Below are 229,758 nucleotides of genomic sequence, written 5' to 3' on the forward strand. Positions count from 1 at the left end.
TTGGGAGCAGGGTCGCCGGCAGCCGACGGGTGCGGCTCAAACTCTCCTTAGGGTCGCCAGCCAGCATCCGGAAGCTTTGCGGGATCTGCATCCTGCTTGATACCACTTAAAACCTTTGGGCAGACTTCTGCTACAGAAAACAACGAAGCCCCTGCATTTCTGCAGGGGCTTCGTCTTGTATGGTGCGGCACCAGGAGTCGAATCAAAAAATAACAGCATGATATTAAAAGAATTAACTAGATTGAGTTTCGTGTGCTATCCCTATTTTTACCCTCAAGATAAAGTTTTGTTAAGAGGGTGTCAGTTAGGGCTCACTTCTTCGCTTGGAATTTTAATGTAAATTGTTATTTGGACTGAGAGAGTCACTCAATGTAAACGCCAATGATGTCGCGAAATAGCACTTGGCCGTTAGCATCTTTAACTTGGGCTTCCATAGTGTGTAGTCCACGATAGGAAGTCGATTCGTTCTCAATAACTGTTTGGCCACGAAAGAAACCGCTGGTAATATCTTGGTGAGTGATAGTAACCGGTATCTCCGTTTTTTGAAAAACTCCTGCCTGTGTTTTTAATTGCGCCTCTCGGCCATAGTTTCTTTTTGTGAATTTTACCGATAATGGAAAGTTATATTTTTTATATGAAACTCTTGAAATAAGTACTTTGAATTGTAAGTCGACATTTTTCTTTAGCGATTGCGAGACGGAATAGTACTCTTTAAAGTTTTCTCCGTCTTTAGCGTAACATTTGTAATCTATACCCTCGGCAGAAACTATTTTGGTTCCTGGGAACTCTTGCTTTAAATCTGGGGTGTACGGCAGAAGATCTCTGTATGCATCATGTTTTAATTCTCTTACTTTGTAGCGATGTTGTAGGCCATCCCGGTCGCTATATACTTTATTTAGATGATCAACTTCGGTGCGCTCGCCCTTTACCGTAATGACTTTCTTTTGAACATAATCATTAGGGAAGTCGATGGTGTCTAAGATGTTTTCTCCAAGCATTGCGGTATTTTTGCGCGCCATGCTCTGGAGTTTAGCAGCTACGTCTACATAAAAGGATGTAGCAGTTATTTCATTTACTTCCTTGAATCCATACGATGCCCATAATACCTTTTCATCAGGTCCGAAGTCTAAACCGATTCTGAACCCAAGATAAGCCGCATCAAAGTTCCTGCTCTCTAAAAATGGTATGATAGTCCCAACCATCAAAGATTCAAGTACTGCTGCGCAGTTTATAGCGTCAATTATACTGTCATCTCTATTTTTGTTTTTACTTCCGAAAAAGGCTAAGAGAGCGTCTCCCATGAAACGATGTACGTATCCATCCATTCCTCTAACTGTTTCTGATGCGGCTTTCAATATACTGTCTTTAATCCATACCACATCCTCGAGATCATATAGAAACGACAGTCGAGTTGAGTTTTTTATGTCAAGAAAAAGTGAAGATATATGATGGTATTCTTGATCCTTAGTTCCGACGAGGTGGGCGAAGTCAGGATGTGTTCCAATGGATGCTGAGTTTTCTCCTGACCTCCCGAATGCTCGACGGATGTCTTTTTGTAACGTGTCTTCTGTTTGTATTTCTATAGCATTATCTGTTGCGAAAGCACGCTCATAAATTTGTTGTTCAAATGATTCAGTACCCATCCCGAAAGACTTGGTAATGCTTTTGCGTTTTAAGGCGTTCTCGACAATGGCCTCAAAACCCCTCGAGGAAAATCCTTTTTTCATACTAAACCCCTACAAATAACTGAGTGGATTACACATGAGATTAGTAGAATCACTAACGGAAGAAAATTTAGCCATATAAGAAGGCTTGAGATGGTTTGGATTTTTGAGAATTTATCCGACGCGATTTTAGACACCGTAAAGATTTGTTGACTGAGATCTTTTATAAAGTCGTCCTCTGTAATTTCTTGCAATTTTAGATGGTATCCTCCAGCTCCACCGTTAAAGGTAGCAACGTCACCATAGAAAATTACTGAATCGCCTTTAGATCTTTCAACGGAGCTGAAAGTAATCGGGAATATAACTTTTATTGCCAAGAACATGCATGCCACCCCTGTAGCGAAAACAAAACAACATATCGCGCCAAAAAAATACAGGAATAGATTGTTTTCTATAGTTGGTATCACTCTGTATGTGCTTAAAGCTACAATGCCGATTGCAGCTGCGCAATAAGACATGATTAGCGTGCATTTGGTATTTGTCGTACCTATATAGGAGTCTACCCTCTTTAGAACTTCAAATAGATGTTTTATATATTGGTCGTTCGTCAGTTTGTCTGTCCCGCGCATTGAGCTGATTCCGTGTGCTGATTTCTAGGCTAATGAAATAGATTGACTGCGTGGTATAACATTTTGGAGTGAGTGATAAATATAGTATATCTAAACATTTATCACTACATGTCAATGCTTTGCTTTAACCAAGGTACATAGGCTGATTAAATTGCGGGAAGCTCGGCAGCCACTCTTCGTCGCCATCAGTCAAACTGTATCGATAGCTGGTGGTGGAGAAAATTATCTGCGCGTTACAGTCTCTGGCAATTTGCTTTAGTAGTTGCATATAGTCATCGAGATCCTCTATCTGCAGTTCATGCTGGCGCGGAGTGTCCAATATTAAGAACCTGAAGCCGCTATCAGTACGTGATAATAATTGAGAAAATAGCGCGGCATGGTATGCCAGTACGGTGCGCGCCTTGGAGCTGCCTTTGAATACTTTTAGTTTTTCTTCGCCAAGTATTGGTTTGAACTCTGAGTCTATTTTAACCTCTCGAGAGATTGTCATTGAACGTAATGTGTCTAACCAGTCGGCCATTTGGATTGCAAGATTCCGACGAAACGTTATCATTTCGGCAGATGGTTCTCTTGATCCTTGCATCGACTCCTCTAGCGAGATGTTCCTGTCACGTTCTAACTGTAGGTTTAAGTAGTTAGACTCTTGCTGTTTAATTTGCAATAGCTTGGTTTTCTGTAACTCAAGATCGAAAATGCTAGATGATATTTGACTTATTGCCTTAACAAACAAGTCGATACCTTCTTTGGATACCGCTTGACCTCGCTCTTCAGACAGCTCCTGTATCGACTTCTCAATGACAGTTCTTTCTGCTGTCATCATATCGAGGCGCTGTTGGTTTGTTGCGGTGGAGGTGGCTAAGTCTTTAATCTGATCTTTTAGATAAAGTAGGCTTTTTCCATAGGATTCAGAACTGGCAAAAAACATGCCGCAGTTCGGAGTGGAGCAAATTTCAGAGAGAGTTCTGAAGGCGCTCAACGACTCTTCATTTAAGGCGAGCGTTTCTATCTCTGACTCAATTTCTTTTTGTATTGATTTTGAGCTGCTTATTTTTGATTGGAGATCACGCTCCTCTGAAATAACTTCTCGGAGTTGAGATCTTAATTTATGAATAAGTACGTCAAAACTATTTAATGCTTCTGATTTTATATCTTTCGTATTTTTTAAGTTTTCTAAATTTTTCTTTAGTGTGTCAACTTCTGAATTTATATTGTCAATATTTCGACCTTGTACATTTACTTCTCCTCGTAGGCGCTGGAGAAGCTTTCTACTGTCGATGATAGTATGGTCTAAATATTTTAAGGTGTTTCTTACCTCAATTACTTTTTCTTTGCGGTCGTATGAGTTTATTGGAGGGAAGCCCGCGGCGAGTCGGACCATCTCTGGGAATTGGTTTTTTATAAAAAAGCTATTTGCTGGGAAATAATATTCAGAATAACCACGATCTTGATCTAGGTAAAATATCGGGATTACTGCCGACACGTATGGCGGTGACGGCTGATTGCTCGTTGTAACTAATCTGTCTTGGGCATACCCTAAAGCAGGCAGGATAAACTTTGAAAAATCAGCCTCATTGTAAAATCTATGAATTTCGAGATTGTCTTTTTTTACAGTCAAATCAAACTTTGAGTCATATCGGCGGATGAAAACATATTCGACGCCTTCTATTTCCACGACTAGATTTGCAGAGGCACAATGCTTGATTATGTCGGCTCTGAAATCTACTGGATATCCCAGGCAGAAAATAATCGATTGGATTATGGGTGTCTTACCACTTTCGTTTTTTGCGTAAAGCTGCGTGATATCATTTCCGAAGTTTAGTATCGGAGACGCCCAGCCTGAAATAGGATTTGGCTTAATTTCTAGCGACAAAAGTTTCATTCAAGCTCCAGCTCTATAGTCCGCTCTTTGCAGATGTTGCGATAAGCTCTTTTGATTTTAAGTAAACTTATTGAAAGTTGGGTACCTTCTTCGATTACCTTGTCAACGATTTTTCGTCCCTCTTCAGTTGACTGTAATTTTCCAGTCGTCTGATCTTTTATGATAAGACGTGAAACCTCAAGAAATGTAACTGCCTTTACTGTCCGTATTCTTAAATTGGCAGACCAGCCGAGACCTTGAGATGAGCCCTTAAAGCCAGCAAGTGTCTGCTCGAAGCATTCTCCGATAATCTGCCCGATCTCTTCTGCTTTAGGCTTTGATCGACCCTTGGTCAGGGTAAGTACAGCCATGGCAATAAGTGGGATGTGAAAGAGAGATTCATTTTGAAATGGATCTTTTCTTAACTCCGGAATGTTTTCGGCTTGGATGAACCTAGCCTCCGTGGAGGCTTTCTCCAATACAGATCGTAGGTTCATGCACCTTCTCCCCTGACCAGCTCGGCGAGAATACTACCCATTACTTGGTTTTCATTAATGGTTAGCATTCCAGGAGTGGTTTTTCCTAGAGAAAATAATGTCTCAACTTCATCGTATAATTTTTGGATGTCTAGGCTGCCGCAGGCAAGTTTTCTAGCGATTTCCGTTGCCTGCTCTAAGTAGACAATAAACTTAAAACTAGGAATGATATGTCGGTTGGTTCTGAACCAAGTGTCCCAATCGCTTTTATATTGCGCAAAAATATTTATCGTTTCTTGAGAGAAATTTGATTTTTTTAACGTTCTTTGCAAAATAGAAGCGCTTTTTATGGCGTGCTCATCGCCCCCGTCTTTAAGTATCTCGAATGCCGTTTTTGAAATGCTAAGTAGACTAAGTATATCGTCGAGGCAGATCGACGTGATCTGGTCTAGTTCTAATTGTGACATCCCCTCCAAGATTGAAGTCGAAGATTTTTTCCGCACTAGGTCGACCAAGCTATCTACAATTTTCAAAACTTCGGGAGGGGATAAGTGTACCTCGCTATATTTATATATTTTGGTTGACGCTTGCATGACGAAAAGGTCTTTTTCGTCGTCTAGAATGTGCTCTCTGGGGCTAAGCTTAAGCGCGGAAAATTTCTTTAATATAGTACTGTCGTCGATTGCTTCTAAGGTGGGGAAATTAGCGCGTAGCTCACTTATCAATGCGGCGGAGTATTTCGCGAACTGAGATCCATCATTTAGGTCTTTTTCAAGCGCAAGTACGTCGTCGTCAAAACTTATATTGGTCGAAAGCTGAACACAGCTACACGCAGGCCCGAAATTTTCAATGTGTAAAAATAATCTGCCAGCGAAGCTAGATTTTAAATCGTGAATCGCCCCTTTCTTCGGTTTTTTCTTTATGCCGAAAATTTCTAGAGGAGACCATAAACTATTCAGTTTGCCGTTGGTCTTTACTTGGACGAATCTGTAGGATGGGCCAGAAGCAGATATGTAACGAACGACATAATCATCATGAAAGTCACAGAATACTCTGTCGATATTATAATGGTCGAGAAGTTGTAGGCTTTCAAGCGCGGCAGCCTTGAATTGCGCTTCAAACCTACGGGTGGTTTCACGGCCAACAATTTCTCTAGGTTTGATTTCGGTGATGTTCAATTACAAACTTCCGTGTGTGTTGTTCCAGCATAATAACGACACTGAGGTTATTAAATTGTATTGACCTGCATGCAGATGGTCAGTACTTAGTCTCTCCTCAGGTTCATCCTTTACCGAGTAGGTCCGAGCCGGCAAAGAAAAGCATAGCGCCAATCTTGGGTTGCTGGCCAGTATTTTGCCATGTGGTTGGTTCAATAAAGGGAGAGCGTAAGCCGCTTAATGCCAAATCCACTTTTTACCTAGCCGTAGCGTGATCAGGCGTACGGTCAGCAGGTAGTAATAGCGCGTGTCCATGGCGCTGCCGCCAATTCCGCGCGAGAGAAACCACGCTAGATGTTTTCGTTGCCACGTCCAAGGGTTCTCGCGCTTCCAGCGCCGTACGATTTCAACCTGGATTGCTTTTGCCTGCCTCAAATGTCTACTGCGAGTTGCTTCAGAGCCAGTGAGCACGCCACTGAGGAAAAGGACTAGTCATATTTGTCCACCGATGTAAGCCGATACCACGTCGATACGACCGTGCCCCAGCTCATAGCTGATTTGTACTCGGGCCTCCTGGTCGAGGTTCCGGCCAAGCTGGTTACAATCGCCCCGTTTGACGGGCGCAAGATAATGGGTGATTTGCTCATAGCGTTCGCACGCGTAGGCTGCCCGCAATTCGTGAAAACCTTTGAGGTTAAGCGTATGGAGGATGTCCCGTGCGGGGCGGACGATTCGTTGTTGAAAATCGAGGTAGCTTTCATTCGGAGCGAGCAAATTTCGGCTCCCAGTGGGGGAAGTCAGCTCGGCATACCGGAGCGCTTTGCGAATATTGTCATTCACCCAGAGCCAGCGAGGTGCTAATGCACCTGAGCGGCCACCTTTAGTGCCATCCTGAATGTTGATCCTGCCGTATTGCACTGCCTCACGTTTTAGGCGGGGAAGATTGGCCAGGATGGCTTCGCGTAGACGCATACCGGTGGCTCGAGCCAAGTACACAATAGCCGCAGCACGCGGCAGTTGTTGTTCGCGGAGCGCATTGGCAATCAGCATCACTTGGTCACGATCCTGACCCAGCGGGGCCGTAGTGCGAACAGTGGTGCGCTGCATTCCAAGCGCCTTGCTCGGACTCGCCACCCTTACATACTCATCACCACGAAGCGCTGCCATGGTTCGGTTGACGCTGGACAATCGGTTTTGCGCAGTCGCGATGGCAAGCTCACCATGTTCAACTTGCTGGCGCAGATACCCGGCGTAGTCCAGCAAGGTCTGCCGGTCGATCTTCCTCGCATCGTTGAATCCCGGCCCATCTTCGGACCGACACCAGCGCACAAACGCTTGCCAGCGATCAGTGTGTGCTTTGACAGTCCCGTAATGCCCACCGCCGAACATGTCTTTCAACGCTTGCGGCCCGGCGTAGCTCAGCTGTCGTCCATACCCAAAATTGCGCCCATCCCGTTTACCGACCAACGCCATGATCAAACTCCTCTCGAAGTCAAAACGTTGAAGATTTTCCCCACGTCATCCCGCCAAGAATGTTGAGTGTTATCAGGGATCAAGGCCCCTGCAACCTGTGAGGGTTGTCCACTAACGCGGGACTTGCGGCTCCTTACGACCGGGAGCTTGGGCATCTCATGATCTGACCTCCTGAGCACTTCTGAAGAAGTGGGCGGGTGGAGGCTGCACTGGCTGACGAGATCAGCGCCGCGAGATCCTGAGTCGGGTGAAGGCAGTGATGAGATGACCGGGGCATGCCTGACTGTCAGTCAGGTGCAACCCATTCCTTGGGCTGCGGCACCATCATCTGCATTGCTGTTGCTGGTGACCTCGGTGTTTGTCACGCCGATTGTCACAAGGGGGAATGCCGCAAAGCCTTGTACGAGTTGGGCTGCAGCAGCGGTAGGAGCGCCCGTCTCTTTCCGGGAGAAAGAGACGGGCGCAGGTTGGCGCAAGAAATGGCCAAGCGGATAGGTTGCTGCAGGACAGCTATGAAAGGGGATGAGTTGCCGCAGTGGGCACACTGGTAAAAGTAGGCATCCATCACATTGCTGTGACCGTGCGAGCCGTCGGACGCTAATCGCACTTTGGGAGAACCACCACGGTGTGGCGTAGCCTTAAAGGTTCTGGCTACCTGGGTTGCTGTCAACGACAGCGCTTTGCCCGATCTTTTCTACGTCTGTGGATAGTTCGTCATCTTGATCTTGGAGGAGTGACGTTCGCCCCGAACTGGCTCACTGAGATGATTGCGTTAACTGCACAGCAGAAATGCCGTCACTGAATAAAAATCAGCCCGCAGCCTAACTCCCCTCAATCAAAGCCCGCTCCTCCAGCCAGATCTCTTGAACAAACTGATCTGTAATCGCGTAAATCCCATGCCCGCGTCGCATGATGATGTTCTCGGCAACCAGCGCAATCACTACCGGTTGAATCTCTTCGACCCGCACCTCTCGCCCGACTGACTTTGAATATTCAGCCGCTGCGTCTGTGGAAAAAATTCCGCGAGCATCGCCTTCTGTAGATGCGATCTTGTTGAAAACGGCTTGAGCCAGGCTACCCAATTGCTCGACTTTTTCCAGCTCGATGCTCGCCGCCGCCGAGCGTAGTGTGCTTGCGATTACTGGTAGGAACACATCGGGCTCGCCCTCTTGCTGTAAGAGTTGGCGTAGGGCCTTCAGCATTTCTTCAGGTCGATTGCCCAAAGTGTCGAACGCTTCGACAGCGGCTTCGAGGGACGGCAACTTGTCCTTCTTCACTGTCATTGCGAGTCGGTTGAGCAGGAATTCAACGTAATCGCCTTTCAGCAATGGATAGGCTGCTGACGTGGCTCCGGAAAAGGCATGGTTGCGTTTGGCGGTCAGTTCGCTGACTTGCGCTCTGTGCGAACCTGTTCCGATAAATAGAAAGTATCCCGGCGTTTTCGGACGAGGGTTGATTGCATCGCGGGCGGCTTTGAGTGCCAGGAGCAGTTGATTGCCGTCGTCTGAGGAAATGGCGTGCTGCACCTCGTCAATGATCAACACCAGATCAGTCTTGGCTTGATCTACGACTTCGGTGAGTGCTTGCGCCAGTGTTGGGCCGTCGACGTTGCCAATGCTGTCGAGTTTGAAGCCGAACTTGAATCCAGCGGCGCCGATTTCAACATTGCTGACTCGCTTGAATGTTTCCAGGGCAGAGGAGCCCGGCGTTTGCAGGTCTTTCAGGGTTTTCTGGATGGCGTTGTGCACGAGCGTTGCCGGGTTGGCCAGGGTGTCGCTCCATAAGTCGACGTAAATGACTAAAGCACCTGCTGCTTCCAAGGCAGGGATGAGGTCATTTCTCAAAAAAGTCGTTTTACCTGTGCGACGCAGGCCAGATAGAAATAGACCTGATCGCAGACCTTCATCGAGTACGCCTGGATTGAGAAGCTGGTTTGCCATTGACTCAGCCAGTTCAGGGCGCTGAAAAATGCTGCTCATACGATTACACCTTTTTATGTGTACACCATAATTATTGCTATTTCATAATTTAGCATAAAGATGGAAATGTGAACCGTCGGTTCAAAGTCCGCGCTTTCGATGTGTGTAAGAGGAAGTGTGGCTAATCGCGCGAAGTGCGAGGGGAGAAGCTATTTTCACCGAGGGTAAAACTGCCAGGAATATAAACACCCCAGAAACAACAAAGCCCCTGCATTTCTGCAGGGGCTTCGTTTTGTATGGTGCCGGCACCAGGAGTCGAACCCGGGACCTACTGATTACAAGTCAGTTGCTCTACCAACTGAGCTATACCGGCGTTGTGGGCGACGATTATAGCGATTGGGAAGATCCTGTAAACCCCTGAATTCAGACTATTTTTGCATCGCGGTAAATTAAGTCCTGTGCAATGCGAAACGCAGCATTTGCTCCTGACGCACGAGAGGGCTGTTTTGTAGGGAATGCAATTTGTGTTTCGGCGTTCGCGAGGCCGCGATTCTTCGCTCGGTAAGCCCATTATTCGGCAGTTATGTCGTTTTGATTGGCAGCTTATGCACAACTGAGAGGCGCGAAAGCGGGCTTGGATAAGGGTTTGTGAACCCGTTCTCATTTTGTTCGCAAATCCCTGTTTTACAGGTTTTTTATTTATATGAACAAAAAATGATCAGCTCTGTTAAAGCCGCGAAACAGGCACGGATATTGGATCCATGGGAAAACCATCAACAGAGTTATCCACAGGCTGTAACGTTTTAAGCGCGTTCGGCGAGCAGCAGTAAATTACGCGGTGTGAGCGAGGTGTCGCAAAAGATGCCGAGGCGTACGACGTAGCCCTGCTCGACGAGGAAAAGCGCTCGATCCAGATTCAGCCAAAGTTCCAGCGGCCGTCGGAACAATCCGCGAAGCAATTCCAGGTTGCGAACTTCGGCCAACCGCTGCCAACCGGCGGCTTCGAGTGCAGACCAATCTGGCGCACCGATTGTGGATAACTCTTTGAGCGCAGCCAGATCTCGACAGTAATCAGCAAACGGTTTTTCCAGCCAGGCGCTGGGCAGGGAGGGCGTTGGCAAGTATTCGTCGACGCCACGCACTTGCCGTTGCAGCAGGTCGAAAGCCAGACGGCGGGCCATTGAGGTGTCGCGCTGACGTCGGACACGGGCACCGGCGGTGACGGTTTCGCTCATCGGCAGCGCCAGATCTTCCAGCGAGAGACGTAGGAGGGTTTCCGATCCGTCCGAGGACAATGGCTGATATTCGTGGCTGGTGGTGCGGTTGTAGCAGCAAGGAGCGATCGCCATGTGTTGGCAACCGGCAGCACTGGCCAGTTGCATCAAGCGTACATGCAGGTCACCGCAAGCGTGGAGGGCGACGGGCGTGTGAGCAGCGCTCAATACGGTTGAGGCGTCAGCCGCCAACACGTCCTGTTCGACATGCAGGGCGTGTAAATGATGACGCTGACTCAATGCCTGGCCGCTGGCGACCAATGCCGGATCGTACTCAACGCAAGTCAGCTGTTGCCCGGCGGCCAGTAACCGCCGTCCCAGGTGTCCTTTGCCGGAGCACCAGTCCAGCCAATGCGTTGGCTGCGCAGCAAAGGACAAACGACTGGCGAATGCTTCGATCTGCTGCCATTTACGCCCCGGTACATCGACATTCAATCGATGGCCCGCAGCTTCCAGTGCATGCCCCGGCAACTCACCAACTGCACTCAACTCAGCCGACAGCGCCGCCAATGAAGCGAACGGCTCCGGCGCATCGACAAGTTCGGCAGGTTGATTGTGAGCGTTTTCCGCGTCTTCCAGCGACCGTCCGCGTAGCCACAAGGCCAGCTCCGGGTAGGACGCTTCCCAGGCAAGCGAAAGATGAGTGAAAGGGCGCGGTTTCCACAGCGCCTGATGCTCAATCAAGAAAGCATCCAGCGCCGTGAAGCGGGCGAGTAGGTCCTCGCCCGTCAGCACGTGGGAAGGATCAACGCCCTTGGCAGGCATCGACGCGCAGCCAGCGCTCCAGCAGCTTGAAGCCGCGCACCAGCACGTAAGCCATCAGCAGATAGAACACACCCGCAGCAAAGAAGATCTCTACCGGCAGATAGGTGCGGGCAATGATCGTGCGCGCCATGCCAGTCAGTTCCAGTAAGGTCACGGTACTGGCCAGCGCACTGGCCTTGAGCATCAGGATCACTTCGTTGCTGTAGGCCGGCAGGCCGATGCGCGCGGCACGCGGGAGGATGATGTAGAACATCGCTTTCGGCTTGGACATGCCCAACGCTCGCGCCGCTTCGATCTCGCCCGGCGGAATCGCCTGAATCGCCCCGCGCAGAATCTCGGCGATGTACGCCGCCGTGTGCAGGGTCATGGTCACGGTCGCACACCAGAACGGGTCGCGCAGGTACGGCCACAACGCACTTTCACGAACCGCGTCGAACTGCGCCAGGCCGTAATAGACCAGGAACAGTTGAACCAGCAACGGTGTGCCACGGAAAAAGAAGATGTAGGCGTAAGGCAGCGAGCGCACGTACCACAGCTTCGAAGAGCGGGCGATGCCCAGCGGAATCGCCAGCAGCAGACCGGCGATTACAGCGATGGCTACCAGTTCCAGGGTCAGGGTCGCGCCCTGCGCCAGTTTCGGCAGCCACTTGATGATGACTTCCCAGTTCATTCAGGCGCTCCTCGCAAAGCCGCGAGCGGCGCGTTTTTCCAGGAAGTGCATGCCGGTCATCGCCAGCACGGTCAGGCCCAGGTACATGATCGCGGCGACCATATAGAAGGTGAACGGTTGTTTCGACACGGTCACGCCGATTTGCGCGTGACGCATGATTTCTTCCAGGCCAATCACCGAAACCAGCGCGGTGTCTTTCATCAGGATCATGAACAGATTGCCCAGGCCGGGCAGGGCGATGCGCCACATCTGCGGCATGATCAGCCGGGTGAAGATCCGCCATTTCGACAGGCCCAGGGCCTGGCCGGCCTCACGGTGGCCTTTGGGAATGGCGAGGATCGCACCACGGAACACTTCCGTGGCGTAAGCGCCGAAGCACAGACCGAGGGCGATGACGCCGGCGGCGAAGGCGTTGAGTTGCAGGTCGGGGTTGCCGAAGTACTCACCAAGGGCGCGCATCAGGTTGACCGTACCGAAGTAGATCAACAGCACCCAGAGCAATTCCGGAACGCCACGCACCAGGGTCGAATACGTGCCGCCAAGCCATTGCAACGGCTTGTACGGGGAAGTCTTGGCCAAGGCGCCGAGCAGGCCGAGCACCAGTCCCAGGCACAGGGCCGTGAGGGCCAGTTGGACGGTCATCAGCGCGCCGGCAGCGAGGGCCGGGCCGAATCCGTAGAGGTCGATAATCATGGGTTTCTGTTCAAATTGCGGCAGGCAAAGTCGGGAGCCGGCGCCGTTGCATCACAGCGCCAGTCCCACAGGTCAGGATCAGTAGATGCTGAACGGGAAGTACTTGTCGTTGATCTTCTTGTAGGTACCGTCGGCGACGATTTCCTTCAGAGCAGCGTTCAGCTTCTCACGCAGTGGGTCGCCTTTGCGCACAGCGATGCCGATCTTGTCGCTTTCTACGACCGGGTCACCTTTGAACTCGTAGTTCTTGCCGGCGTCGCTTTTCAGCCAGTCATAGTTGGCGTACTTGTCGGCGAGGATCGCGTCGACACGACCGGAGGTCAGGTCGAGGTAGGCGTTTTCCTGGGTGTCGTAGAGGCTGACTTTGATGTCATCGGCGTAGGTATCTTCCAGCCAGGTACCGGCCAGAGTGGCACGCTGGGTACCGATGGTCTTGCCTTTCAGCGAGTCCTTGTCGGTTTTGAAGTCGACGTTTTTCGGGGCGATGAACTGCAGCTTGTTCGAGTAGTACGGGTCGGTGAAGTCCACCGCGCCTTTGCGCTCTTCGGTGATCGACAGCGAGGAGATCAGGAAGTCGAACTTCTTCGCGTTCAGGGCCGGGATGATGCCGTCCCAATCGGAAGTGACCACGGTGCACTCGACTTTCATCTTCGCGCACAGGGCGTCGCCGATGTCTTTGTCGAAGCCGACCACGTTGCCGCTGGCGTCTTTGTTGTTGAACGGCGGGTAGGCCGCTTCGATGCCCATCTTCAGGGTTTCAGCCATGGCACCGGCGCTGAACGCGAGGGTGACGGCCGCGGCCAGGAAGACCTTCTTGAAATTCTGCATGCATGTTGCTCCGTTAGCGGTTGCTGGACATGAATTGTTTGCAGCGCGCCGAAAGCGGGTTTTCGAACACCTGCTGAGGCGATCCTTGCTCTTCTATAAGGCCTTGGTGAAGGAACACCACTTCGCTGGAGACCTGACGGGCAAAACCCATTTCGTGAGTCACGAGCAGCATGGTGCGGCCTTCTTCGGCCAATGCGCGGATGACACTAAGTACTTCCTGAACCATTTCCGGGTCAAGCGCCGAGGTGGGCTCGTCGAACAGGATCACCTTCGGCTGCATCGCCAGCGTGCGGGCAATCGCTGCGCGTTGTTGCTGGCCACCGGACAATTGCGCCGGGTACGCGTGGCGCTTGTCGGCGATGCCGACCTTGGCCAGTAGCGCTTCGGCGACTTCTATGGCTTCGGCCTTGCTCTGGCCGAGCACGCGACGCGGTGCCTCGATGATGTTGTCGAGGATGCTCATGTGCGGCCACAGATTAAAGTTTTGAAACACAAAACCAATCTCGGAGCGCAGGCGGTTGATCTGTTTACCATCGGCGGCAACCAGTTCGCCATTTTTGGCGGCCTTGAGCTTGAGTTCTTCACCGGCCACCAGAATCTGGCCCTGGTGCGGGTTTTCCAGCAGGTTGATGCAACGCAGGAACGTGGACTTGCCGGAACCGGAGGAACCGAGGATCGAGATCACATCGCCGTCGCGGGCGGTCAGCGAGATGCCTTTAAGCACCTCAAGCTGTCCGTAGCGTTTGTGCAGGTTGCGGATTTCAAGCGCGGGCGTGGCCTCAGCCATGTGCGTTCCTCATATATGTTGCGCTCCAGCTGTTGGATGGCCGTCCTGGCGAGGCGGCCAAGCTAGCATAGCGTTTCAATGGCAGCCAACAGCGCTACGAGCGGTTAACGGGTGGCATGTGGCAGGTTGTCGCATCGGCACAGCAGACTGTCGCCCCATCAACAACCGAACGGGTGTTTGATCGTGCAAACCCGTGGGTGTCGCGTAAAAAAAGGCGCGATGTTGCCAGCTTTGGCGGGGTGTTGGAAGCGCTATCCGGCCGAACGTTCCTGATTCGCCCTTTTATTGTGCATCCCACACTTTTTCAGTGTGTTTCTGGTGCGCTGATTCGTCATGAAAGTGAGTCGCAGGGTAACGTTCTGGCGAATAGCCATTAATCTCAAGGACTTGCGCTGACTGTCCGGTCGCGCGCAAAGCCCCGAGTCTGAAGACTTTGAAACATTTTGGCGCATTTATTGCGTGCAGAATCCGGAACGCCCTGTTGGTTTCTTTTTACGAGAAAGAACACACCAGACAGGACGGACTGAATCGCTTTCCTTGCAAAGGTAGTTTCGATGAGCAGTACCCCAAGCTCCAATGGCCTCGAACAGGGGCTCAAACCGCGTCATGTGACCATGTTGTCGATCGCCGGTGTAATCGGCGCCGGTCTGTTCGTTGGCTCCGGCCACGCCATCGCTGCCGCCGGCCCTGCCGTGCTGCTGGCTTATGCCGCCGCCGGTACCCTGGTGGTGTTGGTGATGCGCATGCTCGGCGAAATGGCTGTTGCCTCGCCGGACACCGGTTCGTTCTCGACTTACGCCGACCGCGCCATCGGGCACTGGGCCGGTTTCACCATTGGCTGGTTGTACTGGTGGTTCTGGGTCTTGGTGATTCCGCTGGAAGCCAACGCCGCTGCGACCATCCTCCACGCATGGTTCCCGGGTGTGGGCATCTGGGCTTTCGCGTTGATCATCACCATGCTGCTCACCGTGACGAACCTGTTCAGTGTGAAGAATTACGGTGAATTCGAATTCTGGTTTGCCCTGATCAAAGTGCTGGCGATCATCGGCTTCATCGCCCTCGGTCTTGCAGCGATCTTCGGCTACCTGCCGAACAGCCAGGTCAGCGGTGTGTCGCACCTGTTTGACAGCGGCGGCTTCCTGCCAAACGGCATGGGCGCAGTGTTGGGCGCGATCCTGACCACCATGTTCTCCTTCATGGGTACCGAAATCGTGACCATCGCGGCCGCGGAATCGAAGAACCCGGGCAAGCAGATCTCCAAAGCCACCAACTCGGTAATCTGGCGGATCGGCTTGTTCTATCTCGTGTCGATCTTCATCGTTGTGGCCTTGGTGCCATGGAACGATCCTACGCTGGCCAACCTCGGTTCCTACCAGACTGTGCTTGAGCGCATGGGCATTCCTAACGCCAAGATGATCGTCGACATCGTGGTTCTGGTCGCGGTGACCAGCTGCCTGAACTCGGCGCTGTACACCTCGTCGCGCATGCTCTTCTCCCTCGGCAAGCGTGGCGATGCCCCGGCCATGTCGACCCGTACCAACAAAAGCGGCACGCCTTACTGGGCGGTCATGCTGTCCACTGGTGCGGCGTTCCTCTGCACCTTCGCCAACTACGTAGCCCCGGCTGCGGTGTTCGAATTCCTGCTGGCCAGCTCCGGCGCGATCGCACTGTTGGTGTACCTGGTAATCGCGTTCTCGCAACTGCGTATGCGCAAACAGCGCATGGCACGCGGCGAGAAAATCGTCTTCAGCATGTGGCTGTTCCCGGGCCTGACCTACGCGGTGATCATCTTCATCGTCGCGGCCCTGACCATCATGTTGTTCCAGGAAGCGCATCGCGTGGAGATCCTCGCGACTGGCCTGCTGAGCCTGATGGTGGTGGCTGCCGGTCTGCTGGTGGCCCGCCGTCGCAAGCTGGAAAAACGTGGTGCGGTGGTGTTGAACTGATCCGTAACGCGTAATGCAAAACGGCCGCTGTCAGTGATGACTAGCGGCCGTTTTTGTTTGTGAGAGGGGTTATTCGCTCTTTTCTTCCTGGGTGTCCACTGACTTGCCATACGCATCCAGCGCCACCCCGAAATCGGTGATGAACTGCGGCTCGCTCAGCCAGGCCTGGGCCTCTTCAATCGTTACGCCTTCGGCCCACATGCGGTAGTCGATCAGCATGTCGGCGGCCAGGTGGGTGGCGGCCATGCCTTCGTTGTCGGCGTTTTCCATGTCGAGCAGTTCTGGATGATCAACGATGACGAACGCCAGTTCGCGCAGCAGGGTCAGCAGCATCTCGTTGCGGCTGATGGCTTCGGCGTCGCGCATTTTGCTGAACATCGCCAGGGTGTATTCCGGGATCGGCTCGGCGAGGTGGTCGAGGTCTTCGTCCTGTTCCAGCGGCTTGCGGCCGACCATACGGATTTGTTTGGCTTTGGCCTTGGCGCGTTTGGCGCGTTTCTGTTGCTTGTTCAGGGATGCCATGGGAACTCAGTTCTTCTGTTGGGTTTGCGCGGCGATCGCGTCGGACGCCGCCACATAGTCGGCCTGGAAGGCCGGGGATTCGATCCAGGCCAGCGCGCCGGCCTCATCGGTTTCCTGCGACCACTGGCGATACTCGATCAGCGCGGCAAGGATGAAATCCATCGCGCCTTCTTCGCCTTCCTGTTCGTAAACCAGTTCCAGCAGGGGATCCTCGAGGAACGCGGCGCACAGGGCTTGCTGGCTGATCTTCTCGGCGTCGATCATCTTTTTGAACAGTTCGGTCAGATCCACCGACTCGAAGTCGATGCGGTCGTCGTTCGGGTCCAGCTCGACCGGCGCTTCCGCGCGCTTGGTGCGGTTCTGCTTGGCCTTGGCTTTGGCCCGAGTGGCGCGTTTTTGCTGCTTGTTGGCGGAGGCCATGATGTGTTCCGTCGTGCGTTGAGAGGGCTCAGCTGCGTGGGACTTGCCGCCCGGGTGTGTCGGGGGCCAGTGCGCCGGTTTGCAGCCAGGTCAGAGCGATGGGCCATAGTGTGGCTTGGTATGCGCTGCGAAAAAAGGCGAAATGTCCGACTTGTTGTTCGCCGATGTCCTGCGGCTCGATGCGCAGGTGGGTTTTTGCAGCGTGATCGAAGTAGCCGAGCAGGCGTTCGATCGCCGCAATTGTGCCGTAAGGGTCGTCGCTGATGCTGATCGCCAAGGTCTGCGCTCGAACATCGGCGAAGGGCAGGGTCCCCTTCTTTTTCATCAGTGCGCGACCACTGGGGCGCTGTTCGTAACGCGCGGTGGGCGTGCTCCAGTCGCGCACAACGCCGGTTGGCGTATCCTCCAGCCAACCGAGTCGCTTGCCGGGGAAAAAACCGCAAAGCAGCGTCAGCAACGGCATCACCACATGCCATTTGCCGAACATGCGCCAGCGATGTTCAGGCGCGTAATCGCGCCAGTAGGCGAACTGCGCGCCAACGGTGACCAGCCGTCGGATAACCCGCCCGGACTCGCCGAGCCCCGCCGCGCAACCGCCAAAACTGTGGCCGACCACGTCGATCGGCTGACCGGGAAACTCCCGTTGTGCGCGTTTGAGCATCGCTTCGAAATCCAGGGCGCCCCAATCTGTCCAAGTAGCGTTCAAGCCTTTGATCGAAGCGGATCGCGATTCGCCGATGCCGCGGTAGTCGTAGGTCATCACGTCGCAGCCATTGGTGAACAGGTATGCCGCGAAGCGCGAGTAGTGGCGGCAACGCACTGAGGTGGCGGCGTTGATGATGACCACCGGGCGCTGAGTATCGGGTGATGCGTGGCGCCAGGTAAAACCGGCAAGGACATACCCGTCGGCAGCCGATTCCTTGAAAGGCTCCCCTGGCGTTGCAGCCAAAGTCGGTGACCTTGACTGCACATTCTGCGTTGCGGGCATGTCCTGACAGCTCATGACTCTCGACCTTGACGGGTAAGCTGCCAACGATAGTCGCCGTGCCGCCCGGGAACAATCCGCAGGTTTTATTCAGTGGATTGAGTGAGCATTCGTTCTTCGATCAAGGCCTGTTCGCGATTGAGTTCTGCACGCAGCTCTTCTTCACTCGGCAGGATCGTCTTGTAACTGCTGGCGAACAGTTGCTCATTACCTTTGAGCATTGAGTAGCGCGCCACCGATTCGTTGCTCTCGGCAGACAGAATGATGCCAACAGTCGGCTTGTCGCCCTCGCTGCGTATGAGCTCGTCGTACATGCGCACATACATGTCCATCTGCCCGACATCGCGGGCGCTGAGCTTGCCGCGTTTGAGGTCAATGATCACAAAGCATTTGAGCAGGTAGTTGTAGAACACCAGATCGATGTACAGATCGACGCCGTCGGTACTGATGCGTTGCTGGCGGGCAACGAAGGAAAAGCCTTTGCCCAGCTCGAGCAGAAAGCCCTGCAGATGGTCGATGAGGGCTTGTTCGAGACCGCTTTCCCTGACCTTGCCTGCTGAGGGCAGACCGAGAAACTCGAGCATCACGGGGTCGCGAATGAATTCACGCGGGTTGCATTTCATTGCTTCGATGTTGGTGGTGGCTTCTTCGATGACATCGGCTTTGTCGCGACTCATGAGAAGCCGCTCGTAGTAGAGCGTGAGGATCTGGCGGTCGAGGGCGCGGCTTGACCAGTTCAGGTTGGCGCATTCGTCCATGTACCAATGGCGGGCTTTTTCATTGGTTACGCCCAGAAGCCGACGATAGTGGGTCCAGCTCAATTCGGAACGCACTGCGTTCCAAATTGGAAACAACTGATAAAAGCTGCGCATGTATCGCAGATTACGATCATCAAACCCTTTACCAAACTGCGCCGTCAGATCCTTCGCCAACAACGCCAACAACTGTTTTCCATAGCCCGCGCGATGGGCTCCCTTCTGTTCAAACTCGACAATATGCTTGCCGATCTGCCAGCAGGTCTGCACTTGAATCGTATCCACCGCACGCAGCACTTTTTGCCGCGCCTGGCGAATCAGTTCGCCAAGCTCCCCCAGCAATGAATCGATTTTCGGGTCTTGCGTGTCAGCAGGTTTTAGCGGGCTCATCGGCTCTTCCACTTCGTTGGAAACAGGCGTCAAAGCATGCCAAGAGCCGTCGCGCGGGTATGTCGGGCGAGACGGTGATGTGGGAAGGAAGAAGGGATTGATGTTGCAGGACGTTGCCGATGAAAGAGGCGTCAGAGATCAATGGTCTGTAGTCCATTTCGTACATGCGCCAAGTTCCAAACAATCTGAAACGCACCCCGATACGCAAAATCTAAAAGGAGTAACGGTTGGGTTCTACAAGAACCCGGGAGTCGTGATCATGAAACGCGTTCTTTCATTCATGCTGCCCATCGCCGCTGTCGCTGCACTGTTGTTTCCGGTGATGTTGCAGGCAGCCAGTCTTGAGCCCATCGACAGCGCGGGGGTGCAAGTTCAGCAGCAACAACAGAACGGCGTCACTTATCTGGCCGGCGGGATCGGTGAGGATGAGGCGAAGGCCATTCAACAAACCAGTGGTTACAACCTGCACATGACGTTCGCAGTCGGCGCGCAAGACGAGTACACCGCTGATGTCGATGTGATGATTCAAACGTCGCCGGGGCAAACCGTACTGACGCTCAACCAGACGGGCCCGTTGGTATATGTGCAACTACCACCCGGCAAGTACACGGTGGTGGCCACGCGTAAAGGCGAAACGCGCCACGACGTGACCGAGGTTGGCAGCGGCACGGCGCGCAACCTGGTGTTCCACTGGAATGATGCCGGATAGCGATAGGTGTGATTGCAGTGTTGAGGCGCGGGTACAATCCCGCGCCTCATATTGTGTGATGTAAGGAAACGCTGGTTTGAAAGGGATTTTGCGTACTGTTGGTGTCATCGGCCTGTTATTGCAGTTGGCCGGCTGCGGAACGTTTATCGGGCGTTTGAATGACGGTTTGTCCGATGCCCAGTATTACCGAGGCGTTGATGGCAACCTGCACCTGCTGGGTGTGCGTGGCGGCGGCAGCGATGGCATGCCGGCGGCGATCGTCTGTTACATGATGATTGTCTGTCCGCTCATTACCGTCGTATCCCTGCCAGTGGATGCCGCGCTGGATACGGTTCTGTTGCCGATCGATTACATCAATACGCTTTAGGTTTTCTTTGCGCGGCGTTTGCTTTTCGGTGTGTGCGCGGGCTCTTGAACCTTGCGATAGATCCACACGCCGAACACTCCAACTGCCAGCAGAAACACTGTGCCAACGCTCTGCCAGAAAAACTCGAACCAGAACTGCCGCGGTTGCAGCGCCAGGGTGTAGGTGCTTCGCGGGCCGCGATTATTGGTGGTGATGGAACCCGTGATCCAGCTGTCGACCAGCATCCAGATCGACAACCCGATGGCTAAAGTAATCAGCAGAGCAACGAGAACAGTCAGCCAGTAAGTCACACGACTTGGGCGATAGGGCGGCGGATGGGGCAGTGGGACGCGGGTTTTCCTTTGATTCATGACGCTTGGGACCTGTTTCCGGCATTGATGAACTGCGCTATCTCGCTTGCCAACTCCACTGCGCGCGGCGGGTTTTCCCTGAGCCATGTTGATACCGCGTGGTCGCAGCCTGGCAGGACGATTTTTCTCAACTGATGAGGGGCCAGGCTCTTTTCAATGGCCTCGATGACCTCATAGGGAATGGCGCTATTGATCGCGCGCGCGCTCATTTGCTGCGTCCCGGCAGATGTACCGGGAATCCCGCCAAAAGCGGTTGATCGAATGCCATCGTATTCGCCGATCACCAGCAAGACCTTCCCGTCGAACGTACGCAGGAAATCCAGCGATGGCGAATCGAGAAAACCGTAAGGCACCGAAATGGCGCTTTTGAAGGGTGACCCAAACGGTTGCTGCCAGGCCGCCTCCGCGTACAGGGCCGGACAGAACAGCACGATGCGTCTGACTGAAGCTCGATGCGCTTGCGCCACTTTGAGTGCCAGTGCGCCGCCCAGACTGTGACCGATCACCGTGTCGAGTTCAGCGCCCAACTGACCGGCAAACTGCAAAGCCTCCTGAAGGTTGTGCGTCAGTGAAGTGTCCTCCAGGGCGACGTCAGCGCTGGGACCGTGGCCGGAAAGATTGAAGCTCAGGCTGGCAATGCCCAGCGCCTGCAAGGGATACAGGATTGCGTTGAGTCGCGAATAGTCAGAGCGGGCGCCGTGAATGGCCAGCACCTTCGGCGTTGACGTTTCTGCGGCGGAGCCGGCCAATACGCGACCTTCCAGTTGGTAGCCGGCGAAGGTTTGCGCAAAGAAAAACTCAGGGCCGGTTGGCGCCTCGTCGAAATGCAACCGAGACCGAAGTCGAGATGCGCCGGTCAACGCCAACCGATTGATCACAGGGCCGCCAGGGTGTGCAGGACTGCAACACGCAATGGATTGGTCTCCACGCTCAGCAGCTTGATCGCCAGGGCGCAGCAGACCACGATCAACATGGGCTTGATCAAGCGCGGGCCGACCCGGACAGCGGCTCTTGCGCCCAGTTGTGCGCCGACGAAGGCCGCCAGCGCCATGGCAATCGCGATCGGCCAGATGATTACGCCTTTGGTGATGAAGACTGACAGCGACCCCAGGTTGCACGAAGCGTTGGCCAGTTTGGTGAAGCTCATGGCCCGCATCATGCCAAGCCCGCAGAGCAGCACGAAACCGACTATAAAGAACGAACCTACACCAGGACCGAAGATGCCGTCGTAGAAGCCCAGGATCGGCGCCACGGTGAACGAGAACAGCAGAATGCCGATTCTCTTGCGTCGATCCTCATTGGCCAGTTTCGGCGAGAGCGCAAAGTAAATCGCCACCAGAATAAGCATGACGGGCACGCACACCTCCAGATAGCGCTTATCAATAGAGCTGACCAAGAGAGCCCCGCTGGCGCCCCCCAGGAACGCGCAGATAACCAGGAAGCGCCCCTCGCGCCACTCAATCATGCCTTTGCGAGCGAACGTGACCGTAGCTGAAATAGTGGCCGACGCGGCCTGAAACTTGTTTGTGGCAATCGCACTGATCGGGTCGACACCGGCCAGGAACAAGGCAGGCAAAGTAATCAATCCCCCACCCCCGGCAATCGCATCAAAAAAACCGGCGCAAAAAGCCACGAGCGCCAACATGCCAATTACATCCCAAGCCATTACATTTTCCCTTTTATAGTTATTGGCCAGACATCCACATGACTGGCCATGCTGCAGCTTTGACGTGCGCTAAGTATCAGCCCTGAATCAGCAGCGGATCGTCTGAGATGACAATGGGGGATGAGAACTTCGACAGGCCGAAGATGCGCACCAGTACACGTCGATTGTCTTTGATGACATCACGACAGTGCAGGGCCCGGACGTTATTGATCACCATGGCCGATTCTTGCGTCAGTGTGTATTGAACCGGTGTTGCTTTACCCACGCTTTGGCAAAGTGCGGAATAAGCCTCTTTTACAAAGTCCGAGGCATTTTCGTTGACCGAAAAACGGTACGAGTTGAATCGCGCGGCGAATCCGACGTTGTCATCGAACTCCAGAATCGAAACATTACGGCCATCCTCGCCCTTGCCACTGACGAAAGAATCACTGCGGGTGAACTGGAAGCTGCCCGTTGTGAGTGCGAGGCATCCAGTAACGCCGATTTCGTCCAGCAGAGGTGGCAACGGAATCACCGAGGTCGGTTCCAGGCCTGGATTCCACAGCGCCGATAGAATCAACGACGAAGGCGAGGGCGAGTGCCCGTCTTTCGCGTTGACGGCGCACCAGTACGGCGCCTCGGTGTGCGGGCCGAGCGCGAGACCGGAGTGGGAACTCAGCTCTTTGATTTCCGGTTCATCATGGATTTTGGTCAGTCCGCCGCCCTTGAAGTTAGCGACGAGCCGGACCAGTTTGCCTTCGTTGTCCATGTCGTAGGCAAAGGAGCTGTTATCCACCAGTTTCAACAGAATCTGATTGCGTGACGCCAGACACAGTACGTCGTGACGATTCTCCAGAGCGGCCAGCTCGGGAAGTTCTTCCGGTGGGCTGGATTCGGTGAATGCTTGCATGCCCTCAAAAATCAGCAGGGAAACGAGGCCGTCGGAGTACGCGCCAAGCAGTTCGCATTGATCCTTGGAAAACGAAAACTTCAACTCGGTCGCTGCCAGCGAGGCCTTGGACTTGGCACCGGCGACTTGTGGCCCGCCCATGGCTGCCAGTTCTTCAGAGAAGGTGTGCAGCAGCTTGGCTTGTTGCGTGTCAAAACTGAAAGTTCTGACTTCCTGTTCAACTAAAGACTCAACGGTTTTATTGGTCTGTTGTAGGACTTCGGTCATTGGTTACATCCCTGTCGTATCCGCTCCCCTTATATTTTTTGTGGGAGCTGTTGGCTGTTTCGATGATGCAATGCGTGCCAGAGCGCACGCACAGATCCGGACGTGGGCGAGTTGATACAGGTCTGGTTTTTTCGGGAGGGCACAGGGCGCTGTGACGGGACAGTTCAAACAAGTGTTGAATGCCGGGTCCGTGTTTGCTGTCGCTTGCCTGACAGTTGAAACAACAGCAGGTGACCTGCGCTGAGGTCTTGTCCTCCATGACAACTTTATGAGGGGGCTTGGTTCTGCGAGCGATCCTGCTCGCAGACGCAACTTCCTGCGGCCTGCAATAACCTCGATAGGTTCCGAGGGTTCGAGGGCGCGGAGTGCGTTATTCGGGTAATGCGTTAAATGCCGGTCATCAGGACTGAAGTACTCGGCGATTATTTCGGGCAGTCAATAATGACCTGCCGGAAAAAGCTGACGGAGCCTAACATCAAAATAATGGCCAGCAAAAGCACTGGAAGAGGGGGTGAGGTGTGGCTTATCAAATCGCAAGCATAAAAAAACCCTGAATCTTGCGATTCAGGGTTTTCGGTATTTGGTGCCCAGAGACGGAATCGAACCGCCGACACGGGGATTTTCAATCCCCTGCTCTACCGACTGAGCTATCTGGGCAACGGGGCGCATTAAAAGGGTTTTTCGGATTTACGTCAACGACTTTTTTAAAATTTCTTAAATTAATTCCGTCGCTTACGATCCGACCCCCGATTTAGCGGGGTTTACTCTGCAGGCGGAACGTAGCCTTCGGCCTTGGCGTATTCCTCGCCGGAGAAGTACTTGTCCATTTCGCCCTGAAGATATTTTCGGTCTTCGGCGTTCATCATGTTCAGACGCTTTTCGTTGATCAGCAGGGTCTGGTGTTTCTGCCAGTCAGCCCAGGCCTTGGCGGAGACGTGGTCGAAAATGTCCTGACCTTTGGCGCCCGGGAAAGGGGTGCGCTCCAGCGCGGGTAATTCTTCTTTGTACTTGCGGCACATTACGGTGCGGGTCATGGCGACTCTCCTGCATTCAAGACGGCGGCCGCGCGTTCGAGCAAGGTTTTGACCGGGGCGGCGAGGCCCAGGCGCGGCGGGGTGGCGAGGTTATACCAGAGCCAGTCGGCCTCGGCCACGTGATGGGCGGCCTCCTGTACCTGAACCAGCCAGGGTTCGATGGACAGCTGGAAATGGCTGAACGTGTGGACAAGACTCGGCAGCGCCTGCTGCTCGCCCATGGTCAGCGAGTGCTGATCGACAAGATGTTGCAGGTCATCGAGGTCATCGAGTTCCGGCAGGCTCCACAAACCGCCCCACAAGCCGCTGGAAGGGCGGCGGTAAAGCAGAATCGCGCCGTCGCCGTTGGCCAGCATCGGCATCAGCGTGCGCTTCTGCGGGATGGCTTTGCGCGGTTTGGGAATCGGGTAGCGGGTTTCGAGGCCGAGCATGTGCGCCTCGCAACCACGCTCCAGCGGACACAACAGGCAACTCGGCTTGCTGCGCGTGCAGAGTGTGGCGCCGAGATCCATCATCGCCTGGGTGTAGGCGTTGACCCGATCGTGCGGCGTAAAGCGCTCAGCGTTGGCCCAGAGCTGTTTGGCGACTTTCGGCTCGCCGGGATAACCCTCTTGCGCAGTAAAGCGCGCCAGCACGCGTTTGACGTTGCCGTCGAGAATCGGCGCGCGCAGGCCCATGCTGATGCTGGCGATGGCGCCAGCGGTGGACAGGCCAATGCCCGGCAAGTCTGTAAGCTTTTCGACGTCCCGTGGAAACTCGCCGCCGTACTGGCTGACGACGATCTTGGCGGTCTTCTGCAGATTGCGTGCACGGGTGTAGTAACCGAGCCCGGTCCACAGGTGCAGTACTTCGTCTTCGGGGGCTTCGGCCAGCGCTTCGACCGTCGGCAGCGCGGCCATGAAACGGTCGAAGTAATTGAGCACGGTGCTGACCTGGGTTTGCTGCAACATGATCTCCGACACCCACACCCGATACGGGTTGATGTCCTGCTGCCAAGGCAAATCGTGGCGGCCGTGGCGGTCGAACCAATCCAGCACCGCCGTGGAAAATTGCTCCGCTCTCATCGCTTGAACAGCCCCTTCAATGCGTTTTTCAATTCCGGGCTGACCTTGTCACCGAGTTTCTCGTCAATCTTCTCGCTGAGCTTGTCGCCGGCCAGTTTGGTTGCGACCTGACCGAGGCGATCGTTGTCGATGCGGCAGGCCTTGGCGCCGAGTTCCAGCGGGCCACGGCAGCGCAGCGGCCACTCGATGCCGACGAACTTGTCGCCGACCTGACAGGCTGGATCCGGCATGGCGCTGGTGTCGCCTTCAACGATGATGCCAACGCGATAATCCATGCCGAGCACGCGCAGGTCGATGTCGCCGTCACCGTTGACGGTCATGCCGGGGATGCGCACTTTCAGGTCCGGATTGTTGGCAATGCCGTTGCGGAAAGTCAGGTTGCCCTTGAGTTCCTGGAATGGCGTGTCTTTGCCGCGTGGCTCGCCGCTGAGGGTTTTGCGGTTGAGCGTGGCGATGCCTTTGCACAGTTGCTGCTCAAGGTTAGCGTTGAGCAGTACGCCGTTGTTGATCACGAAACTGGCGTTGCCGTTCAGCGTTTCGATCAGCGCCTGCTGGCTGTTGCCGCTGCCAGTGACATTGCTGGTGAGGGTCACCAGGCCTTTGACGGGCGGGTTCTTGCCTTGGCTTTCGAGGATTTTTTCTACAGGCACGCGATTGAGCTTGGTCTGCAGGTTCAGCACAGGCGTGTTCGGACGCACATCGAGGGTGCCGTTGGCTGCAAAACCACCGTTGTACAACTCGCCGCTCAGGTTGGTCAGGGTCAGCAAGCCGCCCTGGCCGGTGGCTTTCAGTGCGGCGTTCTGGATTGGCAGTTTGTCGAGGGTCAGTTGGCCGAAGGTCAGGTCGGCATCGACGTCGAGTTTGGTCAGGCGTTCAACCGGCAACAGGCGCTCGGTGCTCCAGGCGGTTTTGCTCGGTTTGTCCGGCAGAGGCGTTGAGCCCGCGCCGGCCATGGCATCGGCTTCAGTACTGGCAACTTCGGCCTGGCGCGTTTGTGTGGCGTTGGCGGCTTTTTCCGATTTTGGTGGCAGGTAACGGTCAGCGTTGAACGTGTCAGCCTTGAGAATCGCCCGCAACGATTGCTTGGCGAAGTCCTCGACAGCGATGCGGCCGCTGAAGCTGCTGTCGTCGAGTTTCAGATTGATATTGTCGAAGGCAATGCTGGTTGGCGTGGCCGCCACGCGGCTGACCAGTTCGACCTTGCTCAGGCTGCCTTCGGCCATGGCCGGAAGTTTCTGGCCAACGCTGTCGACGAATTTCGCCAGATCGAACTGGGCGATGGAGATGCCGCCGGTGATCTGCGGGGTCTTGTCGAGGTCGTTGGCTTTCAGCTCGCCCAGTGCGCGCAACTGGTTGGCGGAAATCTTGATGCCGGTCCATTCGGCGACGTTCGCGGCTTTATCCAGCAACAATTGACCTTGGGCAGCGAAGGTCATGGTCTTGCCTTGCAACGGATCGCCAGCCAGTTCGCCGGAGAGCTTCATATCCTCGAACTTGTAGCGTTGCAGTGCGCGCTCGATGCGCAGTTCGCCGGTGAGTTCTGTGCGCACGCGCAGAACCGGCTGATTGGTGCCGAGGAATGCCGTGGCTTTCACCGGAATATTCGTCGAATCGTGTACCGGGCCGGTGCTCAACTGGATACTTTCGGCACTGAACTGTTTGCCGGTCTTCTCGTCGTTGTACTCAACGCGGGCGTTGTTGACGGTCAGGCTGTCGATGTCGAGGCGGATCGGCTGTGGTGGTTTTTCCACCGCAACTGGGGCTTCGCTGGCCGGTTGGCCTGGAGTAGCAGCTGGCGGCGTCGCTCCGGCGGGGGCGGGCACCTTGCCGATGTCTTCCCAGTTGCCGTGGCCGTCCTTGTCGCGGTTCAGGCGCAGGTTCAGGCCTTCGACGCGCACATCGCTCATTTGCACTTCGCGACGCAGCAGCGGCAGCACGCGCACGGACAGACCAAGCATCTGCAAATCGGCAAACGGTTCGGCAGGTTTGACCAGGGTGGCGACGCTGGCCTCGTGCAATTCCAGGCCAAGCCACGGGAACAGGCTCCAGCCGATATCGCCATTGAGCGTCAGCTCGATGTGGGCCTTGTCGCGGGCTATCTGGCGAATCTCGTCTTTGTAGTCGTTGGGATCGAAGAGGTGGGTCAGGGCAAAACCTGCCGCCACAATGATCAGCAACAGCCCGAGAAGTACCAGACCCAGGATTTTGCCGAACGCTTTCATGGGCGAGTCCTTGTAATTAGTCGAATTCGTAATTTAGCCGGGGAGTATAGCGCTGCAAATGCCCGGTTCGGTGTGGCGTCATGTTGCCAGTGCCTCCAGCGGGACGTGCAACTTCGCGGCGATGGCCTGAGCTTCAAGATGCCCGGCAGGCGCCAGGAGGCGCAGTTCGGCCCCCGCTTGCGACGCCATTTCCTGCGCTTGGTTCACCAGCCGTTCAGCGACCCCACGGCGACGGGTAACTTTTCGTACGCATAAATGGGACAAGTACCAAACGTCATGGTGCCTTTGCAGGCGCGCGGCGCCGAGCAGGCGATCATTGAAACGTCCGGCAATAAAACAACCGTCAGCCAGGCTGCGCTCGATCAGATCGATCTCCCCGGAAAACGGCGCGAACAGCCACGGCGGCGCGTCGCGGTAGATTTTCTGCAAATCCTGCTGATCCTGATAACTGCTGACTTCAAGCGCCTGAACGATGATTGGCATGCGTTTCCCCGGGATAGAGATCAGATGACATGAAAAAAGGTGATATCAGTTTGGTTTTTCTGTCACCTGCAAATGGTAACCTTCGCCCGTTCGTCCGTCCTTCTGCGACTTAACGTCGCGCCTTCAAGGAGCTTCACCCAAAAAAACGGTCATGCCTGCGTGCATAAAGGCCGGGGGTGAACAGTGGCTGGCGAACCATACTAATAATTGGGGGATACACAATGAGCACGAGCATCACGGCGGACGGCCTCAAAGCCGATCAGCCCGCGTTCCTGTCCAAGGAACGCATCATCGCCAAGCCCGGTTTCAACCGTTGGCTGGTTCCACCGGCCGCTCTGGCCATCCACCTGTGCATCGGCATGGCCTACGGCTTCTCGGTGTTCTGGTTGCCGCTGTCCAAGGCGCTGGGCGTGACTGCTCCGGTGGCTTGCGCACCGGACATGAGCTTCCTCGCACAAGTGTTCTCGTCGCAATGCGACTGGCCGATCTCGATGCTCGGCTGGATCTACACGCTGTTCTTCATCTTCCTCGGCTGCTCGGCAGCGATCTGGGGTGGCTGGCTGGAGCACGCAGGTCCGCGCAAGGCCGGTGTGGTATCGGCACTGTGCTGGTGCGGCGGTCTGCTGATTTCGGCGCTGGGTATTTATACCCACCAGATCTGGCTGATGTGGATCGGCTCCGGCGTGATCGGTGGTATTGGTCTCGGCTTGGGCTATATCTCGCCGGTCTCGACCCTGATCAAGTGGTTCCCGGACAAGCGTGGCATGGCGACGGGCATGGCAATCATGGGCTTCGGTGGCGGCGCGATGGTCGGTGCACCGCTGGCAACTGCACTGATGAGCCACTTCGGCTCGGCTGAAGGTGTCGGCGTCTGGCAGAGCTTCGTGGCCATGGCTGCTATCTACTTTGTGTTCATGATCGGCGGCGCTCTGGCTTACCGCGTGCCGCCAACCGGCTGGAAACCTGAAGGCTGGACCGCGCCGGCGAAGAAAGCCGCAAACGCGATGATCACCAATCGCCACGTGCACGTGAATGTGGCGTGGAAAACTCCGCAATTCCGTCTGGTCTGGCTGGTGCTGTGCCTGAACGTATCTGCCGGTATCGGCATCCTCGGCATGGCTTCGCCACTGCTGCAGGAAGTGTTCGGCGGCAAACTGCTGGGTGTTGATGTGCCGTTTGGCCAGCTCGATGCCGGCCAACTGGCTTCGATCGCCGCGATTGCTGCCGGTTTCACCGGTCTGCTGAGCCTGTTCAACATCGGTGGTCGCTTCTTCTGGGCCTCGTTCTCGGACTACCTGGGCCGCAAAAACACCTACTTCGTGTTCTTCGCCCTGGGTTTTGCCCTGTACGCGCTGATTCCGAACATGGGTCACCTCGGCAACGTTGCGCTGTTCGTGGCGGCGTTCTGCATCATTCTGTCGATGTACGGCGGCGGTTTCGCCACTGTGCCGGCGTATCTGGCCGACCTGTTCGGTACGCAGATGGTTGGTGCGATCCACGGTCGTCTGCTGACCGCCTGGGCTGCCGCTGGCGTGCTCGGCCCGGTGCTGGTGAACTACTTGCGTGAATATCAGTTGAGCATCGGCGTTGAACGCGCCGCCGCTTACGACATCACCTTGTACATCCTCGCCGGCCTGCTGGTGCTGGGTTTCCTGTGCAATCTGATGGTGCGTCCGGTGGCCGACAAGTACTTCATGTCCGACGCTGAACTGGCTGCCGAACAGGCACTGGGTCACGACAAAGGTGCTGACGCCAGCACCGTTCTGGAGTGGAAAGCCGCGCCGGGCAGCAAGCCGCTGGCGATCGCTGCGTGGCTGGTGGTGGGTATTCCGTTGGCGTGGGGTGTGTGGGTGACCCTGCAGAAAACGGCGGTACTGTTTCACTAAGGTGTTAGCTGGATAAACACCGAACCTGTGGGAGCGAGCTTGCTCGCGAAGGCGGAATGTCAGTCGACATCAGTGTTGGCTGAACTACCGCTTTCGCGAGCAAGCTCGCTCCCACATTTGTTTTTGGTGCACCTGTAATGGCTTGTATGGACATGTCTACCCGCGACAGCCGGGGGTTCTATCCGTCAGCCATCTCACCTCTCGTGTTTCTGTTTCGGCCCCGCGTGCCTATAATGGCTGCCTTTTTCGCCCAATGATTTTGCGGAGCTGGTGATGGCCGAACGTAAGGCTTCTGTCGAGCGCGACACTCTGGAAACCCAGATCAAAGCCTCGATCAACCTTGATGGCACCGGAAAGGCCCGATTCGATATCGGTGTTCCTTTTCTTGAGCACATGCTGGATCAGATCGCCCGTCACGGGTTGATCGACCTGGATATCGAATGCAAGGGCGATCTGCATATCGACGACCACCATACGGTGGAAGACGTCGGTATCACCCTCGGCCAGGCATTTGCCAAAGCCATCGGCGATAAAAAAGGCATCCGTCGCTACGGTCATGCCTACGTGCCGCTCGATGAAGCGCTGTCGCGTGTGGTCATCGACTTCTCCGGTCGTCCAGGCCTGCAGATGCACGTGCCGTACACCCGCGCCACCGTCGGCGGTTTCGACGTTGACCTGTTCCAGGAATTTTTCCAGGGCTTCGTCAACCATGCGTTGGTCAGCCTGCACATCGACAACCTGCGTGGCACCAACACTCACCACCAGATCGAAACCGTGTTCAAGGCTTTCGGCCGCGCGCTGCGCATGGCCGTCGAGCTGGATGAGCGTATGGCCGGGCAAATGCCATCGACCAAAGGCGTTCTGTAATGCAGACGGTTGCAGTTATCGATTACGGCATGGGTAACCTGCACTCGGTGGCCAAGGCCCTCGAGCACGTCGGTGCCGGCAAGGTGCTGATCACCAGCGATGCCAACGTGATTCGTGAAGCTGACCGCGTGGTGTTCCCCGGTGTTGGTGCGATTCGCGATTGCATGGCGGAGATCCGTCGCCTCGGTTTCGATTCGCTGGTGCGCGAAGTCAGTCAGGATCGTCCGTTTCTCGGCATCTGTGTCGGCATGCAAGCCTTGCTCGACACCAGCGAAGAGAACGATGGCGTTGACTGCATCGGTCTGTTTCCGGGCGCGGTGAAGTTCTTCGGTAAAGACCTGCACGAAGACGGCGAGCACCTGAAAGTCCCGCACATGGGCTGGAACGAAGTGAAGCAGAAGGTCAGCCACCCGCTGTGGCATGACATTCCGGACATGGCGCGTTTCTACTTCGTGCACAGCTATTACATCGCTGCCGCTAACGCGCGGCAAGTGGTGGGTGGCGGTCATTACGGCGTCGATTTCGCTGCAGCGCTGGCCGACGGTTCACGTTTCGCCGTGCAGTTCCACCCGGAGAAAAGCCATACCCATGGCCTGCAATTGCTGCAGAACTTCGCTGCGTGGGACGGTCGCTGGTAAATGGCTGCCAAGAAATCCAGACCGCCGATTCTGACCCTCACTCCCGAACAGGAGAACGAGGCCAATCGCAAGATTCAGCGGTTCATGGAAGACCGTTTCGAGCTCGATCTGGGATCGTTCGAAGCGGGGGAAATTCTTGAGCTGTTTACCCGCGAAATTGCTCCGCACTATTACAACAGGGCGATTTTCGATGTGCAGACCCACCTCAAAGAGCGGTTTGAAAGCATCGAAAGCGACCTGTGGGCGCTCGAGAAAAACTGATTTCCGAGCCAAGCTGAACATTCAAATTTGAAGGTTTGCCAGATGCTGATTATTCCCGCTATCGATCTTAAAGACGGTGCCTGCGTACGTCTGCGCCAGGGCCGCATGGAAGATTCCACAGTGTTCTCCGATGACCCGGTGAGCATGGCTGCCAAGTGGGTGGAGGGCGGCTGCCGCCGTCTGCATCTGGTCGATCTGAACGGTGCTTTCGAAGGTCAGCCAGTCAATGGCGAAGTGGTCACCGCAATCGCCAAACGCTACCCGACCCTGCCGATCCAGATCGGCGGCGGCATCCGTTCGCTGGAAACTATCGAACACTATGTCAAGGCGGGCGTGAGCTACGTGATCATCGGCACCAAAGCCGTTAAAGATCCTGCATTCGTCGCTGAAGCCTGCCGCGCGTTTCCGGGCAAGATCATCGTCGGTCTGGATGCTAAAGACGGTTTTGTTGCGACCGATGGCTGGGCTGAAATCAGCACCGTGCAAGTCATTGATCTGGCCAAGCAGTTTGAAGCCGACGGCGTCTCCTCGATCGTTTATACCGACATCGCCAAAGACGGCATGATGCAGGGCTGCAACGTGCCGTTCACCGCTGCCCTGGCCGCGGCCACCAAGATCCCGGTGATCGCTTCCGGCGGCATCCACAATCTGGGTGACATCAAGTCGCTGCTCGACGCCAAGGCGCCGGGCATCATCGGCGCCATCACCGGCCGCGCGATCTACGAAGGCACCCTCGACGTCGCCGAAGCGCAAGCTTTCTGCGATTCGTACAAAGGCTGAGGACTGACCATGGCGCTGGCCAAACGCATCATCCCTTGCCTGGACGTGGACAACGGCCGGGTCGTCAAAGGTGTGAAGTTCGAGAACATCCGCGATGCCGGTGACCCGGTGGAAATCGCCCGGCGTTACGACGAGCAGGGCGCCGACGAGATTACCTTTCTCGACATCACCGCCAGCGTCGATGGCCGCGACACCACGCTGCATACCGTCGAGCGCATGGCCAGTCAGGTGTTCATTCCGCTGACCGTCGGCGGTGGCGTGCGTACCGTGCAGGACATTCGCAATCTGCTGAATGCCGGTGCGGACAAGGTGTCGATCAACACTGCGGCCGTGTTCAACCCGGAATTCGTTGGCGAAGCCGCGCAGCATTTTGGCTCGCAATGCATCGTCGTCGCCATCGACGCCAAGAAGGTTTCCGGCCCGGGCGAAACCCCGCGCTGGGAAATCTTCACCCACGGCGGGCGCAAGCCGACCGGCCTCGACGCGGTCGAGTGGGCGAAGAAAATGGAAGGCCTCGGTGCCGGCGAGATCCTGCTGACCAGCATGGATCAGGACGGCATGAAAAACGGTTTCGACCTCGGCGTAACCCGCGCGATCAGCGATGCGCTGGGCATTCCGGTGATTGCTTCCGGCGGTGTCGGCAACCTGCAGCATCTGGCTGACGGTATTCTCGAAGGCCACGCCAGTGCTGTATTGGCGGCGAGTATTTTCCACTTCGGCGAATACACCGTGCAGGAAGCCAAGGCCTACATGGCCAAACGCGGCATCGTGATGCGCTGATCAGGCTGAGTTTGCGTACTACCGGGCGGAACTCCATGAGGGTTATTCACCGCCCGGCTTGTTGACGCACGACGGCTCAAGGTTTTTGTAGTGTATCTGTACGCACAGTTGACGTATTGAAATCGCGATCCATGGTGTAGCTGCACAGCGTCAGTGGCAGGGCATCATTGGGTACCAGAAAACTGTCGTCTATCTTGCTGTAACTTCTGGAATCGATGGCGGCACAGTCCGTTGAGTTCACAGCCCCAACGTATATCTGAGTCCAGATATTGCGATCTGTGGTTTCACGGTATTCGATCAACAGATCTTCACTACCAGATTTGATGTGCGGGGTTGGCTCAGGCAGTCGAATTCCGCCGGGATTGACCAGTCGTGCCGGCAGAATTTGTGCATTGCGCAGTTTTCCCTCGATAATTTCTTGATCGACTGAGTCGACACCCATCAGGCACAGATAATATAAACCCGCTTCGCTGCCGATCGTTTTATTAATAAGGCCGGCACTGATCTTAATCGGGTCGCTGTAGTGTTCTGGTAAGTAACAGGCCTGTGCGTCGCGCACAGTTTTAAAACGAAAGAAGTCGGTGTTCATTGAAAACCTGACGTCCCAGGTTGGCCCGTTTTCATGGCCTTTGTTCGGTGCTTTATAAAGAGTAACGTCTGCGTTGTTTCTGGCTCTGAAGTTAAAGTCGGGCTTTAGCGTACAGGCAGCTGCGTCCTTGTTGAAGCGACCCGCCGAGAAGCAGGACATCAGGTAATCGATGGGAAAACTTTGACTGGCCTCGTCAGGCAATATGGATTGACGGGGAGGGTTTGCACAGAGTCCATGCCAGAAGCACAAATCGTCTGCTGTGATGCCGTAGGTGGTTCCCGACATCACACCGGTGACTTCCCTTGTTGCGATGTCCATGACCGGGGAGCCGGACGAGCCCGGTTCGATGCCTTTGCAATCCTGCTTCTGATAATCGGTATGGACGGTCAGGTACTTGATCAGCGTGGTGTTTGCCGGCTCTTGAGTGCAGGACGAAAGCCTGAGGCCCGGGGCGCTCAAGGGTGCGCCAATGACATTGACCGGACCGGGTTTTTCAGGCGCGTTGCGTCCCAGCTTGAGTGGACTGATGCCGTCGTCGATCACCGCTTGCAGCGAAGTGTTCAATTCCATAACCGCGACATCGGTGCCGGCGAGGCTTGCCCACTTGACCTGTTGAATATCGTAAAGCCTGGCATCGAGAAGAGTGTCTTGAAAATAGTTGAATTGCATTTGGCCCTGATAGGCCATATCAGCGGCTGTTCCAATCCAGATTGAGGCGCAGTGTCCGCTGGTCAGGATATACGCCGGGCCGTTCGAGTTATTGTCAGAGTCGCGGGTGTCGATAAGAAAAGCGGTGCAATAGCGACGGTCTCCTTTGATGATCTGCCCGATGCCATTTAAATGATTGTTCTGGCCGTCAGCATTATTCAAAAGAACAGGCTCCGCGGCTTCCGGAAAACTGTATGCGCAAGACGTCAGCGTGAATGTAATTGTTAGCAGTGCGAGAGTTGTTGTCAGTTTTGATCTGTAATTCATGACCGATCCCTGGTCTAGCGTGGAAGTTATGTTGGTTGTTGTTGGAACTTTAATTTAATTCGTTTTTTTGGTGTTGTTGGCGCTGTAGCAAAATGTGAGTTGCAGGCTCTTCAAAACTGGTTTTATTGGTTGATAAACAACTGAAAAAAACGTCCTGCTGACGCTTGTCACTCGAGCGCAGTGCATTGACTCCGTACAGGCCAGTGGACAGCATGGCGCACCCAAGGCACTCTTGGGCACGCCATGGATTTCGGTAGCCCGACATGATCAAACGCCTGCTTCTTGTTCTCGCCAGCACATCAATGTTGCTCATCAACACTGTCCGGGCCGAAAACAGTCCCGACACCGATCTGGTGCTTCTCACCGAAAACTTCCCGCCGTACAACATGGCGAAAGATGGCAAGAACTTCGCCAAAGGCGAGAACATCAATGGCATCGCCACTGACATCGTCCGTGAAGTGTTCCAGCGTGCCGGCATCACCTATAGCCTGACCCTGCGTTTTCCATGGGAGCGTGTCTATAAACTTGCGCTGGAAAATCCCGGTTATGGCGCCTTTGTGATGGCGCGTCTGCCGGACCGTGAAAAACTCTTCAAATGGGTTGGTCCCATCGGACCTGATGACTGGATCATGTTGGCCAAGGCTGACAGCAAGATCACCCTCGAGACTCTCGACGACGCGCGCAAGTACAAGGTTGGCGCCTACAAGGGCGATGCGATTGCCGAGACGTTGGCCAAACAAGGCCTGAAGCCGATTGTGGTGCTGCGCGATCAGGACAACGCGAAGAAACTGGTCAATGGTCAGATTGATCTGTGGGCCACCGGTGATCCTGCCGGGCGCTATCTGGCGCGGCAGGATGGGGTCACCGGCCTGAAAACCGTGCTGCGCTTCAACAGTGCCGAGTTGTACCTGGCGCTGAACAAGGACGTCTCCGATGAAGTCGTCGCCAGGCTTCAGGCTGCGCTGGATCAGCTGCGCAAGGAAGGGGTGGTCGACGAAATCATGGCGCGCTATCTATAGCAACCTCCAGGTCCGGTTGTGGTTGCGCGCTAACGTTGGTGCCATCGATGTCCGGATCTGCCGGGGTGTCTGTCGTCAGTGGCGGACATGCACTGACGACCTCGACGGACTCCGGCGGATATTGCGTCAACAGCACGCTTGAATCGTCGGTATAACCAAAGTCGACCGCTACTTGAGTGCCGTCTTCCCGTACCAACTCGTAATGGCTTTGCATGTGATAAACCGCGACGGCTGTTTGCTTCGGCGCCATGCCAATCACCACTTGAGGTCGTAGCTCGTTCCAGCCGCTGGAAGACGTCTCGGTGTGGGTCAAACTCTTCGTCAGGCAGGCTGAGAACTTTGTCAGGCGGATATCGCTGAGAGGCATGGTCGGCCAGGCTTTGACGATTTCCATGGCGGTAAAACCCTGGAACATGCGCATCGTCACCGCGTCTTGCGCACGCGGCGCCGTCCATTTAACGACCCGATACTTGTCCGATTCATTGTGCTCGTGACCAATGAGCACGTATTCGTCAGTTCTTTTCAGTTCGTAGTAGGGCGAATTGCGAAATTGTTCGCCGGGATGAGCATGGTCTCGCACTACAAACCAAGGCAGGCGGGCAATCTGGGTGACGGTGGCAGGTTCGTTTACTGCGGGCTTCGCGTACCCGGTCAGAGTCGGAATTGGCGGCGGTGCGCTGACTTGTAGCGGGATTTGCATGCGCAGGCTGTACGCCGTCGAGGGTGCTACAGGCTTGCTATAACCCTGGATGCCCACGAAGGTGCAGGGCGCAAAATGGATGTCGCCTGCGGCGGCAGTCGGCGGTTCGATGCCAAAGGCGCTGAAACTGAGTTTGGCGCCGCTGCCCTTGTCATTCCAGATCAACTCGCCGACGTTCGCTGCGATCACCAGGTCGAGCCTGACGCAGCGCACCGAGTTCAACGAAGGTTTGCAGTGATCGTTGGAGCACACGAGCCCCAGAGCAACGTAGCCGACAGGGGCCAAAGGTCGCCAGATCGACATGGGCGTGACACTGGGCGCCCCGGTTTCTTTCCAGACCAGGTCAAAATCGACAGGGCGGGCAAGGGCCTTTCCTTTAGTGCTTACGGCCCCCTCCATATCTTTCTCGCAGACCACGGCTGCGACCATTTCGCCATTGATATTGGTGTTGCCGGGAATGAGCACGTCGCCCAGCGGAAAGTAACCCGGCAATGCATCCGGAGCAGGGGTGGGGTGCCAGAACGTGGCGGTTTTTGCTTTTGAACCGTTGGTGCTCCAGACCCGGTGGAACTCCGTGGTGAAGTTGATCAGCAGATTGTCCTGCGTGATCGGTTCCATCTGTTTGGGATGGGCTGTGGTGCTGTTTTCGATAGTCATGATGATTCCTGATAGTTGAAAGCGACGCGAGGGCGTCACGACCTGTTGCAGGTCGCACTATCGGGAACGGAGATGGTTATCGGGTAGTAACTATGTATGTGTCAGCGTCACAAAGTGCTACCGATACACGCCGTCCTTGCCATGGCCAGCCATGGCGCGATTGCTGCGCAGGCTGATCATCTGTTTGATATCGATCCACTCGATGCCCTGAGCCTTCAACTTCGGCAGTTCGCGCTCCAGTACTGCCAGCGTTTGCGGATACGGATGGCCAATCATCACCGCCGAACCCTGTTTGCGCGCCAGGCTGATCGCAGTCTGCAGTTGCGTGTAGATCGCCGCTTCAGTGCGTTCGTCATCGAGAAATACATCCCGTGACACACTCGCCAGATCGATCTTCTGTGCCTGCTGGGCGGCGACGGTCTGGGCGCTGGTGCGGCTGTCGACGAAGAACTTGTGCCGGCGCTGCAATTGGCCCATCAACCACGCCATCGCCACCGGTTGCGCGGTCATGCGACTGCCCATGTGGTTATTGATGCCAGCAGTGTAGGGGACCATTTTGAACGCGGCGTTCAGGCGTTTTTCCAGCTCTTCGATGGGCAGCTCCGGGTGCCAGGCATAAGGCCCGGTAGCCGGATCCATGGGCATGTGCAGGATGACAATCTTGCCGGCGCGATGGGCCTCGCGGGCGAACTCGGTGGCGTGAGGGGTATCAGGCATGATCGCCGTGGTCACCGGGCCGGGCAGGGCCAGCACGCGGCGATCCCGGGGCAGGTTCTGCCCCAGGTCATCGATGATCAGTGTCAGGTAGGCTTTGTGCGATGTTGAACTGGCGGGCTCCGCATGAGCAGCACCCGCCAGACAGCACAACAGAACGAAGACGAAACGCAAAGGCATCCTCAGCGGCCGGATGTGATGCTCAGCCCTTTGAGCAGGCTCAGGGCCTGGGCCAATTGGTAATCGTCATCCTGTGGCATGGCTTTGGGCTTGGCACCGGAACCGGTCGGTTTGTCCGCGCCGCCGTTGCCGTTGCCCAAGTGACCTTGCAGGTCGGCTTCCTTGAAGTAATCGCCATCGGCCTCGTTGGTGATCTTGGCCTTGCGTACTTCGATGTCAGGGACGATGCCCTGGGCCTGAATCGAGCGGCCGTTCGGCGTGAAGTACAGCGCCGTGGTGATTTTCAGGGCGCGGTCGTTGTTCAGCGGCAGCACGGTTTGTACCGAGCCCTTGCCGAAACTGGTGGTGCCCATGACCACGGCGCGTTTCTGGTCCTGCAGGGCGCCGGCGACGATTTCCGACGCCGAGGCGCTGCCACCGTTGATCAGCACAACCATTGGCACCGCTTCGCTTTCGTCTTTGCCGGTGGCAGAGAAGCGCAGTTCGGAGTTGGCGATGCGGCCTTTGGTGTAGACGATCAGGCCTTTGGTGATGAAGTGGTCGACCACTTCCACCGCCGCCTGCAACACGCCGCCCGGGTTGTTGCGCAGGTCGAGAATGATACCGTTGAGCTTCTTGCCGTTGTCCTTGCGCAGCTTGGCCAGGGCCTTGGAGACCTCCTCGCCGGTCTTGACCTGGAACTGGGTGATGCGGATGTACGCGTAGCCGGTTTCCAGCAGCTGCGCCTTGACGCTCTTCACCTGAATCACCGCGCGTGCCAGCGTTACGTCGAACGGCGTGCCACCATCGCGCACCAGGGTCAGGGTGATTTTCTGGCCGATCTTGCCGCGCATCTTGTCGACGGCTTCGGTCATGGTCTGGCCACGTGTCGGCTGACCGTTGATCTTGACGATGAAGTCACCAGCCTGAATGCCGGCCTTCGACGCCGGGGTGTCATCGATTGGCGAGACGACTTTGATGAAACCGTCTTCGGCGCCGACTTCAATACCCAGGCCACCGAACTCACCGCTGGTGCTTTCCTGCAGCTCGGTGAAGTCTTCAGGGCCGAGGTAGGCCGAGTGCGGATCAAGGTTGCTGAGCATGCCCTTGATCGCGTTTTCCAGCAGGGTCTTGTCGTCCACCGGCTCGACGTAAGCGGCTTTGATCCGGTCCATGACCTCGGCAAAGGTGCGCAACTCTTCCAGCGGCAACGGCGCCTTGGAGGTCGCGGCAGTGCCTGCCGGAGCGACGGCCGGGGCCGGTTGCGCGGCGAACGCCAAAGGCGCGCCGATCACCAGGGCGATCGTCAGGGCCAGCGAGGTAAGGCGGGACAAATGCAGCATGTCGAACGAACTCCTGAATTAGATGGTGCGCTTATCCTTGCGCACGACACCATTGCGCCGGATCACTCGGGTGACCCTGCTGACGAATTGCGAAATACAGCGCTGATGTATCCTGGCCGCCACTGTTACCGACAGTGGAGATGGACTCACCGGCTTTTACCACGTCACCGGCCGACTTGAGCAGCGTCTGGTTGTGACCGTAAAGACTCAGAAAACCGTTGCCGTGATCAAGGATCACCAGCAGCCCGGCACCGCGCAGCCAGTCGGCGAACACCACGCGACCACCGTGTACGGCATGCACCTGGCTGCCGGCGGAGGCGCTGATCATCACGCCGTCCCACTTGGTGCGAGCGTCGTCGCCACGGCTTTCGCCGAAGCGTGCCAGCAGTCGACCATCAACCGGCCATGGAAGTTTTCCCCGGGTTGCAGCAAAAGGACCACCGAAGGTCTCGCCGCTGCTGGAGACCAGCGCGCCGGGAGTGGATTTGACCGGTTTCCGTGGGGCGTCGCTGTTTTCAGCCTGCGCCTCACGCAAACGCTTTTTTTCCGCTTCCTGCTGGGCGATCAGCGCTTTCTGCCGCGCCTCTTCTGCCTCACGGGCCTGGCGGGCCAGGGTTTCTTCAATGGTTTTAAGGACTTTAGACAGGTCTGCCTGATCCTGCTCGCGCGCAGCCAATTTCTGATCGCGGGCTTTCACGTCATCGTTGAGCTTGGCGAGGACCTGCTGACGTTCCTTGCGAACATTTTCCAGTTCGTCGCGCTGGGTATCGAGGCTGCTTTTCTGCACCAGCAACTGCGCCTGCTGGGCGGCAATGTCTTTTTCGACATTGGCCAGTTGGCGCAGGGTCTCGTTGAAGTTCTTCAACTGCTCCAGGCGGGCCTGGCTCAGGTAATCGTAATAGGTGAGGGTGCGGGCGAATTTCTCGGGATTCTGCTGGTTGAGCAGCAGCTTGAGGTATTCCTGCCGACCGTTCTGATAGGCCGCTCGGGCCTGAATGGCGATCAGTCGCTGCTGTTCAGTGCGCGCGCTCTGGAGTTTTTTTTTCTCTGCATCGAGTCGCTGCAGCTCGGATTCGCTTTTCTGCAGTTCTTTCTGCAGTGCGTCGACCTGCTTCTGCAACTTGCCCAGCTCGGTTTCGGTGCCCTTGAGCTCTTTCTGCACGCCGGATTTTTCTTCCTGGACTTTGCCCAGCAGCTTTTTCAGCTCGGCAATGTCCTGACGCGTGGCGTCCAACTGCTGTTGGGTTTGCGCGCGCTCGTCAGCGAAGGCCGGTTGGAGCAGGCAGGTCAGAGCGAGGGCGATCAGGACGCGGAGCATAGAGGCGGGCGGCACCAGGGTAAGGGACGGCCTAGTATGCCCGCCCGAGGCTGCAAAAAAAACGCCCAATTGGGGCTGTGTGATAACTGGAGCTAGCAATAGACCCGATTCCATTTCGAAAACTCCATAAACCACTGTGGGAGCTGGCTTGCCGGCGATGGCTTCTGCACCTTCAACATAGATGTTGGCTGTCAGATTGCTATCGCTGGCAAGCCAGCTCCCACAGGGTTTTGCGGTGTTTTGGCGATTCGGGTCAGACCAGAATCGAACTGCCGGTCATTTCCGCCGGTTTTTCCAGTCCCAACAGCTTGAGCATGGTCGGCGCCACATCCGCCAGCACGCCGCCTTCACGCACTTTCAAATCGCGCTTGCCGACATAAATGAACGGCACCGGCTCGGTGGTGTGCGCGGTGTGCGCTTGGTGGGTTTCTTCATCGGCCATTTTTTCGACGTTGCCGTGGTCAGCGGTGATCAGCGCTTCGCCGCCGACCTTTTCCAGTGCTTCAACGATGCGACCGACGCAGGTGTCGAGGCATTCAACCGCTTTCACTGCTGCGTCGAATACACCGCTGTGGCCGACCATGTCGCCGTTGGCGTAGTTGACCACGATCACGTCGTAACGCTGGTTTTCGATGGCCTCGACAATGCGGTCGGTCACCTCAGGCGCGCTCATTTCAGGCTGCAAGTCGTAAGTGGCGACTTTCGGCGAAGGGATCAGGATGCGCTCTTCGCCCGGGAACGGTTCTTCACGACCGCCGGAGAAGAAGAACGTCACGTGCGCATATTTCTCGGTTTCAGCAATGCGCAGCTGGGTTTTGCCGTTTTTCGCCAGATAGTCACCGAGGACGTTCTCCAGGCTGCCCGCCGCGAACGCCGACGGTGCCGGAATGCTGGCGGCGTATTGGGTCAGCATGACAAAACCGGCCAGTTTTGGCTGGCGGACGCGCTCGAAATCCTTGAAATCGTCCTCAACGAACACGCGGGTCAGTTCACGGGCGCGGTCGGCGCGGAAGTTCATGAACACCACGGCGTCGCCGTCTTCGACTTTCACCGGCTCACCGATGGTCGTGGCTTTGACGAATTCGTCGCTCTCACCGCGAGCGTAAGCCGCGTCCAGACCTTCCTGCGCGGTGGCGGCATTGAATTCGCTGTTGCCGTCGACAATCAGGTTGTAGGCCTGAGCGACACGATCCCAACGGTTGTCACGGTCCATGGCGAAGTAACGGCCGATAATGCTGGCGATGCGGCCCTTGCCCAGTGCCTGGAAGGTCGCATCGAGCAGTTCGATCGACGAGGCTGCGCTTTTCGGCGGCGTGTCGCGGCCATCGAGGAAGGCGTGCAGGTAAATTTTCTCGGCGCCGCGCTTGAAGGCCAGTTCGGCCATGGCGATCAGGTGATCCTGGTGGCTGTGCACGCCACCATCGGAGAGCAGACCCATGAAATGCACGGCCTTGCCGGCGGCCACGGCTTTATCCACAGCGGCGCAAATGGTCGGGTTCTCGAAGAATTCGCCGTCGCGGATCGATTTGGTCACGCGGGTGAAGTCCTGATACACCACGCGGCCGGCGCCGAGGTTCATATGGCCGACTTCAGAGTTGCCCATCTGGCCGTCCGGCAGACCGACGTCCATGCCGCTGCCCGAGATCAAGCCATTCGGCACGCTGGCCCAGAGGCGATCGAGAACAGGCTTCTTCGCCGCGAAAACGGCGTTGGATTCGGGGCTGTCGCTGTGACCGAAGCCGTCGAGAATCATCAGGACCAAAGGTTTAGGCGTGGTAGTCATGGAATCCACTCGTGGCTAATAAAGAAGAGGGCGATGGAAAAGGGAGTTGGAGTTTAAAGCTAAGTTCCGACCGCGTCACCGCCGGACGGGGTTTGGCCGACCATAGTGGCTGTGTATACTGGCCGACATTTTAACGCCCTGGAACCTCCTTCGATGGTTGCTCACCTGATTGAATTTGCCACTAACCACTACATTCTTGTCGGTATCTTCGTCGTACTGCTGGCTCTGCTGCTGGCGCACACGATGCAGGGCGGCGGTAAAAGCCTGAGCACCGGCGAGCTGACCGCACTGGTCAATAAAGATGCAGGCGTGGTGGTGGACATCCGTCCGGCCAAGGATTTCGCTGCCGGCCACATCGTTGGTGCGATCAACATTCCCCAGGACAAACTGGCTGCGCGCACCGCCGAGCTGGAAAAGCACAAGGCCAAGACCATCATTCTGGTCGACGCTCTGGGCCAGACCGCCGGCACCCACGCCCGCGAACTGATGAAATCCGGCTTCACCGCCGCCAAGCTGTCCGGCGGGATCTCCAGCTGGAAAGGCGATAACCTGCCGCTGGTGAAGTGATATGAGCGAAGTCATCGTCTACTCCAGCGATTACTGCCCTTACTGCTCGCGCGCCAAGTACCTGCTCGAGAACAAAGGCGTGGCCTTCAAAGAGATCAAGGTCGATGGCAAGCCGCAGGTGCGCGCCGAAATGGCCCAGAAAGCCGGGCGCACGTCCGTGCCGCAGATCTGGATCGGCAGCAAGCACATCGGCGGTTGTGATGATTTGTATGCCTTGGAGCGCGCCGGCAAGCTCGACGCGCTGCTCAAGGCCTGAACGGCTGCACCCACGTACAGCAATCCCTAAAAGACCCAAGATCGATAAGGATCTGAGATGACTGACCAACAGAACACTGCAGCCAGCGAAGAAGAAACCGCACCGCAATTCTCCTTGCAGCGCATCTACGTACGCGACCTGTCCTTCGAAGCCCCGAAAAGCCCGGCGATCTTTCGCCAGCAGTGGGATCCGGCAGTCGCGCTGGATCTGAACACTCGCCAGAAAGCACTGGAAGGTGATTTCTACGAAGTCGTGCTGACTCTGTCCGTCACCGTGAAAAACGGTGAAGAAGTCGCCTTCATCGCTGAAGTGCAACAGGCCGGTATTTTCCTGATCAAGAACCTCGATGCGGCTTCGATGAGCCACACCCTGGGTGCGTTCTGCCCGAACATCCTGTTCCCGTACGCGCGCGAAACCCTGGACAGCCTGGTGACCCGTGGTTCGTTCCCGGCGCTGATGCTGGCCCCGGTGAACTTCGACGCTCTGTACGCGCAAGAATTGCAGCGCATGCAGGAAAGCGGCGAGACGCCAACCGTTCAGTAAGACGGTTTAGCAACACCCCATGTGGGAGCGAGCTTGCTCGCGATAGCGGTCTGTCAGACACATCAATGTTGACTGACACTCCGTAATCGCGAGCAGGCTCGCTCCCACATTTGTTTTGCGGTGTTACTTGAAGTCGTTCTGGCGCCAGGCTTCGTATACAGCGACGGCGACGGTGTTGGACAGGTTCAGGCTGCGGCAGCCTTCGCGCATCGGCAGACGCAGGCGCTGTTCCGGCGGCAGCGCGTCGAGTACTTCCGGCGGCAGGCCACGGCTTTCCGGGCCGAAGATGAACGCATCGCCAGGAACAAACGCGGCATCATGAAACGGCCGCGAGCCTTTGGTGGTGAACGCGAACAGCCGTGGATTACCCAGGCTTTCCAGGCAACTTGCCAGGTCCGCGTGACGCTGCAGCGTGGCATATTCGTGGTAATCGAGACCGGCACGGCGCAAGCGCTTGTCGTCCATCTCGAAACCCAACGGTTCGATCAAATGCAGGTGGCAGCCGCTGTTGGCGCACAGCCTGATAACGTTGCCGGTATTCGGCGGAATTTCTGGTTGAAAAAGGATGACGTGAAACATGCACGGCTCCGAAGGTAAAGATGAGCGGCATTCTACGCCGCCTGTGGACAACCGTTCGAAACTATTCCCGCGTGTCATCGGTTCGCTGGCGATTGTTGGCGTGATGATCGGTTTGATGATTGGTCGCCTGACCACGCCGGATCCGACGGTGTTGCAGCAGGTCGAGGTCACGGATCAAGGGTTGGTGGTGTGGTTCAACAATGAGCCCAAGCTGCACGGTGAAATCATTGATGGCACGGTGGCGCTGTTGTTCCAGGCTGAAGGCAAAGCGCAGAAAGGCCAACTCAGGCTCAACGGCAAAGACGTGAATTGGCGTACGCGCAGGAGTGACGGTGGCTTGCTGCTGACGGTGCTGGCGGCGCGGCCACTACAGGGCGACTGGGCCGGCAGCAAGGTCGACGACCGCTGGCGGCTGGAGATCCGTTTGCGAATGAACTGATCGCAAACCTGTCGTTCCTCTCTTGTACTCCTACGTTTCCTGGCGTTGTTTCCCACTTCGCCAGTCTGCCTTTCCTATCTCCTTCAACACCTGCGCACGCTATCGTGCGCTCCTCTTTCAAATCGGCAGGATGCCGATCCCTTCGTTCCTTAGGCAAATGCGGAGGGCGACTTTTTCAAGGATGAAAAAACATGCCAGTAAAACCACCGCGCGGTAGCGGTACCCACGTGGATGTTCCCGGCAGCTCGAATCGATCGGTGGAGGTGGACACTTCGCTCCCCGGTCCCTCAGGCCGCAGAGGCGTCGACTCAGGTATTACTCTCGACAATCCGCAGTCGCGAGCCAGCGCTACAGACATTGATGTCATTCATCCGGCTCCGACCGTCGAAGTTCAGACGATTCCCGCTGAAACTCGTCTGCCAGCATCTCAGCCTTCGCTGGACCATTACGTAGTCAATGCCCGAGCAATACTTCCAGAAGTCAACAGTGAAGGTTTAAGGGTTTTTAACAAGCGTACTTACGCTGACGTGGCTGGTGGCGACCTTGTTCTTGTCGCCGTGGATCCGGAAACGGGATTGCATCGAGCCCGACGGACAAGCGAGTTGCTTTTGGGTCCGGTGATGCTGCGCGATGCCGACAGCGGCCTCTGGTACCAGCGTGAGGTCGTTGAGCCAGCCACACGAGCGCAGGTTAAACAGTATTTTCCGGATTCGACCGATCAACACGCAGATGACTTTATCGCCCGGTTCAGTGACAGGGATGTGGCAGATGTGGAGCTTAAGCATATTCAACTTGGGCTTGCTCAAATGGGCAGCGAACACGTCAGCATCCCCCGCCACCAAAATCACGTTCCAGGGGACCATGAGATACATGAGGCGTTTGCCATGTGGAGCACGCTACGCCAATTGTACAAGTGGCAAAGTCAGCCTGATCAGCGGGTCTATAGCGATGGGCGGCTATCGGGTTTCAAGCTGGATATCAATCTCACGCTATGGCCAGTCGATAAGTTGCTTTCATTGAGGTTCAACTCAGTCGTTGCTCTTACGTTAAGAGGTAATGCACCGCTGAACCCTGAGGTTTTTTTTGCGCAGTTTCCAAACATTGAAAGTCTGACGGTAACAAGCCAGCTAATCACCAGAAGATCCTTCGGCGCCTCTCTATATGAGCGGGCTTACTCAAGATTCAATATGGATTCGCGCTTTACCGAGCAATTAGTGAAGCTCCCCCATTTACGAGAATTGAACCTGCAGGATTGTGATTTACAGGCAAGTTTTTCGCTGAGGGGCATGACCAGACTGCAGGTATTGAGGCTTGGTAGCACACAGGGACCAGCGGTGAATGATTTGCCCGGTGCGTTGCGGTTTGGGGTACCTGTTCAACGCCAGAACGATTCTTTGCAAACGGATCCTGATATTTCCGGGATGACCGAGTTGCGTGTGCTGGATCTGACGGGAGCTGGAATACGCCGAATACCTATCGGGCTTGATGCCGACAACGGCCGGTCAAGCCTGGAAGTATTAAGGCTTGGCAGCAATGCGCTTTCTGTCGCACCTTCACTCAAAGCAATGACTGCGTTGCAGGAGCTGGATCTTTCCAACATGGGGTTAGACAGATTTCCGGAGGGCATCACCAACGAGATTCCCGGGAAACTGTTGAACCTGGCGAACAATCGGATTACCTCGATCCCGGAATCCGTTGAACTCAGAGCAGGCTTCAATCTCATCGGCAATCCAATAACGGATCCGGCCTCACTCCGGCGGTTGATAGGTGCACGGATAAAAATCGACTCCGATATTTGGTTGGGAGCAGAAAGTAATGATGTGTCGGCAAAACTTTGGTTGCAGCATGTGCCGACAGAGGACGTACCAAGAAAACAGGAACTCTGGGCCAGTGTTGGTGATCTTTCCAGCAGGCTTCGGAAACTGAGTCGTACGCCTGAGTTTCACGTTGAGTATCCGCTTCTGCAGCGGCGGGTCTGGTGGTTTCTCGAGGTTTACGTCAAAGCTGACGCTAGCGATAAGGCACGGCTGACAGACATTCTGATCAGTGAACCCAGCCCTGGAAAAATGCTCGACAGGCTTGAAACACAAATACGGGAATATGACTCGGGGCGGCAAAACCAGCCCCTGCACCATTTACCCAAACGTCCGAAGCTTGATTAACGCCGGGCTGAACGCCCGGCGAGGGGTGTAAAAGCGGGAATCCCTGACCTGCCTGTATCAGGGTTCCCAAAAGGGTGGACTTCGCTGTTGGCGTCGGTCCGGTGTAAAGAGGGAACCCCCGGCCTGCCTGTACCAAGGATCCCAAAAGGGTGGGCTCGTCGCGTAGCGGTGTGAGCCCGGAGTAAAGAGGGGAATCCCCGGCCTGCCTGTACCAAGGTCCCCGAAACGGGTGGTGAATCGAATCACCTGTCAGAGGTATTGCAGGGGACGTGCCAGGTTTTAATTTGTTGAAACAAAAATGCTGATCGGAAACGCGAAAGCCCCGGGGTTCGGGGCTTTCGTGTTTTTGGAAAGTGGTTTTTTTGGTGTTGTCGGAAGCGAGTGGGGGATCCGGCTGTGCTCAATCGCGGGTCATCGTGCATTGATGCGGTGCACAGTGGCCCTCACCCTAACCCTCTCCCAGAGGGGGAGGGGACTGACCGCGGGGTTTGTGAGAAATACGCCGACGTGAAATACCGAGTCGAACTCAGATTTTGAGAATTGCACGAATCGGCTCCCTTTCCCCCTCTCCCACTGGGGGGAGAGGGGGATGGATCCTGAGTACACAACCATCTTCAAGCGAACAAACCGTTAACCCTCATCCCCCTCATCATCATCGCCACCATCAACCTTCATCCCCAATTCCTTGATCTTGCGCGTCAGGGTATTACGCCCCCAACCCAGCAAAACCGCCGCATCACGCCGACGCCCGGCGGTGTGTTTCAGGGCAGTCTCGATCATGATCCGCTCAAACGCCGGCACCGCACTGTCGAGCAGGCTCGACTGGCCGCGCGCCAAGGCCTGATCCGCCCACTGGCGCAGCGCCTGCTCCCAGTTGGTCACTGGCGCCGAGTCTTGCGGCAGGTTCAGCAGTTCTGGCGGCAGGTCGCTGATGTGCACTTCGCGCCCGGACGCCATCACGGTGATCCAGCGGCACGTGTTCTCCAGCTGACGCACGTTACCGCCCCACGGCAGGTTCTTCAGGTATTCCTCGGTCTCGCTCTTCAGCAGCTTCGGCTCCACCGCCAGTTCTTGCGCGGCGCGGCTGAGGAAGTGCTTGGCCAGGGTCGGGATGTCTTCACGACGATCCGAGAGGCGCGGGATGTGGATGCGGATCACGTTGAGGCGATGGAACAAGTCCTCACGGAATTTGCCAGCGTGCACCAGGGTTTCCAGATTCTGGTGCGTCGCGGCGATGATCCGTACGTCGACCTTGACCGGCACATGCCCGCCCACGCGATAGAACTCGCCATCCGCCAAAACTCGCAGCAAACGGGTTTGCGTATCTGCCGGCATGTCGCCGATTTCGTCGAGGAACAGCGTGCCGCCGTCAGCCTGCTCAAAACGGCCGCGACGCAGATTCGCCGCGCCGGTGAACGCGCCTTTCTCATGGCCGAACAGCTCGGATTCCATCAGATCCTTGGGGATCGCCGCCATGTTCAGCGCGATGAATGGCGAGGCCGCGCGCGGGCTGTGGCGGTGCAGGGCGTGGGCGACCAGTTCTTTACCGGTGCCGGATTCGCCGTTGATCAGCACGGTGATGTTGGAATGGCTCAAGCGGCCGATGGCGCGAAACACTTCCTGCATCGCCGGCGCTTCGCCGATGATTTCCGGGGTGCGGGTCAGTGCCGGCACGACTTCCAGGCCTTGCTGCTCTTGTGCGTGCTGATTGGCGCGCTTGACCAGCGATACCGCTTCATCAACGTCGAACGGTTTTGGCAGGTACTCGAAGGCGCCGCCCTGATAGGAGGCGACAGCGCTGTCCAGATCGGAATGAGCGGTCATGATGATGACCGGCAACCGTGGATGCTGTTCGCGAATCCGCGCCAGGAGGTCCAGACCGCTGGCACCGGGCATGCGGATGTCGGAGATGATCACATCAGGCTGCTGACGGGCCAGGCGACTCATCACGCCGTCGGCGCTGTCGAAGCTCTGGGTGGTCATGCCTTCCTGCTGCAAGGCCTTTTCCAGAACCCAACGGATAGAACGGTCGTCATCGACGATCCATACGGTTTCACTACGGCTCATGTCGATGTGGCTCCTTGTTCCAGTGGCAGAAAGATCGAGAACGTGGTGTGGCCTGGATGGCTGTCACACTCGATCAGACCCTGGTGCTGGCTGATGATGTTCTGGGTAATGGCCAGACCGAGCCCGGTACCGTCCGGGCGTCCGCTGACCATGGGAAAGAAAATGGTTTCCTGAAGTTCCGCCGGGATCCCGGGACCGTTGTCGATGATCTCGATCTTGGTCACCAGGCGATGGCGGATGTGGCCGATGGTGAACTGGCGCATCGCGCGGGTGCGCAGGCTGATGCGGCCCAGGCGCAGCTCGTTCTGGCTGCTGATCGCCTGCATCGCGTTGCGCACGATGTTCAACACGGCTTGAATCATTTGCTCGCGATCGATCAACACGTCGGGAATGCTTGGGTCGTAATCGCGCACCAAGGTGATGCAGCCCTGACTTTCCGCTTCAACCAGTTGGCAGACGCGCTCCAGTACTTCGTGGACGTTGCACATCGCCAGCGAAGGCAGCTTGTTCGAGCCGAGCATGCGGTCGACCAGATTGCGCAGGCGGTCGGCTTCTTCAATGATCACGTTGGTGTAGTCGCGCAGGCTGTCTTCCGGCAGCTCGCGAGCGAGCAATTGCGCAGCGCCACGGATGCCGCCGAGCGGGTTCTTGATCTCGTGGGCGAGGCCGCGCACCAGCATCTTGCTGGTTTCCTGCTTGGACAGCTGCGCCTCTTCCTTGGTGATCCGCAGCAGGCGGTCACGCGGGTGGACTTCCAGCAGAAGCATGGTCGCGCCGTTGCTGAGGATTGGCGTCACCGCGTAATCAACGGTCAACGTCTGGCCGGTGAGGGCAGTGAGCATCGCTTCGCGCTTGGTGAACGGGTGCGCCTGCTCTACCGCTTGGCGCAACGAATTCAGCGCTTCTGTGGATTCAGTGAACAGCTCGCTGATGAACTGCCCATGGCTGCGCTGCCCGCTGATGGCGAGCAGCATCTCCGCCGCCGGGTTCATGTACTCGAGGCGCAATTCGGCGTCGAGCAGGATGGTGGCGGTGGTCAGGTTGTCGAGCAGCAAACGGTGGATTGCGTCGCTAATGGTCATCGGAGCCTCTTTTGGGGGCGGAGCGTGCGCAACAAGCAAGCGTCGGTATCGGGAAAATGCAAAAACCAAACCAAGGCTCTGAAAAGAAGCGTTCAACGCCTGAAACAGGCGTTTGACGCTCGTTTGCGTGGCACATGGCCTGCTCTGGCGGGTAGTTTCGAACCAAAATGGGTTGGAATGTGAGTACAGTGCAGGCCATTGCACCAATATAGTGCGCAAAGCTGAACGACGTTAGAAGAAACGCAGAAAGGGATTTTTCGGCTCGGGCGGTTTGTCTTTCAAGGGGCATTCCGGGCGTACGCCGTAGTCGTCGGCGACGCAGGGTTTGACCTGGCGTTTCTGCGCGAGGGAAATGCGCAGCATGTGGAATGGCTGGTTGGCAGTGCGCTCGACGGTGCGACCCTCCATGTCGAGGATTTCAACCGAGAGATTGTGGCTGCCGCGATCAACGTTGTTCAGCGGGAAAACCGGGCTCAGGCCGGGTTCGCCGGTGGCTTGGCCGTCCAGTAACAGGCGATAGCGGTGGCCGCGTTGCAGGCCCGGTTCGCTGGTGACACTGACGATAATTTCCCCGGCGCTGCTGCGAATGGTTGCGTCGGGTTCGGGCACCAGAATCCGCAGCATGTCGTAATGGAAGGGCGGTTGTTCGACGGTTTTTTTCGCGGTGGTGATCGGCGCGGCGGCGGTCGGGTTGGCCGACATGCGGTTACTGGTGGCGATCGGCACTCGCTTGGCATTGCCGCGCGGTTGGTCGGTGTAGACGCGATTGCCTTGCGCGTTGGTATAAGTGAAGACCTCGGCTGAGGTTTGCAGCGACATCAGCGCCGACAGGACGACCAACCACGCGCGGATCATGGCTTGTGCACCCGCTGCACGCTAAGGGCGACGGGTGGGCTCTGCTGGATGATCGTCTGTCCGTCGATCACCTGCACCGCGAGTCGGTGTTCGCCGCGATCGACGTTCACCAGTTGCAGGATCGGCACATTGCTGGGCTGGCCATAAGGCATATCATCCAGGACTAGTCTCAATTGATGTGGTGGTTGCAGGCGCGGCTTGATCAGCACCTGGACGGTGAACGTGCCGTTATTGGCGCGCAGGGCTTCTTCGCTGGGGAGGCCGGCGAGTTCGAGAATGTCGTAGGCGTTGCGCGCAGGTTCACGGTTGGCGGTTTCGGGCGCGGGTGGTGCGCTGGGCGCCTGAGGCTCGACCCGATTGAGCGGCGGCAATTCCACCGGTTGTGCCTGCACGCCGTCCGGCGAGTGATCGCTGTACACCGTGTTGCCGTTGGCATCGGTGTACTTGTAGATCTGCGCCGCGGCGGGCAGGGCGATCAGCAGTAGAATGTAGAGAAAGGTGCGACCCATGAAATCGACCGGGATTGAAAGCGATGGGGTGCAGCATAGGCCAGGTGCGGCGGTTGGCCCAACTTGGTAAACATCTGGTAACGCCCTCACCCTAACCCTCTCCCTCTGGGAGAGGGTTAGGGTTAGGGTGAGGGTTTTTTGATCTGCAATAAAAAAGGCCTCCCGAAGGAGGCCTCTTTTTGTCACGCCGAGAAACGCGGCGCTACCGGATCAGCAGCTGTAGTACAGCTCATATTCCAGTGGGTGTACGAAGGTGCGAACCTTGATTTCTTCTTCCGATTTCAGCGCGATGTAAGCGTCGATGAAGTCGTCGGAGAACACGCCGCCCTTGGTCAGGAACGCGCGGCCCTTGTCCAGCTCTTCCAGGGCTTCTTTCAGGCTGCCGCAAACTTGCGGGATCTCTTTCGCCTCTTCAGGCGGCAGGTCGTACAGGTTTTTGTCAGCAGCGTCGCCTGGGTGGATCTTGTTCTGGATACCGTCCAGACCGGCCATCAGCAGTGCTGCGAAGGCCAGGTACGGGTTGGCAGCCGGATCCGGGAAACGTGCTTCGATACGGCGGGCTTTCGGGCTCGACACGTAAGGAATACGGATCGAAGCGGAACGGTTGCGAGCCGAGTAGGCCAGCATTACCGGAGCTTCGAAGCCTGGTACCAGACGCTTGTAGGAGTTGGTCGCCGGGTTGGTGAAGCCGTTCAGGGCCTTACCGTGCTTGATGATGCCGCCGATGAAGTACAGAGCGGTATCGGACAGGCCGGCATAGCCTTCGCCTGCGAAGGTGTTCTTGCCGTCTTTCCAGATCGACATGTGTACGTGCATGCCCGAACCGTTGTCGCCGTACAGTGGCTTCGGCATGAAGGTCGCGGTGCGGCCGTAAGCGTCAGCAACGTTGTGCACAACGTACTTCAGGGTTTGGGTTTCGTCGGCTTTCTTCACCAGGGTGTTGAACTTGACGCCGATTTCGTTCTGGCCGGCAGTCGCCACTTCGTGGTGGTGAACTTCAACGGTCAGGCCCATTTCTTCCAGTGCGTTGCACATGGAGGTACGGATTTCGTGGTCGTGGTCGAACGGTGGAACCGGGAAGTAGCCGCCTTTGACGCCTGGACGGTGACCCTTGTTGCCGCCTTCGATGTCCTGGTCGGACATCCACGAACCTTGCTCGGAGTAGATCTTGAACATCGAGCCGGAAATGTCCGACTTGAATTTCACCGAGTCAAAGATGAAGAACTCAGGCTCAGGACCAGCGAACACGGTGTCACCGATACCGGTGGCTTTCAGGTGTTCTTCGGCGCGCTTGGCGATCGCACGTGGGTCGCGGTCGTAGCCTTGCATGCTCGAAGGTTCGATGATGTCGCACACCAGGATCAGGGTGGCGTCTTCGGTGAACGGGTCGAGAACGGCCGTTTCGTCAACCGGCATCAGGATCATGTCGGAGGCTTCGATGCCTTTCCAGCCAGCAATGGAGGAACCGTCGAACATCTTGCCGACTTCGAAGAAGTCTTCATCCAGCGCATCGCGAGCCGGCATGGTCACGTGGTGCTGAGTGCCTTTGGTGTCCGTGAAGCGCAGATCAATCCACTTGACGTCATGATCTTTGATGAGTTGAACCGTCTTCGACATATGTCCTCCGGGTGGCTTCGGGCTTGGTAGTGGATGCCCTTGAATTTGGGTGATGCCGGCGCGAATACTCTGCCAAGGCAACCTGCCTCACAAGGGAGCAAATTGCATGCCAGTGCCCCAGCATGGGTTTTTTGCCCCAAATTCACGCTTATAAAGGTGCAAAGCGCCTGAATGCGGAAAATCTCGCCCTTTAATGTAGCGCTATAAATCGAAAATGACCCGTTTTGGTGCATGCAAAACCTTCTGCACATTAACTGGTTAAACCTTGAGCAATTTCCGCTATAATCCGCGCCCCCCTTTTTCGGCTGGCCGTTCGCGCGCTGTTTTCATGAAACTAATCGTAAAAGTCTTCCCCGAGATCACCATCAAAAGCCGACCTGTCCGGACGAAGTTCATCCGCCAGTTGGCCAAGAACATCCGCACCGTGCTCCGCGACCTGGACCCGGCCGTGGTGGTGAACGGTGTGTGGGACAATCTCGAGCTGGAAACCCGCGTTACCGACGCCAAAGCCTTGAAAGAGATGGGTGAGCGCTTGACCTGCATGCCGGGCATCGCGCACTTTCTGCAGATCGACGAGTACCCTCTGGGCGACTTCGACGACATCACCGATAAGTGCAAACAGCACTACGGCGCTGCACTGGCCGGGAAGATTTTCTCGGTGCGCTGCAAGCGTGCCGGCAAGCACGCGTTCAGCTCGATGGACGTCGAAAAATACGTCGGCAGCAAGCTGCGCCGTGAGTGCGGTGCCGCCGGTATCGACCTGAAAGCGCCGGAGATCGAAGTCCGTATCGAAGTTCGCGACAAACGGTTGTTCGTCATTCACAGCCAGCACAATGGTATCGGCGGCTACCCGCTCGGCGCTCTGGAGCAGACGCTGGTATTGATGTCCGGCGGCTTTGACTCGACCGTTGCGGCTTACCAGATCATTCGTCGCGGCCTGATGACGCACTTCTGCTTCTTCAATCTGGGCGGTCGTGCCCACGAATTGGGTGTAATGGAAGTCGCGCATTTCATCTGGAAGAAGTACGGCAGCTCGCAACGCGTGCTATTTGTCAGTGTTCCGTTCGAAGAAGTGTTGGGCGAAATTCTCGGCAAAGTCGATAACAGTCATATGGGCGTCGTATTGAAGCGTATGATGTTGCGCGCGGCGTCCAACATCGCCGAACGTCTGCAGATCGAGGCGCTGGTCACCGGCGAGGCGATCTCCCAGGTGTCGAGCCAGACACTGCCGAACCTGTCGGTGATCGACTGCGTGACCGACAAACTGGTCCTGCGTCCGCTGATCGTGGCGCACAAGCAGGACATCATCGACACCGCCAACGAGATCGGCACCGCCGATTTCGCCCGGCACATGCCGGAATACTGCGGGGTCATTTCGGTCAACCCGAAGACCGCCGCCAAGCGCGGGCGTGTTGAACACGAAGAGAAAGAATTCGACATGGCAGTGCTCGAGCGTGCGCTCGAAAACGCCAAGCTGGTGCCGATCGATCGGGTGATCGACGAATTGGGCCAGGACGTACAGATTGAAGAAGTCAGCGAAGCACTGGCCGGCCAGATCGTGATCGACATCCGTCACCCGGATGCCGCCGAGGATGAGCCGCTGGAACTCGCTGGCGTAGAAGTACAGACGATGCCGTTCTACGCAGTGAACGCTCGTTTCAAGGAGCTGGATCCGACTCGCCAGTACCTGCTGTATTGCGACAAAGGCGTGATGAGTCGCCTGCATGCTCACCATTTGCTCAGTGAGGGGCATGCCAATGTGCGCGTTTATCGACCGAGCTAAGTGCCCGGGGCTGTTTGCCTGTGGCCTGCGTCACCGGCCCCCCGACACCGCCGTCAAGCTGTAACGGCCATGCCGGACACTACTGCTAATCGCTGCCAAGACTTGTCAGCAAACCGAATCCTCTGATCGAGATACACAAGTGATCGAAAATCTACGCAACATCGCCATCATTGCCCACGTTGACCATGGTAAAACCACCCTGGTAGACAAACTCCTGCGTCAATCCGGCACTCTGGAGCGCAACGAGCTCAACGACGAGCGCGTGATGGACTCCAACGACCAGGAAAAAGAGCGCGGTATTACCATTCTGGCGAAAAACACCGCCATCAACTGGAACGGCTACCACATCAACATCGTGGACACCCCGGGCCACGCCGACTTCGGCGGCGAAGTTGAACGCGTAATGTCGATGGTTGACTCCGTTCTGCTGCTGGTTGACGCTCAAGACGGCCCTATGCCGCAAACCCGTTTCGTGACCAAGAAGGCTTTCGAAGCCGGCCTGCGTCCAATCGTGGTGATCAACAAGGTTGACCGTCCAGGCGCGCGTCCGGACTGGGTTCTGGACCAGATCTTCGACCTGTTCGACAACCTCGGTGCTACCGAAGAACAACTGGACTTCCAGGTTGTTTACGCCTCGGCCCTGAACGGCATTGCCGGTCTGGATCACACCGCCATGGCTGAAGACATGACCCCGCTGTACCAAGCGGTAGTCGACCACGTTCCGCCTCCGGCCGTTGACCGTGACGGTGCGTTCCAGATGCAGATCTCCGCTCTGGACTACAACAGCTTCCTGGGTGTTATCGGCGTTGGCCGTATCGCCCGTGGCCGCGTCAAGCCGAACACCCCGGTTGTAGCGATCGGTGCTGACGGCAAGCGCCGTAACGGCCGTATCCTGAAACTGATGGGTCACCACGGTCTGCACCGCATCGACGTTGAAGAAGCTGCAGCAGGCGATATCGTTTGCATCAGCGGTATGGACTCGCTGTTCATCTCCGACACCCTGTGCCACCCGGACACTGTCGAGGCGATGAAGCCTCTGACCGTTGACGAGCCAACCGTTTCGATGACCTTCCAGGTAAACGACTCGCCATTCTGCGGTAAAGAAGGCAAGTTCGTGACGTCCCGTAACATCAAGGACCGTCTGGACAAAGAGCTGCTGTACAACGTTGCACTGCGCGTTGAAGAAGGCGACACCGCTGACAAGTTCAAGGTTTCCGGCCGTGGTGAGCTGCACCTCTCGGTACTGATCGAAACCATGCGTCGCGAAGGCTTCGAGCTGGCCCTGGGCCGTCCTGAAGTGATCATTCGTGAAGTTGACGGCGTCAAGCAAGAGCCGTTCGAAAACGTCACCATCGACATCCCTGAAGAAGCTCAGGGCAAGGTCATGGAAGAGATGGGTCTGCGTAAAGGCGACCTGAGCAACATGGTGCCGGATGGCAAGGGCCGTGTTCGTCTGGAATACAACATCCCTGCTCGCGGTCTGATCGGTTTCCGTAACCAGTTCCTGACCCTGACCAACGGTGCTGGCATCCTGACCTCGATCTTCGATCGTTACGACACCGTCAAGTCGGGCCACATGTCCGGCCGTCAGAACGGCGTTCTGGTTTCGGTTGAAACCGGCAAGGCACTGACCTACTCGCTGGAAACCCTGCAGGCTCGTGGCAAGCTGTTCGTAGAACACGGCCAGGAGATCTACAACGGTCAAATCGTTGGTCAGAACAGCCGCGACAACGACCTGGGTGTAAACCCGACCAAAGGCAAGAAGCTCGACAACATGCGTGCTTCGGGTAAAGACGAAACCATCGCTCTGGTTCCACCAGTGAAGTTCACTCTGGAACAGGCTCTGGAATACATCCAGGAAGACGAGCTGTGCGAAGTTACTCCTAAGTCCATCCGTCTTCGCAAGAAGATCCTGGACGAAAGCGAGCGTACCCGCGCTGCCAAGAAAGCCAAGAACTGAGTCATTAGTTCCGGCTGAATGAAAACGCCCCCGGTCGAGAGACCGGGGGCGTTTTTGTTTGTCTGGAGGAAATGCAGGTTGGGTCTTGATGATCAAGAGCCCCTCACCCTAGCCCTCCCGAAACGTCGGACCGCCCGTAGGGAGAGGGGACTGAATGGGGGATATTCGTGAGATGCACCGACTTGCAAGAATTCTGCTGAATCCATAATCGATTTGGTGGGGCTTTATCGAATCCATAATCGACTGGGTGTTTCGGGTCGATGTATGGCGCCAGACACCTCGGTCGGCTCCCTCTCCCTCCGGGAGAGGGCTGGGCGGGCGGCGTTCCGATGAGGGTAAGCTTTTAAAACTTCTCGATTGCGCGGAAATTCTGCTCGCGCACCACTTCCTTCGGCTTATACGCGCAATACCCCGGTCGCGGCCCGATCTTCGGGTGATTGCGGCAGGTATCCGGGCGCTTGTCATAAATGGTGCACAGCCGGCTCTTACGATCCAGGTAGTAGCAATCGTTGTTGCTCATGCGCTGCAGGGTAAAGATGCCGGACTTCTGATTGAAGCGCTCGACCAGGCCTTCCTTTTGCAGACGCTTGGCGATGTTCTTCGGCGGGTCGCCGAGTTCGAACTCGTCGACCACACCGATGCGCACCAGATCCTTGATCTTCACCTCAACCGGCAGCGTGCAGCAGCTGGACACGCAGGAACCGCACATCGGGGCTGAGTATTTTGCCCACGTATCGAGACGATCGATCTCGGCGGCGGCAATCAGGTTGGGCTTCATCATCGGGAGTTACCAGGCGTGTGTGCATCAGGGCGCGCGATCATACCGGGACTGGTGGATTTTTGAACAACCTTTCGCCAGATTTTTTCTGCATACAGGCACATTGCCGGACAATTCGGCACGGCCCCTGCATTCATTAGCTCACTCGCCAAGGTAATGCCGGGCTATCTCACAGTCTCGGGAAAAACTGCCGAACCAGAGCCGCTACCGTCGGTCAGACCGTCTAGGCTCAGACAATTCCCCGCTCGCTCGAGGTCCTATCGATGACTCAAGAACCACTAGTTCGCGAAGCAGAGGTGGCCGCATTCCGCGACGCCGTCCTGACCAAACTCACCTACGCGGTGGGCAAAGACCCCGATCACGCCTTCGATCATGACTGGTTCGAAGCCATCGCGTTAGCTGCGCGCGATCACATGGTAGAGCACTGGATGGACCACACCCGGCAGATCTACCGCAAAGGCCAGAAACGGGTGTATTACCTCTCGCTGGAATTTCTCATCGGCCGTTTGCTCTACGACAGCCTGAGCAATCTTGGTCTGCTCGACGTCGCCCGTGAAGCGTTGACCGAACTCGGCGTTGATCTGGAACGCATCCGTTTGCTGGAGCCCGACGCCGCGCTTGGCAACGGCGGCCTCGGTCGTCTGGCGGCGTGCTTCATGGAGAGCATGTCGACCCTCGGCATCGCCGGCCACGGTTACGGCATTCGTTATGAACATGGCTTGTTCCGCCAGGCCATCGTCGATGGCTGGCAGCAGGAGCAGACCGAGCACTGGCTGGATTTCGGCAACCCGTGGGAGTTTGAACGGCCGGAAGTCGTCTACTCCATCGGCTTCGGCGGCAGCGTTGAAACCGTCACCGATGTTTCCGGCAAATCCAAACAAGTCTGGTCGCCGGCGGAAACTGTCCGCGCGATTGCCTACGACACGCCGGTGGTCGGCTGGCGCGGGGCGAGCGTCAACACCTTGCGACTGTGGCGTGCCCGCGCCATGGAAGACTTGCACCTGGAGCGCTTCAACGCCGGTGACCACTTGGGCGCCGTCGCCGAAGTGGCCCGCGCCGAAAGTATCTCCCGCGTCCTCTACCCGGCGGACAGCACCGAAGCGGGGCAGGAACTGCGCTTGCGCCAGGAATACTTCTTTGTCGCCGCGTCGCTGCAGGATCTGCTGCGCCGTCACCGCAACATGCACACCTCGGTGTTGACCCTGGGCGATCACGCGGCAATCCAGCTCAACGACACCCACCCCTCGATTGCCGTCGCCGAATTGATGCGCCAACTGGTCGACGTCTACGACGTAGCGTGGGATGCGGCATGGCAAGTTACCGTCGACACGCTGTCGTACACCAACCACACACTGCTGCCGGAGGCGCTGGAGACCTGGCCGGTGGGCCTGATGGAACGCATGCTGCCACGGCACATGCAGATCATTTACCTGATCAATGCCCAGCACATTGATTCGCTGCGGGCCAAGGGCATTCACGATTTCGACGTGCTGCGCGCGGTGTCGCTGATCGAGGAAGACAACGGTCGACGCGTGCGCATGGGTAACCTCGCGTTCCTTGGTTCGCATAGCGTCAATGGCGTGTCCGGGTTGCACACGCAGTTGATGCGTAAAACCGTGTTCGCCGAACTGCACAAGCTCTACCCGGAGCGGATCAACAACAAAACCAACGGCATCACGTTCCGCCGCTGGCTGTATCAGGCCAACTCGGAACTGACCTCGATGCTGGTCGATGCGCTCGGCCCGGATTTGTTGGATAACCCTGAAGAGCGCTTGCTCGATCTCGAACCGTTCGCCGAGAAACCCGCATTCCGCAAAGCCTTCGCCGAGCAACGGCTGCACAGCAAAAAGGCGCTGGCCTATCTGATTCATGAACGCTTGGGCATCGCGGTCAACCCGGCGGCGATGTTCGACGTGCAGGTCAAACGGATACACGAATACAAACGCCAGTTGCTCAACCTGCTGCACACCGTGGCGTTGTATCAGGCGATTCGCGCCGAGCCGGAAGTCGACTGGGTGCCACGGGTGAAAATCTTCGCCGGCAAAGCGGCGGCGAGTTATCACCAGGCCAAGCTGATCATCAAGCTGACTAACGACATCGCCCGGGTGGTAAATAACGACCCGACCGTGCGCGGCCTGCTGAAAGTGGTGTTCCTGCCCAACTACAACGTCAGTCTGGCGGAGAGCATCATTCCGGCGGCGGACTTGTCCGAGCAGATTTCCACTGCCGGGTTCGAGGCGTCGGGCACCAGTAACATGAAGTTCGGCCTTAACGGCGCACTGACCATCGGCACGCTGGACGGCGCCAACGTCGAGATGTGCGAGCGTATCGGTGCCGAGCACATGTTTATCTTCGGTCTCAGCGCGCAGCAGGTTGAAGCGCGTAAACAGAACCACGAGTTCAGCGCCTTGCCGGACATCGCCGCGTCCCATCGTTTGAACGATGTGTTGCAAGCGATCCGCAGTGGGGTGTTCTCGCCGGACGACACTTCGCGCTATACCGGGTTGATCGACTCGCTGGTGGATTACGACCGCTTCCTGGTCTGCGCCGATTTCGACTCGTATTGGGAAGCGCAGAAACGCGTTGAGGCGCATTGGCACGACTCGAACAACTGGTGGCGCTCGGCGGTGCTCAACACGGCGCGGATGGGCTGGTTCTCTTCGGACCGGACGATTCGCGAGTACGCCACGGATATCTGGAAAGCGCTGGAGTAACTTTCCACTACAAATGTGCGCAAGGCCCAACGTTTGTTGGGCCGGATCGATATACTGAGCGCCGGTTACCGGATGCTCCAGTCACCACCGATCCAATGTGGGAGCGAGCCTGCTCGCGAAGCGGTTGTCATGTTAAACAGAAATGTTGGCTGACAAACCGCTTTCGCGAGCGGGCTCGCTCCCACTGGGTTTGTGCCTAGACTGAAGCAATCGCCGGACTTGCCCTGTCTTGGGGCTGCTTAGGGATATCGACCATGCAATGGATGTTCATGTTGATCGGGCTGGTGCTCGGCTGGCTGCTCGACGAGTCGTTCAGCGATGCGCTGTTGGGCGCATTGCTGGGGCTGGTGATCGGACAGACGATCCGCATCGCGCGGCTGGGCTCGCAGGCGATGGAGCAGCAACGTCAACTTGAGCAGGCGAAGGTCGCTTTGCAGGGCGTCGAACAGCGCCTGTTTCTGCTCGAAGGTGCACCGGTTCGTTCCGCGTCGCCACCGACCGCGTCGCCAGTGACCGAGCCCGTCGTTGAGCCGGTCAAAGTCGCCGAAGAAGCCCCGGCCCCCGAACTGGTCTGGGAACTGCCGCCCGAACTCGAACCGATTTCCGCCGTCGCCAGTGAAACCAGTCAACCACTGCCTGCTGATGTGTGGCGCCTCGACGCCGTCACGCCCGAGCCGTCAAAACCCGCCGAACCTCGTGGCCCGAACCTGATCGAACGCGGCATCAGTGCTGCGCGTAACTGGCTGTTCGGCGGCAACACCGTACTGCGCGTTGGCGTGGTGTTGTTGTTCTTCGGTCTGGCGTTCCTGCTGCGCTACGCCACCGAAGGCATGGTCGTGCCGATCGAATTGCGTTACGCCGGTGTCGCGGCCGCGGCGTTGGGCCTGCTCGCGCTGGGCTGGTGGCTACGCCGGCGCAACAGCAATTACGCGTTAATGCTGCAAGGCACAGGGATCGCGGTGTTGTACCTGACGGTGTTTGCGGCGATGCGTCTGCATCCGTTGCTTGATCCATCGGCCGCGCTCGGCCTGCTGGTGGCGGTCACTGTTTTCTCGGCGATCCTCGCCATCACTCAAGATGCTTTAGGGCTTGCCGCAGCGGCGGCGCTGGGCGGTTTTGCCGCGCCGATCCTGACCTCGACCGGCGCGGGCAACCACGTCGCGCTGTTCGGATATTTCGCGCTGCTCAACGCCGGCATTCTCGCCATCGCCTGGTTCAAGGCCTGGCGTCTGCTCAACCTGATCGGCTTCGTCGGCACCTTCGGTATCGGCTTCGCCTGGGGCCTGCGTTCGTATGCGCCGGAGCTGTTGTGGAGCACTGAACCGTTCCTGATTCTGTTCTTGCTGATGTACCTCGCCATCGGCTTGTTGTTCGCTCGGCGCAAACTGCTCGATATGCCCGATGCCCCGGCGGAGGGCGATCGCGAGGCGCTGCTGCACTGGTCGGCGCGCAAAGGCGATTATGTCGACGGGACGATGCTGTTCGGTCCGCCGATCATTGGCTTCGGTTTGCAGTTTGCGCTGGTGCAGCATCTGGAATTTGCCGCCGCGCTCAGTGCGCTGGCGCTGGGCATGATCTACATGACGCTGGCCAAGGTGTTGATGGGCGGGCGCGCGGTGCTGCTGGGTGAAACCTGTCTGGCGCTCGGGGTTATTTTTACCAGTCTGGCCATTCCGCTGGGGCTGGATGCACGGTGGACCTCGGCAGCGTGGGCGGTGGAAGGCGCGGGGATTTTCTGGCTCGGTTTGCGTCAGCATCGGCCGTTTGCCCGGGCCTTTGCCTTGCTGCTGCAACTGGGTTCCGCGTTAGCTTTCCTCGGTCAGTTGCGGGTGGGCGAAAGCAGTCTGCTCGACGGTGCGCCGCTGGGCGCGTTGATGCTCGGGATTGCGTTGCTGTTCAGCTTCTATCAATTGCGCAAGGCCGCGCCGGAACAGGCATCACCTTGGGAGCGTCAAGGCTTGCCGGTGTTGGCCTGTCTGGGCCTGACCTTCCTCTATCTGCTGGCGCCGCTGTTCTTCTTCGTCCAGGCCACGGCAATCAGTTGGGCGCTGGCCGGGTTGGCGACTCTGTTTGTCGGTCTGCGGATTCAATCGCGCACGTTTCTGTTCAGCGCGTTTGCCGTGCAGTTGCTGGGTGGCGCGTTGTTTCTGTTGCGTCTGCAAGGTGCGGGCGAGGACTCGACGGCGGTGTTCAATGCCGGTTGGAGCGGTTTGTTCAGTGCGTCGTTAATCGGTCTGGCATTGATCGCCGGCATGCTGTTGGCGGCTCGCGATGAAATGGTGCATGGCGATTTGCGTCTGCGGCGCGGTCTGTCGGTGGTACTGCTCGCCGGGTTGATGCTGATCAATCTGGCAGTGCTGTTTGTGCTGCCGTGGCAAACGGCGAGTGCAGTGTGGGCCGCGAGTGGTTTGCTGATCATCTGGTTGAGCCTGTACCTCAAGCAGCGCGTGAGTTTTGTCTTCGGTTTGTTGTTGCAGGTGATCGGCGGCGCGGCGTTTTTGCTGGCCGGTCCCGAGTTGCTCGGACCGTTGTCCAGCGAAGGTTTGAAACCGTTGGCCCATGGCGGATTCTGGACGCCGCTGGTGCTCGGACTGGCCGCAATGATCGGTGCGTGGCGCCTGCAACTGGGCAATCACGCCTCGGCATTCGATGCGTTGAGCTTGCAGCGTTTGTCAGAAGTGTTGCTGGTGTGGGGCGCCGGTTGGTGGGCGTTGGCGTGGGTCAGCGAGGTGCTGCGTTTTGCGTCGCCGAATCTGCAAGGTACGTTGTTGCTGTTGGTCGCAGCGTTCAGTGTTGCGCTGTGGACGCTGTTATCGCTGCGCTTGAAATGGCCGGCGCTGGGTTTGCTCTGTACGTTGTTGATTCCGGTGGCTGTTCTTGTGCTGCTCGGCGCCTGGCATTCGCGTTATCACCCGGCGGCCGATTTCGGCTGGCTGGCGTGGGCAACGGTATTCGCCGTGCATTTCTTCAGTCTGCGACGCTTGGCGCCGATGCTGCCCGTGCGGGCCTTGAGCACGGCGCATGTGCTCGGCTGCTGGCTGCTGATCGGCGTGCTGGCACTGGAAATGCGCTACGGCCTGCTGCTGTTGTCCGAGCAATACAACGCCTGGCGTTGGCTGGGCTGGGCGATTCTGCCGAGCGTCTATCTGTTGCTGGCGGCGGCACCGCGCACCTGGCCGTGGCCGGTTGCAGCGTTTGCCCGCGAGTACCGCTTGTACGCCGCCGCGCCGCTGGCGGTGCTGATGCTCGCGTGGTTCTGGCTGGCAAATGGAATCAGCGATGGTAATGCCGAGCCACTTCCTTACGTGCCGCTGCTCAATCCATTAGAGTTGGGTTTGCTGTTCGCATTGTTCGGCGTCTATGTCTGGTCGCGCAGTGTGATTTCGCAGTTGTCCATCCGTCAGGACTACGCCGATTACGCCACGCAACTGATCGCCGGAGTTTCGCTGTTCGCCTTCTGCACAGCGTTGGTTACTCGCGCCGCGCACCATTGGGCCGGGATCCCGTTCGAGCTGGATACGCTGCTCGCCTCGATGCTGGTGCAGGCTGGATTGTCGATCGTCTGGACGCTCATGGCGCTCGGGCTGATGATCGGCGGCCACCTGCGCCATCGCCGCGAGGTCTGGCTGATCGGCGCGGCGCTGATTGCACTGGTGGTGGCCAAACTGATTTTTGTCGAATTGAGCAACCGTGGCGGCCTCGCCCGGATCGTCTCGTTTATCGGCGTTGGTGTATTGCTGCTGGTGGTTGGCTATTTCGCACCGCTGCCGCCCAAACGCGCTGAAGCTGAACCGGCGGCGGACAAACCGGCCCCGAACACCGAAGGAGTTTCATCTTGAGTCGCATGCGAAATCTGGGTTGGTTGGCGTTGGGCGTGATGCTGGCGGCCAGCGCCCAGGAAAAACCGGCAGACTTTGCCACGCAGGTGCCGCTGGCGGTCAGCGGCAACGGCCCGTGGTATCGCCTCGAATTGCCGCTGAACGTGCAATTGCAGGCGCGCCAGACCGATCTCAGTGATCTGCGTGTGTTCAACGCCGCCGGTGAACCGCAGGCTTACGCCTTGGCACGCGAATCGGCACAGACCCGCGATGACGGTCAGTTGCACGAGGTGAAGTGGTTCCCGCTGTACAACGCCGCCGACGCCAGCGAACGCGCGCCGAACGTGCGCGTGCAATCGACCACCAACGGCACGCTGGTCGAAGTGCAGCCGTCCAGCCAGTTGGAGGCGGGTGAAGAAGTGCTGCGTGGCTGGCTGCTGGATGCGAGCGCGATCAAGGCGCCGTTGCAGCAATTGATCCTCGACTGGACCAGCGAACGCGATGGCTTCCAGCGCTTCAGCATCGAGGCCAGCGATGACTTGCAGCACTGGCAGCCGTGGGGCGAAGGTCAGGTGGCGCGCCTGACCTTTTCCGATGAGCGCATCGAGCAGCATGAAGTGACGTTGCCGGGGCAATCGGCGCGCTATGTGCGGTTGCTGTGGGAGTCGCCGAATTCGGCGCCGATTCTGACGGCGGCACAATTGAAAAGCACTGACCCGCGCAACGTTCCGCTGCCGTTGGTCTGGTCACAGGCACTGGCCGGCAATAGCAGCAAGGCCGGGGAATACACCTGGCAATTGCCGATGGGGCTGAATGTCGAGCGGGTGCAGGTCGAAATCAAACAACCGAACAGTCTGGCGCCGGTGACATTGGCGGGTCGGCGCGAAAGCAGTTTGCCGTGGCAGACGCTGAGCAGTGGTTTGCTCTATCGCCTGACCCAGAATAATCAGGACGTGCAGCAGAACGAATTGCAGCTCTACGGGCAGACGGTGCAGCAATTGAAGCTGACGGTGGATGAGCGCGGCGGTGGTCTGGGCGAGCAGGCGCCAAGCGTGAAATACGCGGTGCGCGCGACGCAGGTGATCTTCCTGGCGCGGGGGGAGGGGCCTTACAGTTTGGCGTTGGGCAATTCGAGCGTTAAAACGGCGAATCTGCCGTTGGCGACGCTGATTCCGGGTTTCAAACCGGAGAAACTGGCGGCGTTGGGCAAGGCCGCTGTTCAGGGTGAGGCGGTTGTTACGCAGACTTCTACGGCTACCACGGCGGCGGTGGCCGAGACCAACTGGAAGAAGATTGGTTTGTGGGCCGTGTTGTTGCTGAGCGTGGTTTTTCTCGGGGCGATGGCGTTCAGCTTGTTGCGCAAGCCTCCGACCAATACCTGAGAATGGCTGGCGCTGCGTGCCATTCGCGAGCAGGCTCGCTCCCACACTGGATCTTCAGTGGGCGCCAACTTTGTGTTCACTCAAATTCCCTGTAGGAGCGAGCCTGCTCGCGAAAGCGGTCTCTTAATCAATACATATCCCAAACCGCTCACCTCATTCTGGTTACCTTCGTCCGATTTCCAACTACGCTAAACCCGCTACCTGAACTCTCCACCCACATTCACGTCTCATGCAGGCAAATACTCCCCAACGCATGTTACCGGGCGTCTTCGCTCGCTACGTTTTCAGACTCCCTGTAAACTGCGCGGGTTTTTAGCCCCCCATTCCACCGGAGCCGTCCATGTCCCGCGTTACCCTGAGTCGCTATTTGATTGAGCAGACCCGCAGCAATAACACTCCTGCCGATCTGCGTTTCCTGATCGAAGTGGTGGCGCGTGCCTGCAAGGAGATCAACCACGCCGTTTCCAAAGGCGCCCTGGGTGGTGTTCTGGGCAGCATGGGCACCGAAAACGTTCAGGGCGAAGTGCAGAAGAAGCTCGACGTGATCTCCAACGAGATCCTGCTCGAAGCCAACGAATGGGGCGGTCACCTGGCCGGCATGGCGTCCGAAGAAATGGACAATGCCTACCAGATCCCGGGCAAATACCCGAAAGGCGCGTACCTGCTGGTATTCGACCCACTGGACGGTTCGTCGAACATCGACATCAACGCCCCGGTCGGTACCATTTTCTCGGTACTGCGTTGCCCGAACGAATACCTGAGCCAGAACGAGCCGCTGAACGAGAAAGCGTTCCTGCAGCCAGGCACCCAGCAGGTTGCCGCCGGTTACGCGATCTACGGCCCGCAAACCATGCTGATCCTGACCTTGGGCGACGGCGTCAAAGGCTTCACCCTGGACCGTGAAATGGGCAGCTTCGTGCTGACTCACGAAAACATCACCATTCCTGAATCGACCCAGGAATTCGCCATCAACATGTCCAACCAGCGTCACTGGGAAGCTCCGGTACAACGCTACGTCGGCGAGTTGCTGGCCGGTGAAGAAGGTCCGCTGAAAAAGAACTACAACATGCGTTGGGTCGCGGCGATGGTTGCCGACGTGCACCGTATCCTGACCCGTGGCGGTCTGTTCATGTACCCGCGCGACAGCCGTGAGCCATCCAAGCCAGGCAAACTGCGTCTGATGTACGAAGCCAACCCGATGTCGTTCCTGGTGGAACAAGCGGGCGGCGCGTCCACCGACGGTCACCAGCGCATTCTCGACATCCAGCCGGAAGGCCTGCACCAGCGCGTTGCGGTGTTCCTCGGCTCGAAAGAAGAAGTCGCCCGCGCTACGGCCTACCACAAGGAATAAACCATGACTGCGCCCTGGCAGCCGTTGCTCGACTGGTGGTTCGGACATGCCGAATCACCGGATGAGATATCGGCTGACAAGGGCAAGTTGTGGTTCGGTAAGCGAGATAGCCAAGACCTCGAAGCGCGGACGCGTTTCGGGGTCTTTGTCGATCAGGCCCTGGTCGGCGAATTGACCGAGTGGACGCAACGTCCCGAAGGTTGGTTGGCCGTGGTGCTATTGCTCGATCAACTGCCGCGAATGATCTTTCGCGACACCCCCAAAGCCTTCTCCGGTGATCTGCGCGCGCAGAAGCTCGTCGCCCAAGGCATTGCTGCGGATTTCGATCGGCAGTTGAAACCGATCCAGCGTGTGTTCATTTATCTGGTGTTCGAACACTGCGAAAACCTCGCGGTGCAGAATGAGGCGGTTTCCAGATTTATTGAGCTGGTGGCTGAACAGCCGGAAGGTGAGCGGGCGGTGTTTGCCGACAATCTGGATTATGCCGAGCGGCATCAAAAGGTGATCGCGCGGTTTGGCCGGTTTCCGCATCGCAATGCGGTGTTGGGGCGGGAGTCTACGGCGGAGGAGTTGGTGTTTCTCGGTGAGCCTGGATCACGGTTCTAAATCAAGGATTGCCTCGTAGAAGCCGTTTCATCAACAGTGCCGGCAGGCTTTTTCGCGTATCGACAATGATATGGATGAAAACCGTTCTTTCTCGCACCTCATAAATAATCCGGTTCATTCCCAAAACAATCTGGCGGTATTGGCCGAGATTGAGCTTTTCGATTTCTTCGGGGATTGATCCTGAATAGGGCAGATCGGCGAGGCCGAGAATCGCAGTCTTGAGATCGGCATAAGTGCTTTGCCAAATTTGCAACGAGAACCGTCTGACGAGGTAGGTGCGAAGTTCTTTGAGATCTGCTTGTGCGGACTGGAGAATAACGACCTTTAAACTCATTGATGATCGGCCTTGTCCATTTCGGCAAACACATCTTCAGCATCACTGAACTTGCCTTCTTCGATCTCCCGATTACCCATCGCCAACAGTTTCAGCAAAGCCATTGTGCCTTCTTGCTCTTCAAAGCTTTTGACATCCATAACCACTAGCTTGGCTTCACCGTTTTGAGTGATTACCAGCGGCTCGCGACTTTCTGTGATTGATTTGACGATTTCGGCCGTGTGGCTTTTCAGGTAACTGATCGGTTTGATTTGCGATGAAAGCTTCATGATTGAACCCCGCCAAATTGAACAGGACTGAGTTTAGTCCTAATTCAGTCCAGCGTCAGTGCGAGCTGACCAACGTGTTCCAATTTCCACATTTCTTCGTCTCTGATGTCGCCTTCGCGAGAAAACTCGGCTCCTACAGTGGATCTGTGAACGATACAGAACCATTGTAGGAGCGAGCTTGCTCGCGAAGGGGCCAGAAGCAGCGCCGCTTAAATGCGGAAACTACCCACCAATTGCTTCAACCGCGCCGCCTGCTGCTCCAGATCCGAGCACGCCCGCAACGTCGCCTGCAAGTTCTCCACGCCTTCCTGATTCAGCGTGTTGATCTCGTTGATATCGACATTGATCGACTCCACCACCGCCGTCTGCTCTTCCGTCGCGGTCGCCACCGACTGGTTCATCCCGTCGATCTCACCGATCCGCTGGGTCACGCTGCCCAACCGCTCGCCGGCCTGGTTGGCGATGCCGACGCTGCTTTCGCTCTCGCGCTGGCTCTCGGTCATGATGGTGACTGCCTGACGTGCGCCGACTTGCAGCTCTTCGATCATCTTCTGCACTTGCTGCGCCGAATCCTGGGTGCGGTGCGCCAGATTACGCACCTCGTCGGCGACCACGGCGAAACCACGACCGGCTTCACCGGCACGCGCGGCTTCGATCGCGGCGTTGAGCGCGAGCAAATTGGTCTGCTGGGAAATGCTGGTGATCACTTCAAGAATCTGACCGATGTTCACCGTGTTGCTGTTCAGCGTTTCGATGTTGCCGCACGAGTCGCTGATCTTCGCCGACAGCTGTTGCATGGCCTGAATGGTTTTATCCACCACCTGCTGACCGTCGACCGCAAGGCTGCGCGCATCGCTCGAATGCTGCGAAGCGAGGGCGGCGTTCTGGGCGATTTCCTGGGCGGCGGCGCCGAGCTGGTTGATCGCGGCGGCGACGCTGTTGGTGCGGGTGGCTTGCTGATCCGAGTTGTACATCGACGAGTTCGACGCCGCGACTACGCGCAGGGCGACTTCGTTGACCTGGCCGGTGGCCGAAGACACTTCACGGATCGAGGTGTGAATACGCTCAACGAAGCGGTTGAACGAAGTGCCCAGCGCGCCGAATTCGTCGTTGCCGTGAATTACCAGACGTTTGGTCAAATCGCCTTCACCTTCGGCGATGTCGTGCATCGCGCGGCCCATGGTCAGCAACGGTTGCATCAGCACGCGGATGAGCATGCCGAGCAGGGCGATGATGATCACCACGGCTATGACCATGGCGATCAACGCCGAGGTGCGAAATTCGCTGAGCATCGAAAACGCGGTGTCTTTATCGAGCACCAGCGCCACGTACCAGTCGGCCGAGGGCACGCCGTTGACGTGGGTGAAGGAAATCAGCTGGGTCTTGCCGTCGAACTCGACTTCTTTCAGGCCCGGGCTGACTTTCGGCGCGCCGTTTGGATAAGCCTCGGCGAGGGTTTTGAGCACCAGTTTGCTGTCCGGGTGGATCAGGATCTTGCCGTCTGCGCTGACGATGAACGCGTGGCCGTGGCCGCCGAAATTCAGCGAGTTGATGATCGCGCTGACGCTGGTCAGGTCGATGTCGGCACCGGCAACACCGAGCATCTGCCCTTGGCGCTGTACCGGGGTGGCGACGGTGATCACCAGTTTGCCCGAGGAGGCGGCGATGTACGGTTCAGTGACGATGGTCTGCTGTGCGCTGTTGGCCGCTTTGTACCAGCCACGGGCGCGTGGATCGTAGTCCGGCGCGCGGTTGCCGGTCGGCACCGAGAACATTACACCGTCGGCGCCGCCGAAATAACTGAGCTGGAAATTGCCGGTGTAGGCGGGCAGATCAATGATGCGTTTCAGGCTGGCCGGGGCGTTGCCATCGACGGCCACTTGCTGCGACAGCGATTGCAGCAATTGAATGCGGCTTTCCAGCCAGGTCTGGATGTTGCTGGTGGTCAGGCTGCCCAGCTCCTGCATAGAGGCTTCGGTGCTGCTGCTCAGGGCTTCGCGCTGTCGATAGTCGTTGAAGAAAATGAAACAGGCGAACGCAACGGCCACCACGAGGGCGGCAGCCAACAAGATCTTGTGGCTGAATTTCATGTTTCTGGTCATCGAATGAACTACCGCGAAGGGGCTGGTCAAGAAAGGGCGGCAATTTGCCACACTCGGGGGCTTTGCGCTGCTCTTATTTCGACCGCGGCGCGCCAAAGATTAGGCGTCTTTGGTGAAATGCGACGAAATGCTCAATAGCCCTACAAAGTGTCTGATTTATCGGCAAATGCCGGACGGGCGGGCTAATAAATAGCCGTTCCTCCACGGAACCAGATGAGGGTTTTCTCTTCTAAGCTTCTGGTTGGCACCATGCCATCCCCCCTCGTTCCAGGAGTTACACCATGTCGCTGCGATCTCTCGCCCTTCTGACGTTTTGCGTGCTGCTGACCGCATGCAGCAAGGTCAATCAGGAAAACTACTCGAAGCTCTCGGCCGGTATGGCCAAGGCCGAAGTCGAGACTCTGCTCGGCAAGCCCACCGATTGCTCGGGCGCGCTCGGCATGTCCAGTTGCACCTGGGGCGACAAGAACAGCTTTATCAGCGTGCAGTACGCCGGTGACAAAGTGCTGATGTTTTCCGGCCAAGGCCTGAAGTAAACCGGGGCTTCGCGCCCACGGAGAAGAAAAATGAAGCGGTTATTGCTGATCCTTTTTGCCGGCCTGGTACTGGCCGGCTGCGCCACTTCCGGCGTCGACCCGTTGGCGCCGAAAACCGTCAACAGCGTCAATCTCAAGCGCTATCAGGGCACCTGGTACGAGCTGGCGCGCTTGCCGATGTATTTCCAGCGCAATTGCGCGCAATCCGAAGCGCATTACACCCTCAAGCCTGACGGCAATGTCGCGGTGCTCAATCGCTGCCTGACGCCGGACTGGCAGTGGGAGGAGGCCAAGGGCACGGCTTATCCACAGGTGCCGGGAAAGACCGACAAGCTCTGGGTCGAATTCGATACCTGGTTCTCGCGGCTGATTCCGGGTGTGGCGAAAGGCGAATACTGGGTGTTGTACGTCAGCGATGACTACAAGACCGCCATCGTCGGCGACCCGAGTCGCAAGTACATGTGGCTGCTGTCGCGCACGCCGACCGTCAACGGTGTGGTGCGTGAAGAACTGCTGAGCAAGGCGCGTCAGCAGGGCTATGACACCACGCGCTTGATCTGGCGGGCGTCGGATCGGCAGATGGCCAAGACCTCGAACTAAATAACACCATCAAACAAATGTGGGAGCGAGCCTGCTCGCGAAGAGGGCGTGTCAGTTAACGAAAAGTTGCTGATACACCGCTTTCGCGAGCAGGCTCGCTCCCACATTTTTGTTTTGTGTCAGCCTAAAAGGTCGCGCAGAACCTGGGTGAAGGCGCGCGCACTGTCTTCTTCGCCAGCATGCCGTCCATCGCGCACAACCCACTGGCCGTTGACCAGCACATCGCGCACCTGACGATCGCCACCGGCAAACAACCAGCGATTCAAAATCCCGTCGCCACTGGCCGTCGCCAGATACGGATCATTGCCATCGAGCACGATCCAGTCCGCCCGCTTGCCCACTTCCAACGCACCAATCGGCTGCCCCAATGCCTGCGCGCCACCGTCCAGCGCCGCGTCATACAACGTACGCCCGACCATCGGCTGATCTGCACCGTACAAACGGTTACGCCGCTGATCACGCAGACGCTGGCCGTATTCCAGCCAACGCAATTCTTCCACCACACTGAGCGAGACATGGCTGTCGGAACCGATGCCCATACGTCCGCCCTGAGCGAGGAAATCCACCGCAGGGAAAATCCCGTCGCCCAGGTTCGCTTCGGTGGTCAGGCACAGACCGGCGATGGCGCGACTCTTGGCCATCAGCGTGACTTCTTCAGCGTTGGCATGAGTGGCGTGGACCAGGCACCAGCGCTGATCGACTTCGGCATTTTCGTAGAGCCATTGCAACGGGCGACGACCGCTCCAGCTCATGCAGTCATCGACTTCTTTCTGTTGTTCGGCGATGTGAATATGCACAGGGCATTGCTTATCGCTCGCCGCCAAGACTTCGCTGATCTGCTGTGGCGTGACCGCACGCAACGAGTGGAAGCACAGACCCAGCGATTGCGCCTTTTGCTGCGCGAGCAATGGTTGCAAACGTGATTGCAGATTCAGGTAATTTTCGGTGCTGTTGATAAAACGGCGCTGGCCATCGTTGGGCGTCTGGCCGCCAAAACCGGAGTGGCTGTAGAGCACTGGCAGCAGGGTCAGGCCAATGCCGCTTTCGCTCGCGGCCTGACTGATGCGCAACGCCAGTTCAGCTGGGTCGGCATACGGCTGACCGTTGCTGTCGTGGTGCACGTAATGAAATTCGGCCACCGATGTGTAACCGGCCTTGAGCATTTCGATGTACAGCTGACGGGCAATGACGCCGAGCTGATCCGGGCTGATTTTTCCGACGAGCCGATACATCAGATCGCGCCACGTCCAGAAACTGTCATTCGGATTACCGGCCACTTCGGCCAGACCCGCCATCGCTCGCTGGAAGGCGTGGGAGTGCAGATTAGGCATACCCGGCAGCAGCGGGCCGCTCAGCCGTTCGGCGCCATCTGCGGTGGAGTCGGCCTGGATTTGGGTCAGCAGGCCCTCGGCGCTGACCTCAAGACGTACATTGTTGGCCCATCCGTTAGGCAGCAGCGCGCGTTCGGCAAAGAAGGCGGACATGGTTCAGCACCCCATCGTGTGTTATTTGTATATACATATACAGACGTTTGCCTGCCCGGTAAACTCCGGCAAGCTAGCCACTTTCATCAATGAACAGGGATCCACCGTGCCGACTCCGCCTCCAGTCTCCCCGTTGGCCGCGAACATGGGCGACAGTCCGGCGCCCTTGTACGCCCGCGTCAAACAGATGATCACCCAGCAGATCGACAGCGGAAACTGGCCGCCTCACTACCGAGTGCCGTCCGAGAGCGAGCTGGTCAATCAACTCGGTTTCAGCCGCATGACTATCAACCGCGCGCTGCGCGAGATGACCGCCGACGGCCTGTTGGTGCGCATGCAAGGCGTCGGCACTTTTGTCGCCGAACCGAAGAGCCAGTCCGCGCTGTTCGAAGTCCACAACATTGCCGACGAAATCGCCTCCCGTGGTCATCGCCACACCTGTCAGGTCATCACCCTCGAAGAAGAGGCCGCCGGTTCCGAGCGCGCGCTGGCGCTGGACATGCGCGAGGGGCAGAAGGTGTTCCACTCGCTAATCGTGCATTACGAAAACGACATTCCGGTGCAAATCGAAGACCGTTTCGTCAACGCGCTGGTGGCCCCGGAATACCTCAAGCAGGACTTCACCCTGCAAACGCCTTACGCCTATCTCAACCAAGTGGCGCCGCTGACCGAAGGCGAACACGTGGTCGAAGCGATCCTTGCCGAGTCGTCCGAGTGCAAGTTGCTGCAGATTGAAAAGGGCGAGCCGTGCCTGCTGATTCGTCGCCGCACGTGGTCGGGGCGTCAGCCGGTGACCGCTGCTCGTCTGATCCATCCCGGTTCTCGTCATCGTCTGGAAGGACGCTTTCACAAATGAATGGTTTGAAGGTTTTACGCGCCGAAGGCTACCCGCGCATGCCGTGGAAAAACGGCGGTGGCAGCACTGAAGAAATCACCCGTGATGCGGGCGCCGGTCTGGACGGTTTTGGCTGGCGCCTGTCGATTGCCGACATCGCCGAGTCGGGTGGTTTCTCGACTTTCGCCGGTTACCAGCGAGTGATCACCGTGTTGCAGGGTGACGGCATGACCCTGTGCGTCGACGGCGACGACACTCGGCCGCTGTTACCGCTCGACCCGTTCGCGTTCTGCGGGGAAAGCCAGGTGTCTTGCACTTTGCTCGGTGGTGCGATTCGCGACTTCAACCTGATTTACGCGCCACAGCGCTACAGCGCGCGCTTGCAGTGGCTGGGTGGCGAGCAACGGTTCTTCAGTTCTGCGGGGACGGTGTTGGTGTTCAGTGTCAGTGAGCTGCTGAAAGTGCAGGTCGGTGATACTGCATCACAACTCGGTCGCCATGATTGCCTGCAACTGGACGGTAACGCCGGACTGGTTGAAGTCACCACCAATGCCGCTTGCTGTGTTATTGAGCTGACGGCGCGCTGATTCAAAAATCTTAAAAGATCGCAGCCTTCGGCAGCTCCAGTGTGTACATCAATTCCACTGTAGGAGCTGCCGAAGGCTGCGATCTTTTGCTTTTGGGGTGTTCCCAACCCACGCACCAACTTGTTACCGAACGCCCCAGAGTGGCGCAAAACCTCGCTTTCGTAACAATCCCCAACCCCCTCCATCAATACCCTCGAAATATTTCATCAGCGCCAGAACCCTTGATTCAGGCGCTCTCCAGCCCTGGCCGCGATTTTTCTTGAACGGCACTCCAACAAGTTGGCCGCTTGATTGCATATGCTTGTATGTACAAGTAAAGACGTATGCGTATGAGTCGTTCGAGACTCTCTGCAGCGTCCACTGATTCGCTTGTCGCGCATTGATGCACGCAGGCTGCTTGCCCACTGCCAGGGTTGGTTTGAATTGATCGCTGAGGAGTCTTTTTCGTGACTGACAATAAGCCTACTAAGGTTCGTAACGTCGAAATCCGTGCATCGCGCGGTAACAAGCTGACCGCCAAGAGCTGGCTGACCGAAGCGCCGCTGCGCATGCTGATGAACAACCTCGACCCGGAAGTCGCCGAGAACCCGAAAGAACTGGTGGTTTACGGAGGTATCGGTCGCGCCGCGCGTAACTGGGAGTGCTACGACAAAATCGTCGAGAGCCTCACCAACCTGAACGACGACGAGACCCTGCTGGTGCAGTCCGGCAAGCCGGTCGGCGTGTTCAAGACCCACAGTAACGCCCCGCGCGTACTGATCGCCAACTCCAACCTCGTCCCGCACTGGGCAAGCTGGGAGCACTTCAACGAACTCGACGCCAAAGGCCTGGCCATGTACGGCCAGATGACCGCCGGCAGCTGGATCTACATCGGCAGCCAGGGCATCGTTCAAGGCACCTACGAAACCTTCGTTGAAGCCGGTCGCCAGCACTACAACGACAACCTCACCGGCAAGTGGGTTTTGACTGCCGGTCTGGGCGGTATGGGCGGCGCACAACCGCTGGCTGCAACCTTGGCTGGCGCGTGCTCGCTGAACATCGAATGCCAACAAGTCAGTATCGATTTCCGCCTGAAAAGCCGCTATGTCGACGAGCAAGCCAAAGACCTCGACGACGCTCTGGCGCGCATCGACAAGTACACCAAAGAAGGCAAAGCGATCTCCATCGCGCTGCTGGGTAACGCCGCAGAAATTCTGCCGGAACTGGTCAAGCGCGGCGTGCGCCCGGACATGGTCACCGACCAGACCAGCGCCCACGACCCGCTCAACGGTTACCTGCCCGCCGGCTGGACCTGGGACGAATACCGCGCCCGCGCCAAGACTGAACCGGCCGCTGTGATCAAAGCCGCCAAGCAGTCGATGGCCGTGCACGTTAAAGCGATGCTGGAATTCCAGAAACAGGGTATTCCGACCTTCGACTACGGCAACAACATCCGTCAGATGGCGCAGGAAGAAGGCGTCGAAAACGCCTTCGACTTCCCGGGTTTCGTACCAGCCTACATCCGTCCGCTGTTCTGCCGTGGCATCGGCCCGTTCCGCTGGGCTGCACTGTCGGGCGATCCGCAAGACATCTACAAAACCGACGCCAAGGTCAAAGAGTTGATCCCGGACGACGCGCACCTGCACAACTGGCTGGACATGGCCCGTGAGCGCATCAGCTTCCAGGGTCTGCCGGCGCGTATCTGCTGGGTCGGCCTGGGTCTGCGCGCCAAGCTCGGTCTGGCCTTCAACGAGATGGTGCGCAGCGGTGAGCTGTCGGCGCCGATCGTCATCGGTCGCGACCACCTCGACTCTGGCTCGGTGGCCAGCCCGAACCGTGAAACCGAATCGATGCAGGACGGCTCCGACGCTGTGTCCGACTGGCCACTGCTCAACGCTCTGCTGAATACCGCGAGCGGCGCGACCTGGGTTTCCCTGCACCACGGCGGCGGCGTTGGCATGGGCTTCTCGCAGCACTCGGGCATGGTAATTGTCTGCGATGGTACTGACGAAGCGGCCGAGCGCATTGCGCGCGTACTGCACAACGACCCGGCCACTGGCGTTATGCGCCACGCCGATGCCGGTTACCAGATCGCCATCGACTGCGCCAAGGAGCAGGGTCTGAACCTGCCGATGATTACCGGTAAATAAATGCAAAACCCCTGTAGGAGCTGCCGCAGGCTGCGATCTTTTGATGTTGGTTTTTCAAGATCAAAAGATCGCAGCCTGCGGCAGCTCCTACAGAGAATCTAACAATCCACAGAGGTTGAATCATGGCTGTCAACACCGATCGTGCAAGCAACAAACCGTTGATCGAAAGGCGTTCGATCGACTACATCCCGGAAGCGGAAAGACACGGTCGTCTGTTCAGCCAATTCACTCTGTGGATGGGTGCCAACCTGCAAATCACCGCGATCGTCACCGGGGCTTTGGCCGTGGTGTTGGGCGGTGATGTGTTCTGGTCGCTGATCGGTCTGTTGATCGGTCAATTGCTCGGCGGTGGCGTGATGGCGCTGCATGCCGCGCAAGGGCCGAAACTCGGTTTGCCGCAGATGATCTCCAGCCGCGTGCAGTTCGGCGTTTATGGCGCGGCGATCCCGATCGTTTTGGTGTGCCTGATGTACCTGGGTTTCACCGCAACGGGGACGGTGCTTTCCGGTCAGGCGCTGGGTCAGTTGTTTAACGTCAGCGACAGCGTCGGCATCCTGATTTTCGCCAGTGTGATCGTGGTGGTCACAGTGCTCGGCTATCGGGTGATCCACTGGATCGGCCGTGTCGCCAGCGTCATTGGCGTGATCGCTTTCGTCTTCCTGTTCTGGCGGCTGATGAGCCAGACCGACGTCGGCGCACTCCTGCAAATCCGTCATTTCAGCTGGAGCAGCTTCCTGCTCGCGGTGTCGCTCGCGGCCTCCTGGCAGATCGCGTTTGGCCCGTACGTAGCTGACTATTCCCGTTACCTGCCGAGCAACACCTCGGCGGTGAAAACCTTCTTCGCCGCCGGTGCCGGTTCAGTGGTCGGCGCGCAAGTGGCGATGATCCTCGGCGTGTTCGCGGCGGCTTCGGCCAACGGCCAGTTCGCCGGTCACGAAGTCGCCTACATCGTCGGTCTGGGCGGCACCGGAGCCACCGCTGCGCTGCTGTACTTCAGCATCGCATTCGGCAAGGTGACCATCTCGACGCTGAACTCCTACGGCAGCTTCATGTGCATCGCGACCATCATCAGTGGTTTCAAAGGCCATCTGACCGTTACGCGCATGCAGCGTCTGGTGTTCGTGCTGGTGATCGTTGGCGCAGCGACGCTGATCGCGCTGCTTGGTCAGCACTCGTTCCTCGGTGCATTCAAGTCCTTCATCCTGTTCCTGCTCGCCTTCTTCACACCCTGGAGCGCGATCAACCTTGTGGATTACTACTGCATCACCCGTGAGCGCTACGACGTGCCGGCGCTGGCCGATCCGAACGGTCGCTACGGTCGCTGGAACCTGCTCGGTATCAGCGTCTATGTGTTCGGCGTGCTGGTGCAGTTGCCGTTCATCGCCACCAAGTTCTACACCGGTCCGCTGGTGGCTGCCCTCGGTGATGTGGACATTTCCTGGATCATCGGCCTGGTGCTGCCGGCCGTCGTCTACTACGTGTGCGCAAAAAAATGGCACAGCGCGGTACCCGATCAACTGATTCTGCCGGTCGAGCAGAACAGCGTTGTACAACCTAAAACAAGCGGGGCCGGTCGCGCTGCGGCGCAGGCCTGATTGGACGTGGACAGGGCTGGATGCCTCTTGACTGCCGTAAGCCAATTCATGATTAGGAGCGTCACAACAATGAAATCGAACAAGACCCTGCTGACCACATTGCTGTCCATGGGCCTGTTGGCCAGTGCTGGCGCGACTCAGGCCGCCGGCTGGTGCGAATCGGGCAAACCGGTGAAATTCGCCGGGCTGAACTGGGAAAGCGGCATGCTGCTGACCGACGTGCTGCAAGTGGTGCTGGAAAAAGGTTACGACTGCAAGACCGACAGTCTGCCGGGCAACTCCATCACCATGGAAAACGCCCTGAGCAGCAACGATATTCAAGTGTTCGCCGAAGAATGGGTCGGCCGCAGCGAGGTCTGGAACAAGGCCGAGAAGGCCGGCAAGGTCGTCGGTGTCGGCGCTCCGGTAGTGGGCGCGGTGGAAGGCTGGTACGTGCCGCGCTACGTGATCGGAGGCGACGCCAAGCGCAAGCTCGAACCCAAAGCCCCTGACCTGAAAAACATCGCTGATCTGGGCAAGTACGCCGCCGTGTTCAAGGACGCCGAAGAACCATCCAAGGGCCGTTTCTACAACTGCCCGGCCGGTTGGACTTGCGAACTCGACAACAGCGAAATGCTGAAAAGCTACGGTCTGGAAAGCAGCTACACCAACTTCCGCCCGGGCACCGGCCCGGCGCTGGATGCGGCGGTGCTGTCGAGCTACAAGCGCGGCGAGCCGATCCTGTTCTACTACTGGTCGCCAACTCCGCTGATGGGCCAGGTTGACCTGGTCAAACTCGAAGAAAAACCCGGCGTCGACAAGTCCGTGAGCATCAAGGTCGGCCTGTCCAAGACCTTCCACGACGAAGCCCCGGAACTGGTGGCCGTGCTGGAAAAGGTCAACCTGCCGATCGACCTGCTGAACCAGAATCTGGGACGCATGGCCAAGGAACGCATCGAGTCGCCAAAACTGGCGAAAATCTTCCTCAAGGAACATCCTGAGGTCTGGCATGCGTGGGTCAGTGACGACGCAGCCAAGAAAATCGACGCGGCGCTGTAGGTCGATACCTCCCGGCCAACCGAGAGGCAGGCCGGGAGATATGCCGTAAACGCTTGATTGAGATTTCTGATTGAGAGCCGCTTATGTTTCCCGAGAGCTTTACCTTTTCCATCGCCGACTGGGTCAACGGTTGGGTCGATTCACTGGTCACCAACTACGGTGATGTGTTCCGCCATATCTCCGACACCCTGCTGTGGGCCATCGTCAACCTCGAAGGCTTGCTGCGTGCGGCGCCGTGGTGGTTGATGTTGGCGATCGTCGGTGTGGTTGCCTGGCACGCCACGCGCAAGGTGGTGACCACAGCGGTCATCGTCGGTCTGTTGTTCCTCGTCGGCGCTGTCGGCTTGTGGGACAAACTCATGCAGACGCTGGCGCTGATGATGGTCGCGACGATCATTTCGGTTCTGATCGGCATTCCGCTGGGGATTCTCTCGGCGCGCAGCAATCGCCTGCGTTCGGTGCTGATGCCGCTGCTCGACATCATGCAAACCATGCCGAGTTTCGTGTACCTGATCCCGGTACTGATGTTGTTCGGTCTGGGCAAGGTGCCGGCGATTTTCGCTACCGTGATCTACGCCGCACCGCCGCTGATTCGCCTGACTGATCTGGGCATTCGCCAGGTTGACGGCGAGGTGATGGAAGCGATCAACGCCTTCGGCGCCAACCGCTGGCAGCAACTGTTCGGCGTGCAACTGCCGCTGGCCCTGCCGAGCATCATGGCCGGAATCAACCAGACCACCATGATGGCCCTGTCGATGGTGGTGATCGCCTCGATGATCGGCGCCCGTGGCTTGGGTGAAGATGTGCTGGTGGGGATTCAGACCCTCAACGTCGGGCGTGGCCTTGAGGCCGGTCTGGCGATCGTGATTCTCGCAGTGGTCATCGACCGCATTACTCAGGCGTACGGTCGGCCACGGCATGAGGTGAGCAAATGAGCAACGCAACCGTGAGCAAGATCGAAGTCAAAAACGTCTTCAAGATTTTCGGCAATCGCGCCAAGGATGCGTTGGCCATGGTTGGTCAGGGCAAGACCAAGGATCAGGTGCTAAGCGAAACCGGTTGCGTGGTCGGTGTCAACGACCTGTCGCTGAGCATCGGCACCGGCGAAATCTTCGTGATCATGGGCCTGTCCGGCTCGGGAAAATCGACGCTGGTGCGCCACTTCAATCGGCTGATCGACCCGACCAGCGGCGCGATCCTCGTCGACGGCGTCGACATCCTGCAATACGACATGGACGCCCTGCGCGAATTTCGCCGGCACAAGATCAGCATGGTGTTCCAGAGCTTCGGCCTGCTGCCACACAAGACTGTGCTCGACAACGTCGCTTACGGCCTGAAAGTCCGCGGCGAGAGCAAGCAGATGTGCTCGGAACGCGCGCTGCACTGGATCAACACCGTCGGCCTCAAAGGCTACGAAAACAAATATCCGCACCAGCTCTCCGGCGGCATGCGCCAGCGTGTCGGTCTGGCCCGCGCATTGGCGGCGGACACCGACATCATCCTGATGGACGAAGCGTTCAGTGCGCTGGACCCGCTGATCCGCGCCGAGATGCAGGACCAGTTGCTGGAGCTGCAGAAGACTTTGCACAAGACCATCGTCTTCATTACCCACGACCTTGATGAGGCGGTGCGTATTGGTAACCGCATTGCGATTCTCAAGGATGGCCGCCTGATTCAGGTCGGTACACCGCGCGAGATCCTGCATTCGCCGGCGGATGAGTACGTTGACCGGTTCGTGCAGCGGCGGGCGGCGGTGGTTTAACAGACTTGCGGTGAGGCTGCCGGCCCCTTCGCGAGCAAGCTCGCTCCCACAGGAGACCGCATTCCAATGTGGGAGCGAGCTTGCTCGCGAAGGGGCCGGCAGAGCTGCATCAATATTACGGTTGAGGTTTTAGATGTCCCAGGCTGAAAAAATCGTTATCACCGGCGCCCCTCTGCGTTGGCAGGACGTGGTCGCCGTCGCTCGTCACGGCGCGCAACTCGAGCTGTCCAGCGACACCTGGGCGCGTATCGAAAACGCCCAAGGCATCGTTCAGCGCATCGTCGAAAGCGGCGAACGCGCCTATGGCGTCAACACTGGCCTGGGTGGTTTGTCCAACGTTTCGCTCAAAGACGAACAACTCAGCCAGCTCTCGCGCAACACGTTACTCAGCCATGCCTGCGGCGTCGGCCCGGTACTCGCCGACGAGCAGACCCGCGCGATTATCTGCGCGGCGATCCACAACTACAGCCACGGCAAATCCGGCATTCATCGCCGCGTCGTCGAAGGGCTGTTGGCGCTGCTCAATCGCGGCATCACCCCGCAAGTGCCGTCGCAAGGTTCGGTGGGTTATCTGACCCACATGGCGCACATCGGCATCGCGTTGCTCGGTGTCGGCAATGTCAGCTATCGCGGCCAGGTTATTTCCGCACAACAGGCGCTGGCCGAAGAAGGCCTGCAACCAGTGCAACCCGGTGCGAAGGACGGTTTGTGCCTGGTCAACGGCACGCCGTGCATGACCGGCCTCAGCTGTCTGGCGATTGCCGATGCGACGCGTCTGGTGCAGTGGGCCGACGTCATCGGCGCCATGAGCTTCGAAGCCCAGCGCGGCCAGATCGACGCCTTCGATGCCGAGATCATCGCGCTGAAACCGCACCCGGGCATGCAGCAGGTCGGCATCAATCTGCGTGCGTTGCTCGAAGGCAGCGAAGTGATCGCTTCGAGCAAAGGCATTCGCACTCAGGATGCGCTGAGCATTCGTTCGATCCCGCAGGTACACGGTGCGGCGCGCGATCAACTGGAACATGCGATCAAGCAGGTCGAGGCCGAACTCAATGGCTGCACCGACAACCCGCTGTTGCTCGGCACGCCGGACAACTTCCGCGTCATGTCGCAAGCCAACCCGCACGGTCAATCGGTGGCGATGGCGGCGGATTTGCTGGCGATTGCCATGGCCGAAATCGGCTCGATTGCCGAGCGTCGCCTCGACCGTTTGGTGAACCCGCACGTCAGCGGTCTGCCGGCGTTTCTGGTGGCCAATCCCGGGGTGAACTCGGGAATGATGATCGTCCAATACGTGGCCGCGTCGCTGTGTGCGGAAAACCGCCAATTGGCGCAACCGGCGGTGCTCGACAACTACATCACCTCGGGCCTGCAGGAAGACCACTTGAGCATGGGCACCAACGCCGCGCTGAAGCTGCATCGCGCGCTGGAAAACTGCACGCAGATCCTTGCCATCGAATACCTGCTGGCGGCGCAGGCGTTTGAATTCCTCAAGGAACAACGCTTCGGCGCGGGCACCGATATCGCTTGGCGACTGCTGCGCGAAAAAGTCCCGGCCTACGATCAGGATCGCTGGCTGGCGCCGGATATCGCTGCCGCTGCGAGCGTGTTGAAAGCCCCGAATCTGCTGGGCAACGTTTTACCGAATTTGCACTGAAAAATACCCACGCCAGCGTGCCAAGGCGCGACTCCCCAAAAGGCGAGACGCGACGGACAACGGACATCTCCGGAGCGTCTGGCGAGTTAATAACAAACTCTCAAAAGGAGCACAAAATGACTGCGCTGAACCTGATTCCCGGCCAACTGAGCCTGGCCCAACTGCGTGACGTCTACCTCAACCCGGTCAAGCTGACGCTCGACAACAGCGCATCGCAGCAGATCGAAGCCAGCGTCGCCTGTGTCGAGCAGATCCTCGCCGAGAACCGCACCGCTTACGGCATCAACACCGGTTTCGGCCTGCTGGCCTCGACGCGCATTGCCAGCGAAGATCTGGAAAACCTGCAGCGCTCGCTGGTGCTGTCCCACGCTGCCGGTGTCGGCCAGCCGATCAGCGATGAGCTGGTACGACTGATCATGGTGCTCAAGGTCAATAGCCTCAGCCGTGGTTTCTCCGGCATCCGCCGCGTGGTGATCGATGCGCTGATCGCGCTGATCAACGCCGAGGTTTACCCGCATATTCCGCTGAAGGGTTCGGTCGGCGCTTCGGGTGATCTGGCACCGCTGGCGCATATGTCGCTGGTGCTGCTGGGCGAGGGCAAGGCGCGCTACAAGGGCGAGTGGATGGAAGCCGTTGAAGCGCTGAAAGTCGCCGGCCTGACGCCGCTGACTTTAGCGGCTAAAGAAGGTCTAGCGCTGCTCAACGGGACTCAGGTTTCCACCGCGTTCGCTCTTCGTGGTCTGTTTGAAGGTGAAGACCTGTTTGCCGGTGCTTTGGCGCTGGGCGGTCTGACGGTTGAAGCGGTATTGGGTTCGCGCTCGCCATTCGACGCACGTATTCACGCCGCGCGTGGCCAGAAAGGTCAGATCGACGCGGCTGCCGCTTACCGCGATCTGCTCGGTGAACGCAGTGAAGTCTCCGACTCGCACCAGAACTGCGAGAAGGTTCAGGATCCTTACTCGCTGCGTTGCCAGCCGCAAGTCATGGGCGCTTGTCTGACCCAGTTCCGTCAGGCTGCTGAAGTATTGGCCATCGAAGCCAACGCCGTTTCCGATAATCCGTTGGTATTTGCCGCTGAAGGCGACGTGATTTCCGGCGGTAACTTCCACGCTGAACCAGTGGCCATGGCCGCTGACAACATGGCGCTGGCCATCGCCGAAATCGGCTCGCTGAGCGAGCGCCGTATCTCGCTGATGATGGACAAGCACATGTCGCAACTGCCGCCGTTTCTGGTGGCCAATGGCGGCGTGAATTCCGGTTTCATGATCGCTCAGGTGACCGCTGCGGCACTGGCCAGTGAGAACAAGGCGTTGTCCCATCCGCATTCGGTGGACAGTCTGCCGACCTCGGCCAACCAGGAAGACCACGTGTCGATGGCGCCGGCGGCTGGCAAGCGTTTGTGGGAAATGGCTGAAAACACTCGCGGGATTCTTGCGGTGGAATGGCTGGCGGCGGTGCAGGGGCTGGATCTGCGCAATGGTCTGAAGACCTCGGCGAAGCTGGAACAGGCGCGGGCGATTTTGCGTAAGGAAGTGCCGTTCTATGAGAAGGACCGTTTCTTTGCGCCAGACATTAACGCGGCGACTGAACTGTTGGCTTCGCGGTGTTTGACTGAGCTGGTTTCGGCGAAGCTTTTGCCTAGTTTGTAAGTGGGCTTTCAGGGGGGGCGTAGTTGCTGAAATCGATCCCCCTCACCCCAGCCCTCTCCCCCAAGGGGGAGAGGGGGAAGGGAGCAGATCTTCAGGGTTTTCAGAATTTGATTTCGGCTCAGGAATTTCAGGTCGATGTATTTCGACAGAACAACCCGGTCAGTCCCCTCTCCATCTGGGAGAGGGCTAGGGTGAGGGGCTACTCAGGGCCACCCACCAAACCAGCCCCAACGGAGGCCAACAGTGAAAACCCTCTGGCAACACTGCCACGTCGCAACCATGGCGCAAGGCGTCTACTCGATAATCGAGGACGCGGCCATCGTGACGTCCGGTGCGCTCATCGAGTGGATCGGCCCGCGCAATCAGTTACCGTCCGGCGAATACCCGGCGGTCAATGATCTGCAAGGCGCGTGGGTCACCCCCGGCTTGATCGACTGCCACACCCACACCGTGTTCGGCGGCAACCGCAGTGGCGAGTTTGAAAAGCGCCTGCAGGGCGTCAGCTATGCGGAAATCGCAGCGTCCGGCGGCGGCATTGCCAGCACCGTGCGCGCGACTCGCGAAGCAAGCGAAGAAGAGCTGTTCGCCAGCGCCGCCAAACGTCTGAAAAGCCTGATGCGCGACGGCGTGACCACGGTTGAAATGAAGTCCGGTTACGGCCTCGATCTGGCTAACGAACGCAAAATCCTCCGGGTCATTCGTCGCCTGTCCAAAGAGCTGCCGATCAGTGTGCGTAGCACCTGTCTGGCCGCTCACGCGTTGCCCCCGGAGTACAAGGATCGCGCCGACGATTACATCGATCTGGTCTGCAACGGAATGCTCCCCGCGCTGGCTGCCGAAGGGCTGGTCGACGCCGTGGACGCGTTCTGCGAATACCTGGCGTTCTCCCCTGAGCAAGTCGAACGCGTGTTCATCGCCGCACAAAAACTCGGCCTGCCAGTGAAGCTGCACGCCGAACAACTGTCGTCGCTGCACGGCTCCAGCCTTGCGGCGCGCTACAAGGCGCTGTCTGCGGATCACCTGGAATTCATGGACGAAGCCGACGCCATCGCCATGGCCGCAGCTGACACCGTCGCGGTGCTGCTGCCGGGCGCGTTCTATTTCCTGCGTGAAACCCAGTTGCCACCGATGGACGCCCTGCGCAAGCACAAGGTGAAAATCGCCATCGCCAGCGACCTCAACCCCGGCACCTCGCCGGCGCTGTCGTTGCGCCTGATGCTGAACATGGCCTGCACCTGCTTTCGCATGACCCCGGAAGAAGCCCTGGCCGGCGCGACGATTCATGCCGCGCAAGCACTGGGCATGGCTGACACCCACGGTTCGCTGGAAGTCGGCAAGGTCGCAGATTTCGTTGCCTGGCACATCGATCGTCCGGCGGACCTGGCCTATTGGCTCGGTGGTGATCTGGACAAACGCGTCGTGCGTCACGGCGTCGAATCAAATCTGTAGGAGAGCAGATGTGGATAAGGTTCTGAACTTCAAACAAGGCCGCGTGCCGTTGCTGATCAGCATGCCGCATGCCGGGGTGCGGTTAACGTCTGCGGTGGAAGCCGGGTTGATCCCGGACGCGAAAAGCCTGCCGGACACCGACTGGCACATTCCGCAGCTGTACGACTTCGCCGAAGAACTGGGCGCGAGCACGTTGGCGGCTGAGTACTCTCGGTTCGTCATCGATTTGAATCGTCCGTCCGACGACAAGCCGCTGTACGCCGGGGCGACCACCGGGCTGTATCCGGCGACGCTGTTCGATGGCATTCCGTTGTTCCGCGAAGGGCACGAGCCGTCTAAGGAAGAACGCGCGACGTATCTGGAGCAAATCTGGACGCCGTATCACCGCACTCTGCAAGAAGAGTTGGCGCGATTGAAGGCCGAGTTCGGTTACGCGCTGCTGTTCGATGCGCACTCGATCCGTTCGATCATCCCGCATCTGTTTGACGGCAAACTGCCGGACTTCAACCTCGGCACCTTCAACGGCGCCAGTTGCGATCCAAAACTGGCCGCGCAACTGGAAGCGATCTGCGCGCGCCACGACGATTACAGCCACGTGCTCAACGGCCGCTTCAAGGGCGGCCACATCACCCGCCAATACGGCAACCCGGCCGAGAACATCCACGCGGTGCAACTGGAGTTGTGCCAGAGCACCTACATGGAAGAGTTCGAACCGTTCCGCTACCGCGCGGATCTGGCCGAACCGACGCGGGTGGTGCTCAAGGAATTGCTGCAAGGCTATCTGGCTTGGGGCCAAGAACACTACAGCGAGTAATCACGCGGTTCCCTGTGGGAGCGAGCTTGCTCGCGAAGGCGTAGGGTCATTCGACATCTGAGTTGAATGACGCACCGCTTTCGCGAGCAAGCTCGCTCCCACAGGTTTGTTGCTAGGCCAGACAGCTTTGGTTTATGGCTGACAAGCGGTAACAGCGGACAGGCATGCTCATTGACGTAAATCGGGTTTATGATGCCCAACGGCAGAATAATAGAAGTCCCCCCAGGGATGACCTCGACCCCTCACGGAGCGCGCAATGCAGACTTTGTTTCCGCAGATCAAACCTCACGCCCGGCACGATCTGGCTGTCGATGACACCCATACGCTGTACGTCGACGAAAGCGGTTCACCGGAGGGTTTGCCGGTTGTGTTCATTCACGGCGGCCCCGGCGCCGGCTGCGACGCGCAAAGTCGCCGCTATTTCGATCCGAACCTGTATCGCATTGTCACATTCGACCAGCGTGGCTGCGGGCGTTCCACGCCGCACGCTAGCCTGGAAAACAACACCACCTGGGATTTGGTCGCCGACCTTGAGCGCATCCGCAAACACCTGGGCATCGATAAATGGGTGCTGTTCGGCGGTTCGTGGGGTTCGACCCTGGCGCTGGCTTATGCGCAAACCCACCCTGAGCGCGTTCACGGTCTGATCCTGCGTGGGATCTTTCTCTGCCGTCCGCAGGAAATCGAGTGGTTCTATCAGGCCGGCGCCAGCCGTCTGTTCCCCGATTACTGGCAGGACTACATTGCACCGATTCCGCTGGACGAGCGCGATGACTTGCTCAGCGCTTTCCATAAACGCTTGACCGGCAACGACCAGATCGCCCAGATGCACGCGGCCAAAGCCTGGTCGACCTGGGAAGGGCGCACCGCAACGCTGCGGCCGAACCCGCTGGTGGTCGATCGCTTCTCCGAGCCGCAGCGCGCGCTGTCGATTGCGCGGATCGAATGCCACTACTTCACCAACAACGCCTTCCTTGAGCCGAACCAGCTGATTCGCGACATGGGCAAGATCGCCCATCTGCCGGGCGTGATCATTCACGGCCGTTATGACGTGATCTGCCCGCTCGACAATGCTTGGGAGTTGCATCAAGCCTGGCCGAACAGCGAATTGCAGGTAATCCGCGATGCCGGCCACGCCGCGTCCGAACCGGGTATCACCGATGCACTGGTGCGTGCGGCGGGCAACATGGCTCGGCGCCTGCTCGACCTGCCGCCCGAAGAAGCATGAAGGGGCTTTTACAGCGCGTACGCGGTGCGCGTGTCGAAGTCGCGGGTGAGGTAGTCGGGGCGGTGGATCAAGGTTTGTTGGTGCTGGTGGCGGTAGAACCCGACGACACGCGTGTCAGCGCCGACAAACTTCTGCATAAGCTGCTTAACTATCGGGTATTCAGTGACGCGGAGGGCAAGATGAACTTGTCCCTCGCCGATGTCGGCGGTGGGTTGCTGCTGGTCTCTCAGTTCACCCTCGCGGCCGACACCAAAAGCGGGTTGCGCCCGAGCTTTTCGACGGCCGCGCCTCCGGCCTTGGGCGAGGAATTGTTCGACTATCTATTAAGCAGTGCGAAACAGGTGCATGGCACTGTGGCATCAGGTAGATTCGGCGCCGATATGCAGGTGCATTTGGTCAACGATGGCCCGGTTACCTTTTTGTTACAGACCTGAAAGCGCTTGAAACACCTTTTTGGGAAATTTCGACTGTTTTTAAGGTGTTTTCGCGATAAATACTTTGTTACCCCTGATGCGTTGTCATGCGGGCTACTAGATAATCGCGCGCACTGGGATCAGCGTTCGCTGGTTCATTTTTGACTTAGGTAGAGACTTGTCTGGATCCGATTGGGGAATCATTTTGCCCCTGCGGAGTCGGAACAATGCTCGCCAACCTGGCATATAGATAGCTAGCCGTTGGTTTATTGATCTGTTTTCGGCGAGGGTTGCTCGTGATTGTTAGTCCCTGTAATGCAGCAAAAATGTCTGCCAAACGCATGCGAAGTGCCCTGGTAGCGGGTTCGGCGCTCCTGTGCCTGCTCAGCGCCGGTCAGCTTTGGGCGTTCAATCTTGACGATGTATCGGCCAAGGCGAAAGAGCTGGCCGGGCAGAAATTTGAAGCCCCACGCAGCAACCTGCCGAACGAATTTCGCGACATGAAGTTCGCGGATTATCAGAAAATCCGCTTCCTCACCGAAAAGGCTGAGTGGGCTGATCAGAAGACCCCGTTCAAACTGTCTTTCTATCACCAGGGTATGCACTTCGATACACCGGTGAAAATCAACGAAATCACGGCGAACACCGTCGAAGAGATCAAATACGATCCGACGCGCTTCGATTTCGGTGACCTGAAATTTGATCCGAAAGCCACCGAACAACTGGGTTATGCCGGTTTCCGTGTGCTGTACCCGATCAACAAGGCCGACAAGCAAGACGAAATCATGACCATGCTCGGCGCGAGTTACTTCCGCGTTGTCGGCAAGGGCCACACCTACGGCCTCTCGGCGCGTGGTCTGGCGATTGATACCGCGCTACCGTCGGGTGAGGAATTCCCGCGTTTCCGCGAGTTCTGGATTCAACAGCCGAAGCCGGGCGACAAGCACTTGGTGATCTTCGCCTTGCTGGATTCGCCGCGCGCCACCGGTGCCTACCGTCTGATCCTGCGTCCGGGCAGCGACACCATTGTCGACGTCAAAGCGCAGATGTTCCTGCGTGACAAGGTCGGCAAACTGGGCATCGCACCGCTGACCAGCATGTTCCTGTTCGGCGCCAACCAGCCGTCGAAAGTGCTCAACTACCGTCGTGAACTGCACGACTCCAGCGGTCTGTCGATCCATGCCGGTAACGGCGAGTGGATCTGGCGCCCACTGAACAACCCGAAACACCTGGCCGTGAGCAACTTCAGCATCGAGAACCCGCGTGGTTTCGGTCTGCTGCAACGTGGTCGCGACTTCAGCCACTACGAAGACCTCGACGACCGTTACGACAAGCGTCCAAGTGCCTGGATCGAGCCGAAGGGCGAGTGGGGCAAAGGCACGGTTGATCTGGTAGAAATTCCGACTGCCGACGAAACCAACGACAACATCGTTGCGTTCTGGAGCCCGGAAAAAATGCCGGAGCCGGGCCAGCCGCTGGACTTCGCTTACCGCATGCACTGGACCATGGACGAAGCGGCGATTCACGCGCCGGACAGCGCCTGGGTTTCGCAGACTCTGCGTTCGACCGGTGACGTCAAGCAATCGAACCTGATCCGTCAGCCGGACGGCAGCGTTGCCTACCTCGTCGATTTCGAAGGTCCATCGCTGGCCGCTCTGACGCCGGATGCCGACGTTCGCAGTCAGGTCAGCGTCGGCGACAACGCCGAGCTGGTTGAAAACAGCGTGCGCTACAACCCGGAAACCAAGGGCTGGCGCTTGACCCTGCGGATGAAAATCAAGGACGCGGGCAAGTCGACCGAAATGCGTGCTGCCCTGGTTCAGCCAGTCGTGACCGCTGATCTGGCGAAGTCGGTGCCGGCGTCCAACTCGTCCGTCGCCAAGGCCGACAAGGTTGCCGCCAAGCAACAAGAGAAACTCGACAAGGAAGCCAAGGCAGCCGAGGCCAAACAGGCCGACGCCAAGCCAGCAGCAGATGCCAAGGACAAGGCCAACAAAGACGCCAAGCAGCCAGTTGCTGCCGACGCGGCCCCAGCCACACCGGAATCGGCACCGACTGAAGAAGTCCTGACCGAGACCTGGAGCTATCAGTTGCCTGCCGATGAGTAACTCTCAAGTACAGCCAGAGACTCTCTCCGAGTATCTGGCGCATCTGCCGATGACCGACGAGCAGCGCGCGGAACTCGCGGGCTGCCAGTCGTTCAGCGAGCTGCATCAACGCCTGTCATCTTCAACGTTTGACGCGCCTGCCGAGGCCGCCCAGGCTTCGGTCGGCAAGCGCCTGGTTCTGAGCACTGCCGAACAGCTGGAAGAAGCGGAGATGCTGGTGCTCGACGCCAGCGGTCGCGTCAGCCTGAAGGCAACGCCGCCGATCCGCCGCACCAAGGTTGTACCGGAGCCATGGCGCACCAATATTCTGGTGCGTGGCTGGCGCCGTATGACCGGTCGCACCAACCCGCCGCAGCCACCGAAGGATGAAAACGTCCTGCCGGCCGCGCGCTGGCGCACCGTCGGTTCGATCCGCCGCTACATTCTGTTGCTGCTGATGCTCGGCCAGACCATCGTCGCCGGCTGGTACATGAAAGGCATCATGCCGTACCAGGGCTGGTCGTTCGTCGACCTTGATGAAGTTCTGCACCAGCCGCTGCTGCAAACCGCCACGCAAGTGCTGCCGTATGCGCTGCAAACCAGCATTCTGATTCTGTTCGGGATTCTGTTCTGCTGGGTATCGGCTGGTTTCTGGACGGCACTGATGGGCTTCCTCGAGTTGCTCACCGGTCACGATAAATACCGTATCTCCGGCAAAAGCGCCGGCAATGAGCCGATTGCCAAAGACGCGCGTACCGCGTTGGTGATGCCGATCTGCAACGAAGACGTACCGCGGGTATTCGCCGGTCTGCGCGCAACGTTCGAATCGGTCGCTGCCACCGGTGATCTGGACCGCTTCGACTTCTTCGTTCTCAGCGACAGTAACGACACCGATATCTGTGTCGCCGAGCAACAGGCCTGGCTGGACGTCTGCCGTGAAGCCAAGGGCTTCGGCAAGATTTTCTACCGCCGCCGTCGCCGTCGTGTGAAGCGCAAGAGCGGCAACCTCGACGACTTCTGCCGTCGTTGGGGCGGTGACTACAAGTACATGGTTGTGCTCGACGCTGACTCGGTAATGAGCGGCGAGTGCCTGACCAGCCTGGTGCGCTTGATGGAAGCCACGCCGGACGCCGGGATCATCCAGACCGCGCCGCGTGCGTCGGGCATGGACACCCTGTATGCACGCATGCAGCAGTTTGCGACCCGTGTTTACGGCCCGCTGTTTACTGCCGGTCTGCACTTCTGGCAGTTGGGTGAATCCCACTACTGGGGTCACAACGCAATCATCCGCATGAAGCCGTTTATCGACCACTGCGCCCTGGCGCCGTTGCCGGGTAAAGGCGCGTTCTCCGGTGCGATTCTGTCTCACGACTTCGTTGAGGCCGCGCTCATGCGCCGTGCCGGTTGGGGCGTATGGATCGCCTACGACTTGCCGGGCAGCTACGAAGAACTGCCGCCGAACCTGCTCGACGAACTCAAGCGTGACCGTCGCTGGTGCCACGGCAACCTGATGAACTTCCGCCTGTTCCTGGTCAAAGGCATGCACCCGGTGCACCGTGCGGTGTTCCTCACCGGCGTGATGTCGTACCTGTCGGCGCCGTTGTGGTTCTTCTTCCTGGTGTTGTCGACCGCGCTGCTGGCGGTGAACACGCTGATGGAGCCGCAGTACTTCCTCGAACCGCGCCAGCTCTATCCGCTGTGGCCACAATGGCACCCGGACAAGGCGATCGCGCTGTTCTCGACGACCATCGTGCTGCTGTTCCTCCCGAAACTGTTGAGCATCATCCTGATCTGGGCCAAGGGCGCGAAAGAGTTCGGCGGCAAGTTCAAGGTGACCCTGTCGATGCTGCTGGAGATGCTGTTCTCCATGCTGCTGGCGCCGGTGCGGATGATTTTCCACACCCGGTTCGTCCTCGCCGCGTTCCTCGGCTGGGCAGCGACCTGGAACTCGCCGCAACGTGACGACGACTCGACGCCTTGGAGTGAGGCGGTCAAGCGCCACGGCCCGCAGACCCTGCTGGGCTTCTGCTGGGCGCTATTGGTGATCTGGCTGAACCCGAGCTTCCTCTGGTGGCTGGTGCCGATCGTCGGTTCGCTGATGCTGTCGATCCCGGTCTCGGTGATCTCCAGCCGTGTTGGTCTGGGCCTGAAGTCCCGTGACGAGAGCCTGTTCCTCATCCCTGAGGAATACAATCCGCCACAGGCGCTGCTGGCGACTGATCAGTACACCCACGAAAATCGTTATCACGCCCTCAACGACGGCTTTGTCCGCGCGGTGGTCGATCCACAGCAGAACGCTTTGGCGTGCTCGCTGGCGACCTCGCGTCACGGTCAGGCCGAGCCGATTGAATGGCTGCGTCAGGAGCGTGTGCGTCACGCGATCAAGGTTGGCCCCGCCGGGCTGAATAACCATGATCGTCTGCAACTGCTGAGCGACCCTGTGGCGCTGGCGCGTCTGCATGAGCAGGTCTGGGCGGAAGGTCATGCCGAGTGGCTGGATGCGTGGCGCGCTTCGGTGAAAGCCGATCCGCATGCGCCGTTGTTGCCGCTGCGACCGCTGAGTATGCAGGCGCAACCGGCCTGATGAAGAAACCCCGCGATGTTGCGGGGTTTTTTTTGGCCTGCTGAAAAGGCCCTCACCCTAACCCTCTCCCAGAGGGAGAGGGGACTGACCGGGGGATGCTTCAGAGTTACGCCGACCTGATCCTGCTTTGCCGAATCCATAATCGACTCGATCTTTCAGGTCGGCGTATAGCTTGAGACAACCCGGTCGGCCCCCTCTCCCGGAGGGAGAGGGCCGGGGTGAGGGACAGCCCTTGATTGTTAAACAAATCGTCCATTAAGCCTTGTGCAAAAAAACGAGTGCGTTAGCATCCGTCCCCGAATTGGCGCACCCGGGCTTTTTTGCCCGTCACTGTTGGTTTTCGCGCCGCACACGCAATGGTTTTGGGGACTTGAAGATGAAGAAGTATCTGTCGATGCTGCTGGTCGGCGTCACGGCACTGGTTGCAGTCAATGCGGCTCAGGCTGGCGCAATCGATGACGCGGTCAAGCGCGGCACGTTGAAAGTCGGTATGGATCCGACCTACATGCCGTTCGAAATGACCAACAAGCGCGGCGAAATCATCGGCTTCGAAGTCGACATCCTCAAAGCCATGTCCAAGGCCATGGGCGTCAAGCTGGAACTGGTTTCCACCGGTTACGACGGCATCATCCCGGCGCTGATGACCGACAAGTTCGACATGATCGGCAGCGGCATGACCCTGACTCAGGAGCGCAACCTTCGCCTGAACTTCAGCGAACCGTTCATCGTCGTCGGCCAGACCCTGCTGATCCGCAAAGAGCTTGAAGGCACCATCAAATCGTATAAAGACCTGAACACCGCCGACTACCGCATCACCTCCAAGCTCGGCACCACTGGTGAAATGGTTACCAAGAAACTGATTTCCAAAGCCAAGTACCACGGCTACGACAACGAGCAGGAAGCGGTGCTCGACGTGGTCAACGGCAAGGCTGATGCCTTCATCTACGATGCGCCGTACAACGTTGTCGCGGTGACCAAGGTCGGCGCCGGCAAACTGGTGTTTCTCGACAAGCCGTTCACCTACGAGCCTTTGGCGTTTGGTCTGAAGAAGGGCGATTACGACAGCCTCAACTTCATCAACAACTTCCTGCACCAGATCCACGAAGACGGCACCTACGATCGCATCCATGACAAGTGGTTCAAGAGCACCGAGTGGCTCAAGGACATGGAATAAGCCCGGTCAGATAGACCGAGTCGCCTCATTCGCGAGCAAGCTCGCTCCCACATTGGAATGCGTTCCTCTGTGGGAGCGAGCTTGCTCGCGAAGGGGCCATCCAGAGCAACACAAAATCCGGAACCTGCAATGAAACAGAAAAAAGCCCAATGGCCCTGGCACGTCCTCACCGTGCTGGTGCTGGTCGGCCTGGCGGGCGCGTTGTATTACGCGACGTCGCTGATGTCTTACGAATGGCGCTGGAACCGTGTGCCGCAGTACTTCGCCTATCAGGCGGAAGAAACCCAGCGTGCCACCGACATCTCCACCGTCACCGAACTTGTGCGCAAGGGCAACAGCGCGCAAGTCACCTTGCGCAACGAAGCCGGTGACGAACAGCACCTGACGGTCGACGAGAACAGCCTGCAATTCGCTCAGGGCGACGATGTGGCTGAAGGCGACGTCGTGGGTGTCACTCGCCATTGGGCGGCAGGGCCGCTGTTGTGGGGGCTGTGGACCACGCTTTGGCTGTCAGTTGTTTCCGGTGTCCTGGGTTTGCTGATCGGTCTGGTCACAGGCCTGTGCCGGCTATCGAACAACCCGACCCTGCGCGACCTCTCGACCATTTACGTCGAACTGGTACGCGGCACGCCGCTGCTGGTACAGATCTTCATTTTCTACTTCTTCATCGGCACGGTGATGAACCTGTCCCGCGAATTCGCCGGGATCGCCGCACTGTCGCTATTCACTGGCGCTTACGTGGCCGAGATTATCCGCTCCGGCGTGCAATCGATCGCCCGTGGCCAGAACGAAGCGGCGCGTTCGCTCGGTCTGAGTGCCGGCCAGTCGATGCGCCACGTGGTGCTGCCGCAAGCGCTGAAGCGCGTGCTGCCGCCGCTGGCCGGGCAGTTCATCAGTCTGGTCAAGGACACCTCGCTGGTGTCGGTGATCGCCATCACCGAGCTACTGAAAAGCGGCCGTGAGGTGATCACCACCTCGTTCTCGCCGTTCGAGATTCTGTTCTGCGTCGCCGGCCTGTACCTGTTGATCAACCTGCCGCTGTCGAAAATCGCCAGCCGGCTTGAGCGGAGGCTCGCGCAAAGTGATTGAAGTCCGCGATCTGGTAAAAGTCTTCGACACCCGTGGGCAAGTAGTGCGCGCGGTGGATAACGTCAGCACCACGGTAGCCAAGGGCGAAGTGCTGGTGGTGATCGGCCCGTCCGGCTCCGGCAAGTCGACCTTCCTGCGCTGCCTCAATGGCCTGGAAGAGTTCGATTCCGGCTCGGTGAGCATCGACGGCCTGCAACTGGCTGATCCGAAAACCGACGTCAACGCCTACCGCCGCGAAGTCGGCATGGTCTTTCAGCATTTCAATCTGTTCCCGCACATGACCGTGCTGGAAAACCTCTGTCTGGCGCAGAAAGTCGTGCGCAAGCGCGGCAAGAAAGAGCGCGAAGCCAAGGCGATGGAATTGCTGAAAAAGGTCGGTATCGCGCAGAAGGCCAACGAGTTTCCGTCACGCCTGTCCGGCGGTCAGCAGCAGCGCGTGGCGATTGCCCGGGCGCTGGCGATGGAGCCGAAGGTCATGTTGTTCGATGAGCCAACCTCGGCGCTTGACCCTGAGATGGTCGGTGAGGTGTTGGACGTGATGAAAAACCTGGCCGTGGAAGGCATGACCATGGTCTGCGTGACCCACGAGATGGGCTTTGCCCGGGAAGTGGCGGATCGGGTGTTGTTCTTCGATCACGGCAAACTGCTGGAAGATGCGGCGCCGGCAGAATTTTTCGATGCGCCGAAAGACCCGCGCGCTCAGGCATTCCTGCGCCAGGTTCTGTAACTGCGGCGTACTCTCGGACGCCATCGCTGGCAAGCCAGCTCCCACAGGGTTTGTAGTCGATCACAAAGTTTGTGTTCAGCTAATTCACTGTGGGAGCTGGCTTGCCAGCGATAGCATCACCCCGGTCCCAAGCGAACCGAGGTGGATGAATCACCTCAAACCTTGAACCGACCCACCAGCATCTGCAGATGCGTCCCCAGCCGCGCCAGCTCAACGCTGGACGCCGCAGTCTCTTCACTCGCCGCCGATGTCTGATCCGACACATCCCGCACATTCAGCACGCTACGGTTGATCTCTTCCGCCACCGCGCTCTGCTGCTCGGCCGCTGCCGCAATCTGCTGGTTCATCGCCTGGATCGCCGACACGGTGCGGGTGATGCTTTCCAGCGAGCCGCCAGCACGACGGGTCAGCTCGACGCTGCTGTCAGTCAGGGTGCGGCTGTTGTCCATGATCGTCGCGACTTGCTGGGTGCCGTTCTGCAGGCCGACGATCAGCTCTTCGATCTCTTCGGTGGACTTCTGCGTGCGCTGGGCGAGGCTGCGCACTTCATCGGCAACCACGGCAAAGCCACGTCCCGCTTCACCGGCACGCGCCGCCTCGATGGCTGCGTTGAGCGCCAGCAGGTTGGTTTGCTGGGCCACGGATTTAATCACGTCGAGGACGCTGCCGATCTTGTCGCTTTCGCGCTTCAGTTCGCCCATGGCCTCGGTGGAATGACCGACTTCAACGGCCAGACGCTCGATTTGCGCGATCGCTTCGCCCACTACTTTGTCGCCTTCGCGGGCCTGTTGGTCAGCGGCAACGGCAGCTTCGGAAGCTTCTTCGGCGTTACGCGCGACTTCCTGCACGGTGGCGGCCATTTCGTTCATGGCGGTGGCGACCTGATCGGTCTCGATTTTCTGATTGTTGACCCCGGCACTGGTCTGCTCGGTCACCGCCGACAGTTCTTCGGCAGCGCTGGCGATCTGGGTGACGCCATCGCTGATCCCTCCAACCAGTTCGCGCAGACCCTGAGTCATGCTTTGCATCGAGCGTTGCAGTTGGCCCAATTCGTCACGACGCAGGGACACCAGATTGTGGGTCAGGTCACCGGCAGCGACGCGCTCGGCAACGTTCAAGGTCTGGTTCAGCGGGATGATGATCTGGCGAGTGATTGCCCAGGCGGCCAGCAAGCCGAACGCGACGGCCAGCAAGGTGGCGATGATCAGCATGTTCTTGGCGTGAGCGGCATCGGTGTCGCGCACCACGGTCTGCGATTCAGTGAGTTTCTTGCTGACGTCGATGAGGATGTCACCCTGAGTCGACATGCGCGCAGCGGCCTTGGCGTTGTTGACCTGCGAGTCGCGGAACTGTGCAACTGCCGCGCGATAGGCTTTGATCGAGTCGGTGGCCTGTTGCAGGTTGGCGATGTGCTGTTCCGGCAGTTTTGCCGGCAGGCTGTCGAGGTTTTTCAGGGCGTTGTCGATGGCGTCCAGCGCCGGTTGCTCAGCTTCGGCCTTACCGCTGTAGGTGTAGCCGCGCACTTGGTAGCGTGCTTGCTGCAGCAGTTTGCTCAACTCGATCACGCTGTTGAATTGCGCGACGCTGTCACCCGCCAGCATGGATTTTTCCACTTCTGCGACTTTCGCCACGGCATTGTCGGCACTGGCGCCGAGCTTGCTGCGGGCGTCTTCGCGCTGCACGGTGGCTTGGGTCATGTCGGCAAAAGCGCGTTTGTATTCGGCAACGGCGGCCAGTTGTTGATCGACCATCGCCGCGTCGGACGGCTGTTCAATCAGGCTGCGCGCGGTTTGCAGGCCGCTGTCGAGTTTGTTGAGCAAATCGGTGACCGCGCCCGGGCCTTGTTCGCCACGGCGTGCTTCATAGTCCAGACGCGCGAGGCGCAGGTCCTTGGTCAGCTCATTGAGGCTGGAGATAAAACCGAGCTTGTCACCACGGCTGATAATGCCGCTCATGCCGGTCCAGCCGGTGAAGGTGATCAACAGTGTCAGCAACAGCACCAGGCCGAAACCGATTCCCAGCTTGCGTTTGACGCTGACGTTTCCAAGATTCTCGGCTAACCAACGGTACATGCGACGACTCCCCGACCACTAATTGGACTTATGGGGAGGGTATCGGCCGAATGATGGCAATCTGTAACACCATTTATCCGCCGGACCCGCACGGTATCAATGTAGGAGCGGTGTTTGGTTAGAAGAGGCGGGCGAGCAGGGCGGTGACGGCGGTTTCGACGCGCAGGATGCGTTCGCCCAGTTGCACCGGTTGCAGGCCGGACTTGGCCAGCAGATCGATTTCGTAGGGAATCCAGCCGCCTTCAGGGCCGATGGCCAGTGTCACCGGTTCGCTGAGCGCGCGCGGGCACGGCGGGTAGTTGCCAGGATGGCCGACCAGCCCGAGTGTGCCTTCGGTAATCGCCGGCAGCCGGTCTTCAACGAAAGGCTTGAAGCGCTTTTCGATGATGATTTCCGGCAACACGGTATCGCGGGCCTGTTCGAGGCCGAGGATCACATTTTCGCGAATCGCCTCAGGCTCAAGAAACGGTGTCTGCCAGAAGCTTTTTTCGACCCGATAGCTGTTGACCAGAATCACCTTGGACACGCCCATGGTCGCCACCGTCTGAAACACCCGACGGAGCATCTTCGGACGCGGCAGCGCCAGCACCAGCGTCAACGGCAATTTGGCCGGTGGCGGCTGATCAAGACAGACGCGCAACTCGGCTTCACCCGCTTCCAGACGCAGCAACTCGGCCGAACCCATCAGCCCATTGATCCGGCCAACGCGCAGGCTGTCCCCGACTTCCGAGCGGTGGACCTCCTGCAAGTGCGTCAGACGTCGATCACGCAGCACCACGCGGTCGGCCGCAATGAAATCGGCCTCTTCGAGCAACAGCAGGTTCATGCCTGGGTCGCTGGCGGCTGGTCATTGTGGTCGTCGGCCGGGGTTTCGTCCGGGCGTTCGCGCTTGCTGATCAAACCACCGAACAGAATGCCGATTTCAAACAGCATCCACATCGGCACGGCCAGCAGGGTCTGCGAGAAGATGTCCGGCGGCGTCAGGATCATGCCGACCACGAAGCAGCCGATGATCACGTACGGGCGGATTTTCTTCAGGTATTTGACGTCGACCACGCCGATCCATACCAGCAGCACCACGGCCACCGGGATCTCGAACGCCACGCCGAAGGCGAAGAACAGCGTCATGACGAAATCGAGGTAACTGGCGATGTCGGTCATCATTTCCACGCCGGCCGGGGTGGCAGCGGCGAAGAATTTGAAGATCAGCGGGAACACGAAGTAATAGGCGAACGCCATGCCGGTATAGAACAGCAAGATGCTGGACACCAGCAGCGGCACCGCGATGCGCTTCTCATGCTTGTACAGGCCCGGCGCGATAAAGCCCCAGATCTGATGCAGGATCACCGGAATCGCGAGGAACAGCGAGACCATCATCGTCAGCTTCAGTGGCGTCAGGAACGGCGACGACACGTCGGTGGCGATCATCGTCGCGCCGACTGGCAGGTACTGGCGCAGCGGCGTCGAGACGAAGGTGTAGATCTGCTGGGTGAACGCGAACAGCCCGGCGAAGATGATGAAAATCGCCGCCACACAACGCAGCAGGCGGGTGCGCAACTCGGTGAGGTGCGAAACCAGCGGCATGTGCTGGTCGTTTTCGGGGAGATCGCTCATGGGGCTCGCGGCGGCAATGTGGGGTCGTGAGGCGCTGGTGTGATCGGCGCGGCGGTTGGAGATACGTGTTCAACCGAGGTTTCTGCGGCTGCCGGTTCTGTCGGCGCTACAACGGCAGCAGGTACAGGTGCGGCTACAGTGGGCGCGGCGGGCGCATGAATCGTCTGCTCGCCTACATGCTCAACCGGCGTCGGCTCCTGCTGAACCGGCGTGAAAATCTTCCGCGCCTCCTGCTCCAGCGACAGAATGTGCTCGTTGTGCAGTTGCCGACGTATTTCGTCGGCACCGATTTCACGTTCAACTTCCTGTTTGATCGCGTTGAAGCTGCGCTTCAGCCGTCCGACCCACAGGCCAGCGGTGCGCGCAGCGCCCGGCAGACGCTCGGGGCCCAGCACCAGCAGGGCGACGAGGCCGACGAGCAGCAGTTCAGAGAAGCTGATACCAAACATTAGTCAGTGCTCACACGTCTTTGCGGATCGGCTCTTCGACTTTCTGCGCCTGCACGTCGATGGTGTGCGGCGGATTGGCCTGAGCGGTGGCTTGCGGCTGCACCGGTGGCACTGGTTGCGCAGGCGTCACGGTTGGATCAGCGGCCGGTTTTTCGTCATCGTTCATGGCTTTACGGAAGCCCTTGATCGACTCGCCAACGTCGGTGCCGAGGTTTTTCAGTTTCTTGGTGCCGAACACCAACACCACGACTACCAGAATGACGATCCAGTGTTTCCAGTCAAAAATGCCCATGTTGCTGTTCCTCTCTAAAAGTTGTTCAGGCGGACGGACGCGAGGCTTTCTCGACGTGTCCGGACAGACCGAAGCGGCGATCCAGTTCATCCAGCACAGCCTGCGGATGCTGCCCCAGTTGGGCGAGCATGACCATGCTGTGGAACCACAGGTCGGCGGTCTCGTAGATCACGTCGCTGCAATCGCCACTGATCGCGGCGTCCTTGGCGGCAATAATGGTTTCGACCGACTCTTCGCCGACTTTCTCCAGAATCTTGTTCAAACCCTTGTGGTACAGACTGGCCACATACGAGCTGTCGGCGGCTGCGCCTTTGCGCTCTTCTAGTACCTGAGCGAGGCGGGTCAGGGTGTCACTCATGTGTGTGTCCTGCGGAATAAATGGCGTTCGGATCTTTGAGGACCGGGTCGACTGTCTTCCAGTCGCCGTTTTCGAAGACACGGTAAAAGCAGCTTTGACGGCCGGTATGGCAAGCGATGTCGCCGATCTGTTCAACCATCAGGATGATCACGTCGGCGTCACAGTCCAGACGCATTTCATGCAGCGTCTGTACATGGCCGGACTCTTCGCCCTTGCGCCACAGCTTGCCACGGGAACGTGACCAGTAGATTGCACGGTTTTGCGCCGCGGTCAGTTCGAGCGCTTCGCGGTTCATCCAGGCCATCATCAATACACGTCCGGTCTTGTGATCCTGGGCAATCGCCGGCACCAGGCCATCAGCGTCCCACTTGATCTCGTCCAGCCAGTTTTTCATCTTCAATTCCTGACAGAAGCAGCTTCGAGTTGCGAGCTTCACGCTGCAAGTAAAAGCAGTTGCGGTGTGCTTGTAGCTTCAAGCTTGCAGCTCGCAGCTTATAACTTGCAGCTGATTCGTGCTATCGGCGAACGACCAGATACAAGCCGACTGCCACCATGATTCCGGCCGGCCAATGCCCCAACGCGTTAAGCGGGCCACCGATGGCGAGGATCACCCCGCCGGCCAGATGCGCGCAACCGAGTAAACGCAGGAACCAGTCGTCCTTGCGTTTATGCCATGGTGGCGGCGGGTCGTAGGCGTGTGGTTGCGACATGCGTTCGAGCAGATCGCGGGCCATGTTGGCCAGGTGCGGCAGCTGTTCGAACTGGCTCTGCACGTTGCCGAGCAAGGCTTTCGGGCTGACGCGTTCGCGCATCCAGCGCTCCAGAAACGGCTGCGCGGTGTTCCACAGATCCAGATCCGGATACAGCTGACGGCCGAGGCCTTCGATGTTCAGCAAGGTCTTTTGCAGCAGCACGAGTTGCGGCTGCACTTCCATGTTGAAGCGCCGCGCGGTCTGGAACAGGCGCATCAGCACCTGGCCAAATGAAATATCTTTTAACGGTTTTTCGAAGATCGGTTCGCAGACGGTGCGGATCGCCGCTTCGAATTCGTTGAGTTTGGTTTCCGCCGGCACCCAGCCCGAATCGATGTGCAGTTGCGCCACACGCCGGTAGTCACGCTTGAAGAACGCGAACAGGTTGCGCGCCAGGTAATCCTGGTCTTCCGGGGTCAGGCTGCCGACGATGCCGCAGTCGATTGCGATGTACTGCGGGCTCCACGGATTGACGGTGCTGACGAAAATGTTGCCCGGATGCATGTCGGCGTGGAAAAAGCTGTCGCGGAACACTTGGGTGAAGAAAATCTCCACGCCGCGCTCGGCGAGCATTTTCATGTCGGTGCGCTGGTCGGCGAGGGTCGCCAGATCCGTCACCTGGATGCCGTAGATGCGCTCCATCACCAGCACTTTCGGCCGGCACCAGTCCCAATAGACCTGCGGCACGTAGAGCAGCGGCGAACCTTCGAAGTTGCGCTTCAACTGGCTGGCGTTGGCCGCCTCGCGCAGCAGATCGAGTTCGTCGTAAATGGTTTTTTCGTAGTCCTGGACCACGTCGACCGGGTGCAGCAGACGCGCGTCGGCGGAGAGCTTTTCAGCGGCGCGGGCAAGGATGAACAGCCACGCCAGATCCTGTGCGATCACCGTTTTCAAACCGGGGCGGATCACCTTCACCACCACTTCTTCGCCGGTTTTCAGCTGCGCGGCATGCACCTGCGCCACCGAGGCCGAGGCCAGTGGTTCGACATCGAAGCGGCTGAACACGTCGCTGATTTTCTTGCCCAGCTGTTCTTCGATCAGCTTGATCGACAGCTGCGAGTCGAATGGCGGAACGCGATCCTGCAACAGCATCAGCTCATCGGCGATGTCTTCCGGCAACAGGTCGCGGCGGGTCGAAAGAATCTGCCCGAACTTGATGAAAATCGGCCCGAGATCCTGCAACGCCAAGCGCAGACGCGCGCCCCGGCTAAGGTCCAGCGGCTTGCGCGGGAACCAGCGCCACGGCAGCACATAGCGCAGCGCCAGGAGAAACCAGGGCAGCGGCAGATCGAACAGCAGGTCATCGAGGCGGTAGCGGATCACGACGCGCTGGATGCGCAACAGACGGCGGACGGCAAGCAGCTTCATGCGTTATCGCTTGGGTCGAGGGATCGGGAAAGGCGCTCGAAACGCGCCTCGAGGCGTTCCAGATCAAGTTTGATCCGGTCCAGTTCGCTGAACCGCGCTTCGGCTTCGCGCTGCCCGACGAGGGTGCGCGATTCTTCGGCGAGGTATTCGGCGAGATTCTGGTTGAGGCTGGCAAATCCTTGTTGATACCAGCGCGCGCGGCTGCGCAGATGGCCACCGACCAGTTGCGTGGCGACCGGGCCGAGCCAGCGCGAGAGTTCGTACTCCCAGTCCAGCTCAAGATCCTGCAACACACCGGCCAGCTCCAGCAGCACGCCGCTGTCGCCATCGAGTTCGACTTCCGGGGCGTGCAGCACCGCCGTCTTGTCTTTGCTCACGGCCAGTTTGATCAGGCTTGAAGCCGGCGCACGCAGGGTGCAGTCGACAGCGGTTTCCCAGTGCGAAGCCAGCATCAAACCTTCGTCGCTCGGCAGGATGAACAATTGCAGTGCCGGGCTGCGGCAGTCGACGGCAATCACCTTGCCGGTCAAATGCGCCAGCCGCGGCAGCGCCGTGCTGTCGAGACGCAGCACCCGGTTGAGGCCGAGTTCGACGCTGGCGAGCAGCCCGGTGAGCAACATCAGGGCTTGATGCCGCGGTGCAGGGCGACGATACCTGCGGTCATGTTGTGATAGGTCACGCGGTCGAAACCGGCGTCGACCATCATCGACTTCAGCGTTTCCTGATTCGGGTGCATGCGGATCGATTCGGCCAGGTAGCGATAGCTTTCCGAGTCGTTGGTGATCAGCTTGCCCATCAGCGGCATGAAGGCGAACGAGTAGGCGTCGTAGGCTTTCGACATCAGCGCGTTGGTCGGCTTGGAGAATTCCAGCACCAGCAAACGACCGCCGGGCTTGAGTACGCGCAACATCGAACGCAGGGCGTCTTCCTTGTGCGTCACGTTGCGCAGGCCGAAAGCGATGGTCACACAGTCGAAGTGGTTGTCCGGGAACGGCAGCTTTTCGGCGTCCGCCTGAACGAATTCGACATTGCCGGCAACACCCAGATCGAGCAGGCGGTCACGACCGACCTTGAGCATCGATTCGTTGATGTCGGCCAACACGACCTGACCGGTCGGGCCGACCAGGTGCGAGAATTTTTTGGTCAGGTCACCGGTACCGCCGGCGATGTCCAGCACGCGGTTACCGCTGCGCACGCCCGAGAGTTCGATCGCAAAACGCTTCCACAGACGGTGCATGCCGCCCGACAGAAGGTCGTTCATCAGGTCGTACTTGGCGGCTACCGAGTGGAAAACCTCAGCGACTTTTTCCGCTTTCTGGCTTTCCGGAACGTTTTTGAAGCCGAAGTGAGTGGTGGGTTCGGCATCGCTGCCTTTGCGCTGATCAGTCATATCGCTGTCACCAAAAGAGAATGCGCGACATTCTAATCCCCAAGCCATGCTTTGTCTTGGAATGGCTAAAGGTAAGATGGGCAACCTTCGGGACGATTTGCCGCAGCGGCGGTCAAGATTTACCGGTACATCTTTTTAAATCAGGAGTCATGTAATGGCCAAAATCACTGTTGAGCGTGCCCACAATCTGGGTAAGGAAGCCGCCCGCGAGAAGGCCGACAAGCTGGCGCAAAAACTCTCCGATCAATATGGCCTGGAGCCGCAATGGTCCGGCGACACCCTGAACCTCAAACGTTCGGGCGTGAAAGGCGCGGTGCATGTGGCGGACGATTCGATCAAGGTCGACGTCGAGCTGGGCATCATGATGTCGGCCATGAGCGGCATGATCAAAGCCGAAATCGAGAAGGCCCTCGATAAAGCGTTGGTCTGAAACACGATTCCCTGTAGGAGTGAGCCTGCTCGCGATAGCGGTCTGTCAGTCGACATCATTTTTGACTGATACACCGCTATCGCGAGCAGGCTCACTCCTACATTTATTTTGTGGTGCACCCGAGCTTTTATGTCAGTTGTTAGGGTGCCGTTTCTAATTTTTCTGCCTACTTTGTGCCAGAGCCCGACACTTTCGCGGGCAGTTCCTCAAACCTTCTGCGCGTGAGGTGCACCATGGCCAAAGTTATTTTGAAGAAAAAAATCGACGCTTCGACTTCTGCTCTGAGCGACGTCAAATCCTATGCCCGCAAGATATGGCTGGCAGGCCTGGGTGCCTACGCCAAGGTCGGCCAAGAGGGCAGCGAGTACTTTCAAGAGTTGATCAAGGCTGGTCAAGCTGTTGAAAAGAAAGGCAAAAAAGCCGTCACCGAAAAACTCGAAGCGGCCAACGCCGAGATCGATGAAGCCAAGAACGAAGTGAGTTCTTTCAAAGGTCGTGTCGAAGTTCAACTCGACAAGGTCGAGAAGGCATTCGACACCCGTGTAGCAAGCGCCTTGAATCGTATCGGCATTCCGTCTAAACATGACGTTGAGACACTCTCTGCTAAGCTCGATGAGCTGACGGCATTGCTCGAACGCGTCGCGCGTAAATCTTAAGGAGAACGGGATGGCTGGTAAAAAGAACACCGATAAAGAAGGCAGCTCGTGGATCGGGAAAGTCGAAGACTACTCCCGCAAAATCTGGCTGGCTGGTTTAGGCGTGTACTCGAAGATCGACACTGACGGCAGCAAGCTCTTCGATACATTGGTCAAAGACGGCGAGAAAGCCGAGAAGCTCACCAAGTCCGCAGTCGGCAAAAAAGTCGATGCCGCCAAGGACTCTGCTTCCTCGGCCAAGTCGCGCATCAGCGGCGTGAAAGATCGCGCACTGGGCAAGTGGGACGAGCTGGAAGGGGCTTTCGACAAGCGCCTGAACAGCGCGATTTCGCGCTTGGGCGTACCGAGCCGCAATGAAGTCAAAGCGCTCAACAGCAAGGTCGACACACTGACCAAGCAGATCGAGAAACTCACCGGTCTGAAAGCTCAGCCTGTGGCGGCGAAAACCGCAGCGGCAAAACCGGCAGCGAAAACTGCGGCGGCCAAACCAGCAGCAAAATCCGCTGCCAAGCCACTGGCCAAAGCGGCGGCTAAACCCGCTGCAAAAGCCGCGGCTAAACCGGCTGCGAAAACTGCTGCCGCCAAGCCAGCAGCAAAAGCAGCAGCCAAACCGGTTGCCGCCAAAGCCGCTGCCAAGCCGGCAGCTAAGCCTGCGGCCAAAACTGCAGCAAAACCTGCCGCCAAGCCAGCAGCGAAAACCGCTGCCGCCAAACCGGCTGCCAAGCCTGCGGCGAAACCGGCAGCAGCGAAGAAACCAGCGGTGAAAAAACCGGCGGCACCGAAAGCCGCAGCGCCGAAGCCAGCAGGACCTGCTGCAGCCAAGCCGGCCACTCCGGCAGCCCCGGTGAGCGCGTCGAACTCCGCCGCGGCACCGACTCCGGTGGCTACCCCGACTGTTGCATCGACGCCGTCGACGCCGACCAGTCAGTCCTGATTCTTCAGGGCAAAACAAAACGCCCGGCCTGTGAAGGTCGGGCGTTTTTGTTTGTGCGTTTTTAAAGCTTGCCCTCACCCCAACCCTCTCCCGGAGGGAGAGGGGGCCGACCGAGGTGTCTGGCGCTATACATCGACCTGAAAGATCGAGTCGATTATGGATTCAGCGCTTGGTTTTCACGTCGGCGTAATTCCCGAATATCCCCCAATCAGTCCCCTCTCCCTCTGGGAGAGGGCTAGGGTGAGGGGCTTTTGATTTCAGTCGTGATCTTCAAGGTACTGCAGGGCCATCCGTTCGGTAGCCACCTTCACCGGCGGCAGCAAATGCGGCGCCACCAGCATCATGATCTGGTACACGACCAACCTGACCTCACCCTCACGATCCAGAATCCGCTGATAATCCAGCGAAAACAGCAACGTCATGGTGATCTGCTCAACCAGTTGCCCCAACGCCTGCGTATCACTGACCAACTGCCCCCCCGCCTTCAACCGCGCCAGCAACGACGCCAGCGTGCGCTTCAGTGCATTGAGCAGATGACGAATCCCCTTGGCCAGTTTCGGCAATCGCCCGGCCAGGTTCGACAGGTCTTGAAACAGAAACCGATACTGCGCCAACCGCTCGACGATCAAATGCAAAAACAGCCAGTAATCTTCCGGCGCCAGTTCCACATCTGCCGGCGGATCGAGCAGTGGCGCCAGTTCATTCTGGAAGCGTTCGAACAACCCGAGAATCAGCGGTTCCTTGCCGTGGAAGTGGTAGTAGAGATTGCCCGGGCTGATCCCCATTTCGTTGGCCACCTCCATGGTGGAGACGTTCGGCTCGCCCTTTTCGTTGAACAGTTGCAAAGCACATTCGAGAATCCGGTCGCGGGTTTTCATCCAGTCTTCTTAGAAAAATTCGGTTAAGCGTCAGCGCACACGCACATAAGTACCGGGCGCGGCCTCCATCGGTGGATAGTTCGGGTTGCCAAGGGTGAACAAGGTTTCGTGCTGCGCACCGGAACGCTGTTGAATCCATTCCAGCCACTGCGGCCACCAACTGCCGTCAACGTGCTTGCCGTCGTAGTACCAGGCGCGCGGGTCGCTGCTCATCTTGCCGTTCTCGACGTAGGCGGCTTTCGGGTTGCTCGGCGGGTTGAGAATGCTCTGCACATGGCCGCTGTTGGACAGCACGAAACGTCGCTCGCCACCCAGCAGCAGGGTCGAGCGATACACTGCGTCCCACGGCGTGATGTGGTCGTTCATACCGGCGACGCTGAAGCTGTCGACGGTGACTTTCTGCAGATCGATTGGCGTGCCGCAGACTTCCAGACCACCCGGATGGGTCAGCGGGTTGTGCTTGAAAAAGTCCAGCAGGTCGCCGTGAAACGCCGCCGGCAGACGGGTGTTGTCGTTGTTCCAGTAGAGGATGTCGAAGGCTGGCGGCTCTTTGCCCAGCAGGTAATTGTTGACGAAGTAGCTCCAGATCAAATCGTTGGGGCGCATCCAGGCGAAGACCTTGGCCATGTCTCGACCGTCGAGCACGCCTTTCTGGTAGGAGCGACGCTTGGCGGCTTCGAGGGTTTGTTCGTCGGCGAAGAGGGTGGCCGGGGTTTCGATCTGGCTGTCAAGCAGGCTAACCAGGTAGGTCGCACTGGAGACGCGACGCAGTTGCCGTTTGGCCTGCAAATGCCCTTGCAGAGCGGCGATGGTAAGCCCGCCGGCGCAGGCGCCCATCAGGTTGACCTCGCGGGCGCCGGTGATCGTCCGGCAGATGTTCATCGCTTCTTCCACGGCTTCGACGTAGGTCGACAGACCCCATTCGCGATGGCGCACATCGGGATTGCGCCAGCTGATCATGAAGGTCTGCAGGCCGTTTTTCAGTGCGTACTGGACGAAGCTGTTCTGCGGGCTGAGGTCGAAAATGTAGTACTTGTTGATTTGCGGCGGCACCACCAGCAGCGGCTTGGCGTACTGCTTTTCGCTCATCGGTTTGTACTGGATCAGCTCAAGCATCTCGTTGCGAAACACCACCGAGCCAGTGGTGGTGGCGACGGTCTTGCCGACCTCGAAAGCCTGTTTGGTCACCTGACGGGGCAAACCGTCGTTGTGCAGCAGATCATCGAACAAATGACTGAGGCCGCGCACCAGACTGTGCCCGCCTGAGTTGAACAGCTCCTTGACCGCCAGCGGGTTGAGCAAGGTGTTCGATGGCGCCACGGCGTCGTTGAGCAAGGTGAAGGCGAAGTGCGCGCGGGCGCGATCGTCATCGTTCATGTTGCTTTCATCGATCCAGCTTTTGACCTGTTTCTGCCAGGCCAGATAGGCCTGCAGGCTGCGCCGGTAGAACGGATTGAGGCTCCACGCCGGGTCAGCGAAACGGCTGTCGTTCGGATTGGTCGGGTGCAAGGTTTCGCCGAGCAGCACGCGACCCAGTTGGCCACCCAGTTTCAAGGCGTGCTTCGCACTGTGAATCGGGTTGCGCAGGCCATGGGCGGCGACGCTGCGCAAGGTCGAAATCAAATCCCGCCCACGCAGGCCGGTAATCGCACTTTGTGCGTTGATGAACACGGCGGGGCTGGGCACCACGCCCGTCGCTGGTTTGTCGCGCATGACTCAACACTCCTTCGTCTTCAGGCCAAAAACAAACTCACCGAACCAGAACACCATAGACGCTGTTGCGGGTTGCTGCCTGCGCGGCGTCCTGCCACGCACTCTTTGCCAAAGGCCTGCATAAAGCCTGCCGCCGGAGTTAACCGCCGAGCGGTGTCGGATGCGGATGCATCACCGCGCGCTGACGTTCCTCCTGGAGAAACTTCATGATGATCGGCGCCACCGCTTCGGCGCGGGTGATCAGGAACAGATGACCGTCGTCGATGATGTGCAGTTGGGCGTTGGGAATGCGCCAGGCGAGCATGCGCATGTTGATCAATGGGATCAGCGGATCGTCATCGCCGGCCAGCACCAGCGTCGGCTGATGGATCTTGTGCAGCCAGTGAATGCTGGTCCAGCCGAGGCCGGCGAAGAGCTGCCAGTAGTAACCGAGCTTGCCCGCCGAACGCACTTTGGCGGCGTGGCTGGCCGCCAGCGTCGGGTCGCGGCGGAACGAGCCGCCGTAGATAAGCGGGGCGATGCGGATCACGTGCGAAGGCTGAATGTAGCGCCGTGGACTGGCCATCATCCACAGCACTTTCGGTTTGCCCGGCACCATCACCGCACCTGCCGCGGTCGCCGCCAGCACCAGTTTCTTGCAGCGCTCGGGGTAGTCGTAGGCGAACTGCTGCGCGAGGGCGCCGCCCCACGACACGCCGATAACGTTGACTTGCCCATAGTCGAGGTAATCGAGCATGCGCGAGGTCAGCTTGGCCAGACCGGGAAAGCGATACGGCCGATTAGGCGTGGACGAGCCGCCGACACCGGGGACGTCGAAAGCGATCACTTCCAGGTCCGGGTCCAGCGCCGCGACAAACGGAAACACCAGCTCCAGGTTGGCGCCAATGCCGTTGAAAATCAGCAAGGGCGTCAAGTGAGGCTTGCCGGGGCGTACCGCCGTGCGGAGGGTCTGGCCATCCAGATCGACGGTACGGAATATGAACGGTTGCGGCATGCTTCAGGCCCTGTGGATGGAGTCTGTTTCTCAAATTTATAACTGTGGGAGCGAGCTTGCTCGCGAATACGATCAATCATTCAACATTGATGGTGACTGACACGACGCTTTCGCGAGCAAGCTCGCTCCCACAGGTTTTACCGCTCGTGAACGTAAGTGCCCGGCGATGCTTCACCCGCCGGATACGCCTTGTTGCCCAGTTTCAGCGGGGCCTTTTTCAGGTTGCCCGAGCGTTCGGCCTGCCACGCCTGCCAGTACAGCCACCAGGAATCAGTGTGCTTGGTCGAGTTTTCTTGCCACTCATCGGCATTGGCCGCCATTTCTTCGCCGGTCATGTAGCGCGATTTCGGGTTGCCCGGCGGGTTCAGAATGCTCTGGATATGTCCGCTGCTCGACAGCACGAATTCGACCTTGCCACCAAACAACTGCGCCGACTTGTAGCAGGACTTCCACGGTGTGATGTGGTCGTTGGTGCCAGCCAGCGAAAAGATGTCGGCCGTGACCTGCTTGAGGTCGATCGCTGTGCCGCACACTTCCAGTGCATTCGGGCGGATCAGTGGGTTGTTTTTGAACATCTCGATCAGGTCACCGTGGAACGCCGCCGGCAACCGTGTGGTGTCGTTGTTCCAGAACAGGATGTCGAACACCGGCGGCTCGTTGCCGAGCAGGTAGTTGTTGACCCAGTAGTTCCAGATCAGATCGTTCGGGCGCATCCAGGCGAAAACCTTGGCCATGTCTTTGCCTTCGAGCACGCCGGCCTGGTACGAATGGCGCTTGGCGGTCTCCAGGGTCTGCTCGTCGACGAACAGGGCGACGTCGCTGTCCAGCGTCGTGTCGAGCACGCTGACCAGCAGCGTGAGGGCATTGACCTTCTTCTCGCCGATCGCCGCGTAGTGGCCGAGCAGGGCGGTGCAGGTGATGCCGCCGGAGCAAGCGCCGAGCATGTTCACATCTTTACTGCCGGTAATCGCGGTGACCACGTCGACCGCTTCTTTCAGCGCATCGATATACGTCGACAGGCCCCACTCGCGCTGGGCCTTGGTCGGGTTGCGCCAGCTGACGATGAACGTCTGCACGTTATTGCGCAGGCAGAAACGCGCCAGACTTTTGTCCGGGCTCAAATCGAATACGTAGAATTTGTTGATCTGCGGCGGCACCACCAGCAACGGGCGCTCGTGGACTTGCTCGGTGATCGGCTTGTACTGGATCAGCTCCAGCACGTCGTTGCGAAACACCACCGCGCCTTCAGTGACACCGAGACTCTTGCCGACCTCGAACGCGCCCATGTTGACCTGGCTCGGCATGCCGCCGTTGTGCACCAGGTCCTTGGCCAGATGCGAGAGACCGTCGAGCAGGCTCTTGCCGCCGGTTTCGAAGAAGCGTTTCACGGCGGCCGGGTTGGCGGCGGTGTTGGTCGGGGCCATGGCTTCGGTCATCAGGTTGATGACGAAGTGGCCGCGGGCGATATCTTTGGGTGACAGACTACTGTCATCGATCCAGGAATGGAGTTCCTTGCGCCATGCCAGGTAAGTTTGCAGATAACGTTTGTAGAGCGGGTTCTGGCTCCACGCAGGATCAGCGAAGCGACGGTCATCGCCAGCCGGTTGCAGTTCGGATTTGCCAAACAGCACGTTCTTCAGTTCGAGGCCGAAATGGGTGACGTGCTTGACGCTATGGATCGGTTGTTTAATGGCCTGTTTGAGCACCATACGAGCAGAGGCCAGCAGATCCTTTCCGCGTAGCCCAACGACGGGATTAAGCCCCAGGGTGTTTTCCGAGGCTTGGTACTTCAGGTCATCGTTATTCTTGTTACTCATCTACGACGCTCCATTGTCCTGAGACGAGTACCCGGTTTTCTGCTGTGCAGTTCCACAGCCAATGCCAGGTACTACTGCTCGGGTGACCGTTAATTCTGCATAGCTGCTTTACAGTCGTAGAGCACTGCAGGGAACTTGCCAGCTCCATTGGTTACCCGAGTTTAATTTTTTTCGCAAGCGGGCCGATCCTCGGCCACACAGCGGAGCATTCAAACAGATGAATTTAGAAAATGCCCTCTAATGAGCGCGAGGCTCGGGCTAGAGCATCAGCTTGACGATGGACTCGTTCGGGTCGCGGGTTTTTCCGGCGGCTTTGAGCTCGGCCAGATAATCGGCCCAGAGTGCGTCATAACGTCGCCCCAGCTCGTAGAGATAATCCCAGGTGAAGAGGCCGCTGTCGTGACCATCGTCGAAGGTCAGTTTCAGTGCGTAGTGACCGGCCGGTTCCAGTTTGCTCAGGCCGACATTGATCTTGCCGAATTGCAGGATTGGTTTGCCGTGGCCCTGGACCTCGGCGGAGGGGGAATGCACGCGCAAGAATTCGGCGGGCAGGGTGTACTCCTCGCCGGACGCGTAGGTGAGCGTTAGGGTTTTCGAGGCTTTGTGCAGTTTGATGTCGGTAGGAATCATAAAAACAGCCCTGAGCTGCAAGCAACAAGCTGCAAGCTTAACTCAGCTTGCCGCTTGTAGCTCGGAGCTTGCCGCTCTACAGAATGTAGCGGGACAGGTCTTCGTTCTGCGCCAATTCGCCGAGGTGGCTGTTGACGTATTCGGCGTCGATCAGAATCGGCTTCTCATCGTGCGTGCTGGCCAGATCGCCGGCGCTGAACGACACCTCTTCGAGCAGACGCTCAAGCAGTGTGTGCAGGCGGCGGGCACCGATGTTCTCGGTCTTCTCGTTGACCTGCCAGGCGATCTCCGCCAGACGCTTGATGCCTTCCGGCTGGAACTGGATGTTCAGGCCTTCGGTTTTCAGCAGCGCGCAGTATTGCTCGGTAAGCGAGGCGTGCGGTTCGCTGAGGATACGTTCGAAGTCCGACGGGCTCAGCGCTTTGAGTTCAACGCGGATCGGCAGACGACCTTGCAGCTCAGGCACCAGATCGCTCGGTTTGCTCAGGTGGAACGCGCCGGAGGCGATGAACAGGATGTGGTCAGTCTTGACCATGCCCAGCTTGGTGTTGACGGTGCAGCCTTCGATCAGCGGCAGCAGGTCGCGCTGCACGCCTTCACGGGAGACATCGGCGCCGCCGACATTGCCACGCTTGGCGACTTTGTCGATCTCGTCGATGAAGACGATGCCGTGCTGTTCAACCGCTTCCAGCGCTTTGGCTTTCAGCTCTTCTTCGTTGACCAGACGCCCGGCTTCTTCGTCGCGCACCAGTTTCAGCGCTTCTTTGACCTTGAGCTTGCGCGCCTTCTTCTTGCCCTTGCCCATGTTGGCGAACAGCGACTGCAACTGGTTGGTCATCTCTTCCATGCCGGGCGGCGTGGCGATTTCGATGCCGGCGACTTCAGCGACTTCGATCTCGATTTCCTTGTCATCCAGCTGACCTTCGCGCAGACGCTTGCGGAACAGCTGACGGGTGTTGGAATCGGAGCTCGGTGCTTCTTCATTGCTGAAGCCCATGCGGGCCGGCGGCAGCAGCGCGTCGAGGATACGATCCTCGGCAGCGTCTTCGGCGCGGTGACGCACGCGAGTCATTTCCTGCTCGCGGAGCATCTTGATCGCGGCGTCGGCCAGATCACGGATGATCGATTCGACGTCACGACCGACGTAACCGACTTCGGTGAACTTGGTCGCTTCGACCTTGATGAACGGCGCGTTGGCCAGTTTCGCCAGGCGACGGGCGATTTCGGTTTTACCGACACCAGTCGGGCCGATCATCAGGATGTTTTTCGGGGTCACTTCAACGCGCAGCTCTTCAGGTAGCTGCATGCGGCGCCAGCGGTTGCGCAGGGCAATCGCGACGGCGCGCTTGGCATCGTCCTGGCCGATGATGTGGCGGTTGAGTTCGTGGACGATTTCGCGGGGAGTCATGGACATAATAGTTGACGGTCCTCAAGCAGAAACAAGCCGTGGCACAGGGCCGCGTCAGGCTTATTCAGCGAGATCCTGCTCCTCAATGGTCTGGGTGTGGTTGGTGAATACACAGATGTCGCCGGCGATGCCAAGGGCGGTTTCGACGATTTCGCGTGCCGACAGGTCGGTCTTTTTCAACAGGGCGCTGGCCGCAGCCTGCGCGTAACCGCCGCCGGAACCCATGGCGATCAGGCCGTCTTCGGGTTCGACCACGTCACCGTTGCCGGTGATGATCAGCGAAGCGTCTTTGTTGGCGACGGCGAGCATGGCTTCGAGGCGGCTCAGGGAGCGGTCGGTGCGCCATTCTTTGGCGAGTTCGACAGCGGCGCGCACCAGGTGGCCCTGATGTTTTTCAAGCTGGCCTTCGAAACGTTCGAAGAGGGTAAAGGCGTCGGCGGTGGCACCGGCAAAACCGGCGATGACCTGGCCGTGGTACAGGCGACGAACTTTTTTCGCGTTGCCTTTCATCACGGTATTGCCGAGAGAAACCTGGCCGTCGCCGCCCATGACGACTTTGCCGTGACGGCGAACTGAAACGATGGTGGTCAAGGGAAGAGTCTCCACACAGCGGGGCGAAAGTGCCTTATGCCCATTCATATGGGGGTGCTGGAGAGGATTTCAACCGGAGAGGGTGCGGAGGGACGAACGGCGGGGACTGATCAGGGATATGTGGTGTGGCAAACATTGCCTTCGCGAGCAGGCTCGCTCCCAAAGGGACAGCGCATATCCTGTGGGAGCGAGCTTGCTCGCGAAGAACGATGAAGCGGTGACTCTGACGAAATCAGCGGCTCTGGCGTTGTTGTAACAACAGGTTGCTGAAGCCGGCCCCGGCCAGTTGTTTCTGCGCAGTAGTCAGCTGTTCACGGTTGCTGAACGGCCCGACCAAAACGCGGTACCAGGTTTCATCCTTCACTGTGCCGGACTCAACCGCCACCGCCTGACCGAGCAGAATGATCTGCGCGCGGACCTTGTCGGCATCGGTTTCCTTGCGGAACGAGCCAGCCTGCAGGAAGAACTTCGTCACCGGCGCGGCTTTGCTCACCGGCGGTGCTGGCGGCGGGGTAATCCCGGCCAAGGCTGCCTGAGCGCGCGCGGTGTCGATCTTCGCCGCTTCTGCCGGTGTCACCGGCGTGGTCGGGATGGCCGGCACTTGTGGCGTCGGCAAAGTCTTCTCCGGCACCGCGTCCGGCGGCACGATCACTTCCGATTCTGGCAACAGTGTGTAGAAGTCGTACTTCGGCTTGACCGGCTGAGTCGGGCTCGGCGGGGTCTTGTTGGCCTCGGCGATTTTCGACGCTTTCTGCTGTTGCGCCTGCTCGACCTTCTCACGCTTGACCGTGTCGCTGCCCTTGCCCGGCTCCAGCTTCATCAGAAACACGATGAACGCGCCGACCGTCAGGCCGATGGCCATCCACAGCCAGCCCGGAATCGGTTGCTTCGCAGGAGCTTGGTAACGGCTGGCGCCACGCTTGGGTGCAGGTTTTTTCTTGGCAGCCAACTTACATACGCTCCAGAGTTTCCAGACCCAACAGCTCCAGGCCTTGCTTGAGGGTGCGACCGGTCAGCGCGGCCAGGCGCAGACGGCTCTGCATCTGGGCCGGGGTTTCGGCGGCGAGGATCGGGCAGTTCTCGTAGAAGCTTGAGAACAGACCGGCAACGTCGTACAGGTAAGTGCAGAGAATGTGCGGCGTGCCTTTCTCGGACACGTTGTTCAACACTTCACCGAACTGCGCCAGTTTTGCCGCCAGCTCTTGTTCGTGCGCCGCGTCGAGGACGATCTGGCCATCGACTTCGCTGAAATCCTTGCCCAGTTTGCGGAACACGCCGGCCACGCGGGTGTAGGCGTAGAGCAGATACGGCGCGGTGTTGCCTTCGAAATTCAGCATCAGATCGAAGTTGAAGCTGTAGTCGCTGGTGCGGTGCTTCGACAGGTCGGCGTACTTCACCGCGCCGATGCCGACGACTTTGGCGATGTTGCGCAGCTCGTCTTCGGCCAGCTCCGGGTTCTTCTCTTTCACCAGGTTGTAGGCACGCTCCTGCGCTTCAGTCAGCAGGTCGATCAGCTTCACGGTGCCGCCGTCACGGGTCTTGAACGGACGGCCGTCCGCGCCGTTCATGGTGCCGAAGCCCATGTGTTCCATCTCCATCGGATGGGTGACGAAACCGGCCTTGCGCGCCACGGCGAACACTTGCTGGAAGTGCAGGGCCTGACGCTGATCGACGAAGTACAGCGCGCGATCGGCTTTCAGTTTGCCGCTGCGGTAGCGCACGGCCGCGAGGTCAGTGGTGGCGTAGAGGTAACCGCCGTCAGCCTTGACGATGATCACCGGCAGCGGGTCGCCGTCGGCGTTCTTGAACTCGTCGAGGAACACGCACTGCGCGCCGTTGCTCTCGACCAGCATGCCGGCGGCTTTCAGATCGTTGACCACGTTGATCAGGTCGTCGTTGTAGGCGCTTTCGCCCATCACGTCGGCCATGGTCAGTTTGACGTTGAGCAGTTCGTAGATCTTCTGGCAGTGCGACAGCGAGATGTCCTTGAACTTGGTCCACAGCGCCAGGCACTCGGCGTCGCCGGCCTGCAGCTTGACCACCAGACCACGGGCGCGGTCGGCGAATTCTGCGGATTCATCGAAACGCTGTTTTGCGGCGCGGTAGAAGTTTTCCAGATCGGACAGCTCGTCGCTGGTGATCGGGTTTTCCTGCAGATAGGCCATCAGCATGCCGAACTGAGTACCCCAGTCGCCGACGTGGTTCTGCCGGATCACTTCGTCGCCGAGGAATTCGAGGACGCGGGCCACGCCGTCGCCAATGATGGTCGAGCGCAAGTGGCCAACGTGCATCTCTTTGGCCAGATTCGGTGCCGACAGGTCGACCACGGTGCGCTGCGCCGGGCCGGCCTTGCGCACGCCAACATGGGCATCAGCCAATGCAGCGTCGAGACGCGAGGCCAGCGCCTGGGTGTTCTGGAAGAAGTTGATGAAGCCCGGGCCGGCGATTTCGGCCTTGGTGACGTTTTCGTCAGCCGGCAGCGCGGCGATGATTTTTTCCGCCAGATCGCGCGGCTTCATGCCCGCAGGCTTGGCCAGCATCATCGCGATATTGCTGGCGAAGTCGCCGTGGGTCTTGTCGCGGGCGTTCTCCACCTGGATCGCCGGCGACAGGCCTTCAGGCAACACACCTTCGTTGACGAGTTGGGTGAGGGCTTGTTGGATCAGCTGGCGAATGGTGTCTTTCATGGTCTTCTCTTTCGACCGCAAGCGCGGCGGGCGCATCGATGCGCGGGTGGAAAAACTGGGCATTATCCGTTGCGAAGACGGGCTTGCCAACCTTAGCAGGCAGCTTATGGATATGTGGTGACATTCAGATCAAAAGATCGCAGCCTTCGGCAGCTCCTACACGGGGATACGCATTTTCCTGTAGGAGCTGCCGAAGGCTGCGATCTTTTGATCTTCAATATAAATCGACGGGATCGACATCCAGCGACCAGCGCACCGCGCGTCCGCTTGGCATCTGCTCCAGCACCAGCAACCAACTCGCCAGCAAACGATGCAACGGTGCCCGCGCCGTCGCCTGCAACAAAAGCTGCGCGCGATAGCGGCCAGCACGGCGCTCCATCGGTGCTGGCACCGGCCCGAGCAATTCAATCCCGCTCAGATTCTGCTCGGCCAGCAAACGCTCGGCTTCGCTACACGCTTCATCAAGAAAGCCTTCCGCCTGCCCCGGTTTGTGCGCCTCGGCACGCAACAGCGCCAGATGCGCAAACGGTGGCAGCCCGGCAGCCCGGCGCTCGCTCAAGGCCTGCTCGGCGAAGGCGAAATAACCTTGCTCGGTCAGTTGTACCAATAATGGATGGTCGGCGAGGTGCGTCTGAATGATCACCTTGCCTGGCTCCTCGGCACGCCCGGCACGTCCGGCCACCTGCACGATCAACTGCGCCATGCGCTCGCTGGCGCGGAAGTCGCCGGAAAACAGGCCTCCGTCGGCATCCAGAATCGACACCAGCGTCACCCGTGGAAAATGGTGCCCTTTGGCCAACATCTGTGTGCCGACCAGAATGCACGGCTGGCCCTTCTGAATCGTCGCGAACAACTGATTCATCGCGTCCTTGCGCGATGTGCTGTCGCGATCAACGCGCAGCACCGGATAATCGGGGAACAGAATCGCCAAGCGTTCTTCGGCGCGCTCGGTGCCGGCGCCCACGGGCCGCAAGTCAACCTTGTTGCACTTCGGGCACTGGCGCGGGGTGCGCTCGACGTAGCCGCAATGGTGGCAACGTAATTCGCCGTAACGCTGATGCACGGTCATTCGCGCGTCGCAGCGCGAACACTCGGACATCCAGCCGCAATCGTGGCAGAGCAACGTCGGCGCAAAGCCGCGACGGTTGAGGAACACCAGCACTTGTTGCCCATTCGCCAGTGTCTGGCCGATGGCTTGCTGCATCGGTCCGGAGATTCCGCTGTCCAGTGGACGGCTTTTTACATCGAGGCGCAGGAAACGCGGCTGCTTGGCGCCGCCGGCACGTTCATTCAGGCGTAGGAGGCCGTAACGGCCGGTGTAGGCGTTGTGCAGACTTTCCAGAGATGGCGTGGCGGAACCGAGCACGATCGGGATGTTTTCCTGCCGTGCACGTACCAACGCCAGATCGCGGGCGTGGTAACGCAGGCCTTCCTGCTGTTTATAAGAGCCGTCGTGCTCTTCGTCGATGATGATCAGCCCGGGATTTTTCATCGGCGTGAACAGCGCCGAGCGGGTGCCGATAATAATGTCGGCCTCGCCATCGCGCGCCGCGAGCCAGGCGTCGAGACGCTCGCGGTCGTTGACCGCCGAGTGCAGCAGGGCGATGCGCGCATTGAAGCGCTGCTCGAAGCGCGCCAGGGTCTGCGGGCCGAGGTTGATCTCAGGGATCAGCACCAGCGCCTGTTTGCCGGCTTCGAGGGTTTCACGGATCAGCTGCAAATAGACTTCGGTCTTGCCGCTGCCGGTGACCCCGGCCAAGAGGAACGCGTGATAACTGTCGAAACCGGCACGGATCGCTTCGTAGGCGGCACGCTGTTCGGCGTTGAGCGGCAATTCTGGTTGCGCAAGCCAGTGTTCGTGGCGCGCACCGGGTGCATGGCGGCGGATTTCCACCTGCACCAGATTTTTCGCCAGCAGCAGATCGAGGCTGTCTTTGCTCAGCATCAGTTTGCTCAGCAACTGATGGGCGACGCCGTGCGGGTGTTGAGCGAGGGTGGCGAGTGCTTCACGCTGGCGCGGCGCGCGGGCGATGCGCGGATCATCAAGGCTGGCGCCGGGTGTGATCGACCAGAAACGCTCCTGCCGGGCCTCGGCCAGTTCGCCTTGGCGCAGCAGTACCGGCAGTGCCCAGCTCAGGGTGTCGCCGAGGCTGTGCTGATAATACTGCGACGTCCACAGGCACAACTTGAACAGCGCTGGCGGCAGTGGCGGCGTGGCATCGAGCAGGGCCAGCGCCGGTTTGAGTTTCTCCACCGGCACTTCGCTGGTGTCGGTGATCTCGACCAGAATCCCGATCATCTCGCGCCGACCGAACGGTACCCGCAAGCGCATGCCCGGCTGCAATTGCTCGCGCAGCACGCCGGCCGGCGCCCGATAGTCGAACAGGCGGCGCAGGGGCGAAGGCAAGGCGAGGCGCAAAATGGCGTCGGGCACGCGGCGGGATCTCTATAAACGCAAAAGAAGGGTTGAGCGCAGATCAATTGTGGGAGCGAGCTTGCTCGCGAAGACGGAGTATCAGGCGCTTGAGCATTGACTGACACAACGCATTCGCGAGCAAGCTCGCTCCCACAGGGAATGCGTTCAAGGCCGGGAGCCTAGCAGACGGTCGGTCTCGGTGACAGCTTGCGTGTTTGAAAAGGTCTGGTAGAATCCGCGGCCTAATTACGTGCGGTATTCAACAATAGTGTTGGGTGGCGGCACGCTAGCTGAGGAAGACACCATGAAAGCTGATATCCACCCGAATTACCCAGTCATCGCTGTTACCTGCAGCTGTGGCAACAAGTTCGAAACCCGTTCGACTTTCGGCAAAGCTCTGCCAATCGACGTTTGCAACGAATGCCACCCGTTCTACACCGGTAAGCAGAAGACTCTGGACACTGGCGGCCGCGTTCAGCGCTTCGCAGACCGTTTCGGTGCTTTCGGCAAGAAACCTGCTGCTGCAGAGTAAGGTTGAAGGGCCCGGTGGGCTTTTCCTCGTTGCTGAAAAAGGCGTCCCTCGCGGGCGCCTTTTTTGTGTCTGCGATTTGGCTGTCCGGCGCGCAGGCCTTCTGCCCGGCGCCTGCGGGACTGACCGGCGTCACGGTGCAGCGCGTGGTCGATGGCGACACGTTGCGCCTGAGCGACGGTCGCAGCGTACGCATGATCGGTCTCAACACGCCTGAGCTGGGCAGACAGGGCCGCAGCGATGAACCCTTCGCGGTAGCGGCACGCAAGCGCCTGCAAACGCTGGTCGATGCCAGCGGCGGACGTGTCGGTTTACTCCCCGGCAAGCAAGCCAAAGACCATTACGGGCGTACGCTCGCGCATATTTACAGCGCCAGCGGCGCCAGCCTCGAAGCGCAAATGCTCGCCGACGGCCTCGGTTTTCAGGTCGCGGTGGCGCCGAATGTCGATCTTGTCGCCTGCCAGCAAGCCGCCGAACGCAGCGCGCGGAAGGCTGGTCTGGGCCTCTGGCGGCAATCGCCTGTACTGAAAGCGGAGCAGATCCAGCGCTCGGGTTTCGCCGTGATCAGTGGCCGTGTGAGCAAGGTTCAGCGCAATCGAGGCGGAATCTGGATCGAGTTGCAGGGTTCGCTTGTATTGCGCGTTGCACCCAATCTGGTCGGACAATTCGACAATACCCGGTTGCAGGCGCTGAAAGGCAAGCAGATCGAGGCTCGCGGATGGATCGTTGATCGTTCGCGGCGCGATGGATTGCAATCCGGACAGTCACGTTGGCTACTTCCGCTGACAGATCCATCGATGTTGCAAACGCCGCGCTGAAGAAAAAATTGTAGACATTTTTTATGTCGATTGTGAACAGTCCAGCCCTTATGCGCCGTGGCTCTTGGCCCAAAGTCGTAGGGCAGGGCGCTTGACAGGGGTGACCGCTCAGTCTTGTGGGGACTTTGCGAGGCGCGTATCCTCGCTGACCAGTCTGTCCAACAGTAAAAAGCGGAATGCCAAAATGTCTGATCTGAAAACTGCCGCTCTCGAATATCATGCCAATCCTCGTCCAGGGAAGCTGAGTGTCGAGCTCACCAAGGCCACTGCTACCGCTCGCGACTTGTCGCTGGCGTACAGCCCCGGCGTAGCTGAACCAGTGCGTGAGATCGCCCGCGATCCTGAACTGGCCTACAAATACACCGGCAAGGGCAACCTGGTTGCAGTCATTTCCGATGGCACCGCGATTCTCGGTCTGGGCAACCTCGGCCCATTGGCCTCCAAGCCAGTGATGGAAGGTAAAGGCGTACTGTTCAAGCGCTTCGCCGGCATCGACGTTTTTGACATCGAAGTCGACTCCGAAAGCCCTCAAGCCTTCATCGACACCGTAAAACGCATCTCCATCACCTTCGGTGGCATCAACCTGGAAGACATCAAGGCACCCGAGTGCTTTGAGATCGAACGCGCTCTGATCGAGCAGTGCGACATTCCGGTATTCCACGATGACCAGCACGGTACCGCGATCGTGACCGCTGCGGGCATGATCAACGCCCTGGAAATCGCTGGCAAAACCCTGCCGGACGCCAAGATCGTCTGCCTTGGCGCCGGCGCTGCGGCCATCTCCTGCATGAAACTGCTGGTGAGCATGGGCGCACGCATCGAAAACATCTTCATGGTTGACCGTACCGGCGTGATCCACTCCGGCCGTGACGATCTGAACCAGTACAAAGCAGTATTCGCTCACGCCACTGACAAGCGCAGCCTGGCTGACGCACTGGCAGGCGCTGACGTGTTCGTCGGTCTGTCCGGCCCGAACCTGCTGAGCGCTGAAGGCCTGCTGTCGATGGCCCCTAACCCGATCGTGTTCGCCTGCTCGAACCCGGATCCGGAAATCTCCCCGGAGCTGGCGCACGCGACCCGTAGCGACGTGATCATGGCCACTGGCCGTTCGGACTATCCGAACCAGGTCAACAATGTGCTGGGCTTCCCGTTCATCTTCCGTGGTGCTCTGGACGTTCGCGCCAAGCGCATCAACGAAGAAATGAAAGTGGCTGCGGCCAACGCCCTGCGTGAACTGGCCAAGCTGCCTGTGCCTCAGGACGTGTGCGATGCCTACGGTGGCGCGCCGCTGGAATTCGGTCGTGAGTACATCATTCCGAAGCCAATGGACAAGCGCCTGATCACCCTGATCTCCGACGCTGTGGCCAAGGCCGCGATCGAGACTGGTGTAGCGACCCTGCCGTATCCGAAGAACTACCCGCTGAAAAGCGTGGATGACGTGTTCAACGGCTAAGTCGTTGTAGCGCTTCAACTGAAAGCCCCGGCTCGTGAGAGTCGGGGTTTTTTTGTGGGTCAAAAGCAACCCTCACCCTAACCCTCTCCCGGAGGGAGAGGGGACTGATTGGGGATGTTCGGGAGTTACGCCGACCTGAACGTATTGTTTTGAATCCATAATCGACACAGCTCTCTCAGGTCGATGTAGAGCGCAAGACAACTCGGTCAGTCCCCTCTCCCTCTGGGAGAGGGCTAGGGTGAGGGGCTCTTGATCTTCAGCCATAAAAAAGCCCCGCACTTCTCTCGAAGGCGGGGCTTTTCAGTGACGCTGGATCAGAACAAATCGATCGGCGCCTGTTCATCCGCCGGCAGCGGGCTACCCGGCGCTGTGCCATTGCCCAGTTCATTCACCGACGGCGGCGTGTCCTCAGACTTGAACAGCTCGAAGTACGCGCCCGGCGTGCTCGGCGTAGCTGCACGGCCACTGACCGGATCCACGCGCAGGCTCAGCAAGCCTTCCGGCTCAGGCTGAACGTGCGGCGGCTTGTCCTTCAGCGCAGCCGACATGTAGTTCATCCAGATTGGCAACGCCACGGTGCCGCCGAACTCGCGACGACCAAGGCTTTCCGGCTGGTCGAAACCGGTCCATACCGTGGTTACGTAATCGGCGTTGTAACCGGAGAACCAGGCATCTTTCGATTCGTTGGTGGTACCGGTTTTGCCAGCGATATCGCTGCGGCCCATAGCCAGTGCGCGCCGGCCGGTGCCGAGCTTGATCACGTCCTGCAACATGCTATTGAGGATGTACGTGGTGCGACCATCAACAATACGCTCAGCCACTGCCGGCGTTTGTGGTACGGCTGCGTTACCCGGTACTTCACCTGCCACTGGTGTTGCGTTGACCGTAAACGACTCGCTGTTCGGTGCTGCGATACCGTCCGTCGCCGAACCACCCTGAGGCACGGTCGGCGGGTTGGCAACGAACAGCGTGTCACCGTTGCGGCTTTCGATCTTGTCGATGATGTAGGGGGTGATCTTGTAGCCGCCGTTGGCGAACGTACTCCAACCGGTGGCAATCTCCATCGGCGTCAGCGTTGCGGTGCCCAGCGCCAGCGACAGGTTTGGCGGCAGGTCCTGCTTGTTGAAACCGAAGCGGGTAATGTAGTCGATGGTCTTGCCCACGCCCATCGCCTGCAGCAAGCGGATCGATACGAGGTTGCGCGACTTGTACAGCGCCTCACGCAAGCGGATCGGGCCGAGGAAGGTGTTGGTGTCGTTCTTCGGACGCCAGACCTTGTCCAGATACTCGTCGACGAACACGATCGGCGCGTCATTGACCAGCGTCGCAGCGGTGTAGCCGCTGTCCAGTGCGGCGCTGTAGACGAACGGTTTGAAGCTCGAACCCGGCTGACGCTTGGCCTGCATGGCGCGGTTGTAGTTGCTCTGCTCAAAGGCGAAACCGCCGACCAGCGAGCGAATCGCGCCGTTTTGCGGATCCAGCGACACCAGCGCACCTTGTGCCTGCGGGATCTGGCTGAACTTCAGCGAGTTGTCTTTTTGACGCTGCACGCGGACCAGATCACCGACCTGCGCGACATCCGACGGCTGGCGCGGGTTGGCGCCCATGCTGTTGGTGTTGAGGAACGGACGCGCCCATTTCATGGTGTCCCAGGCGACGTGCTCTTCGCCGGTGCGGGTCAGCACTTGCAGGCCGTTTTTGTCGACCTGAGTAACGATGGCCGGTTCAAGGCTGCTGATGGTGCGTTGTTTGGTCAGCTCACTGGCCCAGGCTTCGCGGGTTTTGCCTGGCAGTCTCGATTCGGGGCCACGGTAGCCATGACGCTGGTCGTAGGTCATCAAACCTTCGTGCAGCGCGGTGTTGGCCATTTCCTGCAGGTTGCTCGGCACCGTGGTGGTGACGCGGAAACCTTCGGTGTAAGCGTCGCTGCCATAGCGGCCGACCATTTCGGCGCGGGCCATCTCGGCGATGTACGGCGCGTTCACTTCCGGGGTTGGCACGTGATAGCTGGCGTTCAGCGGCTCGTTGATCGCAGCGGTGTAGTCCGCCTCGCTGATCTTGCCGAGCTTGTACATGCGCCCGAGGATCCAGTCGCGGCGTTCTTTACTGCGCGCCGGGTTGGCCAGCGGGTTGAAGCGCGACGGCGCTTTCGGCAGGCCGGCGATCATCGCCATCTGCGCCAGGCTGACATCACGAATCGACTTGCCGTAATACACCTGCGCCGCCGCTTCGATGCCGTAGGCGCGGTTGCCCAGATAGATCTTGTTCACGTACAGCTCAAGGATCTCGTCCTTGGTCAGCTGTCGTTCGATCTGCAGGGCCAGAAGAATTTCAGTGGTTTTGCGCGAGAAGCTGCGTTCGCTGGTCAGGAAGAAGTTCTTCGCCACCTGCATGGTGATGGTGCTGCCGCCGGACTGAATGTGACCGCTTTTGACCAATTGGGTCGCGGCGCGCATCAGGCTGCTCGGATCGACGCCATAGTGATTGGCGAAATTGTCGTCTTCAGCACTTAGTAACGCATTAATGAAATTGGGCGGAATGTCGGCGAAACGGATCGGTGTACGGCGCATTTCGCCAAACTCTGCGATCAACTTGTTGTCGCTGGAATAGACCCGCAACGGAATCTGCAACTGAATGCTTCGCAGAGCCTCCACAGACGGCAAACCCGGACTAAGGTAAAGAAACGCGCCGCTGAGACCTAAAAGCAGTCCGCAGAAAACGGCGACGATGGACCAACCGAAAAATTTCAGCAGACGAATCAAGGCGTTTGGACATCCAGTGCAAAGAATGAATTTGGCGACGGGGTTCCGGCTACACACAGAACCATCCGCGCAGGCAGTAAAAAGCGGAAAAAAACGCTGGGCATTATAAGCACTTTTCTGCTGGGGGCGTCATTTGCGCTTCTGTCAAGACGGGGTGAAGGAACGCAATGCGTATTACAGAGTCCGTAACTCACGGAAAGTCATAGGGAATTGGTAGTGCTGGGACTCTTCAATAAAAAGACCAATACGGTACTGGGGATCGACATCAGCTCTACGTCAGTGAAGCTGCTGGAACTGAGCCGTCAGGGTGATCGCTACCGCGTCGAGGCGTACGCGGTAGAGCCATTGCCGGTCAACGCCGTGGTCGAAAAGAACATCGCCGAGCTTGAAGGCGTTGGTCAGGCCCTGAGCCGCGTGCTGGTCAAGGCGCGCACCGCGCTCAAGAGCGTGGCGGTGGCGGTGGCCGGTTCCGCCGTGATCACCAAAGTCATCGAAATGGATGCCGGGCTGTCCGACGACGAGCTGGAAAATCAGCTCAAGATCGAAGCCGACCAATACATTCCCTATCCGCTGGACGAAGTCGCTATCGATTTCGAAGTCCAGGGCGTGTCGCCGCGCAATCCCGAGCGGGTCAACGTGTTGCTGGCTGCCTGTCGCAAGGAAAACGTCGAAGTCCGTGAAGCGGCGTTGGCTTTGGCCGGGCTGACCGCGCGGGTGGTCGATGTCGAGGCCTATGCACTGGAGCGCTCGTTCGGCTTGCTGGCGACGCAACTGGCCGCGTCGCAGGAGCGCCTGACGGTCGCGGTGGTCGACATCGGCGCGACTATGACCACCCTCAGCGTTCTGCACAACGGCAAGATCATCTACACCCGCGAGCAATTGTTCGGCGGCCGGCAACTGACCGAAGAAATCCAGCGCCGCTACGGCCTGACCCTCGAGCAGGCGGGGCTGGCGAAAAAGCAGGGCGGTCTGCCCGATGATTACATCAGCGAGGTCTTGCAGCCGTTTCGCGAGGCATTGGTGCAGCAGGTGTCGCGCTCATTGCAGTTCTTCTTCGCCTCCGGGCAATACAATGCAGTCGATCACATTCTGCTGGCCGGCGGCACGGCGTCGGTGCCGGGGCTGGACCGCTTGATCGAGCAACGCCTGAGCACGCCAACGCAAGTGGCCAACCCGTTTGCCAACATGGCCTTGAGCAGCAAGGTCAACGCCGGAGCGCTGGCCAGTGACGCGCCGGCGTTGATGATCGCCTGCGGGCTCGCGCTCAGGAGTTTCGACTGATGGCGCGGATCAACCTCCTACCCTGGCGCGAGGAGCGTCGTGAAGAACGGCGCAAGCGCTTCCTGCTGAGCTTGATCGGTGTGGTGGTCGGCTCGGTCGGTGCGGTACTCATCGCCGACCAGATCATCAGTGCGGCCATTGAGCGGCAAGTGGCGCGCAACGACTACATCGGCAAGCAGATCGCGGTGGTCGACGAACGGATCAAGCAGATCAGTGAACTCAAGGCGCGCCGTCAGCAACTGGTCGAACGCATGCGCATCATTCAGGATTTGCAGGGTAACCGGCAGATCAGCGGGCGAATCTTCGACCAACTGGCGCGGACATTGCCGGACGGTGTGTATTTCACTGACGTGAAGATGGTTGGCAAAACCTTGTCGATCAGCGGCGCTGCAGAATCGAACAACCGGGTCTCCGAGCTGATGCGCAATCTGGATGCTTCCGACTGGTTCGACGCACCGAGCCTCAATGAGGTGAAAGCGACGACCGCCGGCCAGGTGGATCAGGCCAACACTTTTGAACTGACCGTTCGGCAGACTCAACCCAAGACCCTGGAGGACGAGCAATGAAGCCGTCCGAATGGCTGGAAAGTCTGCGCGACATCGATTTCAACGACCTCGATACGAGCAACATCGGCTCGTGGCCAGCGGCAGTGAAAGCCATCGCCGGGGCGCTGTTGATGGTGCTGGTATTGGCGCTTGGCTATAACTTTTTTATCAGTGATATGGAGAACCAGCTGGAGGCCAAGCGCGAGGAAGAGGCCACGCTCAAGGAGCAGTTCGCCAGCAAGGCGCGCCTGTCAGCCAACCTTGAGTTGTACACCCAGCAAATGAAGGAGATGGAAAACACCTTCGGCGTGTTGTTGCGGCAATTGCCCAGTGACACCGAAGTGCCGGGGCTGCTTGAGGACATCACGCGTACCGGTCTGGGCAGTGGCCTGGAGTTCGAGGAAATCAAACTGCTGCCGGAGGTCACCCAGCAGTTCTACATAGAGCTGCCGATTCAGATCACGGTCACCGGCGCCTATCACGATCTCGCCACTTTCGTCAGTGGTGTGGCCGGGCTGCCGCGCATCGTTACCTTGCACGACTTCGAACTCGCTCCTGCCGATAAAGAAGGCGGGCCGAAGCTGCGCATGAGCATCCTTGCCAAGACCTACCGCTATAACGACAAGGGGCTGCAGAAATGACCCCGCTTCGTTACATCGTGTTGTCGATGACGCTGCTCGCGTTGAACGGTTGTGGTGGCAGCGATGACTTCAGTGACCTCGATGCCTATATGAATGAAGTGCGCCTGCGCCCGGCAGGCAAGATTGAACCAACCCCGACATTCCGGTCTTACCCCACATTCACTTACAGCGCAGCCAATCTGCGCAGTCCGTTCTCGCGCCAGGTGCGGGTCGATCTGGCCGGGCAGAAACACGGGTCACGCAACGTCAAACCCGACCCCAATCGGGTCAAGCAATACCTCGAAGGTTTCAACATCGAGCAGTTCGAGATGGTCGGCACGATTGCCAATGCTTCCGGCTCTTTCGCGTTGTTGCGCGGGGCGGGCGGGGTGCATCGGCTGAAAGTCGGCGACTACTTGGGGCGCAACGACGGGCGCATTGTTGCCATCAGTGCGACCCAGGTCGATGTGGTCGAAATCGTTCCCGACGGCGAAGGCGCCTGGCTGGAGCGTCCGCGCACCATTCCTTTGAAAGAGCACTCATAGTGGAAGTCGAACAATGAACAGGATTTTCTCCACCCTCGGTTTTTCGCTATGGATAGCGCTGATGTCGCCGATGGTACTCGCGGCCAATCTGAAGACGCTGGACGTGGCGGCGTTGCCGGGTGATCGCGTCGAGCTGAAGTTGTCGTTCGACGGTCCTCCGCCGCAACCCAAGGGCTACACCACTGAATCACCGGCGCGGATTGCGCTGGATCTGCCCGGTGTCGCCAGTCAGTTGGCCAGCAAAAATCTTGATCTGGGCAGTGGTAATGCGCGCACGGCCACGGTGGTCGAGGCCAAGGAGCGGACTCGGCTGATTGTCAGTCTCACGCAACTGGCGCCTTACACCACGCGGGTCGAAGGCAATAACCTGTTCGTGGTGGTCGGTCAGGGCGCACCGGCAGCGGCGGCGCGTCCTGCTGCCGTCGCACCTCGTGCTACCGCTAAAGCGGTTGCACCTGCCAAGGCCTTTGTGCCGAAAAACCGGGCGATTCGCGGTGTGGACTTCCAGCGCGGTACGGCAGGTGAAGGCAATGTCGTCATCGACCTGTCCGACCCGACCATTGCACCGGATATTCAGGAGCATGACGGCAAGATCATCCTCAGCTTCGCCCGCACGCAGCTGCCGGACAAGCTGCGGGTACGCCTCGACGTCAAGGATTTCGCCACCCCGGTGCAGTTCGTCAATGCCGGAGTGACCGCTGATCGCACGGTTATTACCGTTGAGCCCAGTGGCACTTACGAATACTCGACCTTCCAGACCGACAACAAACTGACCGTCAGCATCCGTCCGATGACCATCGATGACCTGCAAAAGCGCAACGCTGACCGTCAGGCTTACGTCGGCGAAAAGCTCTCGCTGAACTTCCAGGACATTGATGTGCGCTCGGTGCTGCAACTGATCGCCGACTTCACCAACCTCAATCTCGTCGCCAGCGATACAGTGCAGGGTGGCATTACCTTGCGCCTGCAAAACGTGCCGTGGGATCAGGCGCTGGATCTCGTGTTGAAAACCAAAGGCCTGGATAAACGCAAGATCGGCAATGTGCTGCTGGTGGCTCCGGCCGATGAAATCGCTGCCCGCGAGCGCCAGGAGCTGGAGTCGCAAAAACAGATCGCCGAGCTGGCGCCGTTGCGCCGTGAACTACTGCAAGTGAACTACGCCAAGGCGGCGGACATCGCCAAACTGTTCCAGTCAGTCACCAGTGCCGAGGCGAAAATCGACGAACGCGGTTCGATTACCGTGGATGAACGGACCAATAACATCATTGCCTATCAGACTCAGGATCGACTCGATGAGCTGCGGCGGATCGTGGCGCAGCTGGATATTCCGGTGCGTCAGGTGATGATCGAGGCGCGGATCGTCGAGGCCAACGTCGATTACGACAAAAGCCTGGGCGTACGCTGGGGTGGCTCGATCCAGAACAAGGGCAACTGGAACACTTCCGGGGTGAGCAATGGCTCATCGACCACCATCGGTACGCCGGGCAGCACCAGCACCAACTCGCCGTTCGTCGACATGGGTACAGTGGGCAATACCTCAGGGATCGGCATCGCCTTCATTACCGACAACGTGCTGCTCGATCTCGAACTGACCGCGATGGAGAAAACCGGCAACGGTGAAATCGTCTCGCAGCCGAAAGTGGTCACCTCCGACAAGGAAACCGCAAAAATCCTCAAGGGCACCGAGATTCCGTATCAGGAAGCCAGCTCCAGCGGCGCGACGTCGGTGTCGTTCAAGGAGGCCTCGCTGTCGCTGGAAGTCACCCCGCAGATCACCCCGGACAACCGCATCATCATGGAGGTCAAGGTCACCAAGGACGAACCGGACTACCTGAACAAAGTGCAGGATGTGCCGCCGATCAAGAAAAACGAGGTCAACGCCAAGGTACTGGTGAACGACGGCGAAACCATCGTGATTGGCGGTGTTTTCTCAAATACTCAAAGCAAGGTCGTAGATAAGGTGCCATTTCTTGGCGATGTGCCGTATCTTGGCCGCCTTTTCCGGCGTGATGTGGTTTCGGAGAAAAAATCCGAGCTGCTGGTATTTCTCACACCACGTATCATGAATAACCAGGCGATTGCTGTGAGTCGTTGATTCTGTGCGAAATTTGATTCTTGTAGGACCGATGGGCGCTGGCAAAAGCACCATCGGCCGGTTGCTGGCCAAAGAGCTGCGCCTGCCGTTCAAAGATTCCGACAAGGAAATTGAACTGCGCACGGGCGCCAATATCCCGTGGATCTTCGACAAGGAAGGCGAACCCGGCTTTCGTGACCGTGAGCAGGCGATGATTGCCGAGCTGTGCGCGTTCGATGGCGTGGTGCTGGCGACCGGCGGTGGCGCCGTCATGCGCGATGCCAATCGCAAGGCCCTGCATGAGGGGGGGCGAGTGGTGTATCTGCACGCCTCCGTTGAACAGCAGGTCGGCCGCACCTCGCGCGACCGCAATCGACCGTTGCTGCGCACTGCCAATCCGGAGAAAACCCTGCGTGACCTGCTCGCGATCCGCGATCCGCTGTATCGGGAAATCGCCGATCTGGTGGTGGAAACCGACGAACGGCCGCCACGCATGGTGGTGCTCGACATTCTCGATCGTCTGGCGCAACTTCCTCCCCGTTAAAGCAGCGCTCGAAATGCGCTATCCTCGGCGTCCTGTCATAGCCCGCCGAGGTTGTGGCGGATGGCGTGCGAGCGGCGTCATACCCGCTATAGGCCGCAGATAACCAATAATTCAGGGCAGGACGCCTGCTTCCATCTTCACTGTGGGGACACATGCAGACACTCAAGGTCGATCTAGGCGAGCGCAGCTACCCGATTCATATTGGCGAAGGTTTGTTGGATCAGCCCGAGTTGCTGGCGCCGCATATCCATGGGCGGCAGGTGGCAATCATCTCCAACGAGACCGTTGCGCCGCTCTATCTTGAACGTCTGACCCGCAGCCTCGCGCAGTTCTCGGTAATCTCCGTGGTGCTGCCGGACGGCGAAGCCTTCAAGAACTGGGAAACCCTGCAACTGATCTTCGACGGTCTGCTGACCGCCCGTCATGATCGCCGCACCACCGTGATCGCCCTCGGCGGCGGTGTGATCGGCGACATGGCCGGTTTCGCCGCTGCCTGCTACCAGCGCGGCGTCGACTTTATCCAGATCCCTACGACATTGTTGTCCCAGGTCGATTCGTCGGTGGGCGGCAAGACCGGCATCAATCATCCGCTGGGCAAGAATATGGTCGGCGCGTTCTATCAGCCGAACGTCGTGCTGATCGATACGGCGTCCCTGAAAACCCTGCCAGAGCGCGAGCTGTCCGCCGGTCTGGCCGAAGTCATCAAGTACGGGCTGATTTGTGACGAGCCGTTCCTGACCTGGCTCGAAGACAACGTCGATGCCCTGCGTGCGCTGGATCAGAAAGCCCTGACTTACGCAATCGAGCGCTCCTGCGCAGCCAAGGCTGCGGTGGTCGGCGCCGATGAGAAGGAAACCGGTGTGCGCGCCACGCTCAACCTTGGCCACACCTTCGGCCACGCCATCGAGACCCACATGGGCTATGGTGTCTGGTTGCACGGGGAAGCGGTCGCTGCTGGCACCGTGATGGCGCTGGAAATGTCCGCGCGTCTGGGCTGGATCAGTGACGCGGAGCGTGATCGCGGCATTCGTCTGTTTCAGCGTGCCGGTCTGCCAGTGGTGCCGCCGACTGAAATGACCGAAGCCGATTTTCTTCAACACATGGCAATCGACAAAAAAGTGATCGACGGTCGTCTGCGACTGGTGCTGCTGCGCCGGATGGGCGAAGCGGTAGTGACCGACGATTATCCGAAAGAGGTTCTACAGGCCACGCTGGGAGCGGATTACCGCGCCCTGGCTCAGCTTAAAGGTTAATAAGATTCCGATGACTAGTTTGCATGCCGACGAGGCGTTCCTCGGCCATTTCCAGTTAAGCCACGACCCGTTCGCGCCGCGTGTGCCGGGCTTCAAGTTCTTCCCGGCCCAGCGCAAACCGGTGCTGGGTCAACTGCATCATCTGGCGCGTTACAGCCAGTTGTTGCTGGTGGTCACCGGGCCGCAAGGCAGTGGCAAGACGTTGCTGCGTCAGGCGCTGGTCGCCAGCACCAACAAGCAGTCGGTGCAGAGTGTGGTGGTTTCCGCCCGTGGCGCCGGTGATGCCGCTGGAGTGCTGCGCCAGGTGGCGCAGGCGCTGAACGTCGCTCAGGCCGAAGTTGGCGCGATTCTGGATCAAGTGGTGCAACTCGCACTGACCGGTCAGGAAGTCTATCTGCTGGTGGACGACGCCGAGCAGCTCGACGAATCCGCCCTCGAAGCGTTGATGGCGCTGGGTGCCGGCGCACCGGAAGGTCGCCCGCACGTGTTCCTGTTCGGCGAGTCGTCACTGATTGCTCAGCTCGAGGCGTTGCACCTTGAGGAAGAGCGCTTTCACGTCATCGAATTGCAGCCGTACACCGAAGAAGAGACCCGCGAGTATCTCGACCAACGGCTCGAAGGTGCTGGCCGGGGTGTCGAACTTTTCACCGCAGATCAGATCTCTGATATTCACGAAAGTGCCGAGGGTTGGCCGGGCAACATCAACCAGGTCGCTCGCGATGCTCTGATCGAAGTCATGATTGCCAGCCGCTCAGCGGTCAAGCGTCCAAGTATGGGGTTCAACATGCCGAAGAAACACGTATTGGCGATTTCCGCCGTCGTTGTGGTCGCGGTCGCCGCCGCCTGGCTGATGCCGGGTCGCAACAAGGCGCCGACCACCGGTGCACCGGCCAATGAGCAGGCACAGTTGCCATTGGGCCAGGGTGCAGCCAATGGCGGCGCGCCGAATGTCGAGTTCGCCGGCAATACGCAACCGATGCCGTTGCCGCTGGTCGGCAACTCGCAACCGGTGATGCGCGGCCCGCTGGCCGAAGCGGCCGGTGGCATTACCGAAGGCGACGATGGCGTGCCGCTGGAAGGTTCCAGCGCTACTCCGCCGACCGTGACCACCTCCGCACCGCCTGCGGGCGTTTCGGCCGGTCCTGCGCCGACGCCTGTTCCGTTGCCAGCCGCCAAGCCGACCCCGGCGCCGACGCAAATTGCCACCGCCAAGCCTGCTCCGGCCGCACCGGCCGCCAAACCGGCTCCAGCGCCGGCCAAGCCAGTCGTCGCTGCCAAACCGGCGGAGAAGCCGGTTACCGTCGCCAAAGCGGCCGGTGGCAGCTGGTACGCCGGTCAGCCGACCAGCAACTACGTGGTGCAGATCCTCGGCACCAGCTCCGAAACTGCCGCGCAAAACTTCGTCAAGGAGCAGGGCGGCGAGTACCGTTATTTCAAGAAAGTCCTCAACGGCAAGCCTCTCTATGTGATCACCTACGGCAACTTCGCCAATCGTGATGCAGCCGTTTCTGCCATCAAGGCCTTGCCAGCGAAGGTTCAGGCTGGTAAACCTTGGCCTCGCACTGTCGCCAGCGTCCAACAGGAACTGGCAACAACTCGCTGAAGATTCGGCGGCCTTACCCAGGCCGCCTCTCCAAGCACCTCAAAATTTCTACGAGTGCGCGCCGTCTCCAGGGACGGTTGGCGCTTGCTGACGACCGCGACGCCGCCCCATTTTTTGCTGGGCAAGGCGCGAGGAACGCAGTTTGGTTTTTCCAAATAAGTTCCGAGCAACGCTGCCCAGCGAAAAATGGGGCGCGTCCCTTCGGGTTGCGCGCCAACGTGTGCGAGGCTGCGTTGCGGGATTTGCCAAGGGAACAACCATTGGCAGCATCCCGCGCCTTGCCTCGCACACGTTGGCGTGCAACGCGGTTCGCCAGCAAGCGCCAACCGTCCCTGCGACCGCGTGCCTTGTGGTGTCTGCGTTACAGTAGTCTTTGAGTCGTTGCGGTCAAAATTAAAAAAGTTTTGACTAGCACAGCAGATCGCTTTAAACCTTTCACAAATGCGACATGAATTTGCGACATTTCGTCGTCAAATTTGTGAGCCTCTGTGTCGCTGTGTACAATGACCACCCTTTTGCCCCCGCCAAGCCGGCGTACGTTCGGCGCGGAATGCAAGTGGTTGAATTGAAAAGAAATTTGCCTCGAAAAGAGGCAGCCTGGTGAGAAAGTGTCTATGAAAGCAGGTCTGTACCAACCAGATGAATTCAAGGATAACTGCGGTTTCGGCCTGATAGCCCATATGCAGGGCGAGCCCAGTCATACCCTTTTGCAAACGGCCATCGAGGCCCTGACCTGCATGACCCACCGCGGTGGGATTAATGCCGACGGCAAGACCGGTGACGGTTGCGGTCTGCTGATTCAAAAGCCTGACGCGTTCCTGCGGGCCATTGCCCAGGAAACCTTCAGCGTTGAGCTGCCCAAGCAATATGCAGTGGGCATGGTCTTCTTCAACCAGGATCCGGCCAAGGCCGAAGCCGCTCGCGAGAACATGAACCGCGAGATCCTCGCTGAAGGCCTGCAACTGATCGGCTGGCGCAAAGTGCCCATCGACACCAGCGTCCTCGGCCGCCTGGCCCTTGAGCGCCTGCCGCAAATCGAGCAGGTGTACATCGGCGGCGAAGGCCTGAGCGATCAGGACATGGCCGTGAAGCTGTTCAGTGCACGTCGTCGTTCGTCGGTGGCCAACGCCGTCGACTCCGACCACTACATCTGCAGCTTTTCGCACAAGACCATCATCTATAAAGGCCTGATGATGCCGGCCGATCTGGCCGCGTTTTATCCAGACCTGAGCGACGAGCGCCTGCAAACCGCGATCTGCGTGTTCCACCAGCGCTTCTCCACCAACACCCTGCCGAAATGGCCGCTGGCTCAGCCGTTCCGCTTCCTCGCCCACAACGGCGAGATCAACACCATCACCGGCAACCGTAACTGGGCGCAGGCCCGTCGGACCAAGTTCACCAATGATCTGATGGATCTGGAAGAACTCGGCCCGCTGGTCAACCGTGTCGGTTCCGACTCGTCGAGCATGGACAACATGCTCGAGCTGATGGTCACCGGTGGCATCGACCTGTTCCGTGGCGTGCGGATGATCATCCCGCCAGCGTGGCAGAACGTCGAAACCATGGACCCGGATCTGCGTGCGTTCTACGAGTACAACTCGATGCACATGGAGCCGTGGGACGGCCCGGCCGGTGTGGTCATGACCGACGGTCGCTACGCGGTGTGCCTGCTCGACCGTAACGGTCTGCGCCCGGCGCGCTGGGTGACCACCACCAACGGTTTCATCACCCTGGCGTCGGAAATCGGCGTGTGGGACTACAAGCCGGAAGACGTGATTGCCAAGGGCCGTGTCGGCCCTGGCCAGATCTTCGCGGTGGACACCGAAACCGGGCAGATCCTCGACACCGATGCGATCGACAACCGTCTGAAATCCCGTCATCCGTACAAGCAATGGCTGCGCAAGAATGCCCTGCGCATTCAGGCGACCATGGAAGACAACGACCACGGTTCGGCGTTTTACGACGTCGATCAGCTCAAGCAATACATGAAGATGTATCAGGTCACGTTCGAAGAGCGCGATCAGGTCCTGCGTCCGCTCGGCGAGCAAGGCTATGAAGCCGTTGGTTCGATGGGTGACGACACGCCGATGGCCGTGCTCTCGCAGCGTGTGCGTACGCCGTACGACTACTTCCGTCAGCAGTTCGCGCAGGTCACCAACCCGCCGATCGACCCGCTGCGTGAAGCGATCGTGATGTCGCTGGAAATCTGCCTCGGTGCCGAGCGCAATATTTTCCAGGAGTCGCCGGAACACGCTTCGCGCGTGATCCTCAGCTCGCCAGTGATCTCGCCGGCCAAGTGGCGCTCGCTGATGAACCTTGACCGCCCGGGTTTCGAGCGGCAGATCATCGATCTCAACTACGACGAAAGCGTCGGCCTCGAAGCGGCGATCCGCAATGTGGCCGATCAGGCTGAAGAAGCCGTGCGCGCCGGTCGCACCCAGATCGTTCTGAGCGACCGTCATATCGCCCCGGGCAAGCTGCCGATCCACGCTTCGCTGGCGACCGGTGCGGTGCACCACCGCCTGACCGAAAAGGGCCTGCGCTGCGACTCCAACATCCTCGTTGAAACCGCGACCGCCCGTGACCCGCATCACTTCGCCGTGCTGATCGGTTTCGGCGCCTCGGCGGTGTATCCGTTCCTGGCTTACGAAGTGCTGGGCGACCTGATCCGTACCGGTGAAGTACTGGGCGACCTCTACGAGGTGTTCAAGAACTACCGCAAAGGCATCACCAAAGGTCTGCTGAAGATCCTGTCGAAGATGGGTATCTCGACCATCGCTTCGTACCGCGGTGCGCAGCTGTTCGAGGCCATCGGCCTGTCCGAAGAAGTCTGCGACCTGAGCTTCCGTGGCGTGCCGAGCCGCATCAAGGGTGCGCGTTTCGTCGACATCGAAGCCGAACAGAAAGCACTCGCCAGCGAAGCCTGGAGTCCGCGCAAGCCGATCCAGCAGGGCGGTCTGCTGAAGTTCGTCCACGGTGGCGAATATCACGCCTACAACCCGGACGTGGTCAACACCCTGCAAGCCGCCGTGCAGCAGGGCGACTACGCCAAGTTCAAGGAATACACCTCGCTGGTGGACAACCGTCCGGTGTCGATGATCCGCGACCTGTTCAAGGTCAAGACCCTCGACACGCCGCTGGACATCAGTGAAATCGAGCCGCTGGAATCGGTGCTCAAGCGCTTCGACTCCGCCGGTATCTCGCTGGGCGCCTTGTCGCCGGAAGCTCACGAAGCCCTGGCCGAAGCCATGAACCGCCTCGGTGCGCGTTCCAACTCCGGCGAAGGTGGTGAAGACCCGGCGCGTTACGGCACCATCAAGAGCTCGAAAATCAAGCAGGTTGCGACTGGCCGTTTCGGCGTGACCCCGGAATACCTGGTCAACGCCGAAGTGCTGCAGATCAAGGTCGCGCAAGGCGCCAAGCCGGGCGAGGGCGGGCAACTGCCGGGCGGTAAAGTGAATGGTTTGATCGCCAAGCTGCGTTATGCGGTGCCGGGCGTAACCCTGATTTCGCCACCGCCGCACCACGACATCTATTCGATCGAAGACTTGTCGCAGCTGATTTTCGACTTGAAACAGGTCAACCCGAAGGCGCTGGTTTCGGTCAAATTGGTAGCCGAAGCGGGCGTCGGCACCATCGCCGCTGGTGTGGCCAAGGCCTATGCGGACTTAATCACCATTTCCGGCTACGACGGTGGCACCGGTGCTTCGCCGCTGACCTCGATCAAATACGCTGGCGCACCGTGGGAACTCGGCCTCGCCGAAACCCACCAGACCCTGCGTGGCAACGACCTGCGCGGCAAAGTCCGGGTGCAGACCGACGGTGGCTTGAAAACCGGCCTCGACGTGATCAAGGCAGCGATCCTCGGCGCCGAAAGCTTCGGCTTCGGTACCGCGCCAATGATCGCGCTGGGTTGCAAATACCTGCGAATCTGCCACCTGAACAACTGCGCCACCGGCGTTGCGACTCAGAACGAGAAGCTGCGCAAGGATCACTACATCGGTACCGTCGACATGGTGGTGAATTTCTTCACCTACGTCGCCGAAGAAACCCGTGAGTGGCTGGCCAAGCTCGGCGTGCGCTCCCTCGAAGAGCTGATCGGTCGTACTGATCTGCTGGAAATCCTCGAAGGCCAGACCGCCAAGCAAAACCATCTGGATCTGACGCCGCTGTTGGGCAGCGATCACATTCCGGCGGACAAGCCACAGTTCTGCGGCGTTGAGCGCAACCCGCCGTTCGACAAAGGTCTGCTGGCCGAGAAAATGGTCGAGATGGCTTCGTCGGCGATCAACGACATGAGCGGCGCCGAGTTCGATCTGGATATCTGCAACTGCGATCGTTCGATCGGCGCGCGGATCTCCGGGGAAATCGCGCGCAAGCACGGCAACCAAGGGATGGCGAAAGCGCCGATCACCTTCCGCTTCAAGGGCACTGCCGGTCAGAGCTTCGGCGTGTGGAACGCCGGCGGTCTGAACATGTATCTGGAAGGCGACGCCAACGACTACGTCGGCAAAGGCATGACCGGTGGCAAGCTGACCATCGTGCCGCCGAAGGGCAGCGTTTACAAAACTCAGGAAAGCGCCATCATCGGCAACACCTGCCTGTACGGCGCGACCGGCGGCAAGCTGTTCGCCGCTGGCACCGCAGGCGAGCGTTTCGCCGTGCGTAACTCCGGTGCCCACACGGTTGTGGAAGGCACTGGCGATCACTGCTGTGAGTACATGACCGGTGGTTTCGTCTGCGTTCTGGGCAAGACCGGTTACAACTTCGGCTCTGGCATGACCGGTGGTTTCGCCTACGTGCTCGATCAGGACAACACCTTCGTTGACCGGGTCAACCACGAACTGGTGGAAATCCAGCGGATCAGCGGCGAGGCGATGGAAGCCTATCGCAGCCACCTGCAAAACGTGCTGAACGAGTACGTCGCGGAAACCGACAGCGAGTGGGGTCGTGAACTCGCCGAAAACCTCGATGACTACCTGCGCCGTTTCTGGCTGGTCAAGCCCAAGGCTGCCAACCTGAAGTCGTTGCTTTCCAGCACTCGTGCCAACCCGCAGTGATATGCGCCTGAAGAGTTTGATGAGGTTTTAACAATGGCTGAACGTCTGAATAACGACTTCCAGTTCATCGATGTCGGGCGCAAAGATCCGAAGAAGAAACTGTTGCGTCAACGCAAGAAAGAGTTCGTCGAAATCTACGAACCGTTCAAACCCCAGCAGTCGGCCGATCAGGCCCACCGCTGCCTGGGTTGCGGCAACCCGTATTGCGAATGGAAGTGCCCGGTGCACAACTTCATTCCGAACTGGCTGAAGCTGGTGGCCGAAGGCAACATCCTTCAGGCCGCCGAGCTGTCGCACCAGACCAATACCCTGCCGGAAGTCTGCGGCCGCGTGTGCCCGCAGGATCGTCTGTGTGAGGGTGCCTGCACCCTTAACGACGGCTTCGGCGCGGTGACCATCGGTTCGGTCGAGAAGTACATCACCGACACCGCGTTCGCCATGGGCTGGCGCCCGGACATGTCCAAGGTCAAACCGACCGGCAAACGTGTCGCGATCATCGGCGCGGGCCCGGCAGGTCTGGGCTGTGCCGACGTGCTGGTACGCGGCGGCGTGACCCCGGTGGTGTTCGACAAGAACCCGGAAATCGGTGGTTTGCTGACCTTCGGCATCCCCGAGTTCAAGCTGGAAAAGACCGTGCTGAGCAATCGTCGCGAAGTCTTCACCGGCATGGGCATCGAGTTCCGTCTGAATACCGAAGTCGGCAAAGACGTGACCATGGAGCAACTGCTCGCCGAATACGATGCAGTGTTCATGGGCATGGGCACCTACACCTACATGAAGGGCGGTTTTGCCGGTGAAGATCTGCCGGGCGTTTATGACGCGCTGGACTTCCTGATCGCCAACGTCAATCGCAACCTGGGCTTTGAAAAGTCGCCGGAAGATTTCGTCGACATGAAAGGCAAAAAGGTTGTGGTTCTCGGCGGCGGCGACACGGCGATGGACTGCAACCGCACGTCGATCCGTCAGGGCGCCAAATCGGTGACCTGCGCTTATCGTCGTGACGAAGCGAACATGCCCGGCTCGCGCAAAGAGGTGAAGAACGCCAAGGAAGAAGGCGTGAAATTCCTCTACAACCGCCAGCCGATCGCCATCGTCGGCGAAGATAAGGTTGAAGGCGTCAAAGTGGTCGAGACCCGTCTCGGCGAACCGGACGCCCGTGGCCGTCGCAGCCCCGAGCCGATCCCGGGCTCCGAAGAGATCATCCCGGCCGACGCCGTGGTCATCGCGTTCGGTTTCCGCCCGAGCCCGGCGCCGTGGTTCGAGCAGTTCGAGATCCAGACCGACAGCCAGGGCCGCGTAGTCGCGCCTGAGCAAGGTCAGTACAAGCACCAGACCAGCAACCCGAAAATCTTCGCCGGTGGCGACATGGTGCGCGGTTCGGACCTGGTGGTGACGGCGATCTTCGAAGGCCGCAATGCTGCCGAAGGGATCCTTGATTACCTGGGCGTCTGATCCCGTCTAGCTGACTGCAATGCAATACCTGTGGGAGCTGGCTTGCCAGCGATAGCATCACCTCGCTTAATCTGGCACACCGAGGTGTCCGCATCGCTGGCAAGCCAGCTCCCACAGTGTTTTGTGGTGTTGCAAAATCTGCTTTCCAACGCAATAAATTGACCCGATAGACAAAAGGCTGACCTGCATCCGTGCCTTTTGCGTCGCGCTCTGAGAAAATGCCCGCACTTTTTTTCCGGATGCCGACATGACTGCCCTGAAGAACGACCGTTTCCTCCGCGCCCTGCTCAAGCAACCCGTAGACGTCACCCCGGTGTGGATGATGCGTCAGGCCGGTCGCTACCTGCCTGAATACCGCGCCAGCCGCGCCCAGGCCGGTGATTTCATGAGCCTGTGCATGAATCCGGAATTCGCCTGCGAAGTCACCATGCAACCGCTCGACCGCTATCCACAACTGGACGCGGCGATCCTGTTTTCCGACATCCTCACCATCCCCGATGCCATGGGCCAAGGCCTGTACTTCGAGACCGGTGAAGGTCCGCGTTTCAAGAAAGTCGTCAGCACGATGGCTGATATCGAAGCCCTGCCGATCCCTGATCCGCACAAAGACCTCGGCTACGTCATGGACGCGGTCAGCACCATCCGTCGCGAACTGAACGGCCGTGTACCGCTGATCGGCTTCTCCGGCAGCCCGTGGACACTGGCTACCTACATGGTTGAAGGCGGCTCGTCGAAAGATTTCCGCAAGACCAAAGCCATGCTCTACGACAACCCGCAAGCCATGCACCTGCTGCTGGATAAACTGGCGCAGTCGGTGACCTCGTACCTCAACGGTCAGATCATGGCCGGCGCGCAAGCGGTGCAGATCTTCGATACCTGGGGCGGCAACCTGTCGGCGGCGGCGTACCAGGAGTTCTCGCTGGCTTACATGAAAAAAATCGTCAGCGGCCTGATCCGCGAACACGACGGTCGCAAAGTGCCGGTGATCCTCTTCACCAAAAACGGCGGCCTGTGGCTGGAAAGTATCGCCGAGGCTGGCGCCGACGCACTGGGCCTGGACTGGACCTGCGACATCGGCAACGCCCGCGCCCGCGTTGGCGACAAGGTTGCCCTGCAAGGCAACATGGACCCGACCGTGCTCTACGCCAAACCGGAAGCGATCCGCACGGAAGTCGGGCGCATTCTGGCCAGCTACGGCAAGGGCAGCGGCCACGTGTTCAACCTCGGCCATGGCATCACGCCAGAGGTTGATCCGGAGCACGCCGGTGCCTTCCTGCGCGCGGTGCATGAGTTGTCGGCGCAGTATCACGAGTGATCGCCACATAATAAAAAATGCCCGGCCAGTGCCGGGCGTTTTTTTGGACAACCTTCAACGGCCGAGCAGTTGCTCGGCGTAGCGGGCAATGATGTGGTCGAAAGGCTTCTGATCGTAGGCTTTTGCTGCTCGAATCACATCGACGAGATGCTCGAGATCTTCTTTGCTGACACTCGCGATGAATTCACCATCAAAAAGTCGACGGATCGTGTCTCGGCGTCGGTTGTTCAGGTAGGCAATATCCAGCGCTAGAATTTCAATCATTTCAGCGGCTGGCAAATCCTCAGAATCCGTCGGCTGAATCTCGCCATTTTGCAGGTATCTGAAGCGCAGTTCGCATTGCTCATCCATTGGAGATATGTGCAGCGCTTCTTCAAACCAGTTTCCTTTGCGGTGTCCACAATGCAGTGGATTGCCGGGTCTGGTTTCGCGCAGACAAGACGCTAAAAGATTTTCGTAGTCCAGCGCGAGCGCTTCAAAGTGCTCTTGAGGCCGGAAATGTTCGATGTGACTGGTGGCCGCTTCTATCTCTCTGCCGCAATAACAACATAGTGATCCTTGTTCCTGTAACAAGGCCTCGTGTAGCTCTCGCTTTTGCGGGTTTTGCAGAGTGGGGTAGGTTGGAACCCATTCATCGTTCGCCGAGCTTTTCCATTCTGTAAATGAAGCAGGTTCAGTTCCTTTGAGCACTCGCTTCATTTGCCCAGAATCTCCTTGCGCCTGAGGAGTGCCTCTGCACCGGCAAACTCCGGAAGATCCGGAGCCTTCTTCTTCAAGGCCTCAAGCTGCGATTTCGCCCTTTTCAGGTCGTTGTCTTCCAGGGTTGAAAAAAGCTCGGAGAGGAGGTTTTCAATCTCGGGTTCGCGCTGGTCAACGCCCATGACTTCCTCGAGCACGCTGCTGGAGTCCAGACCATAGGTGACGCGAGGGTGTGAGGATTCGCCATTGTGCAGGACGATCACCTCTTCTGGCTTCAAGCTGCCGATGATTTGGGGGGAGTGACTGGCGGCGATGAACTGGACTTTGGGGAATGCTTTCGTCAATGCTGGAACTATGCTGCGTTGCCAAGCGGGATGCAGATGGATATCCAGTTCATCAATGATGATCACGCCTGAAGTATTCTTCAGGACGTCCTTGCCCATATGAGGGTTGAGGATGCACATGCGGCGGGCAATGTCGGTAAAAAGGGCGATCATGCCGCGCTGACCGTCACTGAGTTCATTGAAGGGAATGGTTTTTTGGTCAATGTCGATCAGCAAGCTTTGCAACCTGAGGTCATAGCGCAGATTCTGTGCATGAGGGATTGCGCAAGCTATAGCACTATTGACCCAAACCAGTTCGTCGTTGAAATCTGCAGAGTGTTGATTGGCATCCAAGAGATCCTGCATTCGTTCCAGTGTTCTGCTGATCAGCCAGCTTTCGAAATCACTGAGATCTGCCACCGCATCGAACCAGTTTGCATATCCATCAAAGCGCGACAGGCGTTGTTTGGCCGCAAACTCTGCGGATACGCCTGCGCCTTGCCAGCGACGATTGGAGCGATAGAACGCCAGCACCGGTAAATCGATCGGCATAGCCAAGTTGATCTTCTGCTTGAGCTTGACCATCTCAGCGTCAAAAGCTGAATTCACGAGTGGGGGAAAGCTGTCTCCGTCTCGTTTCAGAATCCATTCGGTTGCGCCAAAAAAAAGCCCCGTCCCTTGTACCTGCAACGGGTACTGACGTTCGAAACGACTTCTGTTCTCAAAGCGGTCAATTACGAAGCGAATATCTTCATCTTTTATTGAGATCTGACTCGGCTTTACCGCGTTGCCGAATTCGATGAAGGAAACAGCGATGGCCTGGAGCAATGATGTCTTCCCGCTCCCATTAACCCCCACCACCAGATTGAACCCAGGCTGAAAGTCGAACGTAGCATCTTCGTAGCAACGAAAATTCTTAATGTGGAGACGGTCCAGGCGCATTCTGGCTTCCCTTTACCAAAGCAGACGAATGCCGTCAGTGTACCTTGGCCCGTGATTACCGCTAGGGCGCAGTTGTCGCTAAACCTTTGCTCCCCCCGGGAGTGGCGGCAACTTTGCTAGCTTCAATGCGACCAGCAGCGCGATCAGCAACAGCGCACCAATAAACAGGCCGATGCCATTCCACCCGCCCAGATGCCAGAACACCCCACCTGCCGTCCCGGCAATGCTCGACCCTGCGTAATAGCTGAACAGATACAACGACGACGCCTGCCCCTTGGCCTTGGTCGCGCGACGACCGATCCAGCTACTCGCCACCGAATGCGCGCCAAAGAAGCCAAAGGTGAAAATCAACATGCCGACAATCACCAGCAGCAAAGGCGTAAACATCGTTAACGCAAGGCCAGCAAACATCAGCGCAATGGTCGCCCACAACACCTTGCGTCGCCCCAGCTTATCCGCCAGCGAGCCAATTTTCGCCGAGCTGTAGATCCCCGACAGGTACACCACCGACAGCAAACCCACGAACACCTGATCGAGGTTGTACGGCGCGGCCAGCAAGCGATAGCCGATGTAGTTGAACAGCGTTACAAACGCGCCCATCAGCACGAATGCCTCAAGAAACAGCAGCGGTAGACCGGCGTCGCGAAAGTGCATGGTGAAGCCGTCAAGCAAACTGCGCGGATGCAGCGAGCGTGAACGGAAGTTGCGCGACTCGGGCAGGATCTTCCAGAACACCGCTGCGGCAATCATCGCCAAACCACCGATCACCAGCATTGCCGTGTGCCAGCTGACGAAGTCGATCAGCACGCCGGTGATCAAGCGCCCGCTCATCCCGCCAATCGCGTTGCCGCCGATGTACAAACCCATCGCCAGGCCGATGTGTTGCGGATGAATTTCTTCGCTCAGGTAAGTCATTGCCACTGCTGCCAACCCGCTCAGCGACAGTCCGATCAGTGCGCGCATGATCAGCACACCTTCCCAACTCGGCATCATTGCACTGGCCATGGTGCACAGCGCCGCCGCGAACAGCGCAGTCACCATCACCGGTTTGCGCCCGACCCGATCGGAAATTGGCCCGGTGATCAGCAGGCCGATGGCGAGCATGCCGGTGGCCACCGAAAGGATCAGGCTGCTCTGCGCGGCGTTGATCCCATATTCGTGGGACAGCAGCGGCATCATCGGCTGCACGCAATAGAGCAGGGCGAACGTCGCGAAGCCGCCGCTGAACAGCGCCAGCACCGTGCGCATGAACATCGGCGTGCCTTTTTCGATGTAGATCTCTTGCAGCTCGGCGACGACATCGTCCGCCGCAGCGGGCGGGACTTCATGGGCTAGGGGCGCGACAGCAGTTTTCACTTCAGACCTCGGAGGGCACGACCAGGCAGGCAATGAAAAAATCATATAGCTGGCTAATGTTTCTATCCAATATATTGTTCGACCTGTTTGATAGCTTTAACGACCTAATGGAGTTTTCATGGAATTGCGTCATCTGCGCTACTTCATCGCCGTCGCCGAAGAACTGCATTTTGGCCGTGCCGCGCAGGTGCTGGGCATCTCGCAGCCGCCGCTGAGCCAACAGATTCAGGCGCTGGAGCAAGAGGTTGGCGCGAGGTTGTTCGAGCGGACCAATCGTCGGGTCGAGCTGAGTGAGGCGGGGCGATTGTTTCTGGAAGAGGCGCGCTTGGTGCTGGCGCAGGTCGATAAAGCAGCGGACGTCGCCCGACGTGCGCAACTCGGTGAACTGGGCGAGTTGAAGATTGGCTTCACCTCGTCGGCACCGTTCAACTCGACCATTCCCCAAGCGATCTTTGCCTTTCGCCAGCGTTTTCCGGCGGTGCACCTCAACCTTCGTGAGATGAGCAGCACGCAAGTCGCCGAGGGGCTGGTAGATGAGTCGATCGAGGTCGGGATCATGCGCCCGCTGGGTTTGCCCGATTCGCTCAGCGTGGTGGAGTTGATGCGTGAGCCGCTGGTCGCCGTGCTCGGTTCCAAGCATCCATTGGCGCAGGGGTCGGAGGAGGGCTTGTTCCTCTCGGCGCTGGCGCTGGAGCCGTTCGTGTTCTTTCCGCGCAGTTACGGCAGCGGGCTGTATGCGCAATTGCTGAGTCTGGCGCGTGATGCCGGGTTCAGCCCGCACTTCGCCCAAGAGGCGGGCGAAGCGATGACCATTATCGGTCTGGTCGCAGCGGGGCTGGGGGTTTCGGTGCTGCCGGCGTCCTATCAGCGGATGCGCATCGACGGCGTGGTCTACCGACCGTTGCTCGATCCGGAAGCGGTGTCTGCGGTGTGGCTGGTGCAGCGCAAGGATCAGAAGTCACCGATGGCCAAGGCGTTTGTCGAGCTGCTCACACGCAAGGTTGAACCATCAAAGGTGTGATTGCTGCGCAATCAAATCGCGAGCAGGCTCGCTCCCACAGGGAACGCATTCCAAGGTGGGAGCGAGCCTTCTCGCGAAGACGTCAGTCCAAGCCCCCAACCTTTCAGGGCAACCGCACCAAATCCCCCTTCAGCGCTACTCGCGTGACAAATATCCCCGCCCGGCACTCGTAGGTATTCAAATCCTTGCGCACATGCTGGTCGTAGTAACTGACGATATTCACTACCGCATTCGCCCCGACCCGCTTGGCATCAGCCTGTAACTTAATCAGATTTGACTGCAACACCCACTCGCAGGAATCGTGGTCACTCTTGTTGAAACCGTTGGTTTTCAGATCACTGACTACCCCACGCCGCAACAACTGCTGCGTGCCCTGCGGCCCATTGCCGAGCAGATAGAACTTCACACTGCCATCCAGCCGCCCGGCGCGAATCGCGTCCGACAGCACGGTTTCGAAGGGCATGTACATCAGGTTGGTGGCGTGGCTGGCGCTGGGCAGTAGCGCGAAAAGCGCAGCGGCGATCAGGGCTTTCACTTGCATGGTCATCTCCTTGACGGTGAAAGAGAACCGCGAGTGCAGGGCTGATGGGCTCGCCGTTCCACCAGGCGCGGTGCGACGGCCTGTCAGGACGAGTGTAGATGCTGAAACGAGCAGGGCGCCGAATGGCGCCCTTTTTGTAGTAAAGGGCTAGCTAGCTTCTATCGGGTAGTGCTGCGAATCCAAAAAACTGATATTGCGATCTGTCAGTAAAAGCGTGCCGTTGGTTTTTCATGACTGATGTGCAGCCAAGCGGTAGCGAGATCTTTCACCAAAGTGCTTGCCAGGATAAATGATCATTGTTTGCCGGGGGTAGCGTCAGGAGACGCCACAACGACTGGTGCCGCTGGCAGGGATTGCAGGGGAACAGTCGTCCTGCGTAGGAGCTCCCGCCGACTTCGTTGCTCGGGACTCAGGTTTTCAGCTTCTTCTGCAGTCAAGTTCAGGAGCTTTTCATCAGTGAGTTCTGGGCTTGCCATTTTTTCACCTGCTTTGTGGATGTAGGATTTGACCCCGTCATCATCGGTCTGATGAAAAAATGCGGCACCTGTAAGAACTAACAGGTTTTTAGACGTTTTTACGATAGTGATCATTCGCAATAATTTAAGGATCAACTCGGTCAGCTCGCAAAAAAAAGGGCGCCGAATGGCGCCCTTTGTCGTTTCTACAATCCCATCAATCCACGTGCGCCAAGTCCCCGCGCAATGCCACGCTCGACACCACCAGCCCGGCACGGCACTGGAATTTCTCGGTGTCTTTGTACAGATCGCGCTGGTCGACGCTGGCGATGTTGATCACCGCATTGGCGTCGGCTTTTTTCGCAGCGTTCTGCAGGGTGGCCAGCGCCGATTGCAGAGCCCAGAAGCAGGCGTCTTCGTCGGATTTGTTCGAGCCGTTGGTCTTGCGGCTGCTGCTCACGGTGTCGAGTTTGCGCACTTGCTTGGGCAGCGTTTCGCCGGCCAGGTAGAACTTTACGCTGCCGTCGAGCAGGCCGGCGTCGGTAGCGCGTTTGACGCCTTCGCGGAAGCTCAGGTAGGTCGGCTCGTCGGCGCCCTGTTTAACGATGCCCAGATCGTTGACGAACTCGATGTCGGGGTTGATCGACAGCTCTTTGAGCACGTTGTCGCGCAGGCGGTTGACCCAGCGGTTGTAGTTGCCGTGGATCTTGCCGTCCTTGGCGTCGAGGCCGTAGCTGCTGCGGTAGTCGATTTCGAACGAAGTCGGGGTGAACGGGATGTCGACTTCGGCGTGATGGCGACCGCGTACAGTGATTGCCGCTTTGATCATGCCCGGACGCACCGACTGCACGACCCACTGGCGATCGTTCAGTGCAGTGACGATGGCGCGGCTCATCTGTTGCTGGGTGAAGCCGAGGTTGGGCGAGAACTCTTCCTTGGCGTTGTAAACCGGTTTGCTGGTGCAACCGCCGAGCACAAAAGCCAGTGCCAACAGAGCGGCGATGCGGTGAAACTGAGTCATTCCCTTCACTCCAAACGTGTTGCGGTCAGTGCCAGCGGCGAAAAATCAACGAGGTGTTGACGCCACCAAAAGCGAAATTGTTGTTCATCACGTAGTCGTGATGCATCTGGCGGAATTCACCGCGCAGGTAATCGAGTTTGCCGCAGTGCGGATCGACCTCGTCGAGGTTGAACGTGTGCACGTACAGATCGCGGTTCATCATCTCGATGCTGAACCATGACTCCAGCGCACCGCAGGCGCCGAGGGTGTGGCCGAGGAAGCTCTTCTGCGAACTGATCGGCATGTGTTCACCGAACAAACTGCTGGTCGCCAGTGTTTCGGCAATGTCGCCCTGTTCTGTAGCGGTGCCGTGGCCATTTACATAACCGATGGCATCCGGGGTCAGGCCGGCGTCTTCCAGCGCCAGTTCCATTGCACGGCGCATGGTCACTTGTTCCGGGCGCGTGGTGTGCTGGCCGTCGGCGTTGCTGCCGAAGCCGACGATCTCGGCGTGGATGCGCGCACCACGGGCGAGGGCGTGTTCCAGCTCTTCGAGCACGAGCATGCCGCCACCTTCACCGATCACCAGACCATCGCGGCCCTTGTCGTACGGGCGTGGACTGGTCTGCGGCGCATCGTTTTTCAGGCTGGTGGCGTAGAGCGCGTCGAAGACCATGGCTTCGGTCGGGCACAGCTCTTCGGCGCCGCCGGCGAGCATCAACGGCAGGCGCCCGAACTTGATCGCCTCGTAGGCGTAACCGATGCCCTGACTGCCGCTGGTGCAGGCGCTGGACGTCGGGATCAGCCGCCCGGTCAGGCCAAAAAAGATGCTGATGTTGGCGGCGGTGGTGTGCGGCATCATCCGCACGTAGGAGTTGGCGTTGAGGCCTTCAGCCACCGAGTTGAGCAGCATGTTGCCGAACGCTTTGATCTCGTCGGTGCTGCCGGTGGACGAGCCGCAGGCCACGCCCATGCGGCCATCCTTGATCGATTCGTCACCGAGCAAACCGGCGTCAGCCAGGGCGTTTTCTGCCGCACGAACCGCCAGCCGCGATACCCGGCCCATGCTGCGCAATTGCTTGCGGGTCCAGTGCGCAGGCACTGCAAAATCATCGATCGGCCCGGCCAGGCGCGTGTTGAGTTCGCTGAACCGATCCCACTCGTCCATCCGGCGGATGCCGCTGCGGTTGGCCGCGAAATTGCCGGCGATGGTCTCCCAGTCGCTGCCCAGCGAGGTGATGCCGGCCATGCCGGTGACGACGACGCGCTTCATCAGCACAGGCCTCCGTTGACCGCCAGCACCTGGCGGGTGATGTACGAAGCTTCCGCTGACATCAGGAAATTCACCGCACTGGCGACTTCTTCCGGGGTGCCCATGCGTTGCGCGGGGATCATCTTCATCAATTCCTCCACCGGCACGTTTTCATCGAGCATCGCCGTGTCGATCAGGCCCGGCGCGACGCAGTTAACCGTGATTTTGCGCTTGCCCAACTCAATCGCCAATGCCTTTGCCGCGCCTATCACCCCGGCCTTGGAGGCGCTGTAGTTGACTTGGCCTCGGTTGCCGATCAGCCCCGACACCGAGGTGATGCAGACAATGCGACCAGCGGCACGGCGGCGGATCATCGGCATCATCACCGGGTGGAGAACGTTGTAGAAGCCGTCGAGGTTGGTGCGTAACACCACGTCCCAATCGTCGTCGCTCAGCGCCGGAAAGGCACCGTCACGGGTCAGCCCGGCGTTCAACACTACGCCGTAATAGGCGCCATGGATTTCGACGTCGGTTTCCAGAATGGTTTTGCAGGTTTCGCGGTCGGCGACGTCGAATTGCAGGATCCGCGCCTTGCGCCCCAGCGCTTCGACTTCAGCCTGAACGGCTTGCGCTTCGGCCATGCCACTGCGGCAATGCAGGACGATATCGTGCCCGGCCTGCGCCAGACGCAAAGCAATGGCGCGGCCGATGCCACGGCTGGAGCCGGTGACCAGTACGGATTCAGTCATCGTTCGACTCCTGTGTCTGTTGCAGATATTGGGATGGCTGGGGTGGGCGGAACACGTTCAACCGCGCGCTGGCATGGATGCCGGCGCCGTGGATATGACATTCGAAGACGCCCATGCCGTTGTCGTCTTCCAGCGAGCGCAGACCATGAATGGTCAGATCGCTACCGGCGGGAAAGGCTTCGACGTTGCATTCAAACTTGCGCGTGCCGAGCAGGAACCCGAGCTCCACCGGATTGTCTTTGAGTCGCGCGTGGCAACCGGCAAACGCGGCGACGCTCTGCGCCATCAGCTCGACGCCGACCCACGCCGGCAGGCTGCCGTCGGGCAGGCTGAACAGGCCATCTGGCTTGACCGTAAGGCGGGTGAAAATCTGCTCCTCGTCAAAGCTGAGGATGCTGTCGATCAGAATCATGTCGCCGGCATGGGGCAGCAGTTCGGCGAGCGGCCAGTCAGTCATGGGGCGTCTCCGATAATCAGGCTGACGTTGTTGCCGCCGAAGGCAAACGAGTTGCTCATCAGGTAGCGGGGTGCAATGGACGTCAGGCGCTCGCTTGCGGTCACCCATTTGAGTGGCGGCAGCGCGGGATCGGCCTGACCGTCCCAGACGTGTGGTGGCAAGGCGTGGTCGGGGTTGTCGGCGCTCAGGCTCAACCAGCAAAACGCGGCTTCCAGTGCGCCGGCCGCACCGAGGGTGTGGCCGGTCAGCGGTTTGGTCGACGAGCAGGCCACGCCTGCGGGGAACAGTTCGGCGACCGCCAGACTTTCCATGGCGTCGTTGTGTTGGGTGGCGGTGCCGTGCAGGTTCAGGTAGCTGATCTGCGTGGCATGCAGGTGTGCGCGGTTCAAGGCTTTCTGCATGGCTTGCAGCGCGCCGCGCCCGGTCGGCTCAGGGGCGGAAATGTGATGGGCGTCGGAACTGGCGCCGGCGCCGAGCAGGGCAATGGCCGGGCCTTCACCTTGCTGTTTGCTCATGACGAACAACACCGCCGCCTCGCCAATATTGATGCCGTTGCGATTGGCCGAGAACGGATTGCAGCGTTCGTCCGACACGGCTTCCAGCGACGAAAAACCGTTAAGCGTCAGCTTGCACAAACTGTCGACGCCGCCGCACAGCACGGCGTCGCACAAGCCCAGATCGAGCAGGCGCTGAGCGCTCATCAAGGCGCGGGCGCTGGAAGTACAAGCGGTGGAAATCACGTAGGCCGGGCCGCTCAGTTGCAGCCAGTCGGCGAGGAAATTTGCTGGCGCGCCGAGTTCCTGCTGACGGTAATCGTATTCCGCCGGGAACTGCTGCTCGCGAATGTAATGCGCCAGGCCACGGCTGGCCTCGTCGATGCCCGAGGTGCTGGTGCCGAGCACGACACCGATGCGGTCGCGGCCGTAGGTCTGGATCGTTTGATCAATGTCATCGCGAATCTGCAGTGCCGCTTCCAGCAACAGCTGATTATTGCGGCTGCGTTGATCGGCAAGTTCAGGCGGAATCGGCGCCAGTTCGCCTTGCACGGCAGCGACGGGTAACACACGCTCGGGCACCCAGCCGGACTCATGGCGCATGCCCGAGCAGTCGCCAGCGAATAAATTGCGCGCGACTTGTTGCTTGTCGCGACCCAGCGCACAGATCACGCCGAGGGCATTCAGGTAGGCGGTCATGGCGTCGGTTCACCCAGCGGTGAAACCCGATAGTGCGGGCCTTGGGGCAGGTTCAATTGAAAGCTCAACGGTTGTGAATAGTGAATATCCCAGCGCGACGGCAGGGAGCGTTGCCCGGCCTGTACCTGCGCAGTGGGGTAATTGCGCAGCAGTTCACCGGACGGGGTCAGGGCAAACAACAGTGCGGCAAACAATTCCCGGGCTTCCGGGTTTGGCGGCAGCAGACCATCGGCTTGCCAGTGGCCGTCGATCAGTTGCTGACGCGCCTGGGGAATGCCCAGCGGATCCATCATCGACCAGCGGATGCCCGGGCCTTCACGCTGGATCACCAGAAGCCAGTCCTGGCGTTGTTCGGCTTGTTGGCGTTCGATGTGCAGTTGCAGAGGCAGGGGCAATGTCGGGTTGGCTGCTGGCAGCGGCGCCAGGCTGGCGCAGGCACTCAACAGAAGCATCACGCCGACCACAAAAAGTCGCCACACCGCAGACACTGTGGGAGCGAGCTTGCTCGCGAATGCGGTCTCACATTCAACAGTTCTGGTGACTGATACACCGCTTTCGCGAGCAAGCTCGCTCCCACAGGTTATAGGTAGCATCAGGAAACCCCTGTCAACGGCTTGCGCGCAACTACGTTGACCAACGTCTCTTCGCGCTGCCCGAACGGCTTGGGTTTGAGTAAGCCAAACCGCTCCAGCAAACCAAAATCCTTCGACCGGCTCCACCACAAATAAGGGTACGAGACATTCTTCTCGGCAAACTCAAACCCCTGGGCACGAATCATCTGCAGATACTGCGCCGCACTCTTCTGCACATGCATCGGATGGCGGAACAGCCAGCGAATCACCCACGTATCAATGTAAGCCTCGGTGGACTCGGCGAACAGCAGATAGCCACCCGGTTTCAGCACCCGGTAAAACTCGGCCAAGGCCTTTTCCTGCTCGACCAGATGATGAAAGGTCTGGTGACAGAACAGCAGATCGACACTGGCGTCCGGCACATTGAGCGTCGCACAATCGCTGCCGATCAGCTCCACGTCCAGCCCTTGGCGTGCCGCTTCTGCGCCGCTCAATTCAAGGCTGTGCGGGTCGGCATCAATGCCGATCAGACGCTGTGGCGCAAAGGTCTGGCGCAGATGGCCGAAGGACTTGCCCTGACCGCAACCGGCATCCAGCAACACGGGATGATCCGGCAGGGCTTCACTGAACAGCCCGCGCAGATCATTGATCGCCACGCGCAACACGTGGTGCTGCCAGGTGTGGCTGCGCAGGAACCAGAAACCGAAACGGGTTTCCTCGACGTAGCTGTCGCTCAAGTAATTCATGTGGCGTCCTTTGCACAGAGTTCGGAAATCATCTTCAAGCGGCGGCGCGCTTCGCTGACGAACGGGTTGCGTTCATCCCAGGCGTAACCGGCGAGGATCGAGCAGATCATTCGACGGATTTCCGCCTGGCTGTGTTCGTAGAAAATCACGTCTTGAAAGGTGCCGGCGTACCAGCCCTCGACGTAGCAGCGGAAGGTGTCGACGCCGCGCTTGAGCGGCTCGGCGAATTCGCTTTGCCAGTCGACGGTTTCGCCCTGCAACTGACGGTGCAAAACCGCTGCCGCCATGCTCGCCGAGCGCATGGCGATGGTCACCCCGGAGGAGAACACCGGGTCGAGAAATTCTGCCGCGTTGCCGAGCAAGGCGAAGCCCGGCCCGTGCAAGGTTTTCACATTGGCCGCGTAGCCGCCGAGGGTGCGTGCCGGGGTGTCCCAGACAGCGTTGTTGAGCACGCCGGCAAGGCTCGGGGTTTCGGCGATGAAGCTGCGCAGGCAGGCATCCAGATCGCTGTCGCGGCCGTTGAAATGCTCTTGCGCCGCGACCACGCCCACCGAGCAACGACCGTTGCTGAACGGAATTGTCCAGAACCAGACATCGCGGTGCTCCGGATGGGTGGTGACGAGAATTTTTTCGCGGTCGAACGCCGGGTTGTCGATGTGATCTTCGACGTGGGTGAAGACAGCCTGGCGCACCGGGAAATTCGATGGTGCTTCCAGGTCCAGCAAGCGTGACAGCACACGACCATAGCCGCTGGCATCCAGCACGAAATCCGCTTCGACGCGATACTCGCTGCCGTCCTCGCGACGCACATCCAGCTGCGGTTTCGTCCGGTCGAAATCGACGCTGACGATGGCATCGCCGTAGCGGATTTGCGCGCCCTGCAACGCCGCTTGATCGGCCAGCAGTTTGTCGAAGTCGGCGCGTTGCACCTGAAACGTGGTCGGTTTGCCGCCGGTAAAGGTGTCACCGAAATCGAAGTCGCTGTAGCGCTCGCCCCAGGCGAATGCGGCGCCGGTCTTGCGCTGGAAGCCGGCGGCATTGACGGCGTCGAGCATGCCGGCCTCTTCGACGAAATCCAGGCAATGGCTTAGCAGGCTTTCGCCGATCGAAAAACGCGGAAAGTGCTGGCGCTCGATCACCAGCACATCGTGGCCCTTGCGCTTGAGCAACGCCGCAGCGATAGCGCCGGACGGGCCAGCGCCGATGATCACGACCTGACGGGATTCCATTTCAACGATTGGCACGTGAACTCCGGGGCAAAGGATGTTGCAGATTCAATGGCGCGCGATGCAGACCGATCAGGGCCGGTAGCAGCGTCGCGATCAGGCCCATCAGCATCAGCGCGAAGTACAGCGCCGGGGTGATGAGTTGTTGTTGCAAGAGCAGATTGAGGAAGACGATTTCGCTCAGGCCACGAATATTCAGCAGCACGCTTTCACGCCAGCGGCTGGCGCCTTCGAACGAGGCGCCGGCCCAGCCGAGGCCGAGCCAGTTGCCGAGCAGTTTACTGGCAATCGGCAACAGCAGCAGCGCCGCCCATTGCAGCGGACCAAGGCTGGAGAGGGCACTGTGCACGTCGATCTGGACGATGCCGAACGTCAGAATCAGCGGAATCGCCAGCCACGTTTGCAAACGGCTCATCCAGCGCGCCGGCAATGGCAACACCAGCGGCACTTTCAGCGCGGCCATGCACAGCAGATAGCCGATGCCGAAGATCAGCGCGTTGAGTTTGTAGTGCTCGGCCATCACCAAAAGCGCAAAGAACCCGAGGCTGTAGGTCAGCGGCCGACGCACACGCAACAGACTTAAAAACAACGGCACACACGCGAGTCCCAGCGGCAGCAACAGACTGCTCAAATGCAGACTGCCCTGGGCGAGGCCGAACAGCGTCCAGCAGGTCAGGTCAATGAGGATCGCGGTCTGCACCAACCGGCGAGTGGCAGCGGGCGGGTAATCGATGTGGCGCAGATACAGGTACAGCACCGGGATCGCGGTAATCGCGAACACCAGGCCGATGGCCAGCGTGTTGAGCCACGGTTGCGCCGGCAGTAGCCAATAAGCCGCGGCAAGACCACCGGCGAACGGCACGGCGAAACTCGGCACGGCGATTTTCACACTCTGCCGATCCAGTTTCAGATCGATCACATCACTGAGAATGTGCCCGAGCAGCAGGGCAAAGCTCAGGCTGTAGAGGTTTTTCAGCCAGTCTGGCGCGATCAGTTCGGCGCCGCTGAGCTGCCAGCCCGGTTCGATCCAGAAGTACATCAGCAGCGGCAAGCCGAAGCTCGCCAGCAGCAACTGGCTGACAATCGGAATCAGGCCGAAGTGGCGGCCAACACGAGTGGCCACGGCGAACAAGGTCATGGCCAGCAGCCAGAAAACGACAACCATCATGCCGCTGGCTCCGCGACTGTCGCGGTGTGTTCGTGGCGTCCGGCCCAGGGTGCGAGGATGAAGCTGAACGCCAGACCGAGGCTCACCGAGAGGCCGAAGTTGCTCACCGCCGGCGTGCTGGACACCGCCAGCAAACCAAACGACAGCCACGTCGTCACAGCGGCCAGCAAGGTGCCGAGCAGGCTCACCGCCGCACCACCGACTTGTTCACGCATGAGAATCGCGTAATCGACGCTGATTGCCGTCACCAGCAGCAGGCCGAACAGGCTGAACAGGGTCAGTGGCTGACCGAGCCAGCCAAGGCTGGCCAGACTGCACAGCGCAGCGAGCAGCGGCAGGGCGACAATGCGCAGTGCCCCGCCGAGGCCGAACGGCAGCATCAGCACCAGCACGATCAACGCGCAGGAAGCGAGTTTCAATTCAGCGGCGCTGATCTGCGTTGCCGCAAAAACTTCATTCAATTCACCGAGGCGATCGACCAGCATCACTCCCGGCAAGTCCAGCGCTTGCACGCGCAACAGCGCCGGGTTGTTCAAGCCTTGCAGGCTGGTCATCGCCGCCACGCCGTCTTCGGTCGGGCCGAGCCAGAGCGTGCGATAAGGCTCGCCGAGCGGGCCGGCCAATGCCGCGTCGATGTCTTCGGCGGGCACGGTCTGCAACTGTTGCAGTTCGGTTTGCAGCGCGGTGAGCGGTACGCCGAGGTCAAGCAGTGGCTGCCAGTATTGCGGCAGTTTGTTCAGCGCCTCGCGCACCTGTTCTTGCTGGTTCGGCGGGCTGACCAGTTGATCGAGGGCCAGATAACCTTGCAGCTTGTCGAGGTTGACCAGTTGCTGCAGACGCTCGCTCAGCGCGGCCTGACGCTCGAGCAGTTGCTGCTGATTGTCGGCGCGCACGAGGAAGAACTGGCTGGTGGGCTGATAGCCGGTGATGCGCGCGATGGCCTGCGCTTCGTCGGTCAGATGATGCGGTGCGCCGACCCATTGGCGGATGTCATTCTTGCTTTGCAGCTGTACCAGACCGCCCACGCAGAACGCGATCAGCAGCGCCAGCAACACCGGTGTGCGCACGCGCTCGAGAAGTTTTTCGCGCAGGTTGACCATGCGCTCGGCCAAAAGCAGCGGCCACTGCGCGGGGCGCAGTTCGACGTTTTTCAACAGCGCCGGCAACAGGCATACCGCCGACAAATAGGCACCGAGCAATCCAGCGGCAGAGAACACGGCGATTTGCGTCAGTGCCGGGAACGGCGTCCACGCCAGCGCCAGATAACCGATGGCGCTGGTGATCAGGCTCAGGGTCAGCCCGGACAAGGTCAAGCGCAACGCCGGCCAACTGCGCCAAGGCTTCAGGCTCCAGCTCTTCGACAGATAGTGCAGCGGATAATCCACGGCCACGCCGATCAGGCTGGAACCGAGCACCAATGTCATCACATGCATATGGCCGAACAGCGCCACACAGGCCACCGCGCCAAACAACATGCCGACCAGTACCGGCACGAACGCCAGCAGCACGCGCCAGCGGCGAAAAGCGAGCAACAGCAGCAACAGAATGCCGACGGTGGCACCGCCGCCAACCCACGTCATCTCGCGAGTGGCTTGCTGCTGACCGTTGGCCGCGTACAGCAAGCCGCTGGCAGCCAGCAGTTGCACGTCGGATTTCGCGGCCTGTTCGCGACTCTGTTGCAGCAGTGCGGCGACTTGCAGCGGCAGGTTCATGTCGAAGGCGTTGCCGGTGGTGCGTGCGCGCAGCAGTAACCAGCTCTTGCCGTCGGCGTCGGCAATCAACGCGCCGCTGCCGATATCCAGTTGCACCGAGCCGTGCTGCGGCTGGCTGTTCTGAATGCGCCCGGTCAGGCCCAGCCAGTCATCCTGACTCGGCACCAGACTGAAACCGCTGAACGGGTCGAACAGGGCTTGTACGCGCTGCTGAATGAATGCGTCGGGGTGTTCGATCAGCAATTGACGATCATCCGCCGAGAGCATCGCCAGCCGCCCTTGCAGCAGTTGCGTGCGCAGCGCTGGCAGGTCTGCTTGCAGGTTCCACTGCACCTTTTCGAACAACCCGCTGGCCTGCCATTGCTCGCCCAGGGTCTGCGCCATGGTGACCGCTTGCTGGCGATCGGCGTGGCCGACCAACACCAGCATTTCGCGATTGAGCGGTTCTTGCATGCGCTGCTCGGCGCGCTGTTCAAGAGCGTCCGGATGAGTGCCGGGCACCAGCTCCATCAGGTTCGCCGACAGCGGCGCACCGTCGCGCCATTGCCAACCGGCCAGCGCGACGACCGCCAGCAGCAGGATCAGGAAAAGCCATGGCAGCCTGCGTTCACTCGGCAAAGTCATGTTGCTCCGCGTCGCTCAACGGTTGACTGGCGCTGTTGTCCTGCATGCGCAGCACAGTGCTGTCGCCTTGGGTTTCCAGCAGTTCGATGGTCTGCACCAGCGCGCCGCCGTCGATGGTGATCTGCTTGAACACTTGCTTGAGCAACAGTGAACGCGGGGTCAGGGTCAGTTTCCACTGTTGTGCATCGCCTCTCAGCGCCAGTTCGAAATCCCGTTGCAGGCCGCTGCTGTCGCCTTGCAGCACGGCGAGGAACAAGCGGTTCTGCTCAGCCCCGGCGCTCTTGTTCGGCAACATTTGCCAGCCGTTGTCGTCGCGGCGGGCGATGCCATTGGCGCTGATGCGGTAATCCTGCTGCAGCGGAGTTTTCAGCAGCCAGAGCAGGCCGTGGTTTTTGGCGAGGACGAAACTGCCCTTGCTGATCAGCGGCTGCGGTAGCGCGCGCAGGTGTTTTTCCTGAATGAACTGGCCGTGGATCACGTCCGGCTTCGCCAGTTGTGCGCTGAGTTGTTGCAGGTCGAAGGCGTTGGCCAGCGCTGACAGCGTCAGCAGCGCCAATACGCTCAGGCTTTTAATAAAAACGTTCATCGCAGCATCCTTTCCACGGCATCGGTGAAGACCTTCGGCGAAGCCAGTTGCATCTCGCGGCTGCTGACTTCAACGGCGACCTGCACCGAGCTGGCGCGGGTCAGGCGTTCGCCGCTGTGCAGGTCGGTGATCAGGTAATTGATCTTCAGACGGTTTTCCCACTCGACCAGACTGGCACGCACATTCAGGCGCTGGCCGAATACTGCGCCGCGCACATAGCGCAGTTGCAGGTCGATGATCGGCCAGGCGAACCCGGACTCGACCATGTGCGTGTAGTTGTGGCCGATCTTGTCGAGCAGCGCGCAACGCGCCACTTCCAGATACTTGACGTAATGGCCGTGCCAGACGACGTGCATGGTGTCGACGTCGAAGAACGGCACGAGGATCTCGGTGTCGGCGTGAAGCACTCCGGCGCTACGCATGCAGCCTCCAGTGTTGCGCGGCGATGCGTTGCAGGCACAGACGCAATTCGCCTTCCAGTGCGCGGTCTTCGATGACTGGCGGGAAGTCCTTGGCCAGCTCTTCGTGCATCGCTGCCAGCGACGGCGGCAGTGGTCGGGCGTCTTCGGCTTGAGCACGCAGCCACACGCCTTGGTTGGCGGCGAGCAATGTCGCGGCGGCGACCTGTTCGGTCAGCTCCAGCACGCGGATCGCATCGCGGGCAGCGATTGTGCCCATGCTCACCTTGTCCTGGTTGTGGCACTCGGTGGAGCGCGAGAACACGCTGGCCGGCATGGTGTTTTTCAGCGCTTCGGCGGTCCAGGCGCTGGTGCCGATCTGCACGGCTTTGAAACCATGGTTGATCATTGCGCGATCCGCCGGAGCACCGGAGAGGTTGCTCGGCAGACCGTGGTTGTAACGCTCATCCACCAGCAGCGCAAGTTGCCGGTCAAGCAGGTCAGCAACGTTGGCCACCAGGTTTTTCAGGCTGTCCATGGCGAACGCAATATGCCCGCCGTAGAAGTGCCCGCCGTGCAGCACACGCTCGGCTTCGGCGTCGATGATCGGGTTGTCGTTGGCGCTGTTCAGCTCTGTTTCGATGAACGAACGCAGCCAGTTCAGGCTGTCGGCCAATACGCCGAGCACGTGCGGGGCGCAACGCAACGAGTAGCGATCCTGCAGGCGATGCAGCGGCGCGGTCGGCGCGTCGATCGCCAGATCCTTGCGCAGCCACGCGGCGACCTGCATTTGCCCCGGATGCGGTTTGGCGGCGAACAGGCGTTCGTCAAAGTGCTCCGGGTTGCCTTGCAGCGCCACCACGTTGAGCGCGGTGATGCGCGTGGCCAGTTGCAGCAGATAGTCGGCGCGGGCGAAAGCGAGGCAGGCAAGGCCGGTCATCACGGCGGTGCCGTTCATCAGCGCCAGCGCTTCTTTCGGACGCAGCACCAAAGGCGTCCAGCCGAGTTCGCGATGCACGTCTGCCGCCTGACGGCGTTCGCCACGGAACATCACTTCACGCTCGCCGGACAGTGTTGCGGCTACGTAAGACAGCGGCGTCAGATCGCCGCTGGCGCCGACCGAACCTTCCTCTGGAATCAGCGGCAGGATGTCGTATTCGAGAAATGCGTGCAGACGTTCGAGCAGTTCCACGCGCACCCCGGACACGCCGTGGCACAACGACTGCAAACGTGCCGCCAACACGGCGCGGGTCGCCTGTGCGTCGAGCAGTTTGCCCAGTCCGCAACCGTGGAAGGTGTAGAGGTGACGCGGCAACGCTTCGACGTGATGCAGCGGCACCGCGACCACGCAGGAATCGCCGTAACCGGTGGTGACGCCGTAGATCACGCCTTCCTTGTCCAGCAGCGAATCGAGGAACCGTGCGCCCTTGGCGATGCGCTCGCGATACGCGGCGTCGCTCTGCAACTGCACGGGCGCCTGACGGTTGGCCAGGGCCAGCACGTCTTCGATGCGCAAAGGGCGTTCGCCGAAGGTTACCGGCTCATGGGTTGGCGTCGTCATCGATCTTCCAGAAAGGGTAAAAGTTGAACCATTGTTGCGGCGCTTCGAGGCAATAGTGACTCAGGCGCTGCGCATAGCGGGTGGCCCACTGATGAATGACCTGCTCGCGCTCGCTGCGCTTCCACACCACGGCGTCGGCGAAGGGTTCGAGGGTCAGGCGATAGTGGCCGTCCGGTTGCTTGAGGCACATCAACAGATTGACCGGGCATTTGAGCAAACCGGCGAGCAACCACGGGCCTTGCGGGAATGGCGCCGGGTGGCCGAGGAAGTCCACGGTCACGCTACGCCCGCCGTGCAGCGGCACGCGGTCGCCGGCGATCGCCAGCCACTCGCCGCGCTCCAGCCGTTCGTGCAGTTGCAGCATGATCACCGGGTCGAGTTCGCTGACCTGAATCAGGCGCAGATTGGTCGCCCCGGCTTCACCGAGCAGGCGATTGAATTGCTCGGCGTGCTTGGTGTGCACCAGCACATTCATCGTGACCTTTTCGCCAATCTCCGCCAGTGCGCGACAGACTTCGAGATTGCCCAGGTGCGCGCCGACCAATAGTTGCCCGCGACTGCCGCGCAACTGGTTGCGCAGCAGCGCCGGGTCGATGATTTCGATCTGCTCAATGCTGAGTTTGCCGTTCCACACGTCGAGCTTGTCGAGCATCGAATCGGCGAACGACATGAACTGGCCGAACACCCGCCATTGAGTAGGGCGCAACGCTTCGCGCTGACTCCAAGCGGCCAGGCGCTGCTGGTATTGCCACGCACTGCGCCGAGCGGTGCGGCCGAACAGGAAGAAGTACAGGACGATGCCATACAGCAATGGGCTGAGCAGGCGTCGGCCAAGGACTTTTGCGGCGAACGCGGTGAATTTCATCAGCAGGAAACTGCCGCGTTCTTCGCGGTCGGCCCAGTGCTTCTTGTCGGTCTCGCAGGTCATGCTCGCCACCGCCGCCAGAGGATCACCGGGAAGCGCAGCAACATGCCGAGAAACAGCCGCGTGTGCATGCTGGAAATCAGTGCGTTGTCGTGGAACAGGCGAAAGTGCGACACACCGTCCAGCGGGTAGTGCACGCTGGTTTGCAGCCAGCGCATCGGCTGATTGCGCCACGACAGGCGTACGAGGATGTCTGAGTCGAAATCCATGCGTTTGCCGACTTTCGCCGAATCGATCACCGCCAGCGTCGGGGCCAGCGGATAGACGCGGAAACCGCACATCGAATCGCGGATCTGCAGCGACAGCGTGTTGATCCAGACCATCACGTGGGTCAGATAGCGCGCGTACAAACGGCCCTTGGGCACGCTCTCGTCGAACAACGGATAACCGCAGATCATCGCTTCGGGATGGGCGCGGGATTCCTCGACGAAACGGGCGACATCGTGCAAATCGTGCTGACCGTCGGCATCGACCTGCAGTGCATGGCTGAAGCCCAATAGCGAAGCTTCGCGCAAACCGGTCATCACCGCACCGCCCTTGCCCTGATTGACAGTTAGACGGACGAGATGCACGTTGTCGTGCTCGGCCAGTGCGTCGAGGACCCTGGCGCAAGATGGCGTGCTGGCGTCGTCCACCAGAATGCACGGCAGGCCTTGCGCGAGCAGAGCGTCGACCACGGTGGTGACCGCAGTTTCGTGATTGTAGACCGGGATCACGGCGCAAGGGTTATGCATCAGTGGCCCCCAGAATGATCCGCCCACTTGAGCAGGTCGCCGTGTCATTGCGGTAGGCGAAATACAATTTGCTGCGCTCCGGATCGAAACGCAGGTGCAACTGGATTTCATCGCCGGGGCGCACCAATTGCTGAAACTTCAGCACTTCCATGCCGGCAAACGGGCCGGTCAGGTTGAGCAATTGTCGACCCAGGTTCAACGCCCATTCCACTTGCACCACGCCGGGCAATACCGGCGCCTTGGGGAAGTGGCCGCTGAAGTAGGCCAGATCCGCTGGCACGCTCAGTTGCAGGCTCCACTCGCCAGCGCTTTCGACTTGTTCCAGCACCTCGGGCGCTTTCGGTCGCGGCGCCATCAGCAGCGCTTCGATATCGACCTGCGGCAGCTTGCCTTGGCTGTTCAACGGCAATTGCCGCACTAGCCGCCAGCGTCGAGGCAACGCCAGCGCTTCGCAGTGTTGGCGCAAATGCTGGCGCAGGGTTTCGGTCAGGCTGCGACGGCCGTGTTCACGCAAAGCAAACAAGCCTGCATCGCTGAGCACCAGCACTGCCCCGAGGGAGGCGCGGTTTTCCTGGACCACGCCCAAGCGGGCTTCGGCGACCCAGGCATGGGCAACCAGGGCTTGTTCGAGCATGGGCAGAGAGATGCGTTTTTCTTCGAGTTTGACGATCCGGTCCAGTCGCCCCAACAGTTCGAAACGACCATCGGCGGCGATGCGCGCGGCGTCGGCGGTGTGCTCAACGTGCCCGGCCGGTAAGTAAGGTGAAGCGATCAGCAGGGCGCCGTCGCTGTCCTGGCTCAGTTCGACACCGGCGAACGGTTGCCACAGTTGTTCGCCCTGACGCCAGGCGATTCCGCCGGTTTCCGAGCTGCCGAGGATTTCCGTCGGCCATTGCTGCAAACGTTGTTGCAGGCTCTGCGCAGCTTCAAAGGGCAACGCGCCACCGGAGGAAAACACCCGGCGCACGGCGCTGAGGGCAGGCCAGTCAAGGTTGTCGCCCATACGCTTGAGCAACGCCGGGCTGGCGACCCAGGCGAAGGCCGGATGTTCGCGGCTGGCGCGCTGCATATCTTCCGGGAAGGCCAGTTGCTGTCGCACAAAAGTGCGCCCGGCGCACAGCGGCCACAGCACGCGAAACAACAAACCGTAGATGTGCTGGGTGGCGACGCTGCCGATGATGCAGGCCTCACCGAGGTCCGCGCCCCACAGTTGCTCCAGCGCCAGGACTTCGTTGGCCAGTTGGCGCAGGGACTTGTCGATGCGCTTGGGCTCGCCGCTGGAGCCGGACGTACACAGGCTCAAACGGCACTGGTCGAGATCCAGCTCGGCGCCATGCAACGGCGGCTGATGAAAGTCGCTCAGATGCGCGTCATCGGCGTGATCCGTCAGCCACAGGTCGACTTCGCCCGACCAGCGCTGGCGGGTTTGTGCTTGCAGGTCCGAGGGCAGCAGCACACTGACGCCGGCACGCCATGCGCCCAGCAAAGCGACGGCCAGTTCTGCGGCATCTTCCAGGTGCACAGCCAGGCGCTTCACGCCCTGAGCTTGCAGACCGGCGGCAACGCTCAACGCCTGCTCGCACAGTTGTGCGTGTTCGAGGGCCGGTGCGTGGCTGATGGCCCGCGCCGGCACAGGCTTGAGCAACAGCTGCTCAAGTTTTATCCAGTTCATGTACGGCCTCTTACCCGTTGTCGTATCAGCCATTCAATGGCAAACATCAGGCCGATCAATCCGTAGGAGATCAGGCCGGTGTACAACATCCACCAATTCAGCGGCGCCCACAGGGTCAGCAGGGCGGCGCACAAACCGTTGCAGAAGAAAAACACGCTCCAGGCCACCGTGACCTTTCGCGTGTAGCGAATCGCAATGTCCGGCAACTGTGGTTCACGCAAGCGCGCCAGGCGCTCGACCATCGGCGGGCCGAATTTCAGGCTCAGGCTGAACAGCACCAGCATGAAACCGCTGATCAGCACCGGATACCAGCGCAGCAGCAACGGACTGTCGAACAGCGCCAATAACCCGCAGAAGATGATCGCCACACAGGCCATCCACAGGCTGCCGGGCTTGCGTTCGCCGGTCAGTGCCCGCGCCAGCCACAAACCGCCCAGCAGCAGCCCGAACTGCCACGGAGCAAAATGCTCCATGCCGAAATACACCGCAAAGGGGTACAGCAGGCCGGCCAGCAGCAGGCCGAGGCCAATCAATCGGCTCATGCGGCCGGTTGGACCAGACGGTAAACCGCCTCGACCACGTCGCCGACCGTGCGCACCGATTTGAACTCTTCGGCGGCGATTTTCTTGCCGGTCTGGCGTTTGATGTGATCGATCAGATCGACCGCGTCGATGCTGTCGATTTCCAGATCCTGATACAGGTTGGACTCCAGGCTCACACGGGCCGGATCCAGTTCGAACAGCTCGACCAAGGCATCGCGCAGGGTGTTGAAAATATCGTCACGAGTTTGCATGGTCCGGTCTCAAGCTGCCTGTTTTGCCGTGACGAACGCCGCAAGGCTCGCCACGTTGGTGAAATGGTTGCGGGTGTCTTTGGCGTCGGCGTCGATCTTGATGCCGTATTTTTTCTGGATCGCCAAACCCAGTTCCAGTGCGTCGACGGAATCCAGGCCGAGGCCTTCGCCGAACAGCGTCTGCTCGTCGCCGATGTCGTCGGCGCTGATATCTTCGAGGCCGAGGGCATCGATGATTAGCAGTTTGATATCACGATTCAGATCGCTCATCTTCGGCGAGCTCCTTAATAAAGTAGGTGTGCAAATAATCGTTGAGCTTGCGCGAGGCTTGCGGGGCTGGCCCCTGCGCGGCGAAAGTCTGTGGGTCTATATCGGCCCCGACGCGAAAACTGAAGTGCACGCGGCGGCTGGGGATCCGATACCAGGGTTCGGCTTTGGTCAGCGTGGTCGGGTTGACCTTGATGATCACCGGCGTGACTATTTTCGCACCGCGCAGGGCAATCGCTGCCGCCCCGCGATGAAAGGCCGGCGCCTGACCTGGCTGGGTGCGCGTGCCTTCGGGAAAGATGATCAGGGTCTGGCCGTTTTGCAGGGACTGGGCAGCGGCATCGAGCATGTCCATGCTGCCGTCGTTGCTGATGTATTCGGTGCTGCGCAGCGGGCCACGGGTGAAGGGGTTTTCCCACAGGGTTTTCTTCACCACGCAATTGGCCTGGCGCACCAGACCGATCAGGAACACCACGTCGATCAGCGACGGGTGGTTGGCGATGATCATCTGCCCGGGACGGCCAAGACGTTCGGCTCCCTGAATGTCGTAGGTCAGCACGCCAGCGCGGGCCATGAAACGCACGAAAAACCAGAACAACCGGCTGACGGTCTGCCGCGCGCGTCGGCGATGTGCAAGGGCGTCACCGGGCAGGCAGCCCAGCAGTGGAAACACCAACACACGCAGGCACAGCCCGCCAAGCCCGAACAGGGCGAAGCTTGCGGCGGTGGCCAGCAGGCGCCAGTAATAGGCGTCGCGGTTTTTCTCGATCACGGGTTGCGTTGCCAGGTCCATACACGATTTTTCCAGGCATGTTGGCAAAGGGGTTGCTGGCCGAGCAGGGTGCGCAACAGATTCAGCGCGTGGGGCCAGTGCGCTTTTGACCGTGTTTCTGTGATGCTGTTCAGGGTCAGCCGCCAGTCGGTACCGGGGGTGAGTAACAGGCCGAGGGCATAAGGAAACGGCACGTCGTCGATCCACGCCGAATACGCTGCGGGCGGCTGTTCTTCGGTGATTACCAGCAACACTGCCGGGGCACCTTCATTGAGCAGCGCCGCGGCTTCGAGCATGCCGTTTTCGAGACCGTCGCCAGCGGCGGCAATGGCGGTCATTTCGCTGGTTTCTCCGCGCATGATCGACCACAGACCAATGATCGCGTTGTGCACCGACAGGCTGAACTGCGTCGGCGACAGCGGCTGTTCGTTGGCCAGATCGCTGAGGATCTCGTAGGTACGCGGGGTTTCGCCGTGACGCGAAACAAACACCAGTGGCAGATTCTCCCGTCCGTCGGCGAGGGGCCAGCCAACGCTGAACGCCATGCGTGCCAGTCGGCTGAGGCGGCGGCGCTGCATGGCCGGCAAAAACGACACATCGGGCGCGGCATCACTGCGCTGGAGCACGACCGGTTGTCGGCTCCAGGCCTGCCAGGCGTCCACGCTGTCGAGGCCTGGGGCCCACGCGCGCCATTGGGCGATGTTGAAGTTGATCACGGACATTCATCCCGCCCCTGCGGGCTTTCGTTGACGCGTTTAGTCGCCAAAGCCGCAGCAGGCTTGACGTGACGCAGGGCGCCGAGTGGCGCGCATTATCCCGGTGCGACGAGTGTGTAGCAAATGCTGGTTACATTTTGCGCAACGAAATGTACCGAATGGTTCGCAAGAAAACTGTCACTTGGCCATTATCCAGATTGTCGGCGGCTTGTCTGTCGGGTATCTCGGCGATCAATGGCGGTTTTTGCGCTAACTGTCCGTGGATTTTTGCCCCTGACGCTGTAGTCCACGTCCATGAAGGTAGCGAAGCGAGGTCGAGCGCATCTACACTCGGTCATTCTTTGATACACGGAGGTTTGGTCATGCGGCGCGTGGTGTTCAATCAGAAAGGTGGCGTAGGCAAGTCCAGCATTGCCTGCAATCTGGCGGCGGTCAGCGCCAGCGAGGGTTATCGCACGCTGTTGGTGGATCTCGATGCCCAGGCCAACTCCACTCAATATCTGACCGGGCTGACCGGCAACGACATCCCGATGGGTATTGCCGACTTCTTCAAGCAGACGCTGTCATCTGGGCCGTTCTCGAAGAAGAACCAGGCGGACATCTACGAAACGCCGTTCGACAACCTGCACATCATTACCGCGACGGCCGAGCTGGCCGATTTGCAGCCCAAGCTTGAGGCCAAGCACAAGATCAACAAACTGCGTAAGTTGCTCGATGAGTTGTCCGAAGATTACGACCGCATCTACCTCGATACGCCGCCAGCGCTGAACTTCTATGCGGTGTCGGCACTGATTGCCGCTGATCGCGTGCTGATTCCCTTCGATTGCGACAGCTTTTCCCGCCAGGCCCTGTACGGACTGATCGCAGAGATCGAAGAGCTGAAGGACGACCACAACGAAGGTCTGGAAGTAGAAGGCATTGTGGTCAATCAGTTTCAGGCCCGGGCAAGCCTGCCGCAGCAGATGCTCGATGAGTTGATTGCTGAAGGTTTGCCAGTATTGCCGGTGTATCTGAGCAGTTCTGTGCGCATGCGCGAATCGCACCAGGCCAGCATGCCGCTGATTCACCTCGACCCACGACACAAGCTGACCCAGCAGTTCGTTGAACTGCACAATCTGCTCGAAGATCACTGATCTCCTGAGCTATCCATGAACCCCTGTGGGAGCGAGCTTGCTCGCGAATGCGTCAGTTCAGTCGACATCCTCGTTAACTGATCTGCCGCTTTCGCGAGCAAGCTCGCTCCCACAGTGGGTTCTGGGTGTGTCAGATGCCCTGGCTGCGCAGCCACGCCATCAGCTGCGGCAGCGGAAATGCACCACTCTGCCGCGCCACTTCCTTGCCGTTCTTGAACAGAATCAAACTCGGAATCGAGCGAATCCCCAATTGCGCCGACAACTGCTGATTCGCCTCGCTATCGAGCTTGGCCAAGCGGCACTTGCCGGCCAGCTGTGCCGCCGCCTGCTCGAACACCGGCGCAAACGACTTGCACGGCCCACACCACTGCGCCCAGACATCCACCAACAGCGGCAGATCGCCCTTGATCTGGCTGGCGTAATCGCCTTGCTTGAGTTCGAACGGTTTGCTCAGCAACACGGCGGATTTGCAGCGTCCGCACTTGGGCTGGTCCGCGAGGCGCTCGGCGGGGATGCGGTTGAGGCCGTTGCAGGAGGGGCAGGGGATGAGGAGTGGTTCGGACATGATGGGTTCTCAGGCAGGACGTCTATGAGACTGATCTGGAGGCAAAGTCACGATTATCAAGGAATTGATCTGTAGGTCGCTACCTTCCTCAGTTGAGGAAAGGGCCTACGCACGTCTGCGCGGAGGCTGACTATCTGTATTTTATCTAATCGGTCATCTTGTGCAGAACTGAGCGAAATACCTTCCTATGACCGCCAAGACCGTTAAACGCCTTCCACTCTCGGAGCTTTTGAAGGGCTCTGAATATCTAAAAACCTTAAATGCCCGGACGAGTTGTTCGCTCACCGGGGACTCTGTTGGCTTTGAAAGTGTTTGCCTTGATTCCGGTGCGGACCAAGGTCCGGGTCTCTTTACTCGTTTTCTGCAGTTGCCAGAAAACGAAGACGACTACGATGCCTTGGTGTTGGCGGTCGACGAACTGCTGGAAATTACCGGTGATGACGAGTCTCATCCGTTGATGAGCTTGGTGGATATCATTGGTGACTGGATTGAAGAATGGGATCAAACGCATCACCCGGTCCCAAAACCTCCGGGTTTTGAAGTATTGGGATATCTGATGCGTGAGCATGGTTTGACCCAGAGCGACTTGCCTGGAGTGGGCACTCAGTCAGTCGTCTCTGAGATCCTGAGCGGCAAGCGGCAACTAAACCTGCGACAGGTTCGATGGTTGGCGGAGTACTTCAAGCTGCCTGTAGACGTGTTTATCTAGGCCGCCTCAGGAAGAACAACTGATCTCCAAATGCTTGCCCCACTCCGGCGGCCGCTCGGCATAACCCTCCATTCCCGGCTGCTCCTCAAACGGTTTGCTCAGCACCGCGTGCAACCGGCGTACTTCTGAGTAATCCCCCTGCTCTGCCGCGTCGATGGCTTTTTGCGCCAGATAATTGCGCAGGATGTACAGCGGATTGACCGCGTGCATGCGGATGCGGCGCTGTTCCTGATCGGCATCACCATCGCGGGCAACCCGGGCGACATAGCGCTCGCCCCAAGCATCAAAACCTTTGATGTCGACGAAATCATCACGCAAGCGGGCGACTGCCTGCTGAGGTGAGTCTTCGCCAAGTCGGCGGAAAAACAGCGTGTAATCGACGCCGCTGTTCTGCATCAGTTGCAGCAGATCCTCCAGCAGTTTCTGGTCGTCATCTTCAGCCGTGTTGAAGCCAAAGCGCCGGCGCATCAGGTCGAGGTAGTGGGCCTGGAACAGTGGCAGGTACAAACCGAGGGTTTCGCGCAGGGCTTCGACGCTGATGAACGGCGTCAGTGCCTGCGCCAGTGCACTGAGGTTCCACTGGCCGACCGGCACCTGATTGCTGAACGAGTAACGCCCCTGATCATCGGAATGGTTGCAGATGAAGTTGGCGTCGAAATCATCGAGAAAGGCGAACGGGCCGAAGTCGAAGGTGATGCCGAGGATCGACATGTTGTCGGTGTTCATCACACCGTGGCAGAAGCCGTAGGCCTGCCACTTGGCGATCAGTTCGGCGTTGCGTTCGACGATCTCGCGGAACATCGCCAGATACGGTTCCGGTTGTTCCAGGCACTCAGGGAAATGCATTGCCAACACGTGCTCGCCGAGTTGCTTTTGCTGCTCGGGACGCTTGGTGTAGTAGAAATACTCGAAATGGCCGAAGCGGATATGGCTTGGCGCCAGACGCAGGACCATCGCTGCGCGTTCCTGCTTTTCGCGCCAGACCGGGGTGTCGGAACCGATCACGCACGCCGCGCGCGACGAAGGAATGTTCAGCGCGAATAAGGCTTCGGAGGCGAGGAACTCGCGGATCGACGAACGCAGCACCGCACGGCCATCGCCCATGCGTGAAAACGGCGTTTGCCCGGCGCCCTTCAGGTGCAGATCCCAATGCTCGCCGGCGGTGTTGTAGACCTCTCCGAGCAGCAGCCCGCGACCATCGCCCAGTTGCGGCGTATAGCCGCCGAACTGGTGCCCGGAATAGACCATCGCCCGCGGTTCGGCATCGGCCCACAGCTTGTGGCCGCCAAACAATTCGGCAAATTCCTGGGTTTCAGCGGTCGCCGGGTCGAGATCCAGCAAGGCCAGGGCAGCCGGACTGGCGACGACCAGGCGCGGATTGTCGATCGGCTCGGGCAGCACGTGGGCGGAGAACGCGTCGCCCAGGCGGGCGAAGCGATTGTCGAAGGTCAGTTCGTCGAGGGCTTTCAAGGGCCGGCTCCAGCAGAATGTCCGAGCATTCTGCTGGGATTAGACCGGTTAGTCGAGTTTGGCCGGCGGCGGCTCTTGCAGCGGTTTCTGATCGTCGGCAACCGGCACGATGGTTTTCGTTTCCGGCTCGATCGGCACCATCTTGTATTCCTGACCGTGAAGGTTCTTAAGGTACACCTCCATCTGGCGGAACGAGATGTTGATGTGCTGCTTCTTGAACTCGCGGTTGATGAAGCGGTTGACCTCATCGAGCACCGGGTTGCGGTCACCGAGGTCGCGCACGTGCATGCGCAACTCGTGGTCGAGGGTGCTTTCGCCAAAGTTGAGGAAGTACACGTGCGGCTCAGGCTCTTTGAGTACGCGCGGGTTCTCGCGGGCAGCCTTGAGCAGCAGTTCCTTGACCAGATCCAGGTCCGAGCCGTAATCGACGCCGAGTTTCAGCGTGACGCGGGTGATGGTGTCGGTCAGCGACCAGTTGATCAGTTGCCCGGTGATGAACGTCTTGTTCGGGACAATGATGTCCTTGCGGTCGAAGTCGGTGATGGTCGTGGCGCGGATGCGGATCTTGCTCACCGTGCCCGACAGGTTGCCGATGGTGATGGTGTCACCGATCCGCACCGGGCGTTCGAAGAGGATCATGATGCCGGAAATGAAGTTCGCAAAGATCTCCTGCATGCCGAAACCGAGGCCGACCGACAGCGCCGCCACCAGCCATTGCAACTTGTCCCAGCTCACGCCAAGGGTCGACAGGGTCGAGACGAAACCGACACCGGCGATCACGTACGACAGCAACGTCGTAGTCGCGTAGGCACTACCCTGAGCCAGATTAAGCTTGGACAGCACAAACACTTCTAGCAGGCCGGGCAGGTTGCGCGCGAGGGCGAAGGTAATGCCGATGATGATCAGTGCACCAAGCATGTCGCCGATGCTGATTGGCACCATGCTCATGTTGGCGCCGGTGCCGCTGGTGTATTCGTACAGGGTGATGTTGTCGAGGTACGAGAACACTGAAATCAGGTCCGACCAGACCCAGTACAACGCGGCGATAAATCCGCCGAGCAGAGCAAGACGGATCAGGCGCAGGGACTGTTCGTTGACCTTTTCAATGTCCAGCGTGGGCTCTTCGATCACCGCTTCGCCGTCGCCAGCCTCTTTCGCCGCCTGACGTTTGGCCAGGGCGCGCTGGTAGGCCAGACGTCGTGCGGCAACACTCAGGCCACGGACGAACGTCGCTTCGATCACCAGCCAGAACATCAGCAGGTACAGGGTGTTGATCAGTCGGTCGCTGAGCTTCAGTGCGGTGTAGTAGTAGCCGAAGCACACCGCGACGAACAACGCGATCGGCAGCAGGGTGAACATCACGCCGACCGCTTTACGGAACAGCGAAGTATTCTCGTGGGCCGGGCTGCTGATCAGCAGGCGGCTGAGCAGCCAGGCCATCAGGGCGTAGCAAGTCAGCACCACCGGCATGCCGAGCACGTCGTCGGCCAGTGCGGCCGGTTGCAATTCGGCCACGGCAACAATGGTCACCAGCGCCATGACCACCAGACCCAGTCGACGAATCCAGCCTTGGAGGAATTCGACCTGCGGTTTTTCCCAACGGAAGTGCAATTCCGCCACGCCGCCCGGCGCGAGAATCCGGTAAGCGGTGTAGAACACCAGCCACGCCTGGCCCATTTGCAGCAGCGCCGCGCCCATGTTGGCGTTCTGCCCACGGGCGTCGATTTGCAACGCCAGACCACACAAGGCCAGGCCCAACGCGACCGGCATCGCCAGCAGAATATTGATCAGAATCGCCTGCGGCGTGTGCCACTGGCTGTCGCGTTTGAAGTGGCCGATGTCCTGGTGAACCTTGTTCAAGCGCGCGTACAGATTTTTGCGCCGCCATAGCAGCGCGCCGATCAACAGTGCCAGCGGCAGGAACAGCAGCGGCCGCTGGGTCAGACCGTCGGTCAGCTCGCTGAGGCTGGAGGCCCATGGCAGGGTGTCGACCTGACGTTTCAGGCGCTCCGGCACCGCGCGCATCCATTCCAGATCCAGCGGCTTGTTGCTCGGAATCCAGAACATCTGCTCATCGAGCGTCGCACGCAGACCTTGCGCGGTGCTCAGCAGTTGTTTCTGGTTGAGTTGCAGGGTGATCGACTCGTTGAGCATGGCGCTCAGTTCGCGATTCAGACGTTCCAGCAGGTCGGCGCGGGTGTTGGCCAGATCCAGCAGGTTTTTGCGCAATTGCGGCGTGACCTGCTCCGGCGGCTGTGTGGCCAGCAGGTTGTCGACATAGGCGGCCGGATTACTCAGTTGCTCACGCTGCTGGCTGACGTCGAATTGCCACAGACGAATGTCGGCGATCTGATCGGCCAGGTCGCGGTCGACCTTGAGCCGCGGCAGGGCCTGTTTCTGTTTATAGAGAATCTTCGACAGCAACAGGCTGCCCTTGAGCACGCTGATCTGCTCGTCCAGCGCGGAATCGCTTTGGGTCAGGCTGTCGAGTTGTTGTTTGGTCTGCAGATTCTGCTGGGTGACTTCGTTGAGGCGGTCAGTGCTTTTGAGCAGGTAGTCGGAGAGCTTGAGGTTCGCCGTGCTTTCGATGGCCAGCAGACTGCTGCTCCCGGCCTTCTGCGCTTCGATCGATTGCTGGGTAACGGTTTCCTGCGACTGTGCCAGACGTTTCTGGTTGATCAGGGTTTGCAGTTCCTGGATCTCGCGGTCGAGGCGCTCGGATTTCTCCGAAAGCAGGTCATGCTGAGCGTTGCCCAGATCCTGCAACTGGCTGTTGCCGGCCAGCTCCTGACGACGCAGCGGGATCAGCGCATTCAGCGCCGCCAGTTCGGCGTTCAACTGGTCGCGCTGCTCGGCGGTGACGGTTTTGCCCGCATCCTTGCCGGACTTGAGGATGTTGTTGATCTGCTGGATGCGCGTCTGGCTGGCGGAAATCTCCGCTTGCGCGCGCTCGGGGCGAGTCTGCGCAGTGATGATCAGGCTGTTGGCGTCGGCGAGGGCTTTTTGCAGGTCACTTTGCTGAGTCGAGCGATCGGTGAGGATTTGCTCCAGTTGCTGAATCGACTCTTTGGGAAAACGCTGTGCCACTGGCACCACGGCCGTAGCCTTGAGGCGCGTCAGTTCGCGGGTACTTTCAATCGTCTGCTTGGGCGCGGTCGCCAGTTGCTGCTTGAGATCGATCAGCTTCTGCTCGTAATCACGCTGATTGTTCAGTTGATTGAGTGTGTTCTGCAGGACCGTTTGCAGGCTCTTTTTATCGGCATCCGGCAGTTTGCTGTCGGCCAGTTTGTCGAGACTCGCCTGCACGGCGTCGCTGGACGGTGGTTCGGCAGCGTACAGCGGGCCGACAGTAAGACTCAGGCCCAGCAGGGCCGCGACGAAAAAGGAGCGCAGGGTAGGCATAGAGACCGGTCAAGCAAGTGAGAGTGGACGCAGTTTAGAGGAAGAGCCCGGGGCCCGGGCGACTTCCTTCGGGGAATCTGACGCCCACTTTGCCGATCTTGTTCCCGTCCATGACCGCAACCGTCCAGTGGGTGTTGTTCCACTCCACCTGGTCACCGACGATCGGTGCACCACCCACTTTGTGGGCAATAAAGGCGCCCAGGGTCATGTCCGGATCGATGCCCTCGGCTGGCAAGCCATAGAGCGCCGCAACCGCTTTAAGCTGGGCGTCTCCTTCGAGCACGAAATCACCGAAGAAGCGCAGATCGAGACCCCGTTGCGGCGCTTGGCTGAACAGTTTTCCGAGCGCGCCAAGGTTGTGTTCATGGCCGATAACACACAGCAAATCATCGACTTCCAGCACCGTACTACCCGACGGATGGAGCAATTGCTGGCCACGAAACAGTGCGGCGATACGTGTGCCTTCGGGCATTTTCAGCTCACGCAGGGGCGAACCGATGCACCATTTCTCCGCACCGAGCTTATAAACGAACAGCTCCCACTCGCTGGTGACGTGGACTTCCAGCGCCGCCCGGGAAATCGGCGCGGGCTCTGGCGGTACCGTCACCTTCAACAGCTTGGCCACCCACGGCAGGCTCGTGCCCTGCACCAGCAGCGACACCAGCACGATGAAGAACGCGAGGTTGAAGTACAGCTGCGCATTTGGCAGCCCAGCCATCAGCGGGAACACCGCGAGAATGATCGGCACCGCGCCGCGCAGGCCGACCCAGGAAATAAAGGCTTTTTCGCGGCCATGGAAGGCCTTGAACGGCAGCAGGCCGACCATCACCGACAGTGGCCGCGCAAACAGAATCATCCACAGCGCCAGACCGAGGGCGGGCAGGGCGATCGGCAGCAAATCGTGCGGTGTGACCAGCAGCCCCAGCACGAGGAACATGCCGATCTGCGCCAGCCACGCCATGCCGTCAAGCATGTGCAGAATGCCGTGGCGGCTGCGCACCGGGCGGTTGCCGATCACCAGACCGCAAAGATAAACCGCGAGGAAGCCGCTGCCATGCAAGGCGTTGGTCAAGGCGAACACCACCAGACCGCCGGCGATGACCAGAATCGGATACAGACCGGCAGCGAGGTTGATCCGGTTGACCAGTTGCAGCATCAGCCAGCCGCCGCCGAGGCCGATCACGCCGCCGATGCCGAACTCGCGGATCAGGTGCGTCAGCAGACTCCAGTGCAGACCGGTCTGGCCACTGGCGAGCATGTCGATCAGAGTCACAGTGAGAAACACCGCCATCGGGTCGTTGCTGCCGGATTCGATTTCCAGACTGGCGGTAACCCGTTCGTTCAGGCCTTTGCCACCGAGCAGCGAAAACACCGCCGCGGCGTCGGTTGAGCCAACGATGGCGCCGATCAGCAGGCCTTGAATCAGGTTAAGGTCGAATAACCAGGCGGCGGCCATGCCGGTCAGCCCGGTGGTGATCAACACGCCGACCGTGGCCAGCGACAGCGCCGGCCATAACGCCACGCGGAAACTCGACACCCGTGTACGCAAGCCGCCGTCGAGGAGGATCACCGCGAGTGCGAGGTTGCCGACCAGATAGGCTGTCGGGTAGTTATCGAAAATGATCCCGCCGCCATCGACCCCGGCAGCCATACCGACCGCAAGAATAATGACCAGAATCGGGATGCCGAGACGGGAAGAAAGAGAACTGACAAGAATGCTTGCGCCTACCAGCAACGCGCCGATCAAGAACAGGCTGTTGATGGTCGTCGCATTCAAAGGCAGTACTCCAGAAGCGTAAAGACGGGCACAAACTGACCATGCAGTCTGCGTGCCAGCGATTCTAACCTGTTGAAATGTGATGCTGTCAAAAAGGTTTTTCAGTGTGGCATCAGGTTTTGTGTTCGGCGGGCGATTGCTGCCCTCACCCTAGCCCTCTCCCGGGGGGAGAGGGGACTGACTGAGGTGTTTGTGCGAGGTACGCCGACCTGAAATTCCGAGTCGAATTCAGGTTTTGAAAACACGAAGATCTGCCCCCTCACCCCAGCCCTCTCCCTCTGGGAGAGGGCTGGGGTGAGGGGCTTTTGATCTAGATCTCAAAATTTACAGGCTGAACCGCCCAACCATGTTGTTCAGGTCCAGCGCCAACCGCGACAGTTCATTACTCGCCGCGCTGGTCTGATTCGCCCCGGTCGCCGATTGCACCGACAAATCACGAATATTCACCAGATTACGATCCACTTCCCGCGCCACTTGCGCCTGTTCTTCGGCGGCGCTGGCGATCACTAGGTTACGCTCGTTGATCTCGACGATGGCGGTGTTGATGGTGTCCAGCGACATGCCGGCACCACGGGCGATGTTGAGGGTCGACTCGGCACGCTCGGTGCTGTTGCGCATCGAATCCACGGCGTGTTCGGTGCCGCTCTGAATGCTGCCGATCATCCGCTCGATTTCGCTGGTCGACTGCTGCGTGCGGTGCGCCAAGGCACGTACTTCATCCGCCACCACAGCAAAACCACGACCGGCTTCACCGGCACGTGCCGCTTCAATCGCCGCGTTCAGTGCCAGCAGGTTGGTTTGATCGGCCAGACCACGAATCACATCCAGCACCTTGCCGATGTCACGGGATTCATTGGCCAGATCACCGATCAACGACGCAGTGCTCTGCACATCGGCGCTCATGCGTTCGATCGCGCTGACGGTTTCCTGCACCAGGTCACGACCATCACCGGCCGAAGTTGTAGCGTTCTTCGAGGCTTCCGAAGTGCTCACGGCGTTGCGTGCGACTTCTTCCACGGCGCTGGTCATCTCGTTGACTGCAGTGGCTGCCTGTTCGATTTCGTTGTTCTGCTGAGTCAGGCCGCGCGCACTTTCGTCGGTGACGCTGTTCAGTTCTTCCGCTGCCGAAGCCAACTGGGTGGCCGAGCCGGAAATGCGCTGCAGGGTGTCACGCAGTTTCGATTGCATCTTCGCCATGGCTGCCAGCAGGCGGCCGGCTTCGTCCGAACCATCGACATGGATGGGCTGGGTCAGGTTGCCTTCAGCGATGGTTTCCGCAGCTTCCAATGCTTTGGAAATTGGCTTGGTGATGCTGGTGGTCAGCAGCCAGGCGAACAGGAAGGTCAGGCCAGTGGCGATCACCAGCAGGGTCACCACCAGATCAAACGCCGAAGAGTACTGATCGGCCGCTTGCTGATTGGTCTCGCTGATCTGCTCGCCATTGATTTGCATCAGACGGTTGAGCACGGTATTCACCGCTTCGGAGTTGTTCAGCAACTCGGTGTTGAGCAAGGTGCGCAGCTCATCCACCTGATTATTGCGCGACAGGCTCTTCATGCGATCTTCGATCTGGCGATACTGGCCGAGCAGTTGCACGTACTGGTCGTATGCTGCACGTTCCTCAGGGCTGCCGATCAGTGGCTCGTAGGCCGTTTGAGCCGCGCGAATCTGCTGGTTACGCATGTCCAGCAACTCGACGGTTTTCTGCTGCACATCCGGTTCGCGGTTGACCAGCAAGCGGTACGACAGCACGCGCAGGCGCAGGGTCAGCTGGGTGAATTCGTCGAGGTTCTTGATGCTCGGCACGCTGCTGGAGGAAATGTCCTCGGCGGCGCCGCGGATTTTGCTCATCTGGTTCAGGGCGAACACACCGAGAATCAGCATCAGGCCGCCGATCAGGGCGAAGCCGGTGAACGCCCGTGGGGCGATATTCATATTGCGAAGGGACATGGGCGGATACCGAAAAAGGGCCGCATCCATGCGGGCTGAGACTGCTGTATGGATGACTTATCGGTCATACGACTAAAGTCTTGAGGCGGTGTGCGTATTTGTCGCAGAAGGGCTCGGGCGACGAAGTGCAGGAACCAGATCGGCAGATCACAGTCTTTAAAACTCGCAGGAACGGTCCGCCACCAGGAAAATCAAGGCCTTGCGCCGGTTTAACCCTGGCATCCGTGGTGACTTTTCTTTATCGTACGCGCCCTTTGAAAAACGCTTGGAAGATCAAAATGTTGGAAGCATCCCTCAGCCAATTGGAACAGCTCGTCAGCGACCTGGTGCAACAGAACCAGAGCCTTGCGCAAACCAACCAGACCCTGTCCACGGAACTGGCCCAGGCCAAGGATGAAAACGAAAGCCTGCAACTGAACCTGATGGAGCAGGAAGAAAAGCACGGCGCCACCGCCGCCCGCATTCAAGCCCTGGTTGATCGCGTCAACGCAGGTCCTGTCAGCGCATGAACCACCACACAGCAGGGGTAAAAGTCGTCTCCATTCTCGGGGAGGACTATTCGATCAAGGCACCGGCCGGGGAAGAACAGACCCTGCTGGACGCGGCCCTGATGCTCAAGGCTGCGCTGGATGACACCAAGCGCAAATACCCGACATTGATCGGTGACCGCTTGCTGGTACTGGCAGCGATGAATCTGTGCTCGCAGCAGATCGAAATGAAGAAGCAGCACCAGGAAGAACTCGACCGTTACCAAGAGCAAGTCAGCGCCACGGTCGACACTATTGCCAAGACCATTAATCAGGGTTGATGGAGCTGCGCACAACCAAAGAATAGATTGTCGACTGGGTTGTATACAATCGGCACGGCTGTTGCATTGTTTCAGCCTCTTATTCTTTGGGGGTGCTCCATGCAGTTGTGGCGACGCAGTATTCAATGGCAGCTGATTCTCAGCATGGGCACCGCCCTGCTGGTCAGTATCCTGATCGTGGTTGGCATTTATACCCTGGTGGTCAACCGCCTCGCCCAGAGCTATCTGGTCGAGCAAGCGCTGCCGTCAAGCATTGAAGCGACGCGCAACGATATCGAACGCATCCTCGTCCAGCCGCTGACGGCGGCCAAGGATATTGCCAGCAACACGATGGTCCGCGACTGGCTCGCTACTGGCGAAGACAGCAGCAAAACGGCGGGCTTCGCGCAGTATCTGGAAGGCATCCGCGCCGAACATAAAGCCTTTACCGCTTTGATCATCGGCACCGAATCCAATCACTACATCACCGAAAAAGGCCTGGATCGCACCCTCAGTCGTTCCAAACCGGCTGACGCGTGGTTCTATTCTTTCCTCGATGGCGATCAGCCGCGCACCCTCAATATCGACAACGACGGGGCGACCGGAGAGTTGGCGCTGTTCATCGATTTGAAGGTTGAGCAGGCCGGTAAAGTCGTCGGTGTGGCCGGGCTCGGTTTGAGCATGAAAGAGCTGTCTGTGCTGATTCACAACTTCAGTTTTGGCGAGCGCGGCAAGGTCTATCTCGTGCGTTCCGACGGTTTGATCCAGGTGCATCCCGAAGCGCAGTTCAGTGGTAAACGCACGCTAACGGAGCAGATTGGTGCCTCGGCTGCCCAAGCCGTAATGGGTCAGAAAAATGCCGTAAGCAGCAGCTTCCTGCGTGATGGCGAAGACTTTCTCGCCTTCAGCCTGCCGCTGCGCGATTTAGGCTGGACCCTGGTGGCCGAAGTGCCGCAGTCGCAGATCTACGCCGAAGCCCGTAAAGCGATGTGGATGAGCGGCGGCATCGGCCTTACCGTGGCGCTGGTGTGCCTCGGTTTGGTGGTGTGGTTGGCTCAAGGGTTAGTGCGGCCGATTCGCCAAGTAACAGCCGCGCTGGTAGCAATCGGTAGCGGTGGTGGAGATTTGACCCACCGGTTAGATTCCAGTCGTGCCGATGAGTTGGGCGACCTCGCGCGCGGTTTCAACCGTTTCCTCGACAGTCAGCGCGGGATAATCGGCGAAGTGCTGACCACCAGTGAGCGTTTGCGCACTGCTGTGGGGCAAGTGGCGAAAGTGGTGGAGAACACTGCGGAGCGTTCCGGTCGTCAACAGGAAATGACCGACATGGTCGCGACTGCCGTTCACGAGATGGGCCTGACCGTGCAGGAGATCGCGCAGAACGCCGGTAATGCGGCGCTGGCCTCGCAAACCGCTCGGGATGAGGCGATGCAGGCGCGGGAAGTGGTCGGCGGCTCGATCAAGCATATTGAAAGCATGTCCGATGAGATTGGTCTGGCGGCGGGCGCGGTGGGTGAGCTGGCGCACCAAGTGGCGTCGATTGATTCGGTACTTGCGGTGATTCGCGGGGTGTCCGAGCAGACCAACCTGTTGGCGCTCAACGCCGCCATCGAAGCGGCGCGCGCCGGTGATATGGGGCGCGGGTTTGCCGTGGTGGCGGATGAAGTGCGCACCCTGGCACGACGCACGCAGGCGTCTACCGATGAAATCCAGCAGATGATCGGCAGCCTCAAGCAGGGTGCAGAAAATGCCGTGTCGTCGATGCGCACGGGGCAGGCCGCAACCGGCACCGGGGTTGAGTCGAGCCAGCGCACCGGAGCGTCGCTGACGGCAATTACCGGGCAGGTCGAGCGCATCAGTGACATGAACCATCAGGTCGCGACGGCGACCGAAGAGCAGTCGGCGGTAACGGAAGAGATCAACCGCAATGTGCAGGGGATTTCTGATCTGGCGCGGGCGACGGCGGGGGAGGTTCGGGCCTGTCGCGAGGATTGTCAGATGTTGCAGAAGTTGGCAGATGACCTGGCGCGGCAGATGGGCGGGTTCCGACTGAATTGATAGCGTTTGCTTTTTCAGTTCGACGCGCCGGATGAGGCGCGTCGGGCGATTACTGCGCAGCTTTTATCAAGCGGAGTTCTCTACCGTAAAACTCTATTCCGCCCAAGGTAAGCAAGTAGTAAACCTGTTTCTCCTTGACCAGCCACTCGGCTGACTCATCAACGTAAAGATCGTCTGACGCCAATGTTCTGAACATGTCGTCGTTATTGAAAGTCTTGGAGTTGATATAGGTCTTATAAGGGGTCGCAATTTCATTGCTGTAAAGATTGTTGGCTAATTTTGTGTAGGTTTTTTTGCTGATACGCTCTTGGCTGCCCTCATCTTTCACGTTGTCATTGACTCTGGCCGCCATGAAAAACTGATATTCGCTGAGCATGACATAGGGGTCTATTAACGATTCTGACGTGTCATTAATCAATGGAGTGCCGTACACCGTAGCGTTCCATTGATTGTCTTGCATGTGGGTGAAGTCCTTGAAGGTGACACGATGTGTCGATAAATAGTGATCGCCCACAGACGTCACTTCAAACATTGCTGTTGCGGTAGTTGTAGTACCAAGTTCGTTATCGCCTGGAGCCATTACGATACTGATCAGGGTTTGTTCATCCGACAATCGTTGATGATTTTTGCTGATGACGGTGGATCCGGTTGAGTCCTTATTCGTCCAGATCGTACCGTTGCGCAGGGACGTGGCTGAGGTGGAGGCGAGAATGCAGTAGTCCTCGGTCACAACCCCCGGAAGCTTGATGGATCGTTCTTCGAATGTTTTGCTGCTCATGATGTCTGACCCGCTCGGAGTGGAAGGTGTACAACAAATCCATACTTGCCGGGCAAACTGCATGTCAGGCGAGAACAGCCTATCGCCAGCTCCTGATTTGCACACCTGTAAAACCTGATAGGTGTGCAAATGCGTTAAGTGTGAGTGGATAACTCAACGGCTTGTTCAGAACCACTCGTCCCGCATCGCCAGGCACGTATCATCCCGCGCCTCCAGCAACGCCAGTTCATGGTGACAACCCGGCACTTCCCACGTCAGAAAATACCGCGCCGCCTGCAGCTTGCCCTTATAGAAGTCAGCATCCGCTGCATTCCCTTTGGCCAATCCTTCCTCGGCACGAATCGCCTGTTCCAGCCAGCGCCAGCCAATTACCGTGTGGCCGAACACCTTAAGGTACAACGCCGAGTTCGCCAGACTGCTATTGACCTTGCCCTGCGCCAGATCGGTCAACAAACCAATGGTCACCGTTTGCAGGCGCGCCACCAGTTTTTCCAGTGGTTCACGCAGTGCGGTTAGCGATTCGTATGCTGTAGCGCGTTCAGCGGTGGTGGCGATCAGGCGAATCAGTTGCTTCAGCCCTGCGCCACCGTTCTGCGCCAGTTTGCGCCCGAGCAAGTCCAGCGACTGAATGCCGTGGGTGCCTTCGTGGATCGGGTTCAAGCGGTTGTCACGGTAATACTGCTCCACCGGATACTCACGGGTGTAACCGTGACCGCCAAGAATCTGGATCGCCAGTTCATTGGCCTTGAGGCAGAACTCCGACGGCCAGGATTTGACGATTGGCGTCAGCAGATCCAGCAATTCATGAGCCTGTTTGCGCTCGGCTTCAGACTCAAGCGTCGTGGTGTCATCGAACAGGCGAGCGGCGTACAGGCCGAGGTCAAATGCACCTTCGACATAGGATTTTTGCGTCAACAGCATACGTCTGACATCGGCGTGCTGAATGATCGCCACCGGCGCGGTGGTCGGGTCCTTGCTGTCCGGCACGCGACCCTGCGGACGTTCGCGGGCGTACTCCAGCGAATACAGATAACCGGCATAACCGAGCATCACCGCGCCCATGCCGACACCGATCCGCGCCTCGTTCATCATCTGGAACATATAGCTCAAACCGCGATGCGGCTCGCCCACCAGATAGCCGACACACTCACCGTTATCGCCGAAGTTCAGCGCCGTGGAGGTGGTGCCGCGCCAGCCCATCTTGTGGAACAGTCCTGCCAGCAGCACGTCATTGCGTGGGCCGAGGCTGCCGTCATCGTTGACCAGAAACTTCGGCACGATGAACAGCGAAATGCCTTTAACGCCCGCGGGTGCGTCCGGCAGTTTGGCCAGGACCATGTGCACGATGTTTTCCGACAGTGGGTGATCGCCGCCGGAGATGAAGATCTTGTTGCCCTTGAGGCGATAGGTGCCGTCGGACGCAGGCTCGGCGCGTGTACGAATATCCGACAGGGACGAACCGGCATGGGGTTCGGTCAGGGCCATGGTGCCGAAGAAGCGGCCATCGATCATCGGTTGCAGGAAGCGTTGTTTCTGTTCTTCGGTACCGAAGCTCTCGATCAGGTTTGCCGCGCCCATGGTCAGGAACGGGTACGAAGTCGACGCAGCGTTGGCCGACTGAAAATGCGCGAAGCAGGCTTGCGACAGCAATGTAGGAAGTTGCATGCCGCCGGCGTCGAAACTTCTCGCGGCGTTGAGGAATCCGGCTTCAAGGAAGGCATCCACAGCCGGTTTTACCTCAGGAATCAGAATCGCCTTACCGTCCTCGTAGCGCGGCTCGTTCTCGTCGCCCTTGCGGTTGTGCGGGGCGAAATACTTCTCGGCGATGTTGCGCGCGGTGCCGATGGCGGCGTCGAAGGTCTCGCGGTTGTGCTCGGCAAAGCGCTCACGCCGGGTCAGGCCCTCGGCATCAAGGACTTCATACAGCTCGAAAGCCAGATTGCGGGAACTGAGCAGCGTGTCGGACATGGCGGCCTACCTGAAATTGGGGTTGGGCCGAGTCTAAGGTGGGGGAATAGAGGCTGGATAGGATGATTGATCGCGGTGATGTTAGAGCCGAGCAACTACTTAACAAACACCCCAAAACACTGTGGGAGCGAGCTTGCTCGCGAAGAGGTCGGCACATTCAACAGATGAGTTGACTGGCTAACCGCTTTCGCGAGCAAGCTCGCTCCCACAGGGATTGTTACTATGTCGGGCATCTAAGCAGGTGCCCGGTTTATCGGTATTAGCCGATAGTCATCAAGCTGGCATTACCACCCGCCGCAGCGGTGTTAACGCTCAATGCGCGCTCAATCACCAGACGCTCCAGGGCAATGTTGGTTTCGCCCTGGGACAAGCCCTGAACGCCAACGATCGCGCCGGCACGCTTGGCAATCTGCTGGCATACGCCGCGCAACTGGTCGGAGTGGCCGTGATGCAGAACCGCATCAAATACCACGTCGTCTTTATTCCAGTCGGCAACCAGTTTGATCCGCGCCTGAATGTCCTTCGGCAGGCGTGCGAACAAGGCCTTGCTGATGTCGGACTCCGGCCATACCGCCGAACCGCCTACCGCCAATACCGCAGCCAGTTGCGTCAACAGATCACCTTCAACCTCGGCCAGGCACAACACGTGCTCGCGCGGCAGGATCGCGTAGCTGTTTTTCTCACCGGTCGGGCCGGCCAGCACGCGGGTAATCCCGCTTTGCGATTGCGCAGCGTACTGCGCGCACAGGGTGCTCAGGTCAGCGAACTTGTTGCTATCGGCCCACGCTTTCAGTGCGTTCAGCGGTTTGCTCATGGCGTCGCGCAAACGAACGTCCGGGGCGATAACGGCATCACCGCGAGCGAAGGATTGTTCGATGGCATCTGTAGGACGGGTCGCCAGCAATCGGTACAGGTACAGCGGGCCACCGGCTTTCGGGCCAGTACCCGACAGGCCTTCGCCGCCGAATGGCTGCACGCCGACCACTGCACCAACGATGTTGCGGTTAACGTAGACGTTACCGGCATTGACGTTGTCGATCACCTTGGCGATGGTCTCGTCGATGCGCGTGTGCACGCCCAGTGTCAGGCCATAACCGGAAGCGTTGATCTGGCCGATCAGTTGATCGATCTCTTTGCGCTTGTAGCGCACCACGTGCAGCACCGGGCCGAAGATCTCGCGTTGCAGCTCGTCGAAGCTTTCCAGTTCGATCAGGGTCGGCATGACGAAGGTGCCGCGTTTGACCTCTTCGGTGTCGGCGATCGCGACCTGATACACGTTGCGACCTTTGTCGCGCATGCCCTGGATGTGCTTGTCGATGCCAGCCTTGGCTTCGGCGTCGATCACCGGGCCGATGTCCACGGACAAGCGCTCAGGGTTGCCGAGACGGCTTTCGGCCATGGCACCTTTGAGCATTTCGATGACGCGATCGGCGGAATCTTCCTGCAGGCACAGGACCCGCAGCGCCGAGCAACGCTGACCCGCGCTGTCAAAGGCCGAGGACACCACGTCGATCACAACTTGTTCGGTCAGTGCCGAGGAGTCGACGATCATTGCGTTCTGGCCACCGGTTTCGGCGATCAGCGGAATCGGACGGCCCTGGCTGTCGAGACGGCCAGCGATGTTGCGTTGCAGCAGGCGCGCGACTTCGGTGGAACCTGTGAACATCACGCCTTTTACGCGCTCATCACCCACCAGACCGGCGCCGACGGTTTCACCGCGACCCGGCAGCAATTGCAGAACGCCTTCCGGAATCCCGGCTTCAAGCATCAGGCGTACAGCCTGAGCGGCAACCAGCGGAGTCTGTTCAGCCGGTTTGGCCAATACCGGGTTACCGGCAGCCAGTGCGGCAGCGACTTGGCCACTGAAGATCGCCAATGGGAAGTTCCACGGGCTGATGCACACGACTGGGCCCAATGGACGGTGGGCGTCGTTGCTGAAATCGTTGCGCGCCTGCACGGCGTAGTAGCGCAGGAAGTCGACGGCTTCGCGGACTTCGGCGATGGCGTTGGCGAAGGTCTTGCCGGCTTCGCGAGCCAACAGGCCCATCAGCGGCTGGATCTCGCCTTCCATCAAGTCAGCGGCACGTTCCAGAATCGCTGCACGTTCGGCCGGCGGGGTGGCCTGCCAGATCGGTGCAGCGTTCAGTGCGCACTGGATAGCGTTGTCGACGTCTTCGACGGTGGCTTCCTGAACATGACCGACCACATCGCGGTGATCCGACGGGTTCAGAACGGCTGCCGACGTTTCGTTGCTGGAGGCGCAACCGAGCATCGGCGCGGCTTTCCAGTCGTTGTGTGCAGTGGCGAGCAAGGCACAGGACAGCGAAGCCAGACGATGTTCGTTGGCCATGTCGATGCCGCTGGAGTTGGCGCGTTCTGCACCGTAGAGGTCACGCGGCAGCGGGATGCGCGGGTGCGGCAGGCCGAAGCCACCTTCCACGGTCGCCATCTGCTCGATCTGCGCCACCGGATCGGCCACCAGTTCCTGAATCGAAATCGACTGGTCAGCGATGCGGTTGACGAACGAAGTGTTCGCGCCGTTTTCCAGCAGACGACGCACGAGGTACGCCAGCAGGGTCTCGTGGGTGCCGACCGGTGCGTACACGCGGCACGGACGGTTCAGCTTGCCTTCGGAAACTTTGCCTACAACTTGTTCGTAAAGCGGTTCGCCCATGCCGTGCAGGCACTGGAATTCGTACTGGCCGGGGTAATAGTTCTGACCGGCGATGTGGTAAATCGCCGACAGGGTGTGGGCGTTGTGCGTGGCGAACTGCGGGTAGATGACTTCCGGCACCGACAGCAGTTTGCGTGCGCAAGCGATGTAGGAAACGTCGGTGTACACCTTGCGGGTGTAGACCGGATAGCCTTCCAGGCCTTCGACCTGGGCGCGCTTGATTTCGCTGTCCCAGTAGGCGCCTTTGACCAGGCGGATCATCAGGCGATGACGGCTGCGGCGAGCCAGGTCGATCACGTAGTCGATCACATACGGGCAACGCTTCTGGTAAGCCTGGATAACGAAACCGATGCCGTTCCAGCCGGTCAGTTGCGGCTCGAAACACAGGCGCTCCAGCAGATCCAGCGACAGTTCGAGACGGTCGGCTTCTTCGGCGTCGATGTTCAGGCCGATATCGTATTGCTTGGCCAGCAAGGTCAGCGACAGCAGGCGCGGGTACAACTCGTCCATCACACGTTCGTACTGCGCACGGCTGTAACGCGGGTGCAGTGCCGAGAGCTTGATGGAAATGCCCGGGCCTTCGTAAATCCCACGACCGTGGGAGGCTTTGCCGATCGAGTGAATGGCTTGTTCGTACGACGCCAGGTATTTCTGCGCGTCGTGTTCGGTCAGCGCCGCTTCACCGAGCATGTCGTAGGAATAACGGAAGCCTTTGGCTTCGAACTTGCTCGCGTTGGCCAGTGCTTCGGCGATGGTTTCGCCGGTAACGAACTGCTCGCCCATCAGGCGCATGGCCATGTCGACGCCCTTGCGGATCATCGGCTCACCGCTCTTGCCGATGATGCGGCTGAGCGAAGAAGTCAGGCCGGCTTCGTTGTGCGTCGAGACCAGTTTGCCGGTCAGCAGCAGACCCCAGGTGGCCGCGTTGACGAACAGCGACGGGCTGTTGCCCAAGTGCGGATGCCAGTTGCCGGTGCTGATCTTGTCGCGGATCAGTGCATCGCGAGTGCCCTTGTCCGGGATACGCAGCAGCGCTTCGGCCAGGCACATCAGCGCTACGCCTTCCTGGGAAGACAGGGAAAATTCCTGCAGCAGACCCTGAACAATGCCTGCACGACCGCCGGCACTTTTCTGGTTACGCAGTTTTTCCGCGATGGACGCGGCGAGTTTGTTGGTGGCTTCAGCCATGGCGACCGGCAGGCGGGCCTGCTCGATCAGCATCGGCACGACTTCCGGCTCAGGGCGACGGTAAGCGGCAGTGATCGAAGCGCGCAGAACGGATTGCGGCAGGATGCTTTCGGCGAATTCGAGGAAGCATTGGTGGGCGTGATCGGTGTGCACTTCGCCCGCCTCATCGGCGTCCTTGGCGGTCAAACCGTTCAGCTCGGTCAGGGTTGCACCACCCTCGAGTTTTTCCAGGTAATTGAAAATTGCCTGCTTGATCAGCCAGTGCGGCGTGCGATCAATCGAGGTTGCGGCTGCCTTCAGGCGTTCGCGGGTCGGGTCATCGAGTTTGACCCCAAGGGTGGTGGTAGCCATATTTTTATCCTCATGGTTGCCACAGTTGCGTGGCATCAGCTGGCGGCAAGATTAGCCGTGCGCTGAAAGAGGTGCAACCGGGTGCAACCCTTTTTTTGTCGGAATAATAGGCAGCTCGTCAGGAATTATTTTCTGGTACGAAAGTGCTGCTCCTGCTTGGTGCTTTTGCTTCTAGCAAAGGGCCATGACTGCCACAAAAGGGAGCAAAAACGGGGTGATCGTCGATAAATCCGACTAGGTGCAACTAATTCTCGCGAAACTGGTTGCACCTTATTTGATTTGTTGCATAGCATTCGCGCCCTAGGTGCAACCGGGAATAACCCGGTGTGCCGGCTGATGGCTTTCCTGGGGAAACATCAGTCCTAAATGCGCGGGATCCCGGATCGTCTGCCAAACGTCGTCGTTTGCGTGCGGTTCACCACCGCCGCTACATAAAAACAAAGCCAGGGCGTAACTCAATGAGCGTAAGCAATCCAACCCTGATCACGTTCGTGATCTACATCGCAGCAATGGTGCTGATCGGCTTGATGGCCTATCGCTCCACCAACAACCTTTCTGACTATATTCTCGGTGGTCGCAGCCTGGGCAGCGTCGTCACCGCGCTGTCTGCCGGTGCCTCCGACATGAGCGGCTGGTTGCTGATGGGCCTGCCGGGCGCCATCTACATGTCCGGTCTGTCCGAAAGCTGGATCGCCATCGGTCTGATCATCGGTGCCTACCTGAACTGGCTGTTCGTTGCCGGCCGTCTGCGCGTGCAGACCGAGCACAACGGCGATGCCCTGACCCTGCCGGATTACTTCGCCAGCCGTTTCGAAGACAAAAGCGGTCTGCTGCGGATCATCTCGGCGATCGTGATTCTGGTGTTCTTCACCATCTACTGCGCTTCCGGCATCGTGGCCGGTGCCCGTCTGTTCGAAAGCACCTTCGGCATGTCCTACGAGACCGCGCTGTGGGCCGGTGCTGCGGCGACGATTGCTTACACCTTTATTGGTGGTTTCCTCGCGGTGAGCTGGACCGACACCGTACAAGCCACGCTAATGATTTTCGCGCTGATCCTGACGCCGATCATCGTCCTGCTGGCTACTGGTGGCGTCGATACCACGTTCCTGGCGATCGAAGCACAAGATCCAAGCAACTTCGACATGCTCAAAGGCACTACCTTCATCGGCATCATCTCGCTGATGGGCTGGGGGCTGGGCTACTTCGGTCAGCCGCACATCCTCGCGCGTTTCATGGCCGCGGATTCGGTGAAATCGATCGCCAAGGCGCGTCGCATTTCCATGACCTGGATGATCCTGTGCCTGGGCGGCACCGTGGCCGTGGGCTTCTTCGGTATCGCTTACTTCTCGGCGCACCCGGAACTGGCCGGTCCCGTGACCGAGAACCACGAGCGCGTGTTCATCGAACTGGCGAAAATCCTCTTCAATCCTTGGATTGCCGGTGTACTGCTGTCGGCCATTCTGGCTGCTGTGATGAGCACCCTGAGCTGCCAGTTGCTGGTGTGCTCAAGCGCTCTGACCGAAGACTTCTACAAAACTTTCCTGCGTAAATCCGCTTCCCAGGTTGAACTGGTGTGGGTCGGCCGCGCGATGGTACTACTGGTTGCCCTGATCGCAATCGGTCTGGCCGCCAACCCGGAAAACCGCGTACTGGGCCTGGTGTCCTACGCCTGGGCCGGCTTCGGTGCTGCGTTCGGTCCGGTTGTGCTGATCTCGGTGGTCTGGAAAGGCATGACCCGCGACGGCGCACTGGCCGGTATCCTGGTCGGCGCGATCACCGTGGTGGTCTGGAAGCATTTCGAACTGCTGGGTCTGTACGAAATCATCCCGGGCTTCATCTTCGCCAGCCTGGCTATCCTGATCGTCAGCAAGCTCGGCACGCCGACTGCTGGCATGGTGCAGCGCTTCGAAGCGGCGGAAAAAGATTTCCACCTGAACAAGTAATGCCCTGAGCTTCGGCTCACCCGAAAACGGCCCGTTTCCTACAGGAGACGGGCCGTTTTTTTGTGCCTGTGATTTCTTGCGGACACTGGAGAAACCTGTGGGAGCTGGCTTGCCAGCGATGAGGTCGACACATCCCACACATTGGGTGACTGATACACCGCCATCGCTGGCAAGCCAGCTCCCACAGGGTTTGTTGGTGAAGTTGGGGGATTTGTCTGTAGTTGCATGCGCCAACTTTTGCAGGGTTTTTCGTCAATGAAAGTAGGGCAAATCTGATTTTCCCGTCACCCACTCATCACCCCTTGCCCCTCATGCAGAATCGCCCGCCCTTCATTTTGCAGAGAGACATCGGATGTTCGCGCCTGCCAATCAACCGCGTTTCACGTTGACCCTCGAAGGCGCCCAACATGACCTCAAAGTCCTTGAGTTCACGGGCAAGGAAGCCATCAGCCAACCCTTTCGTTTCGAGCTGGAACTGGTCAGTGAGCGACCGGATCTGGACCTCGAAAGCCTGCTGCACTGTCAGGCGTTTCTGAGCTTTGATGCTCAGGGTTCTGGTATTCACGGTCAGATTTATCAGGTCGGGCAGGGCGATTCCGGGAAACGTCTGACGCGTTATCACCTGAGCCTCGTCCCGCGTCTGACGTATCTGGGGCACCGCATCAATCAGCGGATTTTCCAGCATCAGAGCGTGCCGCAAATTATTGCGCAGGTGCTTAAGGATCACGCGATCCTTCGCGATGCGTTCGAGTTTCGGTTAGGCAGCGAATACCCGGTTCGTGAGTATTGTGTGCAGTACGCCGAGAGCGACTTGGCGTTCATCCAGCGCCTGTGTGCCGAAGTCGGTATTCATTACCACTTTCAACACAGCCCCGACGCGCACGTATTGGTGTTCGGTGATGACCAGACGGTGTTTCCAAAACTGGCCACGCCGACCCTTTATCTGCCGGGCAGTGGCATGTCTGCCGACGCCCCGGCGGTTCAGCGTTTCAACGTTCGTGTGGAAACCCGCACCAGCGTGGTTACCCGGCGCGACTACAACTTTGAAAAACCACGCCTGAACCTGCAAAGTCGTGTCGACGGCGAACAGCGCCCAGTGCTGGAGGACTATCACTTCCCTGGCCAATTCAACGATCGGGAAACCGGCAAACATCTCGCTCAGCGCGCACTTGAGCGACATGTCGCCGATTACCGTCAGGCCGAAGGCATCAGCGACGAATCCGCGTTGGTTTGCGGACATTTCCTGCAACTGAGCGAGCATCCGCGCCATGACTGGAATGACCTGTGGCTGCTGACCGCCGTTGAACACCATGGCCGCCAGCCGCAAGTGCTGGAGGAATCGGCGACCAGCGATGGCGAGGGATTTCAGGGGTACCGTAATACCTTTCTCGCCACGCCGTGGGACGTGTTCTTTCGCCCGGCGCTGGGGCTGGAAAAACCACGCATGCTCGGTTATCAACCAGCGGTTGTGACCGGGCCGAAAGACACCGAAATCCACTGTGACGAGTATGGTCGGGTCAAGGTGCAACTGGCTTGGGATCGCGACGGTGAATTGAATGAGCATTCCAGCTGCTGGCTGCGCGTTGCCAGCGGTTGGGCCCACGACCGTTATGGCAGCGTGTTGATCCCGCGAGTCGGCATGGAAGTGCTGGTCGGTTTCATCGATGCCGACGCCGACAAACCTTTGGTCGTGGGCTGCCTGCCCAACGCCGCGACGCCGATACCGCTGGATCTGCCGGCGGACAAGACCCGCAGCATTTTCCGCAGCCAGAGCAGCCCCGGCGGTGGCGGCTACAACGAACTGCGCATCGAGGATCGCAAAGGCGCCGAGGAAATCTACCTGCGTGCCCAACGCAACTGGACGCAGCATGTGTTGCATGACCAACAGGTGCAGGTCGATAACCAGCGCAGCATCGTCGTCACCGGCACCGCCCGCCATGAGTTGAAGGCTGATGAGCAGCGCATCACCCACGGCCAGCGCCAGACCGAAGTGAAACAGGACGATCATCTGACCGTCAGCGGCAGTCGACATATCAAAGTCGCTAATCAGGCGACCAGCGCCAGCCAGCAGTTCCACGTCAGCGCCGGTCAGCAAGTGGTCATCGACGGTGGCGCGAGTGCGACGATTCAGGCCGGCGGGCAGTGGATCAATATCGGCCCGGGCGGGATTTTCAGCAGTGTGCCGATTGTCGTGGGGGGCGCACCGATGGCGGCGATGAGTGCCGCGCCGGTTGTACCGGGATTGCCGGAGAAACTGGTCGCTGCGCCGGCAGCCATGCTGACTGCTGCACAAATCATGAGCTTCAAGGGTGATGCGCCATTCTGCGAAGAGTGCGAGCGTTGCAAGGACGGTCTCTGTGCAGCCTGATTTCCTTTTGCCTGCCGATTGGCTGGCGCGTGAACCGTTGCGTGCATCCGAGCAATTGTTCGCGGTGTTCAGCAATGCCAGTGCGGCGAAACCGCTCAGGGCTTGGCCAGACATGGCGAGTCCGATCTGGACCGAGACGATCTATGCCGAGTGGGAGGCGGTGATGCCTTACGTGGGAATTGTCGCTGCTGACAGTGAGTTTCTGCATTGGGTCGCCACTACCGAGTCGCTGGATTGGGGATGGTTGGCGGTTTCTTCGGCGAGTCTTGAAGAGGTGGTGGCGCACTTTCGCAGCCTCACCCAAGTGCTGATGCCGGACGGCAAAACGGTGTTTTTTCGTTTCTGGGACGGACGGTTTCTGTTGCCGATTTTGCAGGCTGGTGAGGTGGAGGCGGCACAACTGTTTCCGCTGATCGGGCGTTGTTTGATCAATGGTCAGGCGCTGGAAATCGGTGGCAGGGCGCATGTTTCGGGGCGGGCATTCCCTTGGTGGCAGGTGCCGGAGTCGGTGCTGGCGCAGCAGGGTAATGACGTTCAAACGGCCAATGCGTTGCAGTGGTTGAGCGAAGATCATCCGACGCTTTTCGAGGCCTTTCCGGAGGGGGTTTTGCGTTGCAAGGTGAGGCGGTTTTTTCAGGTTTCAATGTCGGAAGAATCGTCGCAATCGGCGTTGCTGGCGTTTTTGCTGGCAGAGTCAGAGTGAGTTGTCGGGGCGAAGGTCTCGGACGATTCCTTCGAGTTGCGGCGGTTTTCATGAACTGGTGGGCGGTGGGTTGCAGGGATAGTCTTAAAAGGTCACCGCAGATGCGGCGACAGGGTGTAGGAGCCTTGAGACTAGAAGAGTGCATAAGCATCGTTGCCCGGTTTGCGGCAGTCTACGTGCGTCCGTAAGATCATTTGCGGCGGTTATGTGCGGGCACGCTTCGGCGTGGCCGAGTTCTCTGGTCTCGGTACTCCTACCCCGCGCATGGCTGCCACCCAAACCCGTAGGAGGGCGATGGTGGAAGCTCATTTCACTACCAGAGGTTCAAAAATGAAAACGCTAACACCCGATCCACCCTACGAAAAAATCATCCCCCATCCCGACAACCGCTTCATGGCCCTGACCGGCAATTGCAGCGACATGCCGACCCTGTTCATCGACACCCACGTGCCCCTCGACATCCTCATGGACGCCGCCAACCATCGCCTGCGCGCCGTGATCCAGGTGCTGGAAAACATGTGCATGCGCGGCTCGGTCGAATGCGACTCCGTCATCCTCAGCGACTTCGCCCAGCTCTGCGTGATCCCTTTGCGCGACGGCTGTGATGTGCTTGATGTCATCGGCAGGCGCCTGCGCGGCATGACCGCCTGAAAAAGATCAAAAGATCGCAGCCTGCAGCAGCTCCTACACGGGATTGGTGTTCACTCTGTGGCTGCCGAAGGCTGCGATCTTTTGACTTTGATGGATGGAATGTACGCATCCTGCGTTTTGATAAAGCGGTTGAACGCCTCGGAGTTGTAGACCTTCAGGCACGCAAGGAACACTACTTTTTCATTCGAGTATATGCTGGTTGAAGGTGTCTGCTCGTAAGCCGTTAATACGTAGTTTCGGGTTTCTTTGTAGGGATCGTGCAGCACTTGCAGCGTGTCTTCATTTTGCAGGATGGTGTGCATGCCTTTACCCATGAACGAATAGGCATTGGCGGACAGTGCAATGTCTTTTTCCAGCGCGGAGCGTTCGTTGAATGGCTTTAGGATGCAGTGGCTCAGGCCGTAGTTCTTTAGTGTCTGGCGTGCCTGTTCAATGTGGGTTTCTTCGGCAAAGGCGAGGTATGGGCCAAGCAGGCTGAATAAGCAGATGATCAGATATCGCATGAGTTTTTGACTTCCTGTCGTTCATGGTTAGCCAGTTTAACGCCATAAAAGCAAAGCCCCTCACCCTAACCCTCTCCCAGAGGGAGAGGGGACTGACCGAGTTGTCTGGGTGATGTACGCCGACTTGCGACTTCAGTGGTGAACTTCGTTTGGCCAAGCCTGGATGGGGTGTTGTTTCGAGGGACTGACCGAGTTGTCTGGGTGATGTACGCCGACTTGCGACTTCCGCGGTGAACTTCGCTTGGTCAAGCCTGGAGGGTGGTGTTCTTTCGGGGGGACTGACCGAGTTGTCTGGGCGGTGTACGCCGACTTGCGACTTCAGTGGTGAACTTCGCTTGGCCAAGCCTGAGATCACGCTGATCATTCAGGTCGATGTAACTCGCAAAATCACCACCGTCAGTCCCCTCTCCCTCCGGGAGAGGGTTAGGGTGAGGGCAGGCTTTTGTCCGCTCGGCTGCGAACCCCTGACTTGCCGCGCGGTAAAAGGTAAACTTTGCGCCCTTCGCAGGAGCAGCCATGAATTATCGTCACGCCTTCCATGCCGGCAATCACGCCGATGTGTTCAAACACCTGACCTTGACCCGCCTCATCGCCCTGATGTCGCGCAAGGAGCAGCCGTTTGCCTATCTCGACACACACGCCGGCATCGGTCTGTATGACTTGCAGGGCGATCAGGCCAACCGTACCGGTGAATACCTGGAAGGCATCGCGCGTTTGTGGGAGCAGCCGGATCTGCCGGCGCTGACCGCCGACTACATGAAGGTGCTGCACGAGATGAACCCGGATGGCCAGTTGCGCTACTACCCGGGTTCGCCGGAGCTGGCGCGGCGCCTGACCCGCCCACAGGATCGGGTGATGCTCAACGAGAAGCACCCGGAAGACGGCGTGCTGCTCAAGGACAACATGGCCGGTGATCGTCGGGTCAAAGTTCATCTCGGTGAGGGCTGGCACGTCGCGCGGGCGATGTTGCCGGTGCAGGAGAAGCGCGCGGTGATGTTGATTGATCCGCCGTTCGAACAGCTCGACGAGATGCAGCGTTGCGCGGCGTCGTTGAAAGAGGCGATTGGCCGGATGCGTCAAACCGTGGCGGCGATCTGGTATCCGGTGAAGGACCAGCGTGCGTTGCGCCGCTTCTATCAGGATCTGGCCGGCACCGGTGCGCCGAAGTTGTTGCGCGTGGAACTGCTGGTGCATCCGCTGGATACGCCGAACAGCCTGAACGGCTCGGGTATGGCGATTGCCAATCCACCGTGGGGGCTTGAGGAAGAATTGCGCGAGCTGCTGCCGTGGTTGTCGAAGAAGCTTGGGCAGACCCAGGGCGGCTGGCAGATGGATTGGCTAATAGCGGAATGAAGTTGCGAGCTACAAGCTACAAGGTGAAGCGAGCGACGCTTGTAGCTTGTAGCTTGTAACTCGAGCTTAGTTGCCTGCCAGGCTAGGTGGCATGCACACGCCGGTGCCGCCAATCCCGCAATAGCCTTCAGGATTCTTCGCCAGGTACTGCTGGTGATACGCCTCGGCGAAGTACACGGTCGGTGCCTGTTCGATCTCGGTGCTGATTTCGCCCAGACCTGCCTTCGACAGCTCAGCCTGATAGGTCGCTTTGCTTTTCAGTGCAGCATCCAGATGCTCAGGCGAGGTCGCGTAGATCACCGAGCGGTACTGCGTGCCGATGTCGTTACCTTGGCGCATGCCCTGCGTCGGGTTGTGCAGTTCCCAGAACATCGCCAACAACTCTTCGTAGCTGACTTTATCTTTGTCATACACCACCAGCACCACTTCCGCGTGACCGGTCAGGCCCGAGCAGACTTCTTCATAGGTCGGATTCGGCGTGAAACCACCGGCATAACCGACGACCGTGCTGACCACGCCTTCGCGCTGCCAGAAGCGGCGCTCGGCGCCCCAGAAGCAGCCCAGACCGAAAATCGCAAAATCGACGTCCTGGAAAAACGGGCCAAGCAGCGGGGTTTCTTCGAAGACGAAGTGCTTTTCAGGCAGGGTCATCGCGGTTTCGCGGCCGGGCAGAGCTTGTTCTTTAGTCGGGAGCACGTTTTTGTTCACCAGAATTTCCGAGCGCAGAACCATGATCGTTCCTCTCAGTCAGGTTGGATGTAAAAAGTCAGACCGCCAGTGTGCCCAATGATGCCCGATTTCGCACTCTTCAAATGTGGGGGCGACGGTGCGACGATTCGACCTGCTCGCGAAAGCGGTGTGTCAGGCGACGATGATGTCGACGCTTTTATCGCCTTCGCGAGCAGGCTCGCTCCCACAGGGGATCTTCGACAGATGGGATTTACAGGCAGAGCGGGCCGCGCGGGTAGCGCTTGAGGGCCTGGATCAGTTCGGCGCCGGGGATTGGGCGGTCGAACAGGTAGCCCTGGCCTACATCGCAACGATGCCGACGGAGGAACGCCAGTTGCTCGGCAGTCTCGATACCTTCGGCCACGACCTTGAGCTTCAGGTTGTGCGCCATGGCAATCACCGCCGAGGTGATTTCCATGTCGTCCTGGTTGTCGGGGATTTCATGGATGAAGCTGCGATCGATCTTGATGATGTCGATCGGGAATTTCTTCAAATAACTCAGCGACGAATAACCGGTGCCGAAGTCGTCCATGGCCAGGGTCAGGCCGAGACGCTTGAGCTGGTCGAGCTGCAAGTGCGTGTCTTCGGTGGCTTCCAGCAGCAAGCCTTCGGTCAGCTCCAGCTCAAGCAGATTGGCCGGCAGCGCTTCTTCCTTGAGGATGTTGGCGATGGAGGCGACCAGGTCCGGGTCGGAGAACTGTTTCGGCGACAGGTTGATCGCCACTTGCAGGTTGCCCATCCCGGCAGCGGTCAGCGCTTTGCTCATACGGCAGGCCTGACGGGCGATCCACTTGCCGATCGGAATGATCAGGCCGGTTTCTTCGGCGACGCTAATGAACTGGTCCGGGCGGATCATGCCGCGCTCCGGGTGATTCCAGCGCAACAGCGCTTCCATACCCAGCAAGCGTCCGCTGCGCAGGCACAGCTTGGGCTGGTAGAACACGTCCAGCTCGTTCTGGGTCAGGGCGCGGCGCAGATTGTTTTCGACGAACAGTTTGTAGCTAGCTTCAGCGTTCAGTGCTTCGGTGAAAACTTGCACCTGATGTTTGCCGTTGGCCTTGGCCTTGTGCAGCGCCAGCCCGGCGTTACGCATCAGCGTTTGCGGGTCGCGGCCATGCAGCGGCGCGCACGCCAGGCCGACCGAACCGGTAACGCTGATCAACTGGTTATCGACGAACATCGGTTTATCCAGCGTCGCCAGCAATTGGTTGGCGATCTGCTGACCGGTCGCCAGATCCGTGTCGTCGAGCAGCACGGCAAATTCGTTACTGGCGAATCGCGCGAGGCTGCCGCTCGGGCTGAGGCTGTTGCGCAGACGTCGGGCCAGGCTGATCAGCAGTTTGTCGCCGGTCTGGTGACCGAGGCTGTCGTTGATCCGCTTGAAGTTGTCGATGTCGACCAGCAGCAGGCTGATCGGGGTATCGCTATCGCGGGCGAAGCGTTCGTCCAGATTGCGGATAAACGCCGGGCGATTGCCGAGGTTGGTCAGGTTGTCGGTGTAGGCCAGACGTTCGATGCGCTGCTGCGCGAGCTTGGTCTGGGTGATGTCTTCGTAGATGCCGATGTAATGCGTCAGTTCGCGGTTGTCGCCATAGACTTTGGAGATCGACAGCTGGCCCCAGTACGGTTCGAGGTTTTTCCGGCGGCTCTTGAATTCACCCTGCCAGCTGTTGCTCTTGGCCAGCGCCGAGGGCGCGTCGAACAACAGCTCGCTGAGGTTTTCCAGCGCTGGCAGCTCGGATAGACGCTGGCCGTGAACTTCCTCGGTGGTGTACTGGGTGATCGCGGTGAAGCTCGGGTTGACGTACTCGACCACGCCGTCGCAATTGACCAGCAAAAACGCGTTGGCGCTTTGCTCGACCGCACGCTGGAACAGGTGCAGGGCGCTGGTGGCGGTGCGGCGGTTGTGGTTGTTGATGACTTGCGCGAATTGGTCGGCCAGCTCGCCGGCAAAGGCGATTTCGTCGGACTGCCAGGCGCGGGTGACGCCAGTCTGCTCCAGGCACAGCACGCCGACCACTTGGCCATCGACGCGAATGCTGGCATCGAGCATGGCGTTGACATCACGCGGGCGCAGGGCTTCGGCCATCTCACGGGTGCGTGGGTCGCGCATTGCATTGTGTGCGTCGATGGCGCGGCTGCCGTGCAGGGCGTCCATGTAATCCGGGAAGCTGCTGATGTCGATCACGTCCGGGAGGATGTACTCCTGGGTCGCGCGGTGGTACGCGGAGATCGGCACCAGATGCTGGCCTTCGAGGTTCCACAGGCTGGCGCAGTCGATTTCATAGATATCGCAGGCGCAGCGGGTGATCAGTTCGGCGGCTTCCTGCAGCGAGTTGTGCGTGCTGTAGCGCTGGCGCGCGAGCAGCAGAATCAGGTCCTGCTGGGCGCGTACGCGCTCCAGGTGCTGCAGTTGTTCTTGCTGGGCCCGTTGATTGAGTTCAAGGGCGATCTGCAGGCGGGAGTTCTGGGTTTCGAGGTCAACGGAGGGCAGTGGCGGCGCTTCGTCGAAGACGTGATCGACCGCCAGCAGATAGCCGCGCAGCAGATGACGGTTGTGTTGTTTGTAGGCTTCACCCAGTTCCAGGATGCTCAGCGCACCGGCCGCCGTGTGCAAGGTGTAACGCACCAGATAATGCGGGCTGGCGGTCAGCTGTTGCTGGATCGCGTCGTGCAGTTGATAGCGCGCTTCCGGTTCCATCAGGCTGGCGTAGGGCGAGCCGACCAGCGCGCAGAGTTCGACGGCCGGCTGGCCGAACTGACGTTCACAGTTGGGATCGAGGAACAGCATGGCCCAACTGGCTTCATTCAAGCGCTCGAAACGCAGCATGCCGAGCCGCGAGGGCACAGGCAACTGCGTCACTACCTCGGCCGCCATACGGCTGGCGGCATCGGGTTGGCTCTTCATGAAGGGAACTCGCTTGGAAATATGCTGAACGCGCCGGGCTCTCGCCCTCTTTACTGTTGCCTGCGGCAAGGTTGCATCATTGCGGCACCGACTGACAAGAGAGATGAAGGCCAAGTGCTATAAGAATATGTCGGCTGCGCTGAACATTTCTCCAGCCCGTGGTTGAAAAGAGCCAAAGATTGCAGCCTGCTCCAGTGTCTACAGGGGAATGCGCCCTCTGCAGGCGCTGCCGAAGGCTGCGTTCTTCAAGGCTTAGCGCAGTTTTATGACGATCGACTGCAGCTGTTTGCCATCGCGGTCGTGGTAATTGACCTGAATCTGCCCGGCCTCGACCACCACATGAGCGAAATTGTCCTCACTCACCACTGTGCTGGTCAGCTCATGCCGATAATTGCCCGCCGCTGTACGCACCAGCGGCTGATCGAGAATGAACGTGGACGCTTTGGCATACGGCAGCAGTTTGCTGTTGCACAGCGGTGAGGACACCACGGTGTGGACTTCGAAGTCCGGGTCTTCGCTGTGGGTCAAGCGAGCGGTCAGCGAGCCATGCACGTCCCCCGAAATGAACACGACATTCTTGATGCGCCGGGTGCGGATGGTTTCCAGCAAGCGCAGGCGCTGCTCGGGAAAGGCTTTCCAGGCGTCATCGCCGTGGAGCTTGCGATCCGGATAGAACATCACGCTGGTGACCACGAACTTGACCCGCGCCGTGCTGTTGCTCAACCATTTGAGCAGGGCCTGCTCCTGCGCCTCGTCGAGGATGCGTCGATCATCGCCTGACAAGTTGCGGCGGGTGCGACTGTCGGTGACAAACCATTCGATATCGCCATCGCTGAACTGATACCAGTAATGCTCAAGTGTTGCGTGATCTATTTCGCCGTTAGTTGTCAATGGGTGTGCTGGACTGTGACTGGCCTGATACAACTCATAAGCGGCCATGGCGTTACGATATAAGTCAATGTCGGCCTTGCTGGCATTGGCGGGCCAGTTATCTTCGATTTCGTGATCATCAAGAATCATGTAAGTCGAAGTGCCGGACATCAAACGTTGAATATTCGGTTGGGAGAACGCTGCGCGGTATTTATTGAGGATGTCTTTGTATTCGCGGTCCGGTGCGACCACATTCAGATCGTCCACGTAAATTTGATCGCCGGTCATCAATACCGCACTGATCGGCGGTTGTATGCCTTCGATCACCTGATTGATGGATGCAAAGATCCGGTCGCCCAGTTGCGGCAGAGATGCGATACCGGCGGTCATGCGCAGGTAGCGGCAGGAACCGACAATATAGGCTCTGGGTTGCAGGGCTTTGCTGGAGCGGGTGCGCAGGCGATAGATTTCCCGCGGCCATTGCAGCGGCAACTCGGCAACGCTATCCGGCGTGTGCACCGGATTCATCGGGCTGAACCAGCCAGTCTGATATTCATATTCGGTATCGCTGCTCAAATTGTTGAGGGCGAATACTTGCGACATGTCGCGTAATTCGCTCAGGCGGGAAAAGTTACCTTTCGACCATTGGTTTGTGCCGGATGCGCGATAACGAATTCCAGCAAATACCCGTGCATTGTTCTGCAGGTCGCCGCGCATGAATATGCGTGCGTGATTAGTTGTAATGTGGCCGACAATTGGGCCGATAGTTGGTTTTAACATGTCGAATCCATTCGAATGAATTTGAATAAATGTGAGTTTTTCGAAGTTTGTTTAGTTGAATTTACTGCGCCTAGATTAGTTGCGTATCGAATGAAAAAGATCGGCGTCAAGTCGATTGAGGCTGTGGCCGATATCAGCGCAATGTGTGGGAAAAAGACCAGGATGAGTTTTCTTCAGGCAAAAAAAAGCCCCGCCAAACTGACGGGGTTGAGGTACGAGCGTGTGGCGCTCGAAAGGGTGCAGCAATCGGCCCTCTGTCGCCGGAGGGCCGATCGAGTTACAGCAGGATCGTGCGAATGTCCGCCAGCAGGCTGCCCAGACGCTGGGTGAAGCGTGCGGCAGCGGCGCCGTTGATCACACGGTGATCGTAGGACAGCGATAGCGGCAGCATCAGTTTCGGCTGGAAGGCTTTGCCGTCCCAGACTGGCTGGATGGTTGCCTTGGAAACACCGAGGATCGCCACTTCCGGCGCGTTGACGATCGGCGTGAAGCCGGTGCCGCCAATGTGGCCGAGACTGGAAATGGTGAAGCAGGCGCCTTGCATGTCGTCAGCGGTGAGCTTCTTGTCGCGGGCTTTGGCGGCCAGCGCAGCGGCTTCGGCTGCCAGTTGCAACAGGCTCTTCTGGTCGACGTTCTTGATGACCGGTACCAGCAGGCCATCCGGGGTGTCGACGGCGAAGCCGATGTTCACGTATTTCTTGCGGATGATCGCTTTGCCGCTTGGTGCCAGCGAACTGTTGAAGTCCGGCAGCTCCTTGAGCATGTGCGCGCACGACTTGAGCAGCAGTGGCAGGATGGTCAGCTTGACGCCGGCCTTCTCTGCAACGGCTTTCTGCGCGACGCGGAACGCTTCCAGCTCGGTGATATCAGCCGAATCGAACTGAGTCACGTGCGGGATGTTCAGCCAGCTGCGGTGCAGGCTCGACGCGCCGATCTGCATCAGGCGAGTCATTGGCACTTCTTCGATTTCGCCGAAACGGCTGAAGTCGACGACCGGAATCGGCGGGATGCCCGCGCCACCGGTTGCGCCAGCAGCAGCGGCCGGTGCTTCCTTGGCCTTCTGCATCATCGCTTTGACGTAAACCTGCACGTCTTCTTTCAAGATACGCCCGTGCGGGCCACTGGCGCCGACAGCGTTCAGCTCGACGCCGAACTCGCGGGCCAGTTGACGCACGGCTGGGCCGGCGTGAACTTTCGCGCCCGGCTTGGCCGGTGCGGCGGCTGGAGCGGCAGCAGGTGCAGGCGCAGCGGCAGCCGGAGCAGCAGCGGCAGGCGCACTTGGAGCAGCGGCGGCAGCTGGCGCCGGGGCAGCAGCAGGGGCCGCGCCTTTGACTTTCAGCTTCAGAATCAGGTCGCCGGTACCGACTTCGTCATCCAGCTTGATGGAAACGCTTTCCACCACGCCAGCGGCAGGCGATGGAATTTCCATGCTCGCCTTGTCGGATTCCAGGGTGATCAGCGACTGGTCGGCTTCAACGGTGTCGCCAGCCTTGACCAACACTTCGATGATCTTGGCTTTGCCCGACGAACCGATGTCCGGAACGTGGATGTCCTGAACGCTGTCAGCAACCGGAGCGGCTGGCGCGGCTGCCGGAGCAGGCGCAGCGGCAGCGGCCGGTGCAGCAGCCTGAGCCGGAGCGGCCGCAGCAGGGGCCGCAGCACCCGCCACTTCCAGATCCAGAATCAGGTCGCCAGTGCCGACTTCGTCGTTGAGCTTGACGCTGATGGCCTTGACCACGCCAGCGGCAGGCGACGGGATTTCCATGCTCGCCTTGTCGGATTCCAGCGTGATCAGCGATTGATCAGCTTCGACGGTGTCGCCGACCTTGACCTGAATCTCGATGATCTGTGCCTTGCCCGACGAACCGATGTCCGGCACGTGCACTTGCTGAACCGAAGCGGCAGCAGGGGCAGCGGCTGGCGCGGCAGCAGCAGGAGCGGCGGCCGGTTTTTCTTCAGCCTTTTTAGCCGGTGCAGCAGCCGGAGCAGGGGCCGCTTCAGCGGCGCCCTCGACTTCCAGCTCAAGCAGTTCGTCGCCTTCTTTCAGACGGTCGCCCAGCTTCACTTTCAGGCTTTTGATGACGCCGGCTTTCGGGGCCGGCACTTCCATGCTGGCCTTGTCCGATTCCAGGGTCAGGATGCTCTGGTCGGCTTCGATACGGTCGCCGACCTTCACAAACAGTTCAATTACTTCACCTTCACCGCTGCCGATGTCAGGTACGCGAATGAGTTCGCTCACAAAATGTCTCCTCAGCAGTCTAGTGGGTTGCGTTTTTCCGGGTCGATGCCGAACTTGGTGATGGCTTCAGCCACAACCTTAGGTTCGATATCACCACGGTCAGCCAGTGCTTCCAGGGCTGCCAACACCACGAAATGACGGTCAACTTCGAAGAAATGACGCAGTTTCTTGCGGCTGTCGCTGCGGCCGAAACCGTCGGTGCCGAGGACTTTGAATTCCTTGGACGGTACCCACTGACGGATCTGCTCGGCGAACAGTTTCATGTAGTCGGTAGAGGCGATGACCGGACCTTTACGGCCGTTCAGGCACTCTTCGACGTAGCTCAGCTTCGGCTTCTGGCCCGGCTTCAGACGGTTGCTGCGCTCTACAGCGAGGCCGTCGCGACGCAGTTCGTTGAAGCTGGTAACGCTCCAGACGTCAGCGCCAACGTTGAACTCTTCACGCAGGATCTTCGCCGCTTCACGGACTTCACGCAGGATGGTGCCGGAGCCCATCAGCTGTACGTGATGCGCCGCATCGCGGGTGTCTTCTTCGAGCAGGTACATGCCTTTCTTGATGCCTTCTTCGGCACCGGCCGGCATGGCTGGCTGCTGGTACGACTCGTTCATCACGGTGATGTAGTAGAAGATGTCCTGTTGCTCTTCGGTCATCTTCTTCATGCCGTCCTGAATGATCACCGCCAGCTCGTAGCCGTAGGTTGGATCGTAGGTGCGGCAGTTCGGGATAGTCGCGGCCAGCAGGTGGCTGTGACCGTCTTCGTGTTGCAGGCCTTCACCGTTCAGGGTGGTACGGCCGGCGGTGCCGCCGATCAGGAAGCCACGGGTACGGCTGTCGCCGGCAGCCCAGGCCAGGTCGCCAATCCGCTGGAAGCCGAACATCGAGTAGAAGATGTAGAACGGCAGCATCGGCTGGTTGTGGCTGGAGTACGAAGTACCGGCAGCGATGAAGGAGCTCATGGCGCCTGCTTCGTTGATGCCTTCTTCAAGGATCTGACCTTTCTGGTCTTCCTTGTAGAACATCACCTGGTCTTTATCGACTGGCTCGTAGAGCTGGCCGACGGACGAGTAGATGCCGAGCTGACGGAACATGCCTTCCATACCGAAGGTACGGGCTTCGTCCGGGATGATCGGAACGATGCGCGGGCCGATTTCCTTGTCCTTGACCAGTTGCGCGAGGATCCGCACGAAGGCCATGGTGGTGGAAATTTCACGGTCACCGGAGCCGTCAAGGATGGCCTTGAGGGTGTCCAGGTCCGGGGTTGGCACGCTGAAGCTTTGTGCGCGGCGCTGAGGTACGAAACCGCCCAGTGCAGTGCGACGCTCGCTGAGGTAGCGGGCTTCGGCGCTGTTTGGCTCTGGCTTGAAGAACGGCAGGTTCTCCAGCTCTTCGTCCTTGACCGGGATGTCGAAGCGGTCGCGGAACAACTTCAGGCTGTCGACGTCGACTTTCTTGGTGTTGTGCGCAGTGTTTTTCGCTTCGCCGGCACCAGTGCCATAACCTTTGATGGTCTTGGCGAGGATGACGGTTGGTTGTTCTTTATGGTTGACCGCTTCGTGGTACGCCGCATAGACCTTGTACGGGTCGTGGCCGCCACGGTTGAGTTTCCAGATCTCGTCGTCGGACAGATCAGCAACCATCGCCTTGAGTTCTGGCGTGTTGAAGAAGTGCTCGCGAACGAACGCGCCGTCTTTGGCTTTGTAGTTCTGGTACTCGCCGTCGATGACTTCGTCCATGCGACGTTGCAGGATGCCGTCGACGTCTTTGGCCAGCAGTGGGTCCCAGAAACGGCCCCAGATGACTTTGGTCACGTTCCACTGAGCACCACGGAACACGCCTTCGAGTTCCTGGATGATCTTGCCGTTGCCGCGAACCGGGCCGTCGAGGCGCTGCAGGTTGCAGTTGATGACGAAGATCAGGTTGTCGAGCTTCTCGCGGCCGGCCAGGGAGATCGCGCCCAGGGATTCCGGCTCGTCGCACTCGCCGTCGCCCAGGAAGCACCAGACTTTCTGTTTGCCTGGCTGGATGAAACCGCGGTGTTCCAGGTACTTCATGAAGCGTGCCTGGTAGATCGCCTGGATCGGACCCAGACCCATGGATACGGTCGGGAACTGCCAGAAGTCAGGCATCAGCCAAGGGTGCGGGTAGGACGACAGGCCCTGACCGTCGACTTCCTGGCGGAAGTTGTTCATCTGGTCTTCGGTGATGCGGCCTTCCATGAATGCACGGGCGTAAACGCCTGGCGAGGTGTGGCCCTGGAAGTAGATCAGGTCGCCGCCGTGTTCGTCGGTCGGGGCCTGGAAGAAGTAGTTGAAGCCGATGTCATACAGGGTCGCACTGGAAGCGAAGCTGGAGATGTGACCACCCAGGTCAGAATCTTTCAGGTTCGTACGCATTACCATGGCCATCGCGTTCCAGCGCACCAGCGAGCGAATGCGGCGTTCCATGAACAGGTCGCCAGGCATGCGTGCTTCGTGGGTTACCGGGATGGTGTTGCGGTAAGGCGTGGTGATGGCGTAAGGGAGTTGCGAGCCGCTGCGGGTCGCGAGTTCGCCCATACGGGTCATCAGATAGTGAGCACGGTCTTCGCCTTCTTTGTCGAGAACCGATTCCAGGGCGTCCAGCCATTCCTGGGTTTCGACGGGATCGAGGTCTTGCATGGCTTGCTCCAGGGCGGAAAGGCTTCCAGAATCGGTTGCCTGAGTTTGCGACTGGCCTTGTGGGCAGACGATTTAAAATTCTTGGATTGCCGATAGGTTGTTCCGGCGGCGTGTAGTTTTACTACAAATCTTCCGGCATTTCAGCCTTTCGAATGTATAGACGAGTAGTAAAACTACAGAAGAATGGCTTGTGGCCTCCGGCTGCGTTGTGAGAATAATCGTTAAGGTTGGTCTTTTGCCATCCGAAAAAGGTGAAACTTTGATGTTCGCTGCCAAAGAGAAAGAAATTTCAGCTATTTCTAACTTTTGTTCGACAGTCCTCCGGGTAGCGGGTTTTCACCAATCACTACAAGCGGCCATTTACACGCCGATCAAGGATAGACCATGACCCTGCCCGTGCTTGCCGAACTGCCCGCCATTCTCCTGCCGTTGGTCACTCGATCCGAGCAGTCGTTCCGTACGGCCGTCGCCGCGCTGGAAGACGATCACGGCTTGGTGAACTGGACGCCAGAGCGCTGGGCGCAGTTCGCCCGCGTCACCGCCGCCAGCGAATTCGTCATTGAACAGAGCGTTCGTGACCCTTTGATGTTGCTTGCGCTGGTGCAGTCCGGCGAACTCGACCGGGCTTTCGCGCCGGGTGAGTTGTGTGCGCAGATTGCCGCTGCGGTGAACGCCGCTCAGAGCGAAGATGAGCTTGGCCGTGCGTTACGCCGCCAACGTGCTCGCCATCAAGTGCGGATCATCTGGCGCGATCTCACGCGTCAGGCTGACCTGGTGCAGACCTGCCGCGATCTCTCGGACATGGCCGACGCCACCATCGATCAGGCTTATCAATGGTTGTACAGCCGCCATTGCGAACAGTTCGGCACGCCGACCGGCCGCCGCAGCGGTGAGCCGCAGCAAATGGTCATCCTCGGCATGGGCAAGCTCGGCGCCGTCGAGTTGAACCTGTCTTCGGATATCGATCTGATCTTCGCCTACCCCGAGGGTGGCGAAACCGTCGGCGTGAAGCGCTCGCTGGATAATCAGGAATTCTTCATTCGTCTCGGCCAGCGCCTGATCAAGGCGCTCGATCCAATGACGGTCGATGGTTTCGTCTTCCGTGTCGACATGCGCCTGCGCCCGTACGGCTCGTCCGGCGCGCTGGTGCTGAGCTTCAATGCGCTGGAGCAGTATTACCAGGATCAGGGCCGTGACTGGGAACGCTACGCGATGATCAAGGCGCGAGTGGTGGCCGGCGATCAGGTCGCGGGCGCGCAGTTGCTCGACATGCTGCGGCCGTTCGTTTACCGACGTTACCTCGACTTCTCGGCGATCGAAGCGCTGCGCACCATGAAGCAGCTGATCCAGCAGGAAGTGCGGCGTAAGGGCATGGCCGACAACATCAAGTTGGGCTCTGGCGGTATCCGCGAGGTCGAGTTCATTGCTCAGGCCTTTCAGTTGATCCACGGTGGCCGGGACTTGAGTCTGCAACAACGTCCTCTATTAAAGGTGTTGAGTACGCTGGAAGGGCAGGGTTATCTGCCACCGGCGGTGATCAGCGAGTTGCGCGAGGGCTACGAATTTCTCCGTTACACCGAGCACGCGATTCAGGCGATCGCCGACCGCCAGACCCAGATGCTGCCGGATGGCGCGCAGGATCAGGCACGCATTGCCTTCATGCTCGGTTTCGCCGATTGGGATGCCTTCCACGAAAAACTGATGTTCTGGCGCGGTCGTGTCGCCTGGCACTTCGCCCAGGTAATTGCCGATCCCGACGAGGATGAAGGCGCCGAAAGCGAAGTGGTGGTCGGCGGTGAATGGCTGCCGCTGTGGGAAGAGGCGCAGGACGAAGAAGCGGCGTGCCGGCAGTTGGAGGAGGGCGGTTTTGCCGATGCCAGCAAAGCTCTGAAAGCCTTGGCCGGATTGCGCAGCAGCCCGCAATTGCGCGCGATGCAGCGGCTGGGGCGCGAGCGCCTTGATGCTTTTATTCCGCGTCTGCTCGCGCAGGCCGTGGAGCATGCCAATCCCGATCTGGTACTTGAACGGGTGTTGCCGCTGGTGGAAGCGGTCGCTCGGCGTTCGGCTTATCTGGTTTTGCTGACGGAAAACCCCGGTGCGTTGCGCCGCTTGCTGACGTTGTGCGCGGCGAGCCCGTGGATCGCTGAGCAGATCACCCGCTTCCCGCTGCTGCTCGACGAATTGCTTAATGAAGGTCGCCTGTTCAAGCCGCCGCTGGCGCCGGAACTGGCAGCTGAACTGCGCGAGCGGCTGACGCGGATTCCCGAGGACGATCTCGAACAACAAATGGAAGCCCTGCGTCATTTCAAGCTGGCGCACCGCTTGCGCGTCGCCGCCTCGGAAATCGCCGGCAGCCTGCCGCTGATGAAAGTCAGCGATTACCTGACCTGGCTGGCCGAGGCGATTCTTGAGCAAGTGCTGGCCCTGGCCTGGCGCCAGACCGTGGCCAAGTACGGCACGCCGCTGCGCACCGACGGCACGTTGTGCGATCCCGGCTTCATCATTGTCGGTTACGGTAAAGTCGGCGGTCTGGAGCTGGGGCATGGTTCCGATCTCGATCTGGTGTTTATCCACGACGGCGATCCACAGGCGGAAACCGACGGGCCGAAGTCGATCGATGGCGCCCAGTTCTTCACGCGGCTGGGGCAGCGCATCATTCACTTGCTGACGGCGCAGACCAACTCGGGTCAGCTCTATGAAGTGGATATGCGTTTGCGGCCGTCCGGTGCTTCGGGGCTATTGGTGAGTTCGCTCGGCGCGTTTGCCCGCTATCAGGAAAATGAAGCCTGGACGTGGGAGCATCAGGCCTTGGTTCGCGCGCGAGTGCTGGTCGGCAGTCAGGATGTCGGTCAGGCGTTCGAGAAGGTTCGCGCCCAGGTGCTGGGCAAGGCGCGTGATCTGGCGAAGTTGCAACAGGAAGTCAGCGAGATGCGCGCGAAGATGCGCGACAACCTCGGCACCAAGAGCACCGCAGCCGGAACGGCAGCAAATGCTTTCGACGCCTCGGCGCCGTTCGACCTCAAGCAGGACGCCGGTGGTATCGTCGATATTGAATTTATGGTGCAATACGCGGCTCTGGCGTGGTCACAAAGCCATCCGCCACTGCTGCGCTGGACCGATAACATTCGCATTCTGGAAGAGCTGGAACACGAAGGGCTGATGCCTGCCGAAGACGCCAGCCTGTTGCGCGAGGCCTATAAAGCCTACCGCTCCGCCGCCCACCGACAGGCCTTGCAGAAGGACGCCGGGGTGATACCGGGCGACCAGTTTGCCGACGAACGCCGGCAGGTTTTACGGATCTGGAAAGAGTTGGGGCTAAGCTGAAAGCGGTTTGTGCAGCACCCAATACCCTGTGGGAGCGAGCTTGCTCGCGAAGACGGAGTGTCAGACGACACCGATGTCGGATGTAACGGCCCCTTCGCGAGCAAGCTCGCTCCCACAGTGGATCTACAGTGTCTGTAGATCTGAAGCAGGACGAACAAACAATGTGGGAGCGAGCCTGCTCGCGATAGCGGAGTGACAGTCGACAGTCATGTTGAAGGTAATGACCCATCGCCAGAAGCGCCGCTCCCTCAGTGATTCTCGAGGCGGGGAGGCGTAAATGCCTCCCCGGTTCGTTTTTGGAAACCACATGAATATTTTGATCGTTGGGCCCAGTTGGGTCGGTGACATGGTGATGGCGCAGACACTGTTTCAGTGTCTCAAGCAGCGCCACCCACAGTGCGAAATCGACGTGCTGGCCCCCGAGTGGAGCCGGCCGATCCTTGAGCGCATGCCCGAAGTGCGCAAGGCCTTGAGCTTCCCGCTCGGCCACGGCGCGCTGGAACTGGCAACGCGTCGGCGCATCGGCAAATCCCTGCGCGGTCAGTACGATCAGGCGATCCTGCTGCCCAACTCGCTGAAGTCGGCGCTGGTGCCGTTTTTCGCCGGCATCCCGAAACGCACCGGCTGGCGTGGTGAGTTCCGCTACGGCTTGCTCAATGATGTGCGCACCCTCGATAAAGAACGCTATCCGCTGATGATCGAGCGCTTCATGGCCTTGGCCTATGAAGCCAATGCCGAGCTGCCGAAGCCGTATCCGCGCCCGAGCCTGCAAATTGATCCGGTCACCCGCGAAGCGGCGCTGGCCAAATTCGGCCTGAGCCTCGATCGCCCGGTGTTGGCCCTGTGCCCCGGCGCAGAGTTCGGCGAGTCCAAGCGTTGGCCGTCCGAGCACTACGCCAAAGTCGCCGAAGCGCGTATCCGCGAAGGCTGGCAGGTGTGGCTGTTCGGCTCGAAAAACGATCACGCGGTCGGCGAAGACATCCGCGCACGGCTGATCCCGGGCCTGCGTGAAGAGTCGGTCAACCTCAGCGGCGGCACCTCGCTGGCCGAGGCCATCGACCTGATGTCCTGCGCCGACGCGGTGGTCTCCAACGATTCCGGCCTGATGCATGTTGCCGCCGCGCTGAATCGCCCACTGGTCGCCGTCTACGGCTCGACTTCGCCGGGCTTCACCCCGCCGCTGGCCGAGCACGTCGAAGTGGTACGTCTGGGCCTCGATTGCAGCCCGTGCTTCGACCGTACCTGCCGCTTCGGCCATTACAACTGCCTGCGCCAGCTGATGCCGAACGCGGTCAACGATGCCTTGCAGAAGTTGCAGGGCTCTGTGGTCGAGGTTCATTAAATTGCGGGTACTGTTGATCAAGACTTCATCGCTGGGCGACGTGATTCATGCGTTGCCGGCGCTGACCGACGCCGCCCGGGCCATCCCCGGGATCAAGTTCGACTGGGTCGTGGAAGAAGGCTTTGCCGAGATCCCGACCTGGCACCCGGCCGTTGGCAAAGTGATTCCGGTGGCGATCCGTCGCTGGCGTAAAAACATCTGGAAAACCATCACCAGCGGCGAGTGGAAACGCTTCAAGCAAAGCGTGCGCGCGAACAAATACGACTTGGTGATCGACGCCCAAGGCCTGCTGAAAAGTGCCTGGCTGACCCGTTATGTCAAAGCCCCGGTGGCCGGACTCGACAAAGGTTCGGCCCGTGAGCCGATGGCCTCGCGTTTCTATGACCGCAAACTGGCCGTGGCCCGTGGTCAACACGCGGTCGAGCGTGTACGGCAGTTGTTCGCCATCGCCCTCGGTTACGATCTGCCAAAAGGCCTGGGCGATTACGGCCTCAACGTCGAACGTCTGGTCGAGCTGCCGCGCAAAAACGCCTTTGTGGTGTTCCTGCATGGCACTACTTGGGACACCAAACACTGGCCGGAAAGTTACTGGCGCGAACTGACCGAACGCGTCGGTTATCTCGGCGTCGGCGTCAAGCTGCCCTGGGGCAACCCGCAGGAAAAGGCCCGCGCTGAGCGCATCGCTGCCGGTTTCAAACACGCCGAAGTGCTGCCAAAACTGAATCTGGCCGGCGTCGGCAAAGTCCTCGCCGGCGCGCAAGCGTGCGTGGCGGTGGACACCGGTCTCGGCCACTTGGCCGCGGCGCTGGATGTGCCGACCATTTCGCTGTTCGGTCCGACCAACCCGGGCCTGACCGGCGCTTACGGCAAGTTGCAGATTCACTTGGCCAGCGACTTCCCGTGCGCACCTTGCCTGCAAAAGAAATGTACCTATCAACCGACCGCGCAGGATGCCCGTCAGTTTGACCTTAAGCGTGAACAGCCTTTGTGCTTCACGCGTCTGAACCCCGAGCGTGTCGCCAGCCGACTGAGCACGTTGTTAATGGCTGAGGAGCTGCGCTGATGCAATTGGCATTCGTCCTGTACAAATATTTCCCGTTCGGTGGCTTGCAGCGCGACTTCATGCGCATCGCCCTCGAATGCCAGAAGCGCGGTCATAAGATCCGCGTCTACACGCTGATCTGGGAAGGCGACGTGCCGCCCGGTTTCGAAGTGCTGGTGGCGCCGGTCAAGGCGTTCTTCAATCACCGTCGCAACGAAAAGCTCAGCGCATGGATGGAAGCGGATCTGGCCAAGCGCCCGGTTGATCGCTTGATCGGTTTCAACAAGATGCCGGGTCTGGACGTCTATTACGCCGCCGATGGCTGCTTCGAAGACAAGGCGCAGAACCTGCGCCATTCGCTGTATCGCCGCTGGGGCCGTTATCGCCACTTTGCCGAATACGAGCGCGCAGTATTCGCCAAAGACGCAAAGACCGAAGTGCTGATGATTTCCGAAGTGCAGCAACCGCTGTTCATCAAGCATTACGACACGCCGCTTGAGCGTTTCCACCTGTTGCCGCCGGGCATTGCCCAGGATCGTCGCCGCCCGGCGGATGCCGATGAGATTCGCGCCGGGTTCCGCGCTGAATTCAATCTCAAGGACGACGAACTGCTGCTGGTGCAGATCGGCTCCGGGTTCAAGACCAAAGGTGTCGATCGCAGCCTGAAAGCACTGGCTGCATTGCCTGCCGAACTGAAGAAACGCACCCGGCTGTTTGTAATCGGCCAGGATGACCCCAAATTGTTCCAGATGCAGAGCGCGACATTGGGCTTGGGCGATAACGTGACGTTTCTTAAAGGACGCAGCGATATCCCGCGCTTCCTGCTTGGCGCCGATCTGTTGATCCACCCGGCGTACAACGAAAACACCGGTACCGTGTTGCTTGAAGCGCTGGTCGCCGGTTTGCCGGTGCTGGTCAGCGCGGTCTGCGGTTACGCCCATTACATTGCCGAGGCGGATGCCGGGCGAGTGCTGGACGAGCCGTTCGATCAAGCGCAGCTGACGCAATACCTGACTGAAATGTTGCATGACGACGCTGCACGCGCGGCCTGGAGCCGCCATGGTCTGGCTTTCGCCGAGACGGCCGACCTCTACAGCATGCCGCAGCACGCGGCCGATGTGATTCTGGCGGAGCACGCTTAATGAAGTTGATGCTGGCTGAACCGTTCAAAAGCCTGTGGGCCGGGCGCGATCCGTTCGCCGAGGTCGAAGGCTTGCAGGGCGAGGTATACCGCGAGCTGGAAGCACGCCGGACACTGCGCACGGAAGTCGACGGCAACGGATTTTTTGTCAAGATCCACCGTGGCATCGGCTGGGGCGAAATCTTCAAGAACCTGCTGACCGCCAAGCTGCCGGTACTCGGCGCAGGCCAGGAGTGGAAAGCCATCCAGCGTCTGCAGGATGCCGGCGTGCCGACCATGACCGCCGTTGCGTACGGCGAGAAGGGCAGCAACCCGGCGGATCAGCACTCGTTCATCGTCACCGAAGAACTGGCGCCGACCATCAGCCTCGAAGACTTCAGTATCGACTGGGTCAGGCAGCCGCCCGAGCCAAAACTCAAGCACGCACTGATCGCCGAGGTCGCGCGCATGACCGGCATGATGCATCGTGCCGGCGTCAACCATCGCGACTGCTACATCTGCCACTTCCTGCTGCACACCGATAAACCGGTGACACCTGAAGAGTTCAAACTCTCGGTGATCGATCTGCACCGCGCCCAGACCCGCGCAAAGATTACCCAACGCTGGCGTAATAAAGATCTGGCAGCGCTGTACTTTTCCGCACTGGACATCGGCCTGACCCGCCGCGACAAGCTGCGTTTCCTCAAGGGCTATTTCCAGCAACCGCTGCGCCAGATACTGGCTGAAGAAGCGCCGCTGCTGAGCTGGCTGGAAGGCAAGGCCAACAAACTCTATGCGCGTAAACAGCGTTACGGGGATGCGCTCTGATGGCTGGTTGGACTCTCGAGCCGCAATACAGCGAGCTCGCCGAAGACTTCGGCAGCCTCGAAGCGGTATTTGCGTTGCAGGGCGAACGCCTGACCCGTGACCCGCTGTCGGAAGTGATTCGCGTGCAGCGCAACGGCGTCAACTATTACGTCAAACGCTATGTCGGCGCCGGTAAAGGCTTGCGCCGCTACCTCGGCAAGCCGCGAGTAAAGATGGAATGGCAGAACCTCAAACGCTTCGCCAAGTGGGGTATTCCCACCGCTGAAGTGGTGGCCTGGGGCCTGGAGCGACGCGGCGCGGCGTATGATCGTGGCGCGATGATCACTCGCGAATTGCCCAACACCGAAGACCTCTCGGCGCTCGCCGAGCGCAAGGATCCGAAGCTCAAGGATCGCGCCTGGGTCGACGGCGTCAGCCGGCAACTGGCCGGTTATACCCGGACGATGCATGATCACCGATTTACCCATAACGATCTGAAATGGCGCAACCTGTTGATCGATGGTCAGGCTCGGATATTTCTGATCGATTGCCCTAACGGCGAGTTCTGGCGAGGCTTCTGGCTCAAGTATCGGATCACCAAGGATCTGGCCTGTCTCGATAAACTCGCCAAATACCACCTGTCCAATACCCAACGCCTGCGCTTCTATAAGCAATACCGCCAGTGCGATCGGCTTGATAACGCCGACAAGAAACGGATTCGGCACGTGGTGAGATTTTTCGAGGGACGCGAATGACTGATTTTCTCGCCGCTGAAGACCGCGCACTGCTTGAGCGCCATGGTCTCGGCACTTTCGACGCATTGTGGGCCAAGCAGCTTGAAGCTGTGGATGAACCCAATACCGCCCGTGGTGGCTGGAGTAGCGTCTTCCGTCTGGACCTGGAAGGCCAGGGCTATTACCTCAAGCGCCAGAGCAATTACCTGACGCGCACTTTGCACGCGCCTTTCGGCGAACCCAGTTTTGCCCGTGAGTTTCGTAACATCAGTCGCTATCGCAAGCTCGGTATTCCGGCGCTGCAAGCGGCGTTCTTCGGTGAGCGCAAGGTTGACGGTGAAGTTCGCGCCATTCTGCTGACCCGGGCGCTGGACGGCTGGAGCGATCTGGAATCGCTGTTGCAACGCTGGTCGCAACTCAGTGCTGCACAGCATTCAGCCATTCTCAAGGCTTGCGGTCTGCTGGCTCGACATCTGCACGGTGTGCGCCAGGTACACGGCTGTTTCTACCCTAAGCATATTTTTCTGCGGGCCACCGGTGACGCGTATCAGGCGCAATTGATCGACCTGGAAAAAACCCGTCCTTTATTGTTCGGCATGCGTGACCGGATCAAGGATCTGGAGCCGCTGCAACGCCGTGCGCCGGAATGGAACGAGGCGCAACTGCGTGAATTGCTCGCGGCTTATCTCGATCAGCCAAGCGATAGCTCGCTGCTCGACAGCTGGCTCGCCCGGCTGACCGCGCGCCGCAGTCACAAGGAGACCCGCTGATGCAATTGTCCGAGCTGGCCGGTGTCGGGCGAACCCCGCAACTGCCGCTGACGGTGACTCTGGCCGATGCCGCTGGCAGTGCGGATCTGCAATTGCTCAGTCTGCTGCGAGTCCTGCCGGGGCAGCGTTACGTCGGCGCCGGTATCTGGCGCGGGCGTCCTGTGCTGGCCAAATTGCTGGTCGGCGGCAAGGCCGCCCGGCATTTTCAGCGCGAGCTGGAAGGCGTGCGCTTGCTGGCGGCGCAAGGCATGACAACACCGCTGCTGCTGGCCGACGGCTTGCAGAATGGCGAAGGTGGCTGGCTGCTGTTCGATTTCCTTGAAGGTGCCGAAAGCCTTGGCGATGCCTGGGCGAAAGTCGAGTCGCTGCCAGTGCTGGCCGACGAGCAATCGGCGGTGTTGGCCGAGGCGCTGGGCGCCATTGCCCGGTTGCACGGCAAGGGGCTTTGGCAGGAAGACCTGCATCTGGACAATCTGCTGCGTCACGGCGGCCAGTTGTACTTGATTGACGGTGCCGGGATTTGCGCAGAAACCGCCGGTCAGCCGCTATCGCGGCAAAAAGTCCTGGAAAATCTCGGGGTGTTTTTCGCCCAGTTACCCAAGGCGCTCGAGCCGTTCACTGAAGAATTGCTGGTGTATTACTTGTTGAGCAACAGTGAGCACGCGCTGCCGCTGGAAGCCTTGCAGAAGCAGATCGACAAAGTGCGCCGCTGGCGTTTGAAAGACTTTCTGATCAAGGTCGGTCGCGAGTGCACATTGTTCAGCGTGCAGCGTGGAGCGTTCGGACTGCGCGCGATTCGTCGCGAAGAAGAGCCGGCCATGCTGCCGGTGCTTGCGCAGGCCGATGCGTTGCTCGATCAGGGGCATCTGTACAAGACCGGTGGTGCGGCGAGCGTCGGCAAGGTTCAGGCCGGTGCGCGTACGCTGGTGATCAAGCGCTACAACATCAAGGGCTTGGCCCATTGGCTCAAGCGTTTCTGGCGCCCGAGTCGCGCCTGGCATTCGTGGCGCGAAGGCAATCGCCTGGCGTTTCTCGGTATCGCCACTCCGAAACCGCTGGCGGTGCTGGAGAAACGCTTTTTCTGGCTGCGCAGTCGGGCGTATCTGGTGACCGAGTACCTCCCCGGGCCGGATATCATCGAGCGTTTTGCGCCGTACATTGAGAATGGTGACGCACCAGAAGTGGAGCTGCAGGCGCTGGACCGACTGTTCGCGCGCTTGATTGCCGAGCGCATCAGCCATGGCGACTTCAAGGGCCACAACCTGTTCTGGCAGCAGGATCGCTGGGCGCTGATCGATCTGGATTCGATGTGCCAGCATGGGTCTGTGGGCAGTTTTGCCCCGGCCTATGCCCGTGACCGTGCGCGATTCATGCGTAACTGGCCGGAAAGCAGCGCGTTGTACCAGGTTATTGATCAGCGTTTGCCGAAAGACATTTCCAGCGCGGCCTGAATCAAACTCCGGAGGACAAGATTTAGCGACTTGTCCTACGGCTTCTACAGAAAGCATGAACTGTGCCCTGCTCAGCGCCGATGCTAATTTGCCCGACGACCTTGGAGGGCAAATCTTGACCATCAAACAGGCTGTAACGCTGGGTGTTTTTTCATGGCTTTTAGCGGGTTGCGGCAGCGTCCTGAGCGTACTGCAAGACGATGCCGACGTCGCCCGTGACATGCGCAAACAAAAAACCTACTGCCAGTCCATTCCGAGGGTTTACAGCGGTCTGGCCTTCGATTTCTGCGCATTGAACGCGCCCCCCGATCCCAGCGGTTTTCTTGTGCCGTTCGTGCTGCTGGATCTGCCATTGTCCGGTGTATTCGATACAGTGGCGTTGCCCTATACGGTTTATCGTCAGGTCACCGACGGTAATCTTGGTATTTACTGGCGCAAGGGCGGTTATTGAGTCGTAGGGCCAGGTTTCTTCAAACCATTCACCCTGGGGCAATCGCGCAGGGTAATTCCCCACTCGTTTACGCTATAATCCCGCCCTTTAGCTGTCACTCGCCGTGTGCGAGGGCACATCAATATTCAAGGCGCATCGCGCCTGCACGCAGACTAAAGAGGCTAGACCCCTGTGGCATTGACGATTCTTGGCCTGTCCGGCGCCCTTAGCCATGACCCTTCAGCAGCCTTGTACATCGACGGCAAGCTGGTGGCGGCGGCTGAAGAAGAGCGCTTCGTACGCGATAAGCATGCAAAGAACCGCATGCCCTACGAATCGGCGAAGTTCTGTCTTGAACAGGCCGGCATCAAGCCGTCCGACGTTGACGTGGTAGCAATCCCGTTTGCCCCGATCAGCCTGTTCGGCAAGGCGCGCTGGCACTACGCCAAGCGTTACTGGTACGCGCCGGATCGTGCCCTTGATGCGATCCTGATGGGCAACCGTCGCTACAAGCGCTACCGCAACAAGATTGTCTGGTGCCTGGAGCAACTGGGTTTTGATCCGAAAAAGATCAAGATCGAGCCGGTCGAACACCACTTGGCTCACGCTTCCAGCGCCTACCACTGTTCCGGCTTCAAGGAAAAAACCGCGATCCTCGGTATCGACGGCAAGGGCGAGTACGCCACGACCTTCTTTGGCTACGGCGAAAACGGCAAGATTCACAAGATCAAGGAATTCTTCGATCCTGACTCCCTCGGCGGCCTGTACGGTGCGATCACCGAGTTCCTCGGTTTCGAGATGCTCGACGGTGAGTTCAAGGTCATGGGCATGGCGCCGTACGGCGACGCCAGCAAGTACGACTTCTCGCGTCTGGCCTCGTTCGAGAACGGTGAGCTGGTGATCAACACCGACTACGCCAACGTCATCGGCCTGCGTCGCTACAAAGAGAAGGGCAAAGGCTTCTACTTCTCGCCGAAGCTGATCGAGTGGCTGGGTCCGAAGCGCGAAGGCGACATCGCTGACGAGCCGTACATCCACTACGCCGCGAGCATGCAAGCGCTGTTCGAGAAACTGGCGCTGCAGATGATCGATCACTACCTGGGCGACGTGCTCAAGGAAACCGGCAAGCTGGCATTCGCCGGTGGCTGTGCATTGAACGTCAAGCTGAACCAGAAAATCATTGCCCGCGACGACATCACGGAACTGTTCGTGCAGCCTGCGTCCGGCGATGCCGGCACTGCGGTCGGCGCCGCTGCCTACGTGTCTCACGCTCGTGGCGTACCGGTCGAGAAGATGGAGCACGTCTACCTTGGTCCGTCGTACAGCAACGAAGACGTCATCGCTGCCTGCGCCCGTCACGAGAGCAAGCCGACCTGGCGCAAGCTCGACAACATGCCTGAGCAGATCGCCAAAATCATGGTCGATGGCAACCCGGTGGCCTGGTTCCAGGGGCGCATGGAATTTGGCCCGCGTGCATTGGGTGGCCGTTCGATCATCGGTTGCCCGAGCGTTGCCGGTGTGGCTGACCGCATCAACCACCAGATCAAGTTCCGCGAGCGCTGGAGGCCTTTCTGCCCGTCGATGCTCGACACCGTTGCGCCGCAAATGATCAAGATCGATCACCCGGCACCGTTCATGACTTTCACCTTCGAAGTGGCTGAAGAGTGGAAGGCCCGCGTGCCGGAAGTTGTCCACGAAGATGGCACCTCTCGCGCCCAGGTGCTCAAGCGCGAATACAACCCGCGCTACTACGACATGATGAAAGCGCTGGAAAATCTGACCGGTAATGGTGTATCGCTGAACACCTCGCTCAACCGTCGTGGCGAACCGATGATTTGCTCGCCGACTGACGCGCTGAACATGTTTTTCGGTTCGGATCTGGAATACCTGATCATGGAAGATATTCTGGTCGTAAAAGAGGGTGTAAAAGGATACGAACTTGACTGAAACACTGATCAGCGTCGTTATTCCGGTATACAACTACGCGCGAACCCTGCCACGTGCAGTGGAGTCGGTGTTGGCGCAGTTGGATGAAGCGACGGCGGATCTGCTGGTCATCGACGACGGGTCGACGGACGATACGCCTGAGGTAGTAGAACACCTCCTGCTCAAACATGGCGGGCGTTTTCGCGCGCTGCGCAAAAGCAACGGCGGCTTGTCGTCGGTGCGCAATCGGGGGCTGGAAGAGACAGCCGGACGGTATCTGGTGTTTCTCGACTCCGATGATGAAATGGCGCCAGGTGCCTTGGCTGCACTTTCGCAGCACATCGAAAGTAATCCACACAGCCTGATGGTGATCGGCGCGCACTGGTCGGTGTTTGCAGACGGGCGACGCAGCTTGCAGGCGTCCAGGCCGCTGCCTGTGACGCCCCGCCAGCGACTGCAGGGTTACCTGCTGAACAAGACGGTATCGATTTCCAACGGTGCCTGTGCGATGCACCGCGACGTATTCGTTTTGGGTAATTACCCGGAACATTTGCGCAACGTCGAGGACTTGCCAGTATTCGCCCAAGTGCTGGCGCGCTACCCCTGCACCGTTCTGGACAAGCCCCTGGCGCTGATCTACAAGCACGCCGACAGCATGCGCCATGATCTGCGCCAAAGCCTTGCCGCCGGCACGGAGCAGGTGGTCAGCGAAGTCTTTTCCAGTCGACGGATGCCCGAGGAAATGGGTGATTTGCGCCAAGCGTTTCTGGCGCAGCGCTGCCTGTCATTGTTTCGTGACTGTTACTCCCATGGCGAATACAAACTGGCCAAGTCGTTTTACTTTCAGGCCTTGCGTGCAGACTGGCGAACGTTTTCGCGTTGGTCCTACACCCGCAAGGCGTTGCGGTTGCTGTTTCGGTAAACGGGTCGCGGAGACTATGCGGACCCTGTAATGGATGTCGGTGAGGTGGCTGGGTGAAAGGTACGGGCAATAGCGTGGCAACTAGAGTCTCCAGAATCATCGACGAATACCCGGTCTGGCTGGCGTTTCTGGGCAGTGCGCTGCTATCACTGATAGCGGTCCTGGGCACTGCGACAGTGGGGCGTGATGCCGCGCTGTACATTGATATCGCGCAACAGGTTACCGAGCACGGGCCTAATGTGGCTTGGGCTTCTTTCGACTGGCCATGGTTTTCCTTTCTGCTGGCCGGTACGCATACCATCCTGCATTTGCCCCTGGAACTGAGCGCCTATCTTTGGTGCGCGTTGTTTTTTGCGGGCACCAGCGCGCTGATGGTCGATTGCGTTCGTCAGCGATCTGCGCAGGTCACCCGTTGGGCGTGCCTGGTGGTTTTGGCAATGCCGGCGGTGAATGCCTTTCGCAATGACATCATCCGTGAATGCGGTTTCTGGTTCTTCTGCACGCTGACGCTCTGGCTCGCGCTGCGCTGGCAAGCCCGGGGTGGCTGGCTGCGGGCGGCATGCATTCACTTGGCGATTGTCGCAGCAGCGTTGTTTCGTCTGGAAGCCTTGCTGCTGATACCCGCGTTAGCCCTGTGGCAGTTGCCCAATCTGTGGTCTTCGACCCGACGGATACAATTCTTCCAGTTTTCGCTGCTGCCGATTTTGGGGCTGCTGGCCGTTTCGGTCTCAGGTGTGCTCATGTCGGCGCGCGTGATGCTGTATATGGACATGATTGCGCCGCACAGTGTGTTTGCTTCCTTTCAGATGCTGTGCGATCAGTTTGCCAATTCGCTCATCAACAAGTATTCCCAGGATGAAGCCGGGCGGATCATTTTCTTCGGCATTCTGGCGACCATGGCCATCACCTTTGTGAAATTGATGGGGCCGTTCGCCGTACCCTTCGTGCTGCGACGCAATTGGGGGGTTCTAGGGACTTACTGGCGCGACTATCGCCCCTTTGCCTGGGCGGCGCTGCTGTATCTGGTGGTGCTGGTGCTGTTTTTCATCAAGCAGCAGTTCATGAATGCGCGCTACCTGAGCTTTCTGAACCTGTTGTTTGTGCCTGTGCTGGCGATGGGGCTGGCGGCGTTCGTTCGCGAGTTTCCGCGTTGCGGCAAATGGCTGGTGGTTCTGGGGTTGCTGGTGATGCTGTCGAACGTTGTTTCCACCGGGGCTGGCAAAACGCATTACGTCGAGGCTGGCCGCTGGATGTCGGCCCATCTCGAGCCAGGGGCGAAGACCTATTTCGAGGATGGTCGGATCAGCTATTACGCCGGTCGCGGCTATGTGATGCCGGTACTGACCGCAGAGGAAGCGATGTCGGCAGCGCACGCTGGTGACTATCAATACTTCCTCATCGAGGCCAAAGGTGACGAGCCATGGCTGAATGAGTGGCTTGTGGCGCACCAGATGCGCATCATCGAACATTTCGCCAATCGCAAAGGCGCCACCGTGGTGGTCATCGGCCGCTAGGGTTTAGCCGAGCAGCGGACGCAGGCGCGAGATCAATGGCGCTTGTCGGTGGCTCGGCAGTGCCTGGCGATAGCCTTCGACAAATGTTTCGCCGGCATCCTGGCCGAGCAACCATTGGCGGTCTTCCTTGTAGCGCAGCAAGTGCGCGAAGTTACGCAGGCGTTTGCTGTCACTGAGTGCGCGTTTCTGGCAACGCAGGTCGGCGATATCGATCAGGCCCAAGCGGTTGTCGGGGGTCAGCACGACGTTGCCGAAATGCAGCGATCGAAAGTACACACCTTTTTCGTGCAGCAACGCGAAGTACCCGCCCAGCTGGAATCTCAGTGTGTCAGCCTCATCGCCAGCGCTCTGCAACTGACGCACTGTGTCGCCTTCCAGCGGGCTGTAATACACGCAGTCACGTTCGATGCTCGGAATACGATAGACCGCAATGACTTTCGGGCAGAGGATGCCGCGTTGTTCGAGTGCCCGGGTGTTGTCGGCAAAGCGTTGTGCATAGGGATAGAACAGCGCCGAACTGAGCAACCGCTTGCGGCGGAACAGCTTGAGCATGCGTCCATCGGCCAATCTGAGCACCTTGTCGCCGGAACCGTCGGCCTCCAATACGTGTGCACCTTTGCGCAGTGCCTCGTAAGTGCTGTGATCAATCGATTGCATATCCGGCTCCCCATCATTAGCGGGGTATCTTAACCGACTTGGTCGAAGGCTGGCTTGAAGTCATGTTTATCGGGGCAAAAACGCGTGTGATATCATCAGCGCCTCACTGAATTGCGCGGATCACCATGAGCAGTCCTGAACCGAAAGCCCAGTCCACGCTGGCGATCTATTTCCGCCTTTTGGCTTACGTGCGGCCTTACGCCGGCCTTTTCCTTCTCAGCATCGTCGGGTTTCTGATCTTCGCATCGACTCAACCGATGCTCGCTTACATCCTCAAATACTTTGTCGACGGTCTGGCCAATCCTGAGGCCAGTCTGTTTCCGGGCAACCCGTATCTGGGCAAGTTGCAGCTGCTCGAATCCGTGCCGCTGATGATTGTGTTCATTGCGGTGTGGCAGGGGGTGGGCTCGTACCTGGGCAACTTCTTCCTGGCGCGGGTTTCTCTGGGTCTGGTGCATGACCTGCGGGTGGTGCTGTTCAACAAATTGCTGGAGTTGCCCAATCGCTTCTTCGACAAGAACAATTCCGGCCATCTGATTTCCCGGATCACCTTCAACGTGACCATGGTCACCGGTGCAGCAACGGATGCGATCAAAGTTGTCATCCGTGAAGGCATGACCGTGATTTTCCTGTTCTGCACACTGTTGTGGATGAACTGGAAACTCACTTTGGTGATGGTCGCCATCCTGCCGTTGATCGGCTTGATGGTGAACAGCACCAGCAAAAAATTCCGCAAGCAGAGCAAGAAGATCCAGGTCTCGATGGGGAACGTCACGCACGTCGCCTCCGAGACCATTCATGGCTACCGCGTTGTGCGCAGCTTCGGCGGCGAGCAGTACGAAAAGGACCGCTTTCGCGATGCCAGCCAGAGCAACACCGACAAGCAGTTGACGATGACCAAGACCGGCGCGGTTTATACGCCGATGTTGCAACTGGTGACTTACAGCGCGATGGCCGTGGTCATGTTCCTTGTGCTGTACCTTCGCGGTGACGCATCGCCGGGCGATCTGGTGGCTTACATCACCATGGCGGGCCTGCTGCCAAAACCAATTCGTCAATTGTCGGAAGTCAGTTCGACTATCCAGAAGGGCGTCGCCGGTGCCGAGAGCATTTTCGAGCAACTGGATGAGCCGGCGGAAGTGGATCAGGGTACGGTCGAGCAGGATCGTCTCGAAGGCCGTCTGGAAGTGCGTAACCTCAGCTTCCACTATCCCGATACCGAAAAACCGGTACTCAACGACATCAGCTTCGTTGTCGAGCCGGGGCAAATGGTCGCTTTGGTGGGGCGCTCGGGCAGTGGCAAGTCGACCCTGGCCAGCCTGATTCCGCGGTTTTACCAGCATGATCATGCCCAGGGCCAGATCCTGCTTGATGGCGTGCAGGTGCAGGATTTCACCCTGCGCAGCCTGCGTCGACAGATCGCTCTGGTGACCCAGCAGGTCACGCTGTTCAACGATACGGTGACCAACAACATCGCTTACGGTGATCTGGCTGGCGCGCCGTTCGATGAGGTCAAGCGCGCGGCCACCGAGGCCTATGCCGATGAGTTCATCATCAAGATGCCGCAAGGTTACGAAACCATGGTCGGCGAAAACGGTGTGCTGCTCTCCGGTGGCCAGCGTCAGCGTATCGCCATTGCCCGGGCGCTGCTCAAGGATGCACCGCTGCTGATTCTTGACGAGGCCACTTCCGCGCTCGATACCGAGTCGGAACGGCATATCCAGGCCGCGCTGGATCATGTGGTGAAGAACCGCACGACCCTGGTCATTGCCCACCGCTTGAGCACCATCGAGAAAGCCGACCTGATTCTGGTCATGGATGAGGGGCGCATTGTTGAACGTGGCTCTCACACGCAATTGCTCGAGCAAAACGGCTATTACGCCCGTCTGCATGCCAAAGAGTTTGAAGAGGGTGACGAACCTCAGCCGGCACACGCGACCGACGTATGCTGAAGATGTTTCGCAGCTTTCGCGAACGTGGCTGGACCGAGATCGACCGGGACAGCTACGCCCGGGCCTGGCAGCGATTTGGCGGCAGCTTTGCCACGCATCCCGAAGTCGTCGAGCGCTTGTCGACATTTCTAGGCATCGAGTTGCGTTACCTGGGCTGGATCGTTGGTGGTGATGTGCTGGCCGCCATCCCTTGCTGGGGGCGGCATGTCGCTTTGTCCAAGGAAGTGCTCAAGCGCGAGAGCAAGCGTGGCTTGCTGGACATGGGCAATGCGGAAATCATTCTGCCGATTGCGCCAGATGTCAGCGTGCCGGTGCGCCAGCGCATGGCGTATGTGTCCCAGCTCAATGCCGAGCAGATCAGCACGTTGAAGCCGCAACCCGAGGGCCTGGCCCTGGCTCGGCTCCCGGAAGAGTATTCGAAGAAATTCCGTTATAACCAGCGTCGCGAGCAGCGCCTGCTGGAAGAGGCGGGCGGATCGCTGGTGCCGATGTCCGACTTTACCCCGCAGGAGCAGGCCGCGGCTTACGGCGATCTGTTTCAGCGGCGCTGGGGCTTTGAAGTGCCGGGCAAGGCCGGGCTGGTCGAGGTCTTCACCTTGCTGCGCGAGTTCATGACCGGTTCGGTGGTGATGCTCGATTCGGCGCCCGTGGCCATTCAGGTGCTGTACCGCGTCGAGGCCCCGCAATGGGTCTCGCTGGAGTACATCAATGGTGGCGTCGATCCGCAGAGCCGCGAGTTCAGTCCCGGCAGTGTGCTGAGTTTCGTCAACACCCAAGAGGCCTGGGCGCACGCGCAGGCGCTGGGCAAGCCTTTGCGTTATTCATTCGGTCGTGCCGACCGTGAGTACAAGGATCGCTGGTGCCACACGGTGCCGGTCTACAAGGTCTGAATTCATGAGTGCTCGCAAGCAACAGCTTCTCAAGGCCCATCGACGCAACAAGCGTCTGTTCCTGATTGCTTTTCTGGTGGGGTTGTTGCTGATCGGATGGCTGGTTGCGTGGTGGCTGGTGCCGTTGTTGCTGGTGCTGGCCTGGGTCGCACACGAGGCCTGGTTCGCCGATCATCTGTTCTATCGGCCTTCTGACGACTATCACTACGACTTTCCTGCACACGCGTCGCGTCAGGCAGTGAACCTTGCGGATGGCGTGATTCGCCTGAGCGAACCGCTGACAGCGGGTGAGACGCTAGTCCTCGAAGTACAATTGAAAAGCGCTTGGCTGGGCCGCTGGCTCGATCCATACGTTGCCGTCGGCGATGATCGTCAGGATTTCGAGCGCGGGGTCAAAGGGCGGCGTTTCCTTAATCTTTCCGGGCAGGCAGCGGCACTGGCACGAGGTGCGTTGACGTTGCGCGCTCGCTATTGCGCGGTCGGGGCTACGGGCACTTTGTGGGTCATGGCCAATCCTGATTACAGCCGCCAGCGCGTGATGGTTCTGGCGCCCCACGCCGATGATGCGGAGTTGGCGGCGTTCGGTCTCTACAGTCGTTGCGAAGACGTCAGTATCATCACCCTGACTCAGGGCGAGATCGAGGCTGAAGATTACCAGCGTCTGGGTCTGGATCAGGCCGCGGCTGCGCGGTTGAAGGGGCGCTTGCGCAGTTGGGACAGCCTGACGATTCCGCTGTGGGGCGGCGTGCCTGCCGAGCGTTGTGTGCAACTGGGTTATTACTGCCTGCAGTTGCCGGCAATGGCGCAAGAGCCAGGCAAATCGTTCGGCTCCCGCGAGTCGCAGGAAGCCGATGTGCGCAGTGTCCGCCGGCATAACCCGCTGGCCCTGCCGGCCGACTCTGATGGTCAGCCGACCTGGCGCAACCTTGTCGCGGATCTGACGGCACTGCTTGAGCATTACCGTCCCGAAGTGGTTGTGACGCCGCATCCGGAGTTGGATCCCCATAGTGATCATGTGGCCTCGACCCAGGCGCTGCGTGAGGCTATCGCGCTGAGTAGCTGGAAACCGGCCACCCTGCTGATGTACGCCAATCACCTGCACGACAATGATCGTTGGCCGATGGGTCCTGCCGGTGCCGGTATTGCGCTGCCGCCGGCCATCGAGCCGTTGCCGGCCGACCGGCTGTGGAGTCCGCTGTTGTCAGCGGATGTGCAGCTGGACAAGGCCATGGCGCTGGCCATGGAGCACGACTTGCAGGGTGGGCAAGGGTTCAAGCGGCAATTGCGCCGCTGGATCCAGCAAGGTCTGGCGGGTCGCCGCTGGCCTGACACAGGCAGTAACGAGTTTTTCCGCAAGGCGGTCCGGCGCCACGAATTGTTCTGGGTACGCGACCTTTCAGATTGAGGCGGACGGCGCTTTACCCTGTGTTAATATCGCGCCCCTGTTCATTTTGTATGTGGGTTGCTCCATGAAGTTGTCCATGCCGCGTTTCGATCAAGCCCCGGTCTTGGTAGTCGGCGATGTCATGCTCGACCGTTACTGGCATGGCGGAACCTCACGGATTTCCCCTGAGGCGCCGGTGCCGGTCGTTAAGGTCGAGCAGATCGAAGACCGTCCGGGTGGCGCCGCGAACGTTGCCTTGAACATTGCCGCGCTGGGTGCGCCGGCGTCGCTGGTCGGTGTGACCGGTGACGACGAAGCCGCCGACAGCCTGAGCAACAGTCTCAAAGGCGCGGGCGTACGTGCCCTGTTCCAGCGCATCGCGCACCAGCCAACCATCGTCAAGCTGCGGGTCATGAGCCGGCACCAGCAACTGCTGCGTATCGACTTTGAAGAACCGTTCGCCACCGACGCCCTGGCCCTCGGTTCGCAGGTCGACGACCTGCTCGAAGGCATCAAGGTGCTGGTACTTTCCGACTACGGCAAAGGCGCCCTGAAAAACCATCAGGCGTTGATCCAGGCCGCCCGCGCGAAGAACATCCCGGTGCTGGCCGACCCGAAGGGCAAGGATTTCTCGATCTATCGTGGCGCCAGCCTGATTACCCCGAACCTCAGCGAATTCGAAGCCATCGTCGGCGGTTGTGTCGACGAGCATGAGCTGGTGAGCAAGGGCGCCGCCCTGATGCACGACCTCGAACTCGGTGCGCTGCTGGTGACACGCGGTGAACACGGCATGACCTTGCTGCGTCCGGACCAGCCGGCGCTGCACCTGCCGGCCCGTGCCCGTGAAGTGTTCGACGTAACCGGTGCCGGTGACACCGTGATCTCCACCCTGGCTGCAGCGATTGCCGCCGGTGAAGACCTGCCCCACGCCGTTGCGCTGGCCAATCTGGCCGCCGGCATCGTGGTTGGCAAGCTCGGTACGGCCGCCATCAGTGCTCCGGAACTGCGTCGCGCCATCCAGCGTGAAGAAGGCTCCGAGCGTGGTGTGCTCGGTCTTGAACAGTTGCTGCTCGCCGTGGCCGATGCCCGCGCGCACAACGAAAAGATCGTCTTCACCAACGGCTGTTTCGACATCCTGCATGCCGGTCATGTGACCTATCTGGAGCAGGCGCGGGCACAGGGCGATCGTCTGATTGTCGCGGTCAACGATGATGCTTCGGTCAGCCGCCTCAAAGGTCCGGGCCGTCCGATCAACAGCGTTGATCGACGCATGGCGGTTCTCGCCGGCCTCGGCGCGGTGGACTGGGTGATCAGTTTCCCTGAAGGTACTCCGGAAAACCTGCTGCGCGAGGTCAAGCCGGACGTACTGGTCAAGGGCGGCGATTACGGCATTGATCAGGTGGTCGGCGCCGATATTGTCAGCGCTTATGGCGGCACCGTGAAGGTCTTGGGACTTGTGGAAAACAGCTCGACAACTGCGATTGTCGAGAAGATCCGCAGTCGTTGATCAGATGAATTTTTACCGTTGTGTACTGCGTGTGAACGGATTTTGCCTTGGGGATTTTACCGTTTCCGTTGATGTAGGCAGCTTTGAATCCGATGCGCTTGCCTGTCTACGTCGTGTGGTCAATTAACTTATGAAAGTCATGCTCCTGGTGATGGACGAGCAGCGGGTCATTCTCGACCGGCTCTACGACATCGTGCAGCAGAACTGTGATGAATGTTTCATCTTTCGTTTGAGCAAACAGCAGCAGTTGAATCTGGGATCGTTTTTGACCTCGGTCGATTACCAGACCTTCGATCGCGTGGTGATTTTCTCCCGGGTCAAGCGTCTGGCCACGCAACTGCAGGTGCTTAAATGCATTCCCGGGCTGGTCTTTCTCGAGCACGATGCCTACCAGAACTACATGCCGGCGAGTAAGTATCGGGGCGTGTATTCACGGCTTTACCGTCGTCTGCCAAGTTGTCGGGCGCTGGTGTCCGGGGCTGTGGTCGCGCGCAAGATGCTCGCCGAAGGCATCGACACGGTGTTCGTCTCCAAAGGCTATGACGAGCAGATGCTGCACAACACCGGCGTTGAGCGGGACATTCCGATCGGCTTTCTTGGCAGCCTGAAAAGCACTGAGTATGCCGAGCGCAAAGCCATGCTCGAGTCGCTCTCCAAGCGCACCGGGATGCTGGTGACCCGCACCAAGTCGGGTGAGGAGTACCTGCAGACGCTCAATCGCATCAGGATTTTCGTCAGTGCCGACATCGGCATGAACGAGTTCATGATCAAGAACTTTGAAGCCATGGCCTGCGGCTGTGTGCTGCTGGCCTGGAGCCAGGGCGAAGAAGACCGCTTGCTCGGTTTTGAAGACATGCACAACACCGTGTTCTACCGCAGCGAAGAAGAGGCGGTGGAAAAGATCAAGCTGCTGCAAAGCGATCCGGAACTGGCAGAGCGCATTGCCCGCAACGGCCAGGAGTTCGCGCAAAGCCGCTATTCCTTCGCCCGTGTCGGTCAGGCACTGGCCACGGCAATCCAGCGTGAGATGCGCCCATGGCAGCCGCCTTCGGCGTTCACGCGGTTCTGGGTGAAACTGCGTTACGGGATGAAGGTGCCAGTCTGAATGAAGGATCATCAATCGTCGCAACCCGGCGAACACATGGCGCTGGATGCGCTGCCTGGTGGTGACCAGTCCGTTCTGGGGGCTTTGCCCACAGAATTTCTCGACTGTCTGAGCCGCGCGCCCCGCGTCGTGCTGATTGCCAACAATCCGGCCATCACCGCAGCGGACTTTCAGGCACTGAACATTGGCGTCGATGACGTCGTCGTCAGTTTCAATACCTGCATCAAGGCAGCGCTGCTCAACGAGCAGAGCGTCAATGTCTTCGTGCATGGCTACAACGCGCCGGACGCGTATTTTTTTGGTCTGCCTTACGCGCCGCCGGTGCAGCAGATGTTCGAACAGGCGAGTGAACGTTGTTTCAGCATGCTGGTGGGCTGCGCCGCACCAATGTGTCCACTGCCACGCGTGGCCATGTATTGGGATCGCATTCCACTGCCGCCACTATGGAACTACCCGGTCGATCGCCCGGGTGGCAAGCGCTACGTCGGGCCTTCCACCGGTTTCAACACGCTGGTGTTGTTCGACTGGTTGCGGGCTCATGCCGGTTGTACCTATCAGCTCATGACCCTGGGGTTTTCCAACGAAGCCGGAAAGCTGTGGGGCGGTCATGCCTGGGATTATGAGCGCGACTGGCTGCAGAAATCGGACATCATCGTGGTGCCACTGCAACCCCGTCGCTGGTGGCAAAAGCTGTTTCGGCCAAAGTAAGCGATATCGTCTATCCGGTTGCCAGCAGGCCCGAACTACTTTCAAAAGGTGCTGTTGAGTGTTGAAAATTGCCGTGGCTTTTTTCGGAATCCCGAGAAATTCGCAGATATGTTTCCCCTCCATCGAGCAGAACGTGCTGGCGCAGTTGCCTGCGGGCAGCGATGTAAAGTGCTTCTACCATCTGTACAAGATCGATGAGGTACAGAACACGCGGTCCGGCGAGAAGGGCGAGCTGACGGCGGATAATTACCAGCCCTTCGAATCCATGACCGGCACGCTGACCACGACCGAGGGTGTGCTGGAGCGCTGGGATTTCGAACAGGTCAAAGCGCAGGGTGATACCTGGGCCGATGACTATGCGTCGCTGCGCAATCTGATCTATCAGCTCAACTCATTGCACACTGTGACCAGCATGATCGAGCCGTTCAATCCGGATTTCGTCGTGTTCGTGCGCCCGGACAATTTCTTTCACAACGCATTGCCTGCTTATGTCTTCGCTCACCCTGTGGTTCGCAAGCACAACGCTTATATTCCGGACTGGCAGTGGTGGGGCGGCTTGAACGACCGTTTTGCTGTGTGCGGACGCGATACGTATGTCGCTTACGGCAAGCGGATCGAGCGCATTTTCGATTTCTGCAAGGCGACAGGCCGAAAGCTGCATTCCGAGCGGCTGCTCAAATATGCACTGCAGCAGGCGGATGCCAAAATCTGCACGCTGCCGACCCAGGCGTCACGGGTGCGCATTACCGGTGCCTTTGCCGAAGAATCGTTCTCGCCCAAACGCGGCATGGGCAAGCGCGAAAATCGCTACTTCCATTTCTTCGCCGGGTTGCGCACGTGGTGGGATCGCCGGCGCTAAACCGCTATTTGGCGGTTTTTTTGCCCAGCCCGATTATTCGCAGCGCCTTGATACTCAACTGCTTGAGCCCCTGACGCGGGGCTTTCGCCGGTTGCAGGCCCTGTTGCACCAGCCAGTCCTTCCAGCGAATCCGCTCCTCGCGCACGACCCAACCGGTTTGTGTCGCAAAGCTCTCGGCCAGATACAGACCTCGGGTGCCGGCGGCAACGAGTTTGTCGCGCTTGAGCGTGTACAACTCGGCCAGTGGCGCGCCGTCCTTGAGTGGCATCAAGTACAGGTCGGGGCGCTTGCGGTCGAGTCGGGCCACCAGTTGATCACCCTCCAGACGCTCGTCGACGTGGAACAGGCTCAGGGACTTGGCTTCCTTGGGCACATCCAGGCGCAAGTCATAGATCAGTTGCAATGAGGCGGTCGGCAGATGCACGTAGGCCCGAGGCCGTTCGAGCAATTGCAGATTGGCGCAACGGATCGGTCGCGCCGAGCCGGACAACGGCGTCAGGCGAAACGGCAGAGCCTCGCGATAATGCAGCGCTGCGGAGTAGGGCGCTGGCAGCCAGGTGTCGTTGAAGCGCCCGCCGAGCCAGCCTTCCGGTGTCTCGAGCAAACACTCTTCGGCAATTTCCTGAATGGCGGTGTGCAGCGGAATATTCAGTTCGTGCGCCGGCACGTAACCGGAAATCAACTTGAGCACGACGTCGCCACGATCCTGTCGGCGCTGGCGCACCAGTACCCAATAGTCGCGGTTCTGCCAATGCAGGGTCAGGCGCACCGAGACTCCGAGGTTGGCCAATTCCAGCGAGAAGCGCTCGGCATCGGCCACGCTCACCGGTTTGCGCCGCTGCAAGGTTTGCGCGAAGTTCAGCGGCATGCCGACGCTTTGGTAGGTCAGGCCTTCCGGGGTAGCTTCGACGAACAGCGGCAGGGTCTTGAAGTTGCTCGGGTTCTTTCTGATGAGCGTGCGCGGCATATCGGCTCCTGCTTAAGGCCGCGAAGCGGCGTCAGTGACCACGCAGGACCTGGGCAACGGTCGCAACGTTGTGGGCGAGGTGCAGCGGGTTGATCGTGCCGACAATAGCACTGGCCACGCCAGGTTGCG

The 229,758-nt window shown here is 59.0% G+C and carries 197 protein-coding genes, 2 tRNA genes and 2 pseudogenes (2 of these 201 running past the window's edge); 91 read left to right on the plus strand and 110 right to left on the minus strand.

The window, feature by feature from the left end; genetic code table 11:
• Positions 1–100: the 3' end of a helix-turn-helix domain-containing protein gene (locus ACZ0A4_RS25685; protein ID WP_016986316.1), read on the plus strand. It extends 185 nt beyond the left edge of the window; the window shows 100 of its 285 coding nt (coding positions 186–285); the start codon falls outside the window, past its left edge; it ends in the stop codon at positions 98–100.
• Positions 101–362: 262 nt separating this feature from the next.
• On the opposite strand, the gene ACZ0A4_RS25690 is transcribed toward ACZ0A4_RS25685, so the two are convergent.
• The 13 genes from ACZ0A4_RS25690 to ACZ0A4_RS25750 form a co-directional block, all read right to left on the minus strand.
• Positions 363–1,727, minus strand: a complete 1,365-nt coding sequence (locus ACZ0A4_RS25690) for a nucleotide-binding domain-containing protein (RefSeq protein ID WP_463576791.1) — start codon at positions 1,725–1,727, stop codon at positions 363–365.
• Complete coding sequence (locus ACZ0A4_RS25695; RefSeq protein ID WP_463576792.1) at positions 1,724–2,293, minus strand: Pycsar system effector family protein; 570 nt, start codon at positions 2,291–2,293, stop codon at positions 1,724–1,726. Before ACZ0A4_RS25695 ends, ACZ0A4_RS25690 begins: the two co-directional genes overlap by 4 nt.
• Before the next feature lie 124 nt (positions 2,294–2,417).
• Positions 2,418–4,172 (minus strand): hypothetical protein, encoded by a 1,755-nt coding sequence (locus ACZ0A4_RS25700; RefSeq protein ID WP_463576793.1) that lies wholly within the window; start codon positions 4,170–4,172, stop codon positions 2,418–2,420.
• On the minus strand, positions 4,169–4,648 hold the full coding sequence (locus tag ACZ0A4_RS25705) for a hypothetical protein (protein WP_121135980.1): 480 nt from the start codon (positions 4,646–4,648) through the stop codon (positions 4,169–4,171). Before ACZ0A4_RS25705 ends, ACZ0A4_RS25700 begins: the two co-directional genes overlap by 4 nt.
• Positions 4,645–5,805 (minus strand): dsDNA nuclease domain-containing protein, encoded by a 1,161-nt coding sequence (locus ACZ0A4_RS25710; RefSeq protein WP_463576794.1) that lies wholly within the window; start codon positions 5,803–5,805, stop codon positions 4,645–4,647. Before ACZ0A4_RS25710 ends, ACZ0A4_RS25705 begins: the two co-directional genes overlap by 4 nt.
• Before the next feature lie 471 nt (positions 5,806–6,276).
• Positions 6,277–7,257: an integrase domain-containing protein gene (locus ACZ0A4_RS25715; protein WP_463576795.1), complete on the minus strand. Its 981-nt coding sequence runs from the start codon at positions 7,255–7,257 to the stop codon at positions 6,277–6,279.
• Between the two features lie 821 nt (positions 7,258–8,078).
• Complete coding sequence (locus tag ACZ0A4_RS25720) at positions 8,079–9,236, minus strand: AAA family ATPase (RefSeq protein ID WP_463576796.1); 1,158 nt, start codon at positions 9,234–9,236, stop codon at positions 8,079–8,081.
• A 237-nt stretch (positions 9,237–9,473) separates the two neighbouring features.
• Positions 9,474–9,549: transfer RNA gene (locus tag ACZ0A4_RS25725), tRNA-Thr, on the minus strand.
• 430 nt (positions 9,550–9,979) lie between these two features.
• A complete protein-coding gene (locus ACZ0A4_RS25730; protein ID WP_463576797.1) occupies positions 9,980–11,215 on the minus strand; it encodes a methyltransferase in 1,236 nt (411 codons plus the stop codon).
• Positions 11,196–11,885, minus strand: coding sequence for an ABC transporter permease (locus tag ACZ0A4_RS25735; RefSeq protein WP_007909164.1), 690 nt, complete (start codon positions 11,883–11,885; stop codon positions 11,196–11,198). Before ACZ0A4_RS25735 ends, ACZ0A4_RS25730 begins: the two co-directional genes overlap by 20 nt.
• Complete coding sequence (locus ACZ0A4_RS25740; RefSeq protein WP_034153034.1) at positions 11,886–12,578, minus strand: ABC transporter permease; 693 nt, start codon at positions 12,576–12,578, stop codon at positions 11,886–11,888. It abuts the gene before it with no gap.
• Positions 12,579–12,656: 78 nt separating this feature from the next.
• The gene (locus ACZ0A4_RS25745) at positions 12,657–13,406 is read right to left on the minus strand and encodes an ABC transporter substrate-binding protein (RefSeq protein WP_034153033.1); all 750 of its coding nucleotides are present in this window, start codon (positions 13,404–13,406) and stop codon (positions 12,657–12,659) included.
• Between the two features lie 13 nt (positions 13,407–13,419).
• Positions 13,420–14,193, minus strand: a complete 774-nt coding sequence (locus ACZ0A4_RS25750; protein WP_007909167.1) for an ABC transporter ATP-binding protein — start codon at positions 14,191–14,193, stop codon at positions 13,420–13,422.
• Positions 14,194–14,747: 554 nt separating this feature from the next.
• On the opposite strand from ACZ0A4_RS25750, the gene gabP reads away from it, so the two are divergent.
• Positions 14,748–16,139: a GABA permease gene (gabP, locus tag ACZ0A4_RS25755; protein WP_212544783.1), complete on the plus strand. Its 1,392-nt coding sequence runs from the start codon at positions 14,748–14,750 to the stop codon at positions 16,137–16,139.
• A gap of 69 nt (positions 16,140–16,208) precedes the next feature.
• On the opposite strand, the gene ACZ0A4_RS25760 is transcribed toward gabP, so the two are convergent.
• The 4 genes from ACZ0A4_RS25760 to ACZ0A4_RS25775 form a co-directional block, all read right to left on the minus strand.
• Positions 16,209–16,661 carry a hypothetical protein gene (locus ACZ0A4_RS25760; protein WP_463576798.1) on the minus strand — a complete coding sequence of 151 codons (453 nt, stop codon included), beginning with the start codon at positions 16,659–16,661 and terminating at the stop codon, positions 16,209–16,211.
• Between the two features lie 6 nt (positions 16,662–16,667).
• Entirely contained in the window at positions 16,668–17,081 is a 414-nt protein-coding gene (locus ACZ0A4_RS25765; protein WP_397480779.1) for a hypothetical protein, read from the minus strand.
• Positions 17,082–17,109: 28 nt separating this feature from the next.
• A complete protein-coding gene (locus ACZ0A4_RS25770) occupies positions 17,110–18,084 on the minus strand; it encodes an alpha/beta hydrolase family protein (protein WP_463576799.1) in 975 nt (324 codons plus the stop codon).
• A gap of 68 nt (positions 18,085–18,152) precedes the next feature.
• A complete protein-coding gene (locus tag ACZ0A4_RS25775) occupies positions 18,153–19,211 on the minus strand; it encodes a PDDEXK nuclease domain-containing protein (protein ID WP_463576800.1) in 1,059 nt (352 codons plus the stop codon).
• A 259-nt stretch (positions 19,212–19,470) separates the two neighbouring features.
• On the opposite strand from ACZ0A4_RS25775, the gene ACZ0A4_RS25780 reads away from it, so the two are divergent.
• Both ACZ0A4_RS25780 and ACZ0A4_RS25785 read left to right on the plus strand, forming a co-directional pair.
• The gene (locus ACZ0A4_RS25780; RefSeq protein ID WP_463576801.1) at positions 19,471–19,920 is read left to right on the plus strand and encodes a carboxypeptidase regulatory-like domain-containing protein; all 450 of its coding nucleotides are present in this window, start codon (positions 19,471–19,473) and stop codon (positions 19,918–19,920) included.
• A gap of 76 nt (positions 19,921–19,996) precedes the next feature.
• Positions 19,997–20,287 carry a YceK/YidQ family lipoprotein gene (locus tag ACZ0A4_RS25785; RefSeq protein WP_463576802.1) on the plus strand — a complete coding sequence of 97 codons (291 nt, stop codon included), beginning with the start codon at positions 19,997–19,999 and terminating at the stop codon, positions 20,285–20,287.
• Here the strand turns inward: ACZ0A4_RS25785 and ACZ0A4_RS25790 are convergent.
• The 9 genes from ACZ0A4_RS25790 to ACZ0A4_RS25830 all read right to left on the minus strand — a co-directional run bounded on the left by ACZ0A4_RS25790 (position 20,284) and on the right by ACZ0A4_RS25830 (position 28,262).
• Positions 20,284–20,637 (minus strand): hypothetical protein, encoded by a 354-nt coding sequence (locus ACZ0A4_RS25790; protein WP_463576803.1) that lies wholly within the window; start codon positions 20,635–20,637, stop codon positions 20,284–20,286. The genes ACZ0A4_RS25785 and ACZ0A4_RS25790 overlap by 4 nt on opposite strands.
• Positions 20,634–21,515, minus strand: a complete 882-nt coding sequence (locus ACZ0A4_RS25795) for an alpha/beta hydrolase (protein WP_463576804.1) — start codon at positions 21,513–21,515, stop codon at positions 20,634–20,636. The genes ACZ0A4_RS25790 and ACZ0A4_RS25795 overlap by 4 nt, the downstream gene beginning before the upstream one ends.
• Positions 21,512–22,303 carry a TSUP family transporter gene (locus tag ACZ0A4_RS25800; protein WP_401042964.1) on the minus strand — a complete coding sequence of 264 codons (792 nt, stop codon included), beginning with the start codon at positions 22,301–22,303 and terminating at the stop codon, positions 21,512–21,514. The genes ACZ0A4_RS25795 and ACZ0A4_RS25800 overlap by 4 nt, the downstream gene beginning before the upstream one ends.
• Before the next feature lie 76 nt (positions 22,304–22,379).
• Positions 22,380–23,459, minus strand: coding sequence for a hypothetical protein (locus ACZ0A4_RS25805; protein ID WP_463576805.1), 1,080 nt, complete (start codon positions 23,457–23,459; stop codon positions 22,380–22,382).
• Between the two features lie 581 nt (positions 23,460–24,040).
• Positions 24,041–24,116 (minus strand) — tRNA-Phe (locus tag ACZ0A4_RS25810).
• A gap of 104 nt (positions 24,117–24,220) precedes the next feature.
• Positions 24,221–24,493, minus strand: a complete 273-nt coding sequence (locus tag ACZ0A4_RS25815) for an oxidative damage protection protein (protein WP_463576806.1) — start codon at positions 24,491–24,493, stop codon at positions 24,221–24,223.
• On the minus strand, positions 24,490–25,557 hold the full coding sequence (gene mutY, locus ACZ0A4_RS25820) for an A/G-specific adenine glycosylase (RefSeq protein WP_463576807.1): 1,068 nt from the start codon (positions 25,555–25,557) through the stop codon (positions 24,490–24,492). Before mutY ends, ACZ0A4_RS25815 begins: the two co-directional genes overlap by 4 nt.
• Positions 25,554–27,779: an AsmA family protein gene (locus tag ACZ0A4_RS25825; protein WP_463576808.1), complete on the minus strand. Its 2,226-nt coding sequence runs from the start codon at positions 27,777–27,779 to the stop codon at positions 25,554–25,556. Before ACZ0A4_RS25825 ends, mutY begins: the two co-directional genes overlap by 4 nt.
• A gap of 78 nt (positions 27,780–27,857) precedes the next feature.
• Positions 27,858–28,262, minus strand: coding sequence for an acetyl-CoA sensor PanZ family protein (locus tag ACZ0A4_RS25830; protein ID WP_463576809.1), 405 nt, complete (start codon positions 28,260–28,262; stop codon positions 27,858–27,860).
• Positions 28,263–28,483: 221 nt separating this feature from the next.
• Between ACZ0A4_RS25830 and ACZ0A4_RS25835 the strand changes: the two genes are divergently transcribed.
• The 6 genes from ACZ0A4_RS25835 to hisF all read left to right on the plus strand — a co-directional run bounded on the left by ACZ0A4_RS25835 (position 28,484) and on the right by hisF (position 33,474).
• A complete protein-coding gene (locus tag ACZ0A4_RS25835) occupies positions 28,484–30,148 on the plus strand; it encodes an OFA family MFS transporter (RefSeq protein ID WP_463576810.1) in 1,665 nt (554 codons plus the stop codon).
• A gap of 273 nt (positions 30,149–30,421) precedes the next feature.
• The gene (gene hisB / locus ACZ0A4_RS25840; RefSeq protein WP_007909204.1) at positions 30,422–31,015 is read left to right on the plus strand and encodes an imidazoleglycerol-phosphate dehydratase HisB; all 594 of its coding nucleotides are present in this window, start codon (positions 30,422–30,424) and stop codon (positions 31,013–31,015) included.
• Positions 31,015–31,653, plus strand: coding sequence for an imidazole glycerol phosphate synthase subunit HisH (hisH, locus tag ACZ0A4_RS25845; protein ID WP_008080553.1), 639 nt, complete (start codon positions 31,015–31,017; stop codon positions 31,651–31,653). The genes hisB and hisH overlap by 1 nt, the downstream gene beginning before the upstream one ends.
• Positions 31,654–31,914: a DUF2164 domain-containing protein gene (locus ACZ0A4_RS25850; protein ID WP_250602787.1), complete on the plus strand. Its 261-nt coding sequence runs from the start codon at positions 31,654–31,656 to the stop codon at positions 31,912–31,914.
• Positions 31,915–31,956: 42 nt separating this feature from the next.
• Positions 31,957–32,694, plus strand: coding sequence for a 1-(5-phosphoribosyl)-5-[(5-phosphoribosylamino)methylideneamino]imidazole-4-carboxamide isomerase (gene hisA, locus ACZ0A4_RS25855; RefSeq protein WP_007909210.1), 738 nt, complete (start codon positions 31,957–31,959; stop codon positions 32,692–32,694).
• A 9-nt stretch (positions 32,695–32,703) separates the two neighbouring features.
• Positions 32,704–33,474, plus strand: a complete 771-nt coding sequence (gene hisF, locus ACZ0A4_RS25860) for an imidazole glycerol phosphate synthase subunit HisF (protein ID WP_007909211.1) — start codon at positions 32,704–32,706, stop codon at positions 33,472–33,474.
• Positions 33,475–33,550: 76 nt separating this feature from the next.
• On the opposite strand, the gene ACZ0A4_RS25865 is transcribed toward hisF, so the two are convergent.
• Together ACZ0A4_RS25865 and ACZ0A4_RS25870 are read right to left on the minus strand one after the other, a co-directional pair.
• Positions 33,551–35,038 (minus strand): trypsin-like serine peptidase, encoded by a 1,488-nt coding sequence (locus ACZ0A4_RS25865; protein WP_463576811.1) that lies wholly within the window; start codon positions 35,036–35,038, stop codon positions 33,551–33,553.
• A gap of 49 nt (positions 35,039–35,087) precedes the next feature.
• The gene (locus tag ACZ0A4_RS25870; protein WP_463577658.1) at positions 35,088–35,351 is read right to left on the minus strand and encodes a hypothetical protein; all 264 of its coding nucleotides are present in this window, start codon (positions 35,349–35,351) and stop codon (positions 35,088–35,090) included.
• Here ACZ0A4_RS25870 and ACZ0A4_RS25875 point away from each other — a divergent pair.
• Positions 35,302–36,057, plus strand: a complete 756-nt coding sequence (locus ACZ0A4_RS25875; RefSeq protein WP_463576812.1) for a substrate-binding periplasmic protein — start codon at positions 35,302–35,304, stop codon at positions 36,055–36,057. The two genes, ACZ0A4_RS25870 and ACZ0A4_RS25875, sit on opposite strands and share 50 nt — an antisense overlap.
• Here the strand turns inward: ACZ0A4_RS25875 and ACZ0A4_RS25880 are convergent.
• From ACZ0A4_RS25880 to gpmI, 5 genes are all read right to left on the minus strand, one after another.
• Positions 36,038–37,414 (minus strand): Vps62-related protein, encoded by a 1,377-nt coding sequence (locus ACZ0A4_RS25880; RefSeq protein WP_463576813.1) that lies wholly within the window; start codon positions 37,412–37,414, stop codon positions 36,038–36,040. The two genes, ACZ0A4_RS25875 and ACZ0A4_RS25880, sit on opposite strands and share 20 nt — an antisense overlap.
• 117 nt (positions 37,415–37,531) lie before the next feature.
• Positions 37,532–38,308 carry a divergent polysaccharide deacetylase family protein gene (locus ACZ0A4_RS25885; protein ID WP_463576814.1) on the minus strand — a complete coding sequence of 259 codons (777 nt, stop codon included), beginning with the start codon at positions 38,306–38,308 and terminating at the stop codon, positions 37,532–37,534.
• Positions 38,309–38,310: 2 nt separating this feature from the next.
• Positions 38,311–39,630, minus strand: a complete 1,320-nt coding sequence (locus tag ACZ0A4_RS25890; protein ID WP_053116593.1) for a S41 family peptidase — start codon at positions 39,628–39,630, stop codon at positions 38,311–38,313.
• Positions 39,631–39,661: 31 nt separating this feature from the next.
• Positions 39,662–40,948: a murein hydrolase activator EnvC family protein gene (locus ACZ0A4_RS25895; RefSeq protein WP_463576815.1), complete on the minus strand. Its 1,287-nt coding sequence runs from the start codon at positions 40,946–40,948 to the stop codon at positions 39,662–39,664.
• 253 nt (positions 40,949–41,201) lie between these two features.
• Positions 41,202–42,731 (minus strand): 2,3-bisphosphoglycerate-independent phosphoglycerate mutase, encoded by a 1,530-nt coding sequence (gpmI, locus tag ACZ0A4_RS25900; RefSeq protein WP_463576816.1) that lies wholly within the window; start codon positions 42,729–42,731, stop codon positions 41,202–41,204.
• Positions 42,732–42,884: 153 nt separating this feature from the next.
• On the opposite strand from gpmI, the gene ACZ0A4_RS25905 reads away from it, so the two are divergent.
• From ACZ0A4_RS25905 to secB, 3 genes are read left to right on the plus strand one after another with little or no spacing between them, the layout of a single operon-like run.
• The gene (locus ACZ0A4_RS25905; RefSeq protein ID WP_008080560.1) at positions 42,885–43,298 is read left to right on the plus strand and encodes a rhodanese-like domain-containing protein; all 414 of its coding nucleotides are present in this window, start codon (positions 42,885–42,887) and stop codon (positions 43,296–43,298) included.
• Position 43,299: 1 nt separating this feature from the next.
• Positions 43,300–43,554, plus strand: a complete 255-nt coding sequence (gene grxC / locus ACZ0A4_RS25910) for a glutaredoxin 3 (RefSeq protein WP_008080561.1) — start codon at positions 43,300–43,302, stop codon at positions 43,552–43,554.
• A gap of 57 nt (positions 43,555–43,611) precedes the next feature.
• On the plus strand, positions 43,612–44,097 hold the full coding sequence (gene secB / locus ACZ0A4_RS25915; protein ID WP_007909233.1) for a protein-export chaperone SecB: 486 nt from the start codon (positions 43,612–43,614) through the stop codon (positions 44,095–44,097).
• A gap of 123 nt (positions 44,098–44,220) precedes the next feature.
• On the opposite strand, the gene ACZ0A4_RS25920 is transcribed toward secB, so the two are convergent.
• Positions 44,221–44,676, minus strand: coding sequence for a tRNA (cytidine(34)-2'-O)-methyltransferase (locus tag ACZ0A4_RS25920; RefSeq protein WP_007909235.1), 456 nt, complete (start codon positions 44,674–44,676; stop codon positions 44,221–44,223).
• Between ACZ0A4_RS25920 and ACZ0A4_RS25925 the strand changes: the two genes are divergently transcribed.
• Both ACZ0A4_RS25925 and ACZ0A4_RS25930 read left to right on the plus strand, forming a co-directional pair.
• Positions 44,675–45,115 carry a hypothetical protein gene (locus ACZ0A4_RS25925; protein WP_463576817.1) on the plus strand — a complete coding sequence of 147 codons (441 nt, stop codon included), beginning with the start codon at positions 44,675–44,677 and terminating at the stop codon, positions 45,113–45,115. The genes ACZ0A4_RS25920 and ACZ0A4_RS25925 overlap by 2 nt on opposite strands.
• A gap of 191 nt (positions 45,116–45,306) precedes the next feature.
• Positions 45,307–47,277, plus strand: a complete 1,971-nt coding sequence (locus ACZ0A4_RS25930) for a leucine-rich repeat domain-containing protein (RefSeq protein ID WP_463576818.1) — start codon at positions 45,307–45,309, stop codon at positions 47,275–47,277.
• A gap of 630 nt (positions 47,278–47,907) precedes the next feature.
• Here the strand turns inward: ACZ0A4_RS25930 and ntrC are convergent.
• From ntrC to glnA, 5 genes are all read right to left on the minus strand, one after another.
• Complete coding sequence (gene ntrC / locus ACZ0A4_RS25935) at positions 47,908–49,344, minus strand: nitrogen regulation protein NR(I) (protein ID WP_007909238.1); 1,437 nt, start codon at positions 49,342–49,344, stop codon at positions 47,908–47,910.
• Positions 49,341–50,426: a nitrogen regulation protein NR(II) gene (gene glnL, locus ACZ0A4_RS25940; RefSeq protein ID WP_064117045.1), complete on the minus strand. Its 1,086-nt coding sequence runs from the start codon at positions 50,424–50,426 to the stop codon at positions 49,341–49,343. Before glnL ends, ntrC begins: the two co-directional genes overlap by 4 nt.
• Positions 50,427–50,657: 231 nt before the next feature.
• Positions 50,658–51,281, minus strand: coding sequence for a DUF4124 domain-containing protein (locus ACZ0A4_RS25945; protein WP_463576819.1), 624 nt, complete (start codon positions 51,279–51,281; stop codon positions 50,658–50,660).
• Positions 51,278–51,790 (minus strand): DUF4124 domain-containing protein, encoded by a 513-nt coding sequence (locus tag ACZ0A4_RS25950; protein ID WP_463576820.1) that lies wholly within the window; start codon positions 51,788–51,790, stop codon positions 51,278–51,280. The genes ACZ0A4_RS25945 and ACZ0A4_RS25950 overlap by 4 nt, the downstream gene beginning before the upstream one ends.
• A gap of 210 nt (positions 51,791–52,000) precedes the next feature.
• The gene (gene glnA, locus ACZ0A4_RS25955) at positions 52,001–53,407 is read right to left on the minus strand and encodes a type I glutamate--ammonia ligase (RefSeq protein WP_007909254.1); all 1,407 of its coding nucleotides are present in this window, start codon (positions 53,405–53,407) and stop codon (positions 52,001–52,003) included.
• A 328-nt stretch (positions 53,408–53,735) separates the two neighbouring features.
• On the opposite strand from glnA, the gene thiI reads away from it, so the two are divergent.
• Together thiI and typA are read left to right on the plus strand one after the other, a co-directional pair.
• Positions 53,736–55,190 (plus strand): tRNA uracil 4-sulfurtransferase ThiI, encoded by a 1,455-nt coding sequence (thiI, locus tag ACZ0A4_RS25960; RefSeq protein ID WP_463576821.1) that lies wholly within the window; start codon positions 53,736–53,738, stop codon positions 55,188–55,190.
• A 139-nt stretch (positions 55,191–55,329) separates the two neighbouring features.
• Positions 55,330–57,150, plus strand: a complete 1,821-nt coding sequence (gene typA, locus ACZ0A4_RS25965) for a translational GTPase TypA (RefSeq protein WP_016985747.1) — start codon at positions 55,330–55,332, stop codon at positions 57,148–57,150.
• A gap of 343 nt (positions 57,151–57,493) precedes the next feature.
• Here the strand turns inward: typA and ACZ0A4_RS25970 are convergent, their stop codons facing one another.
• Positions 57,494–57,931: a YkgJ family cysteine cluster protein gene (locus tag ACZ0A4_RS25970; RefSeq protein ID WP_038359983.1), complete on the minus strand. Its 438-nt coding sequence runs from the start codon at positions 57,929–57,931 to the stop codon at positions 57,494–57,496.
• Between the two features lie 260 nt (positions 57,932–58,191).
• On the opposite strand from ACZ0A4_RS25970, the gene ACZ0A4_RS25975 reads away from it, so the two are divergent.
• The 5 genes from ACZ0A4_RS25975 to ACZ0A4_RS25995 all read left to right on the plus strand — a co-directional run bounded on the left by ACZ0A4_RS25975 (position 58,192) and on the right by ACZ0A4_RS25995 (position 67,799).
• Positions 58,192–60,642 (plus strand): glycogen/starch/alpha-glucan phosphorylase, encoded by a 2,451-nt coding sequence (locus tag ACZ0A4_RS25975; RefSeq protein WP_397480757.1) that lies wholly within the window; start codon positions 58,192–58,194, stop codon positions 60,640–60,642.
• A 254-nt stretch (positions 60,643–60,896) separates the two neighbouring features.
• Positions 60,897–64,481: a DUF2339 domain-containing protein gene (locus tag ACZ0A4_RS25980; RefSeq protein WP_463576822.1), complete on the plus strand. Its 3,585-nt coding sequence runs from the start codon at positions 60,897–60,899 to the stop codon at positions 64,479–64,481.
• The gene (locus ACZ0A4_RS25985) at positions 64,478–65,842 is read left to right on the plus strand and encodes a DUF3999 domain-containing protein (RefSeq protein ID WP_463576823.1); all 1,365 of its coding nucleotides are present in this window, start codon (positions 64,478–64,480) and stop codon (positions 65,840–65,842) included. Before ACZ0A4_RS25980 ends, ACZ0A4_RS25985 begins: the two co-directional genes overlap by 4 nt.
• Before the next feature lie 340 nt (positions 65,843–66,182).
• On the plus strand, positions 66,183–67,193 hold the full coding sequence (locus tag ACZ0A4_RS25990; RefSeq protein WP_008080580.1) for a class 1 fructose-bisphosphatase: 1,011 nt from the start codon (positions 66,183–66,185) through the stop codon (positions 67,191–67,193).
• Positions 67,194–67,196: 3 nt separating this feature from the next.
• Positions 67,197–67,799 (plus strand): DUF924 family protein, encoded by a 603-nt coding sequence (locus tag ACZ0A4_RS25995; RefSeq protein ID WP_463576824.1) that lies wholly within the window; start codon positions 67,197–67,199, stop codon positions 67,797–67,799.
• A gap of 1 nt (position 67,800) precedes the next feature.
• Here ACZ0A4_RS25995 and ACZ0A4_RS26000 read toward each other — a convergent pair whose 3' ends face one another.
• The 3 genes from ACZ0A4_RS26000 to ACZ0A4_RS26010 all read right to left on the minus strand — a co-directional run bounded on the left by ACZ0A4_RS26000 (position 67,801) and on the right by ACZ0A4_RS26010 (position 70,504).
• A complete protein-coding gene (locus tag ACZ0A4_RS26000; RefSeq protein WP_463576825.1) occupies positions 67,801–68,133 on the minus strand; it encodes a type II toxin-antitoxin system RelE/ParE family toxin in 333 nt (110 codons plus the stop codon).
• Positions 68,130–68,402, minus strand: a complete 273-nt coding sequence (locus ACZ0A4_RS26005; protein ID WP_095120753.1) for a type II toxin-antitoxin system Phd/YefM family antitoxin — start codon at positions 68,400–68,402, stop codon at positions 68,130–68,132. The genes ACZ0A4_RS26000 and ACZ0A4_RS26005 overlap by 4 nt, the downstream gene beginning before the upstream one ends.
• A gap of 209 nt (positions 68,403–68,611) precedes the next feature.
• A complete protein-coding gene (locus ACZ0A4_RS26010; RefSeq protein ID WP_463576826.1) occupies positions 68,612–70,504 on the minus strand; it encodes a methyl-accepting chemotaxis protein in 1,893 nt (630 codons plus the stop codon).
• A gap of 281 nt (positions 70,505–70,785) precedes the next feature.
• Between ACZ0A4_RS26010 and ACZ0A4_RS26015 the strand changes: the two genes are divergently transcribed.
• Both ACZ0A4_RS26015 and ACZ0A4_RS26020 read left to right on the plus strand, forming a co-directional pair.
• Positions 70,786–71,040, plus strand: coding sequence for a hypothetical protein (locus tag ACZ0A4_RS26015; RefSeq protein WP_463576827.1), 255 nt, complete (start codon positions 70,786–70,788; stop codon positions 71,038–71,040).
• Positions 71,041–71,070: 30 nt separating this feature from the next.
• Positions 71,071–71,640, plus strand: coding sequence for a lipocalin family protein (locus tag ACZ0A4_RS26020; protein ID WP_093430049.1), 570 nt, complete (start codon positions 71,071–71,073; stop codon positions 71,638–71,640).
• 119 nt (positions 71,641–71,759) lie between these two features.
• On the opposite strand, the gene ACZ0A4_RS26025 is transcribed toward ACZ0A4_RS26020, so the two are convergent.
• Positions 71,760–73,124, minus strand: a complete 1,365-nt coding sequence (locus tag ACZ0A4_RS26025; RefSeq protein WP_463576828.1) for a formimidoylglutamate deiminase — start codon at positions 73,122–73,124, stop codon at positions 71,760–71,762.
• A gap of 145 nt (positions 73,125–73,269) precedes the next feature.
• Here ACZ0A4_RS26025 and hutC point away from each other — a divergent pair, with 145 nt between their 5' ends.
• The 18 genes from hutC (at position 73,270) to ACZ0A4_RS26115 (ending at position 95,941) form a co-directional block, all read left to right on the plus strand.
• Positions 73,270–73,980 (plus strand): histidine utilization repressor, encoded by a 711-nt coding sequence (gene hutC, locus ACZ0A4_RS26030; protein ID WP_162130175.1) that lies wholly within the window; start codon positions 73,270–73,272, stop codon positions 73,978–73,980.
• Positions 73,977–74,546, plus strand: coding sequence for a HutD/Ves family protein (locus tag ACZ0A4_RS26035; RefSeq protein WP_463576829.1), 570 nt, complete (start codon positions 73,977–73,979; stop codon positions 74,544–74,546). Before hutC ends, ACZ0A4_RS26035 begins: the two co-directional genes overlap by 4 nt.
• Before the next feature lie 446 nt (positions 74,547–74,992).
• The gene (gene hutU / locus ACZ0A4_RS26040) at positions 74,993–76,675 is read left to right on the plus strand and encodes a urocanate hydratase (protein ID WP_463576830.1); all 1,683 of its coding nucleotides are present in this window, start codon (positions 74,993–74,995) and stop codon (positions 76,673–76,675) included.
• 122 nt (positions 76,676–76,797) lie between these two features.
• A complete protein-coding gene (locus tag ACZ0A4_RS26045) occupies positions 76,798–78,270 on the plus strand; it encodes a purine-cytosine permease family protein (RefSeq protein WP_463576831.1) in 1,473 nt (490 codons plus the stop codon).
• A gap of 69 nt (positions 78,271–78,339) precedes the next feature.
• A complete protein-coding gene (locus tag ACZ0A4_RS26050; protein WP_463576832.1) occupies positions 78,340–79,308 on the plus strand; it encodes an ABC transporter substrate-binding protein in 969 nt (322 codons plus the stop codon).
• 83 nt (positions 79,309–79,391) lie between these two features.
• Complete coding sequence (locus ACZ0A4_RS26055; protein WP_007949591.1) at positions 79,392–80,243, plus strand: ABC transporter permease; 852 nt, start codon at positions 79,392–79,394, stop codon at positions 80,241–80,243.
• Positions 80,240–81,070 (plus strand): quaternary amine ABC transporter ATP-binding protein, encoded by an 831-nt coding sequence (locus tag ACZ0A4_RS26060; protein WP_007909304.1) that lies wholly within the window; start codon positions 80,240–80,242, stop codon positions 81,068–81,070. The genes ACZ0A4_RS26055 and ACZ0A4_RS26060 overlap by 4 nt, the downstream gene beginning before the upstream one ends.
• 133 nt (positions 81,071–81,203) lie before the next feature.
• Positions 81,204–82,727 (plus strand): HAL/PAL/TAL family ammonia-lyase, encoded by a 1,524-nt coding sequence (locus ACZ0A4_RS26065; protein WP_463576833.1) that lies wholly within the window; start codon positions 81,204–81,206, stop codon positions 82,725–82,727.
• A 116-nt stretch (positions 82,728–82,843) separates the two neighbouring features.
• Complete coding sequence (gene hutH, locus ACZ0A4_RS26070; RefSeq protein ID WP_463576834.1) at positions 82,844–84,376, plus strand: histidine ammonia-lyase; 1,533 nt, start codon at positions 82,844–82,846, stop codon at positions 84,374–84,376.
• Positions 84,377–84,619: 243 nt separating this feature from the next.
• A complete protein-coding gene (gene hutI / locus ACZ0A4_RS26075; RefSeq protein WP_463576835.1) occupies positions 84,620–85,825 on the plus strand; it encodes an imidazolonepropionase in 1,206 nt (401 codons plus the stop codon).
• 10 nt (positions 85,826–85,835) lie between these two features.
• Positions 85,836–86,639, plus strand: a complete 804-nt coding sequence (gene hutG, locus ACZ0A4_RS26080; protein ID WP_463576836.1) for an N-formylglutamate deformylase — start codon at positions 85,836–85,838, stop codon at positions 86,637–86,639.
• Positions 86,640–86,895: 256 nt separating this feature from the next.
• Entirely contained in the window at positions 86,896–87,867 is a 972-nt protein-coding gene (gene pip, locus ACZ0A4_RS26085) for a prolyl aminopeptidase (protein ID WP_008080611.1), read from the plus strand.
• Entirely contained in the window at positions 87,864–88,301 is a 438-nt protein-coding gene (gene dtd, locus ACZ0A4_RS26090; RefSeq protein WP_463576837.1) for a D-aminoacyl-tRNA deacylase, read from the plus strand. Before pip ends, dtd begins: the two co-directional genes overlap by 4 nt.
• Positions 88,302–88,606: 305 nt before the next feature.
• Positions 88,607–90,388: a glucan biosynthesis protein G gene (locus ACZ0A4_RS26095; RefSeq protein ID WP_463576838.1), complete on the plus strand. Its 1,782-nt coding sequence runs from the start codon at positions 88,607–88,609 to the stop codon at positions 90,386–90,388.
• On the plus strand, positions 90,381–92,951 hold the full coding sequence (gene mdoH, locus ACZ0A4_RS26100) for a glucans biosynthesis glucosyltransferase MdoH (RefSeq protein WP_463576839.1): 2,571 nt from the start codon (positions 90,381–90,383) through the stop codon (positions 92,949–92,951). Before ACZ0A4_RS26095 ends, mdoH begins: the two co-directional genes overlap by 8 nt.
• 376 nt (positions 92,952–93,327) lie before the next feature.
• A complete protein-coding gene (locus tag ACZ0A4_RS26105; RefSeq protein ID WP_463576840.1) occupies positions 93,328–94,125 on the plus strand; it encodes a transporter substrate-binding domain-containing protein in 798 nt (265 codons plus the stop codon).
• Between the two features lie 129 nt (positions 94,126–94,254).
• On the plus strand, positions 94,255–95,214 hold the full coding sequence (locus tag ACZ0A4_RS26110) for an amino acid ABC transporter permease (protein WP_463576841.1): 960 nt from the start codon (positions 94,255–94,257) through the stop codon (positions 95,212–95,214).
• The gene (locus ACZ0A4_RS26115; RefSeq protein ID WP_064388890.1) at positions 95,207–95,941 is read left to right on the plus strand and encodes an amino acid ABC transporter ATP-binding protein; all 735 of its coding nucleotides are present in this window, start codon (positions 95,207–95,209) and stop codon (positions 95,939–95,941) included. The genes ACZ0A4_RS26110 and ACZ0A4_RS26115 overlap by 8 nt, the downstream gene beginning before the upstream one ends.
• Positions 95,942–96,096: 155 nt before the next feature.
• Here the strand turns inward: ACZ0A4_RS26115 and ACZ0A4_RS26120 are convergent, their stop codons facing one another.
• The 11 genes and pseudogenes from ACZ0A4_RS26120 to ubiE all read right to left on the minus strand — a co-directional run bounded on the left by ACZ0A4_RS26120 (position 96,097) and on the right by ubiE (position 104,236).
• Entirely contained in the window at positions 96,097–96,969 is an 873-nt protein-coding gene (locus ACZ0A4_RS26120) for a methyl-accepting chemotaxis protein (RefSeq protein WP_371857741.1), read from the minus strand.
• Positions 96,952–98,013 (minus strand): annotated as a pseudogene (locus ACZ0A4_RS26125) (methyl-accepting chemotaxis protein); the annotation flags it as partial. The gene ACZ0A4_RS26120 and the pseudogene ACZ0A4_RS26125, both read right to left, overlap by 18 nt.
• A 118-nt stretch (positions 98,014–98,131) precedes the next feature.
• Positions 98,132–98,839, minus strand: coding sequence for a 16S rRNA (uracil(1498)-N(3))-methyltransferase (locus ACZ0A4_RS26130; protein WP_463576842.1), 708 nt, complete (start codon positions 98,837–98,839; stop codon positions 98,132–98,134).
• Positions 98,836–99,627 (minus strand): twin-arginine translocase subunit TatC, encoded by a 792-nt coding sequence (gene tatC, locus ACZ0A4_RS26135; RefSeq protein ID WP_083367258.1) that lies wholly within the window; start codon positions 99,625–99,627, stop codon positions 98,836–98,838. Before tatC ends, ACZ0A4_RS26130 begins: the two co-directional genes overlap by 4 nt.
• A complete protein-coding gene (gene tatB, locus ACZ0A4_RS26140; RefSeq protein WP_463576843.1) occupies positions 99,624–100,076 on the minus strand; it encodes a Sec-independent protein translocase protein TatB in 453 nt (150 codons plus the stop codon). The genes tatC and tatB overlap by 4 nt, the downstream gene beginning before the upstream one ends.
• A 10-nt stretch (positions 100,077–100,086) precedes the next feature.
• On the minus strand, positions 100,087–100,368 hold the full coding sequence (locus ACZ0A4_RS26145; RefSeq protein WP_003220847.1) for a twin-arginine translocase TatA/TatE family subunit: 282 nt from the start codon (positions 100,366–100,368) through the stop codon (positions 100,087–100,089).
• A 25-nt stretch (positions 100,369–100,393) separates the two neighbouring features.
• Positions 100,394–100,726, minus strand: coding sequence for a phosphoribosyl-ATP diphosphatase (locus ACZ0A4_RS26150; protein WP_003220849.1), 333 nt, complete (start codon positions 100,724–100,726; stop codon positions 100,394–100,396).
• Entirely contained in the window at positions 100,719–101,120 is a 402-nt protein-coding gene (hisI, locus tag ACZ0A4_RS26155) for a phosphoribosyl-AMP cyclohydrolase (RefSeq protein WP_463576844.1), read from the minus strand. The genes ACZ0A4_RS26150 and hisI overlap by 8 nt, the downstream gene beginning before the upstream one ends.
• Positions 101,121–101,241: 121 nt before the next feature.
• Positions 101,242–102,846: a ubiquinone biosynthesis regulatory protein kinase UbiB gene (gene ubiB / locus ACZ0A4_RS26160; RefSeq protein WP_463576845.1), complete on the minus strand. Its 1,605-nt coding sequence runs from the start codon at positions 102,844–102,846 to the stop codon at positions 101,242–101,244.
• A complete protein-coding gene (locus ACZ0A4_RS26165; RefSeq protein ID WP_034152973.1) occupies positions 102,843–103,466 on the minus strand; it encodes a ubiquinone biosynthesis accessory factor UbiJ in 624 nt (207 codons plus the stop codon). The genes ubiB and ACZ0A4_RS26165 overlap by 4 nt, the downstream gene beginning before the upstream one ends.
• On the minus strand, positions 103,466–104,236 hold the full coding sequence (ubiE, locus tag ACZ0A4_RS26170) for a bifunctional demethylmenaquinone methyltransferase/2-methoxy-6-polyprenyl-1,4-benzoquinol methylase UbiE (protein WP_008080626.1): 771 nt from the start codon (positions 104,234–104,236) through the stop codon (positions 103,466–103,468). The genes ACZ0A4_RS26165 and ubiE overlap by 1 nt, the downstream gene beginning before the upstream one ends.
• A 154-nt stretch (positions 104,237–104,390) precedes the next feature.
• On the opposite strand from ubiE, the gene ACZ0A4_RS26175 reads away from it, so the two are divergent.
• The 3 genes from ACZ0A4_RS26175 (at position 104,391) to ACZ0A4_RS26185 (ending at position 106,256) form a co-directional block, all read left to right on the plus strand.
• Positions 104,391–104,666, plus strand: a complete 276-nt coding sequence (locus ACZ0A4_RS26175) for a polyhydroxyalkanoic acid system family protein (protein WP_093430067.1) — start codon at positions 104,391–104,393, stop codon at positions 104,664–104,666.
• A gap of 233 nt (positions 104,667–104,899) precedes the next feature.
• A complete protein-coding gene (locus ACZ0A4_RS26180; protein ID WP_463576846.1) occupies positions 104,900–105,322 on the plus strand; it encodes a phasin family protein in 423 nt (140 codons plus the stop codon).
• 10 nt (positions 105,323–105,332) lie between these two features.
• Complete coding sequence (locus ACZ0A4_RS26185) at positions 105,333–106,256, plus strand: phasin family protein (RefSeq protein WP_463576847.1); 924 nt, start codon at positions 105,333–105,335, stop codon at positions 106,254–106,256.
• A 257-nt stretch (positions 106,257–106,513) separates the two neighbouring features.
• Here ACZ0A4_RS26185 and ACZ0A4_RS26190 read toward each other — a convergent pair whose 3' ends face one another.
• The 9 genes from ACZ0A4_RS26190 to argS all read right to left on the minus strand — a co-directional run bounded on the left by ACZ0A4_RS26190 (position 106,514) and on the right by argS (position 116,974).
• Positions 106,514–107,134, minus strand: coding sequence for a TetR/AcrR family transcriptional regulator (locus tag ACZ0A4_RS26190; protein WP_122855557.1), 621 nt, complete (start codon positions 107,132–107,134; stop codon positions 106,514–106,516).
• A gap of 30 nt (positions 107,135–107,164) precedes the next feature.
• Entirely contained in the window at positions 107,165–108,847 is a 1,683-nt protein-coding gene (phaC, locus tag ACZ0A4_RS26195; RefSeq protein ID WP_463576848.1) for a class II poly(R)-hydroxyalkanoic acid synthase, read from the minus strand.
• A gap of 139 nt (positions 108,848–108,986) precedes the next feature.
• Positions 108,987–109,841: a poly(3-hydroxyalkanoate) depolymerase gene (gene phaZ / locus ACZ0A4_RS26200; RefSeq protein ID WP_034152967.1), complete on the minus strand. Its 855-nt coding sequence runs from the start codon at positions 109,839–109,841 to the stop codon at positions 108,987–108,989.
• Between the two features lie 137 nt (positions 109,842–109,978).
• Entirely contained in the window at positions 109,979–111,658 is a 1,680-nt protein-coding gene (gene phaC / locus ACZ0A4_RS26205) for a class II poly(R)-hydroxyalkanoic acid synthase (protein ID WP_463576849.1), read from the minus strand.
• 258 nt (positions 111,659–111,916) lie between these two features.
• Positions 111,917–112,288: a gamma-butyrobetaine hydroxylase family protein gene (locus tag ACZ0A4_RS26210; protein ID WP_141127262.1), complete on the minus strand. Its 372-nt coding sequence runs from the start codon at positions 112,286–112,288 to the stop codon at positions 111,917–111,919.
• Positions 112,289–112,364: 76 nt separating this feature from the next.
• A complete protein-coding gene (hslU, locus tag ACZ0A4_RS26215; RefSeq protein ID WP_064388878.1) occupies positions 112,365–113,702 on the minus strand; it encodes an ATP-dependent protease ATPase subunit HslU in 1,338 nt (445 codons plus the stop codon).
• A gap of 54 nt (positions 113,703–113,756) precedes the next feature.
• Positions 113,757–114,287 carry an ATP-dependent protease subunit HslV gene (hslV, locus tag ACZ0A4_RS26220; RefSeq protein WP_016984593.1) on the minus strand — a complete coding sequence of 177 codons (531 nt, stop codon included), beginning with the start codon at positions 114,285–114,287 and terminating at the stop codon, positions 113,757–113,759.
• A gap of 232 nt (positions 114,288–114,519) precedes the next feature.
• A complete protein-coding gene (locus ACZ0A4_RS26225) occupies positions 114,520–115,236 on the minus strand; it encodes an SPOR domain-containing protein (protein WP_007909385.1) in 717 nt (238 codons plus the stop codon).
• A gap of 1 nt (position 115,237) precedes the next feature.
• Positions 115,238–116,974, minus strand: a complete 1,737-nt coding sequence (gene argS / locus ACZ0A4_RS26230) for an arginine--tRNA ligase (RefSeq protein ID WP_463576850.1) — start codon at positions 116,972–116,974, stop codon at positions 115,238–115,240.
• On the opposite strand from argS, the gene ACZ0A4_RS26235 reads away from it, so the two are divergent.
• Entirely contained in the window at positions 116,973–117,095 is a 123-nt protein-coding gene (locus ACZ0A4_RS26235) for a hypothetical protein (protein ID WP_256579857.1), read from the plus strand. The genes argS and ACZ0A4_RS26235 overlap by 2 nt on opposite strands.
• Positions 117,096–117,188: 93 nt before the next feature.
• On the opposite strand, the gene ACZ0A4_RS26240 is transcribed toward ACZ0A4_RS26235, so the two are convergent.
• A complete protein-coding gene (locus ACZ0A4_RS26240) occupies positions 117,189–119,408 on the minus strand; it encodes a primosomal protein N' (protein WP_463576851.1) in 2,220 nt (739 codons plus the stop codon).
• Positions 119,409–119,694: 286 nt separating this feature from the next.
• On the opposite strand from ACZ0A4_RS26240, the gene rpmE reads away from it, so the two are divergent.
• The 3 genes from rpmE to ACZ0A4_RS26255 all read left to right on the plus strand — a co-directional run bounded on the left by rpmE (position 119,695) and on the right by ACZ0A4_RS26255 (position 122,190).
• On the plus strand, positions 119,695–119,922 hold the full coding sequence (rpmE, locus tag ACZ0A4_RS26245; RefSeq protein ID WP_016984589.1) for a 50S ribosomal protein L31: 228 nt from the start codon (positions 119,695–119,697) through the stop codon (positions 119,920–119,922).
• Positions 119,923–119,936: 14 nt separating this feature from the next.
• Positions 119,937–120,737 carry a thermonuclease family protein gene (locus ACZ0A4_RS26250; RefSeq protein ID WP_463576852.1) on the plus strand — a complete coding sequence of 267 codons (801 nt, stop codon included), beginning with the start codon at positions 119,937–119,939 and terminating at the stop codon, positions 120,735–120,737.
• A gap of 184 nt (positions 120,738–120,921) precedes the next feature.
• Entirely contained in the window at positions 120,922–122,190 is a 1,269-nt protein-coding gene (locus ACZ0A4_RS26255; RefSeq protein ID WP_102899524.1) for a malic enzyme-like NAD(P)-binding protein, read from the plus strand.
• A gap of 314 nt (positions 122,191–122,504) precedes the next feature.
• On the opposite strand, the gene ACZ0A4_RS26260 is transcribed toward ACZ0A4_RS26255, so the two are convergent.
• Positions 122,505–124,949, minus strand: a complete 2,445-nt coding sequence (locus ACZ0A4_RS26260) for a penicillin-binding protein 1A (protein WP_463577642.1) — start codon at positions 124,947–124,949, stop codon at positions 122,505–122,507.
• Positions 124,950–125,168: 219 nt separating this feature from the next.
• Here ACZ0A4_RS26260 and ACZ0A4_RS26265 point away from each other — a divergent pair, with 219 nt between their 5' ends.
• From ACZ0A4_RS26265 to hemE, 11 genes are all read left to right on the plus strand, one after another.
• Positions 125,169–126,233 carry a pilus assembly protein PilM gene (locus tag ACZ0A4_RS26265; protein WP_463576853.1) on the plus strand — a complete coding sequence of 355 codons (1,065 nt, stop codon included), beginning with the start codon at positions 125,169–125,171 and terminating at the stop codon, positions 126,231–126,233.
• Positions 126,233–126,799 carry a PilN domain-containing protein gene (locus tag ACZ0A4_RS26270; protein WP_463576854.1) on the plus strand — a complete coding sequence of 189 codons (567 nt, stop codon included), beginning with the start codon at positions 126,233–126,235 and terminating at the stop codon, positions 126,797–126,799. Before ACZ0A4_RS26265 ends, ACZ0A4_RS26270 begins: the two co-directional genes overlap by 1 nt.
• The gene (gene pilO / locus ACZ0A4_RS26275; protein WP_123449349.1) at positions 126,796–127,419 is read left to right on the plus strand and encodes a type 4a pilus biogenesis protein PilO; all 624 of its coding nucleotides are present in this window, start codon (positions 126,796–126,798) and stop codon (positions 127,417–127,419) included. Before ACZ0A4_RS26270 ends, pilO begins: the two co-directional genes overlap by 4 nt.
• Positions 127,416–127,943 carry a pilus assembly protein PilP gene (locus ACZ0A4_RS26280; RefSeq protein ID WP_463576855.1) on the plus strand — a complete coding sequence of 176 codons (528 nt, stop codon included), beginning with the start codon at positions 127,416–127,418 and terminating at the stop codon, positions 127,941–127,943. The genes pilO and ACZ0A4_RS26280 overlap by 4 nt, the downstream gene beginning before the upstream one ends.
• 13 nt (positions 127,944–127,956) lie before the next feature.
• Positions 127,957–130,038: a type IV pilus secretin PilQ gene (pilQ, locus tag ACZ0A4_RS26285; RefSeq protein WP_463576856.1), complete on the plus strand. Its 2,082-nt coding sequence runs from the start codon at positions 127,957–127,959 to the stop codon at positions 130,036–130,038.
• 4 nt (positions 130,039–130,042) lie between these two features.
• Positions 130,043–130,561: a shikimate kinase AroK gene (aroK, locus tag ACZ0A4_RS26290; protein ID WP_011332081.1), complete on the plus strand. Its 519-nt coding sequence runs from the start codon at positions 130,043–130,045 to the stop codon at positions 130,559–130,561.
• Positions 130,562–130,713: 152 nt separating this feature from the next.
• The gene (gene aroB, locus ACZ0A4_RS26295) at positions 130,714–131,814 is read left to right on the plus strand and encodes a 3-dehydroquinate synthase (RefSeq protein WP_127925531.1); all 1,101 of its coding nucleotides are present in this window, start codon (positions 130,714–130,716) and stop codon (positions 131,812–131,814) included.
• A 10-nt stretch (positions 131,815–131,824) separates the two neighbouring features.
• Complete coding sequence (locus ACZ0A4_RS26300; RefSeq protein ID WP_463576857.1) at positions 131,825–133,417, plus strand: AAA family ATPase; 1,593 nt, start codon at positions 131,825–131,827, stop codon at positions 133,415–133,417.
• 614 nt (positions 133,418–134,031) lie between these two features.
• A complete protein-coding gene (gltB, locus tag ACZ0A4_RS26305; protein ID WP_463576858.1) occupies positions 134,032–138,477 on the plus strand; it encodes a glutamate synthase large subunit in 4,446 nt (1,481 codons plus the stop codon).
• A gap of 33 nt (positions 138,478–138,510) precedes the next feature.
• Positions 138,511–139,929 (plus strand): FAD-dependent oxidoreductase, encoded by a 1,419-nt coding sequence (locus ACZ0A4_RS26310; RefSeq protein ID WP_007909438.1) that lies wholly within the window; start codon positions 138,511–138,513, stop codon positions 139,927–139,929.
• Between the two features lie 247 nt (positions 139,930–140,176).
• The gene (gene hemE, locus ACZ0A4_RS26315; protein WP_322845625.1) at positions 140,177–141,244 is read left to right on the plus strand and encodes a uroporphyrinogen decarboxylase; all 1,068 of its coding nucleotides are present in this window, start codon (positions 140,177–140,179) and stop codon (positions 141,242–141,244) included.
• A gap of 54 nt (positions 141,245–141,298) precedes the next feature.
• Here the strand turns inward: hemE and ACZ0A4_RS26320 are convergent, their stop codons facing one another.
• From ACZ0A4_RS26320 to ACZ0A4_RS26330, 3 genes are all read right to left on the minus strand, one after another.
• A complete protein-coding gene (locus tag ACZ0A4_RS26320; RefSeq protein WP_463576859.1) occupies positions 141,299–141,943 on the minus strand; it encodes a retron system putative HNH endonuclease in 645 nt (214 codons plus the stop codon).
• Complete coding sequence (locus ACZ0A4_RS26325; protein WP_463576860.1) at positions 141,940–143,208, minus strand: AAA family ATPase; 1,269 nt, start codon at positions 143,206–143,208, stop codon at positions 141,940–141,942. The genes ACZ0A4_RS26320 and ACZ0A4_RS26325 overlap by 4 nt, the downstream gene beginning before the upstream one ends.
• A 78-nt stretch (positions 143,209–143,286) precedes the next feature.
• Complete coding sequence (locus ACZ0A4_RS26330) at positions 143,287–144,564, minus strand: MFS transporter (RefSeq protein WP_463576861.1); 1,278 nt, start codon at positions 144,562–144,564, stop codon at positions 143,287–143,289.
• Between the two features lie 118 nt (positions 144,565–144,682).
• Here ACZ0A4_RS26330 and ACZ0A4_RS26335 point away from each other — a divergent pair, with 118 nt between their 5' ends.
• Positions 144,683–145,585 carry a LysR family transcriptional regulator gene (locus ACZ0A4_RS26335; RefSeq protein WP_463576862.1) on the plus strand — a complete coding sequence of 301 codons (903 nt, stop codon included), beginning with the start codon at positions 144,683–144,685 and terminating at the stop codon, positions 145,583–145,585.
• Between the two features lie 103 nt (positions 145,586–145,688).
• Here ACZ0A4_RS26335 and ACZ0A4_RS26340 read toward each other — a convergent pair whose 3' ends face one another.
• From ACZ0A4_RS26340 to ACZ0A4_RS26450, 23 genes are all read right to left on the minus strand, one after another.
• Complete coding sequence (locus ACZ0A4_RS26340; protein WP_007909447.1) at positions 145,689–146,126, minus strand: hypothetical protein; 438 nt, start codon at positions 146,124–146,126, stop codon at positions 145,689–145,691.
• A gap of 293 nt (positions 146,127–146,419) precedes the next feature.
• On the minus strand, positions 146,420–146,716 hold the full coding sequence (locus ACZ0A4_RS26345; RefSeq protein ID WP_463576863.1) for a hypothetical protein: 297 nt from the start codon (positions 146,714–146,716) through the stop codon (positions 146,420–146,422).
• A gap of 82 nt (positions 146,717–146,798) precedes the next feature.
• Entirely contained in the window at positions 146,799–147,602 is an 804-nt protein-coding gene (locus tag ACZ0A4_RS26350) for a hypothetical protein (RefSeq protein ID WP_116255739.1), read from the minus strand.
• Positions 147,603–147,627: 25 nt separating this feature from the next.
• The gene (locus ACZ0A4_RS26355) at positions 147,628–148,854 is read right to left on the minus strand and encodes a beta-ketoacyl-ACP synthase (RefSeq protein ID WP_463576864.1); all 1,227 of its coding nucleotides are present in this window, start codon (positions 148,852–148,854) and stop codon (positions 147,628–147,630) included.
• Positions 148,854–149,582, minus strand: coding sequence for a 3-oxoacyl-ACP reductase FabG (gene fabG / locus ACZ0A4_RS26360; RefSeq protein ID WP_122609478.1), 729 nt, complete (start codon positions 149,580–149,582; stop codon positions 148,854–148,856). The genes ACZ0A4_RS26355 and fabG overlap by 1 nt, the downstream gene beginning before the upstream one ends.
• Positions 149,575–150,039 carry a hotdog family protein gene (locus tag ACZ0A4_RS26365; RefSeq protein ID WP_463576865.1) on the minus strand — a complete coding sequence of 155 codons (465 nt, stop codon included), beginning with the start codon at positions 150,037–150,039 and terminating at the stop codon, positions 149,575–149,577. Before ACZ0A4_RS26365 ends, fabG begins: the two co-directional genes overlap by 8 nt.
• Positions 150,036–151,232 carry a beta-ketoacyl-[acyl-carrier-protein] synthase family protein gene (locus ACZ0A4_RS26370; protein ID WP_463576867.1) on the minus strand — a complete coding sequence of 399 codons (1,197 nt, stop codon included), beginning with the start codon at positions 151,230–151,232 and terminating at the stop codon, positions 150,036–150,038. The genes ACZ0A4_RS26365 and ACZ0A4_RS26370 overlap by 4 nt, the downstream gene beginning before the upstream one ends.
• Positions 151,229–151,825, minus strand: coding sequence for a hypothetical protein (locus tag ACZ0A4_RS26375; protein ID WP_463576869.1), 597 nt, complete (start codon positions 151,823–151,825; stop codon positions 151,229–151,231). The genes ACZ0A4_RS26370 and ACZ0A4_RS26375 overlap by 4 nt, the downstream gene beginning before the upstream one ends.
• Positions 151,825–152,550 (minus strand): class I SAM-dependent methyltransferase, encoded by a 726-nt coding sequence (locus ACZ0A4_RS26380; protein WP_463576870.1) that lies wholly within the window; start codon positions 152,548–152,550, stop codon positions 151,825–151,827. The genes ACZ0A4_RS26375 and ACZ0A4_RS26380 overlap by 1 nt, the downstream gene beginning before the upstream one ends.
• Positions 152,547–153,794, minus strand: a complete 1,248-nt coding sequence (locus ACZ0A4_RS26385; RefSeq protein ID WP_463576872.1) for an NAD(P)/FAD-dependent oxidoreductase — start codon at positions 153,792–153,794, stop codon at positions 152,547–152,549. The genes ACZ0A4_RS26380 and ACZ0A4_RS26385 overlap by 4 nt, the downstream gene beginning before the upstream one ends.
• Complete coding sequence (locus ACZ0A4_RS26390; RefSeq protein WP_463576874.1) at positions 153,781–154,944, minus strand: cation:proton antiporter; 1,164 nt, start codon at positions 154,942–154,944, stop codon at positions 153,781–153,783. The genes ACZ0A4_RS26385 and ACZ0A4_RS26390 overlap by 14 nt, the downstream gene beginning before the upstream one ends.
• Positions 154,941–157,280, minus strand: a complete 2,340-nt coding sequence (locus tag ACZ0A4_RS26395; protein ID WP_463576875.1) for an MMPL family transporter — start codon at positions 157,278–157,280, stop codon at positions 154,941–154,943. Before ACZ0A4_RS26395 ends, ACZ0A4_RS26390 begins: the two co-directional genes overlap by 4 nt.
• Positions 157,264–157,866 carry an outer membrane lipoprotein carrier protein LolA gene (locus ACZ0A4_RS26400; protein ID WP_463576877.1) on the minus strand — a complete coding sequence of 201 codons (603 nt, stop codon included), beginning with the start codon at positions 157,864–157,866 and terminating at the stop codon, positions 157,264–157,266. The genes ACZ0A4_RS26395 and ACZ0A4_RS26400 overlap by 17 nt, the downstream gene beginning before the upstream one ends.
• Complete coding sequence (locus ACZ0A4_RS26405) at positions 157,863–158,288, minus strand: acyl-CoA thioesterase (RefSeq protein WP_016983876.1); 426 nt, start codon at positions 158,286–158,288, stop codon at positions 157,863–157,865. Before ACZ0A4_RS26405 ends, ACZ0A4_RS26400 begins: the two co-directional genes overlap by 4 nt.
• Positions 158,281–159,825 (minus strand): HAL/PAL/TAL family ammonia-lyase, encoded by a 1,545-nt coding sequence (locus tag ACZ0A4_RS26410; RefSeq protein ID WP_463576879.1) that lies wholly within the window; start codon positions 159,823–159,825, stop codon positions 158,281–158,283. Before ACZ0A4_RS26410 ends, ACZ0A4_RS26405 begins: the two co-directional genes overlap by 8 nt.
• Positions 159,806–160,753 (minus strand): LpxL/LpxP family acyltransferase, encoded by a 948-nt coding sequence (locus ACZ0A4_RS26415; RefSeq protein ID WP_463576880.1) that lies wholly within the window; start codon positions 160,751–160,753, stop codon positions 159,806–159,808. The genes ACZ0A4_RS26410 and ACZ0A4_RS26415 overlap by 20 nt, the downstream gene beginning before the upstream one ends.
• A complete protein-coding gene (locus tag ACZ0A4_RS26420; protein ID WP_463576882.1) occupies positions 160,750–161,484 on the minus strand; it encodes a glycosyltransferase family 2 protein in 735 nt (244 codons plus the stop codon). Before ACZ0A4_RS26420 ends, ACZ0A4_RS26415 begins: the two co-directional genes overlap by 4 nt.
• Positions 161,477–163,156: an AMP-binding protein gene (locus tag ACZ0A4_RS26425; protein WP_463576884.1), complete on the minus strand. Its 1,680-nt coding sequence runs from the start codon at positions 163,154–163,156 to the stop codon at positions 161,477–161,479. Before ACZ0A4_RS26425 ends, ACZ0A4_RS26420 begins: the two co-directional genes overlap by 8 nt.
• Entirely contained in the window at positions 163,153–163,698 is a 546-nt protein-coding gene (locus tag ACZ0A4_RS26430) for a COG4648 family protein (protein WP_463576885.1), read from the minus strand. Before ACZ0A4_RS26430 ends, ACZ0A4_RS26425 begins: the two co-directional genes overlap by 4 nt.
• Positions 163,695–163,949 carry an acyl carrier protein gene (locus ACZ0A4_RS26435; RefSeq protein ID WP_007909503.1) on the minus strand — a complete coding sequence of 85 codons (255 nt, stop codon included), beginning with the start codon at positions 163,947–163,949 and terminating at the stop codon, positions 163,695–163,697. Before ACZ0A4_RS26435 ends, ACZ0A4_RS26430 begins: the two co-directional genes overlap by 4 nt.
• 9 nt (positions 163,950–163,958) lie before the next feature.
• Positions 163,959–164,219, minus strand: a complete 261-nt coding sequence (locus tag ACZ0A4_RS26440; protein WP_110719529.1) for a phosphopantetheine-binding protein — start codon at positions 164,217–164,219, stop codon at positions 163,959–163,961.
• Complete coding sequence (locus ACZ0A4_RS26445) at positions 164,200–165,009, minus strand: lysophospholipid acyltransferase family protein (RefSeq protein WP_463576886.1); 810 nt, start codon at positions 165,007–165,009, stop codon at positions 164,200–164,202. The genes ACZ0A4_RS26440 and ACZ0A4_RS26445 overlap by 20 nt, the downstream gene beginning before the upstream one ends.
• A complete protein-coding gene (locus tag ACZ0A4_RS26450) occupies positions 164,985–165,710 on the minus strand; it encodes a beta-ketoacyl synthase chain length factor (RefSeq protein ID WP_463576888.1) in 726 nt (241 codons plus the stop codon). The genes ACZ0A4_RS26445 and ACZ0A4_RS26450 overlap by 25 nt, the downstream gene beginning before the upstream one ends.
• A 356-nt stretch (positions 165,711–166,066) precedes the next feature.
• Here ACZ0A4_RS26450 and ACZ0A4_RS26455 point away from each other — a divergent pair, with 356 nt between their 5' ends.
• Positions 166,067–166,837 carry a ParA family protein gene (locus ACZ0A4_RS26455; RefSeq protein WP_212620551.1) on the plus strand — a complete coding sequence of 257 codons (771 nt, stop codon included), beginning with the start codon at positions 166,067–166,069 and terminating at the stop codon, positions 166,835–166,837.
• Between the two features lie 130 nt (positions 166,838–166,967).
• On the opposite strand, the gene trxC is transcribed toward ACZ0A4_RS26455, so the two are convergent.
• Positions 166,968–167,402 (minus strand): thioredoxin TrxC, encoded by a 435-nt coding sequence (trxC, locus tag ACZ0A4_RS26460; protein ID WP_463576889.1) that lies wholly within the window; start codon positions 167,400–167,402, stop codon positions 166,968–166,970.
• A gap of 361 nt (positions 167,403–167,763) precedes the next feature.
• Here trxC and ACZ0A4_RS26465 point away from each other — a divergent pair, with 361 nt between their 5' ends.
• A complete protein-coding gene (locus tag ACZ0A4_RS26465) occupies positions 167,764–168,111 on the plus strand; it encodes a helix-turn-helix domain-containing protein (protein ID WP_052229391.1) in 348 nt (115 codons plus the stop codon).
• 6 nt (positions 168,112–168,117) lie between these two features.
• Here the strand turns inward: ACZ0A4_RS26465 and selO are convergent, their stop codons facing one another.
• The 5 genes and pseudogenes from selO to ACZ0A4_RS26490 all read right to left on the minus strand — a co-directional run.
• Positions 168,118–169,581 (minus strand): protein adenylyltransferase SelO, encoded by a 1,464-nt coding sequence (gene selO, locus ACZ0A4_RS26470; RefSeq protein ID WP_463576891.1) that lies wholly within the window; start codon positions 169,579–169,581, stop codon positions 168,118–168,120.
• Between the two features lie 48 nt (positions 169,582–169,629).
• Positions 169,630–172,983, minus strand: a complete 3,354-nt coding sequence (mscK, locus tag ACZ0A4_RS26475; RefSeq protein WP_463576893.1) for a mechanosensitive channel MscK — start codon at positions 172,981–172,983, stop codon at positions 169,630–169,632.
• A gap of 34 nt (positions 172,984–173,017) precedes the next feature.
• The gene (locus tag ACZ0A4_RS26480; protein ID WP_007909521.1) at positions 173,018–174,760 is read right to left on the minus strand and encodes a potassium/proton antiporter; all 1,743 of its coding nucleotides are present in this window, start codon (positions 174,758–174,760) and stop codon (positions 173,018–173,020) included.
• Positions 174,761–175,084: 324 nt separating this feature from the next.
• On the minus strand, positions 175,085–175,957 hold the full coding sequence (locus ACZ0A4_RS26485) for a methyl-accepting chemotaxis protein (protein WP_371042268.1): 873 nt from the start codon (positions 175,955–175,957) through the stop codon (positions 175,085–175,087).
• 30 nt (positions 175,958–175,987) lie between these two features.
• Positions 175,988–176,740 (minus strand): annotated as a pseudogene (locus ACZ0A4_RS26490) (MCP four helix bundle domain-containing protein); the annotation flags it as partial.
• 248 nt (positions 176,741–176,988) lie between these two features.
• Between ACZ0A4_RS26490 and ACZ0A4_RS26495 the strand changes: the two are divergent.
• From ACZ0A4_RS26495 to ACZ0A4_RS26505, 3 genes are all read left to right on the plus strand, one after another.
• Entirely contained in the window at positions 176,989–177,219 is a 231-nt protein-coding gene (locus tag ACZ0A4_RS26495) for a hypothetical protein (protein ID WP_016987570.1), read from the plus strand.
• On the plus strand, positions 177,216–177,518 hold the full coding sequence (locus ACZ0A4_RS26500; RefSeq protein WP_127925557.1) for a cell division protein ZapA: 303 nt from the start codon (positions 177,216–177,218) through the stop codon (positions 177,516–177,518). The genes ACZ0A4_RS26495 and ACZ0A4_RS26500 overlap by 4 nt, the downstream gene beginning before the upstream one ends.
• A 99-nt stretch (positions 177,519–177,617) precedes the next feature.
• On the plus strand, positions 177,618–179,555 hold the full coding sequence (locus ACZ0A4_RS26505; protein WP_463576894.1) for a methyl-accepting chemotaxis protein: 1,938 nt from the start codon (positions 177,618–177,620) through the stop codon (positions 179,553–179,555).
• Between the two features lie 49 nt (positions 179,556–179,604).
• Here ACZ0A4_RS26505 and ACZ0A4_RS26510 read toward each other — a convergent pair whose 3' ends face one another.
• From ACZ0A4_RS26510 to putA, 3 genes are all read right to left on the minus strand, one after another.
• Positions 179,605–180,333, minus strand: a complete 729-nt coding sequence (locus ACZ0A4_RS26510; RefSeq protein ID WP_463576895.1) for a hypothetical protein — start codon at positions 180,331–180,333, stop codon at positions 179,605–179,607.
• 165 nt (positions 180,334–180,498) lie between these two features.
• The gene (locus ACZ0A4_RS26515; protein WP_463576896.1) at positions 180,499–182,301 is read right to left on the minus strand and encodes an acyl-CoA dehydrogenase; all 1,803 of its coding nucleotides are present in this window, start codon (positions 182,299–182,301) and stop codon (positions 180,499–180,501) included.
• A 259-nt stretch (positions 182,302–182,560) separates the two neighbouring features.
• Positions 182,561–186,514, minus strand: a complete 3,954-nt coding sequence (gene putA / locus ACZ0A4_RS26520) for a trifunctional transcriptional regulator/proline dehydrogenase/L-glutamate gamma-semialdehyde dehydrogenase (RefSeq protein WP_463576897.1) — start codon at positions 186,512–186,514, stop codon at positions 182,561–182,563.
• 458 nt (positions 186,515–186,972) lie between these two features.
• On the opposite strand from putA, the gene putP reads away from it, so the two are divergent.
• The 4 genes from putP to ACZ0A4_RS26540 all read left to right on the plus strand — a co-directional run bounded on the left by putP (position 186,973) and on the right by ACZ0A4_RS26540 (position 192,179).
• Positions 186,973–188,457 carry a sodium/proline symporter PutP gene (putP, locus tag ACZ0A4_RS26525; RefSeq protein ID WP_463576898.1) on the plus strand — a complete coding sequence of 495 codons (1,485 nt, stop codon included), beginning with the start codon at positions 186,973–186,975 and terminating at the stop codon, positions 188,455–188,457.
• A gap of 352 nt (positions 188,458–188,809) precedes the next feature.
• Positions 188,810–190,825 (plus strand): type VI secretion system Vgr family protein, encoded by a 2,016-nt coding sequence (locus ACZ0A4_RS26530; protein ID WP_463576899.1) that lies wholly within the window; start codon positions 188,810–188,812, stop codon positions 190,823–190,825.
• On the plus strand, positions 190,815–191,528 hold the full coding sequence (locus ACZ0A4_RS26535; protein WP_463576900.1) for a DUF4123 domain-containing protein: 714 nt from the start codon (positions 190,815–190,817) through the stop codon (positions 191,526–191,528). Before ACZ0A4_RS26530 ends, ACZ0A4_RS26535 begins: the two co-directional genes overlap by 11 nt.
• Before the next feature lie 330 nt (positions 191,529–191,858).
• Positions 191,859–192,179: a hypothetical protein gene (locus ACZ0A4_RS26540; protein WP_463576901.1), complete on the plus strand. Its 321-nt coding sequence runs from the start codon at positions 191,859–191,861 to the stop codon at positions 192,177–192,179.
• 50 nt (positions 192,180–192,229) lie between these two features.
• Here the strand turns inward: ACZ0A4_RS26540 and ACZ0A4_RS26545 are convergent, their stop codons facing one another.
• A complete protein-coding gene (locus tag ACZ0A4_RS26545; RefSeq protein WP_463576902.1) occupies positions 192,230–192,682 on the minus strand; it encodes a hypothetical protein in 453 nt (150 codons plus the stop codon).
• 516 nt (positions 192,683–193,198) lie between these two features.
• On the opposite strand from ACZ0A4_RS26545, the gene ACZ0A4_RS26550 reads away from it, so the two are divergent.
• Positions 193,199–194,035: a 23S rRNA (adenine(2030)-N(6))-methyltransferase RlmJ gene (locus ACZ0A4_RS26550; protein WP_034151703.1), complete on the plus strand. Its 837-nt coding sequence runs from the start codon at positions 193,199–193,201 to the stop codon at positions 194,033–194,035.
• Between the two features lie 66 nt (positions 194,036–194,101).
• Here the strand turns inward: ACZ0A4_RS26550 and msrA are convergent, their stop codons facing one another.
• The 5 genes from msrA to aceE all read right to left on the minus strand — a co-directional run bounded on the left by msrA (position 194,102) and on the right by aceE (position 204,218).
• Positions 194,102–194,767 (minus strand): peptide-methionine (S)-S-oxide reductase MsrA, encoded by a 666-nt coding sequence (gene msrA / locus ACZ0A4_RS26555; RefSeq protein WP_095187387.1) that lies wholly within the window; start codon positions 194,765–194,767, stop codon positions 194,102–194,104.
• A 208-nt stretch (positions 194,768–194,975) separates the two neighbouring features.
• The gene (locus ACZ0A4_RS26560; RefSeq protein ID WP_463576905.1) at positions 194,976–197,672 is read right to left on the minus strand and encodes a putative bifunctional diguanylate cyclase/phosphodiesterase; all 2,697 of its coding nucleotides are present in this window, start codon (positions 197,670–197,672) and stop codon (positions 194,976–194,978) included.
• A 252-nt stretch (positions 197,673–197,924) separates the two neighbouring features.
• Positions 197,925–199,322: an alkaline phosphatase D family protein gene (locus ACZ0A4_RS26565; RefSeq protein WP_463576907.1), complete on the minus strand. Its 1,398-nt coding sequence runs from the start codon at positions 199,320–199,322 to the stop codon at positions 197,925–197,927.
• Between the two features lie 277 nt (positions 199,323–199,599).
• Positions 199,600–201,561: a dihydrolipoyllysine-residue acetyltransferase gene (gene aceF, locus ACZ0A4_RS26570; protein ID WP_463576908.1), complete on the minus strand. Its 1,962-nt coding sequence runs from the start codon at positions 201,559–201,561 to the stop codon at positions 199,600–199,602.
• Positions 201,562–201,572: 11 nt separating this feature from the next.
• Entirely contained in the window at positions 201,573–204,218 is a 2,646-nt protein-coding gene (gene aceE, locus ACZ0A4_RS26575; protein ID WP_008081364.1) for a pyruvate dehydrogenase (acetyl-transferring), homodimeric type, read from the minus strand.
• A gap of 384 nt (positions 204,219–204,602) precedes the next feature.
• Between aceE and glnE the strand changes: the two genes are divergently transcribed.
• The 12 genes from glnE to ACZ0A4_RS26635 all read left to right on the plus strand — a co-directional run bounded on the left by glnE (position 204,603) and on the right by ACZ0A4_RS26635 (position 219,600).
• Entirely contained in the window at positions 204,603–207,542 is a 2,940-nt protein-coding gene (glnE, locus tag ACZ0A4_RS26580) for a bifunctional [glutamate--ammonia ligase]-adenylyl-L-tyrosine phosphorylase/[glutamate--ammonia-ligase] adenylyltransferase (RefSeq protein WP_463576910.1), read from the plus strand.
• Positions 207,543–207,849: 307 nt separating this feature from the next.
• On the plus strand, positions 207,850–208,884 hold the full coding sequence (gene waaF / locus ACZ0A4_RS26585; RefSeq protein ID WP_141128548.1) for a lipopolysaccharide heptosyltransferase II: 1,035 nt from the start codon (positions 207,850–207,852) through the stop codon (positions 208,882–208,884).
• A gap of 1 nt (position 208,885) precedes the next feature.
• Positions 208,886–209,947 (plus strand): lipopolysaccharide heptosyltransferase I, encoded by a 1,062-nt coding sequence (waaC, locus tag ACZ0A4_RS26590; RefSeq protein ID WP_016985658.1) that lies wholly within the window; start codon positions 208,886–208,888, stop codon positions 209,945–209,947.
• On the plus strand, positions 209,947–211,068 hold the full coding sequence (locus ACZ0A4_RS26595; RefSeq protein WP_463576912.1) for a glycosyltransferase family 4 protein: 1,122 nt from the start codon (positions 209,947–209,949) through the stop codon (positions 211,066–211,068). The genes waaC and ACZ0A4_RS26595 overlap by 1 nt, the downstream gene beginning before the upstream one ends.
• Positions 211,068–211,874: a lipopolysaccharide core heptose(I) kinase RfaP gene (gene rfaP / locus ACZ0A4_RS26600; RefSeq protein WP_463576914.1), complete on the plus strand. Its 807-nt coding sequence runs from the start codon at positions 211,068–211,070 to the stop codon at positions 211,872–211,874. The genes ACZ0A4_RS26595 and rfaP overlap by 1 nt, the downstream gene beginning before the upstream one ends.
• On the plus strand, positions 211,874–212,608 hold the full coding sequence (locus tag ACZ0A4_RS26605; RefSeq protein ID WP_463576915.1) for a lipopolysaccharide kinase InaA family protein: 735 nt from the start codon (positions 211,874–211,876) through the stop codon (positions 212,606–212,608). Before rfaP ends, ACZ0A4_RS26605 begins: the two co-directional genes overlap by 1 nt.
• Positions 212,605–213,357 carry a lipopolysaccharide kinase InaA family protein gene (locus tag ACZ0A4_RS26610; protein WP_463576916.1) on the plus strand — a complete coding sequence of 251 codons (753 nt, stop codon included), beginning with the start codon at positions 212,605–212,607 and terminating at the stop codon, positions 213,355–213,357. The genes ACZ0A4_RS26605 and ACZ0A4_RS26610 overlap by 4 nt, the downstream gene beginning before the upstream one ends.
• The gene (locus ACZ0A4_RS26615) at positions 213,357–214,808 is read left to right on the plus strand and encodes a lipopolysaccharide kinase InaA family protein (protein ID WP_463576917.1); all 1,452 of its coding nucleotides are present in this window, start codon (positions 213,357–213,359) and stop codon (positions 214,806–214,808) included. The genes ACZ0A4_RS26610 and ACZ0A4_RS26615 overlap by 1 nt, the downstream gene beginning before the upstream one ends.
• A gap of 115 nt (positions 214,809–214,923) precedes the next feature.
• The gene (locus ACZ0A4_RS26620; RefSeq protein WP_463576919.1) at positions 214,924–215,259 is read left to right on the plus strand and encodes a YceK/YidQ family lipoprotein; all 336 of its coding nucleotides are present in this window, start codon (positions 214,924–214,926) and stop codon (positions 215,257–215,259) included.
• 171 nt (positions 215,260–215,430) lie between these two features.
• Positions 215,431–217,185 (plus strand): carbamoyltransferase family protein, encoded by a 1,755-nt coding sequence (locus ACZ0A4_RS26625; RefSeq protein WP_463576920.1) that lies wholly within the window; start codon positions 215,431–215,433, stop codon positions 217,183–217,185.
• A complete protein-coding gene (locus ACZ0A4_RS26630; protein WP_141128542.1) occupies positions 217,178–218,086 on the plus strand; it encodes a glycosyltransferase family 2 protein in 909 nt (302 codons plus the stop codon). Before ACZ0A4_RS26625 ends, ACZ0A4_RS26630 begins: the two co-directional genes overlap by 8 nt.
• Positions 218,087–218,160: 74 nt before the next feature.
• A complete protein-coding gene (locus ACZ0A4_RS26635) occupies positions 218,161–219,600 on the plus strand; it encodes a hypothetical protein (RefSeq protein WP_463576921.1) in 1,440 nt (479 codons plus the stop codon).
• A 3-nt stretch (positions 219,601–219,603) separates the two neighbouring features.
• On the opposite strand, the gene ACZ0A4_RS26640 is transcribed toward ACZ0A4_RS26635, so the two are convergent.
• Complete coding sequence (locus tag ACZ0A4_RS26640) at positions 219,604–220,257, minus strand: protein kinase family protein (RefSeq protein ID WP_141128540.1); 654 nt, start codon at positions 220,255–220,257, stop codon at positions 219,604–219,606.
• A gap of 125 nt (positions 220,258–220,382) precedes the next feature.
• Here ACZ0A4_RS26640 and msbA point away from each other — a divergent pair, with 125 nt between their 5' ends.
• The 7 genes from msbA to ACZ0A4_RS26675 all read left to right on the plus strand — a co-directional run bounded on the left by msbA (position 220,383) and on the right by ACZ0A4_RS26675 (position 228,662).
• Positions 220,383–222,209: a lipid A export permease/ATP-binding protein MsbA gene (msbA, locus tag ACZ0A4_RS26645; protein WP_463576922.1), complete on the plus strand. Its 1,827-nt coding sequence runs from the start codon at positions 220,383–220,385 to the stop codon at positions 222,207–222,209.
• A complete protein-coding gene (locus tag ACZ0A4_RS26650) occupies positions 222,203–223,099 on the plus strand; it encodes a GNAT family N-acetyltransferase (RefSeq protein WP_141128538.1) in 897 nt (298 codons plus the stop codon). The genes msbA and ACZ0A4_RS26650 overlap by 7 nt, the downstream gene beginning before the upstream one ends.
• 4 nt (positions 223,100–223,103) lie before the next feature.
• Positions 223,104–224,504 (plus strand): PIG-L deacetylase family protein, encoded by a 1,401-nt coding sequence (locus ACZ0A4_RS26655; protein WP_463576924.1) that lies wholly within the window; start codon positions 223,104–223,106, stop codon positions 224,502–224,504.
• A 64-nt stretch (positions 224,505–224,568) separates the two neighbouring features.
• Positions 224,569–225,990, plus strand: a complete 1,422-nt coding sequence (gene hldE, locus ACZ0A4_RS26660; protein ID WP_007915721.1) for a bifunctional D-glycero-beta-D-manno-heptose-7-phosphate kinase/D-glycero-beta-D-manno-heptose 1-phosphate adenylyltransferase HldE — start codon at positions 224,569–224,571, stop codon at positions 225,988–225,990.
• Between the two features lie 130 nt (positions 225,991–226,120).
• Entirely contained in the window at positions 226,121–227,095 is a 975-nt protein-coding gene (locus ACZ0A4_RS26665; protein ID WP_463576925.1) for a glycosyltransferase family protein, read from the plus strand.
• Positions 227,096–227,803, plus strand: a complete 708-nt coding sequence (locus ACZ0A4_RS26670) for a hypothetical protein (RefSeq protein WP_463576926.1) — start codon at positions 227,096–227,098, stop codon at positions 227,801–227,803.
• A gap of 58 nt (positions 227,804–227,861) precedes the next feature.
• Positions 227,862–228,662 carry a hypothetical protein gene (locus ACZ0A4_RS26675; protein ID WP_463576927.1) on the plus strand — a complete coding sequence of 267 codons (801 nt, stop codon included), beginning with the start codon at positions 227,862–227,864 and terminating at the stop codon, positions 228,660–228,662.
• A gap of 4 nt (positions 228,663–228,666) precedes the next feature.
• Here the strand turns inward: ACZ0A4_RS26675 and ACZ0A4_RS26680 are convergent, their stop codons facing one another.
• Together ACZ0A4_RS26680 and ACZ0A4_RS26685 are read right to left on the minus strand one after the other, a co-directional pair.
• Complete coding sequence (locus ACZ0A4_RS26680) at positions 228,667–229,629, minus strand: metal ABC transporter ATPase (protein ID WP_463576928.1); 963 nt, start codon at positions 229,627–229,629, stop codon at positions 228,667–228,669.
• 31 nt (positions 229,630–229,660) lie between these two features.
• A protein-coding gene (locus ACZ0A4_RS26685; protein ID WP_141128532.1) for an aldo/keto reductase crosses the window boundary here: on the minus strand, positions 229,661–229,758 show its 3' portion. The gene runs 715 nt beyond the window's last position; the window shows 98 of its 813 coding nt (coding positions 716–813); the start codon falls outside the window, past its right edge; its stop codon occupies positions 229,661–229,663.

Source organism: Pseudomonas sp. AC172, assembly GCF_979258595.1.

What these genes read in the sequence shown, in the direction of transcription:
- ACZ0A4_RS25690 (WP_463576791.1), bottom strand. Translation starts at nt 1,727, where the DNA reads ATGAAAAAAGGATTTTCCTCGAGGGGTTTTGAGGCCATTGTCGAGAAC.
- ACZ0A4_RS25695 (WP_463576792.1), bottom strand. Translation starts at nt 2,293, where the DNA reads ATGCGCGGGACAGACAAACTGACGAACGACCAATATATAAAACATCTA.
- ACZ0A4_RS25700 (WP_463576793.1), bottom strand. Translation starts at nt 4,172, where the DNA reads ATGAAACTTTTGTCGCTAGAAATTAAGCCAAATCCTATTTCAGGCTGG.
- ACZ0A4_RS25705 (WP_121135980.1), bottom strand. Translation starts at nt 4,648, where the DNA reads ATGAACCTACGATCTGTATTGGAGAAAGCCTCCACGGAGGCTAGGTTC.
- ACZ0A4_RS25715 (WP_463576795.1), bottom strand. Translation starts at nt 7,257, where the DNA reads ATGGCGTTGGTCGGTAAACGGGATGGGCGCAATTTTGGGTATGGACGA.
- ACZ0A4_RS25720 (WP_463576796.1), bottom strand. Translation starts at nt 9,236, where the DNA reads ATGAGCAGCATTTTTCAGCGCCCTGAACTGGCTGAGTCAATGGCAAAC.
- ACZ0A4_RS25730 (WP_463576797.1), bottom strand. Translation starts at nt 11,215, where the DNA reads ATGCCTGCCAAGGGCGTTGATCCTTCCCACGTGCTGACGGGCGAGGAC.
- ACZ0A4_RS25735 (WP_007909164.1), bottom strand. Translation starts at nt 11,885, where the DNA reads ATGAACTGGGAAGTCATCATCAAGTGGCTGCCGAAACTGGCGCAGGGC.
- ACZ0A4_RS25740 (WP_034153034.1), bottom strand. Translation starts at nt 12,578, where the DNA reads ATGATTATCGACCTCTACGGATTCGGCCCGGCCCTCGCTGCCGGCGCG.
- ACZ0A4_RS25745 (WP_034153033.1), bottom strand. Translation starts at nt 13,406, where the DNA reads ATGCAGAATTTCAAGAAGGTCTTCCTGGCCGCGGCCGTCACCCTCGCG.
- ACZ0A4_RS25750 (WP_007909167.1), bottom strand. Translation starts at nt 14,193, where the DNA reads ATGGCTGAGGCCACGCCCGCGCTTGAAATCCGCAACCTGCACAAACGC.
- gabP (WP_212544783.1), top strand. Translation starts at nt 14,748, where the DNA reads ATGAGCAGTACCCCAAGCTCCAATGGCCTCGAACAGGGGCTCAAACCG.
- ACZ0A4_RS25760 (WP_463576798.1), bottom strand. Translation starts at nt 16,661, where the DNA reads ATGGCATCCCTGAACAAGCAACAGAAACGCGCCAAACGCGCCAAGGCC.
- ACZ0A4_RS25765 (WP_397480779.1), bottom strand. Translation starts at nt 17,081, where the DNA reads ATGGCCTCCGCCAACAAGCAGCAAAAACGCGCCACTCGGGCCAAAGCC.
- ACZ0A4_RS25770 (WP_463576799.1), bottom strand. Translation starts at nt 18,084, where the DNA reads ATGAGCTGTCAGGACATGCCCGCAACGCAGAATGTGCAGTCAAGGTCA.
- ACZ0A4_RS25775 (WP_463576800.1), bottom strand. Translation starts at nt 19,211, where the DNA reads ATGAGCCCGCTAAAACCTGCTGACACGCAAGACCCGAAAATCGATTCA.
- ACZ0A4_RS25780 (WP_463576801.1), top strand. Translation starts at nt 19,471, where the DNA reads ATGAAACGCGTTCTTTCATTCATGCTGCCCATCGCCGCTGTCGCTGCA.
- ACZ0A4_RS25790 (WP_463576803.1), bottom strand. Translation starts at nt 20,637, where the DNA reads ATGAATCAAAGGAAAACCCGCGTCCCACTGCCCCATCCGCCGCCCTAT.
- ACZ0A4_RS25800 (WP_401042964.1), bottom strand. Translation starts at nt 22,303, where the DNA reads ATGGCTTGGGATGTAATTGGCATGTTGGCGCTCGTGGCTTTTTGCGCC.
- ACZ0A4_RS25805 (WP_463576805.1), bottom strand. Translation starts at nt 23,459, where the DNA reads ATGACCGAAGTCCTACAACAGACCAATAAAACCGTTGAGTCTTTAGTT.
- ACZ0A4_RS25815 (WP_463576806.1), bottom strand. Translation starts at nt 24,493, where the DNA reads ATGACCCGCACCGTAATGTGCCGCAAGTACAAAGAAGAATTACCCGCG.
- mutY (WP_463576807.1), bottom strand. Translation starts at nt 25,557, where the DNA reads ATGAGAGCGGAGCAATTTTCCACGGCGGTGCTGGATTGGTTCGACCGC.
- ACZ0A4_RS25825 (WP_463576808.1), bottom strand. Translation starts at nt 27,779, where the DNA reads ATGAAAGCGTTCGGCAAAATCCTGGGTCTGGTACTTCTCGGGCTGTTG.
- ACZ0A4_RS25830 (WP_463576809.1), bottom strand. Translation starts at nt 28,262, where the DNA reads ATGCCAATCATCGTTCAGGCGCTTGAAGTCAGCAGTTATCAGGATCAG.
- ACZ0A4_RS25835 (WP_463576810.1), top strand. Translation starts at nt 28,484, where the DNA reads ATGAGCACGAGCATCACGGCGGACGGCCTCAAAGCCGATCAGCCCGCG.
- hisB (WP_007909204.1), top strand. Translation starts at nt 30,422, where the DNA reads ATGGCCGAACGTAAGGCTTCTGTCGAGCGCGACACTCTGGAAACCCAG.
- hisH (WP_008080553.1), top strand. Translation starts at nt 31,015, where the DNA reads ATGCAGACGGTTGCAGTTATCGATTACGGCATGGGTAACCTGCACTCG.
- ACZ0A4_RS25850 (WP_250602787.1), top strand. Translation starts at nt 31,654, where the DNA reads ATGGCTGCCAAGAAATCCAGACCGCCGATTCTGACCCTCACTCCCGAA.
- hisA (WP_007909210.1), top strand. Translation starts at nt 31,957, where the DNA reads ATGCTGATTATTCCCGCTATCGATCTTAAAGACGGTGCCTGCGTACGT.
- hisF (WP_007909211.1), top strand. Translation starts at nt 32,704, where the DNA reads ATGGCGCTGGCCAAACGCATCATCCCTTGCCTGGACGTGGACAACGGC.
- ACZ0A4_RS25865 (WP_463576811.1), bottom strand. Translation starts at nt 35,038, where the DNA reads ATGAATTACAGATCAAAACTGACAACAACTCTCGCACTGCTAACAATT.
- ACZ0A4_RS25875 (WP_463576812.1), top strand. Translation starts at nt 35,302, where the DNA reads ATGATCAAACGCCTGCTTCTTGTTCTCGCCAGCACATCAATGTTGCTC.
- ACZ0A4_RS25870 (WP_463577658.1), bottom strand. Translation starts at nt 35,351, where the DNA reads ATGAGCAACATTGATGTGCTGGCGAGAACAAGAAGCAGGCGTTTGATC.
- ACZ0A4_RS25880 (WP_463576813.1), bottom strand. Translation starts at nt 37,414, where the DNA reads ATGACTATCGAAAACAGCACCACAGCCCATCCCAAACAGATGGAACCG.
- ACZ0A4_RS25885 (WP_463576814.1), bottom strand. Translation starts at nt 38,308, where the DNA reads ATGCCTTTGCGTTTCGTCTTCGTTCTGTTGTGCTGTCTGGCGGGTGCT.
- ACZ0A4_RS25890 (WP_053116593.1), bottom strand. Translation starts at nt 39,630, where the DNA reads ATGCTGCATTTGTCCCGCCTTACCTCGCTGGCCCTGACGATCGCCCTG.
- ACZ0A4_RS25895 (WP_463576815.1), bottom strand. Translation starts at nt 40,948, where the DNA reads ATGCTCCGCGTCCTGATCGCCCTCGCTCTGACCTGCCTGCTCCAACCG.
- gpmI (WP_463576816.1), bottom strand. Translation starts at nt 42,731, where the DNA reads ATGACTACCACGCCTAAACCTTTGGTCCTGATGATTCTCGACGGCTTC.
- ACZ0A4_RS25905 (WP_008080560.1), top strand. Translation starts at nt 42,885, where the DNA reads ATGGTTGCTCACCTGATTGAATTTGCCACTAACCACTACATTCTTGTC.
- grxC (WP_008080561.1), top strand. Translation starts at nt 43,300, where the DNA reads ATGAGCGAAGTCATCGTCTACTCCAGCGATTACTGCCCTTACTGCTCG.
- secB (WP_007909233.1), top strand. Translation starts at nt 43,612, where the DNA reads ATGACTGACCAACAGAACACTGCAGCCAGCGAAGAAGAAACCGCACCG.
- ACZ0A4_RS25925 (WP_463576817.1), top strand. Translation starts at nt 44,675, where the DNA reads ATGCACGGCTCCGAAGGTAAAGATGAGCGGCATTCTACGCCGCCTGTG.
- ACZ0A4_RS25920 (WP_007909235.1), bottom strand. Translation starts at nt 44,676, where the DNA reads ATGTTTCACGTCATCCTTTTTCAACCAGAAATTCCGCCGAATACCGGC.
- ACZ0A4_RS25930 (WP_463576818.1), top strand. Translation starts at nt 45,307, where the DNA reads ATGCCAGTAAAACCACCGCGCGGTAGCGGTACCCACGTGGATGTTCCC.
- ntrC (WP_007909238.1), bottom strand. Translation starts at nt 49,344, where the DNA reads ATGAGCCGTAGTGAAACCGTATGGATCGTCGATGACGACCGTTCTATC.
- glnL (WP_064117045.1), bottom strand. Translation starts at nt 50,426, where the DNA reads ATGACCATTAGCGACGCAATCCACCGTTTGCTGCTCGACAACCTGACC.
- ACZ0A4_RS25945 (WP_463576819.1), bottom strand. Translation starts at nt 51,281, where the DNA reads ATGATCCGCGCGTGGTTGGTCGTCCTGTCGGCGCTGATGTCGCTGCAA.
- ACZ0A4_RS25950 (WP_463576820.1), bottom strand. Translation starts at nt 51,790, where the DNA reads ATGGGTCGCACCTTTCTCTACATTCTACTGCTGATCGCCCTGCCCGCC.
- glnA (WP_007909254.1), bottom strand. Translation starts at nt 53,407, where the DNA reads ATGTCGAAGACGGTTCAACTCATCAAAGATCATGACGTCAAGTGGATT.
- thiI (WP_463576821.1), top strand. Translation starts at nt 53,736, where the DNA reads ATGAAACTAATCGTAAAAGTCTTCCCCGAGATCACCATCAAAAGCCGA.
- ACZ0A4_RS25970 (WP_038359983.1), bottom strand. Translation starts at nt 57,931, where the DNA reads ATGATGAAGCCCAACCTGATTGCCGCCGCCGAGATCGATCGTCTCGAT.
- ACZ0A4_RS25975 (WP_397480757.1), top strand. Translation starts at nt 58,192, where the DNA reads ATGACTCAAGAACCACTAGTTCGCGAAGCAGAGGTGGCCGCATTCCGC.
- ACZ0A4_RS25980 (WP_463576822.1), top strand. Translation starts at nt 60,897, where the DNA reads ATGCAATGGATGTTCATGTTGATCGGGCTGGTGCTCGGCTGGCTGCTC.
- ACZ0A4_RS25990 (WP_008080580.1), top strand. Translation starts at nt 66,183, where the DNA reads ATGTCCCGCGTTACCCTGAGTCGCTATTTGATTGAGCAGACCCGCAGC.
- ACZ0A4_RS25995 (WP_463576824.1), top strand. Translation starts at nt 67,197, where the DNA reads ATGACTGCGCCCTGGCAGCCGTTGCTCGACTGGTGGTTCGGACATGCC.
- ACZ0A4_RS26000 (WP_463576825.1), bottom strand. Translation starts at nt 68,133, where the DNA reads ATGAGTTTAAAGGTCGTTATTCTCCAGTCCGCACAAGCAGATCTCAAA.
- ACZ0A4_RS26005 (WP_095120753.1), bottom strand. Translation starts at nt 68,402, where the DNA reads ATGAAGCTTTCATCGCAAATCAAACCGATCAGTTACCTGAAAAGCCAC.
- ACZ0A4_RS26010 (WP_463576826.1), bottom strand. Translation starts at nt 70,504, where the DNA reads ATGACCAGAAACATGAAATTCAGCCACAAGATCTTGTTGGCTGCCGCC.
- ACZ0A4_RS26015 (WP_463576827.1), top strand. Translation starts at nt 70,786, where the DNA reads ATGTCGCTGCGATCTCTCGCCCTTCTGACGTTTTGCGTGCTGCTGACC.
- ACZ0A4_RS26020 (WP_093430049.1), top strand. Translation starts at nt 71,071, where the DNA reads ATGAAGCGGTTATTGCTGATCCTTTTTGCCGGCCTGGTACTGGCCGGC.
- ACZ0A4_RS26025 (WP_463576828.1), bottom strand. Translation starts at nt 73,124, where the DNA reads ATGTCCGCCTTCTTTGCCGAACGCGCGCTGCTGCCTAACGGATGGGCC.
- hutC (WP_162130175.1), top strand. Translation starts at nt 73,270, where the DNA reads ATGGGCGACAGTCCGGCGCCCTTGTACGCCCGCGTCAAACAGATGATC.
- ACZ0A4_RS26035 (WP_463576829.1), top strand. Translation starts at nt 73,977, where the DNA reads ATGAATGGTTTGAAGGTTTTACGCGCCGAAGGCTACCCGCGCATGCCG.
- ACZ0A4_RS26045 (WP_463576831.1), top strand. Translation starts at nt 76,798, where the DNA reads ATGGCTGTCAACACCGATCGTGCAAGCAACAAACCGTTGATCGAAAGG.
- ACZ0A4_RS26050 (WP_463576832.1), top strand. Translation starts at nt 78,340, where the DNA reads ATGAAATCGAACAAGACCCTGCTGACCACATTGCTGTCCATGGGCCTG.
- ACZ0A4_RS26055 (WP_007949591.1), top strand. Translation starts at nt 79,392, where the DNA reads ATGTTTCCCGAGAGCTTTACCTTTTCCATCGCCGACTGGGTCAACGGT.
- ACZ0A4_RS26060 (WP_007909304.1), top strand. Translation starts at nt 80,240, where the DNA reads ATGAGCAACGCAACCGTGAGCAAGATCGAAGTCAAAAACGTCTTCAAG.
- ACZ0A4_RS26065 (WP_463576833.1), top strand. Translation starts at nt 81,204, where the DNA reads ATGTCCCAGGCTGAAAAAATCGTTATCACCGGCGCCCCTCTGCGTTGG.
- hutH (WP_463576834.1), top strand. Translation starts at nt 82,844, where the DNA reads ATGACTGCGCTGAACCTGATTCCCGGCCAACTGAGCCTGGCCCAACTG.
- pip (WP_008080611.1), top strand. Translation starts at nt 86,896, where the DNA reads ATGCAGACTTTGTTTCCGCAGATCAAACCTCACGCCCGGCACGATCTG.
- dtd (WP_463576837.1), top strand. Translation starts at nt 87,864, where the DNA reads ATGAAGGGGCTTTTACAGCGCGTACGCGGTGCGCGTGTCGAAGTCGCG.
- ACZ0A4_RS26095 (WP_463576838.1), top strand. Translation starts at nt 88,607, where the DNA reads ATGTCTGCCAAACGCATGCGAAGTGCCCTGGTAGCGGGTTCGGCGCTC.
- mdoH (WP_463576839.1), top strand. Translation starts at nt 90,381, where the DNA reads ATGAGTAACTCTCAAGTACAGCCAGAGACTCTCTCCGAGTATCTGGCG.
- ACZ0A4_RS26105 (WP_463576840.1), top strand. Translation starts at nt 93,328, where the DNA reads ATGAAGAAGTATCTGTCGATGCTGCTGGTCGGCGTCACGGCACTGGTT.
- ACZ0A4_RS26110 (WP_463576841.1), top strand. Translation starts at nt 94,255, where the DNA reads ATGAAACAGAAAAAAGCCCAATGGCCCTGGCACGTCCTCACCGTGCTG.
- ACZ0A4_RS26120 (WP_371857741.1), bottom strand. Translation starts at nt 96,969, where the DNA reads ATGCAAAGCATGACTCAGGGTCTGCGCGAACTGGTTGGAGGGATCAGC.
- ACZ0A4_RS26130 (WP_463576842.1), bottom strand. Translation starts at nt 98,839, where the DNA reads ATGAACCTGCTGTTGCTCGAAGAGGCCGATTTCATTGCGGCCGACCGC.
- tatC (WP_083367258.1), bottom strand. Translation starts at nt 99,627, where the DNA reads ATGAGCGATCTCCCCGAAAACGACCAGCACATGCCGCTGGTTTCGCAC.
- tatB (WP_463576843.1), bottom strand. Translation starts at nt 100,076, where the DNA reads ATGTTTGGTATCAGCTTCTCTGAACTGCTGCTCGTCGGCCTCGTCGCC.
- ACZ0A4_RS26145 (WP_003220847.1), bottom strand. Translation starts at nt 100,368, where the DNA reads ATGGGCATTTTTGACTGGAAACACTGGATCGTCATTCTGGTAGTCGTG.
- ACZ0A4_RS26150 (WP_003220849.1), bottom strand. Translation starts at nt 100,726, where the DNA reads ATGAGTGACACCCTGACCCGCCTCGCTCAGGTACTAGAAGAGCGCAAA.
- hisI (WP_463576844.1), bottom strand. Translation starts at nt 101,120, where the DNA reads ATGAAAAACTGGCTGGACGAGATCAAGTGGGACGCTGATGGCCTGGTG.
- ubiB (WP_463576845.1), bottom strand. Translation starts at nt 102,846, where the DNA reads ATGAAGCTGCTTGCCGTCCGCCGTCTGTTGCGCATCCAGCGCGTCGTG.
- ACZ0A4_RS26165 (WP_034152973.1), bottom strand. Translation starts at nt 103,466, where the DNA reads ATGTTGCTCACCGGGCTGCTCGCCAGCGTCGAACTCGGCCTCAACCGG.
- ubiE (WP_008080626.1), bottom strand. Translation starts at nt 104,236, where the DNA reads ATGACTGATCAGCGCAAAGGCAGCGATGCCGAACCCACCACTCACTTC.
- ACZ0A4_RS26175 (WP_093430067.1), top strand. Translation starts at nt 104,391, where the DNA reads ATGGCCAAAATCACTGTTGAGCGTGCCCACAATCTGGGTAAGGAAGCC.
- ACZ0A4_RS26180 (WP_463576846.1), top strand. Translation starts at nt 104,900, where the DNA reads ATGGCCAAAGTTATTTTGAAGAAAAAAATCGACGCTTCGACTTCTGCT.
- ACZ0A4_RS26185 (WP_463576847.1), top strand. Translation starts at nt 105,333, where the DNA reads ATGGCTGGTAAAAAGAACACCGATAAAGAAGGCAGCTCGTGGATCGGG.
- ACZ0A4_RS26190 (WP_122855557.1), bottom strand. Translation starts at nt 107,134, where the DNA reads ATGAAAACCCGCGACCGGATTCTCGAATGTGCTTTGCAACTGTTCAAC.
- phaC (WP_463576848.1), bottom strand. Translation starts at nt 108,847, where the DNA reads ATGCGCGACAAACCAGCGACGGGCGTGGTGCCCAGCCCCGCCGTGTTC.
- phaZ (WP_034152967.1), bottom strand. Translation starts at nt 109,841, where the DNA reads ATGCCGCAACCGTTCATATTCCGTACCGTCGATCTGGATGGCCAGACC.
- phaC (WP_463576849.1), bottom strand. Translation starts at nt 111,658, where the DNA reads ATGAGTAACAAGAATAACGATGACCTGAAGTACCAAGCCTCGGAAAAC.
- ACZ0A4_RS26210 (WP_141127262.1), bottom strand. Translation starts at nt 112,288, where the DNA reads ATGATTCCTACCGACATCAAACTGCACAAAGCCTCGAAAACCCTAACG.
- hslU (WP_064388878.1), bottom strand. Translation starts at nt 113,702, where the DNA reads ATGTCCATGACTCCCCGCGAAATCGTCCACGAACTCAACCGCCACATC.
- ACZ0A4_RS26235 (WP_256579857.1), top strand. Translation starts at nt 116,973, where the DNA reads ATGGTCTTCTCTTTCGACCGCAAGCGCGGCGGGCGCATCGATGCGCGG.
- argS (WP_463576850.1), bottom strand. Translation starts at nt 116,974, where the DNA reads ATGAAAGACACCATTCGCCAGCTGATCCAACAAGCCCTCACCCAACTC.
- rpmE (WP_016984589.1), top strand. Translation starts at nt 119,695, where the DNA reads ATGAAAGCTGATATCCACCCGAATTACCCAGTCATCGCTGTTACCTGC.
- ACZ0A4_RS26255 (WP_102899524.1), top strand. Translation starts at nt 120,922, where the DNA reads ATGTCTGATCTGAAAACTGCCGCTCTCGAATATCATGCCAATCCTCGT.
- ACZ0A4_RS26270 (WP_463576854.1), top strand. Translation starts at nt 126,233, where the DNA reads ATGGCGCGGATCAACCTCCTACCCTGGCGCGAGGAGCGTCGTGAAGAA.
- pilO (WP_123449349.1), top strand. Translation starts at nt 126,796, where the DNA reads ATGAAGCCGTCCGAATGGCTGGAAAGTCTGCGCGACATCGATTTCAAC.
- ACZ0A4_RS26280 (WP_463576855.1), top strand. Translation starts at nt 127,416, where the DNA reads ATGACCCCGCTTCGTTACATCGTGTTGTCGATGACGCTGCTCGCGTTG.
- pilQ (WP_463576856.1), top strand. Translation starts at nt 127,957, where the DNA reads ATGAACAGGATTTTCTCCACCCTCGGTTTTTCGCTATGGATAGCGCTG.
- aroB (WP_127925531.1), top strand. Translation starts at nt 130,714, where the DNA reads ATGCAGACACTCAAGGTCGATCTAGGCGAGCGCAGCTACCCGATTCAT.
- ACZ0A4_RS26300 (WP_463576857.1), top strand. Translation starts at nt 131,825, where the DNA reads ATGACTAGTTTGCATGCCGACGAGGCGTTCCTCGGCCATTTCCAGTTA.
- gltB (WP_463576858.1), top strand. Translation starts at nt 134,032, where the DNA reads ATGAAAGCAGGTCTGTACCAACCAGATGAATTCAAGGATAACTGCGGT.
- ACZ0A4_RS26310 (WP_007909438.1), top strand. Translation starts at nt 138,511, where the DNA reads ATGGCTGAACGTCTGAATAACGACTTCCAGTTCATCGATGTCGGGCGC.
- hemE (WP_322845625.1), top strand. Translation starts at nt 140,177, where the DNA reads ATGACTGCCCTGAAGAACGACCGTTTCCTCCGCGCCCTGCTCAAGCAA.
- ACZ0A4_RS26320 (WP_463576859.1), bottom strand. Translation starts at nt 141,943, where the DNA reads ATGAAGCGAGTGCTCAAAGGAACTGAACCTGCTTCATTTACAGAATGG.
- ACZ0A4_RS26325 (WP_463576860.1), bottom strand. Translation starts at nt 143,208, where the DNA reads ATGCGCCTGGACCGTCTCCACATTAAGAATTTTCGTTGCTACGAAGAT.
- ACZ0A4_RS26335 (WP_463576862.1), top strand. Translation starts at nt 144,683, where the DNA reads ATGGAATTGCGTCATCTGCGCTACTTCATCGCCGTCGCCGAAGAACTG.
- ACZ0A4_RS26340 (WP_007909447.1), bottom strand. Translation starts at nt 146,126, where the DNA reads ATGCAAGTGAAAGCCCTGATCGCCGCTGCGCTTTTCGCGCTACTGCCC.
- ACZ0A4_RS26345 (WP_463576863.1), bottom strand. Translation starts at nt 146,716, where the DNA reads ATGATCACTATCGTAAAAACGTCTAAAAACCTGTTAGTTCTTACAGGT.
- ACZ0A4_RS26350 (WP_116255739.1), bottom strand. Translation starts at nt 147,602, where the DNA reads ATGACTCAGTTTCACCGCATCGCCGCTCTGTTGGCACTGGCTTTTGTG.
- ACZ0A4_RS26355 (WP_463576864.1), bottom strand. Translation starts at nt 148,854, where the DNA reads ATGAAGCGCGTCGTCGTCACCGGCATGGCCGGCATCACCTCGCTGGGC.
- fabG (WP_122609478.1), bottom strand. Translation starts at nt 149,582, where the DNA reads ATGACTGAATCCGTACTGGTCACCGGCTCCAGCCGTGGCATCGGCCGC.
- ACZ0A4_RS26365 (WP_463576865.1), bottom strand. Translation starts at nt 150,039, where the DNA reads ATGACTGACTGGCCGCTCGCCGAACTGCTGCCCCATGCCGGCGACATG.
- ACZ0A4_RS26370 (WP_463576867.1), bottom strand. Translation starts at nt 151,232, where the DNA reads ATGACCGCCTACCTGAATGCCCTCGGCGTGATCTGTGCGCTGGGTCGC.
- ACZ0A4_RS26375 (WP_463576869.1), bottom strand. Translation starts at nt 151,825, where the DNA reads ATGCTACCTATAACCTGTGGGAGCGAGCTTGCTCGCGAAAGCGGTGTA.
- ACZ0A4_RS26380 (WP_463576870.1), bottom strand. Translation starts at nt 152,550, where the DNA reads ATGAATTACTTGAGCGACAGCTACGTCGAGGAAACCCGTTTCGGTTTC.
- ACZ0A4_RS26390 (WP_463576874.1), bottom strand. Translation starts at nt 154,944, where the DNA reads ATGATGGTTGTCGTTTTCTGGCTGCTGGCCATGACCTTGTTCGCCGTG.
- ACZ0A4_RS26395 (WP_463576875.1), bottom strand. Translation starts at nt 157,280, where the DNA reads ATGACTTTGCCGAGTGAACGCAGGCTGCCATGGCTTTTCCTGATCCTG.
- ACZ0A4_RS26400 (WP_463576877.1), bottom strand. Translation starts at nt 157,866, where the DNA reads ATGAACGTTTTTATTAAAAGCCTGAGCGTATTGGCGCTGCTGACGCTG.
- ACZ0A4_RS26405 (WP_016983876.1), bottom strand. Translation starts at nt 158,288, where the DNA reads ATGCGTAGCGCCGGAGTGCTTCACGCCGACACCGAGATCCTCGTGCCG.
- ACZ0A4_RS26410 (WP_463576879.1), bottom strand. Translation starts at nt 159,825, where the DNA reads ATGACGACGCCAACCCATGAGCCGGTAACCTTCGGCGAACGCCCTTTG.
- ACZ0A4_RS26415 (WP_463576880.1), bottom strand. Translation starts at nt 160,753, where the DNA reads ATGACCTGCGAGACCGACAAGAAGCACTGGGCCGACCGCGAAGAACGC.
- ACZ0A4_RS26420 (WP_463576882.1), bottom strand. Translation starts at nt 161,484, where the DNA reads ATGCATAACCCTTGCGCCGTGATCCCGGTCTACAATCACGAAACTGCG.
- ACZ0A4_RS26425 (WP_463576884.1), bottom strand. Translation starts at nt 163,156, where the DNA reads ATGAACTGGATAAAACTTGAGCAGCTGTTGCTCAAGCCTGTGCCGGCG.
- ACZ0A4_RS26430 (WP_463576885.1), bottom strand. Translation starts at nt 163,698, where the DNA reads ATGAGCCGATTGATTGGCCTCGGCCTGCTGCTGGCCGGCCTGCTGTAC.
- ACZ0A4_RS26435 (WP_007909503.1), bottom strand. Translation starts at nt 163,949, where the DNA reads ATGCAAACTCGTGACGATATTTTCAACACCCTGCGCGATGCCTTGGTC.
- ACZ0A4_RS26440 (WP_110719529.1), bottom strand. Translation starts at nt 164,219, where the DNA reads ATGAGCGATCTGAATCGTGATATCAAACTGCTAATCATCGATGCCCTC.
- ACZ0A4_RS26445 (WP_463576886.1), bottom strand. Translation starts at nt 165,009, where the DNA reads ATGGACCTGGCAACGCAACCCGTGATCGAGAAAAACCGCGACGCCTAT.
- ACZ0A4_RS26450 (WP_463576888.1), bottom strand. Translation starts at nt 165,710, where the DNA reads ATGTCCGTGATCAACTTCAACATCGCCCAATGGCGCGCGTGGGCCCCA.
- ACZ0A4_RS26455 (WP_212620551.1), top strand. Translation starts at nt 166,067, where the DNA reads ATGCGGCGCGTGGTGTTCAATCAGAAAGGTGGCGTAGGCAAGTCCAGC.
- trxC (WP_463576889.1), bottom strand. Translation starts at nt 167,402, where the DNA reads ATGTCCGAACCACTCCTCATCCCCTGCCCCTCCTGCAACGGCCTCAAC.
- mscK (WP_463576893.1), bottom strand. Translation starts at nt 172,983, where the DNA reads ATGCCTACCCTGCGCTCCTTTTTCGTCGCGGCCCTGCTGGGCCTGAGT.
- ACZ0A4_RS26485 (WP_371042268.1), bottom strand. Translation starts at nt 175,957, where the DNA reads ATGGCGAAGATGCAATCGAAACTGCGTGACACCCTGCAGCGCATTTCC.
- ACZ0A4_RS26495 (WP_016987570.1), top strand. Translation starts at nt 176,989, where the DNA reads ATGTTGGAAGCATCCCTCAGCCAATTGGAACAGCTCGTCAGCGACCTG.
- ACZ0A4_RS26500 (WP_127925557.1), top strand. Translation starts at nt 177,216, where the DNA reads ATGAACCACCACACAGCAGGGGTAAAAGTCGTCTCCATTCTCGGGGAG.
- ACZ0A4_RS26505 (WP_463576894.1), top strand. Translation starts at nt 177,618, where the DNA reads ATGCAGTTGTGGCGACGCAGTATTCAATGGCAGCTGATTCTCAGCATG.
- ACZ0A4_RS26510 (WP_463576895.1), bottom strand. Translation starts at nt 180,333, where the DNA reads ATGAGCAGCAAAACATTCGAAGAACGATCCATCAAGCTTCCGGGGGTT.
- ACZ0A4_RS26515 (WP_463576896.1), bottom strand. Translation starts at nt 182,301, where the DNA reads ATGTCCGACACGCTGCTCAGTTCCCGCAATCTGGCTTTCGAGCTGTAT.
- putA (WP_463576897.1), bottom strand. Translation starts at nt 186,514, where the DNA reads ATGGCTACCACCACCCTTGGGGTCAAACTCGATGACCCGACCCGCGAA.
- putP (WP_463576898.1), top strand. Translation starts at nt 186,973, where the DNA reads ATGAGCGTAAGCAATCCAACCCTGATCACGTTCGTGATCTACATCGCA.
- ACZ0A4_RS26530 (WP_463576899.1), top strand. Translation starts at nt 188,810, where the DNA reads ATGTTCGCGCCTGCCAATCAACCGCGTTTCACGTTGACCCTCGAAGGC.
- ACZ0A4_RS26540 (WP_463576901.1), top strand. Translation starts at nt 191,859, where the DNA reads ATGAAAACGCTAACACCCGATCCACCCTACGAAAAAATCATCCCCCAT.
- ACZ0A4_RS26545 (WP_463576902.1), bottom strand. Translation starts at nt 192,682, where the DNA reads ATGCGATATCTGATCATCTGCTTATTCAGCCTGCTTGGCCCATACCTC.
- ACZ0A4_RS26550 (WP_034151703.1), top strand. Translation starts at nt 193,199, where the DNA reads ATGAATTATCGTCACGCCTTCCATGCCGGCAATCACGCCGATGTGTTC.
- msrA (WP_095187387.1), bottom strand. Translation starts at nt 194,767, where the DNA reads ATGGTTCTGCGCTCGGAAATTCTGGTGAACAAAAACGTGCTCCCGACT.
- ACZ0A4_RS26560 (WP_463576905.1), bottom strand. Translation starts at nt 197,672, where the DNA reads ATGAAGAGCCAACCCGATGCCGCCAGCCGTATGGCGGCCGAGGTAGTG.
- ACZ0A4_RS26565 (WP_463576907.1), bottom strand. Translation starts at nt 199,322, where the DNA reads ATGTTAAAACCAACTATCGGCCCAATTGTCGGCCACATTACAACTAAT.
- aceE (WP_008081364.1), bottom strand. Translation starts at nt 204,218, where the DNA reads ATGCAAGACCTCGATCCCGTCGAAACCCAGGAATGGCTGGACGCCCTG.
- glnE (WP_463576910.1), top strand. Translation starts at nt 204,603, where the DNA reads ATGACCCTGCCCGTGCTTGCCGAACTGCCCGCCATTCTCCTGCCGTTG.
- waaF (WP_141128548.1), top strand. Translation starts at nt 207,850, where the DNA reads ATGAATATTTTGATCGTTGGGCCCAGTTGGGTCGGTGACATGGTGATG.
- ACZ0A4_RS26595 (WP_463576912.1), top strand. Translation starts at nt 209,947, where the DNA reads ATGCAATTGGCATTCGTCCTGTACAAATATTTCCCGTTCGGTGGCTTG.
- rfaP (WP_463576914.1), top strand. Translation starts at nt 211,068, where the DNA reads ATGAAGTTGATGCTGGCTGAACCGTTCAAAAGCCTGTGGGCCGGGCGC.
- ACZ0A4_RS26605 (WP_463576915.1), top strand. Translation starts at nt 211,874, where the DNA reads ATGGCTGGTTGGACTCTCGAGCCGCAATACAGCGAGCTCGCCGAAGAC.
- ACZ0A4_RS26610 (WP_463576916.1), top strand. Translation starts at nt 212,605, where the DNA reads ATGACTGATTTTCTCGCCGCTGAAGACCGCGCACTGCTTGAGCGCCAT.
- ACZ0A4_RS26615 (WP_463576917.1), top strand. Translation starts at nt 213,357, where the DNA reads ATGCAATTGTCCGAGCTGGCCGGTGTCGGGCGAACCCCGCAACTGCCG.
- ACZ0A4_RS26640 (WP_141128540.1), bottom strand. Translation starts at nt 220,257, where the DNA reads ATGCAATCGATTGATCACAGCACTTACGAGGCACTGCGCAAAGGTGCA.
- msbA (WP_463576922.1), top strand. Translation starts at nt 220,383, where the DNA reads ATGAGCAGTCCTGAACCGAAAGCCCAGTCCACGCTGGCGATCTATTTC.
- ACZ0A4_RS26650 (WP_141128538.1), top strand. Translation starts at nt 222,203, where the DNA reads ATGCTGAAGATGTTTCGCAGCTTTCGCGAACGTGGCTGGACCGAGATC.
- ACZ0A4_RS26655 (WP_463576924.1), top strand. Translation starts at nt 223,104, where the DNA reads ATGAGTGCTCGCAAGCAACAGCTTCTCAAGGCCCATCGACGCAACAAG.
- hldE (WP_007915721.1), top strand. Translation starts at nt 224,569, where the DNA reads ATGAAGTTGTCCATGCCGCGTTTCGATCAAGCCCCGGTCTTGGTAGTC.
- ACZ0A4_RS26665 (WP_463576925.1), top strand. Translation starts at nt 226,121, where the DNA reads ATGAAAGTCATGCTCCTGGTGATGGACGAGCAGCGGGTCATTCTCGAC.
- ACZ0A4_RS26670 (WP_463576926.1), top strand. Translation starts at nt 227,096, where the DNA reads ATGAAGGATCATCAATCGTCGCAACCCGGCGAACACATGGCGCTGGAT.
- ACZ0A4_RS26680 (WP_463576928.1), bottom strand. Translation starts at nt 229,629, where the DNA reads ATGCCGCGCACGCTCATCAGAAAGAACCCGAGCAACTTCAAGACCCTG.